Annotated in this window: 149 protein-coding genes, 1 tRNA gene and 11 pseudogenes; 70 read left to right on the forward strand and 91 right to left on the reverse strand. The window is 42.0% G+C overall.

Going from position 1 to position 192,372, the window contains the following annotated elements; translation table 11 throughout:
- Window positions 1-1,076, reverse strand: a 1,076-nt coding sequence (locus tag V7K46_RS17435; protein WP_335115237.1) for a DUF4347 domain-containing protein, incomplete at its 3' end; no start/stop codon positions are given.
- A gap of 701 nt (window positions 1,077-1,777) precedes the next feature.
- Between V7K46_RS17435 and V7K46_RS17440 the strand changes: the two genes are divergently transcribed.
- Window positions 1,778-3,922: a DNA polymerase III subunit gamma/tau gene (locus V7K46_RS17440; RefSeq protein WP_335115239.1), complete on the forward strand. Its 2,145-nt coding sequence runs from the start codon at window positions 1,778-1,780 to the stop codon at window positions 3,920-3,922.
- A gap of 60 nt (window positions 3,923-3,982) precedes the next feature.
- Here the strand turns inward: V7K46_RS17440 and V7K46_RS17445 are convergent, their stop codons facing one another.
- Window positions 3,983-5,389, reverse strand: a complete 1,407-nt coding sequence (locus tag V7K46_RS17445; protein WP_335115241.1) for a glycosyltransferase — start codon at window positions 5,387-5,389, stop codon at window positions 3,983-3,985.
- A gap of 750 nt (window positions 5,390-6,139) precedes the next feature.
- Between V7K46_RS17445 and ebsA the strand changes: the two genes are divergently transcribed.
- The gene (gene ebsA / locus V7K46_RS17450; RefSeq protein ID WP_335115243.1) at window positions 6,140-6,514 is read left to right on the forward strand and encodes a type IV pilus biogenesis protein EbsA; all 375 of its coding nucleotides are present in this window, start codon (window positions 6,140-6,142) and stop codon (window positions 6,512-6,514) included.
- Between the two features lie 190 nt (window positions 6,515-6,704).
- On the opposite strand, the gene V7K46_RS17455 is transcribed toward ebsA, so the two are convergent.
- A complete protein-coding gene (locus tag V7K46_RS17455) occupies window positions 6,705-7,337 on the reverse strand; it encodes an RloB family protein (RefSeq protein WP_335115245.1) in 633 nt (210 codons plus the stop codon).
- Window positions 7,322-8,632: an AAA family ATPase gene (locus V7K46_RS17460; RefSeq protein WP_335115246.1), complete on the reverse strand. Its 1,311-nt coding sequence runs from the start codon at window positions 8,630-8,632 to the stop codon at window positions 7,322-7,324. The genes V7K46_RS17455 and V7K46_RS17460 overlap by 16 nt, the downstream gene beginning before the upstream one ends.
- A 228-nt stretch (window positions 8,633-8,860) precedes the next feature.
- Here V7K46_RS17460 and V7K46_RS17465 point away from each other — a divergent pair, with 228 nt between their 5' ends.
- A complete protein-coding gene (locus V7K46_RS17465) occupies window positions 8,861-10,780 on the forward strand; it encodes a GTPase family protein (RefSeq protein ID WP_335115248.1) in 1,920 nt (639 codons plus the stop codon).
- 323 nt (window positions 10,781-11,103) lie between these two features.
- On the opposite strand, the gene V7K46_RS17470 is transcribed toward V7K46_RS17465, so the two are convergent.
- Window positions 11,104-11,601 carry a DUF29 domain-containing protein gene (locus V7K46_RS17470; RefSeq protein WP_335115251.1) on the reverse strand — a complete coding sequence of 166 codons (498 nt, stop codon included), beginning with the start codon at window positions 11,599-11,601 and terminating at the stop codon, window positions 11,104-11,106.
- Window positions 11,602-11,909: 308 nt separating this feature from the next.
- A complete protein-coding gene (locus V7K46_RS17475; RefSeq protein ID WP_335115253.1) occupies window positions 11,910-13,019 on the reverse strand; it encodes an S-(hydroxymethyl)glutathione dehydrogenase/class III alcohol dehydrogenase in 1,110 nt (369 codons plus the stop codon).
- 284 nt (window positions 13,020-13,303) lie between these two features.
- Here V7K46_RS17475 and V7K46_RS17480 point away from each other — a divergent pair, with 284 nt between their 5' ends.
- Window positions 13,304-14,587, forward strand: coding sequence for a valine--pyruvate transaminase (locus V7K46_RS17480; protein ID WP_335115255.1), 1,284 nt, complete (start codon window positions 13,304-13,306; stop codon window positions 14,585-14,587).
- A 66-nt stretch (window positions 14,588-14,653) separates the two neighbouring features.
- Window positions 14,654-15,214, forward strand: coding sequence for a ribosome maturation factor RimM (gene rimM / locus V7K46_RS17485; RefSeq protein WP_335115257.1), 561 nt, complete (start codon window positions 14,654-14,656; stop codon window positions 15,212-15,214).
- Window positions 15,215-15,232: 18 nt separating this feature from the next.
- Here the strand turns inward: rimM and V7K46_RS17490 are convergent, their stop codons facing one another.
- On the reverse strand, window positions 15,233-15,793 hold the full coding sequence (locus V7K46_RS17490; protein WP_335115259.1) for a hypothetical protein: 561 nt from the start codon (window positions 15,791-15,793) through the stop codon (window positions 15,233-15,235).
- An 881-nt stretch (window positions 15,794-16,674) separates the two neighbouring features.
- Here V7K46_RS17490 and V7K46_RS17495 point away from each other — a divergent pair.
- The 3 genes from V7K46_RS17495 (at window position 16,675) to V7K46_RS17505 (ending at window position 20,740) form a co-directional block, all read left to right on the forward strand.
- A complete protein-coding gene (locus V7K46_RS17495) occupies window positions 16,675-17,427 on the forward strand; it encodes a hypothetical protein (protein ID WP_335115261.1) in 753 nt (250 codons plus the stop codon).
- Between the two features lie 31 nt (window positions 17,428-17,458).
- The gene (locus V7K46_RS17500) at window positions 17,459-18,883 is read left to right on the forward strand and encodes a hypothetical protein (RefSeq protein WP_335115263.1); all 1,425 of its coding nucleotides are present in this window, start codon (window positions 17,459-17,461) and stop codon (window positions 18,881-18,883) included.
- Between the two features lie 243 nt (window positions 18,884-19,126).
- Entirely contained in the window at window positions 19,127-20,740 is a 1,614-nt protein-coding gene (locus tag V7K46_RS17505) for a DUF1565 domain-containing protein (RefSeq protein WP_335115265.1), read from the forward strand.
- 238 nt (window positions 20,741-20,978) lie between these two features.
- Here the strand turns inward: V7K46_RS17505 and fghA are convergent, their stop codons facing one another.
- Both fghA and V7K46_RS17515 read right to left on the reverse strand, forming a co-directional pair.
- On the reverse strand, window positions 20,979-21,818 hold the full coding sequence (gene fghA, locus V7K46_RS17510; protein WP_335115267.1) for an S-formylglutathione hydrolase: 840 nt from the start codon (window positions 21,816-21,818) through the stop codon (window positions 20,979-20,981).
- 165 nt (window positions 21,819-21,983) lie between these two features.
- The gene (locus V7K46_RS17515; RefSeq protein ID WP_335115269.1) at window positions 21,984-22,775 is read right to left on the reverse strand and encodes an ion transporter; all 792 of its coding nucleotides are present in this window, start codon (window positions 22,773-22,775) and stop codon (window positions 21,984-21,986) included.
- Window positions 22,776-22,863: 88 nt separating this feature from the next.
- Between V7K46_RS17515 and V7K46_RS17520 the strand changes: the two genes are divergently transcribed.
- A complete protein-coding gene (locus V7K46_RS17520) occupies window positions 22,864-23,289 on the forward strand; it encodes a nucleoside deaminase (RefSeq protein WP_335115491.1) in 426 nt (141 codons plus the stop codon).
- 86 nt (window positions 23,290-23,375) lie between these two features.
- Here V7K46_RS17520 and V7K46_RS17525 read toward each other — a convergent pair whose 3' ends face one another.
- From V7K46_RS17525 to V7K46_RS17535, 3 genes are all read right to left on the reverse strand, one after another.
- Window positions 23,376-23,855 carry a hypothetical protein gene (locus V7K46_RS17525; RefSeq protein WP_335115271.1) on the reverse strand — a complete coding sequence of 160 codons (480 nt, stop codon included), beginning with the start codon at window positions 23,853-23,855 and terminating at the stop codon, window positions 23,376-23,378.
- 264 nt (window positions 23,856-24,119) lie between these two features.
- Complete coding sequence (locus V7K46_RS17530; protein ID WP_335115493.1) at window positions 24,120-24,782, reverse strand: response regulator transcription factor; 663 nt, start codon at window positions 24,780-24,782, stop codon at window positions 24,120-24,122.
- Complete coding sequence (locus V7K46_RS17535; protein WP_335115273.1) at window positions 24,782-26,047, reverse strand: sensor histidine kinase; 1,266 nt, start codon at window positions 26,045-26,047, stop codon at window positions 24,782-24,784. The genes V7K46_RS17530 and V7K46_RS17535 overlap by 1 nt, the downstream gene beginning before the upstream one ends.
- 382 nt (window positions 26,048-26,429) lie before the next feature.
- Here V7K46_RS17535 and V7K46_RS17540 point away from each other — a divergent pair, with 382 nt between their 5' ends.
- The 3 genes from V7K46_RS17540 (at window position 26,430) to V7K46_RS17550 (ending at window position 28,386) form a co-directional block, all read left to right on the forward strand.
- Window positions 26,430-26,948 (forward strand): Spy/CpxP family protein refolding chaperone, encoded by a 519-nt coding sequence (locus tag V7K46_RS17540; RefSeq protein ID WP_335115495.1) that lies wholly within the window; start codon window positions 26,430-26,432, stop codon window positions 26,946-26,948.
- A 580-nt stretch (window positions 26,949-27,528) separates the two neighbouring features.
- Window positions 27,529-27,777: a regulatory protein SipA gene (gene sipA, locus V7K46_RS17545; protein WP_335115275.1), complete on the forward strand. Its 249-nt coding sequence runs from the start codon at window positions 27,529-27,531 to the stop codon at window positions 27,775-27,777.
- A gap of 51 nt (window positions 27,778-27,828) precedes the next feature.
- Complete coding sequence (locus V7K46_RS17550) at window positions 27,829-28,386, forward strand: peroxiredoxin (RefSeq protein ID WP_335115277.1); 558 nt, start codon at window positions 27,829-27,831, stop codon at window positions 28,384-28,386.
- Between the two features lie 178 nt (window positions 28,387-28,564).
- Here the strand turns inward: V7K46_RS17550 and modA are convergent, their stop codons facing one another.
- Window positions 28,565-29,359: a molybdate ABC transporter substrate-binding protein gene (gene modA / locus V7K46_RS17555; RefSeq protein WP_335115279.1), complete on the reverse strand. Its 795-nt coding sequence runs from the start codon at window positions 29,357-29,359 to the stop codon at window positions 28,565-28,567.
- A 90-nt stretch (window positions 29,360-29,449) separates the two neighbouring features.
- On the opposite strand from modA, the gene V7K46_RS17560 reads away from it, so the two are divergent.
- Both V7K46_RS17560 and V7K46_RS17565 read left to right on the forward strand, forming a co-directional pair.
- Window positions 29,450-29,893: a TOBE domain-containing protein gene (locus V7K46_RS17560; RefSeq protein ID WP_335115281.1), complete on the forward strand. Its 444-nt coding sequence runs from the start codon at window positions 29,450-29,452 to the stop codon at window positions 29,891-29,893.
- A gap of 1,311 nt (window positions 29,894-31,204) precedes the next feature.
- On the forward strand, window positions 31,205-33,025 hold the full coding sequence (locus V7K46_RS17565; RefSeq protein WP_335115283.1) for an iron uptake porin: 1,821 nt from the start codon (window positions 31,205-31,207) through the stop codon (window positions 33,023-33,025).
- 237 nt (window positions 33,026-33,262) lie between these two features.
- Here the strand turns inward: V7K46_RS17565 and V7K46_RS17570 are convergent, their stop codons facing one another.
- Window positions 33,263-34,882 carry a cyclic peptide export ABC transporter gene (locus V7K46_RS17570; RefSeq protein ID WP_335115285.1) on the reverse strand — a complete coding sequence of 540 codons (1,620 nt, stop codon included), beginning with the start codon at window positions 34,880-34,882 and terminating at the stop codon, window positions 33,263-33,265.
- 322 nt (window positions 34,883-35,204) lie between these two features.
- Here V7K46_RS17570 and V7K46_RS17575 point away from each other — a divergent pair, with 322 nt between their 5' ends.
- Window positions 35,205-36,860: a B12-binding domain-containing radical SAM protein gene (locus tag V7K46_RS17575; RefSeq protein WP_335115287.1), complete on the forward strand. Its 1,656-nt coding sequence runs from the start codon at window positions 35,205-35,207 to the stop codon at window positions 36,858-36,860.
- Between the two features lie 328 nt (window positions 36,861-37,188).
- Here V7K46_RS17575 and V7K46_RS17580 read toward each other — a convergent pair whose 3' ends face one another.
- Window positions 37,189-37,566 carry a hypothetical protein gene (locus V7K46_RS17580; RefSeq protein ID WP_335115289.1) on the reverse strand — a complete coding sequence of 126 codons (378 nt, stop codon included), beginning with the start codon at window positions 37,564-37,566 and terminating at the stop codon, window positions 37,189-37,191.
- 160 nt (window positions 37,567-37,726) lie between these two features.
- Here V7K46_RS17580 and V7K46_RS17585 point away from each other — a divergent pair, with 160 nt between their 5' ends.
- Window positions 37,727-38,527 carry an SDR family NAD(P)-dependent oxidoreductase gene (locus tag V7K46_RS17585; RefSeq protein WP_335115291.1) on the forward strand — a complete coding sequence of 267 codons (801 nt, stop codon included), beginning with the start codon at window positions 37,727-37,729 and terminating at the stop codon, window positions 38,525-38,527.
- Window positions 38,528-38,531: 4 nt separating this feature from the next.
- Here V7K46_RS17585 and V7K46_RS17590 read toward each other — a convergent pair whose 3' ends face one another.
- Complete coding sequence (locus V7K46_RS17590) at window positions 38,532-38,663, reverse strand: hypothetical protein (protein WP_335115293.1); 132 nt, start codon at window positions 38,661-38,663, stop codon at window positions 38,532-38,534.
- A 41-nt stretch (window positions 38,664-38,704) separates the two neighbouring features.
- Here V7K46_RS17590 and V7K46_RS17595 point away from each other — a divergent pair, with 41 nt between their 5' ends.
- Window positions 38,705-39,547 (forward strand): MBL fold metallo-hydrolase, encoded by an 843-nt coding sequence (locus V7K46_RS17595; protein ID WP_335115295.1) that lies wholly within the window; start codon window positions 38,705-38,707, stop codon window positions 39,545-39,547.
- Between the two features lie 105 nt (window positions 39,548-39,652).
- Entirely contained in the window at window positions 39,653-40,831 is a 1,179-nt protein-coding gene (locus V7K46_RS17600; protein WP_335115497.1) for a zinc-dependent alcohol dehydrogenase, read from the forward strand.
- A gap of 155 nt (window positions 40,832-40,986) precedes the next feature.
- On the opposite strand, the gene V7K46_RS17605 is transcribed toward V7K46_RS17600, so the two are convergent.
- The 4 genes and pseudogenes from V7K46_RS17605 to V7K46_RS32085 form a co-directional block, all read right to left on the reverse strand.
- Window positions 40,987-42,408: a pyridoxal-dependent decarboxylase gene (locus V7K46_RS17605; protein WP_335115297.1), complete on the reverse strand. Its 1,422-nt coding sequence runs from the start codon at window positions 42,406-42,408 to the stop codon at window positions 40,987-40,989.
- 902 nt (window positions 42,409-43,310) lie between these two features.
- Entirely contained in the window at window positions 43,311-43,583 is a 273-nt protein-coding gene (locus V7K46_RS17610; RefSeq protein WP_335115299.1) for a hypothetical protein, read from the reverse strand.
- A gap of 541 nt (window positions 43,584-44,124) precedes the next feature.
- Window positions 44,125-44,373, reverse strand: a complete 249-nt coding sequence (locus tag V7K46_RS17615; RefSeq protein ID WP_335115301.1) for a hypothetical protein — start codon at window positions 44,371-44,373, stop codon at window positions 44,125-44,127.
- A gap of 54 nt (window positions 44,374-44,427) precedes the next feature.
- A pseudogene (locus V7K46_RS32085) lies at window positions 44,428-44,597 on the reverse strand (IS66 family transposase); the annotation flags it as partial.
- A gap of 153 nt (window positions 44,598-44,750) precedes the next feature.
- Here V7K46_RS32085 and V7K46_RS17620 point away from each other — a divergent pair.
- The 3 genes from V7K46_RS17620 to V7K46_RS17630 all read left to right on the forward strand — a co-directional run bounded on the left by V7K46_RS17620 (window position 44,751) and on the right by V7K46_RS17630 (window position 46,992).
- Entirely contained in the window at window positions 44,751-45,206 is a 456-nt protein-coding gene (locus V7K46_RS17620) for a hypothetical protein (RefSeq protein WP_335115303.1), read from the forward strand.
- Between the two features lie 2 nt (window positions 45,207-45,208).
- A complete protein-coding gene (locus V7K46_RS17625) occupies window positions 45,209-45,541 on the forward strand; it encodes a hypothetical protein (protein WP_335115305.1) in 333 nt (110 codons plus the stop codon).
- Between the two features lie 254 nt (window positions 45,542-45,795).
- Window positions 45,796-46,992, forward strand: coding sequence for an MFS transporter (locus V7K46_RS17630; RefSeq protein ID WP_335115307.1), 1,197 nt, complete (start codon window positions 45,796-45,798; stop codon window positions 46,990-46,992).
- A gap of 225 nt (window positions 46,993-47,217) precedes the next feature.
- On the opposite strand, the gene V7K46_RS17635 is transcribed toward V7K46_RS17630, so the two are convergent.
- From V7K46_RS17635 to V7K46_RS17650, 4 genes are all read right to left on the reverse strand, one after another.
- Window positions 47,218-47,763: a GNAT family N-acetyltransferase gene (locus tag V7K46_RS17635; protein WP_335115309.1), complete on the reverse strand. Its 546-nt coding sequence runs from the start codon at window positions 47,761-47,763 to the stop codon at window positions 47,218-47,220.
- Between the two features lie 70 nt (window positions 47,764-47,833).
- The gene (locus V7K46_RS17640; protein ID WP_335115312.1) at window positions 47,834-48,532 is read right to left on the reverse strand and encodes a glutathione binding-like protein; all 699 of its coding nucleotides are present in this window, start codon (window positions 48,530-48,532) and stop codon (window positions 47,834-47,836) included.
- Window positions 48,533-48,598: 66 nt separating this feature from the next.
- Window positions 48,599-49,381: a class I SAM-dependent methyltransferase gene (locus tag V7K46_RS17645; protein WP_335115314.1), complete on the reverse strand. Its 783-nt coding sequence runs from the start codon at window positions 49,379-49,381 to the stop codon at window positions 48,599-48,601.
- Between the two features lie 34 nt (window positions 49,382-49,415).
- Complete coding sequence (locus V7K46_RS17650; RefSeq protein ID WP_335115316.1) at window positions 49,416-50,105, reverse strand: SDR family NAD(P)-dependent oxidoreductase; 690 nt, start codon at window positions 50,103-50,105, stop codon at window positions 49,416-49,418.
- 121 nt (window positions 50,106-50,226) lie between these two features.
- Between V7K46_RS17650 and V7K46_RS17655 the strand changes: the two are divergent.
- Window positions 50,227-50,789 (forward strand): annotated as a pseudogene (locus V7K46_RS17655) (transposase); the annotation flags it as partial.
- 233 nt (window positions 50,790-51,022) lie between these two features.
- Here V7K46_RS17655 and V7K46_RS17660 read toward each other — a convergent pair.
- The 8 genes from V7K46_RS17660 to trxA form a co-directional block, all read right to left on the reverse strand.
- Complete coding sequence (locus V7K46_RS17660) at window positions 51,023-52,357, reverse strand: flavin-containing monooxygenase (RefSeq protein ID WP_335115320.1); 1,335 nt, start codon at window positions 52,355-52,357, stop codon at window positions 51,023-51,025.
- Entirely contained in the window at window positions 52,341-53,165 is an 825-nt protein-coding gene (locus tag V7K46_RS17665) for an SDR family NAD(P)-dependent oxidoreductase (RefSeq protein WP_335115322.1), read from the reverse strand. The genes V7K46_RS17660 and V7K46_RS17665 overlap by 17 nt, the downstream gene beginning before the upstream one ends.
- A gap of 480 nt (window positions 53,166-53,645) precedes the next feature.
- Window positions 53,646-54,944, reverse strand: a complete 1,299-nt coding sequence (locus V7K46_RS17670; protein WP_335115324.1) for an MFS transporter — start codon at window positions 54,942-54,944, stop codon at window positions 53,646-53,648.
- Window positions 54,945-55,327: 383 nt separating this feature from the next.
- Window positions 55,328-55,993 (reverse strand): nitroreductase family protein, encoded by a 666-nt coding sequence (locus tag V7K46_RS17675; RefSeq protein ID WP_335115326.1) that lies wholly within the window; start codon window positions 55,991-55,993, stop codon window positions 55,328-55,330.
- A 100-nt stretch (window positions 55,994-56,093) separates the two neighbouring features.
- Complete coding sequence (locus V7K46_RS17680) at window positions 56,094-56,525, reverse strand: YybH family protein (RefSeq protein ID WP_335115328.1); 432 nt, start codon at window positions 56,523-56,525, stop codon at window positions 56,094-56,096.
- Between the two features lie 118 nt (window positions 56,526-56,643).
- Window positions 56,644-57,756 carry an alkene reductase gene (locus tag V7K46_RS17685; RefSeq protein ID WP_335115330.1) on the reverse strand — a complete coding sequence of 371 codons (1,113 nt, stop codon included), beginning with the start codon at window positions 57,754-57,756 and terminating at the stop codon, window positions 56,644-56,646.
- 123 nt (window positions 57,757-57,879) lie between these two features.
- Window positions 57,880-58,674: an SDR family NAD(P)-dependent oxidoreductase gene (locus V7K46_RS17690; protein ID WP_335115332.1), complete on the reverse strand. Its 795-nt coding sequence runs from the start codon at window positions 58,672-58,674 to the stop codon at window positions 57,880-57,882.
- A 134-nt stretch (window positions 58,675-58,808) separates the two neighbouring features.
- The gene (trxA, locus tag V7K46_RS17695) at window positions 58,809-59,132 is read right to left on the reverse strand and encodes a thioredoxin (protein WP_334966602.1); all 324 of its coding nucleotides are present in this window, start codon (window positions 59,130-59,132) and stop codon (window positions 58,809-58,811) included.
- 80 nt (window positions 59,133-59,212) lie between these two features.
- On the opposite strand from trxA, the gene V7K46_RS17700 reads away from it, so the two are divergent.
- Window positions 59,213-59,563: an ArsR/SmtB family transcription factor gene (locus V7K46_RS17700; RefSeq protein ID WP_335115334.1), complete on the forward strand. Its 351-nt coding sequence runs from the start codon at window positions 59,213-59,215 to the stop codon at window positions 59,561-59,563.
- Between the two features lie 24 nt (window positions 59,564-59,587).
- Here V7K46_RS17700 and V7K46_RS17705 read toward each other — a convergent pair whose 3' ends face one another.
- The 3 genes from V7K46_RS17705 to V7K46_RS17715 form a co-directional block, all read right to left on the reverse strand.
- Window positions 59,588-60,367, reverse strand: a complete 780-nt coding sequence (locus V7K46_RS17705; protein WP_335115336.1) for a nucleotidyl transferase AbiEii/AbiGii toxin family protein — start codon at window positions 60,365-60,367, stop codon at window positions 59,588-59,590.
- Window positions 60,364-60,600, reverse strand: coding sequence for a hypothetical protein (locus tag V7K46_RS17710; RefSeq protein WP_335115338.1), 237 nt, complete (start codon window positions 60,598-60,600; stop codon window positions 60,364-60,366). The genes V7K46_RS17705 and V7K46_RS17710 overlap by 4 nt, the downstream gene beginning before the upstream one ends.
- Before the next feature lie 80 nt (window positions 60,601-60,680).
- Entirely contained in the window at window positions 60,681-61,889 is a 1,209-nt protein-coding gene (locus V7K46_RS17715) for a glycosyltransferase (RefSeq protein ID WP_335115340.1), read from the reverse strand.
- Between the two features lie 124 nt (window positions 61,890-62,013).
- Between V7K46_RS17715 and shc the strand changes: the two genes are divergently transcribed.
- Together shc and V7K46_RS17725 are read left to right on the forward strand one after the other, a co-directional pair.
- Entirely contained in the window at window positions 62,014-63,921 is a 1,908-nt protein-coding gene (shc, locus tag V7K46_RS17720) for a squalene--hopene cyclase (protein WP_335115342.1), read from the forward strand.
- A 133-nt stretch (window positions 63,922-64,054) separates the two neighbouring features.
- Window positions 64,055-65,359, forward strand: a complete 1,305-nt coding sequence (locus V7K46_RS17725) for an FAD-dependent oxidoreductase (RefSeq protein WP_335115344.1) — start codon at window positions 64,055-64,057, stop codon at window positions 65,357-65,359.
- Between the two features lie 109 nt (window positions 65,360-65,468).
- Here V7K46_RS17725 and V7K46_RS17730 read toward each other — a convergent pair whose 3' ends face one another.
- The 3 genes from V7K46_RS17730 to V7K46_RS17740 form a co-directional block, all read right to left on the reverse strand.
- On the reverse strand, window positions 65,469-65,633 hold the full coding sequence (locus V7K46_RS17730) for a hypothetical protein (RefSeq protein ID WP_335115346.1): 165 nt from the start codon (window positions 65,631-65,633) through the stop codon (window positions 65,469-65,471).
- A 547-nt stretch (window positions 65,634-66,180) separates the two neighbouring features.
- Window positions 66,181-66,669 (reverse strand): orange carotenoid protein N-terminal domain-containing protein, encoded by a 489-nt coding sequence (locus V7K46_RS17735; RefSeq protein ID WP_335115348.1) that lies wholly within the window; start codon window positions 66,667-66,669, stop codon window positions 66,181-66,183.
- Window positions 66,670-67,046: 377 nt separating this feature from the next.
- On the reverse strand, window positions 67,047-67,445 hold the full coding sequence (locus V7K46_RS17740) for a DUF6335 family protein (RefSeq protein WP_335115499.1): 399 nt from the start codon (window positions 67,443-67,445) through the stop codon (window positions 67,047-67,049).
- 419 nt (window positions 67,446-67,864) lie between these two features.
- On the opposite strand from V7K46_RS17740, the pseudogene V7K46_RS17745 reads away from it, so the two are divergent.
- From V7K46_RS17745 to V7K46_RS17780, 7 genes and pseudogenes are all read left to right on the forward strand, one after another.
- Window positions 67,865-67,969 (forward strand): annotated as a pseudogene (locus tag V7K46_RS17745) (DUF2267 domain-containing protein); the annotation flags it as partial.
- A gap of 80 nt (window positions 67,970-68,049) precedes the next feature.
- Window positions 68,050-69,147 (forward strand): DJ-1/PfpI/YhbO family deglycase/protease, encoded by a 1,098-nt coding sequence (locus V7K46_RS17750; RefSeq protein WP_335115350.1) that lies wholly within the window; start codon window positions 68,050-68,052, stop codon window positions 69,145-69,147.
- A gap of 218 nt (window positions 69,148-69,365) precedes the next feature.
- Window positions 69,366-70,061, forward strand: coding sequence for an SRPBCC family protein (locus V7K46_RS17755; protein WP_335115352.1), 696 nt, complete (start codon window positions 69,366-69,368; stop codon window positions 70,059-70,061).
- Window positions 70,062-70,086: 25 nt separating this feature from the next.
- A pseudogene (locus V7K46_RS17760) lies at window positions 70,087-70,641 on the forward strand (zinc-binding dehydrogenase); the annotation flags it as partial.
- 134 nt (window positions 70,642-70,775) lie between these two features.
- The gene (locus V7K46_RS17765) at window positions 70,776-71,093 is read left to right on the forward strand and encodes a hypothetical protein (RefSeq protein ID WP_335115354.1); all 318 of its coding nucleotides are present in this window, start codon (window positions 70,776-70,778) and stop codon (window positions 71,091-71,093) included.
- Between the two features lie 410 nt (window positions 71,094-71,503).
- On the forward strand, window positions 71,504-71,854 hold the full coding sequence (locus V7K46_RS17775; RefSeq protein WP_335115356.1) for a cupin domain-containing protein: 351 nt from the start codon (window positions 71,504-71,506) through the stop codon (window positions 71,852-71,854).
- A gap of 92 nt (window positions 71,855-71,946) precedes the next feature.
- Window positions 71,947-72,252 carry a hypothetical protein gene (locus V7K46_RS17780; RefSeq protein WP_335115358.1) on the forward strand — a complete coding sequence of 102 codons (306 nt, stop codon included), beginning with the start codon at window positions 71,947-71,949 and terminating at the stop codon, window positions 72,250-72,252.
- Window positions 72,253-72,310: 58 nt separating this feature from the next.
- Here the strand turns inward: V7K46_RS17780 and V7K46_RS17785 are convergent, their stop codons facing one another.
- Window positions 72,311-73,552, reverse strand: a complete 1,242-nt coding sequence (locus tag V7K46_RS17785) for a methionine gamma-lyase family protein (protein ID WP_335115360.1) — start codon at window positions 73,550-73,552, stop codon at window positions 72,311-72,313.
- A gap of 85 nt (window positions 73,553-73,637) precedes the next feature.
- Between V7K46_RS17785 and V7K46_RS17790 the strand changes: the two genes are divergently transcribed.
- The 6 genes from V7K46_RS17790 (at window position 73,638) to V7K46_RS17815 (ending at window position 80,421) form a co-directional block, all read left to right on the forward strand.
- On the forward strand, window positions 73,638-74,459 hold the full coding sequence (locus V7K46_RS17790) for an acyl-CoA desaturase (protein ID WP_335115362.1): 822 nt from the start codon (window positions 73,638-73,640) through the stop codon (window positions 74,457-74,459).
- Window positions 74,460-74,853: 394 nt separating this feature from the next.
- Window positions 74,854-75,906 (forward strand): fatty acid desaturase, encoded by a 1,053-nt coding sequence (locus tag V7K46_RS17795; RefSeq protein WP_335115364.1) that lies wholly within the window; start codon window positions 74,854-74,856, stop codon window positions 75,904-75,906.
- A 214-nt stretch (window positions 75,907-76,120) separates the two neighbouring features.
- Entirely contained in the window at window positions 76,121-77,200 is a 1,080-nt protein-coding gene (locus V7K46_RS17800; protein ID WP_334971679.1) for a fatty acid desaturase, read from the forward strand.
- A gap of 551 nt (window positions 77,201-77,751) precedes the next feature.
- Window positions 77,752-78,447 (forward strand): LabA-like NYN domain-containing protein, encoded by a 696-nt coding sequence (locus tag V7K46_RS17805; protein ID WP_335115366.1) that lies wholly within the window; start codon window positions 77,752-77,754, stop codon window positions 78,445-78,447.
- A 169-nt stretch (window positions 78,448-78,616) separates the two neighbouring features.
- The gene (locus V7K46_RS17810) at window positions 78,617-79,327 is read left to right on the forward strand and encodes a response regulator transcription factor (protein WP_273769498.1); all 711 of its coding nucleotides are present in this window, start codon (window positions 78,617-78,619) and stop codon (window positions 79,325-79,327) included.
- A 5-nt stretch (window positions 79,328-79,332) separates the two neighbouring features.
- A complete protein-coding gene (locus V7K46_RS17815) occupies window positions 79,333-80,421 on the forward strand; it encodes a sensor histidine kinase (protein WP_335115368.1) in 1,089 nt (362 codons plus the stop codon).
- Between the two features lie 460 nt (window positions 80,422-80,881).
- On the opposite strand, the gene V7K46_RS17820 is transcribed toward V7K46_RS17815, so the two are convergent.
- The 5 genes from V7K46_RS17820 to V7K46_RS17840 form a co-directional block, all read right to left on the reverse strand.
- A complete protein-coding gene (locus V7K46_RS17820; protein WP_335115370.1) occupies window positions 80,882-81,553 on the reverse strand; it encodes an O-methyltransferase in 672 nt (223 codons plus the stop codon).
- A gap of 33 nt (window positions 81,554-81,586) precedes the next feature.
- The gene (locus tag V7K46_RS17825; RefSeq protein ID WP_335115372.1) at window positions 81,587-82,474 is read right to left on the reverse strand and encodes an NAD(P)-dependent oxidoreductase; all 888 of its coding nucleotides are present in this window, start codon (window positions 82,472-82,474) and stop codon (window positions 81,587-81,589) included.
- A 384-nt stretch (window positions 82,475-82,858) separates the two neighbouring features.
- Window positions 82,859-83,152: a hypothetical protein gene (locus V7K46_RS17830; protein WP_335115374.1), complete on the reverse strand. Its 294-nt coding sequence runs from the start codon at window positions 83,150-83,152 to the stop codon at window positions 82,859-82,861.
- 43 nt (window positions 83,153-83,195) lie between these two features.
- The gene (locus tag V7K46_RS17835) at window positions 83,196-84,218 is read right to left on the reverse strand and encodes an isopenicillin N synthase family dioxygenase (RefSeq protein WP_335115376.1); all 1,023 of its coding nucleotides are present in this window, start codon (window positions 84,216-84,218) and stop codon (window positions 83,196-83,198) included.
- A gap of 114 nt (window positions 84,219-84,332) precedes the next feature.
- Entirely contained in the window at window positions 84,333-86,375 is a 2,043-nt protein-coding gene (locus tag V7K46_RS17840; RefSeq protein ID WP_335115378.1) for a protein phosphatase 2C domain-containing protein, read from the reverse strand.
- 233 nt (window positions 86,376-86,608) lie between these two features.
- Between V7K46_RS17840 and V7K46_RS17845 the strand changes: the two genes are divergently transcribed.
- The 3 genes from V7K46_RS17845 to V7K46_RS17855 all read left to right on the forward strand — a co-directional run bounded on the left by V7K46_RS17845 (window position 86,609) and on the right by V7K46_RS17855 (window position 89,126).
- Window positions 86,609-87,043: an NfeD family protein gene (locus V7K46_RS17845; RefSeq protein ID WP_334956101.1), complete on the forward strand. Its 435-nt coding sequence runs from the start codon at window positions 86,609-86,611 to the stop codon at window positions 87,041-87,043.
- A gap of 100 nt (window positions 87,044-87,143) precedes the next feature.
- A complete protein-coding gene (locus V7K46_RS17850; protein WP_335115380.1) occupies window positions 87,144-88,151 on the forward strand; it encodes an SPFH domain-containing protein in 1,008 nt (335 codons plus the stop codon).
- A gap of 405 nt (window positions 88,152-88,556) precedes the next feature.
- Window positions 88,557-89,126 carry a Uma2 family endonuclease gene (locus tag V7K46_RS17855; protein ID WP_335115382.1) on the forward strand — a complete coding sequence of 190 codons (570 nt, stop codon included), beginning with the start codon at window positions 88,557-88,559 and terminating at the stop codon, window positions 89,124-89,126.
- 134 nt (window positions 89,127-89,260) lie between these two features.
- Here the strand turns inward: V7K46_RS17855 and V7K46_RS17860 are convergent, their stop codons facing one another.
- Window positions 89,261-89,665: a Fur family transcriptional regulator gene (locus V7K46_RS17860; protein ID WP_298912765.1), complete on the reverse strand. Its 405-nt coding sequence runs from the start codon at window positions 89,663-89,665 to the stop codon at window positions 89,261-89,263.
- A 144-nt stretch (window positions 89,666-89,809) separates the two neighbouring features.
- On the opposite strand from V7K46_RS17860, the gene purS reads away from it, so the two are divergent.
- Window positions 89,810-90,088, forward strand: a complete 279-nt coding sequence (gene purS, locus V7K46_RS17865; protein WP_292720146.1) for a phosphoribosylformylglycinamidine synthase subunit PurS — start codon at window positions 89,810-89,812, stop codon at window positions 90,086-90,088.
- 113 nt (window positions 90,089-90,201) lie between these two features.
- Window positions 90,202-90,876 carry a phosphoribosylformylglycinamidine synthase subunit PurQ gene (purQ, locus tag V7K46_RS17870; RefSeq protein ID WP_335115384.1) on the forward strand — a complete coding sequence of 225 codons (675 nt, stop codon included), beginning with the start codon at window positions 90,202-90,204 and terminating at the stop codon, window positions 90,874-90,876.
- Here purQ and V7K46_RS17875 read toward each other — a convergent pair.
- The 13 genes and pseudogenes from V7K46_RS17875 to V7K46_RS17935 all read right to left on the reverse strand — a co-directional run bounded on the left by V7K46_RS17875 (window position 90,868) and on the right by V7K46_RS17935 (window position 118,802).
- Window positions 90,868-91,056 (reverse strand): hypothetical protein, encoded by a 189-nt coding sequence (locus V7K46_RS17875; protein WP_335115386.1) that lies wholly within the window; start codon window positions 91,054-91,056, stop codon window positions 90,868-90,870. The two genes, purQ and V7K46_RS17875, sit on opposite strands and share 9 nt — an antisense overlap.
- Window positions 91,057-91,062: 6 nt before the next feature.
- Window positions 91,063-91,560: a DUF427 domain-containing protein gene (locus tag V7K46_RS17880; protein WP_335115388.1), complete on the reverse strand. Its 498-nt coding sequence runs from the start codon at window positions 91,558-91,560 to the stop codon at window positions 91,063-91,065.
- Between the two features lie 42 nt (window positions 91,561-91,602).
- Window positions 91,603-93,186 (reverse strand): HlyD family efflux transporter periplasmic adaptor subunit, encoded by a 1,584-nt coding sequence (locus V7K46_RS17885; protein ID WP_335115390.1) that lies wholly within the window; start codon window positions 93,184-93,186, stop codon window positions 91,603-91,605.
- 172 nt (window positions 93,187-93,358) lie between these two features.
- Window positions 93,359-96,358, reverse strand: a complete 3,000-nt coding sequence (locus V7K46_RS17890; protein ID WP_335115392.1) for a peptidase domain-containing ABC transporter — start codon at window positions 96,356-96,358, stop codon at window positions 93,359-93,361.
- A gap of 815 nt (window positions 96,359-97,173) precedes the next feature.
- Window positions 97,174-97,377 (reverse strand): annotated as a pseudogene (locus tag V7K46_RS17895) (DUF4114 domain-containing protein); the annotation flags it as partial.
- A 407-nt stretch (window positions 97,378-97,784) separates the two neighbouring features.
- Entirely contained in the window at window positions 97,785-102,077 is a 4,293-nt protein-coding gene (locus V7K46_RS17900; protein ID WP_335115396.1) for a non-ribosomal peptide synthetase, read from the reverse strand.
- Entirely contained in the window at window positions 102,074-105,340 is a 3,267-nt protein-coding gene (locus V7K46_RS17905; protein WP_335115398.1) for a non-ribosomal peptide synthetase, read from the reverse strand. Before V7K46_RS17905 ends, V7K46_RS17900 begins: the two co-directional genes overlap by 4 nt.
- Before the next feature lie 332 nt (window positions 105,341-105,672).
- Window positions 105,673-105,834 carry a hypothetical protein gene (locus V7K46_RS17910; RefSeq protein WP_335115400.1) on the reverse strand — a complete coding sequence of 54 codons (162 nt, stop codon included), beginning with the start codon at window positions 105,832-105,834 and terminating at the stop codon, window positions 105,673-105,675.
- A gap of 337 nt (window positions 105,835-106,171) precedes the next feature.
- Complete coding sequence (locus V7K46_RS17915) at window positions 106,172-107,131, reverse strand: TIGR04325 family methyltransferase (protein ID WP_335115402.1); 960 nt, start codon at window positions 107,129-107,131, stop codon at window positions 106,172-106,174.
- Window positions 107,132-107,190: 59 nt separating this feature from the next.
- The gene (locus tag V7K46_RS17920; protein ID WP_335115404.1) at window positions 107,191-108,129 is read right to left on the reverse strand and encodes a cupin-like domain-containing protein; all 939 of its coding nucleotides are present in this window, start codon (window positions 108,127-108,129) and stop codon (window positions 107,191-107,193) included.
- An 89-nt stretch (window positions 108,130-108,218) separates the two neighbouring features.
- Complete coding sequence (locus tag V7K46_RS17925; protein ID WP_335115406.1) at window positions 108,219-113,147, reverse strand: aminotransferase class III-fold pyridoxal phosphate-dependent enzyme; 4,929 nt, start codon at window positions 113,145-113,147, stop codon at window positions 108,219-108,221.
- A gap of 12 nt (window positions 113,148-113,159) precedes the next feature.
- Window positions 113,160-115,250 (reverse strand): non-ribosomal peptide synthetase, encoded by a 2,091-nt coding sequence (locus V7K46_RS17930; RefSeq protein ID WP_335115408.1) that lies wholly within the window; start codon window positions 115,248-115,250, stop codon window positions 113,160-113,162.
- Between the two features lie 876 nt (window positions 115,251-116,126).
- Entirely contained in the window at window positions 116,127-118,802 is a 2,676-nt protein-coding gene (locus V7K46_RS17935; RefSeq protein WP_335115410.1) for an alkaline phosphatase family protein, read from the reverse strand.
- Window positions 118,803-119,158: 356 nt separating this feature from the next.
- Here V7K46_RS17935 and V7K46_RS17940 point away from each other — a divergent pair, with 356 nt between their 5' ends.
- Window positions 119,159-120,091: a LysR substrate-binding domain-containing protein gene (locus V7K46_RS17940; protein WP_335115412.1), complete on the forward strand. Its 933-nt coding sequence runs from the start codon at window positions 119,159-119,161 to the stop codon at window positions 120,089-120,091.
- Between the two features lie 24 nt (window positions 120,092-120,115).
- Here the strand turns inward: V7K46_RS17940 and V7K46_RS17945 are convergent, their stop codons facing one another.
- The 3 genes from V7K46_RS17945 to V7K46_RS17955 form a co-directional block, all read right to left on the reverse strand.
- Complete coding sequence (locus V7K46_RS17945; protein WP_335115414.1) at window positions 120,116-121,591, reverse strand: YncE family protein; 1,476 nt, start codon at window positions 121,589-121,591, stop codon at window positions 120,116-120,118.
- Between the two features lie 17 nt (window positions 121,592-121,608).
- A complete protein-coding gene (gene copM / locus V7K46_RS17950) occupies window positions 121,609-121,965 on the reverse strand; it encodes a CopM family metallochaperone (protein ID WP_335115416.1) in 357 nt (118 codons plus the stop codon).
- A gap of 244 nt (window positions 121,966-122,209) precedes the next feature.
- On the reverse strand, window positions 122,210-122,950 hold the full coding sequence (locus V7K46_RS17955; RefSeq protein WP_335115418.1) for an alternative oxidase: 741 nt from the start codon (window positions 122,948-122,950) through the stop codon (window positions 122,210-122,212).
- A 454-nt stretch (window positions 122,951-123,404) separates the two neighbouring features.
- Here V7K46_RS17955 and V7K46_RS17960 point away from each other — a divergent pair, with 454 nt between their 5' ends.
- The 3 genes and pseudogenes from V7K46_RS17960 to V7K46_RS17970 all read left to right on the forward strand — a co-directional run bounded on the left by V7K46_RS17960 (window position 123,405) and on the right by V7K46_RS17970 (window position 125,269).
- Window positions 123,405-124,412 (forward strand): YeiH family protein, encoded by a 1,008-nt coding sequence (locus tag V7K46_RS17960; protein ID WP_335115420.1) that lies wholly within the window; start codon window positions 123,405-123,407, stop codon window positions 124,410-124,412.
- A 232-nt stretch (window positions 124,413-124,644) separates the two neighbouring features.
- Window positions 124,645-125,025, forward strand: a pseudogene (locus tag V7K46_RS17965) (TSUP family transporter).
- A gap of 16 nt (window positions 125,026-125,041) precedes the next feature.
- Complete coding sequence (locus tag V7K46_RS17970) at window positions 125,042-125,269, forward strand: DUF1634 domain-containing protein (protein WP_442939846.1); 228 nt, start codon at window positions 125,042-125,044, stop codon at window positions 125,267-125,269.
- A 428-nt stretch (window positions 125,270-125,697) separates the two neighbouring features.
- On the opposite strand, the gene V7K46_RS17975 is transcribed toward V7K46_RS17970, so the two are convergent.
- The 5 genes from V7K46_RS17975 to V7K46_RS17995 all read right to left on the reverse strand — a co-directional run bounded on the left by V7K46_RS17975 (window position 125,698) and on the right by V7K46_RS17995 (window position 138,097).
- Complete coding sequence (locus tag V7K46_RS17975; protein ID WP_442939847.1) at window positions 125,698-128,796, reverse strand: esterase-like activity of phytase family protein; 3,099 nt, start codon at window positions 128,794-128,796, stop codon at window positions 125,698-125,700.
- Window positions 128,797-130,086: 1,290 nt separating this feature from the next.
- A complete protein-coding gene (locus tag V7K46_RS17980; RefSeq protein WP_335115422.1) occupies window positions 130,087-135,522 on the reverse strand; it encodes a phytase in 5,436 nt (1,811 codons plus the stop codon).
- Window positions 135,523-135,699: 177 nt separating this feature from the next.
- Window positions 135,700-135,948 carry a hypothetical protein gene (locus tag V7K46_RS17985; RefSeq protein ID WP_335115424.1) on the reverse strand — a complete coding sequence of 83 codons (249 nt, stop codon included), beginning with the start codon at window positions 135,946-135,948 and terminating at the stop codon, window positions 135,700-135,702.
- Window positions 135,949-136,258: 310 nt separating this feature from the next.
- Window positions 136,259-137,035 (reverse strand): COP23 domain-containing protein, encoded by a 777-nt coding sequence (locus tag V7K46_RS17990; protein WP_335115426.1) that lies wholly within the window; start codon window positions 137,033-137,035, stop codon window positions 136,259-136,261.
- Between the two features lie 228 nt (window positions 137,036-137,263).
- On the reverse strand, window positions 137,264-138,097 hold the full coding sequence (locus tag V7K46_RS17995) for a phosphodiester glycosidase family protein (RefSeq protein WP_442939848.1): 834 nt from the start codon (window positions 138,095-138,097) through the stop codon (window positions 137,264-137,266).
- Window positions 138,098-138,242: 145 nt separating this feature from the next.
- Between V7K46_RS17995 and V7K46_RS18000 the strand changes: the two genes are divergently transcribed.
- Complete coding sequence (locus V7K46_RS18000; protein ID WP_335115428.1) at window positions 138,243-138,548, forward strand: hypothetical protein; 306 nt, start codon at window positions 138,243-138,245, stop codon at window positions 138,546-138,548.
- Window positions 138,549-138,992: a type II toxin-antitoxin system VapC family toxin gene (locus tag V7K46_RS18005; protein WP_335115430.1), complete on the forward strand. Its 444-nt coding sequence runs from the start codon at window positions 138,549-138,551 to the stop codon at window positions 138,990-138,992.
- A gap of 235 nt (window positions 138,993-139,227) precedes the next feature.
- Here the strand turns inward: V7K46_RS18005 and V7K46_RS18010 are convergent, their stop codons facing one another.
- Both V7K46_RS18010 and V7K46_RS18015 read right to left on the reverse strand, forming a co-directional pair.
- Window positions 139,228-141,429 (reverse strand): PAS domain S-box protein, encoded by a 2,202-nt coding sequence (locus tag V7K46_RS18010; protein ID WP_335115432.1) that lies wholly within the window; start codon window positions 141,427-141,429, stop codon window positions 139,228-139,230.
- A gap of 539 nt (window positions 141,430-141,968) precedes the next feature.
- A complete protein-coding gene (locus tag V7K46_RS18015; protein WP_335115434.1) occupies window positions 141,969-142,130 on the reverse strand; it encodes a Uma2 family endonuclease in 162 nt (53 codons plus the stop codon).
- 731 nt (window positions 142,131-142,861) lie between these two features.
- Here V7K46_RS18015 and V7K46_RS18020 point away from each other — a divergent pair.
- From V7K46_RS18020 to V7K46_RS18050, 7 genes are all read left to right on the forward strand, one after another.
- The gene (locus V7K46_RS18020; protein ID WP_335115436.1) at window positions 142,862-144,205 is read left to right on the forward strand and encodes an adenylosuccinate synthase; all 1,344 of its coding nucleotides are present in this window, start codon (window positions 142,862-142,864) and stop codon (window positions 144,203-144,205) included.
- 165 nt (window positions 144,206-144,370) lie between these two features.
- Window positions 144,371-144,994: a 50S ribosomal protein L25/general stress protein Ctc gene (locus tag V7K46_RS18025; RefSeq protein ID WP_335115438.1), complete on the forward strand. Its 624-nt coding sequence runs from the start codon at window positions 144,371-144,373 to the stop codon at window positions 144,992-144,994.
- A gap of 75 nt (window positions 144,995-145,069) precedes the next feature.
- On the forward strand, window positions 145,070-146,614 hold the full coding sequence (locus V7K46_RS18030) for a bifunctional aminoglycoside phosphotransferase/ATP-binding protein (protein WP_335115440.1): 1,545 nt from the start codon (window positions 145,070-145,072) through the stop codon (window positions 146,612-146,614).
- Window positions 146,615-146,627: 13 nt separating this feature from the next.
- Entirely contained in the window at window positions 146,628-147,134 is a 507-nt protein-coding gene (locus tag V7K46_RS18035; protein WP_273767705.1) for a hypothetical protein, read from the forward strand.
- A 2-nt stretch (window positions 147,135-147,136) separates the two neighbouring features.
- Complete coding sequence (locus V7K46_RS18040) at window positions 147,137-147,265, forward strand: hypothetical protein (RefSeq protein WP_335115442.1); 129 nt, start codon at window positions 147,137-147,139, stop codon at window positions 147,263-147,265.
- A gap of 75 nt (window positions 147,266-147,340) precedes the next feature.
- The gene (locus V7K46_RS18045; RefSeq protein ID WP_335115444.1) at window positions 147,341-148,132 is read left to right on the forward strand and encodes a YdcF family protein; all 792 of its coding nucleotides are present in this window, start codon (window positions 147,341-147,343) and stop codon (window positions 148,130-148,132) included.
- A 113-nt stretch (window positions 148,133-148,245) separates the two neighbouring features.
- Window positions 148,246-148,467: a hypothetical protein gene (locus V7K46_RS18050; protein WP_094329446.1), complete on the forward strand. Its 222-nt coding sequence runs from the start codon at window positions 148,246-148,248 to the stop codon at window positions 148,465-148,467.
- A 5-nt stretch (window positions 148,468-148,472) separates the two neighbouring features.
- Here V7K46_RS18050 and V7K46_RS18055 read toward each other — a convergent pair whose 3' ends face one another.
- From V7K46_RS18055 to bchI, 4 genes are all read right to left on the reverse strand, one after another.
- Entirely contained in the window at window positions 148,473-148,694 is a 222-nt protein-coding gene (locus tag V7K46_RS18055; protein WP_442939849.1) for a ferredoxin-thioredoxin reductase variable chain, read from the reverse strand.
- Window positions 148,695-149,196: 502 nt separating this feature from the next.
- Entirely contained in the window at window positions 149,197-149,544 is a 348-nt protein-coding gene (locus V7K46_RS18060) for a hypothetical protein (RefSeq protein ID WP_335115446.1), read from the reverse strand.
- 153 nt (window positions 149,545-149,697) lie between these two features.
- Window positions 149,698-149,994, reverse strand: a complete 297-nt coding sequence (locus V7K46_RS18065) for a hypothetical protein (protein ID WP_273767702.1) — start codon at window positions 149,992-149,994, stop codon at window positions 149,698-149,700.
- A 240-nt stretch (window positions 149,995-150,234) separates the two neighbouring features.
- Window positions 150,235-151,359, reverse strand: coding sequence for a magnesium chelatase ATPase subunit I (bchI, locus tag V7K46_RS18070; protein WP_334724210.1), 1,125 nt, complete (start codon window positions 151,357-151,359; stop codon window positions 150,235-150,237).
- 459 nt (window positions 151,360-151,818) lie between these two features.
- Here bchI and V7K46_RS18075 point away from each other — a divergent pair, with 459 nt between their 5' ends.
- Window positions 151,819-153,042, forward strand: coding sequence for a glycoside hydrolase family 10 protein (locus V7K46_RS18075; RefSeq protein ID WP_335115448.1), 1,224 nt, complete (start codon window positions 151,819-151,821; stop codon window positions 153,040-153,042).
- A 236-nt stretch (window positions 153,043-153,278) separates the two neighbouring features.
- The gene (locus tag V7K46_RS18080) at window positions 153,279-153,620 is read left to right on the forward strand and encodes a hypothetical protein (RefSeq protein ID WP_335115450.1); all 342 of its coding nucleotides are present in this window, start codon (window positions 153,279-153,281) and stop codon (window positions 153,618-153,620) included.
- Between the two features lie 136 nt (window positions 153,621-153,756).
- On the opposite strand, the gene V7K46_RS18085 is transcribed toward V7K46_RS18080, so the two are convergent.
- Window positions 153,757-154,494, reverse strand: a complete 738-nt coding sequence (locus V7K46_RS18085; RefSeq protein WP_335115452.1) for a Ycf66 family protein — start codon at window positions 154,492-154,494, stop codon at window positions 153,757-153,759.
- A 215-nt stretch (window positions 154,495-154,709) separates the two neighbouring features.
- On the opposite strand from V7K46_RS18085, the pseudogene gndA reads away from it, so the two are divergent.
- A pseudogene (gndA, locus tag V7K46_RS18090) lies at window positions 154,710-156,131 on the forward strand (NADP-dependent phosphogluconate dehydrogenase); the annotation flags it as partial.
- A gap of 343 nt (window positions 156,132-156,474) precedes the next feature.
- Here the strand turns inward: gndA and V7K46_RS18095 are convergent.
- The 3 genes from V7K46_RS18095 to cax form a co-directional block, all read right to left on the reverse strand.
- Window positions 156,475-157,647, reverse strand: a complete 1,173-nt coding sequence (locus V7K46_RS18095; RefSeq protein ID WP_335115454.1) for a DarT ssDNA thymidine ADP-ribosyltransferase family protein — start codon at window positions 157,645-157,647, stop codon at window positions 156,475-156,477.
- Window positions 157,644-158,813, reverse strand: a complete 1,170-nt coding sequence (locus V7K46_RS18100) for a serine/threonine-protein kinase (protein WP_335115456.1) — start codon at window positions 158,811-158,813, stop codon at window positions 157,644-157,646. Before V7K46_RS18100 ends, V7K46_RS18095 begins: the two co-directional genes overlap by 4 nt.
- Window positions 158,814-159,191: 378 nt before the next feature.
- Window positions 159,192-160,325 (reverse strand): calcium/proton exchanger, encoded by a 1,134-nt coding sequence (gene cax, locus V7K46_RS18105; protein WP_335115458.1) that lies wholly within the window; start codon window positions 160,323-160,325, stop codon window positions 159,192-159,194.
- 549 nt (window positions 160,326-160,874) lie between these two features.
- Between cax and V7K46_RS18110 the strand changes: the two genes are divergently transcribed.
- Entirely contained in the window at window positions 160,875-163,589 is a 2,715-nt protein-coding gene (locus V7K46_RS18110) for a DUF3536 domain-containing protein (RefSeq protein WP_335115460.1), read from the forward strand.
- A gap of 53 nt (window positions 163,590-163,642) precedes the next feature.
- Here the strand turns inward: V7K46_RS18110 and V7K46_RS18115 are convergent, their stop codons facing one another.
- The 4 genes from V7K46_RS18115 to V7K46_RS32090 form a co-directional block, all read right to left on the reverse strand.
- The gene (locus V7K46_RS18115) at window positions 163,643-163,915 is read right to left on the reverse strand and encodes a hypothetical protein (RefSeq protein WP_335115462.1); all 273 of its coding nucleotides are present in this window, start codon (window positions 163,913-163,915) and stop codon (window positions 163,643-163,645) included.
- Between the two features lie 36 nt (window positions 163,916-163,951).
- Window positions 163,952-164,197, reverse strand: coding sequence for an HNH endonuclease (locus tag V7K46_RS18120; protein WP_335115464.1), 246 nt, complete (start codon window positions 164,195-164,197; stop codon window positions 163,952-163,954).
- Between the two features lie 4 nt (window positions 164,198-164,201).
- Complete coding sequence (locus V7K46_RS18125) at window positions 164,202-165,299, reverse strand: Gfo/Idh/MocA family protein (protein ID WP_335115507.1); 1,098 nt, start codon at window positions 165,297-165,299, stop codon at window positions 164,202-164,204.
- Window positions 165,300-165,487: 188 nt separating this feature from the next.
- Window positions 165,488-165,730, reverse strand: coding sequence for a beta-1,6-N-acetylglucosaminyltransferase (locus V7K46_RS32090; protein ID WP_442939850.1), 243 nt, complete (start codon window positions 165,728-165,730; stop codon window positions 165,488-165,490).
- Between the two features lie 1,049 nt (window positions 165,731-166,779).
- Here V7K46_RS32090 and V7K46_RS18130 point away from each other — a divergent pair.
- On the forward strand, window positions 166,780-168,291 hold the full coding sequence (locus V7K46_RS18130) for a BamA/TamA family outer membrane protein (RefSeq protein WP_335115466.1): 1,512 nt from the start codon (window positions 166,780-166,782) through the stop codon (window positions 168,289-168,291).
- 451 nt (window positions 168,292-168,742) lie between these two features.
- On the opposite strand, the gene V7K46_RS18135 is transcribed toward V7K46_RS18130, so the two are convergent.
- The 3 genes and pseudogenes from V7K46_RS18135 to V7K46_RS18145 form a co-directional block, all read right to left on the reverse strand.
- Window positions 168,743-168,815, reverse strand: a tRNA-Phe gene (locus V7K46_RS18135).
- 74 nt (window positions 168,816-168,889) lie between these two features.
- Window positions 168,890-169,146: pseudogene (locus V7K46_RS18140) on the reverse strand (metal ABC transporter permease); the annotation flags it as partial.
- 1 nt (window position 169,147) lies between these two features.
- A pseudogene (locus V7K46_RS18145) lies at window positions 169,148-169,307 on the reverse strand (metal ABC transporter solute-binding protein, Zn/Mn family); the annotation flags it as partial.
- A gap of 296 nt (window positions 169,308-169,603) precedes the next feature.
- Between V7K46_RS18145 and V7K46_RS18150 the strand changes: the two are divergent.
- Entirely contained in the window at window positions 169,604-171,220 is a 1,617-nt protein-coding gene (locus V7K46_RS18150) for an iron uptake porin (RefSeq protein ID WP_335115468.1), read from the forward strand.
- Between the two features lie 153 nt (window positions 171,221-171,373).
- On the opposite strand, the gene V7K46_RS18155 is transcribed toward V7K46_RS18150, so the two are convergent.
- Window positions 171,374-172,090, reverse strand: a complete 717-nt coding sequence (locus V7K46_RS18155; protein ID WP_335115470.1) for an Npun_F0296 family exosortase-dependent surface protein — start codon at window positions 172,088-172,090, stop codon at window positions 171,374-171,376.
- Window positions 172,091-172,310: 220 nt separating this feature from the next.
- Here V7K46_RS18155 and V7K46_RS18160 point away from each other — a divergent pair.
- Window positions 172,311-172,604, forward strand: a pseudogene (locus V7K46_RS18160) (carbohydrate porin); the annotation flags it as partial.
- Between the two features lie 220 nt (window positions 172,605-172,824).
- Here V7K46_RS18160 and V7K46_RS18165 read toward each other — a convergent pair.
- Together V7K46_RS18165 and V7K46_RS18170 are read right to left on the reverse strand one after the other, a co-directional pair.
- On the reverse strand, window positions 172,825-173,856 hold the full coding sequence (locus V7K46_RS18165) for a DUF6745 domain-containing protein (protein ID WP_335115472.1): 1,032 nt from the start codon (window positions 173,854-173,856) through the stop codon (window positions 172,825-172,827).
- Complete coding sequence (locus V7K46_RS18170; protein ID WP_335079192.1) at window positions 173,843-174,136, reverse strand: hypothetical protein; 294 nt, start codon at window positions 174,134-174,136, stop codon at window positions 173,843-173,845. Before V7K46_RS18170 ends, V7K46_RS18165 begins: the two co-directional genes overlap by 14 nt.
- Window positions 174,137-174,570: 434 nt before the next feature.
- Here V7K46_RS18170 and topA point away from each other — a divergent pair, with 434 nt between their 5' ends.
- From topA to V7K46_RS18195, 5 genes are all read left to right on the forward strand, one after another.
- Entirely contained in the window at window positions 174,571-177,222 is a 2,652-nt protein-coding gene (gene topA / locus V7K46_RS18175) for a type I DNA topoisomerase (protein ID WP_335115474.1), read from the forward strand.
- A gap of 265 nt (window positions 177,223-177,487) precedes the next feature.
- Window positions 177,488-177,628, forward strand: coding sequence for a hypothetical protein (locus tag V7K46_RS18180; protein ID WP_273767644.1), 141 nt, complete (start codon window positions 177,488-177,490; stop codon window positions 177,626-177,628).
- A 7-nt stretch (window positions 177,629-177,635) separates the two neighbouring features.
- On the forward strand, window positions 177,636-178,103 hold the full coding sequence (aroQ, locus tag V7K46_RS18185) for a type II 3-dehydroquinate dehydratase (RefSeq protein WP_335115476.1): 468 nt from the start codon (window positions 177,636-177,638) through the stop codon (window positions 178,101-178,103).
- Window positions 178,104-178,544: 441 nt separating this feature from the next.
- Window positions 178,545-179,480 carry an ADP-ribosylglycohydrolase family protein gene (locus V7K46_RS18190; protein WP_335115478.1) on the forward strand — a complete coding sequence of 312 codons (936 nt, stop codon included), beginning with the start codon at window positions 178,545-178,547 and terminating at the stop codon, window positions 179,478-179,480.
- Window positions 179,481-179,964: 484 nt separating this feature from the next.
- Window positions 179,965-182,700, forward strand: a complete 2,736-nt coding sequence (locus V7K46_RS18195; RefSeq protein ID WP_335115509.1) for an HD family phosphohydrolase — start codon at window positions 179,965-179,967, stop codon at window positions 182,698-182,700.
- Between the two features lie 378 nt (window positions 182,701-183,078).
- On the opposite strand, the gene V7K46_RS18200 is transcribed toward V7K46_RS18195, so the two are convergent.
- The 3 genes from V7K46_RS18200 to V7K46_RS18210 form a co-directional block, all read right to left on the reverse strand.
- Window positions 183,079-183,642, reverse strand: a complete 564-nt coding sequence (locus tag V7K46_RS18200; RefSeq protein ID WP_335115480.1) for a DUF2808 domain-containing protein — start codon at window positions 183,640-183,642, stop codon at window positions 183,079-183,081.
- 1,667 nt (window positions 183,643-185,309) lie between these two features.
- Window positions 185,310-185,987 carry a DUF6875 domain-containing protein gene (locus tag V7K46_RS18205; protein WP_335115482.1) on the reverse strand — a complete coding sequence of 226 codons (678 nt, stop codon included), beginning with the start codon at window positions 185,985-185,987 and terminating at the stop codon, window positions 185,310-185,312.
- 849 nt (window positions 185,988-186,836) lie between these two features.
- Window positions 186,837-188,531, reverse strand: coding sequence for an alpha/beta hydrolase (locus tag V7K46_RS18210; protein WP_335115484.1), 1,695 nt, complete (start codon window positions 188,529-188,531; stop codon window positions 186,837-186,839).
- Between the two features lie 702 nt (window positions 188,532-189,233).
- Between V7K46_RS18210 and V7K46_RS18215 the strand changes: the two genes are divergently transcribed.
- Window positions 189,234-189,686, forward strand: coding sequence for a hypothetical protein (locus V7K46_RS18215; RefSeq protein WP_335115486.1), 453 nt, complete (start codon window positions 189,234-189,236; stop codon window positions 189,684-189,686).
- A gap of 205 nt (window positions 189,687-189,891) precedes the next feature.
- Here V7K46_RS18215 and V7K46_RS18220 read toward each other — a convergent pair whose 3' ends face one another.
- Together V7K46_RS18220 and V7K46_RS18225 are read right to left on the reverse strand one after the other, a co-directional pair.
- A complete protein-coding gene (locus tag V7K46_RS18220) occupies window positions 189,892-190,962 on the reverse strand; it encodes a M28 family peptidase (protein WP_335115488.1) in 1,071 nt (356 codons plus the stop codon).
- A 134-nt stretch (window positions 190,963-191,096) separates the two neighbouring features.
- Window positions 191,097-191,495, reverse strand: a complete 399-nt coding sequence (locus tag V7K46_RS18225) for a type II toxin-antitoxin system death-on-curing family toxin (RefSeq protein WP_335115489.1) — start codon at window positions 191,493-191,495, stop codon at window positions 191,097-191,099.
- A 418-nt stretch (window positions 191,496-191,913) separates the two neighbouring features.
- Between V7K46_RS18225 and V7K46_RS18230 the strand changes: the two are divergent.
- Window positions 191,914-192,024: pseudogene (locus V7K46_RS18230) on the forward strand (IS982 family transposase); the annotation flags it as partial.
- Window positions 192,025-192,372 lie beyond the last annotated feature (348 nt).

A 192,372-nucleotide genomic window follows, 5' to 3' on the forward strand; every position in this document is an offset into this window, starting at 1 on the left:
AGGATGAGGTCGAGTTTGCCATCGCCGCTGTAATCTCCCCACGCTACGGAGCCTTGCAATACACCGGGCAGCGCCAGGCTGGTGTCTTCGGTTAACACACCACTGCCATTGTTTTTGTACAGTTTACTGATGTTGCCGCTGTTGCTGTTGCCAGTGAGGATGAGGTCGAGTTTGCCATCGCCGCTGTAATCTCCCCACGCTACGGAGCCTTGCAATACACCGGGCAGCGCCAGGCTGGTGTCTTCGGTTAAGACACCACTGCCATTGTTTTTGTACAGTTTACTGATGTAACTGTTATTGCTGTTGCCAGTGAGGATGAGGTCGAGTTTGCCATCGCCGCTGTAATCTCCCCACGCTACAGAGGCTTGGGATATACCGGGCAGCGCCAAGCTGGTGTCTTCGGTTAAGACACCACTGCCATTGTTTTTGTACAGTTTACTGATGGGGTTGCCGTTGTTGTAGCCAGTGAGGATGAGGTCGAGTTTGCCATCGCCGCTGTAATCTCCCCACGCTACGGAGCTTTGGTTTACACCGGGCAAAGATATAGAATTATCATCGGTCAGGGAGGGACTAAGGATACCAGTATAGGCACTTTGGGTACTTGGGGTAATGGCTAGGGGGGCATCAATCACTCCTATTTTCATTTCCAGAATCCAATTGCCGCCCAAATTAGCATTCCCAGTTAAAGTGACACAAGCAGCAATATTTGACCCTGTTAACTGGTGCAATTTATTAACAAATTCTTCCCCCGCATCTCCGGCTGCAACATTACAACCGTAGAGCATTAAAGTTAGTCCATCTCTTGACCAACTTTGCAACTGAGATGTGTAAATATTCAGGGTATCAAGACTAAGTTGACTGTTACCCAAATACAGACAACCTGGTGAACCGTGAGAAACAATGTGAACTGTATTAACTTCTGGACGGTGTTGCAGAATTTGGGTAATTTGGGCTACACCATCTTGCTCACCAGAAAGGACATGCGCTTCAATACCAGGTAAAGCCCCCTGAAATAAAGTCTCAATATCATTAACAGTCGCATCAATAAAAAGCAGTTGAGTCGGTTTGTAATTCATGTTGTAATTCATCTTGGGGAAAATTTTTGGTTTACTGATTAAATGTTGCTAACTGTTTGCTATTTAAAAGCAAACGGAAATAGCGTCCTGATTCTTTGTAGAATAAGGACAAATACTATACAATTGCTACTGTTATGTAACGCCTGAAAATCTTTAACTAGAGAAACCTCAAAACGTTAGTTTATGTAGCCTCAGCCTCCAAGTCACAAGTTATTAGGAGTAATTTTAAAAGACATTTTTTTTGTAATTTATGTAAATTTAACGATACTTCTTATTTTAAGCTACAGTATAAACACTTAAAAAATTGCGTTTCGGTTCTAAGTCTAGCTTGAGTATATATAGGACTTACACACTGAAGCCTGAAACGTAGATCCCCCTAGCCTCTTAAGGAGGTTGGGGGATCTGAGTCTGTAAGTCCTGATTGAGTAATAGTTATTCTTCCCTACTCCCAATTTTTCTTTATAGAACAAATGTACTAAAAAATATGCTATAATTGCCATACATTGATGTTGGTTGAAATCATAGTAGAGGATAAGCTCTGGCTGTAAGTTTCTTGAGTACCAAAATTTCCAGCATTAGTTGAGTCTGGCGCTATGGCAAAATCGACAAACAAAGCAGGTACGAGAGTTTAAAATAGTTGAATCCTAAACTCGACTCGGTGCTAGTAATTAACTTTGAAAGGCATTGAAGTCTATATTTTCATGTCTTACGAACCCCTGCACCACAAATATCGCCCCAAGAGTTTTGCTGAACTGGTGGGCCAAGAGGCGATCGCTACTACCCTCACGAACGCGATCGGCACATCCAAAATTGCCCCCGCCTATTTATTCACTGGGCCCAGAGGTACGGGGAAAACTTCTAGTGCCCGGATTCTGGCTAAATCCCTCAATTGTCTCAAAAGTGACAAGCCCACTGCTGAACCCTGCGGCGTGTGTGAGGTTTGTCAGGGAATCACCAAGGGTTATGCCTTAGATATAATTGAAATCGACGCCGCCAGTAATACTGGTGTCGATAATATTCGCGAGTTAATTGAAAAAGCCCAGTTTGCTCCTGTGCAGTGTCGCTACAAGGTTTATGTAATCGACGAGTGCCACATGCTCAGTACCCAGGCATTTAATGCGCTACTTAAGACACTAGAAGAACCACCAAGACATGTGGTTTTTGTATTGGCGACAACAGACCCGCAACGGGTGTTACCAACAATTATTTCGCGCTGTCAAAGGTTTGATTTTAGACGGATTCAGTTAGAGGCGATGGTGAAGCATTTAAGTGCGATCGCATTTTATGAAAACATTCATATTTCAGCCGATGCTGTAACCTTGGTAGCCCAACTTGCTCAGGGAGGATTGCGGGATGCCGAAAGTCTACTTGATCAATTGGGTTTGTTAGCGGGTGAAGTGACACCGGATAGAGTTTGGGATTTGGTTGGGACAGTGAGCGAACAGGACTTACTGGGGCTTTTAAATGCGATCGCTCAAGATAAACCGGAAGCCGTTCTAGACTGTACCCACCACATTTTAGATCGTGGTCGAGAACCGCTAACTCTTCTGCAAAATCTCGCCGCCTTTTACCGCGATTTACTGATTGCCAGAACAGCACCCAACCGCCACGATTTGGTTGCTTGTACTCAGCAAACCTGGACAGCGCTGGTTGAGTTTGCCCAATACTTCGATATGAGCGCGATTTTAGCAGGACAGAAACACCTGCGAGAAGCTGAAGTGCAAATTAAAAATACCACCCAGCCGCGTTTGTGGTTGGAAGTAACATTACTAGGATTGTTACCCAGTGCGACGAATATTCAGTCACAAGCCCCAAGTGTCGCGCCACGAGTTAACACACCTGCTGTATCTCCAAGCTATCCTCCAGCAGTTGCCCAAAATCAGGCCGTCTCTTCTTTACCTCTAGCTGATCCGCAAACAAATCATAATTCTGCATCTCCCAATCACCTAGCAGCTGCCCAAAATCAGCCCGTCACTTCATCTCCCGCAGTTGAACGGCAAACAAATCACAATTCTCACCTAGCAGCTGCCCAAAATCAGCCCGTCACTTCATCTCCCGCAGTTGAACGGCAAACAAATCACAATTCTGCTGCTAACTCAGTTTCACCGCCAACCCCAGAACCTGTATCTGTTCCTGTGCCGCCTGCGAAAATCGAACCAGTAACTTCAGAAGTTGTTGAAGAAGCAGAATATGACTTAACTCAGGTTTGGCAACAGGTGCGTGCTAATTTTCCGATGTTTTCCAGACAAGCTTTATTGGGGCAAATGTGCCAGCTAATAGAGTTTAACGGTACTGTAGCGCGTATTGCTGTCAAAGGTTCTAAATGGTATGAAACACTTAAATCTGATCTGCCGATGATGAAGGCAGCTTTCCAGCAGACTTTTAAGCGTGAAGTTCAAGTAAATCTGGAACAAGTAAGCTCTGTAACTCCTACCTCAGCCAAAAAAAATCCTCCCCCAAAAGACTCGACTCGCATTCAGCAGCCACCATCTCCTAGTTATAACCAGCAAATTTCGCCTCCAGCGTCAGTACCACAGCCAGCAACACCACCAGCACCGACACCAGCACCAGTAAAAAGCGAGTCGGTAGCAAGGAATGGAAATGGTGTAAATGGAAATGGGGCAAATGGAAATGGCGTAAATGAAAATGGGGTGTTCGCTTTGCCTACAGCGCCAAAACGAACACCTACACCTGATTGGGAACCTGACGAAGTAGCGATCGCAGCTCAACGTCTAGCAGAATTCTTCAACGGACAAATTATCCGCTTTGCAGAGGATTCAACACAATTCTCCGATTCTATAACTACACCTGAGTGGGTAGAGGAATCAGAAGTTGATGATGAATAAAAAAATGCAAAATTATTTTAGCTAATTTTGCATTTTAAATTTTAAATTCTCCGTTGGGGGCTATTCCCCATTCCCCGTATGCAAGGTTTTCACCCATTTCAAGCGCTTTGGTCTTACCGACATGCGGGCAGTAGTACTGCTCATGACCACTAACCAGTGCAACATATATAAACTGCCACGCAGGGTTTGCACCAGCATCAGAAAATATGTAGAAAGTGAGAATTTCTGATCTTGACGTATCCGCCTTAGACCTGTGTACATTCCCACCATCGACATAGTAACGGACAAGCCTGTGATCGGACTTAACATTGGTGGACGATGACGGGCGATCGCCATTAGTAAATCTGGTACTGTTGCTGTCGGCAAGATATACATAATCAGCATAAAAATCAGCAAATCCCAGCTTTTGCGCCATCCCATGCGGTTTTTGAGAATTAAATCCCAATAATCCAAATAGCGTTGATATCCGCCTTCTGCCCAACGGTTGCGCTGATGCCAGAGTGCAACAGCACTTGTCACTCCTTCTTCTTGCACCGCTGGATGAAAAACACACTCAATATCCCATTTTTCTAAATGTAAGCGGATTGTCAAATCCAAATCATCGGTAATGGTTTCCTCGTTCCAGCCACCGCAGCTTTCCAAGGCTGAACGCCGGACAAATTGACCATTGCCCCGCAGTTCGCCAATACCACCAAGGGCAGTCCGCTGTTGCTGAAACCAGGTATCAAGTGCCATTTCTGCCATTTGACCCTTAGTCCAAAAGTTTTCTTTAGCGTTGGCGATCGCTTTTCGCACCTGCACCGCCCCCACCTTTTCTCTTTGAAATAAAGGTATTACCTGTAGTAACAAGTTTGGTGTCACTTGGGCATCAGCATCAAATACTGCTATAATGTCGCCCTTTGTCAGCGGCAATACCTGATTCAACGCCCCTGATTTGCCACCACTAGCTTCTGCTGAACGCCTTAGTACTTTCAGTTGTTCGTATTTCTGTTCTAGTTCTGCTAATAAATGTGGCGTGCTATCACTGCTGTGATCGTCAATTATCCATACTTCGTACTGCCCACCTGGATATTCCAGATTACAAAGATTATTGACTAATTTAGCAATTACCGTTTCCTCATTTTTCGCAGCCACTAGCATAGATACAAAGGGCAAATCTCCCTGTATTTCTTTTGGATAGCGACGGGATTTAGCAAACACTACCACCAAAGCATGAAATCCTAAAATGGTGGTCAGTCCTAGAATTAATATGGAAGCCCAAGAAACTAAATGTAGAGCGATCGTGCCACTCCAGACGATAGTCAAGACTAGAGCGGCTTTGCGTCTACGACCTTGAAACTGGGATGTTAGAGACACAGGTTCTGTCTCAGACGCTGACTCCTCATCTACTGATAGGTCAGACAACAAGGAGTTGAGCGAATCAAGCTCTTGATAAGAATCTTCTTCGGGCCAGGAATTCGCTGGCATAGGTTAGTTGATTTAAAAACCAGTATTTGTCTACAGTTAGTAATTTTACGGACAAATATCCCCAAGCTACTTTTCCCGATATTAATCGAAATGGGCAAACTGCAATACCCGCTATCCCTAAGCTACAAGCCGCTGGGATTACCTTTGTTTTTAGCACCACTGTGCTTAATTACCTTGTGTTAACCACCTTTGCTACTCTTAGACAGAGGCTTAATTCCTTTGATAACCACTTGGGTAGGAAGCTTGTATCGGACTTTCACTAATGGAAACTCCAGATTAGGAAAAGTGATCACAAGATAGCAGCAGTTTGTCGTTGCCAGCAATAGCAATAACGACATCCACCACTTTCCAGTGAGGATTTTCAGTGTTATTGCCCCCAGCTTCGATAAAAGTTAATGCAGCATCATTGTAACCGAAATTTTAATATTTCTTAGCAGTAACTTCATTTATGGGACATTGGGCATGGGCTATGGGTCAATAGTTCTTCTTCCCATGCTCCCCTACTGTGTGCTTTAGACACATTTTTTGGGAATACTACTAAGAGCTACTAACGCTCTTTTATATCTCTGAGGATAGAAAAATAAGATACTGACCTTGAATCTTTTTCAAAGCCTCGCTTTATCAGTAAAGCCAAAAAAATCCTTGTTTGGAACCAAGCATGGAGAAACAAGGTTTTAAATATTCTCTAATGAGAGTAATAAAAGAGCGCTAATATCCCCAGTTGCTAACTAACTTGAGGAATATTTAACAATGTCTATTGAGCAACTCCAGCCTGTCACTCAACAACAAGCAAGTGTTTACTTACCTTACATTCAGGGTGCTAGGCGCAATTTCTTACCCTATGCCATCAGTCTTTATCAAAAAGGGGTCTTGGAGGGACAGCGGAAAATAGAAGCCAGTGAGCATGTCCCCTTTGTCGCCTCCTGGAATGTTGGTACTTTACCCTCAGACTTAACGCGTTGCCGAATCCAGTTTGATGGCAACGCTGATCTAAGTTATGAACTGATGATGGCCAGTTTTGAGTTTATTAATTTTTTAATTGAACTTATGGACAACTATAAACGTCATCGTGCGACCGATTTTTCACAACTGTTTTACCGCAAGCTACTGCGTATAGAAGATTGATTAAACTCAGCCGGACTTTTGCAAGTTCGGCTTATCTTTAAAACTACCCTATATAATTATGAAATTTATCACTATTCCATTAGCGATCGCATAAATTCTTCAAATAAAGCCACGACGCGTGAACAACCACCATTTTTTTAATCACGCACTAATTAGATAAAGCTGATTAAAATAATTTTAAGTAATTTCTCTAACTATTCTTTAAACTTAATAAACTACTAATCAGTTTAGGCAAGCCACTACAACAAGGATTTGAATGCTCAGATAATTCATTACGTTCTATCTGCTTTGCCATCTTCTCAGCACGTTGAATCGCTTGTTCAGTTAACGATTTCAATGGTTTTGGATATAAGCACATTGATTTGTCGTACTCAGGTATATGCTTTTCAAGTAAATTAACTAACCTATCACGAGTGATTTGGGCAAAATGGTCTTGAAAGTGAATTAGATACCAGAGTTCAAAACAAGGGTTTGTAATTGCCAGATCAATCTTTTGGCTTTTAGCTCGATTCATTGCACTTTGCCAATTTGCCAAACTTTTTTCAATATGCTCATCTCCGTCAAAAACAGCCCAAGCTTTATCTTCTTTACTCCACTGCTGGTTATCTTTCCTCTGGTGTCGTTCTTCGATGAGTCTTTCAATAATGCTACGTGGATCAGTTTTGTTTTGATGAGGCAATACAATAATATCTAAAGTTGGCGAACGTAATTCATTGCGGATACTATTGAAATAAATTGGTTCTGTTTTACTTCCTTCACAAGCAATTAGTATTTTCTGAGCAATATTTCTACTAGGTGGGCGACGATTTAACTTTCTTGGCACTGCTCATCACCCTGTAAAATCATTTCCTCTTCAGATGGGAGAAACGGAATGGCTCCAAAACGACCATTTAAATAAGCTTTATCAATTGCCAAATCATTTCGCACATGGAAATCAGTCAAAGGATACAACTCAGTGCTTTGATCAGAGCGCTTTTGTGTAAACCAAATTTGGTCGCGGCGTAACAAGTTGTTTCTTTGTAAGGTATTATCATGACTTGTCAAAATCAGTTGAGCGTTTTTTGGATTGGTTTTATAATTTTGAAATATTCTAATAATACTTCTTACAATATTAGGATGAATATTTGTGCCTAATTCATCAACAATTGCCAATCCTCCTATTTCCAGAGAAAATACTATGCGGAATGCCAATTGAAATAAGTGCTGAGTACCAAGAGACTCTTCATCAAAAAGCCAGTGAATTTCATTACCGTCATTAGTATTATGTACAGCATATATGTTATAGCCAATCCGTTCATCAGATTTTTTTTGAAATTCTATTCTGGACAGTCCCGTATCGAATTTTTGTACAATTTTTAATGTTTCTTCAACTAATTTGTCGAATACTGAAGTAGTTTGATTATCCGTAATTACAGCTAAAAATAAATCTTCACTCTTCAAACTGGTTCCATACGAAGCAGTTCTTAACCAATCTAAAAAAGACTGAATTTTATCTACTTTCAATTTTAATAATGTAGTAATAAATAACTCATTTTCTCTAATGTTATTCTGAAGTTGATTATGCGCTCCAGCAAAATCATCACCAGTTTTCCATATAATTTTTTTGTTACTATTATCCCATTGACGAGAAAATAAACGGCGCGGACGCTTAGTTGTATTTAAAGCATAGTCCAATTTTTCTAAGAGTACATGATTCTGATCAAGTGCTAGAGAATAGGTATAAATAGCATTATTAAATATAGTTCTTAACTCAAATTTTGTAGCGTTATGAATAGAGATACTATCTAATTTAAAAGGGTTTAATGTTGCATATTTAAAAATTCTCTGCAATGTCACTGCTTCCTGTGTACTGTGAACCATCATAAGTAATAAATAATCGAGAGCTTGGATAACATTACTCTTACCTGACGCGTTAGCTCCAAAAATTGCCAGAACAGGTAAAAGCTCAATGTCCCACCCTTCAACATGATATCCAGGTGCAATTTCATGATCTGACTTCACCCGTTTGCGTTTACTGCTTTGGCTTGTCTGACGATCGCTTTGTTTTTGAGCAACCGCACTTAGGGTTACAGGTTCTTTAATTGAGCGGTAGTTCTCGACTGTAAAATCTACAAGCATAATTCAACGCGCACAAGGTAGTTTTTTGTGATTTATTCACGTAAATATTATCTTAAAGGTAGGCAAATCTCCACTTTTACCACAACAGATCATATGAACTAGCAGGCAGTGTAAGCTATTACCAGCAAATTCTTACACTTTAATACACGCAATAATCCAGAACTCACCACAAGATAATTAGATCGACAATAGCAATATAAGAAGTCTAATCAAAGCAGGTATAGGGCAATGGTGCGATTAAAACCGTGGCAGTGGGTCGTCTTAGCAATCCCGATCGCTTTCATCATCATTTTCTTATTGGTAGCCGCCGGTTCACAAATTCATGTGTGGGGCATTAATTGGATTTGGGGTGTATTCACCCTTTTATTTGTGGGTTGGCGCTGGCTGTTGGTAGAATGGACTCAACCTGCTGTTAACCAAGTGGAAGCTGTATTAACCCAAGTCCGCGAAGAATTGGAATCGACAGCAGAGGATACAGTAGGGCCACGAGTGGGAAGTGATGTCACAAAGCTTGCAGAAACCGCACTCCAAGAGATACTGCAAGCAGCACAGAGCGATCGCCCGATTTGGGAAGATTGGCAAACCTTTTGGACACGATGCCAGGATTTGGTTGTAGCGATCGCTCGTATCTACAATCCTCAAATTCAATATCCCCTGCTGAACATTTACGTCCCCCAAGCTTATGGGCTGATTCGGGGAACGGTGGATGACATGGATCAGTGGATGCAAAAGTTATCCCCTGTCCTTAATCAGGTGACGGTTGGGCAAGCATACCAAGGATACGAGGTCTACCGGAAGTTGGAACCATCGGCTCGAAAATTCTGGAAAGCTTGGAACTGGGCACAATGGGTCTTAAATCCAGTGGCGGCGGTAGCAAAACAAGTCAGTCAGGGTTCTAGTAACCAGGCAACTCAGCAATTATTAGGGAATTTGAGCCAGTTATTCCGGGAAGCTGCCCTGAGAAACTTATGCCGACAGGCGATCGCTCTCTACGGACGTGGGACATTACCAGCTTCAGCAACCGCTGTTTCTACCCCAACTCTACCCAAGGTAAAAACTCAAACACTCCGAGAAATCCTGACTCAAGCTCAACCAGCCGAGGCCGTTGAGCAAAAACCCGTCAATATTCTGCTGGTGGGGCGCACAGGGTCGGGAAAAAGTAGCCTGATTAACACACTATTTCAGGCGGATTTAGCAGAGGTAGATGTTTTACCCAGTACCGATCGCATTCAGAATTATCAATGGCAAACTCAAAGTGGGGAAACCCTGACGCTTTGGGATACACCTGGTTATGAACAAGTCAACCGTGCCGCTCTCCGAGACCTAGTGCTTGATTATGCCATCAATGCAGATTTGCTGCTGTTAGCTACCCCTGCTCTCGATCCTGCATTACAAATGGATGTAGACTTTCTGCAAGATATGAAAGCAGAAGTTGCAGATTTACCTGCGATCGCGATCGTTAGCCAGGTAGATCGTCTGCGTCCCATCCGCGAATGGCAACCACCTTATGATTGGGAATGGGGCGATCGCCCCAAGGAAATTGCGATTCGCGAAGCCACTGAGTATCGCGCCAAACTGCTAGGAAACTTCTGTAATCTAGTTCTACCTGTGGTTACAGCTGACAGCAAAACAAGTCGAACCGCTTGGGGAGTAGAGGCGCTATCGTTGGGATTAATAGATGCGATCGCACCTACCAAGCAACTCCGTCTCGCCCGCTTTTTGCGTAACCTCGAAGCCCGCACCATCGCCGCAGCCAAAATCATCGACCACTACACTTTCCAGATGACGACAACACAGGGACTAACGGCATTGCTCAAAAGTCCCGTCCTCCAGTTTGTTTCTACCCTCTCAACCGGATCTCCAGCCCTAGCCTATATGCTGGCAGAGCAAATTCCCGTGGAACAGTTGCCGATTGTAATTGGCAAACTCCAAATGGGATATGAGCTTTTCTCGCTCTTGAATACAAGCAACTCTAACTCGCTCAACTTTGAATTGGTATCTCTCTGGCCGCTACTGCTGGAAAACTCCGCTTCACCCGATCGCAACGCCTGGGCATTTGGTCACGCCCTAGTGGAGTACTGGACTCAAAATTTGACAATTAAACAACTTCGGGAGCGATTTGAGTATTATCTATCGATTGCCAAATAATCTGTCTACGTTGAGGAAATAATTAGGACTTACGCACTGAGAATGAAAAATCAAGGTTTGAGATTGCTATCTCTACGAGACGCTTCGCTCGCAATGAGGTAATTTTGTTACGGTTGTCTATAAGCGATGTCTAAGACGGACTGTGACGCTCCAAGACTCGTTGAGCCAAGAGGATAGGGAACTTGCGCTTAAAGCTGGTTTTAAATGCCACTTAACCAAGCCTGTGGACTTTGAAAAACTTACGGCAGAAATTGATCGATACTTTGATGGGATATTATCAAGTTAATAAATTTTGTTACTTACGTCTTGAAACCAGAGAAAAGTCAATCCATTAAATCATTTGTCGCAGGCTCACCCGGATAAAAGCGATCGCTCAGAATTTCCTCAAAAGGATATAAGCATTGCTTGGGAAAAGTTGAGAGTGGTAGATTTGTTTCTCCTGATGCTAAATCCCTACCGTTTTCATAGGATTCCTGGAGTGCTTCTTCAAGGTAAGGCTTCAGGCTATGATTTTCGTTCATCAACTTGAGAATTTCCCGTCGTTGGACTCTAATTGTCGCTAACCAACTACGACTCCGTTGCTTTGGTTGATATTCCCATTTGAGCAAATGTCCAACTAATATACTAAGACGATTCCTCAATTCTTGGCGTTCCTTTCTTCCCAAAGATTCGATTTCCTCAATTAAATTGGGTAGGTCAAGCTGGTTCCATTGGTGATGACGCAGAAGGTTAGCCTGTTCTTGAGTCCAAGTGTAAAAATCATTTTCGTAGAGGTTTGGCATCAGGTTTACCGCAGGTTGTCCGGTTTGTGGTGTCTGCATAGTGGGTTCAAAACCTGGTGAACTTTCCTAATTATAGTAAAGGCGCACAGATGTGCATTGGTGTCAACTTCAGGTTAAAGCCAATTCTGATAAGCATTTGATAATTTCTCTCGTTCCCAGACTCTGGCTGGGAATGCGTGTTGTGAGGCTCCGCCTCATGAATCGGCGGCAGAGCCGCTCTTAATGCATTTCCAGCCAGAGGCTGGAAACGAGGATTTTCTCTCGTGTTCTGGCTGAAGTTGACATGAATTACATCTGTTTGCTCTTACAGTTAATTCTCTTTTGAGAAAAAGCTTTGAATCTAACAGCTAAAAAGTCACCACACTGCGAATTGATTCACCTTTGTGCATCAATTCAAAAGCATCATTAATTTGCTCGATCGGCATCACATGGGTAATCAAATCATCAATGTTTATTTTACCTTCCATATACCAATCAACAATTTTCGGCACATCTGTACGTCCTCTAGCGCCACCGAATGCCGAACCTTTCCAAACGCGCCCAGTTACTAACTGAAAAGGACGAGTACTGATTTCCTGTCCAGCACCAGCAACACCAATAACCACACTGACGCCCCAACCTTTATGGCAGCATTCTAATGCTTGACGCATAACTTTGACATTACCGATACATTCAAAACTGTAATCAGCACCGCCTTTTGTTAAATCAACCAAATAGGGAACTAAGTCACCCTCTACTTCCTGGGGATTGACAAAGTGCGTCATGCCAAACTTTTCTGCCAAGGCGCGTTTGCTGGGATTAAGATCCACCCCGACAATCATATTCGCTCCCACCATCCGCGCCGCTTGGATGACATTTAAGCCAATACCACCCAAGCCGAAAACCACGACATTTGCTCCCGGTTCCACCTTGGCAGTATTGATGACTGCACCAACACCAGTAGTCACACCACAGCCAATGTAACAAACCTTATCAAATGGGGCGTCTTCCCGAATTTTTGCTAGGGCGATTTCCGGCAGCACTGTATAGTTGGCAAAAGTGGATGTACCCATGTAATGATGAATCATCTGCCCATCGATACTAAAGCGACTGGTGCCATCGGGCATGACACCGCGTGCTTGAGTTTGGCGAATAGCTTGACAAAGATTTGTTTTGAAACTCAGGCAATATTCGCACTGACGGCATTCAGGAGTGTAAAGGGGAATCACGTGATCCCCTGGTTTGAGGCTGGTGACACCAGCGCCTACCTCTACCACCACACCAGCACCTTCATGTCCCAAAATTGCTGGAAACAAACCTTCGGGATCATTACCAGATAAGGTAAAGGCGTCGGTGTGGCAAACTCCGGTGGCTTTAACCTCAACTAACACTTCGCCGGCTTGTGGCCCCGATAGTTGAACGGTTTCAATCGTCAACAGCTTACCTGCGCTGTAAGCTACTGCTGCTTTAACTTGCAACGTCAGCCCTCCTACTATAGTTTTTTGACTTTCTTACCAGTGCTGAAGTACCGGGATTATTTCACTTAAACATATTGAGCGATGATCCACTTTTGGATCACTTCATCGTATTTAGTAAGCACGATCGCCGCTATAACGATAAATATCACTTTGTTAAAATATCATTCTGTAGCTAAATTGGTTAAAGGCGGCAACAGCTGTTTTGCCAACGATGTAAACTTGATGTCAGCAGCAACCCCCAAATATTTTGTCCACCCCTCAATTAATATATTTTGTCACAGCTTATGAACCCTGACCTAACTCAAATTGGCGCTCAAATGTCCAACCTGACTGGCGTAAGAGCAATCATGAAGGATATTATCGAGACATTACGAGCGGGTGCAGGGCAGGAGTTTATTAATTTGAGTGCTGGTAATCCGTTGATTTTGCCAGAGGTAGAGCAGTTATGGCGGGATTGTACTGCACAACTTCTCGCTAGCCCAGAATATGGTGAGGTAGTTTGTCGCTACGGCTCAAGTCAGGGCTATGCACCATTTGTTGAAGCGATCGCCAATGATTTTAACAAACGCTACGGGTTAAACTTGAGCGATCGCAATATCCTCATCACCCCCGGTAGTCAAACCCTCTACTTCTACGCTGCGAATACATTCGGTGGCTACACTCCCAGCGGCGAGTTAAAACAAATTGTTTTGCCCCTCTGTCCTGACTACACAGGTTACGGTGGTATCTGCTTAGTTCCAAAAGCCCTAATCGCTCACAAACCGACTCTTGATATTGATGCAGCTGCCCACCGATTTAAATATCGCCCCGACTTCAGCCAACTCTCGATTACAGAAAACACGGGTTGTGTCCTCTTCTCTCGCCCCTGTAATCCCACTGGCAATGTCCTCACTGATGATGAGGTGAAAAAGATTGTTGCCCTGGCTGCACCTTACAATCTGCCCGTGTTAATTGACTCGGCTTATGCGCCTCCCTTCCCAGCATTGAACTTTACCGAAATGACACCAGTGTTTGGTGATAATATCTTACACTGCATGAGTTTATCGAAAGCGGGATTACCAGGAGAAAGGATTGGTATTGCCATTGGAAATGAAAAGTGGATTGAGGCGTTGGAGTGTTTCCAAGCAAATATGAGTCTCCATTCTTCACGTTACGGCCAAGCGATCGCTGCTTTTGCAATCAATTCTGGTGCATTAGTGGAAATTTCTCACACTGTCATCCGTCCCTTTTATCAAAATAAATTTACCGTTTTAGAAACCAGCTTAGAACAAGCGATGCCTAAGAATTTACCTTGGTATCTCCATCGCGGTGAAGGAGCAATTTTTGCTTGGTTGTGGTTACAGGATCTACCCATCAGTGACTGGGAATTTTACCAGCAACTCAAGCAAGTAGGTGTGATTATTGTCCCTGGAAGTAGCTTCTTCCCCGGTTTAGAGGAAGAGTGGGCGCACAAGCATCAATGCTTCCGCATCAGCCTTACAGGCAGCGATGAGGAGATTACCACTGCTATGCAACGTTTAGCAAAAGTAGCTGAAGAAGCGTATCAGCGTGCAGCTGTGAGTGCGTGATTAGGGGTAGAGACGCGATTAATCGCGTCTGTACAGGAGTTATAAGAATTCTTTCCTCAATGCCCAATGTCCAAATCAGATGATTGGCTAGAAATTGGTAAGATTGTTGCCCCTCAAGGGTTATCTGGAGAATTACGGGTTTATCCTGTATCTGACTTCCCCGAAAGATTTGAGGTGCCAGGAAAACGTTGGTTGTTGCGTTCAGGTGACACAGAACCACAACCAATCGAATTATTGACAGGACGTTACATCAGTAACAAAAACTTGTATGTGATCAAATTAGCTGGTGTGGAAAATTGCAATCAGGCGGAGGCGTTGCGCGGTTGTAAGTTAATGGTGCCAGCAAGCGATCGCCCCCAATTAAGCGAAGATGAATATCATGTCCTCGATTTAATTGGCTTGGAAGTCTTCATGCAAGCATCTGGCGAACTCGTTGGTACGGTGGTAGATATCATTCCTGCGGGGAATGATTTGTTAGAAGTGAAGTTGCATGAATCATTTGCTACTGACAAAAAGCAAAAGACTGTTTTGATTCCATTTGTACAAGCGCTCGCACCAGTGGTAGACTTGGCATCTGGTCGGATTGAAATTACACCACCGTCTGGGTTATTGGAAATTAATAATTAGATTATTACAAAATAACCTTCAAATCCTGCGATCGGCTAATAAACCATAGGGGTAACCGTCGTCGTTTGACTGAAGCATAATCGGCAAGCATTTCCAAGTATTCCACTCACCCAGGAATTGTCCCCAGTAGCCTAAAAGTACGCATCTATCGGGGGTACTGGTTAAGCCGATATACCGTAATCCCACTATTTCGTTAGCAGTTTTAGCACTTATAGAATCCGCTTTTATTATATGTTGTTGTCGTGTAATGGATGGAAAAGTATTAATAAATGCTAAAAATCTCTCCGCTTCTCCAATATCTTTTACACTTAAACGGTTTTTCATCTCAGGGTCAATGCTATATGGACCTTCATTTGATGTGTGAATATAGGAACTAAACTTTTGAATTAAAGCTAGAGAATTCTTCACGTTAGTGTCTTCTATTATCACCGAATTTGAATTTATTGTATTTTCTGTGAAATCTATAGTTAAAGAATTGGAGTTAACTGAAGCTTTTGTAAGAGTAGAAACTGAAAACGTACCTGCTATTAAAGCCAGTCCGACAACAGCAGTAGTTAGGCAAGCGCGGTTCAAAAACATAATTGATTTTCCTTCCTTGGATAACGATAAGCGTGGGAGTTCCAACGCTGTAACGTTGCTGACAATTAACAATATATAAAATTCAGTAATATTTTGAAAAAAGGTTGTATCAGTACTTGAATCTAACTATTAAATAGTGAGTAATGCATATCTTATTAGTCTTCTTAAAAAGTAATCAGAACTCTTATGGTATAGAAACTTATCCTTTAATACGTAAGAATCGACTTTCATTATTTTGAGTATGACAGTTGTAAAATTGGACTAGTAGACCTCTTGCAAAAATCCTTGAATCACCCCTCCCCAACCCTCCCCGATGTGTTGGGGAGGGGGCAAGATTTCAAGTTTCCCCCCTTTATAAGGGGGGATAAAGGGGGGTCTATTCGACTTATGCAAGAGGACTAATATATGGGATTGAATTAGGAACTCTTTCTCCTAAGTATTTATTAATGTTAAAATAGCATTAAATTATACTTTTTTTAAGTAAAAATATTGAAAAAAAGCAAGTTACTTCATTTATGCTAGTTAATTGAAGGTTAAAATCCTGACAAAACTGTTGAAAAAGTACTAGCATTGAAGGTGTTGCACAACAAGGGGATGAATTTAGGCAGGCAGTTCTTGGGCAGGGAAAGCAGGGGAAGAATTTTATTAGTTGCTAAATCATTCCTTAATTTAGCAACACCGTATTGAAATGTATAAAAGCAAAACAGCCTCTAACTCGAAGAATTAATTCACAACCAGTGGTTTGAAATTTTCTCAAAATAACTCAATCTATGGACACACTGAAAGAGACAAGAAATAGCAAAATATTCAGTCAAAACTTAGCTTTTATCGCCTTTTGCTTCTTCATCGGGTTAGCTGGATTTGCTTACGTTTTGGCAATATTGCCAGGAATTGCTGCGGAGCCAACAACAGAGTCTCGAACCTGCATTACTGGTGGCTGGAAACTCGGATTAATTATCACCCACGTTTTAACTTTTGGTCTCATTCCTTTAGCAATGAGAATTTTTTACCAAAGTTTAAACAATATAGGATTTCCACTGAGAACAATTTTTGCTTCTCTGTTAGGTCTAGCTTTTATTATGGTAGCGATCGCCTCAGAGATTGGCTGGCATGTTACGCAATGTTGGTATTATCAAAACGATTTTACAATGCTGAACTTCATGTTTTACTTTTTCTTGATTTCAGCATTTGCTTTGTGGTCGGATGGATTAATTGAGCAGACTACCGCAATCACCAATTTAATCGACATCGTATTTGCAATTAGTTTGTTAGTTGTTTCAATTTTGTACCCTTTAGGTTATGAAGCAAGCAATGATAACTTTAAAGTTCCTATCTATATTGCACTTACTTTAGTTTTTGGCGTATTGACTTATCGTGGCTATAAAGTTCTCCAAGATTGGAAAATTATTCTTGTGCCAATTTTTTCAGTAGGAGTTAACTTAAGCTTTGTTTTTCTTTTAGATAAGTTTGGTGGCAATCCTTATACAGATCCTCAAGTACTTTACAATGCTTTACTTCATATTTGCCACGACTTATTAGGAACAGAAACAGGAGTAGCTATATTTACTTGGTTAATTTACATGAAAGGCATTGCTCCACAAAATATCAAAGAAAAATTAGCAAACCATAAATAAGAGAATTTGCCAAATATTGGAAAATATTTTTATGGAAAACAATACAATTTTTAATTCACCTCAAATTTGGCCTTACGATCAAAAAGACGGTTACAAAATATATCAGTCTGGCAGCCATATAAAAGCCAATTTTATTCGAGTTTTTGTACCCGATAATCCTTATAAAGATAAACAAGGTAAGCTGAAATTTATTGCTTACTTACACGGCTTTGCTTTATGTATGCCCCAATTCTATGAAGCTCAATTAGAAGAATTGGCTAAAAAGGGTTATTACATCTTCTTTTCAGATTTTCAAAAAAGTGAATACCCCAACTATATTGGTGAAAAAATACAGAAAGCCAACATAAAAAAGCCTCATTTGTCGCTTTGGGTTCATAGGGCTTTAACAATTGCGACCAATAGAAGTTCAAAATTCAATAAGTTTCAACCTGAAGACTTGTTGACCACCGAAGAAGAACAGACATCGCAAGAGATTCATACTATTCGAGGAAATCTAGACGAACCTAAGCAATTTGACTACTTTCGCACTTCCTTAGCCATAGTAGCGATTATCCTAATTGTCAAATTGATTTATACTTGGTTCAATGACACATATGGCAAGAATCTAATCCACCTAATTTCTACTGTTGGTTTCAGTCTTGCACATAAACCTTCAGAGTGGATAAAAGACGCGATCGCTTTAACCGAGCAATCTTGGCAACATCTTTGCAAAGTTAACCCCCAATTCGCTGGGCAAGAGTTTGATTTCTACGTATTTGGTCATTCTCTAGGAGGATTGTTAGCCTTGAGTTGGCCTATTTATATCTGCGGTGAAACTCAACAAAAGTTTTTTCCCCAACAAATTGTTACTGCTGACCCAGCACCAAGTACGGACATGGGAATTCCTCGGATAGCCATCTTTATTTTAAAACTGTTTCGTTCTCCGTTTGCAATTGCGCCAATCAATATCAGTGACATCGGTAGTCAGTTAAATATCCCCATTGGGATTATGCACGGAGTAGATGACGATATTGTTAAGCCCCAGTCTTGGGTTAACACATCATTCTGGCAACCAAAATCTAACTTTGACTATATCGCTAGTCAGGAAAAGGGAATTTACTTTTCGCTCTCCAACAAACAGCATCAGCCTCCTTTGGTTGCCTTTCATAACCAAGCAGTAACAGACACGAGTTATTACGATGATGCTTTATTTAAACATTTTGGTGGTGTAAAGAATGGGCCAAATGATTATAATTACCAATACGTTTGGCTTGGTCTAAGCCTAGTTCTCGAAGAGGGAGTAAGTGCTGGTGGCTTATTCCCTTACTTCCCTCAAGGAACGGTAAAAGTCAGAGATTATTTGCCGGAAAAACAATCGAATCTCAAATCGATTGTTACTACCATCTTAGCTGTATTGGCTGTATCGGCTTTAGGCTACTGGTTATTCTCGCACTTTGGAACTGTTTTTAACCAGTAATTAGCTTATGACCAGAAACAAAAAGGTACAAGCCCCCGAAATTTATTTATGAGGTTCTTACTTTTAACTTTTGACTTTTGACTTTTGACTTCCCCACAGGATCTGACAGTATATCCCTGTAAAAGTATTTGCATAATTTTCTAAGTTTGCACTGAAAAATACTTTAAGCTACTTAATGCATCAAATACTACTTACTTTCATGGTTAGCGCTAGGATAGCTATGTATTTGATAAAAGTATAAATATGGCTCAAACTTTTTACGTAAATCCAGTATCAGGCAGCAATACTAACCCAGGTACTCAACAAGCTTCCTTTAAAACTATTACCCAAGCCCTCAAGGTAGCTACTGTTAATACCAAGATTCAACTAGCAGAAGGTAATTACAATGCTGCTAGCGGTGAAGTCTTTCCGTTAACGATTCCATCTGGCGTAACAGTTGTGGGTAATGAAACCAATAAAGGCAATGGCATTTTGATTGAAGGAAGTGGTAGCTATCTGAGCCGTACTTTTGCTGGTCAGAATGTCACATTTGTGCTGCTGGATAAAGCTGAACTCCGGGGGGTAACTGTAACAAATCTGGCTAGCCGTGGTAGTGGTGTCTGGATTGAATCAACTGCCCCTACTGTTGCTAATAGCACCTTCACCAAATGTAAGCGAGAGGGAGTATTTGCTACAGGCGATGCTAACCCAGTTATTCTAGGTAATGTGTTCAGTGAAAATGCAGCCAATGGGATTGCGATCGCTAAAAATTCCAAAGGTCAAATTCAAGATAATACCTTCTTCAAAACAGGTTTTGGCATTGCTATTAGTGATACTGCATCACCCACCCTTCGAGATAACAAAATTTCCGAAAACCGTTCTGGAATTGTCATCTCTGGCAGTACTCGTCCTGTATTGCGTAACAATGTCAGTGAAAATAACACTGATGATGGGATCACAGTAATTGGAAGTGCCCTACCGGATATCGGCAGTACTAATAATCCAGGCGGCAATACTCTACAAAATAACGGTAAATTTGATTTGCAAAATGCCAGTTCCAACAAGCTGGTTTCTGTGGGAAATAAAATAAATGCGTCTAAAGTCACGGGAAACGTAGAGTTTGCAGATAGTTCAGTTCCCACGCCCACGCCTACTCCTACACCCACACCCACGCCTACTCCTACACCCACACCCACGCCCACTCCTACACCCACACCCACGCCCACTCCTACACCCACGCCCACACCCACGCCCACGCCCACGCCCACGCCCACGCCCACGCCCACGCCTACTCCTAGTATCGAATTAACCGATATTAGTAATCATTGGGCAGGTGGGTTTATTCGGGAATTAGTCAAATTGGGGATAGTTAATGGTTTTCCCGATCGCACATTTAAACCTGATGCTACGATGACACGGGCGCAATACGCGGCATTACTGGTAAAAGCTTTCAACCCATCGCCAAACCGCCCCGTGATCAAATTCAAAGATGTACCAGCAGACTTCTGGGCATCCAAGGTAATTCAGCAGGCATATCAAGGTTCATTTCTCTCTGGTTTCCCTGACAATACCTTCGCCCCCAACAAAAATATCCAGCGTGTGCAAGTGATTGTCTCACTGGTGAATGGATTGAAGTTATCTGGTGATGGTACAGCAACTATCAAAGCTTTTGATGACCAAGCAAAGATTCCTGAATATGCCAAGGATGAGGTAGTAAAAGCTATAAACAAGGGGATTATCGTCAACCACCCGAACCTCAAACAACTTAATCCTACCCGCGATGCTACACGCGCTGAGGTAGCGGCGATGGTATACCAAGCCTTGGTGGATGCTGGCAGTGTAGCGGCGATTGACTCGCCTGATATCGTGACTGCTTAATTGACAAAATAGTTTGTTTTACTCCCATCAGATGATTCTCGTAAGGGCAATTGAATTGCCACTACAAAAAGGGTTCTAAATTAGAGGCAGAGCAAATTCATACTTAATTAGGACTTACGCAGTGAAAACCTGAAACCAAAAACAATGTATTTGAATCGAAGTAATTTCCTCAAGTGCGATCGCCTTGCAACGTGGTTTGAAGAAAGGGGCGATCGCGCTTATTCTACATACCTGTAATTCATAAAGCGATCGCATGGTGGCGGATATGATCTTCAATAAAACTGGCTATGAAATAAAAACTGTGGTCATAGCCTTCTTGGTAACGCAAATTTAGGGGTTGCTTGACATCTGCACAAGCTTGTTCAAACACTTCTGGCATTAATTGCTCAACTAAAACTTGATCAGCAGTCCCTTGATCAATGAGAATTGGACTATGATATCCCACTTGCTTAACCAATTCACTGGCATCATAAGCACGCCAACTTTCTTGATTACTGCCAAGATAACGACTGAATGCTTTTTGTCCCCAAGGACAACGCATGGGTGCAGTGATCGGCGCAAAGGCTGATACTGATTTGTAGAGATTCGGGTTTCTCATTGCACAAACTAAGGCTCCATGTCCCCCCATCGAATGACCAAAAATACCTTGTTTCTCCGGTTGTACTGGGAAGTGTGTGGTAATTAAAGCAGGTAATTCTTGGACAATATAACTATACATTTGGTAGTGCTGATCCCACGGTTCTTCTGTAGCATCAACATAAAAGCCCGCACCTGTACCAAAGTCCCAATCATCATCCTCACCAGGAATACCTGTGTTCCGAGGACTAGTATCTGGCACAACCAGCATCAAGCCATACTCAGCTGCGTAGCGCTGCGCCCCCGCCTTCACCATAAAATTTTCTTCAGTGCAAGTTAAACCAGAGAGGAAATAGAGAATCGGCACAGGTTGTTGAGTTGCTTGTGGTGGTTGATAAACTGCAAAGCGCATTTCACCGTTACAGGTTGAGGAGGGATGACTATAAAAGCCGAGTTTGCCACCAAAGCTTTTATATTCTGAAATGAGGTTGAGGTTAGGCATTGGTTATATTCTCTTTCCTGAGCGGCTGCCGGAGAATGATTATTTTAGCGTGAGTTTCGCTCTAATAACCGAAACCAAATTGCGATCGCTGCTTGGCGATTCATCGCGTCTGGACTTTGTAGCACACACTAAAATTACGCGCCGTCAGCGCCACCACTTACTCTCTCAATCAACCCTGCGACTAGGTAACTTAGTACCGCACCTTTTACAAAACCCAGCATCTACATCGTGGAAAGCCAAACCACAACCTGAACAAACTGTTTCTACTTGATTAGCAGTTTTCACCACTCGCTTAATTAAATCCCCTACTTGCCAAGGAATCAGCGCAATTCCTGTAAAAATCATCAGTACTGTTAGCAAACGCCCTAATTCAGAAATTGGAATAACATCGCCAAATCCCACAGTTGTCATTGTGACAACAGAGAAATAAAAGGCATCAAAAAATGTCCTGTAATTTTGAGGATTAACCGGATGCTCTACTTGATAAATTAAGCCAGAATAAATAAAAACAATTGCAAATAATGTAAATAATATTCGCACAAAAATCATGCCATCTTCGGTGCTAATAGTGGCGAATAAAAATTTTCTATCTATAAATCTGATTAATCGTAAAATCCGAAACCATCGCAGTAGGCGGATAAAGCTGATATCCACCATTCCTAGAAAGAATGGCAAAATCGCCATTAAGTCAATAATCGAATAAAAGCTAAAAATATACTTAATTTTATTTTCTGCACTCCACAGACGGAGTGAATATTCCACCGCAAAGATGATAACGATCGCAGTATCGGCTACATGCAATTGAAATCGCACATAATCAGGAATATTATAAGTTTCTGCTACAAAAATTCCTGATGATAGTAGCACCATCGCAGCAAGTGTTAAATTAATCACTTTACCTAATGGTGTTTCCAGGTCTGTTAAGTAAAATTCTGTTTCTTGTCTGCTCAGTAACATATTCGACCATTAACTAATCTTAATTCCCAGTTATAGCATTACAAATCCGATATTATTAATCATTATCCTTATGTTAACCCCAGCTTATATGAACCCAGAATATTTTATGCATTTAGCATTGGCAGAAGCAAAAGAAGGCGATGTGCCTTACGGTGCAGTGATTGTTAAAGATAAGGAAGTCATGGCAGTAGCTCATAATACTGTAAGGAGAGACAACGATCCATCAGTCCATGCAGAAATCAACGTCATTCGTAGTTTAACAGCTAAACTTAAAAGCCCTTCTAAAGAAGGTTATAGCATATATACAACTGGCGAACCTTGTCCGATGTGTGCAACTGCTTGTGTTTGGAGTGGTTTATCAGAAATTGTGTATGGTGCTTCAATTCAAGATTTAATCACTGTAAATCAATCACAAATTAGTATATCTTGTGAAGAGGTAATCGCTAGGTCATTTAGGAATATTAAAGTCACTAAAGGCGTTTTAAAACATGAATGTTTGAACTTATTTAAATAAGCTGTAATTTAATTTGGCATTTTTAGGTTCGGAGACTAACTAATCAGTGTATACCTTATACCTTAATGAAATTTTACCCTCTACTTTTACGGCATAAAATTTATCTCATTCTTTGGAGGACAGTGAATACTTCTACCAAAAGAATCGCCAGTTTCTGCATCGATTAATTCCACAAGTTTGGCGTTATCAGTGCAGACACTTCGACCTTTAGACATTCTCAACTCACCTTGGACAAAACCAGTCACTATCCACACCATACGATTGTTAGAAATCGATGATTTGTACATTCCTGTTTGGGCTGCAAATTCTTCGTATGTTGTAAGTTTTGCTTCTGTTATGTGCATATTACTAGACTTTTTAAGCGCACCTTCAATTGTAATCAAGCGGCTTGCTGGTAGGCTATTATTTGCAGGGTATATTCGTACTCCTGAGTTTAATGGTTTTGCTTGATTGACTTGCTTTTTTATCTGTATAGGTTTAGCTGTGACTATCTGTACTAGCAATAAAGTAGTGGCACTAGCAAATACAAAAGCAGAGAATGAGGTTTTTATAAAAATATTAACCATAGTGTAAATTCGCTTCATAATACTCAGAAGGCTAACAACTTATACCACCAATTTAACCGCTCACATTCACATTAGTAAACCCTAAATTTAGTCTTATATATCACATTTACATAAAAGTTGACTAAATCATGAATTCAGTTTAATTGAGTGGATTTTCGCTATCAGTCCTGAACTTTAGTTATTGGCGAGATTATCTTCTAACGCGGTAATACACCCTACAGTTAATCTATAGATTAAAATTACGAATTATGAATTACGAATTATTTAACTTGGCTCATTCAAATAGGATAAATATGTATTTGCCCAAATCGCAGCTTGAGTGCGATCGCGCAAATTTAACCTGTTTAAAATATTTGTAACATGATTTTTCACAGTCCCCTCAGAAATGTAGAGTTGCTGGGCAATTTCTCGGTTACTAGCGCCTGTAGCAATTAACCGCAAAACCTCTTTTTCTCTAGGAGTAAGTTCAGCTAAACTAGATGGTACAGCCGATGACTGGGTTGGTGTAGTATTAGAAAACTGAGTTAACAGCTTTTTAACTATACCTGGGCCTAATTGAGTATATCCTTTATAAACGGCACGAATAGCAACAGCTAATTCTTCAGAGGGCGTATCTTTTAATAAATAACCCATTGCCCCATTTTGCAAGGCTGCTGACACATATTCATCATCATCAAAAGTCGTCAATACTAAAATTTTAGTTTTCACAAAACGTTTTTGAATTTCTCGCGTAGCTGCAACTCCATCCATAATGGGCATTCTGATATCTAGCAATACTACATCTGGCTGAAATTTAGCAACCAAATTAATCGCCTGTTCACCGTTTTCTGCTTCTCCCACTATCTCTAAATCTGGTTCTAATTCTAATAACACTCTTAATCCTTGACGAATTAAACCTTGGTCATCTACCAACAATACTTTAATCATCATGTCAACCTTGTTAAAGGAATATTAACTGTAATTTTGCAACCAGAACCAGGAGCGCTATTAATATTAAATTCACCTCCAAGTGCTAAAGTGCGATCGCGCATACTATGAAGTCCAAAACCGGTAGTATTTTGCCCTAAATCAAAACCTCTACCATTATCCTGAATTATCAATCGTAAATTTCCTCTGATCTCAGTAAGTTCTAGTTTCACCTCTGTTGCAGATGCATATTTAGATATATTTGTCAACGATTCTTGAGTAATCCGGTAAATAGCGGTGTTGATTTCAGGTGGGAGAGAAGATTCCAGATTGATTTGATAAATTGGTAAAATGCCATTGGAGCGATGAAAACTTTCTGAAAGACTAGCGATCGCACGTTCTAAAGATTGCTCTTGTAAGGGATTAAAACGCATAGTAGAAACAGATTGACGGACATCTTTTAACGCTTTTGAACCTAATTCTTTTGCTGTTGCTAGAAATGTTTCTGCCTTCCCTGGATTAGATTGCCACAATTTTAAAGCAGTTTCTAATTGCAGATTTAAAGCAGTCAGAGAATGTCCTAATGAATCATGAATTTCACGAGCAATGCGGTTACGTTCTTCCAAGGTAGCTTGATTTTCAATTCGCATGGCATATTGACGGAGTTTTTCATTAGCGATCGCTAGCTTTTCTCGACTGTGCCGTTCAGATAATACTGCATTCATCATCAGCACCACAAAAACTAAACTTAAGCCGAATGTTAGCGACCAATTCCAGCTAAAAAAACGAGCTCGTTCTTGTGCTTGTGGTGATGCTTGATAATTGAATAGCTGGTATTTTAGTTGTGTAGTAAATAGAAATAATGTAAATGATAGACTTGTGACGAATAAACGTCCAGGCAACTTAAAAATTAAGCAACTGCGAGTCACTAAAATTATGTAGAGAACGGGGAAAAGGCGAGCAAATCTTTCACCAAAAAGTCCAGTTGTTAAAATCAAGATAATTTCAAGTACTGTGTAGATTACCTTAGCTATCTGGTTACTTTTGGGTAAACTTAAGCCCATTAAGGCAAAAATAATCAGACTATAAATTGACAGTTCTGGCAAGAGATTACAAATTGATAAGTCTGGAAATATACTACAAATTGATAGTTCTGGAGGTTTGGGACCAAATCGCCGTAACGGAGGTGGTATAACTGCTGTCAATGCAGTGATTGCCAGTAGTATCCACTCCAGATAAAGCAGAGATGGAAAAGGATGTTTTTTAATTTCAATTGGACGATTCATCAGTTGCTTCACTCCAGTTATGAGTTATAAGTTAAAAATTAGGAGTTAGAAGTTTAGAACTTTTGAGCGGCATCCGGCGATTATAACTTCAGCAGATGCTCACATCTATCGCTGAATGAGCAATTAAGAGTAAGTGGAATGTCGAAAAAGTTAGATAATACATTAAATAAGGATTTATAAATTAATCATAATCAAAATATCCATTATTCGTAACTTCTCACTTCTAACTCTTAACCCCTAATTATTTATTGTCAGTCAAATTTGTTAAAATTCCATCATGACTAAAGTCATGGGTAAAACCATGACTTTCTCCTCATGTGACTACTGAAGATAAGTTCTTATGATGGTGACATCCAACCAGGAAAAAACCACCAGACAAGCAATGAAACTCAAAGCATTATCACTAGTCGCTGGAGCGATCGCCTTAACTTTAACTGCAACTTCCTTTGCTGTTGATGCTCAAACAGCCTCTCCTTCACCCGTGTTACTTGCACAAAGTCCACAAAAAGAAAGGGGTCCTTGGAAAGACTTGAATCTAACAGATGCCCAAAAAACCCAAATTCAGGCAATTCGCCGCGATAGCCGCACCAAAATGGAGGCAGTTTTCACCCCAGAACAAAAGGCCAAGTTAGAGGCAGCGAAACAAGCGCGTCGGGCTGAGTGGCAAGCGCGTAAGGCTCAGGGGCAAACAGGTCAACGGCAACCAGGTCAGCATCACGGTCGTGGAAAAGGTGATTTTGCTGACTTAAATCTGAGTGAAATACAGAAAAGCCAAATCCGACAAATCCGGGAGTCTGAGAAACAACAGATTCAAGCAGTCTTAACCCCCGAACAGCGGCAAAAAATGGAGCAATTCCGTCAAAATGCCCCTTCGCGCCGTCAACAAGGCACTCCTCAATAATAATCTTTCAAAAAATAGTTAATAAGTTTGGGGCTTTGACCTAGATACTTAGTAACCATAATTCCTGTAGCACTTACCCTTAACTGATGTCCAGGCATTGTTTTCCATAGTCAAATAGGACTTACGCAAAAAACCTCTCAAACTCTCATTCCTCCGTGTCGCGCCAGTTGCTTCTCCTAAGGGAGACGCTACGCGAACAAGTCGGGGAACCCGCCCAACGCACTGGCTTCTCTGTGTCTCTGTGGTTCGTTCTTCCATAACCCATGCGTAAGTCCTGTCAAAAATTAATAGACTTCTTGCAGAAGATGAGGAAAAGGGATGAAATTTTTTCCCCTTTTCCTTTCCCTCTTTCTTCATACCAAAATAGAAAATTGGATAACCCCTAGTAAAAGTTAGGAGTTATGAGTTTTGATTAATATCAAGTCCGCTTAAATAACCGTCATTACGAGCGTTCGAGGAGCGTCTCGTAGAGAAGGGAAGCAATCCCAAAAACCCTGTGATTGCGTCGTTTCAGTCGCAATGATATATTACGGGTGATTTGCCGGACATCATATAACTCATAACTCCTAGCTGTTTCAAAATGTCTAAAGAATTCCCTATTGGTAGTAAAGTCCGGGTTGTGGCACTACCGTCCTACGTCAAAACTGCTGAACCTATGCCCATGCTGCGCCCCCCCGATGTGATTAACATTGGCGAGGAAGGTATAGTCATTGACCGCCGTCCCGGTGGATATTGGGGTATTCGCTTCGCTAAGGGAGCCTTTCTCCTAGATAGCCAATACATCGAAAGTACAGATACTCCTCCCGAATCTCACTCAGAGCGAGACTAATAGCAACCAAGAATTGTAAACTTGTGTAAAGTTGTAATTCTGGTTTGCACTATGATTTCCCGCCGCACTTTTTTAAGCATATTATTTGTCAGCTGTATTTCTGTGATCAGTTGGCTGAATTTTACCCCTACTGCTGATGCTCTTGGTGGTAAACTTCCTGCAATTAATCAATCCGCACCAGAGTTTACTTTGCCAACCAATACAGGGGATGGCAAAATTTCCCTCTCTGACTTGCGCGGTAAGTGGTTAGTCCTCTACTTTTATCCTAAAGACTTCACCTCTGGTTGTACTATAGAGGCTCGTCGTTTTCAGCAAGACTTACCGCAATACGTCGAAAAAAACGCCCAGATTATTGGCGTAAGTGCTGATGACATTGATTCTCACGCCAAATTTTGTGATTCAGAGAAACTAAAATTCCCGCTGTTGGCTGACACTGATGGTTCAGTAAGTAAAGCTTACGGTTCATGGCTCGGTTTCTTATCGATGCGCCACAGTTTTCTCATCGATCCTCAGGGCATCTTGCGCGAGACTTTTGTCAAAGTCAACCCAAGCATTCACAGTTCAGAAGTGTTGGCACGACTGGAAAAATTACAGTCCGCAGCTTCTTAGACGATTAGCCTCAGAGGATGTTTGAAAAGTCCTCTGATGGATTTTTATAATAATGTGTAACTTTTGTAGGGTGCGTTGCGTTCCTAAAGTACCATTAAGGATGCTTTCGGTGTGTTACGCGATCGCTAACACACCCTACACATTTTCTACTCAGAATAAAAGGGTTTTTGACTTTTGACTAACTTACAATAAACCCATATTTTTTGAGTACAGTCTTCGCTTGACTGCCAGATAAAAACTCGATAAACTCCTTAGCTGCGGGAATATTTTTACTGCCTTTAATTACTGCCATTGGATAGATAATCGGTGAGTGAAACTTATCGTCAGCAGCGACTACAACTTTTACTTTGTTGGAGATTTTGGCATCAGTGGCATAAACTAAACCAGCTTCGGCGTTGCCACTTTCTACTGCTGCCAAGACTTGACGTACATTGTTAGCAAAGACCAATTTGGACTTGACTCGATCATAAAGTTTCAATTTCTTTAAGACTTGCTCCCCATATTGCCCAGCAGGTACACTCCTGGGTTCACCGATCGCAATTTTTTTAATCTTACTATCTGTTAAATTGTAGAAGCTGCTGATGCCAACAACATCCTGAGCCACAATCAAGACTAGACGGTTATTTGCCAGGTTAGTACGGCTACCTGGTACTAAAAGTCCTTTTTCTTCTAAAGCATCCGCTTGTTTTTTGCCAGCAGAAATAAAGATATCTGCTGGCGCACCTTGCTCAATCTGTTGCTGCAAGGCACCAGAAGCCCCAAAATTATAAGTAATGTTGATATTTGATTTAGTTTGTTGGTATAGAGGCTTGATTTCTTCTAGTGTCTCTTTTAAGCTGGCGGCTGCGGACACGAGTATGCTGGTGTTTGACTGTGCTATTACAGGAGAAGGAGTAACTAATGGTAAACCAATTGCCAGAAGTAAGCCTGCAACTGCTATACCCAGGAAGCCAAGAATTTGTCTTCTTTTCATAAAAAAGGTGCTTGAGAGGTTTTTTTCTAAAATTGATGCTAGGTAGAATAACAATAATACCAATATTTTCCCAACTATATCAGTAAATTTATGCCTAAAAAAGAACAAGGGTGGGTCACATTCCAAACCTCAGAAGAGGAGCGGAAGATTTTGGAAGACTTCTGCGGCCAGTCTCAGCGCACCAAGACCGAGATTCTCCGGGAACTGGTACGTGGTCTTAATCAACACTCTTCACCATCCAAGTCGCAACCAACCATAAACACAGAAGAGGAAGATATTTACGCTCAACAGCCTGAGATAGAAATTAGTATTCAAAAGAAACCACTCAAAGTTAGCTCCCGCAATATTCTCAAGGGTATTGTTAAACGAGTTGTCACTGGAGCCGTTAATAGTGAGGTGACGCTAGAGATTGTTCACAAAGTTGAGTTAACTTCGATTATTACCAGAGTATCGGTAGAAGAGTTGGATTTGTCTGAGGGGAAAGAGGCTTATGCCGTTATTAAGTCCAACGATATAGTTATTGCTAGAGAATAGCCTGTGGTGATGTCTCTGAACAATTACTATAGCGATCGCTTTGCTATTCACTCAAGAAAAACGATCAAAGTTTTCTGCGCGTTTGATTCCAGATTGCTGTATAAACTTCTTAATCGATGACTGTTGAGATGTTGAATTTTTGCTATGGACGCTTGTAATAGTGTTGCTCGGCTCAGGGTAAGCGTATATAAATAACTCTTGACAAAAAGCCCACTTAATGTGTTAATTACTGCACTTTGTCTTGGCACTATAATGAGCTAATGTCAAAAATGTGACAATATTACTTGATTGTTCCCAAAGTATTTATAAAAAAAGACAGGGATTACCTGCCTTATATAATTAATTGATATTGTGTTCACTATGTATAGCACATGATTTTGACAAACCTATTACATAATTATGTCAAAAATGTGAATGCGCTTGCTAGTAAAGACGATTGTCCTGATGGGAGAGACAAGCAGGGCGATCGCATCTAAATTAGTTTTGACCAAAACCAAGGTTAAGAACCAACCAAAAAATCAGCATTTATCGTTTGATTTATTTTCCAAGCCTCAAAGCGATTACCTGATTTTCTGTAATCAGCGAAGTTGAATAACTCTGTTCTGCTGGCCTTTAGTTAATTTTTTTTAATTTTTGGCGACTAGCGCGACAGAAGATATGACTTGATAAAAGCCTGACAATTTTTTGCTGTTACGGATAATTATTTTATACAAAAAAATTTTCTGGGATAAGATTGCCACAAGAATCATATAGAGATTATGTACGTAGTTAACTTTTAAACAGCAATTGACATTATAAACATCACTGTTAACAATGTCTGTGTTGTTGAGGAAAGCGATTATTTTGCGGGTTACAGCTACTAATGTTATTTACCTTTCAGACGCAAAGTAACCACCTTAGTCTTGTTCGCTGCCAGAATGATCGCAAAATATGCTGTGAAAATCAGGCAACGCACCTTTTTACAAGTACGATGCTGGCAATTTGGGCATGGCGAATCTTGAATGAAAATTTACTGTCCTAAAGTAACGATGCTTGCATTTTACAAATCTCTATGCAAAAATAGGTTGCTAAAGTACTGTAAGCCTATCGGTTTACAGTATTTGAATAAAAAATAATTGGATGCGATTTTCTTTCCTTTCATATTCAATCACTGGATTGCTGGTTTAAGACTCTGAAATTTCAGACATATAGCCAGCTAGATATTTGCTAGTAAATAATCTGGCATTTAAGTAGAAGTATTGTGATAAATATTTCTGCGGCTTTTGCTGTTCAATTTTTAGTCAGTTATTTCACTTTTAAGGTTGAGGAGTCATGTCGATTGTTCGCTGGAATTCAAAGTTTAGATTGTGCTTACTTTTGTTGGTAAATATTTCAATTATCTCAGTTATTAATCCTGCAAAAAGTCAGGCTAATATACCTGAATCTGTTGCATCTACTGTGAGTGATACCACCCTTGTTCCTGCTTCTGGGCAGTTGCCTGTATTTTTTCGTGATCGCAACAATTATGTGGTTGAGAAGGTTACACCTATTTCACAATTACTCTCACCTAAACCATTACCTACTTTTAAGACTGACGATCCCACAGTCAGCAGACATCAAGTGCGATCGCCAGATGACAATACAGCAAAAGAACAGGTAACTTCTGTTTCGCAGTTATCAGATGTCAAACCTACTGATTGGGCGTTTCAAGCCTTGCAATCTTTAGTGGAACGGTATGGGGTGATTGCAGGCTACCCCAATCAAACCTTTCAAGGTGATCGGGCAATGACTCGTTACGAGTTTGCGGCTGGACTAAACGCAGCACTGGCTCGAATCAATGAGTTAGTAAGTGCAGGAACCAGCGATCTGCTGAGAAAAGAAGATTTAGAAACATTGCAAAAACTCCAAAGTCAATTTGCGCCAGAACTGGCCGAACTGCGGGGGAAAGTGGATTCGTTGGAAGCAAGAACAGCGACTCTTCAAGCACAGCAGTTTTCCACTACAACTAAACTTGTTGGTGAAGTTGAGACTGTGATTGGAGGAATTGTAGCAGGCAATAACGTCGTCACCAAGCAACCCGCACCTCACATCTTCACATTTCAAGACCGGGTTATTTTGCGCTTAAACACCAGTTTCACCGGTACAGATCAACTGCGGATAGCACTCACAGGAGGAAATATTACCGCTTCCGGAGGAACAAGAAGTGGAACACTTGGAACTAATGATGGCAAAACTTCTGATTACGCCAGTCCACTTTTTCCCAACAATCAATTTTTCCTCTCTGGTCTGCGCTATCGTTTTTTAGCTGGTAGTAATACTGCAATTAATGTTTTTGCTCAGTCTGATGGAGCCTTTGAACTAGGCTTGAGTGGAACCATCAACCCGTATTTTGAGGGGTCAGCAGCGAATGGGATCTCACGATATTCGCGGCGAAATATGGTCTATGACTACGGAGATACCGGAGCCGGAATTGCCATTCTCCATGACTTTAGTAAACAATTTCAATTAGGGTTGGAGTACACCTCGATTAACGGTAACAATCCTACAGAGAATAATGGCTTATTTTCAGGCAGGTATGTAGCTTTAGGACAATTACTATACACTAGCCCCAAGAATAATTTCCGGCTAGCTTTGACTTACGCCAATACTTATAGTCCACCAAACACTACAGGTATAAGTGGCACGAACTTCGGCCCAGTTATCGGCAGTAACTTAGCAAACAGTACCGTGGCTGGAAGAGGAACTTTAGCGAATACTTATGGTGTAGAAGCGCTTTATCGGATTAATCCATCTATAGCATTAAATGGATGGGTAGGTTATTCCGCGCACCGTTACTTAGGGCGCGGTGATGCAGAAGTCTGGAACTGGGGTGCCGGACTATCGTTTCCCGATTTATTTAACAAAGGTAGTTTGGGAGGTATTTTTGTGGGCATGGAGCCAAAGTTGACTACTTTAAGTAAGAACATCGATTTAGGAGCGGGTCTTGGTCAAGTAGACAAAGATACCTCCTTACATATTGAGGGCTTTTACCAATATCAACTTAGTGACAATATTGCGATCACGCCCGGTGTAATATGGATTACTGCACCAGACTTTGATGCTGACAATCCTGATAGTGTAGTTGCTTGGCTCCGCACTACCTTCAGATTTTAACTTGAAAAAACTATAGCAATCTTGAATCATTCGTGAAAAAGAAGCTCCCTGACTTCGTAAAAGTTGTTGGGGAGCTGGAGGTTGCAATTCTCATAAATCAAATAAGTAATACCAATTTGAAAAAAGAATGCGACAGATACATACGGACATTCCTTTGTTCTGTCTGGCTTTCTTAATTTTGAATTTTGAATTTTGAATTTTGAATTGGTATAAGTCGTTTACCCCAATTCGCTTGAGTTAAGTTTTGTCGTACTCTATTTGTCCATAGTCAAGTTTGATAATTCGGTTTGCTAAATGAAAATAACGGTCGTCGTGGCTAATCACCAGCACTGTTTTACCCCGCGATCGCAGTTCTGGGAGTAGTTTAGTATAAAAGATTTCTTTGAATATTGGATCTTGATCAGCTGCCCATTCATCAAATAGATAAATTGGTCGATCTTCCAAGTAGGCTGTGAGTAAGGCTAGTCGTTTCCGTTGTCCTTGAGAAAGTGCAGTGGTGGAAAGTTGCCCATTTTCAACTTTAACTTTATGGTCTAGTTGTAGTTGTTTTAAATATTGTGTCGCTTGAGTATCTAAGTTATAATTTTTTAATCCCAAAAGTTCTTCAAATAAATAAAAGTCGGAAAATACTACGGAAAAATGCTGGCGATACCATTCTCGGTTCTGTTCGCTAATTAACTCACTATCAAACCAAATTTCGCCATTTTCAGGGATGTAAAGTCCAGTAATTAGTTTAGCTAATGTAGATTTACCACTACCATTACCGCCAACAATAAAGACTAATTCTTGAGGATAAAATGTCAATTCGATGGCGCCAAAGATAAAGCTATTGTCTTCTTGATCTGTGTAATAAGTGTGGGTAACATTTTTAAATTTCAAGCTGTGCCAGTCAGATTTAAGAGCAGGTGGAACAGTCGATATTTCAGTTCGACTAACTAGAGATAAACCCAGTGACTCGATTTTTTGCAAGGCAATGCTGGCTTTGCTTAATAGGGGAAGTTTGCTGATGATGTTATCCATTGGTAACACCAAATAAGTCAAGGTCAAAATGTAGGCAGAGAGAGTTTGAGGATTGATGGTAAGCAGATTAGGCAGCGCAAACAGGACAAAACCAAGGGCAAAAAAGAATACGAGTTGACCCCAGCTTGAAGTTATGGCAAAAAGGGTTAGACCGTTAACGTTGTGATCACGGAACTCGTTAGCAGTTGATTGCAGTTTTTCTTCTAAAAAGTCTTGACGCCGCCTATAATTTAGCTTGAGTTCCTTGACTCCTTCGGTAATGGTGCGAAAATGTTTAAACAGATGATCTTCATCTTCACGAGCTAGGGCCAGCAATTTCCCGCCTCTGTTGAGTAGCCACTGACAACTAGCGATCGCTACTACTGTAACACCACAAACCATCAGCAGTACTAACCAAGAGAGCCAAGTTATATACGCTATGCAACCCAAGACGATCGCTAGATTAATAAAGATGAAAGGCAGCTGATAAACAGCATTGGCAACCGCCTGAATATCTTCTGTTAAAGTTGCCAATAATCGAGGATTCCCTAAGCGTTCCAGATGACTCAACTCAGAAGCGAGAATTTGGCGACTCAAACGCATCCGTAATTGCAAAACAGCATTCTGAGAAAGGCGAATCAGCATCACTTGGGAAATGATACTGGTAATCAGTGCAACTATTGCCAGCCCTGCAAAACCCCAAGTTATGGATGTCAGGCGGGAAGTGGAACTGCTACTAGCAGTACGGCTAATTAGGGCAATCAAGCCAGCACTACTACCGCCACTCAGAAATCCGGTAGTGATCGCGATCGCTACCATCCCCCAAGAAGAACGCAAAAGAAAGTAAATCAAATTCATAACAAACGCTCATACCCCCATGATGCCAGTTGCTACCCTACGGGTTCTCCAAAGGAGTACAAGTTGGGCATTGCCCGAACGCCAGTCACCATAAGGGAAACCCGTCTTCTTCTAATAAAGACGCACTCGCGTTCAGTAGTGGCTCCCCAATGCCCCATTTCCATCACAGTTGCTTGTAAACCAATTCAGTTTGCGCTTTTAGGGGAGATTTTATATTTTACAGTTAAAAACTTCTGAAATATCACGGTAAGCTAGTTGGAATTACAACTGATTCTGCCAGTAGATTGTCTTAGCTGCTCAGTTTTCCGGGGTGAAATTTGCGATGACTGTGAATATGAAGTCTTTGGATAAACAAATTAATGTCGCGGCCGATTCTAAAACCGCTCCTGTCAATCAAGGAACCCGCTACGTTCCTTCGCACCATCGACGCATTCTATGTATCTTTCCTAAGTACAGCCGCTCTTTTGGTACTTTTCATCATGCCTACCCACTTATGGGTAATGTCCGGGCTTTTATGCCACCCCAAGGTATTTTAATTGTGGCTGCCTACTTACCTAAAGAATGGGAAGTGCGGTTTATTGATGAGAATGTCAAATCAGCAACTAGGGCTGATTACCAATGGGCTGATGTGGTGATTGTCAGTGGAATGCATATCCAGAAACCACAGATTAATCAAATTAATGAACTTGCCCATCGAGCCGGCAAAATCACAGTTGTGGGTGGCCCCTCGGTATCTGGGTGTCCAGAATATTATCCTGAGTTTGACATTTTAAGTTTGGGTGAATTGGGAGATGCGAATGATCGCCTGATCGAATATCTCGACCAAAACCTGGAACGTCCTCAAGCGCAAATTCGCTTTGAAACTAAGGAACGTTTGCCCCTAACAGAGTTTCCCACTCCAGCTTATCATTTGCTGAATATCAATGATTATTTCCTGGCAAATGTCCAGTTTTCGAGTGGTTGCCCTTATCGCTGCGAGTTTTGTGATATTCCAGAACTTTACGGCAACAGTCCTCGGATGAAAACACCAGAGCAAGTAGTTGCGGAGTTAGATGCAATGCGACAATCTGGCAATTTGGGAGCAGTGTATTTTGTCGATGATAACTTTGTTGGCGATCGCCGCGCTGCCATGAAGTTGATTCCTCATCTGATTGACTGGCAAAAACGCAATGGCTATCCTATCCAGTTTGCCTGTGAAGCAACCCTCAACCTAGCTCAAAGTCCAAAATTGCTAGAGATGATGCGCGAAGCTTATTTCTGCACAATCTTTTGCGGCATTGAAACACCTGAACCAAATGCTCTCCATGCTATTTCCAAAGACCAAAATCTGAGTATGCCAATCTTAAAAGCGATTCAGGTTTTAAATAGCTATGGCATGGAAGTAGTATCAGGAATCATCATCGGGTTAGATACAGATACACCAGAAACAGCAGACCGAATTATCGAATTTATTCGGGCATCCCAAATTCCCATGTTGACAATTAACCTCCTTCATGCATTGCCTAGAACTCCTTTATGGCGGAGGTTAGAAGCAGAAGGACGAATTGTCTTTGATGAAAGCCGCGAATCAAATGTTGAATTTTTGATGCCCTACGAGCAAGTTATTGAGATGTGGCGGCGCTGCATCACAACTGCTTATGAGCCAGAATTTTTATATCAGCGGTTCGCCTACAATATGGAACACACTTACCCAAACCGCATTGAAGTACCAAACAGCCCAGCTCGCACTACTGGGGCTAATATTCGCAAAGGTTTAACTTATTTAGGGAATATTTTGCTGCGAATAGGCATATTTAGTAACTATCGTCAGACTTTCTGGAAAATGGCCAAGCCAGCCCTGAAAGCGGGTGATATTGAAAACTTGATTCACGTTGGACTTGTGGGACACCATTTGATTAAGTTTGCCCAAGATTGTGCCAAAAACGAAGAATCAGCTTCCTTTTATTCTCAAAAAATCCTCACCAAAGTTCGTAGTTAACTATCAATATTAGGTACTAACCATCGGTTGCTACAAGTGCTACATCTAAATTTGATAGCTCACGCATAATACAGAGTTGGAGTTTGTTGCAAATAGGGCTATACCAATTCTGTATGAAAATGCGCCATATATGAGGAACGAACCGCATACTCCTACGGAGAAGCAAGCTACGCGCAGCGTCTCCAAGAGTTGAACGCATACTCCTACGGAGAAGCAAGCTACGCGCAGCGTCTCGTAGAGAAGAACGCAAAGAAAGAAAGAAATAAGAAGCCAATAAAATTTGGCGCAGCCTTACAAAAAAATGGTATTAATACAGCATTTCATTAATTCATAGCAAATTAAATTTGGCAATGGCATTGTGTCCCTCTGCAATGGCAATGCGTCCCTCTGCAATGGCATTGCGTCCCTCTACAATGGCAATGCGTGCCTCTGCAATGGCAATGCGTCCCTCTGCAATGGCAATGTGTCCCTCTGCAATGGCATTGTGTCCCTCTACAATGGCAATGTGTCCCTCTACAATGGCATTGCGTCCCTCTACAATGGCATTGCATCCCTCTGCATTTAAAAACGATACGATTTTATGCAAAACCGTACTTAGTCCCTTAAAATCTGAGGTTTGCCAGAGGTAGAAGTAAAGCACAGTCTGTTCGACTAAATGAAAACTAAAAATATATCCAAAACTCCATAAAAGTAACCTTAAAGACACAGTAGCGATATTTCCTGGGAAAGACGTAACTACACTGCGGCCGCCCTAAAATTATAAGAATTGAAAGCCTACAGTCCACGCAGACGGTCTGGTAATGAGACAGAAGCTTGCCAAGACTTACGAGCGTGGAGCAGTTATATAGGAGTTTGAACGAACGGTTATGAACAGTTCTTTGACCCGACCCCTTGCTGTCGTGACGGGTGCCTCAAATGGTATTGGCTACGAACTTGCCAAACAGTTTGCCCAAAATGGCTTTGACCTTCTAGTTACAGCCACCGGATCGAGTATCAATGAAGCTGCTGAAGCTTTCAAAAATCTAGGTGCTCAGGTTGAGACGGTGCAGGCTGATCTCGCTAACTATGACGGTGTTGAAACGCTCTACAACCAGATTAAAGCGACTGGCCGACCAGTGGATGCGATCGCCATCAACGCGGGTGTCGGTGTAAGCGGCGACTTCGCTCGTGAAACCGACCTGAAGGACGAACTTAATCTGATCAATCTGAACGTTGTGTCATCTGTCCATCTTGCCAAACTAGTTGTAAAGGATATGGTTGAGCTTGGCAAGGGTCGAATCCTTTTCACATCGTCGATTGCCGCCTTGATGCCTGGCCCGTTCGAGACAGTCTACGCCGCCTCTAAGGCGTTTGTGCATTCTTTTTCAGAGGGGCTACGCAGCGAATTGAAGGATACGGGCGTTACCGTCACCGCGCTGATGCCCGGGCCGACTGATACCAATTTCTTCCACCGTGCGGATATGGACGACACCAATGTAGGCGTGGATGAAAAGGACGATCCAGCTGAGGTCGCCAAGCAGGGTTTCGACGCCTTGATCGCAGGTAAGCATGAGATCATCGCAGGTTCACTGAAGACGAAGCTTCTGGGCACAGTGAGCAAGGTCTTACCTGATACCGTAAGTGCTGAACTGCATCGCAAGCTCACTGAGCCGGGATCAGGCAACTAGTAATTTACACGTAATCAATCGGATATGCTAAGTTGGCACTGTTTTGAAATGGAGAGCGTTGGCGCAGCCCGCCGTAGGCATCGCTAGGGCTAACGGCATTAGCGAAGTTAATCGCGCAGTCGGCAATCTCACACATTTAGGCTGGTTCTGAGGAATCAGAGTCGTAACGGAGGATTCATGCAAATTCATCATCTCAATTGCGGCTGCATGTGCCCGATTGGTGGGGCTTTCTTCGATGGCTTCAGTCGCGGTCCAACGGCTCACCTCGTCTGCCACTGTTTGCTTGTCGAGACAGAGCAGGGACTTGTTCTCATTGATACTGGTTTTGGACTGCGCGATATCAAATCGCCTTACTCCCGCCTCAGCCCGTTCTTCATTCATTTCAATGGCATCCAGTTTGATAAAAAATACACCGCACTTGAGCAAGTTGAGCGGCTGGGATTTTCGGCGCGAGATGTGCGTCATATTGTGCTTACCCACCTCGATTTCGATCATGCTGGTGGTCTAGAAGATTTCCCGGAAGCAACTGTGCATGTAATGCAGACAGAGATTGAAACCGCGCAGGATCGGCGCGGCTTCATCGCCAAAAGGCGCTATCGTCCAGAACAATGGGACGAGGTTAAGCACTGGAAGTATTATTCGGCGGGAGGCGAACCTTGGTTCGGCTTTGAAGCAGTCCGTGACCTCGACGGACTACCGCCGGAGATTCTCTTTATCCCGCTTGTTGGTCACACGCGGGGTCATGCTGGTATCGCCATTGATACACCAGAGGGTTGGCTTCTACATGCAGGTGATGCTTACTTTTATCGGCACGAGATGGACTCAGCCAAAAGACGCTGCACGCCAGGTTTGCGTGCTTACCAGTGGATGATGGAGGTGGATCGCCAGGCTCGGTTGTTCAATCAAGATCGGCTACATGCGTTATCGAGCGATCGCAATAAGGGTGTGCGCCTCTTCTGTAGTCATGACGCTGTGGAGTTCAAAGCGTTCGCTGACCAATCTAGCGGATCTCAAAACTAGAAATTTGATCATTTGTCCAAATCAGAACTGATTCGTGCTGCTAACCAAGACATGGTAGATGCACTCACTATAAACAAACAACTTAACTTCAGGAAATTTCAACATATGAAAGCAGTTTGCTGGCAAGGAACCCATAAAGTAGAAGTCGAAACCGTACCCGATCCCAAAATTATTAATCCGCGTGATGCTATTGTTAAAATCACGTCAACGGCGATTTGTGGTTCTGATTTACATCTTTATAACGGCTACAACCCGACGATGCAAAAGGGCGACATCCTGGGTCATGAATTCATGGGAGAGGTCGTTGAGTTGGGGAGGGCTGTCAAGAATGTAAATATAGGCGATCGCGTTGTCGTCCCCTTTACCATTTCCTGCGGATCGTGTTTCTTCTGCAATCGAGATTTATGGTCGTTGTGCGATAACTCCAATCCCAACGCTTGGATGGCAGAAAAAATGCTGGGTCATTCCCCATCGGGTCTTTTCGGCTACTCTCATTTGACAGGCGGCTACGCAGGAGGTCAAGCTGAATATGCCCGCGTCCCCTTTGCCGATGTTGGTTTGTTCAAGATTCCAGATGGATTGACAGACGAACAGGTTTTATTTTTGACTGATATCTACCCCACCGGATACATGGCTGCGGAAAACTGTGACATCCAGCCTGGAGATACGGTCGCAATCTGGGGCTGTGGGCCTGTAGGGCAATTTGCGATTAGAAGCGCCTTTCTTCTCGGTGCAGAGCGGGTGATTGCCATCGATCGCGTTCCCGAACGCCTCCAGATGGCAAAAGCTGGTGGGGCAGAAATCCTTAACTATGAAGAAGTCGAGGTGGGTGAAGCCCTGAAAGAAATGACAGGTGGACGCGGCCCCGACTCGGTAATGGATGCGGTGGGGATGGAAGCTCACGGTTTGGGTTTGGAAGGCTTTTATGACAAGGCCAAGCAAACAGTACGTCTAGAGACTGATCGCCCCAATGTGCTACGTCAAGCGATCGTTGCCTGTCGCAAAGGCGGCACTGTGTCCGTTCCCGGTGTTTACACTGGTTTTGTAGACAAAATACCTATGGGGGCTTTCATGAATAAAGGCTTGACGATGAAAACGGGACAAACACACGTTCATCGGTACTTGCGTCCGTTGCTCGATCACGTTCAAAATGGCGATATCGATCCATCGTTCGTGATTACCCATCGTCTACCGCTAGATCAAGCACCGCACGGCTACGAAATTTTCAAGGACAAGCAGGACAACTGTATCAAAATTGTACTCAAGCCTGGTGAGTCCACCTGAAACCTTGTAAGGTAAATACGGAAAACCTTTGAGAAACAAGCACGTTAGCACTGTATTCCGTGCTTGTCTTCTAGACGCTAGCAGGCGACAGACAAGCTTCACGCTCAACGTATACTTAATGGTTTAGCTGTTGAGCGTGTGTGGCGAAAAGTGAGTTAATCATTTTCTATGTTCTCAGCAGTTTGACAAATTAATTGCCAAGCGTGCTGTACGTGTATTTTATCTGTGGTTGCTTGTCCAATTGACATTCTTAAAGTTAATTTTTGCTCAAGCTTAGTGGAAGTGAGATAGATTTTACCCGAAGAGTTGATATTATTAATGATTTCTTGGTTAATTGCATCACCCAATTTATGGCGAAAACATACCAAATTTAACGGGGGATTCACAACCAGTTCAAAACGAGGATGAGATTTTACACATTCAGCAAATTCTTGTGCTAAAGCAATATGCTTGCGAATATAATGCTGTAAGCCTTCTATACCATAGTGCCGAATTACAAACCACAGTTTGAGACTTCTAAATCTACGTCCTAAAGAAATCTGCCAATCTCGATAGTCAATAACTTTGCCAGACGTGCTAGCTTGATTTTTGAGAAATTCAGGCATGATAGATAATGCATGAATTAGTTTAGCTCGGTCTTTCACATAAAAACAAGTACAATCAAAATTAGTTAGCATCCATTTGTGAGGATTAAAACAATAGCTGTCTGCTAGTTCTAATCCTTGATGAATCCACCGATACTCAGGACATATAGCTGCTGTACCGCTCATTGCGCCATCAACATGGAGCCAAATGTTATGTATTTGAGCGATCGCACCTATTTCTGTTAATGGATCTATGGCATGAGATGAGGTTGTCCCCACAGTAGCAGCAATATAAAAAGGAATTAACCCAGATTCAATATCTGAAATAATCTGCTGTTGTAGTAATTCTGGACGCATTCTATAATCAGTATCAACCTCAATTAAACGGAGATTGTCTCGCTTAATTCCCGCTACAATAGCAGCTTTTTCAATTGAAGAGTGTGCTTGAATAGAAGTATAAGCAACTAGTTTATTAATATCTGCTTTTAACTGTTCTCTAGCAGCTATCAAAGCTACTAAAGAAGCACTACTGGCTGAGTCTTGAATTACTCCTCCTCCTGTTGTCGAAGATTTAAACTGCGAGGGAAGTTCTAACATATCTACTAACCAATCTAAAACATGAGTTTCTAACTCAGTACAAGCTGGAGAAGTTGCCCACAACATCCCCTGAACTCCAAGTCCCGCACTGACTAATTCTCCTAAAATTGATGGTGCAGAAATACCTGTAGGAAAGAAAGCAAAAAAGTTTGGAGACTGCCAATTAGTCAATCCTGGTACGATGATTTCATCTAAATCTTGTAAAATGTCTGCAAAAGACTCTCCTTTTACCGGGGCTGTTTCTGGTAGTTTGGCTCTAATGTCTCCAGGTTCTACTTGAGATAAAACAGGCAGTTGCTCTACTGTTTCTAAATAATTAGCTATCCAATCAATAGTTTTATATCCCCAATGACGAAATTCATCTGAGGACATATGGTATTCTTGATTGTTTTCCATATTTTTATCCGGGATAAAAAATATTATTTAACAATACATATTTTATATGTTATCTGAAGCTTTAATATTTATGTTTTTGTATCAAGCTCAGTAAAAAAAATGAGAGTATTGTTACTCTCCTAACGTAAGATGAGGGAAAATTTTCAGCTGAGTGATCAAGCCTCGCAATCCGTTCACACAATTCACAAGCGTGTGCGTTGTCAGAAAATTATCCCTTAATAGTCATTGTCAGCCACACAAATTCCTTTACATTTAATACCGTTCGTAGCTGTGCGCTGGCAATGAAAACATAAAACTTTTTCGTTTTCTGTTTCTTGATTGATATTTATATTAGTACTTGCAGTCAAAAAATCTTTTTCGGTCTGGATTTTTACAGTCATAAGGGTGGAGGGATTTTTTGCGGTTGACATTTTACAAGTCAGTTAGAATCTCAATCGGGTTTGGAGCAAAGCCTTGTTTTCATGTCACTAGCAGCAAGCTTTGCTACTTCTAGAGCGTCGTGCATGGTGTAGGTCATGGCTATATCTTTTAGCAAGGCGTACTAGTTTATTATTTCACTTCTATTGCAATTCTCGTTTGGATGCAACACATGGTAGGGGCACAGCAATGCTCATTGGTGTCAACTTAAGGCAAAATCCAGTCTAGAACAAGCTTTTAGAGGTGCCTCGTTTCCAGTCGGGGGAATGCCTACTCTTAGGCTCCGCCTTCCTTACTGGCGGCAGAGCCGCAATGAACAGCATTTCCAGCCATAGGCTGGAAACGAGGTTTGAAAAGGGTTTTGCGCTTAAGTTGACACGCATGAGCAATGCTGTGCCCTTACGAGTGGTCTGTAGAATGTATTCCCTTAGAATGTTAATGCGTTCTCCTGCATTAAAAACGCTACGTTTTTATGCAAAACTGTACTAAGATACTTTTGGTTGCTGCCATAGGATGAGTTTCAATTCAGAGCAGTTGCAAGCCCCATTAGTAATTTCTCCTTCGTGGTCAGCTATCCAATCATAAATTTGCGTAGCTTTTGCTAATGCCACTCTTTCTGAACGATAAAGCCGAGGGGTAGGGCAGTAAGCTTGGCCATTGATGTGTATAGCTGCAATCTGCCAATAATCGCTGTCTTCACCCTCTGGTACAACTTCTAAAAACCCGTTACTGTAAGGCTCGATTATTCCTATATTCATCTACAACCATCAAACTTTAAAACAAAGGCCAGAACAAAGCTGATACCAGCCAATTCTTCCGAGTCAAAGCTGGAATCACCAGGGAATGCAGTAGCAACCCCTGCTAATGATTGTGGGTTCGTAGTCAATGAAAATCTGAATTATCGGTTACTTTTTGGTTTTATTCCGTTATTGGCAGCAATAATGGCAAGAGGAATAGGCACAAACTAGGCTAAATTACTCCTCGGTCAGTAATGCAGTTTCACTCTAAAGAATTACCCTTTTTGTCGCATTAATACTTAGTGAACGGACTAGTAGTCCGAAACAACTTGCTACTCTTGTACCAGTAGGCTTTTCCCCAAGGATATTCGACTAAGGCTTCTTGATCCATTTGTCCATCAGGAACATTAACTCCTTCGGCATCGCGCAGCGATGGTGTTCAGGTAAAGTGCGATCGGGGTGCAGCTTCCTGGAGGAGAAAATTGCGATCGCGCTTCTCTTGGAGGGGTGCGTAGCTTGCCGCCTTCTTTACGAGACGCTCCGCGAACGGCATCGCAGATGACTAATGACTAATGACTAATAACCAATGACCAGACAACCAATTTACGGTAAGCTTTTGCGATCGCAAAAGCTTACTGGCTTCTTTCCCTGCTGGTCCAATCCAATCATCAATGGAGGACTTAACTTTTACTTTCAACTCCCAAGCCCAAGCAAAAAACTCACTTATATTTTGATTCTCTTGGAATATGTAATTCTTAAATGCTTCGTCAATCAGCTTGAGGAACTTTTCCGCAATTTTTTGGTTGTTCAAACCTGGAAGCTTGATTAGTTTTTTAAAGTGACGGCGTAGATGGACCAAACATTTTTGTTGAGCTGGTTGTCCTCCTGGTTTCCGTTTTTGAGCTTGGCTGTCCCCATCCTGAATATCAGGTTTTTTTCGGATTTTTTTCGGATATCCCCAGATGGTGGTTTTGATGATGTTTTACTATCTAAGTCTCTAATCGCCTTTAGTTTTTCTATTTCTTGTTCTAGCTGTCAAATTCTGGAGTTTTGTTTAATCGTGGCGAGCGCCTGCTCGATAATGATTTCTACCAGTTGTTCCAAAGACAACTGTATCAGGATTTCACGGTTTAGTTCAAGAGGCAGATTTTTTTCCATAACTGTGATATTCCACCTGGGATGTCACACTTGTCAATACCACCCTCACCTGAATCCTTACCAAAACCATATCCTGGTTCACCTAATAAGTATCAACCTTTAGAACCAGTAGCTTTTAGGGTAGATAGTCCACTATGCATTGCACTTCTCAGTAATTCTCAAAGTAAATATAATTGGTGGTTAGCAGGGCGCTGCCAAGCTTATGCTTATTCTGGTGCTTTTGTTAACCGTCAATTACTTGGTTTGGAACAATGGACAATTGGACTTGATAGAGCTATCCTTTTAGATTTTAGAAAATATACCCTTAATCAAAATCAATATGCTTTAGAATTTACATTTCCTAAATGGCATAGACAAATAAGGTTACAAGTTTGGCAATATGTAAGCCCACTGTCAGAAGTTATTTCACCAGAAAATGAAATTATTATAAATTCTTTAAGCGCACCTCTTGAGAGAATTGAATCAAAAATTGATGGTCTTTCTTAACTATGAAATTTGATCTGAGCTTGGCTGGTTTTGTACTTTCCTTGATTCTTGGTGCATCAGGTTGGGTTTTTCGATGGAACGACAAACAAAAATATGAAAGACAGCAAGCTAGTCTTGAAAGACAACAGGCTATTACTCAAGCTGAAGCTGCTGCTGAAAAAAAGGTTAATGAAGCGCGCGATTTCAACCACCTTTTAGGCAACCAAAAACAAATTACACAAGGCATTGCTAGCGGGTTTAGTGATATTGAGGAAAGAATAGATCATCTTCGGGAATTAATGCTTAGAGTGGAATCATATTTAATTCGCAACCAAGGCACTAATCACCATGAGTAACTTTCTGGGGATTCTTTTAACTTGATTCGCTTGTATTTTTCTGGGTACTTTTAACAATTCCCCGTAGCAAGCTGCCACACTTACTCTAGCCATAAGCTAATTGGGTAAAAAGATTTAATAATATCCGTTGCTAACCTACTCACTCAGTTGGATAAAGCTCGTACCGTTACGCCGCTAGGTATTAGCTCTATTATGAAGTTTGGCGGCTCAATGAAATCAGGTAACTAATGTCCAACACTACTAGGGAAGATTCGATGACAATACAGCAACTTATTGGCATCATGGCCCTGTTTTACTTAATTCAAACTTACGGGTGTAATCCAGGACTTTTCGGTCTTCCGCTGACTATTTATCTAAAAGAGAGCCTTGGACTTTCACCAGCACAGTTGGCATCCTTTAGCAGTTTAATTTTCATTCCCTGGTTAGTTAGACCACTTTACGGAATAATTGGAGATGCTGTTTTAATATTTAGCTATCAGTTCAAAAGCTACTTTTTTATCTGCTACGCCCTAACGCTTGCTGTCTTGTTAGGATTAGGCGGATTTCAAGTTAACACGATTTCCTTACTAGCAATCGGTCTAATTTTAGTCAATTTATTCATCGCCTTTAGCGACGTACTTACAGATAAAATAATGCTCGTTCAAGGCAGGATTTTCAACAATACGGCTCGCTTACAGGCAACTCAATGGACAGCTCTAAGTTTTGGTCAAGCTCTGCTGTATTATATCGGCGGCTGGCTTGCTCAAAATTCTAATCTATCGATGGCGTTTCTGCTCACTGCAATTGTACCATTGATTGGTTTAGTTGCAACCTTCCTATTACTTGCAAATGAAAAAAAGCAGCAAAAAACTGTTTCAGTTAAAAATAATCTGAAATCTATTTGGTTAGCAGTAAAGTCGCGACAGTTTCTCGCTGTTATGGGCTTTATTGCTTGCCTTGAGTTCACTCTCGTCCCATCCCTAGTAAATTACCTTGTATATTACTACAAGGATGCTTTGAAGTTTGACGCTCAATTTATAGGGATTTTGGGTACATTTGAAGCTTTGACCAATGGTTTAGGCGCACTTGTTTTTGGCATCTTTGCCTTTAGGATTTCTCGACAGCTACTGCTAAATCTAGCAATTGGGTTAACTTCTGTCTCTACGCTCGGTTTATTATTTATACACAATACTCAGAGCGCTATCTTGGTTAGTCTATTTTTTGGATTTTCTGGCATGATAGCCATGCTCGGTGTCTTAGAAATTGCAGCAAGATCTTGTCCTGTCGGTGTAGAAGCTGCAACCTACGCACTGCTGATGTCAGTGTATAACCTAGTTAAACAACCAGGTCCCATTTTAGGAGGTTACTTATATAGTTGGGGCGTTCCAGTTTACATTCTTGTCATTATCAGTGCCGTATTTACAATGCTTTGCTGGCTTCTAATTCCTCTACTGAAATTAGATCAAGAGTAATTGAGCGCCAAGAGTCACAGTTTTATTAAAATGGCACGCCTGAAGGGGTGACAAGCAACCAAAAAGCTTGCTAAATAGAGCTTTTAACCAGTTGCCCTTGAAAAAAATGTCCCCCCGATAGCATCCACTTTTGGCAGATCGACTTTTTTTGACCAACCATATAGTAGGGTTTTTGGCACCAAATAATTATGTTTCTTCCAAAAATGGATGCTCCCACTCAGTTTTTTATTTGTGAAGCACAAATTGCTCCAGATCGTGAAACTGCCCTTTGAAGAAGCCATACTGTTTCAGTATACCCTGACTGTGAAAACCTAACTTTTCTAGCAACTTTTTAGAAGCTATGTTGTCCACCATGACTTGGCCAACAATGAAACGCAAACCCATTTTCTCAAACCCAAATTCCAAGATACTACCCACCGCCTCAGTCATGATGCCATGTCTCCAAAAGGTACTAGCAAGCTCATAACCGACCTCAGCAGAGTGTTCTTGTGGGTTCCACGTAAACCCACAAGAACCAATCAAAACGTTATCTTGCTTACGGGCAATTCCCCAGCGAATTCCATCTCCTCGCTCAAACCGCTTGGCTCTACGTTCAATGAGTGCGATCGCTTCTTTAATAGAAGTGAAGCTATCAAGATCATGAAACTGAGTCACGCCTGGATCACAGAAGACAGCAAAGATCGCCTCAGCATCCTGCAACGTTGTCTCACGCAGAAAGAGTCTTTCTGTTTCTAATTGAGGAAAGGAAGATAGTGAGAAATTTTTGCTCATAGTTGCAACCGATCATCTGGGGTTAGAGCTGACCTAGCGATCGCCACAGTCACAAGACAAATCAAAACGCTCAAGGTTGAATAGTCTTCGCCGACTGGTTAAATAACATATCTCGTGATTTATCTGGATCAAGCGCTTGAGTTTGCAATGCTTCTGCTTTCTCATAGGCGCGAATTGTTGCTGGACGGGCTTTAATTGTCTCAAACCACCGCTTGAGATGAGGAAAATCCTCTAGGTTTTGACTTTGGCGCTCATGGGGGACAATCCAGGGATAAGCAGCAATATCGGCGATAGAATAATCGCCAGCCACAAATTCTTTATCTGCTAGTTGCTTATTCAGCACTGCATATAAGCGTCCCGTCTCATTCACGTAGCGGTTAATGGCATATTCAATCTTTTCGGGAGCATAGGCGCTAAAGTGATGATTTTGTCCCGCCATTGGCCCTAGCCCTGCCATTTGCCAGAACAACCATTCTAAAACTTTAGTGCGTTGGCGTAAATCTTGGGGGATTAATTTCCCGGTTTTTTCTGCCAAATATAGCAAGATTGCACCAGACTCAAATACTGAAATTGGCGCACTTCCATCGGCTGGTTCGTGGTCAACGATCGCAGGCATCCGATTGTTAGGAGAAATCTTCAGAAATTCCGGCTTAAATTGCTCCCCAGCCCCAATATTTACAGGATTTATGGTATATGGTAAGCCGACTTCTTCCAAGAAAATTGTGATTTTATGACCGTTTGGGGTTGTCCAATAATAAAGATCAATCATGGTTAGTTTTCCTTATATTGAGGGTTGAAATTTAAACACAAAAGGGCGTAGAGAATTCGCAACGAATTAATGAAATGTTGTATATTGCGGTGATTTTGCGATCGCTGCCCAAACTCTGTGGTGAACCTGAAGAATTGGTGTGGGATATTTTGCTTCGAGTAATGTTGCCAATTCTTGGTCAAATACTTCTATTTTTGCTGGTGTCAAGCTGGCTCCGACACCAGCACTAGCCCGAATTTGCCCCCGCCAATCTTCGTGTGTATAAGGTACAAATACATCGTAAGAAAATGTGCGGATTTCTCGGAATCCTGCTTCGCCAATATCTTGTAACCACAGGGGATACAATCCATTACCGCCCTCCAGATTCCACGCGGGATTATGAGCCTTAATCAGTTGTTCTGTTGCTTCAACTACATTACCCTTTAAGGGTATCCAATCAAAATGAGCGATCGCAATCAAGCCATTTCTTCTCAATATCCGAATAATTTCCTGGACGACACGCAAACGGTCAAACCAATGCCAACACTGTCCAGCAGTTACCACATCCGCACTTGCGTCTGGTAACTCGGTTTTTTCGGCAGTTGCGACTCGATAATCTACTTGGAGTTGGGCAGATTCGCTTAACTGGCTTGCTTGTTCTAAAAGTGATGCTGATCGGTCTATGCCAATCACATAAGCACCTCTATCCGCAAAGCCCCGCGCTAGTGTTCCTGTTCCTGTGGCAAGGTCAACAATGTTCTGCCCTGGTAAACCTATACCATATTCAGACAGTTTGTTAAATAATGAACTGGGAAAGCCAGCGCAGTGTTTTGCATAATCAGTAACAGTTGCACCAAAATCAATTCTCATACCTGCAAAACTATCTTTTTAACAATTGTCTAGGCTAGAAGTTCTCTACCCACGGACGTAGTTCTATTTCCCATGTCCAAGCACTGCGGGGTTGGCGAAGAATACTGAGATAAGTTTGAGCGATCGCATCCGGGTCAAGGGTACTATCAGGATTATCTGCTGGATCTTGGCGGCCTGCTGAACGGATTCCACCATCAATCACGAAATGCGCCACATGGATATTTTTCGGTGCTAATTCTCTAGCAATACTCTGAGCCAAACCGCGCAGTGCAAATTTACCCATTGCAAAGGGAGCAGACAGAGGATAACCTTTGATACTGGCTGAGGCTCCAGTAAAAAATATAGCACCACCGCCAAGCTGCAAAAACCTTTTGGTAGCAGCTTGGGCCACAAGAAAGCCACCATAGGCAGTTACATCTAAGGTTTTTGCCACCTCAGCAGGGTCTAAATCAACAAGAGGCCCCCGCACCCGGAAACTGGGATTGTAAACGACAATATTCGGAGAACCGACTTTATTTTCAACATCAATAAATAACTGTTCTACTTCATTTGGCTTTGAGACATCAGCAGCGAAACTAACTGCGCCAATTTCACTGCTCAATTGAGTGAGTTTTTCAATTTGACGAGCCGCTAAAGCGACGCTGAATCCTTCTTTAGCAAATAGGCGGGCTAAAGAAGCGCTCAGTCCACTACCTGCTCCGACAATTAAAGCTGTTGTTGCCATAAATTTAATTCTCCTAGTTAACCCAAGTTGCTAGTTACTCTTATGAGCGATCGCATTGCTCCCGTTAAGCAATAGAATGCCCTCCAAGAAGAAAATTAGGAGGGCTATATAGCTAAACGAAATAATTGCCATATATGCTATCACAGACGATTTATTAAAGGCGATTGGGCACAAAGAAGATTGTCGTCGAGCCATGAAGGACGCAGAAATTATTACAACTGCTTTTCTTCAGGCGATGTTCTTTAATGGTAACCAGAGTAAAGCTTGTAGCTATACGAAAGATCATCGCTTGATATCGAATATGTTAGAAAAGCCACGATTTAACCGGATATTACACAGTGTCTCAATGTTAATCAACGATTTGTTTGATCAATTGGGAACGATCCGCAAAGAGATTAGTAATTGCACTGAATATCTTTTAGACTCATTCACCGTACCCATTTGCGACAACATTCGGATTTTTAATGTGAAATTAATTAAGTCAGAGGAGTATCACGGTTACGTAGCATCGAACAAACGTTACTTTTATGGTGTTAGGGTACAGTTATTAACAACCAAAAATGAATGGTATTCCGGTTGAATTTGTATTTATGCCTGGTAGTGCCAGTGATGTCCGCGCCTTAAATGCGAAACCGAGTGAATCTACCACCTGGCAGTGAAGTTTACGGTGATTCAGCCTACACAGTGATTTCCCTAAATCGATTCATGCTTGGATAATGTAAAGGTTTTTACTGAAAGCTAAAGCATTTATTTCTACATTTTTTTAATAAGCATTTATTTAATGGGTTAATTTTAATACCTTAAAATGATTTAATGCTCTGATGTTAACTTGACTCTAATTTCCGGTCGCTTATAGCGCCACCGCCAATTTTTCATGTGCATTCGTTTCAATCAATGGTCACGAAGTATTCAGAATTTTATAACCCGCAACTTGGGTTATTACTAAAGTTGGGATATTGGTTATCAACCTGATGTGCTTTTTTCACAAGCCAGCTAAATAAAAGATTAGCGAGCTTTAATTGTCTAAAAATCTGTTGGGGATCTGCAAGATGGGTTTTTGGCAATTGTTGTCCTATTTCTTTGAAAACTAGACCAAGAGGCACATTGATTTCATCTTGGAGTTTCAAACAGCGCGTGAACAGCGAACCGTAAGCTGCAATTAGCGAACCAACTCCGCCTCGCGCTTGTCCCCAGCCAATAAAATAGAGTCCCTTGTAATCATCAAAAAAAGAACCGCCATAGCATTTAACTACTGCTCCTTCAATCCGCTGAAGTTCTGGGGGTAGGAAAGGATAAGCAACGTAGTAACCTGTTGCACAAAGAATGAGGTCAAATGCCTCTCGACTACCATCAACAAATTCAACTTCCCAACCATCAAGGTGACGCACCGCAGGTTTAGGAATAATTCGTCCATGTTTGATGTAGTAGGGCACTTCATTGTTCAGAGTCGGGTGCTTGTCAAAAACTCGATACTTGGGTTTGGATAAACCATAATTTTCGTGCGTCCCGAAGCTCAGGCGGATAATTCCGTGAGCCATAAGCCGCTGAAACCATTGTGGCATCCACCATTTTATTAAGTCAGCAATTGGGACTCCTGCAAAAGACTTTGGGATAAACCACACTGATTCGCGCATACTCAGAACAGACTTAGCACTGACGCGGGCTGCTTCTGCGGCCAAATCGCAAGCTGAGTTTCCACCTCCAATCACCAAAACTCGCTGACCACGCAACTGATCTGGATGCTTGTAATCTTTAGAATGGATAATCTTACCGTGGAATTCTCCCTGAAATTTAGGAAAACGTTTGCACCAGTGATGCCCATTGCACATCACCACCCCTTTATAAATTCGCTGTTCTCCATCAGCAAAGGTCACTTCCCAAAGATTGTTTTCAACTGGGCGGACGTAATTAACTGTACGATTCAGTTCAATCTGTGCACATAAATCAAAATAATCTGTAAAAGCGTTTAAATAATCCCGCATGTTCTGCGCGCTGGGAAAATCGGGATAATTATCAGGCATGGGGAAATGGGTAAATTGGGTAATTTTGCGTGACGAAATGATATGAGCGGTTTCATAAACGCCGTGATACCAATTTCCGCCAACATCATCACTGGCATCAACTTGGTCGTAAGGAATATCGGCAGCCTTAAGTGCCCAAGCCATACCTAATCCAACAAAACCAGCCCCGATAATCAGCTGTTTGTGAGTCCTATCAAAAATCTTCTGAGTTTTACTACTTTCCTTTACCAACTTTCAACCTCCTAAGAAATGCATCATTAATCGAGTTCACTATCTGAGGAAAATATCGTTTGAGAAGATGGGCATTTTTAGCTGTGGCATCGGGAAAGACATGCAATTTATTGTGAATAATTCCTTTAATTGTGGCGCGCATTACCTGGGCTGGGTCGGTTGCTACATGTTCTAGAAAGTCGTCGTTACTCTTGGCAAAACTTCCAAACCGTTCACACTGGAGAATTGGGGTACGGCTAAAAAAGGGATAGACAGCTGTAACCTTTACATTGTAGTCTTTTACTTCATGGAAAAATCCTTCACTAAATCCACGCAAACCAAATTTGCTAGCTGCGTAATGAGTTAATCCAGGCAATGCCCACCAACCTGCTAACGATGAAATATTGACAATATGACCTCGTTGACGAGCAATCATATCAGCAGCAAATAGGGCGCTTAACCGCATCGGTGTTAGTAGATTTATCTGCATGAGACGTTCCCATTTCTCACTTGGAATTTCATCCATGCGACCAAAGACCGCAATACCAGCATTGTTAATCAAAATATCGACAGGAATATTGAGTGCTTTGACTTGACGATACAGGTTTTCACATCCTTCACTGGTAGAAAGATCAATAGCTAAGTAAGCTAGTACTTGACCAGTTGCGACTTGGCACTGAATCAATTCAACTCGTTCACGCAGCACAACTTCATTTAGATCCGTTAAAATCAGTCGGCTACCAGCCTCTAACAACTGTCGCGTCAGTTCCTGTCCAAACCCACCAGCAGCACCAGTGATCAGTACAACCGTCTTATCTAGCTGGGTCATAATCTCTTTTCAAAATTATTAATTAATATTAGTGCGAATATCTTGTTTCATGGTTATTATGAATTGAAAATACCAGATAAACGCATCTAAAAATATTTAACAGAAAACAATATTTATAAATTATCAATTTTTGGTAACTTAATAAAACAGAATTCAGAAGCGGAGCCGAAGACGCTGCGCCTTTGGCTATAATCACAACTTGCGCCCGCCCTTCGAGCCGCGATCGCATGAAATTTAGCGGCAGAAACACCTGCGTATAACAGCATTCCGCAGTAACCGTTTAAGCGCTCTTCCATCACTCTGGTTAAAGAAAAATAAGAGTTAACTTCTAAACAAGGCATAGAGACTGGGTTTGGAGCTTTATTTTCTAACATTATGGCTTATTAAATAAATGCTTGTTGGAGAGTAAATTCCAAAATAAATGCTTTGAGTTTCAGTAAAAACCCTTCCAAAAAACCTTCGATTAATACATTCATAATATTAAGGATTGAGTGTAACTGAAGATAAGTGTGAATTGCCCTTAGTCGGACTTTGACCAATTTGCAGTACACAAACTGCGGCAATCAGACAGAGAACGCCTGATAAAATAAACGCTTGTAAATAACTACCCGTCCAGGTTCTCAATACCCCGGCTCCGAATGCTGCTGTGGCTGCACCGAGCTGATGTCCTGCGACAATCCAGCCGAACATCACGCCGACATTTTCTTTACCGAAGACGTTAGCAACAAGACGTACCGTTGGTGGTACAGTGGCAATCCAATCAAGTCCATAGAAGACGGCAAAAATGGAAAGTCCATAGAAGGAAAAGTCGAAACTGAAGGGTAAGAAAATCAAAGACAAACCCCGCAGTCCGTAGTACCAGCACAATAAGTAGCGATTGTTCCAGCGGTCAGATAGCCAACCAGACATAGTAGTTCCGAAAAAATCGAATAGTCCCATGATTGCCAAAAGACCAGCAGCTTTGACTTCAGGGATACCGTGGTCAATACAAGCGGGAATTAGATGAGTTCCAATTAACCCATTTGTGCTAGCACCACAGATAAAAAAGCTACCAAATAACAGCCAGAAGTCTCGATTACGCATTCCCAGCCAGAGGGCATTGAGGGTGGAGGTGATGGAATTCACTCTTGGCTGTGAGACTTCCACCGTTTCGCTGTTGTCGCCAAAGGCCCGCAAACCGACATCTGCCGGACGATCGCGCATAAAGACTGCGATCGCTGGAATAATTAGAAGTGCTGCACCAGTCAAACCTAGAGCGGCAATTCGCCACCCAAAGCGATCGGTTATTGAGGCCAGCATGGGCAGAAACACCAGTTGCCCGGTAGCTGTACTGGCGGTTAGGATGCCGAGAACTAAACCCCGCTTCTCAAAAAACCAGCGATTGACGACAATAGCACCCAAAACTAGGGCGATAACTCCGCTACCACAACCGACAACCACACCCCACAGCAAGACTAGCTGCCAAGATGCTGACATCAAAGTGGTTAAACCGACACCGAGAGCAATGACAGCAAGTGAGAATATCATCATCCGGCGAATGCCGATTCGCTCCATGAGTGTGGCGGCAAAAGGCCCAATTAGTCCGTAGAGTACTAAGTTAATGGATATTGCCAAAGATATAGTAGCTCTACTCCAGCCGAACTCCTGTTCGAGAGGCACTATAAAAACTCCGGGAGCAGAGCGAATTCCGGCCGCCACCAGCAAGGCTAGGAATGTTAAGCCTGCGACGAGCCAGCCATAGTGAAAGGACCGACGCGCTAGGAAGGAGGGTAAGGACATAGTGGGGAATGGGTAGATGCGGGGGCAGGGAGCAGGGGGCAGGAGGCAGGGGAGTGGAGTTCAAAGACTTATTCACGAGTATCAAAGACTCGTTGACGGAGTTCAAAGACTCATTCACGAGTATAAAAGACTCGTCGGCGAGTATCAAAGACTCATTCATGAGTATAAAAGACTCGTCGGCGAGTATCAAAGACTCATTCACGAGTATCAAAGACTCATTCACGAGTATTAAAGACTCGTCAGCGAGTATCAAAGACTCATTCACGAGTATCAAAGACTCATTCACGAGTATCAAAGACTCGTCGGCGGGTATCAAAGACTCATTAGCGAGTATCAAAGACTCATCCCCAATGCCCAATGCCCTATTCGCAATTTAGGAAAAGCTACCTTGCATAAGGGTTACCAATTCTGTCTACAGAGACGTTGGAGGAGAATGGCAAACGACCTGGATTTAAGCGTGGTTCGGCTGCATAGCCAACAGGAACTAAAACAGCGATCGCTAAATCTGGATTATCCCCAGCCCCAATCACTTCCTTTACCTGATCCTCAGTCCAACCGTTCATAAAACAAGTGGATAATCCCAGACTTTCTGCTGCTAACACCAAATGGGTAGCGGCAATCATGGCATCTTTGATGGCATATTCGCGTCGCTTGTTGCCTAGCCCAGCTTGAAATTGCGGGACGGCGGTTTTAAAGTAGTTTACCGTACCTTCATTCCATGCCCCAGTTTCAATTCCCTGCTCTAGAATTGGGGTCAAGTTTTGTTCGCCTGCGTTCGGATCGGCGGCAAAGACAAAGGTTACAGGTGCTTGAACAATTTGCTGTTGATTAAAAGATGCTGCTGTCAGTGCTGCCTTTTGCGCTTCATCTTGCACAAGAATAATTTGCCAGTCCTGGAGATTATAGCTGCTGGGTGCAGCCACGGTTAACTCTACCAGTTGCTTGAGCAGTTCTGGGGCGATGGGGTCTGTTTTAAAAGTTTTGATTGCACGACGTTTAGCGATCGCACTGGGTACATCTAAAGGTTGGGTTTGAGTAATAGAAATCATGAGATTCTCCTGATAGTTGAGTTATGAAAGCGTTTCGGATTTTACTCTGCTGAGAGTGATTAAGAGTGTTAAAGAACAGGGAAATGTAATGTGTTCCTTTCTAATTGGCAATGTTAACCGGGTTAGAGATGTGCTCGTGGATAATGCGCCATTGTCCCTGTCGCTTCTCCCATACAAGCGTCGCATGAGCCGTAATTTTAATCGCCTCATTCGCTATGGTGGCTACCGTACTCTCAAAAATTAGAGCCGAGACGGTAATGTTATCACCTGTAAATATCTGAATATCCCCAACTGATTTAACTTGCCACTGTGCTAGTCCTGCCATGAAGGGCTTCCATATCTCCTGATACGATTGCCATCCTTGAATTCGAGTGGTCTGCGGTGAGAGGGTATCGAAAGCGAGGAATTGTTCATCTTGCCAGTAGAGATTGTCTAGGACAGAAAAATCAAATGGTTTGTCGCCTGCACTAAACGCAGCTAGCCAATCGTTAACACGTTCTTTGATTTCCGTTTCTTCTAAAGTATCTTTCATAGTTGACAACCAATTTACACAACCATTTTGTTGTATCTTGGAAAAATCTCAAACTCCTCAGTTTGATTTGATACTTTAGAGTGCAGAAAGTGGGTTTAAATTATTCAGATGAGAAGAATTAGGCATTGACCGCCTGCTCGTTAGCAGCTGACCAAAATGGATAGTCTGTATATCCGTGTTCATCGCCACCATAAAAGCTTGCTTGATCTGCTTGATTTAGTGGTGCATTTAAAGCGAAGCGTCGAGGTAAATCCGGATTTGATATAAATAGTGTACCAAAAGCAACTAAATCTGCTGCTTTGTTTGCCAGAACAGCATCGCCTTTTTCGCGGGTATAACCACCATTGACGATGAGTGTACCTGTAAAGCGATCGCGTAGATGACTGGTGGGTACAATTATCGCGCCATGTCTGATATCTGCCTCTATTGCCTCAAAAATATGCAGATATGCCAAATTAAACTGGTTTAACGCTTGAGCCGCATAACCGAATGTCTCCAGGGGATTCGAGTCATGCATATCGTTAAAAGTCCCACTGGGAGATAAACGTACCCCGACTCGGTTAGAATCCCACACACTCGTTACCGCCTCTGTCACCTCTAACAGGAATCGGGCGCGATTCTCAATCGAACCCCCATATTTATCTGTACGTTGATTTGTGCGATCGCGGAGAAATTGATCTATTAGATAACCATTGGCTGCGTGAATTTCCACCCCATCAAATCCAGCCGCTAGAGCATTTGCTGCTCCTTGACGGTACTGTTCTACTATTTGCGGTATTTCCGAAGTTTCTAAAGCACGGGGAGTAACAAAGGGTTTTGGCCCCTGATAAGTTGCAGCTTCACCTTTAGGAGCGATCGCAGAAGGTGCCACAGGTAAAGCTCCATTCGGTTGTAAGTCTGGGTGAGAAATCCTGCCTACGTGCCATAGTTGCAGAAAAATTCTCCCTCCCTCCTGATGCACAGCATCGGTTACTAACTTCCATCCCTCCACCTGTTCTTGCGAATGAATTCCTGGTGTAGCGGGATAGCCTTGTCCTTCAGGAGTTACCTGTGTTGCTTCAGCAATAATCAGACCGGCGGAAGCACGTTGGACGTAGTAAGTAGCATTCAGTTGGTGTGGTACGTTTCCTTTACCTGCCCTGTTTCGGGTTAAGGGTGCCATTACTATCCGGTTAGGTAGCTCCAGATTCCCTAATTGGTAAGGAGAGAATAAGTTGATATCACTAGTCATGGTCGCTTCGCTCCAATTCAAAATTCAAAATTCAAAATTCAAAATTCGGAACTTCATAGCTGTCAGATAAGGGGAACAAGGAAAGAGTTTTCACAATAAGTAAGTCGGCGTGCAGCGCATTAACTAAACAATCGAGCGAATAACGCCACCATCTACCCGCAAAGCTGCACCATTAGTTGCTGAAGCTACAGGACTAGAAAGGTAAACTACGATCGCTGCTACTTCTTCATTAGCTGCAAAGCGTTTGATTAGGGAAGTTGGGCGCACATTTTGGAAAAACTCAGCCTCAACTTCCGCTGGACTAATGCTGCGTTCCTGTCCTAGCTGGGAAATAAAGTCCTCAACTCCTTCTGAGCGGGTTGGCCCTGGTAGGACGGAGTTTACCGTCACTCCAGTCCCGACAGTGATTTCTGCTAGACCTCTTGCAATGGCTAGCTGCGCTGTCTTAGTTGTACCGTAGTGAATCATTTCTACTGGGATCTGAATAGCAGATTCGCTGGAGATAAAAATTATCCGCCCCCAGTTTTGCTCTAACTGCTTTTGCAGATATTGCCGACTCAAGCGGACTCCGCTGAGGACGTTAACTTCAAATATCTTTAACCAGTCTTCATCAGTAATATCAAAGAAGGTTTTTGGCCCATAAATACCCACATTGTTAATGAGGATATCAACGTGAGGAACTTTTTGAAAGAGTTGCTCTACTCCTGATGCAGTGCCTGCGTCAGCAACAACACCAGAAACTTTCGCATCAGGTGTACTTTGCTTAATTTTGTCGATCGCCTGGGCTACTCGTTCTTCAGAACGACCGTTGACAATCACTGATGCACCCTCTTGAGCTAACCCAAGGGCGATCGCCAAACCAATACCTGCGGTTGAGCCACTCACCAGTGCGGATTTACCATGCAATTTCAAGTCCATTTCGCTCTTTCCCCATTAGTTGAAACACAATTCAGGAATTGGGAGTAGGGAGTAATTGGTGATTGGGCACAAGAAGCTCTGGGGAAAGCTTAGTGCAACTTCCCCTCTGTTCCCCCTACTCCCCTTAACTTAAATTAAAGATGCTGTGCTAAGGTCTTATTCAAGGTGGTTTTTGGAACTGCCCCTACGACAGTATCAACCTGCCGACCTGCTTTAAAAACCATCAGCGTCGGAATGCTGCGAATTCCATAGTGGCTGGCGACAGTAGGATTTTGATCTGTGTTCAACTTCACAAATTTCACCTGTCCTTCGTATTCAGCAGCAACTTGATCGACGACTGGACCCACCATCCGGCAAGGACCGCACCACGGTGCCCAAAAGTCTACTAATACCGGAATTTCACTTTCCAAGACTTCTTGCTTGAATGTGGCTTCTGTGACGTTTGTAATGGATGACATAAATTGCCTTCCTAATTAATTCTATAATTCGATAATATCGAATAATAAAAATATATGCCACCTGATGAGATAATGCAACTATGAGATTTCTTTATCATCCAGATAAAAAAAATATTTCTTTACCAGGCGTGTTGTATGCATTGGGCGATCCGGTGCGGCTAGAGATTGTGCGCCTGTTGGCGACTGAGGGGGAACAATGCTGTGCGAAGTTTGATTTTGCGATCGCTAAGTCTACGATGTCCAATCACTTCAAGATTTTGCGGGAGTCGGGGATAGTCTTTACACGTAAAGAAGGGACACAGCACATTAACATCCTGCGGCGTGAAGATTTAGAGATGCTGTTTCCGGGGTTGCTGGATGCGGTGTTGAAAGCCGCTCAACCATTGCCTGTTGAACCCACCAGTAGTAAACAAACAGCCTCAAGGATTTAGGGGTATGGGGCGATCGCTAGGTGTTTAAGAATCTTCTCGTTTTTTAATTTGTGCTTCTAAATCAGCTAATATATCATGTTGTTCTCGAAAAACCCTTTGAGTGTGAGATAAACCTAAATCTGTAGAGAGTAAATCAATACCGTCAATAATTTTGGGTATCTGAGCTTGATAAACTTGCAGGCCAAGAAAGCATTTCTCCCTGTAATCTGGTCTTTCCTGAAAGCGTGCGATCGCTCTTTTCAAAGGGCGGATAACCTGATATGCTTTTTCAGCCTTCTCAATTGATACTTGAGGGATTGGCGATCGCAGCCTGAGAATTGCTAGATCAATTAAATCTCTTGCCTCAACGCTGTCATCTGCGTAACGGTCAGAATTTGACAGCAGCTTAGAGGTGAAACAGTCATTGAAGCTTAAGCAGGGAACAGGTGACCAGTTTAAATATCTTGGTGGATCTAATTGAAAACGAGTTTCGGCAATAATTTCCGTTTTAATCGGCACATCATCCACAAAAACTATCATCCGAATTCCATATTGGTCAGTTGTGCTACGTCCAACTTGGATTTTACTTAAATCCCGAAATAATGCTTCATGCCCACCCTCAAATATCACTGTACGCAGGTATTTATAGCCTTCTGTACCAACGGAAGCAATAAAATCAACATCCTTACTCCAGCGATATTCATCAAACTCAAATGCAAGAAGGGTTCCGCCACCGAAGTAAGCAGAACCCTTTCTAAGTATGTCCGAATCTAAGGATTCAAGAACTATGAGAATTTGATTATGCTGTTCTAACCTGAAAGTCATAAACTAACTTGCAACCAGGATTTATAGTGTCTGGCGAGTTCTTTAAGGAAATTAAGTTCTTCACCCTGAAGATTATTAAATAGGTTGTGATATTGCCAACCACGTTCGTAGCGACTCAGCATTTCTTCTGAAGTGAACCGATATACATCGGCAGTTTGCCAACAAATTGATTCCAGAAAAGGCAGCTTTTTGGGTACAATAACAGGATTATTTGTTGGTGTTGCGGTTGTCATAACTCTTTTAATCAACCACTTTAGACTTATCTTTAATTTTAGATTAGCACTACCGATTTTTAAATCTAATTTTATTCCAACTATAAATTATCTGGGTTTGGATAGACTCTTCCTTTCCAAGCGCCGCCGCGCCCTTGCCAGTGACGGAGTGCTGAGTCTAGAGTCATCAGGGTATAGAGAAAAGCGATCGCAGGTAAGCTCAATGCTAACCAGGGAGAACATTTATAAAAGCGGATTGTCGGGTAATAAGCCAAGGTCATTAAAAACCATCCTAATAAACCTGTAAGTGCTATCGCCCAATTGCCCCAAACTGCACCCAGAATTACACACATAGGTGGAACTAGATAAATCAGAGGCATTCCTACTAAAGTTCCCAATAGTACTAATGGAGAATAATTCAGTTGGGTATAGGCACTACGGGCAACCATATCCCAAATCGTCGCCAGCGAGTTATAAGGACGCAGACTCTGAGTCAATGTACTCAATCCTAGCCAGATCCGGCCGGGGGAGGCAGGGGAGAAAGAAGAATTACTTTGTCTTCCAATCTGCTTAACAGCGTCAGCAAGGGCGCAATCGTCAATTAAAGCTTGGCGAATCACTTGAATACCCCCGATTCGCTCTAAAGCTTCTCGACTAATCAGAATAGATCCCCCAGCAGCTGCGGCTGTGGGATTGTTTGGATTATTAACCCAGCGGAAAGGATAGAGTTTTTGGAAGAAAAAGACGAAAGCTGGAATCAAAAGTTTTTCCCAAAAGCTTTCACACCTGAGTCGCACCATTACCGAAACCAGGTCTAAATCTTCTTGGACAGCTTTGGCAACCAGTCGGCGGAGATTACCAGGATCATGTTCGATATCTGCGTCGGTCAGCAAAAAATAGTCAGGTGCAAATAAACTCGCACTTTTTATACCTTGCTCAACTGCCCAAAGTTTGCCCGACCAACCAGGAGGCAGTGAAACGCCAGAGATAATATGCAATTGCTCAGGTTTACCTAGAGTGTGTGCAACCCCTTCGGCAAAATTTGCTGTCCCATCTGTGCTGCGATCGTCTACCAAAAACACCTTTAAAGAACCAGGATAATCTTGGAGTAGGAGCGATCGCAGTGTGGATGGTAGTAATTGGGCCTCGTTACGGGCTGGAACCACTGCACAAACCGTAGGTAACGACTGTAGCTGAATTTCTGTAAGCTCTAATTGCTGGTCTGTCCGCCAAAATTGTCCCCAAAAACACAGTAATCCCAACCAAATTGTCAAGGATAACAGCATCAATCCTAATACAATTACACCCATGAGCTATTGCAAATTCTCAGTAACTCAGACAGAATACTATGTCTACTGAATAGAGGATAAAAATTTTTTCATTGTAGTGGCGTGTTCATAACTAGTGTTGGGTGTTGAGGTTAAATAGTTTTTGATGCAAACACAAGACAAGGTAAAAGTCAACCAAGTCGCAGAAGCGATCGCAGCCAGTCAACAATATTTGCAATCGATTCAAAATCCGGCAGGTTACTGGTGGGCAGAGTTAGAATCTAATGTCACCATTACTGCTGAAGTCGTTCTCCTCCATAAAATTTGGGGAACAGACCAAGCAAGACCGTTGCACAAAGTTGAAGCCTACTTACGTCAACAGCAACGGGAGCATGGCGGCTGGGAACTTTACTACGGTGATGGCGGAGAACTTAGCACCTCGGTTGAAGCCTACATGGCGCTAAGACTGCTAGGTGTACCAGCAACCGATCCGGCAATGATTCGGGCGCAAGCCTTTATTCTCCAACGGGGTGGGATCAGCAAAACTCGGATTTTTACCAAGTTGCACCTAGCCTTGATTGGCTGCTACAACTGGCGCGGTATTCCCTCGCTACCAGCTTGGGTGATGCTGTTGCCAAAAGCTTTCCCCGTCAATATCTATGAGATGTCTAGCTGGGCACGTTCCAGTACAGTACCATTACTGATTGTATGCGATCGCAAACCTGTTTTTCTCACCGACTCAGCTATTAACCTAGATCAGCTATACGCTGAAGGCGTTGATCAAGTCCGGTGGGAATTACCCCAGAGTGGCGATTGGACAGATTTATTCCTCACACTTGATCATGGGTTCAAGTTGGCAGAACGCCTGAATTTAGTACCCTTGCGCCAAGAAGGCATCAAAGCTGCCGAAAAGTGGATTTTAGAGCGGCAAGAAGCTACAGGCGACTGGGGCGGCATTATTCCGGCGATGCTGAATTCAATGCTGGCTTTGCGGTGTCTGGATTATCACCCAAACGACCCGATTGTGGAACGAGGTTTGCAAGCAATTGATAACTTTGCGATTGAAACAGAGGATAGCTACCGGGTACAGCCCTGTATTTCACCCGTCTGGGATACCGCTTGGGCGATGCGGGCCTTAGTAGAATCTGGCTTTGCACCAGATCATCCGGCTGTAGTAAAGGCTGGAGAATGGTTATTGCAAAAACAAATTTTGGATTACGGAGATTGGGCTGTCAAAAATCGCCAGGGAAAACCAGGGGCTTGGGCTTTTGAATTTGACAATCGCTTTTATCCTGATGTAGACGACTCGGCTGTAGTGGTGATGGCACTACATGTAGTAAAACTCCCTAATGAAGAAATCAAGCAGGCTGCGATCGCTCGTGCCTTAAATTGGATTGCATCTATGCAATGTAAACCAGGTGGGTGGGCTGCTTTTGATTTGGACAACGACCAAGATTGGCTCAATTCCATCCCCTATGGCGACTTGAAAGCGATGATTGATCCAAACACCGCAGATGTTACGGCTAGAGTCGTAGAAATGCTTGGTGCTTGTAACCTGTCAATTGATAGTTCTAATTTAGAGCGATCGCTTAATTATCTTCTGCGCGAACAAGAAGCTGAAGGCTGTTGGTTTGGTCGTTGGGGTGTAAATTACATCTACGGCACTAGTGGCGTTTTATCAGCCTTGGCCTTGATCGACCCTCAAAGGCATAAACTCAGTATAGAACGAGGAGCAGCTTGGTTAGTTGGATGTCAAAACCCAGATGGTGGTTGGGGTGAGACTTGTCGTAGCTATGATGATCCCAGTCTCAAAGGAAAAGGAAATAGTACTGCATCTCAAACTGCTTGGGCTTTAATTGGTCTTTTGGCAGCAGGTGAAGCAACTAGTAAATTAGCTTTTGAGGCCATTGAGCGGGGAATTGGCTACCTAGTGGCAACTCAACAGCCCGATGGTACTTGGTATGAGGCAGATTTTACAGGTACTGGCTTCCCCTGCCATTTTTATCTCAAATATCATATGTATCAGCAATACTTTCCTTTGATAGCTCTGGGTCGTTATCAAACAGTGATTTAGAATATAACTTAGAATTCAGCAGAACGGTTAATCGCGTCTGTACAGGATTCAGAAGTAAAATGTGGAAATTAAACATTGAAATTAGCAAATAGCCCGATTTTTCTATCAACAGTTTAGTAAACGAGGATTGAGAATGGCTAAGAAAGTTGTCATTGTGGGTGCTGGTCCTAGTGGAATTCTTCTGGCTCACTATTTGTTGCGACGTGATCAGGACTATCAGGTGGAAATTTATGAACAACGTAACGATCCGCGCTCAATTACCCTGTCAAAATCTAGAACATTTCCGCTTGTTATTAATCAGCGAGGAATTACTGCACTCAGCAATATTAAAGGACTTCTAGAAATACTGAAATCTGCAAGTATTGAGAGTACCGGCTCCCTAAATCATGAGAAAAATGGAAAAACGCAATTAATACCTCGGAATCAGCCTATTTATATTCTTGATCGGACTCAACTAGTTATCATGCTATTGGAAACGCTGACCGCCAAATATAATAGCGATCGCCTCAATATTTATTTTGAAAATCAATGCAATGTGGTTGATTTTGAGGCAAAAACAGTAATATTTTCAAACGTTGTCAATGCAGATGATACAACAAATGTTACCGTTAATTATGACTTATTAATTGGTGCAGATGGAGCGCGATCGCAAGTAAGAGAGCAATTTATCTCAACAGATGAATTTGAGGTGGAGCAAAAATATGTTCCCTTAGCTTACAAATCTATCTTTTTACCTGCGGATTCTGTAACATCCCTCAAACCAGGCTACATTCATAATTGGAGAGGGAGTGACGGAATCGCAGCCATACTGGTGCATCGTATAGACGGTTCGCTGAGTGGAACCGTTAACTTTCCCAGAGAGAATAACCCGATTGAAAATTTTTCTACTACAGAGGAAGTATCCCAATTCTTTAGCGATCAGTTTCCAGAAATTGCTCAGATTTTACCAGAATCGGAAGCCGAAGCATTTTTAAATCGACCGATTTCAAGCATTATAACAATTCGTTGTAATCGCTATCATCATCGTGATAGTGTTCTACTGATTGGTGATGCAGCTCATGCCACCTCTCCTTCGCTGGGTCAAGGTTGTAATGCTTCCTTTGAGGATGTAGCTTTCTTTGATAAGTTATTAGATGAATATTCTGATGATATTGCGAAAGCGATCGCGCAATTTTCTCTACGTCGAAAGCCAGATGCTCATGCCTTAGTCGAGCTAAGTGACAATGCCTATCCATTATCCGGTAAACTGCTATTTTTAGAGTTTTTTATCAGATTGCGATCTGCTCAAATTTTGCATCAACTATTTCCTAAATACTTCTCCCCCTCATTCTTGCAACTCCTTTCTGAAACCACGGTTCCCTACTCAGAAATTTTGAATATCTACAAGAATTGGATTGCAAAAGTGAAGCGGGCAAATGAAAAGTTTTTATATAATTAATGTGGCTAATATACTTTTAAAGGACAAACAGAACCTGGGGCAATATCCAGTCCGCTATTGAGAATATTGCTTTTTTTGAAGCTACGATTTCCCACAGTTAAATCTCTATCTAAAGTGACTTACAGATTGTTGTATGTTTACCACAAACTAAGGCGATCGCTTTCACTAAGTTTACAATATTCAGTGGTTCATCCAAAGCACCAGTAATATCAGTTAATAAAAATCTGTTAAAGTTATAATCTACGTTTTTTCTCTGTTTGGGAGAATATACCATAACACAATACGCTTGGGTTAGCGCTAAAAACCTTTTAGGTGTAGTGTGTAACTGACCTAAAAATATAGATGATCACAAAGTAAAAGTTTTAGTTTTTAGTGGGTGTTTATTTATTAAGAAAAAATAAACACGCCAGTCATCAAAATTCAGCTTTATATTAAGTGATTAGCGAATATAGCGAGTTTTAATAAAAGGGGTATACAGCACTTTGTAAGTAACTGAAGTACACCTCTCTCTAATCCTCCCCGATGTCTTGGGGAGGATGCGCGACAGTACGGGTAGTGTATTTTTGTACCTCAGAAACTTCAAATTTGCTGTAAAACCCTTTCCTTACCCTTCTGCTGAGAGCAATGCTGCCTCCATATCGGAGGCAAGAGCTGCTAAGGCTAGACTTAACACTAATCACCTCGTCTAGAAAACCTGCTGAAGAGTAAGGACATTATGATTTCTGAATCTTCCTACTACAACCGAATGAACTTGGTATAACAGCCATCGTCATCCGGAGACTATAAAAGTAGCCTCAAGTAGCCTAAAAAGTTTCAAAGTTCTAAATTCCAACCTTTGCTGCTTCGGCACCCATTGGCGAAACATAATCACGGAAAAGAGTAATCTGTTGCTCAAACTCTAATCCTTGAATTTTGCCAAACAACGGTTTAGATTCTGGGGGAAGTTCATAATCAGAAGGTACAGGAATGATAGTACCATCATCCATACCTTGAGATAATCGATACCAAAACAGTAGCTTCGTGGTATCACCCAAAGAGCCATATTGACGAGAAATTTCGGTATCCGTTTTATTAATCAAGTCACGCTGAACTTGTAATTGTTGTTCGTGAGATAATTCCTTAACTTGATTAAACAAACCTTCGGCAATTTCTGGGGAAGCAGTGCTGGCACCAGGCGCAGCTGGCGTAATTGAGCCACCCATTTCTTTGTAAACAAACCAAAACAAAGCCAGTTGTTGATCCACACCCAACTGTTGCCAAGCTTGAACATGCTCACGAATAGTTGGATCGCCTGTTTGGGTAGATGTCATTATTAACTCCAATTGCAATTCATCAATGTTACTAGCAAGGTTATCAAATGTACATCTGCACTTTTAACCTACTGAAGACAGATGTCTTGGAATCATAAAGAATAACAATTATAAAGAGAACATAAATCGGGCTGTAGTCCTGCATTCAAAGCATTGTAGTTAGATAAATACCCTAGAAAAGCCAAAATAATGCTTGTCTTAGCAAGGTGAAGAGTTGACAATTACAATACTACAAACAAAATTGAGAGATTTTCACCAGGTATGTCGGTAGATAGATGTTAGTTTTATTGTGACAGTGCTTAGAAAAGCACTGCCCAATTCAGCGACATCCAATTTGTGAATATACAGAAGAAATACGGCTTCTGCTTTTATTGAGCTTATTCTCCCCGATCTTGATAATCTTCAGAAGACTTTGGATCTAACTCCCAGCGATCGCCGTCACGGTCTTCTAAAATATCGTTGGTATGCAGAAACTCAGAATCAGCCATTTCTAGCCCTACGGCTGCTTCTAGCTCCTCAGTTACATTTTTATCGGGAGTGGAAGTACTACCACCAACAGCTTCATCCCCAACTGCATCTGCATCTTGCCAATAAGCATCAACATCGCCACCAGTAAGTTCAGGACTAGTTTCTGTGTACTCCTGTCTTTCGTCCTGCATTGAGCGCCCGCCAATATTGTATCCTGGCAAGTCTTTCACACCAGTGCCGTAGGATTCGGTAATTTCCTGCGGCAAATCATTGGTTTTAATTTCGTCATTACGATTTTTTTCTGCCATGATGCTAGCCATTTTCTGCATTCTCACAATAACGCTTTCCTGTCAATAATTTGTATTACTAGAGATGTATAGCTTTAGAAATAAAATAATCTATCCCCTTGGAACGAAGCTAAACTAGCGATCGCATCATAGGATTGGAAATATGAAATCATGGTTAAACAACTTGTAGTTGAAGTTTTTAGTTATGAGTTAGGGGTTATCAAACCGAAATTATTCATTAGCCAACTTCTCACTCATAACTATTTTTTTATTAATTACAGGAAAAATAAAAATTCAAGTTTAGCCATTTTAATTTAGTCTTCATGCTTTTAACTACCTGAATGCTAAACGACAAGACATTCAATAATTTTGATCAGCGGAGGTAGACAGTGAAATACGACAAGTTGATTACAGATGTATAAAGCCTTACCCAATTAGATGCTCGTGAAGAGACAGAATCTGTTACTCGTGCCATACTAGAAACCCTTGAAGAACAGATAGCAGGTGACGAAGCACAAGAACTAGCGGCAAATTTTTTTCAGTGAAAAATCTTGGATGTTTAACTGTCCTAATCGATGAACATTGTAGTTAGTTAAATACTAGAAATAAGCAAGGAACACCATCTATGACTGACCATAACAATTATTCCGCTAATAAAAAAGTTGCCATCCTCATTGAACAAGCAGTAGAGGATGCAGAATTTACAGTTCCTTATAATGGACTAAAACAAGCAGGAATGGAGGTAGTAGTCCTCGGTTCCCGAATGAATGAAAAATATTTGGGTAACCAGGGCAAACTTAGTATACAAGCTGATGGTACTACCACAGAAGCGATCGCAGCTGAATACGATGCAGTGGTGATTCCTGGTGGGATGGCTCCCGATAAAATGCGGCGCAACCCTAACACAGTCCGCTTTGTACAAGAGGCTATTCAACAAGGAAAATTGGTAGCTGCGGTTTGCCACGGCCCACAAGTTTTGATTGAAGGCGATTTGCTCAAAGGTAAGCAAGTTACCGGCTTTAGCGCTATTGCTAAGGATATCACTAACGCTGGCGCAAATTATCTAGATGAGCCAGTGGTAGTTGACGGGAATTTGATTACATCTCGTGAACCCGGAGACTTGGCAATTTTCACCACAGCTATTTTAAGCCGTTTGGGTTACGGTGGCAAAGATGCTGCATTACCTAATGAGAAAGACACAAGTGCTGAATGGTGGAAGCTGGCTGATGCTTGGGGCGGCTCAACTAAAGGTGATATCAGCAAAGGTTTAAATACTGCCCTTACTGGTGAACGTTATTCGCTAGAGACATTTGAGAACTACTTGAAAAAGGAATCAGATAGCCAAGTAAAATCAGTCTTTCAAGAAATCATTGCTAATAAACAGCGCCACATTAAAAAGCTGGAAACCTATCTTCAACAATTGGGTGAAAAACCCTCTTTAGGTGCAAATATTGCCAATCAGTATGCCAAGGTAAAAACTGCCTTGACAGGAAGTGATGACATATATCAGTTACGTTCTGCTTTAGGAGATGTGCAAACTGGTATTGGCGATATTGGCAATTTGTGTGTAATGTACACCGACCCTGTAATAACTGCTATTTTCAAAGAAATTTACCAAGATTTCTCGAAATACGAACAGCAATTGGTAGAACTATATCGGGCGCGGATAACCGATCAGGTTCAGCCTCCTAAGCCGACAACAGGGGCTGCTGTGTCAATGTAAGGTTTTTTGAATGTAGACACAAAGCGGTGAGCCACTCCGGTAGACGGGTTCCCCAGTATAAAGGAACTGGGGATAGCGCAGCGTTAGCGATAGCGAGGTACGAGCGTCAACCGTAGGGCTTGCCAATTTGCATAGCGTCTCGTAGAGAAGAACACAGAGGTAGAAAGAAGAGAGTATTTCCACCTCTGTAGTTAATTTACTGTAATGGAGATAAAAAAGTGACTTCGACCTCAGGGGATAAACCAAGTACAAACCAGCCTGAAGCTAGTGAAGTAGAGCGTTGGGGATCTCTTCTCGGTGGCGGTGCTATGGTGCTGATGGGTTTAAAGCAAGGTTCATTGCGGGGAGTGCTGACGGCTTTAGCTGGTGGCGGTTTAATCTATCAAGGTGCAACTAAACAAAGTACAATCCAGCAAGCACAGGAAGCAATAGGTATAAACCAACCCATCAAAATTGAAAAGACGGTAACGATCAATAAACCAGCAGATGAACTGTATCGCTATTGGCACAACTTTGAGAATTTGCCTACATTTATGAAGCATCTCAAATCTGTCAATGTGCATGACAAAAAACGTTCTCATTGGGTTGCGAATGCGCCCTTGGGTAACAGTGTGGAATGGGATGCAGAAATTCTCGAAGACCGGGAAAATGAATTTATTTCTTGGGCTTCTGTAGAAGGTGCTGATATTGATAATTCTGGTTTTGTCCGCTTCAAACAAGTATCAGATCGCGGCACGGAAGTGAAGGTTGTTTTGGAGTATAACCCACCAGGTGGAGCATTGGGAGCTACCGTAGCTAAACTTTTTGGTGAGGAACCAAAACAGCAAATTGGTGATGAATTGGGCCGCTTCAAGATGCTAATGGAAGCAGGCGAAATTGCCACCACTGAAGGTCAAACAAGTGGACGCAAGTAGTTATTTGCCCAGTGAATGACGCCAGATGATTAGTGGCTACATCATGGGAGCCGAAAAAGTGATCGCTATTGATCGCTTTTCCCAACGCCTAGAAATGGCGAAAAAGTTTGCCAAAGCAGAAGTGATTAACTACAAAAAAGTTAATGCTGGCGAAACGTTGAAAGAGACGACTGGTGGCCGTGGCCTTGATGCTTGCATCGATACCGTTGGTTTAGAAGACTTCTACGACCAGACAAAACAAAAGCTCAGATTGGAAACCGACCGTCCCCGCGTTCTGCCGGAAATGATTGTGGCCTGTGGTAAAGGCGGGACTTTTTCAATTATGGGTGTTTACGGTGCTTTTGTTGATAAAATACCATTTGGTGCAGCCTTCAATAAGGAAATAACCTTTAGGATGGGATAAATGCATGGACAAAAATATATCAAAAATATATATTTTTGATTGCAGATGATTTGGGATGGAAAACTTGATCTATCCTTGGTTGTTACCCATCAATTGCCTTTAGAGGAAGCACCCCACGGCTACCATATTTTTCAACAAAAAAAGGATAACTGGATCAAAGTTGTTCTTAAATTCTGAATGGTAAATAGTCATTCAGCGTTTTAAATTGTCCACCTAAGATAATGTAATTGAGGCTTTTTATGAATCGAGTAATTTCATGGCTGCGGAATATTCGGATCTCCCAAATCCTTGTAGTTTTTCTAGTAGGATTCATGTTTCTATTGGGTCAGGCTTTTAGCTACCCTAACATAGCACAAGCTGATGTTAAAACTCCAGAGGGTACTTATTATAAAGTAACCCCAAATGAGCAAGGTGAAATTAGAAACGAGAACCAAACAACAAATTCTCAAAATCCATTAAAAAACGCTGCTGATACGATCCGTGAAAAGCTAAACTTGGATGAAAAAACTCCTAGAGCTACAAAAGAGTTTCTTAAGTCAACAGAAAGTAAAGTTGAAAAATCAGTTGAGCCATTGACTGGAGAGAAAGAAGGTTATTACCAAAATCCTTCTAGCAAAAAACTGAGATAGAGAAGCTAGACTTGTAGCAAATTTTGAGTCTAAATTTTTGACTCATAGATTGTTGAATAAGATTTGAGTAGTTACTGAGACGTGATAATTATTGCGTCTCAGTATTAGGATAAATCGAGTATTTATCTTGATATTAACCAGCCGAAAATCATAATTAAGGACTAAATAATTATGAAAAGTTTGCTGGCATGGAGCAAACAATGTGTAGGTAGAAACAGTTACTTACACAAAAATTATTAACTCGCGTGGTGCCATTTTTAAAATTACTTCCACGGCAATTTGTGCTTCTGATTTGCATCTTTTCAACGCCTACATCGCTACAAGTTCAGTGTTAGGCTGATGCAGCTAATTTACCAAGCAGTTCACACTGGCAAAACAATCAAAGTTTAAAAAGAAAAGAGGCAAAAAATATGTCTGATACATCTGATAAAACCGTTATCAAAGTAGATTCTACCCATTCCCCAAAAGGTCAACTTGGTCAGAAATATCTTGCATCTGGCAAAACCATTTCCATGCGCCTGTGGGAAAATGAGCAACCGAATGAAGCTAAAGAGCCAGCAGCGCGAGAATATGAAACTGTTGGTTATGTAATCACTGGTCGTGCAGAATTGCATATTGAAGGGCAAACGATTTTGCTGGAACCTGGGAGTTCGTGGGTAGTTCCAAAAGGAGCCAGCCACACCTATAAAATTTTAGAAGCATTCACTGCTGTTGAGGCAACCAGTCCACCCGCTCAAGTTCACGGGCGAGATGAAAACTAATTTGTTTGCAGTTATCTGAAATTTTGCGATAGCTAAAAATTTCTAGCCGTTTTCAATTACATGGAATATAGAGCCTTCGCAGGGGAACAAAAATGTTGTTCCCCTTTTTACTGTGCTTTGCGGCTGAGAAAGAATTGCATCAAATTGCCGAAATAGCAAATGCGTTCGCCGAAATAGCAAATGAGTTCGCCGAAATAGCAAATGCGTTCGCCGAAATAGCAAATGAGTTCGCCGAAATAGCAAATGCGTTCGCCGAAATAGCAAATGAGTTCGCCGAAGTAACAAATGCGTTCGCCGAAATAGCAAATGCGTTCGCCGAAATAACAAATGCGTTCGCCGAAATAACAAATGCGTTCGCCGAAATAACAAATGCGTTCGCCGAAATAGCAAATGCGTAGGCGTAGGCATCGCCTTTCACTAATTTCTCAATAAACCTCATGCGCTACGGAATATGTGCTATAATATCTGGTCAGCACTTCCTACTGCATTGATCGCAGCCTCCAAGGCGATCGCTACATGAGTCCAGTGAGTCCCACCCTGGCAATAAACCACATACGGTGATCGCATTGGCCCATCTGCCGATAATTCCAAGGTACTTCCTTCAATAAATGTCCCGCCAGCCATGACTACCTGGCTCTCGTACCCTGGCATTTCATCTGGAACAGGGTCTAAGTAGGAACCTATAGGAGAATGCTGTTGTATGGCTTTACAGAAAGCAATTAGCTTTTCGGCAGAACCGAGTTTAATTGCCTGAATTACATCCCCACGGGGAGCCAGGGGTGCAGGATTCACTGGATAACCGAGTTTGTCAAATACATAACCAGTTAAGTAAGTCCCTTTCATCGCCTCTCCTACCATTTGCGGAGCCAGAAATAGTCCTTGGAACAGCAGGCGATTTTGGTCAAAAGTAGCACCGCCATAACTACCGATACCGGGAGCAGTGAGGCGACAGGCGGCTGCTTCCACTAAGTCGGCGCGACCGGCGACATAACCGCCAGCGCTGACAATGGTACCACCAGGATTTTTAATCAATGACCCTGCGATTAAATCAGCACCTACGGCTGTAGGTTCCCTTGTTTCAATAAATTCGCCGTAGCAGTTATCTACAAAGCAAACGGTGTTCGGATTTTGTTGTTTGACTAAGTGGACGATTTTTTCAATATCGGCAATTGATAAACTAGGACGCCAAGAATAGCCACAAGAACGCTGAATTAACACTAAACGAGTGTTTTCAGCCACGCTACTACTTAAAGCTTGCCAATCTATAGTTCCTTCGGGGGTTAGCTCCAATTGGCGGTAATTTATGCCAAACTCGATAAGGGAGCCTTGACCTTGACCCCGTAAACCAATGACTTCTTCAAGCGTATCGTAAGGAGAACCGACCACTGCTAACATTTCATCTCCAGGACGGAGTACACCAAACAAAGCACAGGCGATCGCATGGGTTCCCGAAACAAACTGCACTCGCACGGCCGCCGCTTCTGAACCCATCACTTCAGCAAAAACTTTATCTAAAGTTTCTCGTCCTAAATCATCGTGACCATAGCCACTTACACCAGCAAAGTGGTGTGTGCCCACACGGTGATTACGAAAGCCATCCAGCACTCGTTTTAGATTATGCTTGACCTGAGTGTCAATTCCAGAAAAAATTTCTAATAGTGCCTGTTCTGCTTGCCGCAGCTGTTCTAAGCTGTTCATCAGTTCCTCGTTCAAAAAAAATTATAGATATGCGGATTTTTAGATCGCACAGACTAGGCTGGAAAATTCAAATTCAGGTTACTGCATGACAATTGCTACTTCAACTAAACCTCAAATTAACTGGGTCAATACCCTATTTTTCATTGGACTGCACATCGGCGCTTTGTTTGCCTTTGTTCCTGGTAACTTTAGCTGGACAGCAGTTGGTGTGGGTTTCTTACTGTACTGGGTGACTGGTGGTTTAGGCGTTACTCTGGGATTTCACCGCCTTGTTACCCACCGCAGTTTTCAAACTCCCAAGTGGCTAGAGTATCTCCTGGTTTTCTTCGGCACACTCTCCTGTCAAGGAGGCCCAATTGAGTGGATAGGGACACATCGGATTCATCATTTAAACTCTGATACGGACTCTGACCCTCATGATTCTAATAAAGGCTTCTGGTGGAGCCACATGGATTGGCTGATTCATTATTGTCCGGCTCACGCTCAAGTTCCTCGTTTCACCAAAGACATTGCCGAAGACCCAGTTTATCAGTTTTTAGAAAAATATTTCATTTTGATCCAGGTTGCTCTAGGTGTATTGCTTTTGCTTCTAGGTGGCTGGCCATTTGTTATTTGGGGAATTTTTGTTCGCATTGTCTGGGTTTACCACTGCACTTGGTTGGTGAACAGCGCTACTCATAAATTTGGCTATCGCAGTTATGATTCTGGTGATAGATCGACTAATTGCTGGTGGGTAGCCGTACTAGTTTTCGGTGAAGGCTGGCATAATAACCATCATGCCTTTCAATACTCAGCTCGTCATGGGCTGGAATGGTGGGAAATCGATTTAACTTGGATGACTGTTCAATTGCTACAAGCAGTTGGTCTAGCTACTAATGTGAAATTGGCCCCAACAAAAGCTAGTTAGGAGAGATGCGATTAATCGCGTCTGTACAGGAGTTAGGAGAGACGCGATTAATCGCGTCTGTACAGGAGTTAGGAGTAGAGACGCGATTAATCGCGTCTGTTTAATGTGAATTAGGTGTCGAAATTCTTTATGTTGCCGTCGATTTTTCTCAAACCATAATTTTGAGACTCACAAATCCTTATGGAACAAGGAGCGTTTCTAATTCATATCAGGCGTGAGTTAAGAATCTAAACTCATAACTTATCACTGATAACTCCTGACTTTTCAAAAAGCTATGTACGGGTGCGCTTGTGTCGGTTAGGTTGCTATAATCCGAAGCGCTAATGTTAAGAATTTTTACGGCAAGTTACTTTTTGGTGACTTGGTGGAGGAGTTTGTTGTTTTTCAGGTGTTCATGACTACATCAATAATTAACAGCCAGAAATTAAGCGACGAGCCTGGTAATTCCGATCTAAGGCTCAAAGATATTGTCAAAACCCTGCCACGGGAATGTTTTCAGCAGAACCGTCGCAAAGCTTGGACACAAGTAATAATCAGTGTCTTAGCAGTTGCCTTGGGCTATTACAGCTTGATTATCACTCCTTGGTTTCTTTTGCCCTTAGCTTGGATTTTTACGGGTACTGCTTTAACAGGTTTTTTTGTAATTGCTCATGATTGTGGTCACAGGTCTTTTGCCAAACGTCGTTGGGTAAATGATTTGGTGGGGCATTTCTTCATGATGCCGTTAATTTACCCCTTTCATAGTTGGCGGATTAAGCATAATTATCACCATACTCATACCAATAAACTGGATGAGGACAACGCTTGGCATCCAATCAGACCAGAAGTGTTTGAAAAGTGGGATAAAACCCGGCAGTCTGCTTTTGAACTGTTCATGCGTAAACGCTTCTGGTGGGTAGGTTCCATTGGACATTGGGCAGTTGTGCATTTTGATTGGCGGAACTTTAAAACTAAAGACCAATCGAGTATCAAGCTTTCTGTGGCTGTAGTAGTTGTGTTTGCAGCGATCGCTTTCCCGATTCTCATCGCCACAACTGGTATCTGGGGATTTGTCAAATTTTGGCTAGTGCCCTGGATGATTTACCATTTTTGGATGAGTACTTTTACTATTGTTCACCATACTGCCGCAGATGTTCCTTTTGTGACAGCGAACAAGTGGACCGAAGCTCTAGCACAGCTATTTGGCACTATCCATTGTGATTATCCGCGTTGGATAGAAATTCTGTGTCATGATATCAATGTTCATGTCCCTCATCATATTTCCACTGCGATTCCTTCTTATAATTTGCGGCTAGCTTACAGCAGCATCAAAGAAAATTGGGGGACTTATCTGCATGATGAGTGTCAGTTTTCTTGGCCTTTAATGAAGCAGATTACAGACCAGTGTCAACTGTACACAACTGATGTTGGCTATAAGACTTTCAACGAATATTATACAGAGCAATAAATAGCGCTGTGATTACACTCACGCTCTTGTACTAAGAGCGCTTATTATGCTGTGTTTAAATAGAATCTGGCAATTCTTTACTGACTAAAATTTTAGCTAAATTGCCAGAATTTATCCTCTTGATGTTAGCGATCGCTAGTTTCGTGGGCATCCTAGAAGTGAGATTATCTTGTCTCAAATAAAGTTCCGATTTATATCCAATCAAAAGAATCCAGTGCAATCAAATATCATCACGTTCAACAATCCTCCTGCCTGCGAAATATCTGAAGATACGACTAAATTACCTTTCACTCTTCAGAATTTAAAAGCTGCAATTCCTGCTGAATGCTTTCAGCCCAATGTGATAAAATCACTTTTTTACTTCTTTCGTGATATCTTGATTATCGGTCTGCTTTATGCAGTTGCTCATTACCTGGATTCTTGGCTTTTCTTCCCAATTTTTTGGTTAATGCAAGGAACAATGTTTTGGGCTTTGTTTGTAGTCGGACATGACTGCGGACACCAATCTTTTTCCAAGCATAAATGGCTCAATGATTTGATTGGACATCTTTCTCACACACCAATACTTGTTCCTTATCATGGTTGGCGGATTAGTCACAGAACCCATCATAAAAATACTGGCAATATCGATAACGATGAAAGCTGGTATCCTGTGACGGAATCAGAATACAAGGAGATGCCTTTAGCACAAAAGATAGGCAGATATTATGTTTTTCTATTGGCTTATCCTGTATATCTGTTTAAGCGTTCTCCTAATAAAGAAGGCTCTCACTTTTTGCCCAGCAGTTCGCTTTTCAAACCATCGGAAAAATTGGATGTCATCACTAGTACTGTACTTTTGATTGGTATGGTAGGTTTGTTGGGTTTTCTGACCTACCAATGGGGTTGGATGTGGTTGCTGAAATATTACGCCGTGCCCTACCTTGTGTTCATAATTTGGCTAGATTTGGTAACATTCTTGCACCATACTGAGCCAGACCTTCCCTGGTATCGTGGAGAAGATTGGACTTTCTTGAAAGGTGCGATTTCTAGCATTGACCGTAACTATGGTTTGATCAATCATATCCATCATGATATCGGTACTCATGTTGCTCACCATATATTCCTTAATATCCCTCACTACAATTTGCTGAAGGCAACTGAGGCAATAAAACCAGTAATGGGTGAGTATTTTCACAAATCGGAAGAACCAATTTGGAAGTCATTATGGAATTCATGTATCAGCTGCCATTTTGTCCCTGATACTGGTAGTAAAGTTTACTATACATCCAATAATAAGTTAGCTAAAGGCTAAGACTCAGATTCCCGACTTCTTTAAAGAAGTCGGGAATCTGGTATTTTCGTCAGTGTTTTCTGACTATTGACCGTTGATCACTCCCTGATTAAGATAAACTTTTATAAGAATTGCATTAAAGATTACCTTAAATAAACTTAGCTTTTGAGGGGCGTTGGCGTAGCCCGCCGCAGGCATCGCATATTACATTATTAATGCTTCTAGCTTTTGTCAGTATTTGAGCTTCCTTACCCTGCGGTAAAATAAAATAGATAGATGACGTTCGCGGATTCTTGCCCTACCCTTACAGGAAGATTTATTTTCTCCAAACTCTTGCTGTCTCAGTGGGTAAAGATTAACATATCTGTGGGCAGATGCAATGTTTCGTCAAACCAACCCTGTTCACAGTGAAAAACCCTTGGGCTGTGTACTTTTGATTCTGTTTAGCGTCAGTTAAGTTTATCTGCATGTAGTGACTTCAGATCATTACCTGCTAGGGTTATAAATCAGCACAGACTATACTATAGACAATTTACCCAAAACTCTTTCCAGCTTTAAAATCAGAGGTATCAATGATTATAAATAATTTTAGCAAACAAACAAATGAATTTAAGGAAACTAAAGTACTCAAAGCTAAACCACATTGGCAAGGACAGAATTTGAGCGATACTGTTGTCAAAAGTAAAGATACTAAGATGCAAGATACTGCACCTGATAGTTTGATTATCAATAGTTTGAATCGTGGTCGAGTTGCTATTTTTATTGATGGCTTAAGCCTATTTCATACAGCTTTACAACTGGGCATAGAAATTGACTACGTTAAATTGCTTTGTCGTTTAACCAACGGTTCAAGACTGTTGCGTGCTTTCTTTTATACTGGGGTTGATATCAATAATGAAAAGCAACAGGGTTTTCTATTGTGGATGCGTCGTAATGGCTATCGTGTAGTGGCAAAAGAACTCATTGTGCCAGCAGAGAATTTAAAAAAATCAAATCTGAACGTAGAAATTGCTGTAGACATGATAACTTTAGCTCCTTACTATGATACTGCGGTTTTAGTCAGTGGAGATGGAGATTTAGCATATGCTGTGAACGCTGTCAGCAGAATGGGGGTTAGGGTGGAAGTGGTCAGCCTGCAAACGACCACTAGTGAAAGCTTGATTGATGTTGCTGACTGCTTCATTGACCTCGATAGTATTAAAGCACACATTCAAAAAGATTCTAATCTTGGCTATAGTTATCGCACGCCGTCAAATTCAAACCTTTAAAACCTGATTTCAAATCTCTTTAAATCTACACTGAGCTATTGCAAGCCTCTAGAAGGTTTATTAGGTTGGGTGGGGCTTGAATCCCCATCCATACCCGTGCCAGTCCCCAAATGCCTACTTTAAACAAGGGTCAAAATCCATTTGTCTACCCCAAGTCTTGTTAATTGAAATGGATATTTTAATAGTTGAAGATGAACCAGAAATTGCTCATTTAATCGAACTATCTTTAGAAAAAGAAGGATTTTTTTGTCGGATTAGCCGCGATGGCATGAATGCTTTACGGATGTTTCAGGAGCAACCACCTGATTTAATCATTCTAGATTTAATGATTCCTGGTTTGGATGGGTTGGAAGTTTGTGCCAGAATTCGCCAGAAACCAGGTGCAAAAGATCCTTACATTTTGATGCTTACGGCTAAGGGTGAAGAAATCGATCGCGTCATTGGTCTGTCTACTGGTGCTGATGATTATATGATAAAACCCTTTAGCCCCAGAGAATTGGTAGCTAGGGTGCGGGCACTATTACGGCGTAGCCTCCGCCAAGGGGGACAACATCAAGTCAATCGTACCCAACACTTTATCGTAGATGTAGACCAGCGCACTGCCAGTCGTCAGATAAATTCTCAGGAGGTTGAAATTTTGGATTTAACTACCCTAGAATTTAACTTGCTAACTACCTTTGTCAGTAATCCTGGTAGAGTTTGGAACCGCACTCAACTAATTGATAAACTTTGGGGAGATAATTTTTTTGGCGATGAACGAGTGGTAGATACTCATGTAGCTCGGTTGCGAAAAAAGATTGAGCCTGATCCGGCAACTCCCACTTTTATTAAAACTGTTGTTGGGGTAGGCTATAAATTTGAAGATCCCCTGGTAGCGTAAATATTATGAAGATGGGGCTGAGAGGGCGGCTATTTTTCTCCCACTTAGTAGTAATGATCGTGGGGGTAGCTAGTTTGGTGAGTATCAGCAAAATCTCTTCCCCCCGCTTGTTTGTCTTGCATTTGGAACGATTAGAAAATCAGGGGTTCGACTTAATCGATGTCCGCACTGAATTGGTTACAGGATTTGAACTGGCTTGGCAGCGAAGCACAATTTGGTCAGTCTTAGTCGGGACTACCGCTGCTGGAGGATTAAGTTACTGGGTGTCTAGACGGATTATGCAGCGCTTGACAGAAATGGAACAAATCACCCAAAAATTTGCTGCTGGTCAGATGGATGCACGACTACCGATGTCTGACATTCCAGAACTTAATGGACTTGGTGCTAGTTTCAACCGGATGGCAGCCAGTTTAGAAGGGGTGGAAGTGCGGCGGCGAGAAGTGATTGGAGACATGACCCATGAACTACGGACACCGTTAACAGTTGTCCGTGGTTACTTGGAAGAACTGGCTGATGGGGAAATTGAAGCGTCTCCTGAGATTTATCGGCGTTTAGCTAGAGAAACTAAGCGTTTAGAGCGCTTGGTGAACGATTTACAAGAACTCTCTAAGGCAGAAGCTGGTTATTTGCCAATTAATATACAACGGGTAAATCTGCGTCCGTTGTTAGAGTCATTAGTGGAGAAATTTAGTGACCAGCTGTTGGAAGATGGGCCAGTTCTGCTTTTAGAATGTCCATCTGTGCTGCCTCCTGTATTGGCGGATATTGACCGTACAGAACAGGTGTTGGTTAATCTGCTAGGTAATGCAGTGCATTATACTAATGAAGGTTTAATTACGATTCGGGCTGGGACTGAAGGATCTCAACTCTGGATTGCGGTTATCGATACAGGTATTGGTATCGTTCCAGAAAATTTGCCCCATGTATTTGAGCGCTTCTGGCGAGCTGACCAATCGCGCGATCGCCATTCAGGAGGCACTGGTATTGGCTTAACTATTTCCCGTCGTTTGATTGAACTACAAGGCGGTCAGATTCAGGTAGAAAGCGAGTTGGGAATTGGCAGTACGTTTCGGTTTTTTCTGCCTTTGGCTTAAGATTTAGTGAAAATGCTTGAGATACAAGGGATTGACACAAGGTAGTCACTGTTGTGTCATACGCAATTGCTAGGTTGAAAGTATCCAAAATTCAATCCGCTTGGTGTTGGTGATATTTTGCCCAGGAAGATCCCCCAAACTCTCTTAAAAAGGCTGGCTCTAATTCCCTCCTTTTAAGAAGGGTTAGGGAGGAGCAAGCCAAAGCCTTAGCGGATTAATCCAAAATCTTATTTTTTGATGGGTGTGGAGATTTTGAAATTGTATAGAATATAACGTTAATTTGGCATTTGGGTAGAATTCTGTATGTCTACTTTTGTTCTGGCTGCTTTTTTGATTAGTTTAGTCAGTATTTCGGGTTACGCTGCGATCGCTTACCTGTTCCCTCAAAATCGTTCCTAAGACTGAGCAAATAACAATCTGTTGCTATTATTTGATTTACGGATCTTGGCTCAATGCCTTATTAGTCAGCAGTGACGATCGCGATCGCAAAGCCGTCGTATCCTTTGCTACCCACAGTCTGGATTGCCGTGGCGCTGACGCGCGGCTCAGAGGCAAGCAGTTCGTTGAAGCGACGCACCCCCTGGATGCTAGGATCGCTGCTGCTTTGATCAACCACCGCTCCGTTACGCACGACATTATCGGCGATGATCAAGCTACCGCGACGGGAAAGCTTGAGCGCCCATGTGAAGTAATCTGGATTGTTTGGCTTGTCGGCATCAATGAAGATCAGGTCAAATGGACTGTGACCCTCGGCGGCAATCTGTGGCAGCGTAAAGAGTGCCTGTCCGAGGCGCAGGTCAACGATATCGGCCAGACCAGCGCGGGCGATGTTGACACGGGCGACTTCGGCGTGCTTTGGGTTAGCCTCCAGCGTGATCAGACGGCCGTTGCTGGGTAGCGCCCGCGCCAGCCAGATAGTACTGTAACCGCCCAGCGTGCCAATCTCCAGGATGGTTTGCGCCCCTTGGATTTGTGCCAACAGCAGCAGCAGCTTGCCCTGATTCGGCGAAACATTGTGCGGTGGCAGTCCGGCCGCAGCGCTAGTCTGGAGAGCCGCATCCAGCGCGGGGTCAGGCGGCACAAGCAGATCGGTAAAGTAAGCGTCAACCGCAGTCCATTGTTCCTGAGTCATCCCATATCTCAACCCGCAATAAAATAGTCTTAATTATGTGTCAGAAATTGCTTCATTGGAGAGGATTGTAATAATTTCATTCAATGAACGATCGCGATCGCATTCTTCTGGTGTTTCCTTACCCAAAGAGGTTTCTTTCACCAAACGGTAAACATCAGCTGCTCCGTAAAAAATCCGCTCAGTCAGACCTAACTCTTTAAATGTTTCTGCAATCTCTTCCATTTCTCCTACCCAACGATGCGCTTTTGGTGTCATCGATGGAATCGAACGGGTTAATATGCTAGCAAGTTCCTTTTGGCTACTAGACACTTCATCCCATAGTTCCTTATCCAAGCCTAAACGATGGGCTGCAATTAGTAATTCTGTGCTAATTGCTGTAAGTCCTTTTGTCAGGGCTGCATAGGACATTTTCAACCCGGAAGCCTGACCAATTTCATCACCAATCACCCGCACATCCAAGCCATAATCTTGCAGTTGTTGGAGTTGACTTGCTTGTTTTCCTGAAGTATATATGCGGGTACGATTGGGAACTCGCGGTGGTGGGCCAATGATTGATGCATCTACGAATGTTCCGCCAACTGATTCGATGAGTTTGGCGATATTTATGACTTTTTGGGGTGCGATCGCATTACAGTCAACGTAGAGAATCTGTTTACCAACATTGCTGATCACCTCAGCAACCTGCTTTGCTGCTTCAGTCGCTGCTGCTGGGACTAGAACTGACAAAATTAAATTAGATTCAATTACCAGTTGCGTCAGGGAACCCACATCTTGGATGTTGGCTGCGGCTGCTAATTGCCGAGTTCGTTCACTGCGATTGTCTAGAGCAGCAATAGTTTTCAATCCATTTTGATTCAGAACAGCTGCGATCGCCTGTCCCATATCACCCGGACTTAAAATACCAATAGTTTGGATAGGCATGGAAAGTTTTATATTTACTTTGTGGCTAACAAGTTCATTCAGGTAATTGAGTCGTCAATAAACTACGATAAGTTGATATATAGGACTCCTATTTTAGTTTTGAACAGAAGTAGGAGAAACTACTGGTGGGTGTACAAGTCTAACTGAGAACAATGATAAGTCAATATTTCCAATTTACCAGATTAACGACGAGAGTATCATAGTAAGAGTCAACAGAGTCAACAGCACTTTGTGCGATACTACCGGAGGAAATGGTTGCCGCGATCGCGGAATTAGACGATTTGATTGCAGAACGTCGAGATTCTCGTGAGTTAAGAAAAACATATGCAATCCTGAACTGTACAGCATTAGAATAGACAGAATTGGGGTTACTTGACACCCGCATTATTTAGTAAAATTTGAATTATTTACTACAAAAATATCAAACAAATTTATGTAAATTATTGGTGTTTGTCCAAATTCAATCAACCACTGTCCAAATTCAATCAACGATTGTCCGAATTCAATCAACCACTGGCCGAATTTAATCAACGACTGTCCAAATTCAATTAACGACCGTCCGAATTCAATCAACCACTGGCCGAATTTAATCAACGACTGTCCGAATTTAATCAACGACCGTCCGAATTCAATCAACGACCGTCCGAATTCAATCAACGACCGTCCGAATTCAATCAACGACCGTCCGAATTTAAGAGTTAAAGAAGAAAAGGTTGAAACCCTATAATACCGATCGCCGCAACTCTGGAAAAACCTTAGACACCTTACTTAACACATAATCACCATAAGTTCCGCGAAAATCATGAACGTTAGCCTTATCCCAGCGATCGCTTGCATCATTATTCGCTACTATTTTATCTAGTTGAATCGGCTTGACTTCCACATCGAAATTGGGATCGAAAAAGAAGGGGAACGAAAGACGATGATTTTGGGACTGATTTTGCACACGATGAGGTGTAGAACGATACAAACCTCCTGTCATTTTCTCTAGCATATCGCCGATGTTGCAGACAAAGGAACCAGGAACGGGAGGCGCAGCAACCCAACTTGACTTGGATTTAATCTCTAATCCGCTTAAGTTGTCCTGCTTAAGAATGGTCAGAACGCCATAATCAGTATGTTCGCCAACGCCCCATATCGGTTTACCAGCTGACGGTGATAAATGAGGAGGATAGTTGAAGATGCGAAATAGCACTAGGGGATCACAAGTGTAACGGTCAGCAAAGTAGGATTCTTCCAATCCCAAACTCAGGGCTATACCAATCATCAGAGTGTGTCCCAAGTTTGTCATCGCCTCCATATATTCAAGCACTGTTTCGCCAAATTGGGGGATGTTGGCGGGGAAAAGGTTGGAACCATGCATAGGAGTACCAGCTTGCACTAGTGGGTGTTCTTCTGGCAATTGAGCGCCAAAATAAATACCTTCTTTCAAGTCGGGTTTACCGGATGTCAGTTCGCCACCAACGGGGAAATAACCTCGCCATGCAATACCTGCCAAAGCCATGCGGATTTTAAATTTAGTTTGCAAATCCTGGGCGAAAAACTGGCGGCTGAGTTCTTCAAGTCGCTGCTGCAAACTTTCGTCTACACCATGTCCGATAATATAGAAAAACCCTGATTCTCGACACGCTTGTTTGATTTGAGATCCGATGGAATAGCGATCGCCTTTTCCAGAAATCAAGGCGCTGATATCAATAATCGGGACGGATGAAAACCTTTTATCCACAACTTGCAAGTTTTTCATGTTCACCTTAGCAATATATATTCTTGGCTCCAGACTATTTGTCTTTTCACATCAGTAATCTTCGACGGTGAGTAGTTAAGTGGAGTGCTGAGTGTTGAGTTGGAGTCCTATTTGCTACTTCCCAGGCGGACAAAGTTGCTGCCCTCTTTGGGGAAGTTGCCGACATATTTGCTGGAATCCTTGAGGATTAAATTGCCACCAAGCAAATAATCCCAGACTTGTACCCCCCACAAGCAACGCCAATACCCCCCCCAGCATTACTAAGCGTTTACCCCGATTAGGTTTTGTAATTAACGTTGGTGGAATTTCTGGGGTTATAAGTGGTTCTTCTGGAAGATCCAAATCTAGATCCAAATCGAGATCCAAATCTAGCAGCGATCGCGAACTTTCTGGGGTTATAAGTGGTTCTTCTGGAAGATCCAAATCCAGATCCAAATCTAGCAGCGATCGCGAACTTTCTGTGAAGGAAATTGGTTCTTGTAGTTCTTCTTGTATTTCTGCTTCTATAATCTCTTCTGGCAACGCCGGAGTCACAGGTACTAAGTATTCTGGGGAGACACGGCAATAGGTGAGAACAACTGACGTATTATCACGCCCATTTTTTTCGTTTGCCAGGTTAATCCAGTTGCGAACAGCATCTTCAACTGTCAGTTGACCAGTTAACACGGGTTTAGCATAATCCTGCCAAGATTGTTCCACGCAGTTATTATCACTTAAACCATCAGAACACAGTAGCAAGATGCCATCTTCTTCCACAATGAATCGCTGAACCTTGAGACGCAAAGATTCTGCATCTCTTGTCCCCAATGCTTGAGTTAAGGCACTAGCATCTGGTCTAAGAAGTGCCTTTCGATACAAGCTTTTAGCAAAGCGGACTTCCCGCGTTGTGACATCATCATCTACTGTCAGTAGCTGACAATAATTGCGAGTAATCCAATAGGCACGGCTATCACCAACATTAGCTAAGTAAAGTTCATGGGTATTATTTGATTGCCACCCAGTACTCGTCTGCACTCGTTGTGGAACTTGCAACGCCATTACTATGGTTGTAGCCATGCGTTCTCTGCCTTGGCGTTTTTGTTCGTTATTACGGGCACAAATCACATTATTTATCACCCGTAAGCTTGCTTCTAGTTGTTCCTGCAACAACTCTGGTGGTACAAGTACGGTTTGTTCTGTTACCTCCGTTAGGAAAGCGCGAATTTGCAACTTTACAGACTGCACTGCCAACTTACTGGCAACCTCGCCGCCCTCGTGTCCGCCAATGCCATCGCAAACAATCGATAACTGCGGCAATAAAGGTTCATCTAAGTCACCTAAAGTATCGGGGTAGCAAGCGTCTTCATTTTGCACCATCAATGGGCCAATATCTGTAGAGCCTGCCACCTTCAAGACTAATGGCAATTCTGCCGCCGATGCTAGTAGTAAATTATTGAGTTGAATATTAATAGCTTCTAACTCAACCTCAGTTTCACACATCTGCTGAACTATGTTCTGTAACCCTTTGGCTACTGATGCCTTTGCAGACGCTACCCAAAACTGCCAACACTGCCCCAGATTCTGTAAACTCAGCTTCTCATCTGCTGGTGTTTGGTAGAGTTCCAACAGCCGCACACACCAACCTTGGACTCTCAAGTTGTCTACTACCAGTAAACTGCCGCTAAGTCCCAATTCTGATAAAGGTGTCCAAAGTTGGAGAATTTGCCACAGCCAATAAACTTGTCGTACTGCCGTTGCTTGCTCCCATGCCTCAACAATAGTTGGATAGATATTTCCGATCTCATTTATCGGCACATTTTCCAATAAGAGGATATCACTTGTATCTCCCTCAAGGTAACTAGCAAACCCATAAGCCTGAGGCAGGTGTAACCGTTCTTGATATAATCGTAGATAAGGAATTACTTCCTTTGGCAATTCTTCAGGTGCATCTGGCGAAAGTCCCGGTTGAGTATCCAGCCAAATCTGAGGACTAATTACCTCGTATCTATCTGCTACCTTTGTGCCTGGTGGAATTTGAGCAGACAATGAGCCAGTAGCCCAAAGATAGCGGTGAACCAAGGGAGTTTGGCAATTGGCACAAACACTATCTCCTATAGGATTAATCGGGCTATTACAGGCTGGATTTATACAATAAATTATCAGTTGAGTAGAAATCATAAAGGTAGAAATTTAAAAAACCAATCAACTCATGAATTTCGATTACATTTAGCTAGCAATGACTTGAAGGCTAGAATAGACTGGATTAATGTACTGCTAGCTACACCTTGTTACTGAAATTAATCAAAATTATTGGTAAAAAGACCAAGTTTTGCTTTCTGTAAATAACTTACGTCTGGGTGTATCTAATCGTATAAATGCATTTACGTCAATGTAAAGTTTAGGATGGCGCTATGCCAAGTTTTACCTTAATCTGGCTTCTGGCAGGAGCAGTTCTGTGTTTAATGGAATTGTTCTTACCATCGGCGTTTGTCGCCTTCATGATGGGAATTAGCGCTTTTGTGGTGGCGCTGCTGTCTGGAGTGGGTTTGGGAAGTGTATGGTTGCAAGTTGTAGTTTGGCTGTTGCTTTCCACCACACTAGTTTTGCTTTCCCGTCGGTTTTTGCAACCGCGACAACGCAAATCTAAAATTCGGGATGCAGTTATAGCTGAAACCTTAACAGAAATTCCGCCTGGGAAAACAGGGCGGGTGCTGTATGAGGGAAATTCTTGGCAAGCACGATGTGACGATGACAAATTCACCGTACCACCCCATCAAAGAGTTTATGTGGTCAGGAGAGAAGGTACTACCTTGATTGTGATACCAGAAAATTTGTTGAATTCTTAGGCATTGGGCATTGGACATTGGGCATTGGTATTCCCCTTATCTCCCCATCTCCCACTCCCTTCTCTTTGACATTTAATACTTAAAAATCAGGAGATTCACAATGGAACAGTTTTTTTTGCTAGTCTTTTTAGCCCTTGGTGGTTCTGCAGTAGCAGGGTCTGTAAAAGTTGTCAATCAGGGCAATGAAGCTTTGGTGGAAAGATTGGGTAGTTATAACAAAAAACTGGAACCAGGACTAAATTTTGTCATTCCTTTTGTAGATAGAATTGTTTACCAAGGAACTATCCGTGAAAAAGTTTTAGATATTCCTCCCCAACAGTGCATCACCCGTGACAACGTTGGTATTGAGGTGGATGCAGTGTTTTACTGGCGGATTGTGGATATGGAAAAAGCCTGGTATAAGGTAGAAAATCTCCAGTCGGCAATGGTAAACATGGTGCTGACTCAAATTCGCGCCGAAATGGGGCAACTGGAGTTGGATCAAACCTTTACTGCTCGTTCCCACATCAGTGAACTTTTGTTACGAGATTTGGACGTTGCTACCGATCCTTGGGGTGTGAAAGTAACACGGGTAGAACTGCGAGATATTATTCCGTCTCAGGCAGTGCGAGAATCGATGGAATTGCAAATGTCGGCAGAACGACGCAAACGGGCAGCAATTTTAACTTCTGAGGGCGATCGCGAAGCTGCCGTCAATAGCGCCAGAGGTAAAGCTGAGGCGCAAATCTTAGATGCCGAAGCTCGTCAAAAATCAGTAATTTTGCAGGCTGAAGCTGAACAAAAGGCGATCGTTCTGAAAGCTCAAGCTGAACGTCAGCAGCAGGTTCTAAAAGCACAGGCGATCGCAGAGTCATCAGAAATTATTGCCCAAAAGCTCCACAATAACCCCAATGCCAATAAAGCAGTGGAAGTTTTGTTTGCCTTGGGTTATCTCGATATGGGCGCGACAATTGGTAAAAGCGATAGCAGTAAGGTAATTTTTATAGATCCGCGCTCCATTCCTGCTGCCTTAGAGGGTATACGCTCTGTCGTTTCAGATGGTCAGGTTAACTCTAACGAATTGTTTTCTAAGCAAATACCAGGATTAGAAAATAACCGCCCTAGTTAACCCTCTTCTAATACAGCAGAATTCAAGTATTTGAACCACATCTGTCGTAGGGGCGCAAGGTCTTGCGCCCCTACCGCGTGGTCTATTTACCTGAAAATAGCTGTAAAAAGATGGGAATAAATTTTAGGCGATCGCACTTCTGCTAATTGTGGAATCAATGCGATTGTGGAAGATGTGGGATAAATTTTAGGCGATACGGTAAGCTAGCGCGATATCTACGACGGACTATTTCGCGTCGCACTTGTGTAATGTCAGGTTTTGGTTGTGCGATATCTACAACGGGCTATTTGATAAAATTACAATGGCTAGTCAGGGGAATGCGATGTCTACGACGGGCTACGCCTACGCACTACTTATCGCATTCTTCTGGTGATGAAATAATCAAGTTTCGATAAGTTGTAAATTATGACATTATCTATTCAGCCAACCACACAATTAAGTATAGAAGAGTTCTTAAAACTACCAAAAACCAAACCAGCAAGCGAATATTTTAACGGGCAAATATACCAAAAACCTATGCCACAGGGAGAACACAGTACATTACAAAGCAGTTTAGTTACAGCTATTAATCAGATTGCTAAACCGCAAAAAATTGCTTATGTCTTTCCTGAATTACGCTGTACATTTGAAGGTCGTTCAATAGTACCAGATATTGCAGTTTTTGAATGGCAAAGAATTCCATTGCTTCCTAATGGAAGAATTACAAATAAATTTGAAATTACCCCGGATTGGATAATTGAAATTCTCTCACCAGAACAATCACCCAACCGAGTTATCAGCAAAATTACATTTTCTATTCAAAATGGAGCAAAGCTAGGTTGGTTACTCGATTCGGCTGATGAGTCAATCATGATTTTTGAACCCAATAAATTACCGGAATTAAAAGAAAAACAAGATATTTTACCCGTTTTGAGTGTTTTGGAAAATTGGCAATTAACAGTTGCAAATGTATTTAGTTGGTTGAATTTTGCTTAAAAAAGTTCAACTAACTGATACCATTTATTTATGAAAATGCACATAATTAGCCTGCCTAAGCAGGCTTTGTTCTGGTAGCCCCGGACTTTAGTCTGTGGGAAAATTAAGTGTAACATCACATAAAATTGGTATAACTATTGACCAATAGCAGTAGATTGATTTACCTGGCATTGACTGCACAACCCAAAAAACTCTAGGGTGTGGTAAAAAACTTTAAACTTATGGCTGGATTCTAACTGGTCTTCTAGGTCATGAACGGGGCATTGATTAATCGGAATTGAGACACCGCATTGCAAGCAAGTAAGGTGGTGTTTGTCTTGCTGTGCTAGGCTGTAGAGGGCTTCACCGTTAGCTAAATTCCGCACTTGTACCATGCCTTCTAGTTTTAAGGCTTCTAGGGAGCGGTAAACTGTTGCTAAACCCATACTCTGATTTGTGTTACGTAGTTCTACGTAAATATCTTGGGCAGAAATGCCTTTTTTGACGGTTTTCAGGAGGTTGAAAATACGCTCTTGACTGCGGGTGCGTATGGCTCTCATAGACAATTATTTAAATATGCCACTGTAGTTGAAGCTGTTAGATGGGCTAATTGATCAATTAACTTTAACCGCTTCGTAATCTTATTTTCACTCAGTTGGAACAGAAAGTTATAGTATAGCGATCGCAGCATTCAGCAAAAGCCCGTGCAAACCAAGTATTTAGCCAAAATTTTCGTGACGCTTCGTCCTTCAGTATTAGACCCCGCTGGTGTGGCTGTACAATCCGGTCTTAAGCAACTGGGATACGAGAACGTTGACCAGGTGCGGATTGGCAAGTACATTGAACTCACCATCACCTCGACTGATGAAAAGAAAGCCCGTCAAGACCTTGATAACATTTGTGACCAAATGCTATCAAATCCCGTAATTGAAAATTACCGCTTTGATTTGATTGAGGTCGAAACACAGACTGGGGTATTTTAGGGATTGGGCATTGGGCATGAGGCATTGGTCAAGAATCAATAGTTCTTCCCCCCCTGCCTCCCCTGCTCCCATGCCTCCCTTGCTCCCCCTACTCCCCACTCTCTTGACTAATCATGAAATTTGGTGTTGTTGTTTTTCCAGGTTCTAATTGCGATCGCGATGTTGCTTATGTAACCAGAGATTTGCTCTTACAACCGACTCGCATGGTTTGGCATCAAGAAACAGATATTGCTGATTTAGATGTCGTGATCATCCCTGGTGGCTTTAGTTACGGAGATTATTTGCGCTGCGGTGCGATCGCCCGGTTTTCACCTGTGATGCAGCAGGTTGTGGAACACGCCCGAAAAGGTAAGTTTGTCCTCGGTATTTGCAATGGTTTTCAGGTATTAACTGAAGCTGGACTTTTGCCAGGGGTGTTGACTAGAAATCGGGATTTACATTTTATTTGCGATCGCGTTCCCTTAAAAGTTGAGCGGACTAATCTCTCATGGACGCAAGCTTATACCAATGGTGAAGTCATTACTTTGCCCATTGCCCACGGAGAGGGGCGATTCTACGCTGATAAAGCCACTCTTGCAGAAATTGAAGATAACGGGCAAGTTGTGTTTCGCTATGAAGGGGAAAATCCTAACGGTTCATTGAACAACATTGCCGGCATTTGCGATCATCAGGGCAATGTGTTGGGAATAATGCCGCACCCTGAAAGGGCGTCAGACGCGATGCTAGGGAGTAGCGATGGCTTAAGGTTATTTCAGGGCTTGCTGGAGAAAATAACAGCATTAGCGTAGAGCAAATATCGGGTGAGTATGTTGGGCCACAGAGCGATCGCTGTCTGAAAGATAGATGAAGATTCTTCTACAGACAGCGATCGCTCGAATGAATAACTGGCAACTTGGGTTAATATCGCATCTGGTTAATCCAAAATCTGTCTTAGAAAACCGCCACTCTGACTTTACGCAAAATCTCAAATTGCCTCACCATCCCCAAGTACCAGGAGCGCCTTTGAATGGCCCAACAATATCACTGGTAACCCAACCGCCGTAGAAGTTACCTGGTTGTGGTTGCACCTCTTCGCCATTCACGTAGCATTTATCCATTATATGAGCGTAAAAAGCTACATAGTCCTTCATAGTTTCAAACGCTGGTGTAGGGTTAGGGTAGAACCAGGCAGCATTATGGACTTCTTTTTCACCAGCTCGGATTGTGTAGTAACCAGCACTTCCCTTCCACTCGCAAAAGCTAGACTGCGGTGCAAGCTGCAAATATTCCATTTTGATATCCGCAGGGGGAATGTAGTAAGAAGGAGGATGACTAGTTTCTAAAACACGTTTGGCGTTGTGGGTATCCGCAATTATTACTCCGTTAAAGATTATTTGGATATGTTTACTTGTGTCCTCCAGACGAGGAGGACGAGGGTAATCCCAAACTGATTCTTGTCCGGGAGCGGGTTCGATGCGTTGAGAATTAACCATCGTCACAGTCCGTTGTAGACATCACTTTTCCAAATTAACAAATTAACGTACCTCTTTAAGAGTATCAATTTGCTTGGTAAACAACTCAGTGAATAAACTAAGCACAGTCCGGTTTTCACGGACTTTTATATTGGCACTGATGGACATACCTGATTGCAAGGTAACGTTTTTACCCTTAATTACTAAGGATTGTTTATCCAATGAAAGCTTTGCCGGAAATCTATAAAACTGATGTGTTTGGTCTGGCGGTAATGCGTCTGATCCTATGCCAATCACTTCCCCTTTGATATCGCCAAATTCGCTGTAAGGAAAGGAGTCAATTCTGACATCTACCTTCATGCCTTTTCGCACAAAACCAATATCTTTGTTAGTGATGAAAACTTCAGCTATATAGTTTTCAGTTGGGACAATTTGCAGCAGTTTTGTAGTCGGAGTCGCTACAAATCCAGGGTTTTTTGCTTGTAAATCGAAAACTGTTCCGGCTACAGGCGCACGGAGTTCTTCATATTTAACATTTAACTGTGCTTGAGAGATTTTACTATTGACATCTGCCAAATGCTGCTCATTATCCAGTACAACTTTCATGAATTGGCTATCGATTTCGGCAATGTGCTGTTTGTTCTCAGCTATCTTATCCAAAATGCTTTTATCAGAAAGAGCCACTGTATTGCTTAACTCTTGTCGTCCTTTTTCTATATCAAACTGGAGGCGTTTGTGTTCCTCACCTAATTGTGCTACTTCTGCCGTGCGGTTTTGTACTTCTTGTTGCTGGTTGAGATACTGAAGTTGAGAAATGCCACCTTCTTCTGCTAATATCTTCAACTTATCTAAAACGTGCTTTTGAATAGCTAAACTAGCTTTACTATCTTCCAGCTTAAATTTATTTTGACTAAGTTGTTTTTTGGTTTTTTCTACTTCTAATTCTGCCGCCGCAGACCGAGAATCTAATTCTCTTTTGGCAACTCGTAGACGTTGCTGTTCATCAATACCTAGCGCATAATCTTGACCGGAATTTTTTAATTGAGTCCGTAATAATTCATTTTCTCCTACTAAAGCTGCCCGACTTTTCAGCAAAAAAGCAGTTTCTTGTGGCAAATTACCGCGCAAATATAACAGTTCAGACCCCGTGGCGGTACTTGCACCCAACAATCGGCGATAAATCTGGTTTTCTTTAATTAATGCAAGGCGAATTTTATAAAAAGAATTTAATTCAGCAACAGAAGCGATGGAATCAAAAGTCAGCAGTGGATCTCCTGGCTTTACCTCTTGTCCATCTTTAACATAAACCGTTTTTACCACTCCACTAACAGGAGCCTGAACATCTTTGACTGTTCCTTGCGGTTTTAATTGCCCTGTTGCTGGTACTACTTGCTCAATTTTTGCAAAATAAGCCCAAGCAATTGCAAAACAGGCTAGTCCCATTAGGGTGACCATAATTGTCCGCGACCAAATTGGAGATTGGCGCAAGACAACTGATTGCTCAAATTCCTGAGTGTTTGAGTTAATTAATGGCTCTTGAGCAGCTTTCTGTTGTTTTGTAAGTACCCGTGAATCTTGCTTGACTCCGTTTTTCTGATTACCGTTTTTCTGATTGCCGTTGAGGTGATTCCCATTAAGTTGAGTCATAACGATTTTGGATTTTAGATTTTGGATTTTTTGTAGGGTGGGCAGTATTTCTCGATACCGAGAACCTAGATTTTGATATTTGTGACAGTGCCTAATCTACGTTGATTGCTACATCTATGGAATGTTGGTCAAACTGAAAATCCTTTGATGCCATGCCCCCAGCCATGACTAATTACAAGTTCACATCTTGTTGCTGATATAAGTAATAATAATGACCTTTAGTTCCCATTAATTCGTGATGGCTGCCTTGTTCTATAACCCTGCTATTATCCATCACAACGATCATATCTGCATTACTCACAGTATTCAGTCGGTGGGTAATAAAAAATACTGTTTCACCCTTGAATGCTTTGGCTAAATTGAGACATATTTGCCGTTCTGTGGGATAATCTAATGCGCTAGTTGCTTCATCTAAAACTAATAATTTTGGTCGTTGTAAAACAGAGCGGGCGATCGCAATTCTTTGTCGTTGTCCACCTGAAAGTGCAGAACCCCGTTCTCCCACCCGCGTATTGTAACCGTTGGGCAAGTTCATCACAAACTCGTGGGCGCACGCAACTTGAGCCGCTTCGATAATTTCTTCGGTTGTCGCATCGGGATTGGTTAGGGCAATATTTTCCTGAACGCTGCCGTCAAATAATAACGTTTCTTGGGGAACTACGCCAATTTGTCGTCGTAGTGAATAAAGTTCTACTTTGGCAATATCATAACCATCAATCAAAATTCTGCCGGACTCGGTTTCGTAAAGTCTGAGCAGTAACTTCATCATCGTACTTTTACCAGAGCCACTTTGTCCGACAATGCCGACAAATTTCCCTGGTGCAAATTCGAGGTTGACATTAGAAAGTTGTAAAGGGCCACTTGTGCCAAAGCGGAAGGAAACATTTTCGTATTTGACTGCCCCCTTAATCGTAGGCAAGGGTATATTGTAGCGGTCTGTTTCTCCTTCTTGTGGTGTATCGACAATATCGCTTAAACGTTCTAAAGATAATGCAGTTTCTTGGAAGCTTTGCCAGAGTTGAGCCAAGCGCAATATTGGGCTGGTGACGTAACCCGATATAATCCTAAAGGCAATTAATTCGCCTAAAGTTAAATCTCCTTGGAGTACCAGATAAGCTCCTACCCATAAAACTAGTAAGCTGCTGAGTTTGTTGAGAAAGTTGCTGGTGGAATTGGCGAGGGTGGAAGTCACAACGGTTTTAAAACCAGCGGCGACAAACCGAGCGTAACGCTCTTGCCAGGAAAAGCGCGATCGCAATTCGATGTTTTGCGCTTTTACTGTTTGAATTCCTGACATCACCTCCACTAAATAAGATTGAGTTTCGGCGTTGCGTTCGGCTTTGCCACGTAACTGTCGGCTAATGGTGGGAGAAGCAATTAAGATAACAATCACAAACACTGGAATCGTGCTTAAGCCTACCAAGGTGAGTTGCCAACTGTAGATCAGCATCACACCGATATAGACCACCGAAAACAGAGCATCTAACCCCACTGTTAAGGCAGTACCAGTCAAGAATTGACGGATATTTTCTAATTCGTTGATCCGAGTGGAAAGTTCACCCACCGGTCGGCGTTCAAAGTAGCGCAGCGGTAGACGTAGTAAGTGGTCGATGATTTCCGACCCTAAACCCATATCGATCCGATTGGTAGTATCGACAAATAGGTAGGTTCGTAAGGTAGTCAACACTGCTTCAAATATCCCGACTACTAATAGCAAAACACCCAAAATATGTAGAGTACCAATACTATTTTGAGTGATAACTTTGTCGATAATTAACTGGACTACCAGAGGATTTGCCAACGCTGCCAACTGCACGAAAAAGGAAGCGACAAAGACCTCTATCAGGACTCGACGGTAGCGTGATAAATAGGGCAGAAACCACCGTAAACTAAAGCGCTCTTGAGGTGTTTCTTTGGTAGCACTGAGCAGTAATACTCTAACTTTGGGCGGAAAGTTGGTTGGATCAACATCTAATTGTTCAACCAATTGAGCGGGTTTGCAGCGGACAATTCCTTGGGATGGGACACCCACAACCATGCTATTTGCATCTGCTGCATATAAAACGGCAAAACTATCATCATAGCGAATCAATGCCGGTGTAGGGATGCGCGTCACTGAAGCGATTGGTAGCTCTATCAATTGCGCCTTCAGTCCGATTAACTCTGCCAAGTAAGCAGTAACTTGAAACGATATACTACCCTGACGTTTGACTTGCTCAGTTAAAATGCGGCGAACCACTTCTCGACGAAACGGCATTTCTAAATGCTTCGCAATCATTTGGAAGCAGGCGAAGGCTGTATTTAATTCTCCCTTACCACTAAAAAACGGGTATTTGAGTTTTGACGAACTATTTGAGGTATCGGGGGCTGTCTGTGGAACTATTTCGTCCGACGCGTAGGGAATATCTAGTTCGTCTTGGCTATCTGATTTGGTGTCACTTACCGCAAGTACTATCTGATGACTATTTTCCAACATCAAATCTGACGGATGTATACCAAGCAACCGGGCGGGGTTTTGACCTATAACCTGGATCTTGTCTCTGTCATCGTATGATTCTAAGCGATCGCCAGGTGAGAAATTCGTTACTGTACCACCACTCACAAACCAGACGCTTTCGTTATCCAGTTGGTTGAATGAAGTTTTCCCTGAAGGGAGGTAATGAATTTTCGCATGTGGTAAGGCGTTTTCTGCCAGTTCTTTGAGATTTAAAGTCGCGATCGCTTGCTGTTTCCAATAGAAACTGAGAATGTCGAAAACTTCCACCAAATAACTGCGGTTCTTGCGAGCATCGGCAAAAGCTGGGTATAAAGCGATAAAACTAAAATATGCCTCTGCACTCAAGGTTAAACATACTACTTCGGTGGAGGCGATCGCTGTCTCACAGGCGATATCGCGCAACAAACCAATTTCGCCGATAATTTCCCCCGGTTGGAGTAATTTTAGGGTGATTGGCATTTGCGTGTGGGGATCATATCCCAACAGGCGCACTTGTCCCTCATAAATTATGGTGATGCGTTCCGGGAGACTTTCTTTTCCAATAATTTTCTGACCGATGCGATAGCGCCAGGCTTGCAGCTGTTCTGATAGATTAGCGATCGCCTCATCTGGTAATTGGTCAAACCCTTCTAAGGTAGTGATAAATTCGGGAAAAGCGTTCTTAATATAAGTCATATAAGACAAGTCGAAGGTGAAAGTGAGGAATAAAGTCGAAAATATTAGGGACTATCTCTTTTACTAACAGTGGCAGTTTTTGGTTTTATGCCAGTAGCAGCAATACTTCTGTGGCATTCAGTGTGCTTAAATATGTAGAAGCACAAAGGGTAAATTCGTCTAATTGCAGACCTGCATTCAGATCACATTACAACTGTTATCCGTTATTCAAAACAAAAGTTTAAATAGATCGAGGAAAACTTCTCACTTACTTCACACTACATAATTTATACTATCTTAAAATTAATATTTAGTATTGCAAGTATGCAACATGGATACTCCTCATCAAACCAAAACACAGAAACACGGTTGTTAAACTTAGTGTTGCATATTTTAATTTATGATAATCAACATGAAACTATCACAGATGCTTTCCTAAGTAAATACCCTAATTAAAGATTATGTAATAAAAAAACTTTAAATTTCTGAATTATTTTTACAAATTCTTAAATATAGAGATTCACAGTATCACTGATAGCGAAAGACAGTGAGCTTTCCTTGGAAAACAGCGCCATGCCCGATTGTAAAAGAATCCTTCATCACTTTTTTGCTAGCTTAATTTAATAAAAATTAACTCCAGAAGTAAAGGCGAAGATTTTTGTCAGCGTAGAGGAATTAACTATTAAATTTATGAAGGAAAGCTAATAACTGCCTTCAGTAAATTTACTAGTTTAATTAATATCAAATCTATTTCATTGTTATGGATAAATATAGCCCCATCCCGCAAGGGGGGATGAGGATGTTCAAACTTGCTAAGTAATTACCCAATTTTAATATTACACAGCATTGACACTAAAATTTACCTGCACAATCACATTGTTGTAATCTTTATCACTACCATTTGGTAAATCCTCAAAACCAAAGGGATTATTTTCCAACAGTCGAATGTGATCTACGTGATCTGAGTTAGCACCCAAGAATGCAAAGTAAACCTTCGGATTATTATTGGCATTACTATCAAGAATCGCATCGAATCTACCATATATATTGTTTACTCTAATTTTCAGCAAAATTTAAGTAAATACACTAGGTAAGAGCCAGTTTAGGATTTATGCAAAGGCTTGATTAGCGATCGCATTTACATATCAAGGTGTCAATGGAAATTATAGCGGTTCTCACTTCGATGCAATACATTCTGAACCTCACCCCGCATTTGAGGCACGCAAACACTCCCCTCTGCGAACTGGAGAGGGGTTGGGGATGAGGTTTAAAAATGTACTTCATGCAAACGAGAACCGCTATATTACTAGCGAATAAAACAACCCCATCCCGCAAGCGAGATGAGGTTGCAAAGCTTTAACTACAGCATAATTCAGGATTTAGAGGTGAAAAGCAAAACGTTATAATCTTCGTGCCTGAATTACATTTCCTATAAGTCTAGAAAGATTTAGGTTTCTGAAATAGTTTGATCTATGCAAGCTTTGATTTTTTCGGACACAGATCGTATATGGGGTTCTTTAAAAATGGAATTATGAATCCCAGAAATATCATAGATATCCACTCCCCCTAATGCCAATTTACTCCAACCCATTTTAGGATCAGCCTTTTGTTGGGCAATTACAAGACCATCTTCTGTTCGGAATAGGGTTGCTCGACCTGAATAAACTTGTAGAACATATTTTCTTAGCGCTTGTATGGTGGCCTCTTGTACCATAAATTTCCGATAGGAGTAAGCTAAGGGGCGTCCAAAGGTCAGGTGAAACTGAAAGACAAACCGCCAGATCATCTCTTTGATCTGATACTTAAGCCGCTCTTTATTTCTTTCTACCTGCTTAATAACATAGTTAGATGCAATTGCTAAAAGACTCTTCCAATGGCGAAAAGCTGGCTTTTGCAATAGCACAGATTCGCTTTTTCTGGAACCATAGGTATCAAATAAAACTAGTAAAGCTACTTTCTTACCTTGCATAACCAATTGCCGAGCCATCTCATAAGCAATTATACCCCCAGAGGAGTATCCACCGATAAAATAAGGCTCATGGGGCTGAATAGTCTGGATTTGTTGAATGTAGTGCGCTGCCATGTCTTCAATCCGGGTATAAGGAAGCTGTTTTCCATCTAACCCTTGTGGCTGCAATCCATAAAATGGTTGATCTGATCCTAAATGCAATGCCAATTCACGGAAACGTAGAACTTCTCCACCCAAACCATGTACACAGAAAAAAGGAGGCTTAGAACCGTTGGGTTGAATAGCTACCAAAGATGACCAAGGAATTGATGTTTCAGACTTTAGATCAGCTGTTGGCGTCGCTGCAACCCCAGGTTTTGAGCATCTTTCTTGCTCAACAATATTAGCTAATTGCTCAATAGTTGGGGCTTGCAAGAGGATAGATAGAGGTAGATTTTTGCCCGCTATCTTTTCAATATAAGAAAACAGACGGACTGCCAGCAGTGAGTGTCCACCCAAATCAAAAAAATTATCTGTTATTCCAATCGGATGAATTCCTAAAATATTTTCCCAGATTTCTGTTAATTGAAGTTGTAATGGATTTTCTGTTGTGGCAAATGTTTTTTCTATTTTAGAATTAGTTGGATTAAGCGCAGATAAGGCTTTGCGATCAACTTGGCCATTAGCATTCAATGGCAGAGAATCTACTATGACAAAGGCAGAAGGCAACAAATGCTCAGGCAGCTTTTGCTGGAGAAAACTCAGCAGTTGCTCACTCCCTAAAGTCTCTCCTTGTTTGGGAACAAGATAAGCAACTAAATGTTTATCTCCAGGAACATCTTCTTTAATAATCACCATAGTTTTTTGCACGCCTGGATATTGACCCAAAATTGTTTCAATTTCAGCCAACTCAATGCGAAAACTGCAAATTTTTACCTGATTGTCTAGGCGGCCCAGAAACTCAATATTGCCGTCACTTAAGTAGCGTCCTAAGTCGCCACTTCTGTAAAGGTATGCCCCAGATTCGCTGCTAAAGGGGTTAGGGATAAATTTTTCAGATGTTAAGTCTGGACGGTTAAAGTAGCCTTGTGCAACACCGATACCGCTGATGTAGATTTCGCCAGTAACGCCAATTGGCAAGGGTTGCGATCGCCGATCGAGAATGTAGATTTGGGTATTGGCGATCGCTTTTCCTATGGGAATTTCTGAACGAGTGTTACTGGCTTCAGTGGCAGTTTCCGGATCGTAAACCGTGGCGGTTAAAGTTGTTTCTAGTGATCCATAGGCATTAAGCCAGCGTACTTGCTTGCCAACTTTTTCTATCCAAGTTAAATAAGCATTACGTGAAACTTTTTCACCACCAACCGTCATTAAGCGCAAGATGGCTGGCAAGGTTTGTAAAGACACAGATGGCTCTTTAACTAACTCATACCAAAAAGAAGTAGGTATATTAACAACGGTAATCTTTTGTTGAGCAATGAATGGGAAAAACTGCGCCGCCGAGTTTTGTAGCTCTTGAGACTGGAGAATTGTGGTAGCACCAGCAATCCAACTAGGGAACAGTGATTCAATGAAAGTATCAGTTGTGATATTAGATATGAGTAGTAGGCGATCGCTCTGGGTCAACTCCCAAGTTTCGCAAATTGCCAAGCTGTGGGTGACAAGATTACGGTGGGTAATGCCTATACCGTTGGGTTTTCCATTGTAACCGGACACATACATCACACAGGCGAGAGTCTGCTCTGTGGTATAATAGTCTGTATTTTCAGTAGCGTGTAGGGCGATAACTTCCCAATCACTATCCAAACAGATAACTTGTGCCTGATGCTCAGAGAGCTTCTCAATTAATGAGCTTTGGGTTAACACTAAGGATATTTGGGCATCTTCTAAAATGAAAGCCAGACCATCTTGCCCAGATGTCGGAGCTATGGATACGTAAGTTCCCCCAACTTTCAAAATACCCAACAGCCCCACAATCATCTCTAAGGAAGGCTCTGCATAAAGACCGACGAATACCCCAGATTTTACCCCTAGAGTTTGCAAATAGTGGGCTAGTTGATTTGCACGCTGGTTGAGTTCTTGATAGGTTAATTGCTGATTTTCAAAACTTACTGCAATATTATTTGGAGTTTGCTTGACTTGATTTTCAAACCACTGATGGATACAAGTATTCTGGGGATAATCAGCCTGATTGCCGTTCCACTCAACCAACAATTGATCTTGTTCACCTGCTGTCAACAAGGGTAATTCAGCAATCGGCTGATCGGGATTAGCGACAATACCTTCGAGTAATGTTTTGAAGTGTCCCAACATCCGCTCTATGGTACTGGCATCAAACATCTCGGCATTGTAATCAAATACCATGCCCAGACCATTATCCTGTTCCCGCAAGACTAATGTCAGATCATATTTGGTTTTACCGTGATAGATGTAGCCAAATAGAGAAGTGATAGTCAAATCAGGTAGTTTCACTGATGCCATACCACGACCATTCGACCAAGGAGGATTGAGGGAGAACTTTACCTGAAATAAAGGCGAATTCCGACTTTGTTGTTCTGGTCTAAGTTCTTCAATTAGTCTCTCAAAGGGTAGGTCTTGATGGGTATAAGCTTGTAAGCAATCCTTACGCACTCGGTCTAACAATTCTCGGAAAGTTGGGTTAAGAGCAATGTTACTCCGCAGTACAAGAGTATTAGAAAAAAATCCAATCAGCCCTTCGGTTTCTACTTGTCCCCGACTTGCACTTGCAAAGCTAATGAGTAGGTCTTCTTGTCCAGAATAACGGTAGAGCAATAGCTCAAACACTGTCACTAGAGTCATGAAGAGGGTCACTCCCCACTTTTGACTTAGGTCTGTCAGGGCATGATTCAGCGCCTTTGATAGCAGCAGGGCAGCGCGATCGCCTCGATAGGTTTGCACACCGTAAGGACGGGGATGATCGTAAGGTAACTCAATAATAGGTAAATTACCTTCTAGCTTTTGTTTCCAGTAGTTTACCTGTGACTCTAAAACCTCTCCCTGGAGCCATTGATATTGCCAATTGGTAAAATCAGCATACTGCACAGTTAAGGGAGGTAAAGGAGAAGCCTTCCCCGCCGACAATGCCTTATAGATGGTAGTCAGGTCTTGATAGAACAGATCAGAAGAAGCTCCATCACAAACTATGCAGTGCATATTCCAAATCAGCAGATGCTCTTGCTCGCTTAACTCCAGCAGTAACACCCGCAAAATCGGCCCCTTGCCTAGATCAAAGGGTTGATGAGCTTCTTTAGTTGCCAGTAAGTGAGCTTCCGCCTCCCGTTGTTCATCTGGTACTTGCTGCAAGTCAATTATTGGCAGCGTCAAGGAAACATCGGTGGCGATGACTTGAGTAGGCTTTCCATTCACTGCTGGAAAAGTTGTCCGCAGGACTTCATGGCGGCGGACGACTTCTTTCAAACTTTCTTCTAAGACAGCAACATTGAGATTCCCCGTAAAACGCACTACAACGGGCATATTATTTGAGGAACTATCAGGTTCAAACTGATGGAGGAACCATAACCGTTGCTGACCAAAGGAAAGCGGCAAGTTGCCATTCCGTTCACAAGCGACAATTGGGGGAATCTGTGAACTGGCGGCTGTAGTAATTTGTCGCAGAAAGTTGATGATTTCGGCTTTTTGAGTTTTTAACTCGGTCAGCAATTCCGGCGTGAGACTGTCTTTTGCCGCCCGATAGCGTAGGCTTTCGCCCTCTAGCCAAAGTTTGACATCGCGCTGACGTAGCTCAGATAGTAGTTCATCTAATGTTTTCATAACTCACCTTCCTCGTAATCATCAGCTGTTTCACTCTCAGCCGCCTGAATACCTTGGGTTGCCCAACGCAGAGTCTCCACTCGTTCAGCCAAATCTGCTACCGTTGGTAATTCAAATAAATTGGACATCAGGATTTCTACTTGCAAGGCTTGGCGGACTCGAGAAACCACTTGAATTCCTACTAGAGAATATCCACCCAATTCAAAAAAGTTATCGTAAATCCCAACCCGCTTGACATTAAGAACCTGCATCCAGATATCTGTAATCTGCTGCTCAATGGGAGTGCGAGGCGCTACATAATTTGCCTCCAGTTCCGGGCGGGAAGCATCTGGCTCTGGCAATGCCTTGCGATCGACTTTCCCATTAGGGGTTAACGGCATAGCTTCTAGTGCCATAAAAATCGTTGGCACCATAAAATCAGGAAGCTGTTGTTTCAAGAATCGACGCAACTGCGAAATCACTTGTAAGCTATCTTGAGCAGTTTCCGCAACAATATAACCTACTAAATTATTCTCATTAGAAGTGTCTTCTCGAACAATTACAACGCCTTCTTTTACTCCTGGATGTTGCAGGAGTGCAGTTTCAATTTCACCCAATTCTATGCGGAAACCACGCAATTTTATTTGATAGTCTATCCGACCCAAGTATTCAATATGTCCATCTGGTAAATAACGAGCCAGGTCTCCAGTTTTGTATAAGCGTGATTTAGGGTTTGGGCTGAAGGGATTAGAAATAAATTTCTCAGCAGTCAGATCGGGACGATTAAGATATCCCCTTGCTAGTCCTTCGCCACCAATATACAACTCACCTGATATACCAATGGGAACGGGTTGTAAATGGGAGTCTAAAATGTAGAGCTGCGTATTAGCAAGAGCGTAACCAATGCTTATTGCTTTATTTGCCGTTGTCACCTTGTAGCCTGTTGACCAAATCGTTGTTTCTGTAGGCCCGTAAAGGTTCCACAGACAAGCTCCCTTAGGTAATAATTGATTTGCAAGCTCTCTAGGTAAAGCTTCGCCTGTGGAAATCATCTTGAGTTGAGGACTACCTTGCCATCCGGCTGCCAGTAATAGCCGCCAAGTAACTGGTGTCGGTTGCATAAAGGTTGCCCTGGAGGTGGTTAGCGCTTTTAGCAGCTGGGTGCCATCAGCCGCAACTTCACGGCTCACTAACACCAACTTCGCACCTACAGACAGTGGTAAAAAAATTTCTGAAACGGCAATATCAAAGGATAGGCTAGTAACAGAGAGAAGAGTATCTTTAGCAGTTAAACCGGGTTCTTCAGCGATCGCATTCAGGAGATTAACAGCACTCCGATGTTGAATTTGAACGCCTTTCGGTTGACCTGTCGAGCCAGATGTATAGATGACGTAGGCTAAGTTATTGGAAGTGATGTTATGTGTTGGGTTATCCAACCCATAATCTCTGAATTGCCAGTTGGTATCAAGGCAAATAATCTCTGCTTGATGGTTGGGTAACCCCGCCTTTAGCTTCTCCTGCGTTACTAGCACTGACACCTGAGCATCTTGCAGCATGAAAGCTAAACGTTCTTGAGGATAAGCATAATCTAACGGTACATAGGCTCCTCCGGCTTTAAGAATGCCTAAAACTCCTACAACCATTTCCAAGCTGCGCTCGACACACAGACCAACCAGAACTTCTGAACCGACTCCTAAGCTTTGGAGATAATGGGCTAGCTGATTGGCTCGCTGATTCAGTTCGCGGTAGCTAATTTGTTCATTTTCAAAAACTACAGCGATCGCGTTTGGAGTTTTCTCCACTTGAGTTTCAAACAGCTGGTGAATGCAGATATCTTGGGGATAAGCTGTTTGAGTATTGTTCCATGTTGCTAATAACTGTTGCTCAACTGCTGGCAAAATTGGCAATTTAGCAATACTTTGATTAGGGTTAGCAACTATACACAATAACAAAGTTTCAAACTCTGCCATCCGGCGGCGGATAGTGTCAGCGTCAAATAAATTAGTGTTGTACTGACATTCCAGGATCAGTTCACCATGCAATTCTGTAGCATTGATAAACAGTTCAAAATTCTCGAATGCGCGTGGATTAGAGAAAAATTCTACCTCCAAGTCGATAAAGGGAAGTTGATCGCCATCTAGGGCTTGATCGACATTAAATATAATTGGTACTAAGGGAATGCGGCTAGAATCCCGTGGTAATACTAATTTTTTGACCAGGCTGCCAAAGGTAAATTGTTGATGATCATAGGCATCTAACACAGCCGATCGCCGCATTTGCAAGTAGTCGCTGAAAGATTTTTCGCTCTTAATTTGGCTACGCAAGGGTAGTAAATTTACACAGTGGCCTACGAGATTATATTGCCCCAATGCAGCTTGTCCGGCGGCTGGAATACCTACAACCAAGTCGTTTTGTCCTGTCATCCGGTGTAGCCAAACCTCAAATCCTCCCAGGATAGTAGTCATAAAGCTACAACCGAGTTTTGTCCCTAGTTGTTTAAGGTTGGCAACTAGTTCGGAGTTTAAATGCCAATCTTCGCGGGCGGCGTTAAAGGTTCTCAGTGGTGGACGGGGGCGATCGCTAGGGAAATCCAGTACAGGTACAGAGTCAGCGAATTGTTTCAACCAGTATTTTCCTGTGGCGATCGCTTCTGGACTATCCGCCTCTTCTTCCTGCAAAGTCGCATATTCACTTAAGTGGTCTGGTTCTTCTAATTCAGGAACAATACCCTGTTGCAAGCCAGAATAGAGTTTACCCAAATCTGGCATCAGCACTGCCCAAGACCAACCATCACAAATAATATGATGGGCTGTCAAAATAGCTAGATGTTCTTGCAACTGCAATTTGACAATTTTTGCCCGAAATAGAGGGCCATGTTCCAAATCAAAAGGTTGCTCTACCTCTTGTCGCAAGATACTAGCTAATTTTTCCTGTTGATCCTGTAGTTCCAGGCTAGAGAGATCAATAATTGGGATTTCAATTTGCCGAGAAGCAACAATGCACAGTATATTGCCATTTGTGCTAAAAGTTGTCCGTAGTGCTTCATGACGTTGTACTAACTCTTCCACCGCAGACTGGAAAACTTTGACATCAAGTTTACCTCTTAGTCGCAGAGATTGGGACTCGTTATAAGCACAATTGGCAGCATCCCCCATTTGCACAGAAGCCCAAATTTCTTTTTGTGATTCTGTGGCAGGGGCGGTTAAAAGTAATTCTCCATCTGCAAATGGATCAAAATCAACCGCAGTTAATCTGGATTGGTAATTTACAGGTAATAAGCTCATAAAACTCTATTATTTTCTCAGTTTATTCAATGTGGTTAAATTTAAATCTTTCTTGACAAACTACTGGCGTTCAATTCATTGTTTAGCGAAGATTGTAGACTTTAAATAATTCCGCATAGGAACTTCTACAAATTTATATGTCAATGATGCAGCCAATAAGATGATCATAAGAAATACTCCTAGAGATGTCAATGCTTCATATTCTGTGAAATTTTTGCCAAAAACATGGTTAAATTTATCAATCCAGAATATTTTTAACAATTCTTGAACAAAGCAATGAACTATATAAATCGAATAAGATATAGTACCGATATATAGCATTAACCGGGAATTTAAAATTTTTCCATATAAACGTGGGTCATGATAAAACCACTTAAAATAAAGAAAAAATCAACCCACAAATATCCATTCCGAAAAAAATCGCTATATGCGGATAAAATTGAGCCAGTTTTAGGTAAGGCGTAGTAAGAAAAATGGTGTACAACAACAATCAAGGCTGCAATACCGCGCAGAAAAGTGAGTGAATTGATGTGTTTAATGATGTTAAAAATACGAAATAATAGATATTTTTATAATAATTTTAATGGTTGTATGGAATTGATATTATGTCCGCTTAAAGACTTATCATGAAGACCGTAGTGGGCAGGAAGAAAGAGGGTTTTCCGGTTTTGGACAGATGTGGTAATCATAACTAATTAACCGGACATGATATGATATCTGATTTTTAAAATCCAAGTATACTAAACATTGTTCACCAGATTATGGTTTTGGTAGGCAATGCCCACAAAAACCATAAAAATTATTTTTTTAGAGAATTGGTATCATCAATTTTTACTCACTGAGCCGTAAATAAAAACCGTAATAGTTATGTACAAATCGCTCAGGATGAAATGGAATAGAACAGGTACGATTTAATTTCCAACTATCGATTAATTCATAGCCAATTGAAGTAAGAGAAGTGAGAAACTGAATCCGGTTCTGAATTTTATATGGACTAAAAGCATAGCCAATATTTTGCAATGTTATAAAAGATTCGCCTTCATAAAACGGTGTATGATTGATTAAGATATGCCTTGGCTTTACTTTAAGTTCTCCTAAAATATCAGCTAGTGATAGTTCTAGATATTGCAAAGTGCCAACCGTCAGAAGAATATCCATCCCCTCCGCCTTAGCAAAATCCCTTGTAAAGGACAAACCTGGACTGTCAATCTCTCTGGCCAACTTCTCTCCTGCGATAATTAGCTCTGGGAGTTCGCACACCAACCAGCGAAGATTACTAGGGTATTGGAGATACTTACGGCAAGCATAATAGCTGACACCTACATTACCGCCAAGGTCAAAAACGGTTGAACTATCATTGAACGCTGACTTGAGCCAAAAGATCATTGGATAGTCAATAAGATCAAGCTTACCTAACTCGCGTCTAGTAGTTAATTGTGCTACTGAGGGATGATTGTGAATTTCAGGCTGGCTGTGGCTGATGCGAGAACCCGAAGGAAGGGCTTTCAAGGCTTCAGAATAGGTATTGAAAATCCCCCGATATGATACATGACGGAAAAAATACCAGTAGTAGTAATAGTAATCTGAAACAATAGGGATTTTTATCACTATCTTCGTAACAAACTTCTGTATTTTATCTGCCATCCTTTGGGTAAATTTAATCGGATCAATGAGCTTTTTAAAACTGGAGTAGAAGTGCAAATCGTCAGCCTCAGTGGTGCGATTAGAAGGTTTCTTGGCTAATGACTTGATCGAATTCTGCTTATTCGTAGATGATTTAGTTAGTGACATATCGAAAAACTTAATCTTAATCTGGTGTATGCTTTGTTTTTAATAATTACGACAGATGATTATCGCTTTAGTGACCTCACGACCTCTTGGAAAAGTTTTGCTGGGGCAGTAATTCTTTTTATACCGGAGCGAAGCACTTCATCATGATTTTCTGGCTTTCGTTTAGAGAACATTTCGACAGCAAGAATTTTGGTTCTATCTCGTAATGCAGACTGGCCTGGAGGAGTTGGCAGCATACCTAGTTTTCGGAGATAATAATTAACCTGATAAATTCTGGCGTGTAAATCGCACGTCTTCAAACAAAAGTTAATACTTAGGGAAACAGAGTAATTATCTCTATTTTTAACCCAGTGTGGGGCTAGTACTGGATGGTGAACTCCTTTTCCTGGAACTAAGTGCTTCACACTTGCCTTGTTCTGGTTCTCCTCTCGGTAATTCGCTGATGAAATATGCCCTAAATAGAAATTCTCAATCTCTTCCTCTGTCAATACAGAGCGATCATTTTGATCGAACAGATGGACATCCTTGTCACCATGTATTTGAAATAAGAAATTACAATCATGGTCAATATGGTAGGGGGTGATTGAGTGAGGAGAAGAAACAATAATGGTAGCTATTGACCAGGTAATCTCTCGATGTAAAGGAACAGTTGTTAGGTCTTCAAGTTCAATCAAGATTTTATCTAGTAAAGCCTTATAGTCTGGGTCAACATGGGCGCTCTTAAACATTACAAAATAATCTGATTCCTGAATGTTTAATATCGCTTCTACAATTTGTTTTTTCCTTGGTAATTGCTCCCATTTCATTCCAGGAAAATTACCGTTATTACAACAAAAAACTTGTCCTTTAGGAAAAAGAGTATTTGCCAGATCAACTAGACGAGGAATCTCAAATAAAGGATGCCTTACGAGATTATGGGAGAACATAAATGGAGAATGGTTAAACTTCTCTTGAAAGCCTGGCGTATCCACCTCAAGAATACGTTCAGGAAACGTCAAGCTGGGCTGCAAAATTATCGGAGATGAACTCATAAAATACCTTCAAATTACTATTATTTCTACTTACCTACTTAGCCCAAAAAACTATTTCAGGAAACACTTGCAACTTGTAAATATTTCCCAGGTCGCTCGGTATCGGGGATATACCAAGCGGGGTTTCCTTGCGGATCTCGTCCTAATCTGGCATCAGGTTGTGGAGGACGATTGCGTTCTACTCCATTGTGGCGATCGCAATTTGTTACTTCTATGGGCGGTGCAGACAAGAAGCCAGCAGACTGCATTTCGGTAATACTTTCTTTAAAGGCTGCCATTACGAAACCCAGATCGGCTTCGGAATGGGCTGTCGTCAAGAAGCAAGGACGATGATCCCAAGTATGCACTCCCTTATCCCGCAGCAAGTAAAACAGCAAATCTCCGTAGGGAAACTCTGGTACAGACTTCACCATGAACAGGGAGCCGAAATTATAGACTGTAAACGGAGCCTGAACTTGCTGGAAATAGCCCATAAGTTCCGCTACAAACTTATCGGTTCTTGCATTAAGATTTTGCTGCAAGCTAGGGCCACAATGGAGCAAATGCTGAAGAACTGCTTTGGCTGCTGCTAGTGCTAAAGGATGGCGGACGAAGGTACCAGCAAAGTAAGTTACGCCTACCTCTGGAACTGAGTCATCCCCAAACTGCCAAAACCCACCATCTAAAGCATCCATATATTGCGATTTGCCAGCAATGACTCCAATTGGTAGTCCACCGCCCACAATCTTTCCGTAAGTTGCAATATCCGCCTTTATACCAAAATGCGCTTGAGCGCCACCTGGATGAATTCTGAATCCGGTAACAATTTCATCAAAAATCAGGGCAATACCAGCATCCTCCGTAAAATCACGCAGTTGGTGGAGGAATTCCTTGGGCTGGTATTCAGGGCGACGGCTTTGCACAGATTCAACCATTACTGCTGCTAACTCATCAGCCCGATTTTTGAGGATTTCTAGGGACTCAGGCGAATCATAGTCTAGTACCAAGATGTTCTCTACCATTTCCGGTGGGATACCGGGAGCAGCAGGAATTGACCGGAGTTTCTTTGTTCCCCGAACAATTACTTCATCCAAAATGCCGTGATAAGCTCCAGAAAAGATGGCGATTAAGTTACGCCCTGTGATTGTGCGTGCCATCCGCATCGCTCCCAGAACCGCTTCCGAACCTGTGTTACAAAAGGCTGCTCGGTCAAAGTTGGTCAACTCACACATCAGCCGTGCCACTTCTCCAACTAAGGGAGTCTGGGGGCCAATTTCCATGCCGAGTTTCAGTTGTGCTTCAATTGCTTCGGTAATGAAAGGTGGTGACCAACCAAACAAATTCAAGCCAAAGCCATTGCTTAAATCAACATATTCATTACCATCAACGTCCCAAAGTTTAGAACCCGATGAACGAGACGCTACGATGGGGTAAACCATCTCTTTCATGGTCGGGTTAAACCCAGAAACAGTTCTTGGGTCTGCCAGGTAAGGGCGATGGGATTGAGTATATTCTTTGGATTTTTTAGTCCGTTGTGTATATCTTTGGATAATTTTGTCTAGATGAGTTCGTTGATGCGCTGTCAAAGTTTTAGTCTGGGTCTTTTCAATTCGAGCTGCCGCACCAAATGCCTTTTTAGCACCATTCGTCTCAGTGTCTACCGATGGAAGTGATTCTTTGCTCGTTTGAGTAGCTGGGATAGATACAGCGTTTTGTGGTTTGACACCATTATTTTGAGATGTCGCCGCAGGTACAACTGGGATTGTTACAGATTGACTGCTGTTAGCCAATAGCGCTAATTGCTGAGTCATGATTTGCAGCTGCTGATTAATCACATTTTCGAGGAAACTGGATGCAGCAGGTTGGGGAAAAATCTCAGGTGCAGATCCATTTGGATGAACTTCATGGACTACCAAAGTGGGTGATGTGGTTGCAGGTGCTGATAATTGTACTTCTGGAGTGGGTTCTGCAACGGTTTCTATTAATCCTAATGCGGATAGAGTTTCGGCAGACAAGGCTGGATTGATAAAGTCAGCCAGTCTTCCTAAATTGGGATAAATTTCTAATAACTGCCTAAGTGTTACCTTGACTTGAAATTTTTTCTTCAACGCTAGCCCCACTTGAGTCAGGGATAAAGAATCTAATCCCATTTCTAAAAATGTTGTCGAGTCGTCAACATTAGCGATTTCCAATCCTGAGGTTTCTTCGATAATTTCTTTTAGCAGAGGAATGAGCTTTTGCTGAGGGTATGTTTTCATAGTTTGAGTCTTTTCTAATAGGCTATTTGAAAGTTTAGGAGTTGATGCACGATTGGGATGAGGTGGAGGATCAATCCAGAAGCGTTGGCGTTCAAAGGGATAGGTAGGCAGAGAAATTCGTTGTCGCGTTTCCCTTTGATAGAAGTTGCTCCAGTCAATAGATACTCCTGCTAGCCACAGTTGTCCTACTGCCTTCAGTAATGCCGTCCATTCGGCTTCGTTCTGGGCGTTATCACCGAGAGAAGCGTAGGCTTTGCCCGCCGTAGGCATCGCTATCTGTTGTTTAATATCTTTTGCTTGTTGGCGGGCTAGAGTCGTAGTTGTGATTCGCGGCCCCACCTCTAACAGTATGCGTTCTGGCTGCTGCCATAGGGTTTGTACACCCTCCGCAAATCGCACAGTCTGGCGTAAATGTGTAGCCCAATACATCGGATCAGTTGCTTGCTGGGCTGTAATCCAGTCGGCGGTAACTGTAGAAACAAAGGGAATTTGGGGAGGTGATAATTTAACCTTCCCAACTACCTCAGCAAAGGGGGCAATGATGCTATCCATCATTGGGGAATGGAAAGCATGGGAAGTGTGTAAATGGCGACAGACAACTTCTTCGCTTTCTAATTGTTTTTGCAGAGCCGCGATCGCCTCTGTTGGCCCAGAAACGACACACAGGGAAGGGCCGTTAATTGCTGCGATCGCTAGTTCTGCGCTCAATCGTGGCTCTACTTCTTTGGCTGGTAGGCGCACTGAGAGCATAGCCCCGAATGGTAACTCCCACATTAAGCGACCGCGATTTGCAACCAACATCAGTGCATCTTCTAAGGTAAATACACCCGCAATACAGGCGGCGACAAATTCGCCAATACTGTGACCAATCATGGCTTGGGGCTTGACTCCCCAACTTTGCCACAGTTGCGCTAAAGCGTATTCAATGACGAATAATGCTGGTTGGGTAAAACAGGTTTGCCGCAGGAAGGTAGCCGCAGTTTCGCTATCGCTCGGTGCGGGATACATGATTTCTCGTAAATCCATGCCCAACAAAGGTTTAAGGATTTGGGCACATTCATCTACTACCTCCTGAAATACAGGTTCGCGGTTGTAGAGATTCAGTCCCATGTTCACATATTGCGATCCTTGTCCGGGGAACATGAAGACAACGGCTGGATTGCGGATTTCTGTATTACGGGTATTTACTTGATTTGGATCTAAAGATTGTAGGGCTGCGATCGCATCTGTGATATCGTGACAAACTATACTGCGTCGGTAGTTAAAAGCTTTGCGCCCTCGTTGTAGGGTATAAGCTACATCGGCTAAGTTAATTTCGGCATTATATTGTAAATGTTGCTGCAAATTTGCTGTTGCAGCCTCCAAAGCTTTACTAGTTTTTGCCGAGAGCAACAATAGCTGCTGTGGGCGAGAAGATCCCGAATTTTGGATTTGTGGCGCTTCTTCTAGCACAATATGAGCATTAGTCCCGCCGACACCAAAAGAACTCACACCCGCTCGTCGCAAAGTTTCACCCTCTGACCATTCAGCTAGCTTGGTATTGACATAGAAAGGGCTGTTGGTAAAGTCAATCTTGGGATTGGGAGCCTCAAAATTTAAGCTAGGTGGAATCTTTTTATAATGTAGGGCAAGAGCGGTTTTAATTAACCCTGCTACCCCAGCCGCAGCAACTAAATGTCCGACATTGCCTTTAACAGAGCCGATCGCACAAAATTGTTTCGCGTTTGTATGCACACGAAATGCTTGCGTCAGTGCTTCAATTTCAATGGGGTCGCCTAAAGGTGTAGCTGTACCGTGAGCTTCAATATAAGAGATGGTTTCCGGGTGAAAGTTGGCATCAGCTTGCGCCATTGCAATCGCCTCTGCTTGTCCGTCTACACTGGGAGCCGTAAAGCTCACCTTATCAGCGCCGTCATTATTGATACCAGAACCCCGAATTACGGCATAGATGCGATCGCCTTCATTAAGGGCATCTTCTAAACGCTTGAGGACAACCAATCCTGCACCATTGTTGAACATTGTGCCCTGAGCGCTGGCATCAAAGGGACGACAATGCCCATCCCCAGAAAGCATACTGCCTTCTTGAGCCACATAACCGCTGTTTTGGGGTGTAGTCATAGATACACCACCAGCTAGAGCCATATCGCACTGATAGCTGTTTAAGGCTTGACAAGCCTGAATAATTGCTACTAAAGAAGTAGAGCAAGCCGTATTAACGCTGACAGCGGGACCCTTGAGGTTGAGCTTGTAAGCAGCACGAGTGGTCAAAAAGTCTTTTTCATTTGCTAACATCGTCTGGAACTCGCCAATGCGATCGACAATTTCCATACGACCAGAAATATGGTTAGCAAAATAAGTATTTTGACCACAACCAGCGTACAAACCAATCAAACCATCAAAAGACTCTGATTCATAACCAGCATTTTCTAAAGCTTCATGAACCAACTCTAGGAAAACTCTAGCCTGTGGGTCCATAACCACAGCTTCCAGTGGATTAATGCCAAAGAAGGCAGCATCAAAGGTTTCCCCCCCAGGAATGATTCCTCTAGCTTTCACGTAACTAGGATCTTTGCAAAGGTTCGGGTCAATACTAGGATCTAGCTCCTCATCCTTAAAAAAAGTCGTTGACTCTAATCCCTGACACAGATTGTGCCACAACTCATCGACATTCCCCGCGCCAGGAAATCTTCCTACCATGCCAATAATGGCAACACCATCAATAGGATCTTGGTTATCGGATGCTTGCATATTTACCATTGCTTAAACACCTTGTTGATGATTACGGCGACGAGTCCGAGCTGCTTGTTGGCGTTGGGCGCGATTTTGCAGCTTGTTATGAGACGGTTGGCTGTTCTGGTTTGAATGCAAATACTTTGCTAAAGAGCCAATCGTTGAATACTGAAATAGCTTCACAGTAGGTAGCTCAATACCAAGTTCCTGTTGCAACCGCATAGCAACTTGCAGAATTGAGATTGAAGTTCCTCCCAAATCAAAAAAATTATCATCAATCCCAACGCGATCGATTTTGAGCAGTTCAGACAAAATATCTGCAAGCAAATGCTCTAAATCGGTTTGGGGAGCAATATAAGCTTGTTCCAGTTGCGGACGTTCTCTACTTGGTGCTGGCAATTTATGTCTATCTACTTTGCCATTTGCAGTCAAGGGCAGTGACTCTAAGATCACAAACGCTGATGGCACCATGTAATTAGGTAGGCGCTGCTGTAAAAAATTACGCAATTTATTATATATGTATGTACTGTTATAGTGAGGAACAATATAAGCTGTCAACTGTTTTTCACCTGTTTTATCCTGACGAGCTAAAACGACAATTTCCCGAACATCAGGATGTTGTGCAATCTCCCGCTCAATTTCACCTAGTTCAATTCGGAAACCGCGAATTTTTACCTGATTGTCAATTCGACCTAAGAACTCGATATTGCCATCTGGAAGATAACGACCTAAATCTCCAGTTTTGTAAAGGCGCGTTGCTAAATTCCTATTAAAGGAGTGAGAAATAAATTTTTCGGCAGTCAAATCGGGACGGTTCAAATAGTCTCTAGCTAATCCATCACCACCAATGTACAATTCGCCAGTTTCTCCAATTGATAGTGGCTGGAGGTTGTGATCTAATATATAAACTTGGGTATTAGCAATTGGGCGACCAATAGGAATAGAAACACCTGGTTGCAGTGGTGCTGTTATAGTATGGCAGCAGGTAAAAGTTGTATTCTCAGTTGGGCCATAACCATTAATTAGCTGACAATTCTCTACTATTTGGAGAAACTTCTGTACATGAGGAACAGATAAAACATCACCACCCGCTAAAAGTTGACGCAAGGATTTTAAAGCATCAATTTTTTCATCTACTATGAGATGAAATAAGCCGGCTGTCAGCCAAAGAGTAGTAATTTGATATTGTTGAATAATCTGCCCTAATTCTTCTATAGATAGTATATTAGGAGGGCAAATTACTAGTCGCCCACCGTTAAGTAAGCAACCCCAAATTTCAAAAGTTGAAGCGTCGAAGGAAATAGGAGCAAATTGGAGAATTATTTCTTCAGCCGTTAGTTGAACATAATTAGTTTCTTTGACTAACCTAACTACACCACGATGGATAATGCTAACACCTTTGGGTATACCTGTAGAACCTGAGGTATACATGACATAAGCCAAGTTGTCAGCAGTAATGCTAGTGCTTAGGTTCTCATTTTTATTTTGGGCGATACCTTCTGGTGCGTCCGCTACGCGTAGCTTGCTTTCCCATAGGGGTATGGTGGGCTTTGCCAACGCATTCCAATCTGCATCTAGGCAAATTACAAATGCTGTATGAGTAGGTAATTTAGCAACTAGTTCTTTTTGAGTTAATAGTACTGATACCTGAGTATCTGACAGCATGAAAGCTAAACGTTCTTGGGGATACCCTGGTTCTAATGGTACATAAGCTCCTCCTGCTTTGAGGATAGCTAAAAGTGCTACAATCATTTCTAAAGAGCGCTCTATGCAGATTCCTACAAGAGTTTCTGTTCCCACCCCTAGCGATTGCAGATATTGCGCTAGTTGATTAGCGCGACTATTCAAATCTCTATAGGTGAGATGCTGATTATTAAATATTAGTGCTACAGCATTAGGTGTTTTCTCTACTTGTGCTTCAAACAATTGATGAATACAGGCTTGCTGAGGATAATCAGTTTGAGTCTGATTCCGCTCGATTAACTGGTCTTTGTCAGAGGATTTCAAGATAGGTAATATTAAATTATCTCGTTCTAAGTTATTTTCTGATGATGAGGCTTGATACTCATTTGCCAACAATTCACTTTCATTTTGAGCTAATGAATTAGTTATTGATTCCATATTTAATTTCCGCAAAAAATATATCTTTTTGCAATCCGTGTAGTTTTTAAGTATTCCTACATTTTTAACTCCATAAAATTATGGGTTAGGGATGCAGTTAAGACTCTAAAATATACAAAGCAAGAATGAATAACTCCTGATAAATATTAAAGGATATTCCAAAATTCACATTAAAGATACTTTTGTATATTAACGATATAAATTTTTGGATAAACTAGTGAATCATATAAAATAGAGTATAATATTATTCCGAATAAATGAATGACGAAAAATTTAGTGTATTTAAGATGATATTGTTATTTTCCTAAATTAGGTATGAGGTAACCAACATAATGATATATGACAATTAATATAGCTGTAACACCACGCAAGGATGTTAAAGCTTTTATTCTGTTTAAGCCATAGTATTATTACTTAGTATTTTTAGTGACATTTTTAGCTTTAAAATTATATTTAAAGACTAATTTCACAACAAATTATGCCACAATCTTACAATGTTTGTATGAAAGGGCACTGCCTCAAAAATTTAGTTCTTTCATTCTGACCTATTTCCTCAAAATCATAGTTATTTTCAATACATCTTCATTGAAAATTAAAACTTTAGAGATGGTTTGCAATGAAAGTATTAAGAGTTTTAGAGAATTTTTGTGTAAGTACTGAAGTTTTTTAGTGCTAATCCAAGCGTATTGGTCGATAAGTAAGTAATGGCATATCTCTTCGGAGGTAAGTTGGACTGTATGACCAGCGAAATGATTGTAGGGTGGGCATTGCAATGCCCACCCTACAATCACGAACTATTTGCTGTAGTCTACGCAATTGAAAACCGTTGTTTCAATTAGATAGTTAAGCTGCTACGCTGCACTACTGGCGTTTAGACTAAGGTACGACGCTAGCAGAGAAAACGAAGTCATTTGCAGTCAGGCTAGTTGAGGTAATTCCCAGCAATGAAACCAACTCTGTATTTCCGGTTTTCACCAGAGTCGTACTACCCTGTTGCAATAAGGTTAAAGCACTAAACTGACTGATGCCAACACCGCCAAGCCCGATTTTATCAATCCCAATTGTAAAATCAGTCACAATGTTTTTGCTAGTTGGCAGACTGGCGTTAGCAATCCAAAACTGGTCAGCACCAGCACCACCATTCAGGCTATTACTACCCTGTTGACCAGCAAATAGCACGTCATCACCATCGCCACCAAAGAGCGAATCATTCACACTAGAGAAGAGTTTGTCATCTCCATCACCACCATAGAGACGGTTATTGCTACCGTTACTGGTAAGGGTGTCGTTACCTGAACCACCGAATGATAATTGACGCGAACCTTCAATTACTGTCAAATTATCAGCACCTGCGCCTCCAAATAAATTATTACTACCATTGGCTTCAACTACAGTAACTTCGTCATTACCATTACCACCATCAGCATTAGTGTTGCTAGCAGGGCTGTTTGCACCAATCAAGATTTGATCGTTACCCTCTCCTGTGGACACCGAGGAGTCACTACCGACTACCACCGTGTCATCACCGCTTCCAGTCTGGATTGTGTTACCTTTAGTACCGTTTACAAAGTCTGCTCCGTCACCTGTAAATAAGGTTTGATTTGGCTTAAGGGTGACATCATCGCTATTGATAGAGCCAAATTGAAGGTCTAGTGTTGTTAGTCCAACAGTGCGACCATCAAACCCTGCGGCTGTAAAGTAATGAGTATTACCTACACTCTGAGAATCGAGAATTGTTGCTTGACCATTAGTAGTTTCTTTTGAAGTCAAGACTTCTTTCGTCGAGGGAACTACATCCGGGCCTCCCACTAGTGCTTCTGTAATGGCACGACCTTTCAAATCGCCATTACTGGGAATTTCTAACCCTAAAATACGAGCAAGTGTAGGTGTTACATCAGCATTACTGACGGGTGCATAGTCCACATAACCTTGTTTAAAATCAGGGCCAATAGCCTCCATATTATTGAAGGTATCACCTCGGCCAAAGCTGCCATGCATCCCCTGCCCTTGCTGCAAAGTTGTATCAGCAATTTCTACTTGAGCTTGAGGGTTGTTTGGGTTATTTGAGTCGGTGCTAAAGGTTTTGAAGTTGATCACTATAGATGGAACTGGTGTTTGAGCATCACCTTTTAACCCGATCGCACTCAATGGTAAAGCACCTGAGATGTTTCCATAGGCATCGTCTACGAAAATACCACTGATGTAGTCTTTTTGCGAAAGCAAATTCACTACCTGTTTAGCCAAATCAGCATTGCCATTAGGCAGATAAATCAGGTCAGAACCACCATTGGCAGCTACAACTATTTTTGTACCTGAGTCAAGTTGGCCATTCGTTACCTGACCTGTACCTCCAATTACACCATTTCCAGAAATAGGACGTTGACCTTGTGTAGCATCAACAGTGGCATACTGGATGTGGTTCAGGTCTGGGGGAAGAGTCGTAGGGTTAGGATCGTATAGGGGTAGATTTAGATCGTGAGCCAAATCAATCGCAACAAAGCCTGCGGGTAAAAATCCTGGATTTACACCTGCATAAGTTTGGGTGGCAGCATAACTTGTAGTTTTTGTACCTTGGCTATCAATAGCTTGTTTGCTGATGGTAGAAAAACCGTGGTCGGAAGTAACAAAGACATCAGTAGTCTTGTCCAAACCTGTACTTTTGAGATAGTCAAGAAGTTGCTTTAAATTATCATCAGCATTTTTCACCCCAGCTTTGGAAGTAGGGCCGTTAATACCTGGTGTCAAGGTGTTTAAGCTATCACCTTGATTATGTTGAGTACCATCGGGATCTCTTGACCAGTAAACTAATGCGAATGGTTTACCTTCTTCCTGAAACTTGGGTAAAATTACTTTGGTAGTGGCATCTGCAAAGTATTGTTGTTGAGCCACATTGGCATTCAGGGTTCCTGGAGTTATGTTGTTACCAGCTGGCTGGACTCGCGGTGTCGGTTTTACATCTAGACCAGCGGCTTGTAAGCGATTGACAATATCTGGAGCGAGTGGAACACCAGAAGGTGAACCAGCGGCTGTAGTCGGCGGTGTTGCACCATTTGTAGTGTCATCAATAATTATTGTATCGGGAGTAGGAATAGTACCTGTAGTACCACCTTCTCGGTTAACTTGTGTAACATCTTGAATCGCAACAGGCCCTAATTTACCAACTGCTGCTGTGTTGAAACCCTGCGATCGCGCGTAAGCTAATAGTGACTCTTCATCTAAAAAGTTGTTACCGGGGAACTTTTCATCGATATCCCCCAAAACTGCATCATTTTCGATGAATGGTGTGACACTACCATTGGCATTAGGGCTAGGAAAACCAGTGTAAATAGTGTTACTAAAGTCACCTGTATCACCAAGATAATGCCCCGTTGCGATCGCAGCAGCATTCGGGGTGGTAAATGTGGGAAACAGTGAATGACTATTGGCGAAACTAACTCCTTGCTGACGGATGCTATATAAAGTTGGGGTATCAGTTGGGTTTACAGAACCGTTACGCAATCCATCTGCAACAAAAATAATGACATTTCTACCGTTGCCGTTTGTATCAGCCATACCGATTACTCCTTAAACATTGTAAGCTACGCCTACGCAGCAATTGTGTGTTAGTATGAGCGATTAATTACACTCAACCCAAGCCAAAATTTAGCTACAAAAACCTAACTAGTATTTGGCGATAAAATGCTTAGTATCCACACAAATTAGTGCAGACAATTAAATGAATGTAATGGTCACTGTCTCAAAAGATAGTTGTTCAATGTTTAAGAAAAGTTATAAACAAGTTAAGATTTGGAACTGAACGCTGCATTTGATTGCGATGCCTGCGGCGGGCGTAGCCATCGCAACCCCATATAGTTTTATATAAGGACATTTATCACCCAAAGAATTTAACGCTTTTACAAATGGCAAGGATGACCATTGACCAGTTACAGATTTTCTTGGCAGTGGCGCAGCATCTGCACTTTACTCGTGCAGCTGAGGAGCTTTACATTACTCAACCTTCTGTGAGTGCTGCCATCCAAAGCCTTGAGGAACAGTATGGAGTGAAAGTGTTTAATCGAGTTGGTCGTCGTGTTGAACTAACCCTTGCTGGCAAAATGCTACAAGTAGAAGCACAAAAAATTTTAACTCAAGTCGAGTTGACCGAGCGAGGATTGCGAGAATTAAATGACTTGAAACGGGGTGAACTCAAGTTAGGTGCAAGCCAAACCATAGGTAATTACTGGCTTCCCCACTTGATTAGCTTATTTAAGCAAGAGTATCCTAATATCTCTGTGGATTGTACATTAGGTAACACTACTGAAATTAGCGAAGGAACGGTTACAGGATTGTTTGACCTCAGCTTAGTAGAAGGGGAAGTTGAACCATCGGTTTTAGCTTCTCTGGAACAACAAATTGTCGGCGGAGATTGTTTACAAATTGTTGTCGGTAAATCTCATCCTTGGTTTGAAAAAATGGCAGTTGAGGTAACAGAATTAACAAATGCTGCTTGGGTAATGCGCGAGAAAGGCTCAGGAACCCGTCAGCAGTTTGAGCAAGTGCTAAGACAGTGGGGTATTGAACCAACACAGTTAAATGTAATTTTAGAAATGAAAAGCGGTGATATGGTCAAAGCAGCTGTTGAGAGTGGGGTAGGAGCTGCGGCAATTTCTAACCTGATTATTACCAAAGAACTACGTCTTGATATGCTTCGTTGTATTCAAGTTACAGGCTTGGCAAAAGACACGACTGAAGTAGATTCACTTTCACGTCCCTTCTTTTTGTTAAAACATCAAGAGCGCTTTCAAACCCGCATTTCCCAAGTGTTTGAGCAATTGCTATTATCAGCTACGTCTGTAGAATAGCTGTAGCTGTCAATGAACCTCTTTTTACTTTGAGACTGGCTGTAGCTGAATCTGCACAGGCATTCCCGGAACATCATCTTTTAACGGTACGATTACTAAATAGCGACGAGATTGTGCGCCTGCATCACCCTTGATAACTTGACTAATTGGGCCTAGTGTTATCACAATTGCCGCCCCAGATGGGTTGGTTTGGAACTTTGCCAAGGGTTGTAGTTTACCGTAAGGTTGGTTAGAACGCTCCGCTAATGCCAATTGGTACATATTTTTAGGTTGCAGTCCAGTTACTGCTGCTTCTAGCAAATCAATCACGCCTAAATTGTTGACAGTTACAGTCGTTGCAGGCTTTTTAGCTGATGAACCTGGCGCACCCATTACCAGATGAGCTACCATACTAGACTTGCCTAAAGGCTCTAGATTTGCCAATCCATCCCCAGTCGGAACTGCATTAGGAATATAAACCAGTGCTTGCGAGGATTGACCGCTAGGAATTGTGGCAATTACTCTGTTTTTGATAGTATCAATCAGAGTCATCTTAGTACCATTTTCTAATGCGACGTAGATCCGAGTGCCATCACCAGAGGGCCAAAGACCGTGGGGTAACTCACCTGTCGGGATAGTTGTTACCAGTTTAGGAGTATTCGTAGTTGTAAAAACTTTTACCACATTCTCGCCGCCAACGGTAATATACGCGAATTGTCCTTGCTGATTCCTGACAATGTTGACGTGGTTAGTGATTGCTCCGGTGTCCAAGGTAGCAATAATATTGAAGGGAGCTTCTGCGTTGAAAACTTGAACTTTGCCAGTATCTTTCAATGTCAGCCAAATTTGCTTACCGTCGGGAGTCGCAGCAATATTTGGGCAGAAAGGAGAGGCTTGTTTAATTGCTGCTACAACTTGATGCGACTTGACATCTATGACGCTTGTCTGCGGTGTAAAACTAGAGCAGACAAATCCAAACTTGCCATCGGGACGAAAAATTGTCATCCCAGGGCCATTACCAACAGTGATGCGTTGTTTTTCTTTATAGGTTTGACTATCTAACACTGAAACATAATCTTCTCCCCGCACCGTTACCCAAACTTCACTACCATCAGGAGTGAAGAAAGCTTCGTGAGGCGATCGCCCAACATAGGTAATGTGCTTAACTTTATTTGCTTGGGTATCAATGAAGGCTACCGAGTTAGAACCAACGGAAACCACCGCCAAGGTGCGATTGTCGGGCGAAAAACCCATGCCATGCACTAACAATTGACCAGTATACAGGGGGCTTAAATTCTCTGGCGCTGTTTTACCTAGACGAATGACTCCTAGCAGTTTATTGGTTTGGGGATTGTATACAGAAATTGTATTGGAGGTCTGGTCAGCTGTGTAAACGCGATCGCGTCCACTAATCGGAATGTCTGGTATAGATGCTGTATAAGGAACTTGCCCTGCAAAGGCTGGTACTGTCAAAGTTAGTAGAATAGCAAATGTGATTGTGGCGATCGCTCGATTTTTCATAAAGATATTTTCAAAACTTATTTTGCTGAAGGCGCGGGTGATTGTGGATGCTTGAGCGTCAGCTGCATCAGTTCAATTTCTGATTGTTGAGTGACGATAATCTCTTGCGCTAATCTTCGTAGACGAGGATCTGTACCATACTGTAATTCAGTTTTTACCATTTCAATCGCCCCTTGGTGATGTGGAATCATCATCGCCGCAAAGTCAGTATCTGTATTACCAGTCATTTGCACACGTTCCATTGCAGTGTGCATAGAGGTCATTGCTTTACCAAAAGCTTCATTTGCAGGCATATGATGATTCGGCATCATTGAGGCTATTGGAATACCAATTGATAAGGAAAGTAGAAAAGGTGCAGAGTTCAAAAAAGACATATTTTCCTATCTTGTTCTATGGCTTAACAATCTTCCAGGTTTCTTCAGTAATTTGATAGTTACCAGAGACAGATTTGTAAACTAACGTATAGTCTACGGGGATTTTATTCTTGCCATTACTGAATGTAACCAAAGCCTTCACTGTCTCTGTTCCCTGCTGTCCGGTTCGATATTGCTCATTATCCTTGCTCCTGAATGAAATAAATTAGTCGCAAGTTCAGCAAGCACTGTACTGAAAACTTCACTATGACATCAAGACTTCATCTGAATTGGTATCTTCAATGATTGATTCAGCCGTCTGATTAATGGCATGAATAGTCTCTTCAGGTAAAAATTTAGCTTCAGGGCTATGGGGGCTTTTGAAAGTTAACTGTGCGTCAGATTGCTGACAAGCAACCATTGTTTTGATGTGTTCGCCTTCATCATCTCGAATTGCTACATAGACATCGTAGAGATTTTCAATTTTTGGACGACGTTCAGATATTGGATGAGAAGTTTGAAATTCATCAAACATATAAAGGTCGCCATCACGGTAGTAATTAATCGCTATTTGTGGTGCTGGCTGAGTTTTAAGTTCCCCCTCATGCTCTTTTAAAAATGTATCGTAAGTATGGTATGCGTGTTCTTCTATTAGCTGTGTAAAGTAATAAGCATCGGAGGGAGAAATAATGTACACGAATATCAAAATCCAGTAATAAATTATGACCCCACTACCTGCAACAAAGCGATCAATCCAATATTGATTACCTCCTAGTGACTCAGCAATGAGTAGGTGATGTAACTCATTCCAAGATTCAGCAAAATGAACTTTCAGCCAGTCAGATTTTCTCCACCAGCCGAGGCTCTCATAAAAGTGAAGGACTGACAAAAAAGCAAAGTAGGGAACTCTCGCTACCGTTTCCAGTACATAAAAACGGGCATACAAACGCTTGCGGTAAAAAACGTTTAAAACGAATTCTAAAAAATCAACTAGTAATCGAATCATTTTCCTAAACTCCTTTTAGTTGCATCCAGATAAAGGTAAAAATTAGGCTGCTTGAGTAAATTGATTTCAAACTCTGCAAATTAATGCCCAACAATGTAGAGATTGGCTGTGATTGTCATCAACTTTTTCCTTTCACTATTTCAGCTTAGATAAATACATCAATAGAAGCAAACGTTCTTACCTATGTAAACAATAGTTTTAATCTATTGATATAGCTTCAGTTGAAACTGTTGCATACTCGAACATTGAGAGGAATTCTAGATGCATTTGAAGTTGACACAGAAATTATGCATATTTGCAATAACTGTAGTTTAGTTCTCTTCACCTTCAAGCTCTGAGTAACTTTCATGTCCAGATTTAATAGTTAAAAACTATCGTTATTATAGTTAAGAACGTTTGATTCTATTATTTCAACCACCTAAAGTTAAACCAACCCCCTTAATACGAGGTTGATATGAAACAAGATATTAGAAGGAACAAGAGAGTGCAGATACCGCAACTAAGTTCAGAACAAAAGCTGCTGTATCGAAAAATTGTATTCCTCTTAGCGGCTGGATTTTGTCTGACTCCTTGGGCTTCACCACCAATAGCACTAATGTTGGGGATTCTTTTGGCGCTGACTCACGAGAACCCATTTCATCGGATTAGTCGCCCAGCCGCTAAATATTTACTAGAAGCGTCCGTAATTATGCTGGGCTTTGGGATGAATTTAGCAGTTGTGCTAAAGGCAGGTGCAAGCGGTGCTTTGTTTGCCGTTGGTAGCATCAGTGCAACCTTCATTCTTGGTTATTTTCTAGGGAAATGGTTGAAGATTCCCATCAAAGCCTCTGCCTTAATTTCAGCCGGAACAGCTATTTGTGGCGGAAGTGCGATCGCTGCTGTTAGTTCAGTAATTAACGCTGCCGAAAGCGAGATTTCCGTAGCAATGGGGACAGTATTTGTCCTCAACGCCGTTGCTTTATTTGTATTTCCACCTCTGGGACACGTACTGCACTTGACCCAAGCACAATTTGGAACGTGGTCGGGTGTGGCAATCCACGACATTTCTAGTGTGGTTGGTGCAGCATCACACTATGGTCAGAGTGCGCTATACACAGCCACAGCTGTCAAACTTTCCCGCGCCTTGTGGATTGTACCTATTTCAGCAGCAGCCAGCTATATATTTCAACGTCAAGAGTCAAAATCGGGTGATGTGATTCATAAACCCCAAGTTCCCTGGTTTATTGGTTTGTTTATCCTTGCTTCTGTAGTGCGGACTTTTATCCCGGAAGTTGCTTCTTGGTCGCCAGTGGTGACGCACGTTTCGGAAGCGGGTTTGACGCTAACGCTGTTTTTAATTGGTGCAGGGCTATCGCAACGGATGTTGAAAGCGGTTGGTTGGAAACCGATGCTTCAGGGAGTGCTGCTGTGGATATTTATTAGTGCTACTTCGCTTGGTGTAATTCTATTAATCGTGCGTTAGTCACAAATATGCCTGAGAAAGTTAAGTCTTTCGTCTCTAGCATCGTATAGAGCTTGTGTACTTCATCAACTTGAAATTTGCTGTGTTTTGAATAAATCATCAAATTAATCTATTAATTTTACACAAAAGAATGATTGTTAATATTCCTTCGCTTATCTAAAGTCAAATTAAGTACTCTCTACCCAGCCGAATTGTTAGAAATTCCGTAAAAAACAAGCATCAGGTGAAAGTTATGGATAACATTTTACTTTGTCTAAGTTTAGGATTGATTGCGGGAATGGTAAGCGTAATCACTGGAATTGGCGGCGGAATAATTATTTTACCTGCTTTAATTTTTGTGTTTGGATTCTCTCAACATCAAGCTCAGGGTAAAACATTAGCTTTGCTTGTTCCTCCGATTGATATCTTGGCTGCATAGACTTACTATAAACAAGGTTTTGTAGACTTAAAAATAGCAGCACTACTTTGTTTAGGTTTTATATTAGGTGGATGGTTAGGAGCCAAAATAGGAATTGGATTATCTAACGTGGTTCTGTCTAGAATATTTGGTGTTTTACTACTTATTAGTGCTATGAGAGTAATATTTACCAACGTAGGTGATTCCGCTTTATAACTCATACCATTTCTTTGTGAGGCTGCGCCAAACCCTTTTAACTTCTTTCTTTCTTTGTGTCCTCTGCGTCCTTTGCGGTTCGTTTTTCTTTCTTATTGGATTACTACTATTAATTGCCACACCGATCGCACGAGTTATATTTTCCCTGTTTGCCTTTGTACGACAAAGAGATTTGACTTATATAATTGTGACTTCAATTGTATTAATTGAGTTAATTTATAGTCTTGTAGGGGAAAAATCCTAAAAAAAGATGGTGTTATACTGGTAGTCTATGCTTTTGATTATAAGAAGTGTTGTACAGCACTACTTAAGTTTTTTATGGAAGAATCTTTGCCTATCACAATTTTGATAAGTGTAATTGATGCTGATAGTGCGTTCCTTTAACATTTTTATGACTTACGCAAAAATTGCCCAAAAGCTTAATTTTTTGAACCGCCAAGACGCCTTCGCGCAGCGTCTCGCAGAGAAGAACGTCAAGAATTCGTAGAGTGTGCGTAAGTCCTAATTTTAATATTTACCTGGAATTAAGAGGTTGTTTAAAAAGTATTTCACTGTATTGGGTGGGAAGTGGGAAATATGAGATAAAAAGCGAGGGAATATTACTCCCTCGCATGACAAAATCGCTACAGTTTAACTAATGAATGTTGAATCTAAGCTATAGTCATTTATTAGTTAAACGACACTAGCAGAAAAAACGAAATCATTTGCCGTGAGGCTAGTTGATGTAATTCCCAGCAATGAAGCCAACTCTGTATTTCCAGTTTTCACAATAGTGTCACTACCCTGTTGCAACAGTGTTAAAGCACTAAACTGATTAACACCAATACCGCCCAGCCCGATTTTATCAATGCCGATCGCAAAATCAGTCACAATATTCTTGCTAGTTGGCAGACTGGCGTTAGCAATCCAGAATTGATCGACTCCAGTACCACCACTGAGGCGATCGCCACCCTGTTGACCAGCAAATAGCACATCATCACCATCGCCACCAAATAGAGAGTCATTGACACTGGAGAAGAGTTTGTCATCACCAGAACCACCGTAGAGACGGTTATTGCTACCTTGACTCTTGAGAGTGTCGTTACCTGAGCCACCGAAGGATAATTGACGCGAGCCTTCAACAACTGTCAAAGTATCATTACCTGCTGCCCCAAGTAAATTATTAGTACCATTGGCTTCCACTACGGTAACTTCATCATCACCAGCACCACCATTAGCACTAGTGTTATTAACAGGGCTATTTGCGCCAATTAAGACTTGATCGTTACCGTCTCCCGTGGACACTGAGGAGTCACCGCCGACCACCACTGTGTCATCACCTTTGCCAGTCACAATTGTGTTACCTTTAGTACCCTCTACAAAATCTGCTCCGTCACCTGTGAGTAAGGTTTGATTGGGCTGAACGGTAATATCATTGCTAGTAGTGGAGCCAAATTTAATTTCTTCAGCTTGAGGTTGACCTAAGCCAGGAGCAAGGTTAAGGGGCTTCTCTAACTTCAGTTCTAGAATCTCATTGTTGTCTATAACTGGATTTTCAGGATCGTTCCCAGGACGACCGATAGAGAAGGGGTAGTTGTTGTCATTAGCTACCAAAATGGTATTTTTGTCAACAACTAAAACATTTTCAATTGTTTGAAAGGGGAAGTCAAAGTTAGTTTTGCCATCTCCATTCAGGTCTTTAGGGTCTTGGATGTTTAACAAGTCTGCAACTTCTTCTTTCGCTACATAGCCATGAGAATCTGTTTTAGACAAGTCTACTTTGTAGATTCTCTTAAATTTAGCCGCAGCCCCTTGATTGTTATCCCGTTCAATGACTAGGTACTCATTATCATTAATGACTGCTAAATCCCCGATGGAATTTGACGGATTATCCAATCTGTAGTAACGTAACTGCTCGCTGTATTTGTGGCTGGCTAAATCAAATTCGTTAATCCGCAAAGCACCAGGAGTATCACCTTGAACAGTACCTTCTAGGAGGAAATAAAGCTTGGTTTTGCTGGCGTTAATTGCTCCACCTTCAAAACCTTTGGAGCTAGCCAAGTTAGCAAAAGCATCTCCTGAAAGTACATCGGGGTTTTGTGGCGATCGCACCACATTATACTGAGGATCATCTCTGAGTTGATCCCGTACTTTATCCCCAATATCTGGGAAATCTGTAAATAGCGCATCTACACCTAATTGATAGAACTGCTGAATTTCTAGCTCTAGCTTGCCTTTGTAATCTGCTGCTAAGTATTGATCTTCCGCCCGGAAGGTGTAAGGATGAACCTGCAAACCAGCGTTGTGAGCATCTTGAATTAAGGTAGTTGGAGGTAACGTTGTCTGATCAGCCTCATTTACTACCCCATCCCCATTCACATCATCAGCTTTGCCATCGCCATTGGCATCAGTACCTTTGACGCTAACAATCATCCGCTTCCAAGGGCCAATGCCATCAGCATAAGTAGCAACTTCAGCTAAACCTTCTGGAGTTCGCAAATCGCCATAAGTGCGAGTGTCACCACTGACTTTCAAATCATAAGGCTGACTCTCGATAATCTTGCCGTTGATGTCAATGTCACTGGCATCTAGAAGTTGGACAAGTGGAATATCTACCCCTGCCGCAGGCATAATGCGATCGTGCAGTTCTTTGAGGTTACTCACTTCAAAGGACTGAATGAAGATGCGACTTGGGTCAGTAAAGTTATTTGCCTTCAGCGCATCAATGAGTAACTGACTGGTGTTTCTGTTTATTTTTTCCGTAGTGCCTACATAGGTGGCTTCATCAGCAAAATAGGTCGGATGCTTAGTTTCCGGGTAAATGCCAATCTTTTTACCTGTCTTGGCTTCCACATCCTTAACCAAATCGATGATTTCTGTGAAGGTAGGAATCTCAAATTTATCATCGAAGGAATGATCGCGGAAAGGTAAACGTTCTTCTGCGCGTAAGGTCTTGATTTCAGCTAAGGTGAAGTCTTCAGCAAACCAACCTGTAATTGTGTTTCCATCTAAACTTACCGTTTTTTTGCGATCGGCAAACTCTGGATGTTTGTAAACATTTGTGGTTGTGTTGTTGAAATTGACAGTGCCATCAGCATTTAAAACTGCTAAAGCTGGCTCATGGCGAGCAATTAGCACACCATCTTTTGTCACAACCAAGTCAGGCTCAATGAAGTCAGCGCCTCGCTCAATTGCTTGCTTATAAGACTCTAAAGTATGTTCTGGACGATAGCCAGCTGCACCTCTGTGACCAATAACTTTAGGTGCTTCTCCATCTAACGTTTTGAATTGGTCGGGTGTAGCAATGGGAGCCTCTAATAACTTACCAGTGGCATCAAAATGCAGCAAGTAGGGGCCAAACTCGTCTCCAACCCAGATTGTCCCGTTTTTATCAAAGACGAATGACTCTACATCAAAGTCTGCACCAGTCAGTAATCTTCCAGTAGTTCCCTCATTCACAATTTTGAAAGGAACTTTATTGTTAGGGTCAGACAGTTGGATGTAATCTAAAACTTTAACACTGCCATCTCCATTTTCTGTTCCCTTAAAATTTGGGTCTAGACGATTGATTCGCAGTAAAAAATCTGCACTATTATCTTTGCTACCGTAACCATTATCTGACAGGAAGTAGAAAGAGTTACTATTAGCGAATTGTACACCACTGAAGCCTTGAATTGGCTGTCCTGGGAAAGGGCCCGTTCTGCCATTGGCTGAGATTTCCTTACCAGAAGCTGGGCCATCACTAAAGGTATCAGCGGGTAAAGAGGCAAAGCCTACTAACTTAGTTGCCATAATTAGAATGTTTTTTGGTAATTTTGACTTAACTGGATTACAAGCTATTCAAGTTTTCTCATTGCATTAGTTGTGGGAAAAATAACTTATGTCCTCCCGCTAAAAACCGGAATTACGGGTAAATTGGAGAATTACAAAAATATAGTTCGGGCAAGTCCGTTAAGTCCGATTTTGTCTGAACGCCGAGAATACATTTGCAAAACGTATTTTCTCAGAGTTATTGAAAGCTTGAGAACTGATAATGTAATGTCAACTACTAATCTGTGTTAATGAGTCAGGAGTGTGGAAGACTGAGATTTAGAATTTTAATCTGTCGATAGTAGTTATGAGAAAACTTAGCTAGCAATAAAGATGTTTTCATGAAAAGATTAAGAGAAGAATAAATTAAACAGAAGAAGTGATTAAAATCCACTCGCATCCAAAAATAATATTTCTTAAAGTTTGTAAATTTAATTTCTAAAAATGATATAGCAATCCGAATCCGCTTGGTTTAAGACTAAAAATGTTATCAAAGTCAAGTTTTAACGTAGACGCGGAGCGGCTTCCCGCAGGGTACCGCAGAGGCACGGAGGACGCAGAGAGAAGAAAGAAATACTTAACTGAACTGTATTCAGGACTTACGCACAGCTAACGGAAAATCGAACCACAGAGGCGCAGAGGTCACAGAGAAATGAGAGTTTGAGAGATATTTTGCGTAAGTCTTATGTATTGATAGTAATTCTAAATGAGTTGTAAGAAAACTCATCCCCCGATGCTTTGGAGGGACTACAGGGGGGTTGCAACAATTTGCAATTTCCACGAATGATTTAGGACTGCTATACACTAAATATTTATGCTTTGAGAACTAAACTATTTCTGATAATTCTCAAAAGATAAAACTTGAATTTTTGCAGTTTTAATTGGTTAGCGATCGCATCATTTTTACAGTTACTTGTAAGGCAATACGCTTGGGATGACGCTAGGCGAATCAAACTAAGTACAGCATTTCATTAATTCGTAGCGAATTAAATTTGGCAATACCTTGCAATGCCAATGCATCTCCATACATTGTTAATGCGTCTCTTTACAATGCCAATGCATCTCCATACATTGTTTATGCGTCTCTTTACAATGCCAATGCATCTCCATACATTGTTTATGCGTCTCTTTACAATGCCAATGCATCCCGATACATTGTTTATGCGTCTCTTTACAATGCCAATGCATCCCGATACATTGTTTATGCGTCTCCTTACAATGCCAATGCATCGGAATGCGTTATAAAACGCTACACTTTTACGCAAAACTGTACTAAGGCACGACACTAGCAGAGAAAACGAAGTCATTTGCAGTCAAGCTAGTTGAGGTAATTCCCAGCAATGAAACCAACTCTGTATTTCCGGTTTTCACCAGAGTCGTACTACCCTGTTGCAATAAGGTTAAAGCACTAAACTGAGTAACGCCAACACCGCCAAGCCCGATTTTATCAATCCCGACTGTAAAATCAGTAATAATGTTCTTGCTAGTTGGCAAACTGGCGTTAGCAATCCAGAATTGATCAGCACCAGCACCACCACTGAGGCGATCGCCACCTCCTTGACCAGCAAATAGCGCATCATCACCATCGCCACCAAACAGGAAATCATTGAGATTAGAGAAGAGTTTGTCATCACCATCACCACCGTAGAGACGGTTATTGCTACCGCCACTACTGAGGGTATCGTTACCTGAGCCACCAAATAATGATTGACGAGAACCTTCAATTACTGTGAGAGTATCATTACCTGCCGCCCCAAACAAATTATTACTAGCACTAGCTTCTACTACGGTAATAACATCATTACCATTGCCACCATCGGCATTGGTATTTTGAGCCGGGCCATTTTGACCAATAAATATCTGATCATTACCGTCATTCCCGGATACTGAAGAGTTACTGCTTGCAAGCACTGTGTCATCACCGTTTCCAGCCAGGATTGTGTTACCTTGAGCGCCTTCTACAAAGTCTGCCCCATCACCTGCATTAAAGAATTGTCCTGGCTGAAGATTGACAGTATCGCTGTTACTAGAACCAAAACCGTTGGGGAAAGTAGGCTGTACACCTGTCAGGTTATTGGGTAATTCGAGAATGCCGAGTTTTTCAGCAGCCGTATTACCCGTAACGTTAAAGTCGTTGTCGTTAATTAAAGCTAGAGTATTGGGTGCTACCAGTGCCAAACCTTCTAATTTTTCTACTCCGGTATAACCTAACTGAGCAGCATTAGCGATTAGGTTCTTAGTGACAGGGGTAATATTGGCAGCAGCTAACTCAGCAGTGGTAAGTTGTTCAATGGTCTTACCAGCTGGCAAGGTAAAGTTAGCAGGGTTGTTGATGTTGGTCGCCCCGGCTAAATCAATTTGGTAAATTAGTTTATTACCAGCAGATGTAGCATTGTCGTCTCGCTCAACTACCGCAAATTTGCCGTTAGCCAAGGAGACTGCATCACCAATCTTATCGGTTCCTGGTAAACCTTGTAGGCGATATAAATACTCTCCTGTTACCTGCTTGCTGACAATATCAAACTCCAGAATTCGCAGGTTGAGAGAAGCTTTGGAAGTCGCATCATTAACGACATCGGGATTATCGATCGCACTCTGAATAAAGGCATATAATTTATTACCTTCCAGCGCTACAGCTTCAAATCCCCGGTTATTGCGGCGTTGGGCATAAACTGCTGGCAATACTTCTGTGCCAAAAGTTCCAGCTGGTTGATCTGGATTGGGTGCTGTGGCAGTTCCTTGGGGAATAAAGCGGTCAATCAGTTTACCATTAACATCAAAGTGGTAAATTGCCGGACGGTATTCATCTACCATCCAGTAATCTCCATTTTTTGCAACTACAATCCCTTCTAAGTCTGCACCCAAAGGATCGTTCGCTAGGGGTTGGTTGTCTAAGTCCACGGCAATTTCATCTGTGTAGGCGGTACCATTTGCCCCAGCTTGCAAATTAGGCAATCCAGTTAATGGCGTCGTCCCATCTTGGCGAAATAGCTTTGTTCTGTTGATAATGTTGATTTCACCTGTGCTTCGGTTGAGTTCAAAGCTGACTACTTCTGGCTGGAAGTTCGGTAAGAAAAATGGTCTGTTTGAACCATTAGATTCTCCATTGGGGCCACGGTCTGTATTGGTGACAAATTTCAAGTTGCCATTTGCTGCAAAACCTTGGAAATACAACCCGGAGAAACCACCCAAGGAAATATCTTGACCTTTAGAGGTTGTTCCTAACTTAGGTAGGTCTTCAAATTCATAGATAGTCAGCTTGGGTTGAGCAACAGGATTGCGGGGATCGTAACTTGTGGTGTCAATATTTAGAGAATTGGGGAAGGCATTGGCTATATTCTCCCAAGGCACCAACTTAAAGTTAGAGTTAACGTTTTCACCATCGATTGTCTTAGCAGGTTCATTGGAACCATCTTGAGTAACAAATAAACCAAATGGGAAGTTAGGCCCCAGTGGTACGTTAATTACATCTGCACCGTCTGACTCTTGTACACTGTCAATTGACCCATTGTTACCAATAGCAAAGTTACCCACATATTCGTTATTGCCTTCACGGGTGTAGGCAACAAAGGTGCTATCGCCTTGGCTGGATGCTAGCAGATAACCTGTGCCGTTTTTGCCGTAGTAGATGGTCAACCCTTCTGCGTCATCGGTAATGTGAGAACCACCCTCAAAACGGACGCGATCAATCAGCTTGCCTGTTGTGCCACCATCTGGTTCTGCCTGGAATTTCCAGATGCCCACATCTTCTTGGGCTATGTAGAGAAAGCCGGTTTCTTGGTCAACCACCATACCCTCTGTTTGGGGAGAACGCCCTTCTGTGGTGGGTGAGGGAATGGTGAACTCCCGCACCAGTTCAGCGCCAATTTTGCCATTACCTTTGTCAATTAGTTTGAACTGGGCTATATCTCCAGTTTGGCGACGGCTGGTAAAGACATAGTAATCATTAGTTACGGGGCTACGGTATAAGGTAAGTCCGTAAGAACTGCGAGTTGATGCGGAATAGGGAGGTTCAAAAGGTGAGGCTTGGAAGATAGTGCCAATATTGCTATCGGTGATATCTTCCAAATAGTTCCCCTCAGCGCCAGGGTTGGGGTTAATTTTGAAGATTGCTAGTTTATCATTGCCGCGATCGCTAGCTACGGCAATATCAATAGATTGATTGCCTAATTTAAAACCGTATTGCAGGTCAATGTTGTTGTAGCGAATGCCACCGGGATTAAGCGTTTGTAACAAATTACCAGACAGGTCATAAACGCGCAGTCCAGCATTTTTTACTGAGGTTAGGACTAGACTATCAGCAGCATTTGTGGCATTAACATAGATGGCAGGGTCATCAGCATCAGCCCGTTGAGATGTGGAAAGCGCCGGATCATCAAATAAATTAGGACGAGTTTCTACTGTAGGTGCAGCAGTGGGAACTAAGTCTGCACCCAAGGTGAGGATTTGGGTAAATTGGGTGCTACCAAAGTTGTTGTCACTCACTAGCACAATCGACTGACGACCATCTGCTAGTTTGGGGCCGAAGGCAAGACCCTCAATGTTATCTACTCCAGTCGGGTGATTGGCATCAGTGGGTAGATTCAGGTCATTTAAATTTAACAAAAGACGCTTTTGAGCGGGTGCGATCGCTGCTAGTTGTTCAGCACTCAAATTATTCAGAGAATCGTAAAAACTAATATCAGTTGCACCTTGCAAAGAAACTTCGTAAATTTTGATGGTGTCGCCTACACCTTGGGCAAAGGAGCGTTCTAACGCAAGGAAAGTACCACGATTATCTATTGCCAATAAATCCGCTAAACCATTGTCAGCAGAGCCTGTGCTAGGGTTGGGCGCTTGAGCGATCGCATCGGTAATGTAAAGATATTCCTTTTCTGGCTGTCCAGTAACCAGATTGTATTGCAGAATCCGGGAAGGGCTACCACTGGTGAGTGAAGCTTTTAATCCATCTTGGGACAGGGCGTTTTCAGTAGCGGTGAATAGGGTTTTCTGGTCAGGTGTAATGGTGAGGCTTTCAAATGCCAGGTTATTGTAAACCCCTGATGTCTGCGTATCACCTGCATTTACAATACCATCGCCGTTGGTATCCTCAACTACTGGCAGAAATTTGCTGGGGACAAGTAGCGATCGCACTTCTTGCCCCGTTGTAAGCGAAAATTCCTTAATAAAGGGATTAGTAACCCGACCAGCAGTAGGATTGACTTCGCCCTCTGAAGAGATGAAGACTGTCCCATTATTGGTTAAAGCAATGCCTTCAGGGTCGAGACTGTTGGTTGCAAAAAAGTTGCCTTTGGTATCTTTCAGGGGCGTGACATTGGTAAAAGTCACCCCAGTATCAGCAGTGAAGGTATAAAAACGGGCAGGGGCAACTTGGGAGCGATCGTCTGAGATAGCGTAGTAGCGGTTATTAGCAGCATCATAAGTGACACCAGATAATCCACCTAATGGAGTAGAAACTCCATTCACAGTTCCCGCAGCACCAGCAGGAATAAAGCTAGTAACGAAGGTAGTCTGTCTTTCAAAGACCAGATTAGAAATGGTTTTACCTGCTTGAGTTGGTCTAGTTTGCACATCTGCGAATATCAAGCGATGGTCAGAACTGGGGAAGGGAAAAGTACCTACTGGGGAGAATGTCGGGTCAGTATTCAGCGGCCAAAATATTCCTGAGTTGGCAATTGTCAGGTCAGCGGAGGGTAGAACGTAATCAGTCCGCAGGTTTCCGGGAGTTGTATCAGCAAAGTCAGCAGTATCAAAGCTAGGATTACCTTTTTGGCTAGCATTTGCACCAGCTTGTAAGTTTGCTTGTTGGGGGCCACCAAGACTCGTAGGAATGACATTGGTATTGATGTTGGGATTTTGCAGCAGTTGCCGGATAGCGTTGTTATAACTGTCACCATCTACGGGGTCAGCATTTTGATCACCCATAATCACAAAGTCTGAACCAGCAACAATACCGCCCGTTTTACCGATATCATCATAGATGTAATCGCCTTTACCGGGAGTTATGTAATCTGCCCAAAAGCGGATCTCGTCATGGTTGCGCTTGCCGTTGCGGTCTTCCGGCCCATCAAAGGTTGGGGGTGTGGGGTGGCTGACGAGGACATGAATTGTTTCCCCATTCACCTGAATGGGTACATCCCAATGGCTCTTGGAGGAGAGGCGTAGAACTTTGAGTTCCTGGTCAGAATACCAATCATTTGGCTGTGGTGTTGTGAGATCATCGGGAAGCAAAGCATTGGGCATGTCCTTCCAGAGGAAGTTTTGGAAGGTGCGAATGTTTCCAGTGTCAATGGGATATTTGGACAGCAGCAACATCCCGTATTGACCAGGAAAATCACCGAATCCGAAGGCATCATCGCCATATCCTGATTTGCCTGGGGTTGTAACTACTGCGCCGTTGTTGTTCAAGTCAAACCCAGAAGCAATACCCGTGTTGGAAGGAGCGATGTAAAAGTAGGGGTAGTCAAGGGGAGTCGCACCGTTTTGGCTGATGGCTAAATAATTTTGCCGGAATAGTTTAACTGCCTCTTGGGAGTAGTCAAACTCATTAATTAGCAGCACATCCGGGTTGTTACGCTGGACTATTTCCGCAACAGCTTTTGCCTGAGCATTATCGGGGGTTGACAAATCGGTCACTAATTGACCTTGGGTGCTGCGGTTTAGGGAAGCATTAAATTGGGAAAAGCGGATTGTATTAGTAGTTACCATAAGTTAGTTCTGGAGTAGATTCAGAGTCCGTATCGATAATTAGTCTGTAAGCGATTTAGTAGTGCTGAGAAACGAACAGCATCAGAAGTCTGAGGGCTAGTACCGCAAGGCGGAAGTCAAAAGTCAAAAGTCAAAAGAAATACAGCGTAAACGTTTAGTTGATTTGAAATAGGTTGTTTATTTCCGCCGCGCTCTACTATTACTGATAATGTCAATGCCACATTCAAAATCCGAAACGTGGAGAAGTTGGAGTGTAAATGCCATTTTTATTGCCAGTAAAAGACCGTTAACTGTAAAGTGCATCTTTGCAGTTAGAGCGATGGCTATGCCAACACCCTCTGGTGCGTCCCCTACGCGTAGCTTACTTAACAGCAGGGGTACGGTGAAAGCAATATCAACATGAACAAGATAAAATACGTCTTCCAAACCACTATTTTTAGAACTTGTGAGAAGACAGCTACATAACTTTTTAGTATTAGTTCTTAATTGGGCACCCTCAAACTATCCCAGTTAGATTAAGAAACAGCTAGCAAAAGGTTAAGACAAAAAATAATTGCAGGTTTGGGGATGCTTTTGTCCCACAGCAATTATTCTCAGCGTGACACTCGCAATCACAGGCAGATTAGAAGTAATTTACCGCACATGATATTAATCAGCGGTTTTTGATCGGATTTAAATTAAGGTGCATAACAGCCCACCTTAATTTAAATCTGTATTTCAGTATTTCGGTTAGATATTAGCGAAAATTTTGAGGATTTAGACGAGCACCATTAGGCTGAGACTGACGACGAATTGCTACTCCACTCCGCAAATTGTTTCCGGTACCACCATCTTTGCGATCGAGGAAAGGTTTCAAATTAATCCCACTTCTAGATAAACTAACCCGATTATTACCACTGCCTAGAAGTGTGCGTCCTAAATTATATAATTCGTTGCCTCCACTACTGCGATCGCCATAAGTGTTAACGGCTATAGTCTGCTGTCCACTGTCAGCAGTAGTCAAGTTTTGGAAAACGCTATTGCGGATAACATAGGGGTCTTTCCCAGGCGGGACTGTCAACACAATTCTACAAGTTGGGTTAGCTTGAGTTGTAACGCAGACAATATTTTCGTTATTTTCTACAGCTGTCTGGAGTTCTTCTAAGCCATCTGGGCGATAAAGTTCTAAACGACTGGCAATTGCTGTACAACGCCTTTGTGCATCCCAACCACCGCCCAAAGCCGCAGGTGCCGCCCAAGGAAAGAATTGTCCGGATTGACTTTGTGGCTGATACATGACAGTATACTGGCCATTGTAAGTCTGACAGGTAAACCGAGTTGTACCGTCAGCTGAAGGTGGTATGCCTGTCGATGTATCTATTGGTACTGGTGCTGATGTGCCGCCTGATGGTACTGTTGGTACTACTACACCTTCGCCAGTAGAATCATATTGCGCCATTGCTGCGGAATTGCCCAGACACAAAGATAAGCCAAGACTGCCTAAAGATATAAATCGCAGCAGTTGTGATGACATAAATCATCCTCCAGTAGAAATAGGTAGGGAATCGATAGTTTAAATGACGAAATAATTTGTTTTTTGATTCATCAAAAATGCTATTTTTTTCCTCTCTTGCTTTTTTCTCTTCAAATAGCTTTTTCACTGTATTTGAATTTCTGCATGATGCCCCACTCCTTCATAGGCGTAAGCTTATAGCTACAAGAGTGAAAGTCAAAGATTTGCTCCCTTAGATAGCGTTCAATACTAGTTTTCCTGAACCAGTAAAACTGACTTCACGGGACGCTTGATAGGATTTCCCTCCAAATCAACTTTCCCGTAAAAGGTTTTGCCATTGTAATAAAGCGAAGACGAACTCCCTCCATCCAGATTCATCGCTTTATCAGCACCAAAGGTTTTCATCAAATCAGCTAATGCTGGCAAGGACACCCCAGAGTTCGCAGGAACTGAGGGTTTTTGAGCCACCATAACTAAAACAACGCTGCCATCACGCGTGATACCTACGGCAGTTCTGGCATTGGGTTGGTTGCTGCCAAGTGCATCTCGTTTATTGGCATTATCCACAAAGCCCTCTTTTACTAAGGTGAGTTCTGGTAACAGGCGTGGGCCTGCGCCTATAGCATCGACTAACTGACAACCTGCTGGTGGTGACTCACTGTGTACGGCAATCGAATAGCGGATAGTTTGCCCACATAAGTAGCGGCGAAATTCTGTGCGATTGAAAATTTGACTCAGGTAAGGTTTTAAGTTGGGATTGTTCACCAGCCGCTCGTTTTCCTTGGGGCTAGCTACTAACTTCCCTTGTATGACAATATATGATGTAGATTTTTTGTTGGCTGGGTCAAAAAAGCCTGCGTTCAAGATAGCTACGGCTTGATGCTTCTGGGCAAATTCCTCTACTGTGGCTACCTTCTCTGATAGTGCAGGAGTTACCAAAAATCTGCTATTAGCTGGAATTAACAGGATGTGAGCGATGCTTTGGGGCAAAGTGCGCTCAAAGTAGCGGATAGTTTTTGGTGGTGAAGATGTAACAGTCGGTATTGATGGTGTTGAGGAACGCAAATTAAACCATAACGCCATTGTCAAACTAATTAATATCAAACTCAGTAGTTTAATTTTTCTCACTTTTAAAGTCACTTGCGGTTAGCTAAAACAAAGTTAATTTAGTTGAAATACTTTAAGCTGAAAAATAAGAGATTAACTTGAATTAGATGATGCTTCAGTTATGAACAGTCAACCAAAATCCTTTATCAGTGATTTAGAACAAGCCCATAGTCAGGATATTGAAACAATTACCCATTTGTTAGCGAAGATTTCTAACCGTACTCCATTGGAGATTAAACCTCACTTAAACACCATGCTTGAGCAGCTGGTGCAACCATCAACAGAACGCCCTTTTTATGAAACTGCAACCTCCCAAGAGTGGGTGGCAGCATTTACTGAGTGGGTGGAGAGCCACCGAGGGCTTAACCTCCCGTCGCTTTCTGATGAAGCCATTAGCCGCTCAAGTATTTATGGAGAACGAGGCTAAGTGGCTTATCTCGTAGATACTAATGTCCTGTTAAGGAGTGTAGACCTTAGCCATCCAATGAACCCGGATGCCATTAATGCTATCAGGACGTTACGCGATCGCGGCGAACAGTTTCACATCGTACCGCAAAACTTGATTGAATTTTGGAACGTCTACACACGCCCAACCGAGCGAAATGGCTTAGAACGTAGTGTAGCAGAAACACAGGCAGAAGTTAACCGTTTAAAGGTGTTTTTCCCATTGTTGCTAGATACTGAAGCAATTTACCAGGAATGGGAAAGGCTAGTAATTGCCTATGGAATTAGGGGAATTAACGTACACGATGCGCGACTGGTTGCAGCAATGCTGGTGCATGGGTTAACTCATATTCTGACATTTAACATTACTGATTTTGCCCGTTACTCAGAAATTACTGCTGTTAATCTAACTGCAATATCACCTTAAATTACATCTCTACATGAAGACTTGTATACAAATTTTTCTGTAAAGGTGATGATTTTATTTATGGTATTCAACACAAGTAATAAATAAGTAAAAATGGAATATTTTTGTCCAAATTATTACTATTACTTTTTATACTTCCCATTTTTTTATACAAAATTTCAGTAGACTGAAAAGTTTTTCCAAAGGGCGATATTAGGATTTTTGTAATCTGTGATACTTTCACCACCAAAATCAATTAGCCATCTTTTATAACCGATTCCAGTTCTTGAGACAGCGAATGTGTGTCTCTGGATGTTGAGGCAGGCAAGTACACTGTAAATTGAGTCCCTCTACTTATCTGACTATAAACATTGACAAAACCACCATGATTCTTAATGATACCTAACGCCGTGGAAAGTCCTAAACCTGTACCTTTGCCTACCTCTTTAGTAGTGAAAAATGGTTCAAAAATCTGTTTCTGGACTGACGACGACATCCCCATACCAGTATCCGTTACCATGATCGCAATATAAGAACCTACTTTAGCATCAATATTTATCTGGGTAGAATGTTCACCAATCACCACATTTTCCGCCGCAATCCTCAAGATACCGCCATTGGGCATAGCGTCCCGGGCGTTGACTACTAAATTAATTAGCACCTGATGTAGTTGAGTTGTGTCTCCACAGACGTTCCACAGATTTTTGGGGATATCTGTTTGATAAATGATAGATTTCGGGAATATTTGAGCGATAATTTGCTCAATTTCTGCCATCAATGGCTGAATTTGGACAATTGTCTGTTTACTTTCGATGCCCCGTGCAAAAGATAATACTTGCTTGAGCAAATTAGCCCCACGTTTAACATTATTTTCTAAAGTTTGCAGTATTTGCTGACTCTGCGAATCAGGCAATTTTTTCTGCAAGAGTTGAACTGACATTAAAATTGGGGATAGTATATTGTTGAGGTCATGGATGATACCACTAGCTAAAGTGCCGATACTCTCCAAACGTTGCGATCGCAGAAGTTGAGCTTCCAGTTGTTTGTGCTCCGTAATTTGGGTGTTCACACTCAAAATAGATTTGGGTTGTCCATTATCATATCGGATCAGTGTCCACCGACTTTCAACGATAATTACTTTACCTTCTCTTGTCAGTTGATGCAACTCACCTCGCCACTCACCCGTATTCATCACCCTTAAGTAAGCATCTTCTACCTGTGGTGAAATCTCTTTATCCAAAAGTTGCAAAACATCTTTACCCACAACTTCCTCAGCCTTCCAGCCGTACAGACGTTCAGCACCTTTATTCCAAAATAAGATTTCGTTGTGGATATTTCGCACCAGAATCGCGTCAGTTGATACATCCAGCAACGCAGCTTGTTCACGGATTTTCTGTTCTGCCTGTTTTTGCTGGGTTATATCTCGCGTCAGTGCCAAATGCATGAAAGTGCCATCAGATTCGTTACGCAGTGGTACAGCATGAGTTTCCAGGTAGCGGCGAGTGTCTTTAAATCCCACGATTTCAAACTCCAAAGTCCCCTTGTTACCTTGGCAGATACTTTTATGCAAGTGGGCAAAGGCTGCTCTATACTCTGGTACAATTACGGCATCGATTGGTTTACCAATCAAGACATCAGCACTTTCCACTTCCATCATTGCCAGCCCATAGGCATTAATTTCTAAAAGGGTGCCATCCCTGGCAATTAACTTGATGCATTCTGGTTCTGCATCTATCATGGCTCGTAAACGATTTTCGCTTTGGCGTAGGGTCAATTCCGTCTGCTGAAGTTGCCTGATATAACGCCACAACAAGTCATACAGCAGCGTCACCAGCACCAAATCTACAATAGCAGTGATAAAAAATGTAACTATTGCCTTTTGGGAACTTGCTTGTAACTGCTGCATTCCCTGTTGTAATAAATTTTGCTCCGCCTTTAAAGAGTCATGAATCAGCTGTTGGATTCTTTTGCCGATTTGCTTGTCTTTATCAGATAATATTTGCTGCCGAACTGCTTCTAATCCCTGGTTTTGTCTGAGGTAAATTTCTTGTTGCAGAATGTTGAGCCTGTTAGTAATTTTCGGCTTCACCAAAGAAATCCACTGCTGCTTTTGATGGTTATCAGTAGTTAAATTGCTGAGAATATGAACATTGCTATTAGTTTGTTGATAGGCTGCAAGATAAATTTGTAAATCATCTGCATCTGCTGTAATTAGGTAATTACGTTGTGCAGTTTCAGTATCTTTGAGTGTAGATTGGATACTTTCAAGTTGGGTAATAACTTCATAGGAGGATATCACCCATTGCTGATTGTTAATCAGCTTAACAGTGTTGCTATAGGAGACTACAGCATTAGTCAATACAACTGCCAATGCTAGGATAAATATTGCTTTCAGATTTTGAACTCTATACCATTTTTTGATCATGCGATCGCCCTTTGAGCCGCAGATTACCTCCATCAGTTAAGATTCAAGATTAAAAACAAATACTGAGAATATTTTAAAGTTTTTGATATCACGGGTAACAAAATACAATCTGTTATAATTGTAAATATCTGGATTGGTCGGGATGATAATTTATACATAATAATCACAAATCAATCCGCTAATTTTTAATATAAATTCATTTTTAACAGTAGTATAGTTAATGCAGTTTGGTTCAAAGAATTTGCCTATGCATAGCATTTGTAGTTGCAATGCTACGTTTCTTGTTTGGAATTGTAATTAACCCCACACTATCCGTAAATCCAAAACTAGGTAATATATCTTCTCCAGACAAGCTGGTGAGAGACTCTAATACTTCTTTTGGTTGTCATTATGTATAAATTTCGACGTGTTTTTTGAAAAATTAGCCAACAAAGTCACACTTTTGCATCCGTATATTCGCCCATCTTGGCTTGCATCTCGCTCAAACTATCAGATGGGATTAGCTCTAAAACAAAATTAGGAGCGATAGGAGGAAATTTCTCGCGCTGTTCGGTACTTAGTACATTCCATCTTTATAATTGTATCCAGGATATATCGGGGGAACGGTCGGGGGGAAGTTTAAAGCAAGTGGAAAAGTCGAATACTTCTCCAAGTTGGGTTTGTTCGTTCCACAGAATAAACTGTGTAGTAAGCTTGGCATTGCATTTTCCAGTTTCTCCCCCCGTTGCTGGCATTACAATTAATTTTCCCTTGGCGTTGCGCTCGAATTTGACATCAGAATTATCCCGATACAGTTGCTAAAATTGGTCGTTGGTAAGTTTGACGACGTGATTAAAGTTGATCGTAATCGCTGTCATAGTCAGGTTACATGATAAATCTACAATGGAATTTGCCGTAGAATTGCACAGATGTGCATATATGTAAACTTAACGTGAAAGCCAAGTCTGATCAGTATTTGAGAGTTTTTCTCGTCTCTCCAGGCTCTGACTCTTAATACCTGTTGTGAGGCTTTGCCTCAAGACTTGCGCCAGCAGCCCAATAAGGTGCATTGCCTGACTCTGGCTCTTAACAAGGTTTGAAACCCACGGAGGTGGGTAAAGCCTTGTGTAGACGAGCCAGTGCGTTGGGGAGCCAGCGCTCTGGAGAGGAAATTTCCACCGCACTTGACGGCAGTTGCTTCTCCCTACAGCCCTTTGGGCATCCTACGGCAGGCGCTAGCCTCTCCCAATGTGAGAAGGGGAGACGCGCAAGGGACAAGTCAGGAAACCCGTCCAACGCACTGCCTGCTTTATGCCTCTTAACCCGTCCACCGCAGTGGCTCCCCATGAGCCAGTAACGTGTGGTTTCTAAGCGCCCTTTTAACTGAATTGAAAACAGCAAAGTTATTCTGGAATAAGCTTGACATGATTCAAGCAATATGTTAATAATTATAGTTTGTGGAAACTTTACTTCTTAATATAAGCTCTTGGCTAACGTCATTGTCATAGGTGCCCAATGGGGCGATGAAGGAAAAGGTAAAATAACTGACTTACTCAGCCGTTCGGCAGATGTTGTAGTACGTTACCAAGGGGGTGTCAATGCTGGACACACGATTGTAGTAAAAGGTCAGACCTTTAAACTGCACTTGATTCCCTCTGGTATTTTGTATCCAAATACCGATTGCATTATCGGCTGTGGAACAGTCATCGATCCACAGATTTTGATTGCAGAAATCGACCAACTAAAAGAATTAAATATTTCCACTGACCACCTGCTGATATCTGAGACAGCCCACGTAACCATGCCTTATCATCGGTTGATTGATCAGGCATCGGAAGAACGACGTGGAAGCCATAAGATCGGTACAACAGGTCGGGGCATTGGGCCGACTTATGCTGACAAATCTGAACGTACAGGCATTCGAGTTTTAGATTTGATGGATCCTGATGGGCTACGTGAGCAGTTGGAGTGGACGATTAATTATAAAAACGTCATTTTAGAAAAGCTTTACAACTTGCCGCCTCTAAATGCACAAGAGGTGATTGAACAATATCTGGGTTATGCAGAACGCTTGCGACCTTACGTTATTGATACATCGTTAAAAATATACCATGCGATTGGGCGACGGCGCAATATTTTGTTTGAAGGCGCACAAGGCACGCTTCTGGATTTAGATCATGGAACTTACCCATACGTCACCTCCTCTAATCCTGTGGCCGGGGGAGCTTGCGTTGGTACAGGGGTAGGGCCGACAATGATTGACCGAGTAATTGGGGTATCGAAAGCCTATACGACACGAGTGGGAGAGGGGCCATTTCCCACCGAATTGGATGGAGAGTTGGGAGAATTGTTGTGCGATCGCGGTGCCGAATTTGGCACAACCACCGGACGTAAACGGCGCTGCGGCTGGTTTGATGCTGTCATCGGTCGCTATGCCGTGCGGATTAACGGCATGGATTGTATGGCGCTCACCAAACTGGATGTCCTCGATGAATTAGAGTCAATCCAAGTTTGTGTCGCCTATGACATAGATGGCGATCGCACCGAACACTTCCCCACCAGTTCCCGTAAATTTGCCAGATGTCGCCCCATCTACAAAACTTTACCAGGATGGCAAGTGTCAACAACTCACTGCCGCACCCTAGAAGACTTGCCACAGCAAGCACTGGACTATCTAAAATTCCTCGCTGAATTGATGGAAGTCCCGATCGCGATCGTCTCACTAGGAGCTAGCCGCGATCAAACCATAATCGTAGAAGACCCCATCCACGGGCCCAAACGCGCTTTATTACAGGCCGACGGCACAGCTGCTACTTTGCTAAGTGCTTAGTTAAAAGTGAATAGTAAAGGAGTTAACAGTTAAAAGTGAAGAGTGAGTAATTAAATCAAAACTCCTAACTCCTAACAGACGCGATTAATCGCGTCTCTACTCCAAACTCCTGTACAGACGCGATTAATCGCGTCTCCTAACTCTAATTAACAACTAACAACTTCTATGGCTATTACAGTCGAATCTCAAAAACGCCCAGAAGGCAGCAAGCCCAGAGCTTTACGCCGTTCTGGACTGATACCTGCCAATTTGTACGGTCACAAGGGTACAGAGTCAATTTCTCTGACCATTGATGCCAAAACTGTTGAGCGCTTGCTCAAAAGAGCTTCAGTCAACAACACCTTGATTGATTTAAACATTACTGATGCACCTTGGCGTGGTAACACCTTGCTGCGGGAACTTCAGATCCATCCCGCAAAAGGTACGCCTTACCACCTCAGCTTTTTTGCGGTTGCTGGTCACGGCGACACGACTGTAGAAGTACCGCTGCGTTTTGTGGGAACTGCTGTTGGTGTTAAACAAGAAGGTGGCTTTTTAGACACCGTTATCACTGAGTTACAAGTGAGTTGTGCGCCAGAAAACATTCCCGAAATAATTGAAATTGATGTCTCTAACCTGCAAATTGGAGATAGCTTACGTATTCACGAGCTAGCCTTGCCTGAAGGGATCACAGTTCTTGGTGATACAGAGCGAGTTGTAGTTAGCGTTTCGCAGCCACAAATCAGTGCTGCTGCTGAGGATGAGGCTGAGGCTGAGTTAGAGGGTGAACCAGCCTCTGAAGCTACGTAAAGTGTATAATAATTTTTGATGATAGCCAGGGGGAAACTCCTGGTTTTTTTGTTTTTGAACTCGTAAAGGAAAGAGATGACAGAAGCGACTCTTCCAGCTTTAATTCAGCAAATGTTGCAGGCGGGATTTTATCCCCATGCGGTAATAGAACCCATTCAACTAATTCAAACCCACATTTCTTATGTGCTGTTAACTGGGGATTACGCTTATAAGCTGAAAAAACCTGTGAATTTTGGCTTTTTGGACTTTTCTACCTTAGATAAGCGGCAGCATTTTTGTCAGGAAGAGTTGCGGTTAAATCAGCGGGGTGCTGGTGAACTGTATTTAGAAGTTTTGCCCATAACTCAGGTAGGAGAACAATACCAGCTAGGGGGAACGGTCGAGGCTGTAGAATACGCGTTGAAGATACGCCAGTTTCCTCAAGAGTCGCTATTAAGTACACTTTTTGAAGAGGGTAACTTAAATGAGACAGATTTAGAAGAGTTGGGACGGGTCGTGGCTCAATACCATGCCCAAGCACAGACGAATGATTATATTCGCAGTTTTGGTGAAGTGCCAAAAGTCCGGGCTGCATTTGACGAGAATTATCAGCAAACTGAGAAATATATTGGTGGCCCCCAAACTCAGGCGCAGTTTACAGAAACAAAGCAATATACAGATAACTTTTTTGCAGAACGTCCAGAATTATTTGCTAGCAGAATTCACAACAATTATATTCGTGAATGTCACGGGGATTTACACCTGAGAAATATTGCGCTGTGGCACGATAAAATCTTGCTGTTTGATTGCATTGAGTTTAACGAGCCGTTTCGGTTTGTTGATGTCATGTATGATGTGGCGTTCACGGTGATGGATTTGGAAGCACGGCAGCGTCAAGATTTAGGTAATGCTTTTTTGAATTCCTACATAGAGCAAACTGGAGACTGGGAAGGTTTACAGGTACTGCCCTTATATTTGAGTCGTCAGCCTTATGTTCGAGCAAAGGTAACTTCATTTTTGCTAGACGATCCGAGTGTACCTGCGACAGTAAAGGAAGAAGCCACAAAAACCGCCGCTGATTATTACAAACAGGCTTGGGAGTACACTAAACCAAAACTGGGACAACTGATTTTGATGTCGGGGTTGTCGGGTTCTGGTAAAAGTACCACAGCAAGGTATTTAGCCCGTCAACTGGGAGCGATTCACCTTCGGTCTGATGCGGTGCGGAAACATTTAGGGGGAATTCCCCTGTGGGAAAAGGGTGGCGATGATTTGTACACACCTGAGATGACCGAAAAAACCTACACACGGCTGTTGTCATTGGGAATTATCCTGGCTCAACAAGGTTTTTCAGTGATTTTGGATGCCAAGTATGATCGACAGCAGTTACGGCAAGAAGCGATCGCTCAAGCTACGAAGCATCAACTTCCCTTTCAGATTATCCAATGCAGAGCACCCCTTGAAGTTCTAAAAGAGCGTCTGAATAACCGCACTGGTGATATTGCTGATGCCACCGCCGATTTATTAGACTCACAACTGAAACAAGCTGAACCCTTTACTGAAGAAGAACAATCCTACGTAAAGATTTGGGATACAACTCAACCACAACAGGCACAATTAAAAGTAGTAATTCCCCAATAGGTTTTTTTACCCTATGGCAGACAAAAAGAACGACTTTTTCAGTATTTCTCCCAGCTTCTTTTCTCAGCTGTTATTTGGGGCATTTTTAACATTTATATTAATAATGACCGGCTCTGCACCAGCCCTGAGCATCTTCTTAGGAATCATGGGGGGTTTCATCCTCAGCTGGATCACAAATTTAACCAGTAATAGCGCCCAGCCCCCAACTGTAGCCTCTTCTGATGGCGTTGATACAGGACTGAAATACTGGTTATTTTTCATGCTTGGCTTTGTATATTTAGGGTATCCAGCACCCATGAGTATCTTGCTAGGTGGATTAGGCGCTTTAGCTGGAGGCTGGATTACTGCTTGGTGGGGAAGTAAGGAAGAAACTAGAACTCAGTTGCAAGTTGAAGAGTCAGAAGAGGGCGAAGTTGAACCAACGAACGAGAGGCTGAACAAACGGCAAACAAGAAGAACCGCCCGCCGTTACCGTCGCACTCCTGGAAGTAGTTTCAATTTCAAGTTTTGGGAAAAGTAATATTGGGCATTGGGCATTGGGAATTGGGGAGCCAGCGCCGTGGTGAGGCAGTCCGGTCTTGGGGGTTTCCCCCAGGAGGAACTGCCGAAAGGGTTTCCCGACTTGAGGCGACTGGCGTCATTGGGCATTAGTCAATAGTTTTTTTTCCCCTACTCCCCTGCTTCTTTCCTAGCCCCCAGTCCTCAGCCTATGCCCCATGCCCTAATATGTTTTTATATCTTTCCAAATTACTGCCACTATTCTTTTATCCACTAGGACTAACCTGCGTGAGCTTGGTAATAGCATTAGTCACGTTGTGGAAACGACCATTCACTGCGGCGATCGCAATTGCCTTTGCCCTAACTTTATTGCTATTTTGTAGTAATGCTTGGATTGCTAAATCATTAGTGCGATCACTAGAATGGCAAAATCTTCCACCCGCCCAAATGCCAGTTGCAGAAGCAATTGTGGTTTTAGGTGGCGCAACCAAATCAGCATTTTTCCCAAGACCTACCGTCGATTTAAGTGAATCGGGCGACCGCGTGATTTATGCTGCACAACTATATCGCCAAAAAAAAGCGCCTATAATCATTCTGAGCGGGGGTCGCATTGATTGGCGTGGAAGTGGTTCACCAGAGTCGGCAGATATGGCAACAATACTCACATCTATTGGTATCCCATCTGAGGCAATTGTCCAAGAACCTGAATCTCTGAATACTTATCAAAATGCAGTGAATGTCCAAAAAATTTTGTCATCTCGTGGAATTCACCAAGTATTATTGGTAACTTCGGCAATGCATATGCCGCGATCGCTTCAGATTTTCCAGCGTCAAGGAATCAATGCCATTCCTGTACCCACTGACTTTCTTGTGAGTGAAGGTGAACTGCAAGAACTCGGCAGCACTCCCAAAGCCGCTATACTGAATTTATTACCTGATACTGACAACTTACACGAATTTACCAGCGCTTTAAAAGAGTACATTGGTTCTTTAGTTTATCGCTTACGCGGTTGGCTTTAATAAAGTTGTGAGTTATTAATTATGAGTTATTAATTATGAAATGTAGTAATTGCCTGAATTCCAAACTCCAAACTCCAAACTCTTAATCCCAAACTCCTAACTCAATTAACATTATGTCTAAAAATTTACCTTATATTATGCCATCCCCTCAACCCCAAGTTGAGGAAGCTTTTGCTGCTTACCAAACAACCCACCAGTTCTACCATGAAGTTCGGTCACGGTCAGAGTTTCAGCGTTATTGTGAATGGTATTATACAACAGCAGAACAGCACCGACAAGAGCTTAAAAGAATGCGCGGCGAACTGAATATTTTCCAGTGGTTTCGCCGGCGATAAGTGATTTAGATGACTTCTAACTCATTTTCACGTAAATGGGCTTTAAACTTTTTACTAAACTGGACTACAATCGGCAGATTAGCGCTTATCGGTCTGCCTCGCCATTGGGTGGCAATACCTACGACATCACCTTCTGTGCCTTTGATGTCAAAAGCCTGACTCCGATGTTCAGGATGATGATACACTACTACCGATTCTTTAACACGGACGCGATCGCCAACATTCATAACAACATTTACACCTAGCATTTGCTTTTCCACAAGTATCTGCTACAAAATATATGATTAAATCGCTTAAAATTTGATTTAATCAGCTATTTCTTGACGCTTCATCGGGGTAATACGGCGTGTTTAACCCTCTACGTCCAGGCAAGGCAGCGCATTGCGGTGAGTCCAGCGCTGTAGCGACTGCCACACATCCTAGCAGTCTGTGCGTACTTTTTTAAGTTTTTTGCCGCGTTGATACGTATCGGCCTTACCCTCCGTCTTTACCCCAGAAATAGGGAAATAAAAGGAAATCAGGCGATATCAGATGTGCTTAGTACTTTGACAAGATATCTAACTCTTTTATCTTCACTCTTGGATGTTCCCCAGGTCAACTGTCTCACCAATTTTCGTGCATGACAGATGCCGCTGTTATTATCGAATGCACTCTGACTCTGACCTCCCTCCGAAACGGAGAGAGGCTTTGAATCTTACTCCCCTTCCCTATAAGAGAAGGGGTTGGGGGTTAGGTCTTTATAAGACTCAACTGAGAAACGGTATAAAGTCTAACCAAAATTTCCTTGCTTAAGAAATCCCGGAAGCTGGAATGATAAAGACTGTAGCGGATTTCTCCATCAATTTCTTGGAGTATTAAAAACTCACGCCAATTTTCCAGAACTTCTTCAACATCGTATTCATCAGCATCAATTGCACTAGCAATCACTTCTGCTGATAAGGGTGATGAAACTTGCACTAACACACTCAGCACAAATGATTTCAATTTCCTCTCAAAACTTGGCGAATTAGGGGGAATCATCTTGTGCAAATGCTGTTGATAATACGCCTCTAAACCAGGGGGGAGTCGGTCAAACATCTTAGAGATAACGGGTAATATCTGGCTGAGGTACATGAAATTGTTTTCGCTTTTGGCAATTAGCTCTCCTGTGAGTTCTTTTGAATTGTTGAGGTATTGCCGAATGTATGATTATATATCCTCCTGATTTTGTTGTGGGTATCGTTGCATGTATTACTGTTGGTAAAACAATTCCCCGAATTGATAGAGGCTGATGATAAGCAATAGCGATGCTGTTAATTGGGTAATTCGCGTCTGGGGTGAGGGGGCGATCGCTTCCCGCACTAAGATAGAAATAGATGCCCCAACTACCAGGCTCAAGCCTAAGATTAAATAGGGTCTGTCGGGTAAAATAGTGGCTATTGCTAGCATAGCGATCGCTAATAAGAGCATCAATAATTCTACAAACCTGGGCGGATTGTATTGACTAGATAGAACGAAGCTATTGAACCAAAAAGACCAAAATCTCATAGTCAGTGTTGAATGTTGTTAGCGGATAGCTATGGTTTAACCCGTGCTGACTTAGGAGTTGTGAGTTATGTAGTCAGTGCTGAATGAGGAATTAAAGTCGTGAGTGATGAAGCAGCTTTCCATTCAAAACTCTTAACTCCTGTACAGACGCGATTAATCGCGTCTCTTCTAACTCCTGTACAGACGCGATTAATCGCGTCTCTCCTAACTTTTGTACAGACGCGATTAATCGCGTCTCTTTTAACTCCTAGCCCCTAACTTTTGACCTGTGCCATTTTTTTGTGCAGTATCACTTTCTGGTAGTTCGACGCCAAAGACGCGGCTAAAAGCTTTGGCGACTTTGTAACCAGAATCAATCGATTCTAAGGGGTCTTTCCGCAGTCTGTGACGCAAGCATAGGGTAATTACGCGGTGGATATCATCAACTGTAACTTCAGTGCGTCCTTCATATGCTGTTAAGGCTTTGGCGGCGCGGTTACTAACAATGTCACCCCGCAAACCATCTACATCCAGTTCAGAGCAGACTTCAGATATTTTTACCCGCAGATCATAGTCAATTTTCACCTCTGGCAAAAGCTGTTGAGCATTGACAATTTGCTCTTGCAATGCTTCTTGTTCGGGTTTGTACTTTTCGAGAAATACTGGAGGATTTTGGTCAAAATCCGCCCGTTGTTCTACAATTTGCACCCGCAAGACTGGTTCTTTGACTGTGTGAATTTCTGCGTGCATCCCAAAGCGATCAAGCAGTTGAGGGCGCAGTTCGCCTTCTTCAGGGTTTCCAGAACCCACAAGAACGAAACGCGCTGGGTGACGGATAGAAATACCTTCCCGTTCTACAGTGTTCCATCCACTGGCAGCGGAGTCGAGTAGCACATCTACGAGGTGGTCATCTAGTAAGTTGACTTCATCTACATAAAGAATGCCCCGATTAGCCTTTGCCAGCAGTCCTGGTTCAAAGGCTTTGACACCTTCAGATAAAGCTTTCTCAATGTCGATTGTGCCGCAAACTCGGTCTTCTGTAGCTCCTAGCGGCAGGTCTACCATTTGGACTTTTTTCTGAGCTACAGGAATTTGGGCCCCTTGTTCTAACAGTTGGCGGACTTCATCGCTCATCAAGTCGGGGTCGCTAGGATCACTACTGAAGGGGTCATTGGCAACCACGGAGATTTCTGGCAGCAGATCCGCCAGCGCCCGGATAGTTGTGGATTTACCGGTGCCGCGATCGCCCATGATCATTACACCACCAATTTTGGGATCAATCACGTTCAATAGCAGCGCCAGTTTCATTTCTTCCTGGCCCACAATTGCCGTAAAAGGAAATACTACGCGACGCGCACTTGCCGTGGATTGAGCAGTTGGACTCACTAAATTACCTTAACAATATTTTTCTTATTACAGTTCTTTATTGTGACACAGGTAGGGCGTGGGAGAAATCAATTCAAAATTCACTCATTCAAAATTCAAAATTGTACCCTTACAGGCAAGCAAGCTACGCGCAGCGTCTCGTAGAGAAGAAAAAGGCTGAGAAAGATGTGGCTTTAGCTTCGCGCAGGGTGGGAAATTGGGAAGATGAAGTATAACCAATCCCCAATGCCCAATTTTTATTGGGCACTAATCACTACTAACTGCGTCAACCATTTTATAACTTTGCGAGGTCTGCTTTAGTTTTTCATGGTGCAAAAGTTCCATAAGCAGGGAATGAACAACTACCAACTCATCAATTTTAGTAAGCATAAATACTTGTAAAATAAATAAATGGTTACTAGATTCAATCATCAAAGCGAGCAATGGAGTGCGTAGGTAGCTAATGCATCATTCAAATCTATGAAATTACCTTTTCTTGTTCAAAGTTGGCGGCGTAAATGCACAGCAGCTTGTCGTCAGATATTGCTCAAGTATCTTTTTCCGATTCTCATTTTAATATCCTTTGTTACGGTATTGCTGGTAGACAACTTCATGCCTGCGATCGCACAGCTACCGCGTCAGGAAATTCGCGGGGTTTGGATGACCACCAATGATTTTGACACCCTCAAGAGTCGCGATAAAGTGCAGGATGCGGTGAGTGAACTACAACAGATGAACCTCAACACAATATATCCTGTGGTGTGGAATTCTGGCTATGTGATGTATCCCAGTGCCCTAGCACAACGTGCAGGTATTCAACCCTTTGTCAACAAAGGTTCAGATGGGCATGATATTCTGGCAGACCTGATTACCCAAGCCCATCACAAAGGATTGCTAGTAATTCCCTGGTTTGAATTTGGTTTCATGGCTCCCTCAACCTCAGAACTGGCACTGAATTACCCAGATTGGTTCACACAAAAGCGGGATGGTAGCCAAACTTCAATCAGTGCAGCTGGTGAGGTGATGTGGCTCAATCCGTTCCATCCACAAGTGCAACAGTTCATTACCAATCTCGTGCTGGAAACTATTACCCAATATGATGCCGACGGCATTCAATTTGACGATCACATGAGTTTGCCCTACGAATTTGGCTACGATCAATATACAGTTGCCTTGTACACCCAAGAAACTAATAATCCTCCCCCAACCAATGCCCAAGATGCGGCATGGGTACAGTGGCGGGCAGATAAAATTACGGCGTTCATGGTACAACTTAACCAAACGGTGAAGCAGAGAAAACCCCAGGCGATTTTCTCCGTTGCTCCCAATTACTATGATTTGGCTTACAAGTTTCACCTGCAAGATTGGCTGAGTTGGATGCGGCAAAATATTGTGGACGAGTTAATTGTGCAAATTTATCGTCCGAATCTGCAAAGTTTTGTGGCAAATATTTCTCGCGCAGAAATTCAAGAAGCGCAACAAATAATTCCAACTGGAATTGGCATTATGACAGGGTTACGAAATAATCCAGTTCCCATGCAGCAAATTAAGTCTCAAGTGCGGGCTGCCCAAGAACGCGGTTTAGGCGTAACCTTCTTTTATTATGAAAGTCTTTGGAACGATGCTATAGAATCCTTAAATGAGCGACAAGTTGGATTTGAAAGTCTTTTTCCATCTCCTGCACTCCGCGCCAGAGTTGAATAACTTTTCTGTTCAATGTGAGTTCGATGAAGCTAATGAGATTCACTTTCAGGACTTACGCAAAGGTAAGTATTTTTGTCATTGCAAGCGTTGGCGCAGCCTCTTGAAGAGAAGCAAAGTAATCTCGTCAAGACTGGGATTGCTTCACTAATGGAACTTAGACAAAAAATACCTCAAAAACAGCCTCAAATTTATATACTTTTATTTTAATACTCGCTAATAATCTTCCAAAAAGTTTTTTGTCAGGCTCAGATATTGACCTGGATAAAGTTTTGCAAAAGTATAATAGAACAGAATTTCATCATATTTACCCAAAAGCATTTTTAAAAGGTTTACGATTTGATGATAGCTCGATTAATTGTCTAGCTAACTTCTGTTTTTTGAATAGTTCTGAAAATAAAAAAATAGTAGCTAAAAAACCATCAGAATATATTAAAATGATGCCAAAAGGAGATATTTTAAAAGACATTTTATACAGAGCTTTATGCACATCAGATACCTTCGATGAGAACTTTAACGCTTTTCTAGAAAAAAGAATAGAATTACTTGTCCAGTTCACTAAAAAATTAATCCAAAATTAATACATTGGAGTCAGGTAGACCTAGAAGCAACTCATAAATTGCTTCTACAATTAGCCCTTATGTAACTCGAATGAAAACCACTATAAGTTGAGTGAAACCCAGCATCATTTAAGATTAAAACTGGGTTTCACAACACTCAACTAGCTTGATTTGGCGGTATTGTTTCCGGTGGTGTTTCCGCCGGGGGAGCGAGTACCGCATCTGGCGCAATTTCTTCTACGGGAATCGGTTGTTTTTCCTCAATTTCAAAATCTGCTTGCGCTGCTTCCACCAATTCAGGAGATGGGGGATGTGGTGGAATCGCTTCCGGTATACTCTTAGTTTTTGCTTTGGTGTCGGTAGTAACTGTCTTCTCTGCTGGTTGTTCTGGTATAGAAATAGTTTTGTCGATAATCTCAACAGCAGGTTTCTCTGCCAGTACAGAGGTAATATCTTCAGGTTTGGGGGTTGTGGGTGGCTTTTTACTCACAGTCTGTTGCACCTTATCTTTCACGCCACTGAAGGTGCTACCAAGACCTTTTTGCAACTGGCCCAGCCGTTCCTGAAGCGACAACTTATTCACCTGTTCCTGAATGCCAGTTTTCACCGTCTCAGGACTGGGTACTTGGGTTTGTTGTGCCTGCGGAGTCAGTTGCCGACGTAATGATAGAGTTTGCCAGCCAAACCAGACCAAAAGAGCCACACTAGCCACATGACCCAGCAACAAACCCCCAGTAATGCGGGGTGCAAACACCCATAAGACTAAGGCATAGAATAGTCCTACACCACTCCAAATAAAGTCATTCTTGCGGTGGATTTCTGGGAAAAAGAAAGCTGCTATATAAATGGCTAAACTACCAAGACCGACCACTAAAGCTAGGACATATGCCAGCATTATTTGGTTACTCCTTACTACGTCCTTTGACTATTTCAATTTTGCAAATTTTGCAAGTTAATTGTTGATTTAGATACAATTTAAAATTAATTATCCGTGTTAGTTGTGGATTTTTGTCGTTTATTCAACTCTTAAGGTCTTCTTTAGGAGAGAACGGAAAATCTCGGACTACGCTTAAAGTAAAAGGATCTGCAAGAGTTAGCCAGAAATTTTTTATGACACTACAAAGCTTTGGTGTGATTGGATTAGCCGTTATGGGTGAGAACATCGCTCTAAACGTGGAGCGCAATGGCTTCCCAATCGCAGTATACAACCGCTCGCGTGATAAAACCGACAAATTCATGGCAGAGCGTGCCCCAGGACGGAACGTTAAAGCCGCCTTTACCCTGGAAGAATTTGTGGCTGCATTGGAACGTCCTCGCAAAATCCTAGTGATGGTGCAAGCTGGTAAGCCAGTAGATGCAGTAATTTCTCAACTCAAACCCTTGTTAGACGAAGGCGATATCATTATCGACGGTGGCAACTCTTGGTTTGAAGATACAGAACGACGCACTCAGGAATTAGAACCCGCTGGACTTCGGTTTATCGGTATGGGTGTTAGTGGTGGTGAAGAAGGTGCGCTAAATGGCCCCTCACTGATGCCTGGAGGTACAGAAAGCTCCTATGAGTATCTATCGCCAATTTTTAATAAAATTGCTGCCCAAGTTGATGATGGCCCTTGCGTAACCTATTGCGGTCCTGGTGGTGCCGGTCACTACGTCAAAATGGTACACAACGGCATCGAGTATGGCGATATGCAGTTAATTGCAGAAGCATACGACTTGCTGAAAAATGTAGCTGGACTAGACCATAATCAGCTACATGAAGTTTTTACCGAATGGAACACCACCGACGAACTCAATTCGTTTTTGATTGAAATTACAGCAAAGATTTTCCCCTACATTGACCCAGATACAAATCTACCCTTAGTCGATTTGATTGTTGATGCCGCAGGGCAAAAGGGAACTGGACGCTGGACAGTGCAAACTGCAATGGATTTGGGGGTTGCCGTACCAACAATGATTGCAGCGGTGAACGCCCGGATAATGTCTTCTTTCAAAAAGGAGCGGGTAGCAGCATCCAAGATACTCACAGGTCCTTCTGGCAAGTATGAGGGAGATACCAAAGCCTTTATCAATATGGTGCGAGATGCCCTGTATTGCTCGAAAATCTGTTCTTACGCTCAGGGCATGGCATTGTTGGCTACAGCTTCAAAAACCTACAATTTTAACTTGCATTTAGGTGAACTGGCGCGGATTTGGAAGGGTGGCTGTATTATTCGCGCTGGATTTTTGAATAAGATTAAGAACGCATTTAGCGAAAATCCAGCGCCACCTAACCTGTTATTGGCTCCGGAATTCAGGCAGACAATTCTCGACAGACAAACAGCTTGGCGCGAAGTGTTGGCAACAGCAGCAAAACTGGGAATTCCAGTGCCAGCATTCAGTGCATCATTAGATTATTTTGACAGTTATCGACGCGATCGCTTGCCCCAAAACCTCACTCAAGCCCAACGCGACTACTTCGGGGCGCACACCTACGAGCGACTTGATAAGCCTGGAGCCTTCCACACCGAATGGACACCGATTTCTGAAGCATCAGTGCAAACTTCCACACCAAGAGAGGTGCAAGCTACAGAACCAACTACACCTACAACACCTACAACTTCTCCAAAAGTTTAGAGAGTTTTAGATTGTAAAGAAAGAAAGTGGCTCTTTGAGAGTCACTTTTTTTGTCACTTATAGCGTTTCCTAATCATAGTAAGGTACATCATAGTCCCGTCTTCACTTGCTCTTAGGGGGTTGAAGGTAGGCAACTTTAGTACCTTACTCAACTGAGAACCGCTATATCACTATTAATTGTTAATTATTAATTATTAAGCTAATGCACTTTTAACTTGCATATTTTCTTAGAGAAAACCCATCTACGGTAACGTGTGAATCAAGAGTGATTTAGCAAGTAATCATTAGTTAAGTATTTGGAATCAATTTGGTGTTCCCGTGGAAGATAAATCGCAACCTGAATTCCTATGTTATGCAAATACCGACACATTAGCGGCCCGACTTCAGCCCAATTTAAGTTGCCTAAACCACAACCCAAAGCTGGCATTGCCAAAGACTGAATACCAACATCATGACAATTTTTTCTAACCCAGTCTAAGCCACCTTCAATGTCTTCTAAACGAGAGTTTTCTCGCCATCGTCTTTTAGTAGCAAACGACAAGAACCACTTAACAGCATTGGAGGACACTAGCGGAAGACTAAGATCAGCTAGTTCTTGATCTAAAGAAGCTTCCCGTTTATAGAGATAGGGTTTTGTAGCAGTAAGCTGTTGATTCCGGCAAGCATCTTGATAAACTACATATACGTCAGGAAACTGATATTTTGCCCGTGACGCTAATCCTTTGCCCATTATGCCTTGAAGATTAACACTAATCGTCAGCGTTTGCATATTTGAAAAAAACATATCCCCATCAATCAAGGAAATATTAGTCCCAATACGGGCAGCAGATATGGGTTGGAAGAACATATTTGGTTCAGGAACAACAGGTATTTTAGCTGAACCTATAATTGTTTCGACTCGCTCTTTAGCCTTATAGTCTACTACAAAAACTGAATGAACAAGTTCTGGGCTGATTTGATCAGGAACCAAGCACTCAGCCATTATCTTTCGTTTAGAACCATCAAGCTCATTCCACCACTCATTTTGAATAATTTTCCATTGTTTCTGAAGTATTTCTATTCCTTCCTTAATAGCAAAAAATTGAGTAGGTTCATTGGCAGCATTTCCATCTGTAATTAGTCCTCCTACTGCTGCAAGTACATCCGGTTTAACTCCAATAACAGCAATATCTCTTTTGTCCTTTTCATGAACCACCCGATACATCATTGGGTTACGTGGCTGAAAGTATAAGTTAGCGTATTCCCACAAACTACTCCTTGCAGGCGTAGACTTGTCTTTACGCTTGCTAACAATCCCACTATTGTAGATTGGTATATATGAAACACCTAACTCCTCAACTGCTTTGTGGGATAAGATACCTCTTTGAAGTATTGAGGGCAGATTTTCAATGTGTGTGATGTAATAGAGGCTTTTTATATCTGGTTTTCTCATTGATTTGGCGTGTTATTCTTCCCAAGATATTTAGCTTTTAATTCTTCTAATTCTTCATCTATTTGGCTTTTACTAGAAGGCTGGATTGATTGTGTTTTCGGTTGATTTTGATTGTTATTTTGGGGTTTAGCTTTGCCAATAAATAAAGTTTTCATTTCCTCTAATTCTAAATCAATTTGGCTGGGAGTTTTCGGGACAACCGCAGGTGGAGAAGTCGGTTGTGTAGTCAGGGGTTTTGCTGGGGGAACAGGCGTGGCTGCTGCTTGGGGCTGGTGATTTAAGTCTTTGAAAACTTCATCTACTGTTTGGTAACGTCGCACTGGAATACTTTCTAGCATCTTATTGAGAATTCGACTCAACTGATTACTAACGGGAGTTTGTAAGTATTGCTGCCATACCCAAGTATCGTTGTTGGTATCGTAGGAATCGAAGGGCGATCGCTTAGTTAATAAATTAATACAAGTAGCACCCAAACTGTAAATATCGCTAGCAAAAACAGCCCTACCTCTCATTTGTTCAGGTGCAACATATTCTGGACTACCAATACTAGTACCAGTTTGATTTAAGGGAGTGCCAGTGGTAGATTTAGCAGCACCAAAATCTACTAATACTAGTTTGCGTTGGGCTTCGCCCTTGCCGTAGGCATCGCTTTCGCGGATAATATTTTCTGGCTTAATATCGCGGTGAATTACGTGTCTGGCATGACAAAATTGCAAAACTGACAATAAATCATTTAATAGTTGCCGGATTTGTATTTCATTGAAAGCACCTCTACGTGCCAATTCCTGGGCTAAGTTTTGCCCGTCGATAAATTCTTGGACAAGATACTGCCGAGCTTCTTGGGTAAAATATGCTAGTAGTTCGGGAATTTGGGGATGTTTGCCCAATTCATCTAACTGCACCGCTTCTTGATTAAATAACTCTACAGCTTTTGCAAGAGTGTTAGTGCCTTGGGCTTGGGGATAAAATTGCTTAATCACGCAGCGTGGTTTTGAGGGTTTATCCTCATCCACAGCTAAGAAGGTTTTGCCAAAACCACCTTGTCCGATTGGTTTGATAGCACGGTAACGTTCTTTGAGGAGTAGCTTATAACCGCAAGTCCGGCAAAAGTTCACATCAGCAGGATTTTCCGGCTTGGGACAATGGGGGTTAAGGCAGTAGCTCATACAGGCGATCGCTCTTATATGTCTTTATTTTCTCCTGTCCCTGGCAAAAGGGTGTAATCAACAGATTTTGGAATTTAAATTTTGAATTTTGGATTTGTGTCATCCAGAAGGAGTGAAAGCGCGTAGCAAGACGTTAGTCTGGCATGAACCAAAAGAATCTAAAATCTAAAGTTGGCTCGGTCATTACTCATAATTAAGAGCGTAGGCGCAGCCCGTCGTAGACATCGCTTTCTTGTTAAACTATGAGCGATGTCTACGACCGGCTATGACGCTCGTTCGCGCAGCGTGCCGTAGGCAAGACTCGCTAACGCAACTCTTAGAGACGCTGCGCGTAGCTTGCTTCCCCGTAGGGGTACGCTATCGGCGTCGCACTGCTAACTACCCCACAGCATCCATAACTGGATGGAAGTAGAAGGCGAATCCCAACACTGTATAGGCAGCTAATAATAAAGTGCCTTCTAGCCAATTAGACCTACCATCGGAACTAATAGTGTTTGCAATCAACACTGACACAACCACAGCTACTAATTCAAAGGGTTTGAAATCCAAATCCATTGGTTTACCCAATATCCGCCCTGCTATAACTAATACAGGCGCGACAAATAGGGCAATCTGCATACTTGATCCCACAGCTACCGAAAGGGAAAGATCCATCTTATCTTTCATCGCCACGGTGACTGCTGTGGCGTGTTCGGCCGCGTTACCGACGATGGGAACCAAAATCACCCCTGTGAACAGCGCCGTCAAACCTAGCTGAGATGTGGCCACCTCCAGAGAATCCACTAGCATTTCTGACTCAATTGCCACCAGCAAGGTACACACTAGCAGCACGCCAACCCATAACGTCATATTTGGTTTAGCATCAGATATTGATATTTCCTCTGCTTCTGCTTCTGCCTCCGCTAAACCCACATCATATAGATAAGAGTGGGTTTTCATTGAAAATAGCAACGTTAGGGCATAAACCAGAATTAACACCACAGCAACAGCAATAGAAAGATTTTGCAGTGTTTGTTGGTTAATACCTTGAGAGGTATAATTCATCGCCGTTGGCATCAAAATGGCAATCACCGCCAAATTCATCGAAGCAGCATTCACCCGCGCCACAATTGGCTGAAATGTCTGTTCTTTGTAGCGCAGTCCTCCCAAAAGCATGGAAAAACCCATCACCAGTAGTAAGTTGCTAATAATCGATCCCGTGATACTGGCTTTGACTACATCTATTAACCCAGCGTTCAGCGCTACTAAGGCGATAATTAGTTCTGTAGCATTGCCAAAGGTAGCGTTTAACAAGCCCCCCATTGATGGCCCCACTACGACAGCAATTTCTTCTGTGGCTGTACCCATCCAAGCTGCTAAGGGCAGAATTGCTAATCCAGCTGTAATGAAAACTATCAATTCTCCCCACTCCAGAAAGTGGGCTGCTAGGGAAACCGGGATAAACAGCAATAAAACGAGAAGAATAATGTTTTTTGTTGACATTTGTTGTCTTGAGTTGAGGGTATCATCCACAGCGAGGAATCCTAAGTTTTAAAATTTGGAGTGTTGAATAAAAAATAACTTTCAATTCAGCACTCCCATAGGATACTCTCAACCGTCTGTAGAGCAATTCAGAAATTGTACTGTTTTCAGTTCACTGCTATGTATGTAAAATAAAATTGCGAATTAAGGAGTTTTCGTAATCTTTTGTTGCAAAAGTATGAATTTGAGCCAAATTATTACACCAGAAATGGGGTTTAATATATTAAAAGACAATTAAAATTTTGATTGGCGCTGAAGAAGAGAAAACCCCTAACTGAGGTTTTGTTTAATGGCTGATTATTTTAAGCCTTCAGGGAAAGGGCTGTCTTGCAAAGTTGCTTTAAGTCGGCAGAGCCGCCCAACGGACTTTGCGCTGTGCGATAACGCAGATTTCCCACTACAATAAAATAGCTTTGTCAAAAATTAGGTTGGATTCCATAGTTGTTGTTTATACCGGATTTTGTGTTCAAACCATTGGAGAAAGGTTTATGCACAAACTTTTCGGTGCAACTGTAAGTTTTTTGTTTTGGATAAATATACATGACTTCTGCTGACCAAATGCCAGCTAGTGGCTCAACGTTAACATTAGATTCAGATCCCAATAACACCAAAGAAAGCGATCCCCTGAGAAAAGCCAACGGTGTTTATGTGACGGTGCATGGTCATTTTTACCAGCCACCAAGGGAAAACCCTTATCTGGACGCAATTGAACGCCAACCGAGCGCTGCACCTTTCCATGACTGGAATGAGCGGATTCATTGGGAATGCTATCGCCCGAATGCATTTGCCAGAGTCTTAAATGACCGAGGCGAAGTGGTGGAGATCGTCAACAATTATGAGTATTTTAGTTTTAATATTGGGCCAACGCTGATGTCGTGGCTAGAACGCTACGATGTGGAGGTTTATCAGCGGATTTTAGAGGCGGATGCCAAGAGTAGCCAACGTTTGCATGGTCACGGCAATGCGATCGCGCAAGTATACAATCACATCATCATGCCTCTGGCGAACGAACGCGACAAATATACCCAAATTCGCTGGGGTAAAGAAGACTTCCGCTCCCGCTTTGGACGTGATCCCGAAGGCATGTGGCTAGCAGAAACCGGTGTGGACTATGCAACCTTAGAGGCTCTTGTTGCTGAGGGTATTCGCTTCATTATCCTTGCACCTTCCCAAGCACTACGTTGCCGTCCCCTCCCTACTCAAGATGATCCCAATCCGGAATGGATCGAAGTCGGTGGTAGTCAGATTGATTCCACTCGTCCGTATCGTTGTTATTTGCAGCCCACACTAGGTAGTTCATCTTCAACTCTGAGTGCGATCCCCACTAGCCGCAAGGATAGTCGTACAGAAGAATTACCTTATATTGATATCTTTTTCTACGATGGCCCGATATCGCGGGACATGGGTTTTAGTGATGTCGTTTATAATTCGACTCACTTTGCCGGACGTATCGGTTCAGCCGTGCGTGGGGATCATCGGCCAACACAGTTAATCTCTGTGGCGACGGATGGGGAAACCTTCGGACATCACAAGAAGGGAACTGAGAAAACTTTAGCCTATGCTTTTACCAGAGAGTTTCCTCAACAGGATTGGACGGTGACAAACTTCGCCCACTACCTAACCTTAAATTCTCCCAGTTGGGAAGTGGAATTGAAGTCAGTCACAGCCTGGAGTTGCGCCCACGGTGTCGGCAGATGGGAAGATGACTGTGGTTGCGGTGGAGAAGGCAGCGTCTGGCATCAGAAATGGCGTCGTCCCTTGCGGAATGCTCTAAATTGGCTGCGGGATCAGCTAACTGAGGTGTATGAGGAACATGGGAGGCAGTTATTTCGTGATCCCTGGCAAGCACGAGATGAATATATTCAAGTGATGCGCGATCGCTCTGCTAGCAATGTCAACCGTTTTCTGTCCCGTCATCAAACCCACAAACTAACAGCAGCCGAACAAGTAGACGCCCTGCGTCTGTTAGAAATGCAGCGTCACGCTTTATTGATGTTCACTAGTTGCGGCTGGTTTTTTGAAGAAATTTCCCGTCCAGAGGGGACGCAAATTTTGCGTTACGCCGCCCGTGCTTTGGAATTGGCGGGGGAAGTGGCTGGTGTGCAGTTGGAAAAAGGCTTTGTCAAACGTCTTGGTTTAGCCCCCAGCAATGTGGATGACTTCAAACACGGTGGCGAAATTTATCGGCAACTCGTGTTAACTGCCCAGCTTGGCTTTAAGCAAGTAGCAGCCCATTACGCCATTACTTCCCTATTTAGCAATCACAAACTAGTAGAGACGCGCAATTCTCTGCCAAGAAAAGATGCTGCGGACAAACAGTCTCAGCGTTACCACAAAAAGGTTTATTGCTATGCTGCTAATGAGTTAGATTACCAACTGCAACGCATGGGATCGCTAACTCTGGCTGTCGGGAATTTAAAGCTGGTATCAGAGATTACTTGGGAAAGTGAACATTTGGTATTTGCAGTTCTGCATTTGGGAGGGTGGGATTTCCACTGCTGCATTCAACAATTTACCGGGCGGCGTGACTACAGCCAAATCAAAGAAAAGCTGTTTGGGGCACTGCAACAAGCTAGTGCGGCTCATACTATTTTGGTGATGACACAGCTATTTGGGGAAGAAGCTTTCAGCTTGCAAAATCTATTTGCTGAAGAACGTCACCGGATTATGCAGTTGCTTAGTCAGGAAACACTGACACGTTTAGGACAGTTGTATACCCAAGCCTACCGTGATAATTATGGGGTGCTGATGGCGTTTCATCGAGATGAAATAGTAGTACCGCAAGAATTGCAGGTAGCAGCAGATATTGCTTTAGGGCATCGCTGTCTGATCACATTGCGATGGCTTGAGCAAGATATCGCTGATCCCCAAAAGAGTTGGAATCACATATTAGAATTGGAGGCGATCGCTACTGAAGCAAAACATCTGCGTTGTCGGCTGAACATTCCCGACGGTAAGCAGATGTTAGAACAGTTAATTGCGCGATCGCTTTGGCAATTGTTGCATGATGCCAATGGTAGCTTTAATGCAGATATCCAACTATTGGAGCGATTGATTGATGTCGGGGATCAATTAAATATCGATATTTCTCTACAGCGATCGCAAGAGCTATATTTTAGTTGTCTGCACAGTCAGATAGCGCCGGTGTGTGTCACTAGCCTTGAGAATGAAGGAGATAATCAGTGTCTTCAATTGCTCAAGTTGGGCAAAAAGTTAGCCGTTGATGTCAGCATGATCTCAAATCAGTTGGGATAAAAATCTCACACACAGAGAAGGGGAAAATTTTCCCCTTTTCTTTTTAACTTCCTTTACTTAACCTGGGGGCGATGTCTAATGACAAGCCGCTTTGCGTCTACGCAATGGTATGGATAAAGCCACTCACACTTGAAGAGTCCGTGGGTATGTTTCTCAAAAAAGGTTCCTGCATGGCGTCCAGGTGATATATCGATCCCAGCTTTCGTTTTAATCTCATATAGCCAAGGAAAGGCTACTACTAAAACAGCTATGACAGCGAAGAGGTAGAGAATCGTAGTTCTAATATTGAGGAATTTTAAGGAATTGCTATTGTGATTTTGAGGCATAGATAATCAGGAACTAATAGCACGTCTGATCCTAACCTAAAGCTGAAAATATCGCCGGAAGCGGGGATCAATGTTGTCTGTTTTCTCCTGATTGCAGGTAAGACAGAGAGTTTGAAGATTACTGATATCGTTTTGACCACCACGGGCAAGGGGAATGATATGGTCAATGCTGAGGTTAGTTTCTCCAGTAGTTTTACCGCAGCTTTGGCATTGGTATTTGTCACGTTGAAAGACATATTTCTTTACTTCCAGTGGGATACGAATGCGGGGAGTTTTGCTCATTTCCTTAGTTGCGAAGAAATCCTTCCAAGCTGGGTACATCTACCCAACTCGCTTTTGTATGGGATTCATGGGATAAATCCATCAACAACTGAGAATAAATTCCTTCTCGCAGCGATGGTGTAATTTCCTGATTGCGGTCAATTCCTTGCACCCATTGGTCTACTACGCGGATAAATGCAGAAATGCGCCCATCAGCATGATTTTTGGGAAAAATTAACCGATTCGGTATTTCTATTTCCGTTAGAGGTTTACCTGGCTGGGAACCCCAAACACGAAAGCCGTGTATATAATCTTTTTGATTTTCACTGCCCACAATTAATGTACCGCGATCGCCATATACTTCTATCCAATGGGTTCTTGGTGCATGAACAACCGCACTGATCGAAAGTTCGCAAGGTGTGCCATTTGCTAATTCCAGCGTTAATATACAGTTGTCATCTGTATTCACTGGCTTAGATTCCCCACTAATAGGGTCAACTCGTGTGGGAATAGCAGTAGTTAAATGGGCGTTTAATCTACGGACTGGCCCGAATAACCAGTGGATGTAATCGAAGGAGTGGGAACCTAAAGATCCCAATGCACCGCCTCCTTTCTCTTTGTCAGAATACCAATTCCAAGGGCGTGAAGTATCAGCACGAGAAGAACCTAACCAATCAATTTTAATTAAGCGCAACTCACCCACATAGTTTTCTGACAATAGTTCAGCAAATAATTGCCATGCAGGTACAAAGCGAAATTCAAAGTCTACAGTTGCAATGACGCTTTTTTCTCTAGCTAACTGATAAAGTTCTTTAGCTTCAACTGCATTTAAGGTTGTCGGTTTTTCTAGTAATAAATGTTTCCCAGCTTCCAGTACGGTTTTTGCCATTTCATAGTGCAAAAATGGCGGCGTCGAGATGCTGACTGCTTGCACTTCTGGCAATGCTACAATATCTGTAAGTGAATCGGAAGCGTGGGGAATATTATGGGATTCTGCTATAGCTTTGGCTTTATTTATATCCCGGTGATAAACAGCAACTACCTCAGTTTGAGGATGTGCTTGGAATCCAGGGATGTGGACTTTTTGACCAAATCCAGTGCCTGCGATCGCAATCCCAATCATATCATCCTTTACTCGCATACTTCTACAACTTACTATTTACCTAATAATATCATTTTATCTATCATATTTAATATATCCGAGTCTTTACTTGCATCAAACTTCCTAGCAAATAATTTTTCTGATTCCCTGATTTTTTCAAAATCCTTTTCTTCTAAAATTATTGGATGATAGGCATTAATGTTGCCACCCTAATCTATATATTTCAGATTATCGTTAATTACCTTATCTTTAAAAGGTGAATTTAAGACAAGTGTCTGACAAAATACCTCATCTGTACAATAAGTGTAATTAAAACGTTTAACAAACTTAGGATTTTGCTTTACAAAAATATTTATCCATTTTATACATTCTCCTGTTAAACACCAGAATTGAGAACCTCCATAAATAGCAAAGCCTTCAGGAAGTTTGCGTTTTTTAACTAAACGCGAAATTAAAAATCAATATAATAAAGATACAATATAAAATTTAAATTCACGCTTTTCGGGAATACAACAATATTTATCATTCTAATAGATGTGCCAATATTCTATTCTTATTAAACCGCCTTCTTTCCAGTAACTATAAGGTAGTGAAAAATATTATATAAATTCTTTCCCTTGATTTCTTTGTAGAAAACTCTTGATATATGCATTTTTTTTCATCATATAGTCTTGACTTTATAAAAATATAACATAATCAAATTTTAGTCCTGTTTTTACTATTCCATTTATTGCTTTAAAAGTAGCTTTTACCAAATTAAAACTTCCCTAGTTTGAATTATATTTATTGACAAAAATATATTTAATAATCTATTTAATTGATTAAATATCTAATAACATATTGTCGTATCTATTTTTTATCTAGATGGATAAAAAATGAAACATCATCTGTATTAAACTTAAAAATAAGCCGTACCAATTGTTCAGGAGAATTAGGTGCCAAAATTATATATGCTATTTTCATAAAACTTATCTTGGTAGAGAAACAAATTTGTTTTTTTGTTACCCTCATCCTATAGTATTTAATTTTAGCTTCATTATGAAATGATGAAAACCTAGAAAAATAACCAGATATAAAGGCAAAGTTTCAAATTGTATCATGCTAACCGGAGTTCGATATAATAAGTTAGCTTGAAAGGCTCTAATTGGGCTACAATTTCATCGATTAGGGATTGTTGTTGACTTCCGGTAAAATTGTCCAGCCACTCCCACGAATCATTAGATATCTGGTGAAATTAAACATGCGTTATCCAGAACCCTTGTAGAGACGCAAGTTTCGTGTCTCTATATTCTTTTTCACCAGATGTCTATTGTCATCTTTGGGGGTATTGAGAGACTTCGGGGTAGAATAATCATACTTGCGTAGATATTTAGCAGAATTTTAGCAGCCATTTTTACACTTCTTGAGATGTTCCCGATACCTCCTCCTTCAGAACTATAAGACTTACGCACAATAGATTCGCTCTATGTCGTAAACTTAATAACACTAACAGATTTTCAATATGCGAGTTCAAATAACTGTAGTTGCGATCGCGGTAATGTTAGTGGGTGGGCAAAATCCAGAAGCCCTTGCAGACTCGCAATCTTCTACTCAGGATGGGGCTAGTGGTATTGTAACGCCGGAAGCTACGATCCATATAGAGGGAGGGTATGCCAAATATGGTAATTATATAGGAGCGACTTCAGGAGATAGCCAAGCGCTGGAATTTTCCCAAAAAGTTGTCAAAGACATCCAGATTCGTTTTATTAATCACAAAAATGAGTCACTCGATGACAAAGGTCAGTTAATTAAAGGGCGAACTCAGACAGATTTTATCATTGGTCTGCTGAGACTCAAACCCGGTCAGGTATTCCGTGAGGATTTGCTTCAAGCAGACTTGCAACGATTGAGGAGATTAGAGTCATTTAATCAAGTAGATGTTAATCGAGAAGAAGATGCCTCCAGTGTTAATATCATTTATAAAATAAAAGAGCGTCGCTTCCCTTCTCTAATCTTAGGAGGCGGTAGTAACGATGATGTTGGGCTATACGGTCGCGTGGGTTATAAAGATGCAAATATCAGCGGTCTTAACGATAAATTAGATACAACTGTGCAATTTAGCACTAAAGATGTCCAGTTTAATGGTCAGTTCATTAGTCGTTATCGTCCTGGAGAACCAAACCGCTTAGGCTATAGCATTAGAAGTTTTCGTAGTCGAAATATATCGGGAACCTTCAACGAAGACATCAGATTGTCTAATGGCAACAAAGTGCGTGAGGGAAGGTTTGGCGCTTCTGTGGGACTCTTACGCTCTTTCGATGACTGGGATACATCTGTGGCTCTCAACTATACCAGGATTAGCCTACGCGATCAAGAGTATAACGTTGCACAGGTCGATAGATTAGGGAGTCCCCTATCTGTCAGTGGTACTGGCATTGATGACCTATTTACAGTATCATTTGCTGTATCCAGAGATCAACGCGATCGCCGAGACAATCCAACTCAAGGATCAATCCTCACCCTTAGTACAGAACAAGCGATTCCCATTGGACTGGGTAATATTTCCAGCAACCGTCTACGGGGAGACTATATTCAGTATTTCCCAGTCAGTTGGATAGGTAATGGTAGACCAACTGACAATCCAGAAATGTTGGCTATTAATTTACAAATTGGCACAACTTTTGGAGACTTTCCACCAGCTGATGCTTTTAATATTGGTGGGTTAAATTCTGTTAGAGGTTACGGTTATGGTAGAGTTGCCAGTGGTCGGAGTTATGGTTTAGCTTCTGTGGAATATCGTTTCCCAATTCTTCAGTCAATAGGAGGAATTCTCTTTACTGACTTAGCCTCAGATTTCGGGTCTAGCGAAACTGTGCTAGGAGAACCAGGAGTGCTGCGAGACAAACCTGGAAGTGGCTTTGGCTACGGCTTAGGATTGAGACTGAAGTCATCCTTTGGGCTAATTCGAGGTGACTTAGGAATTAGCGACCAAGGAGAAGTTAGATTTGAAGTTACTACAGGTCAGCGATTTTAATCCCAACTGTAATTACTTTGCGTTTCTTTGCGTTAAGCGATACTTTTTTGCTAACATTCATTAACAAATACACTCAGTAGATCGAAAGTCAGCAGTTGAGAGGGATCTTTTGGCTAGCGATCGCCGCTTCAAACTTAAATGAGAAAAAAGCTAGCCTATACTATAAGTTATGCTTATGAATTATCAACTAATCAAGAACAACTTAGAGTAAGGCTGTCAAGAAACTTGATCACATACAATTAAATGTTTATCAGAAAATATTTCCCTTAAAACAAAGGGAGCATTTGATGTCAAATCATTATTTCAAATTTTAGTAAGGGCAGCAACGGGAGATACAATTTGCGACAAGCTACAAGCCATTTGTCCAACATAACTGGTAATCAGCTTTCGGTTTATGCCAGATTCATGCCACTTTATGCGTTATGTCAGAAGTCAATTTTGGTGTAAAGAATGCCAGGAACCGGACTTGAACCGGTGACACGAGGATTTTCAGTCCTCTGCTCTACCAACTGAGCTATCCCGGCTGGGGCTTTTGTGAGCCACGATTAATCAATGTAGCAAACATCAAAGAATATAGCAAGTCTTTGGAGAAAAATATTTATGCAGCTTTCAATCTCAACTTGAACCAGATCAAAACGGCTACAAACAGCAGAAACGAACCAGAAGCAAGGTTGAAAATACCTGCTCCAATGATGCCAGCAATGCTGCTGATGGAACCAACTATCACCCATATGACTAGAAAGCAGTTAAAGTGGTGACTCATCAGTTTGGCGTAGAGGCGGGAATAACCAAAAAAGCGTTCACCAGTAAAACGCCGACAGCTTTAATCGCTACAGCAACGGCGAGTGAAGTTAAATTTGTTATCTACTCCTGGTTCACTAAAATAAAGCTTTAACTTTGTACTTTTTCACAGCATTGACTGCATTTTGCACATCCGTTGGTGAAAGTTGATCTTGGGGAATTTGCACCACAGCAACTTGCTTGAGGTTATAGCGTTTAGCTAAATATGCAAACGCATTATCAAAGATAATAGCGGATTGCCTTTTTCTAAATTTTACCATATAATGATTCTCATTATTAAAATCGTCAGAGAATATCATTCTGGGTTTCCTGTGCAATGAATAACAACAAAACTTTTTCAGACGGTACAGCCCTCTGCAATTTAGTTTTCCCTGAATAATTAGGATTTCTTGACTTTTTTTGTTAAAAAGTTTGCTTACTTCTGATAAGATTGCTGACAAATATTCTCATAAAATACACGTTTAAAAAAATGTGATTTGGGTGTGAATTGGAGATCAATGTGAGGAGAAAAATGCAAAAATTCTGTAAATATCTGCTAGTTAGTCCAGCAATCTGCGGTGTAATGCTATTTGTGAATACTGCTACATTTGCAAGTGAAACATCTGGCACGTCTGAAATCAATCAAGGGCAAGTTTTAGCTAATCCAGACATAAGAGCTACGAACACAGCGCAAGATCAGACAATGGCGCAAGTTACCTCCGTGTCTCAATTTTCCGATGTACAACCTACTGATTGGGCATTCCAAGCATTGCAGTCTTTGGTTGAGCGCTATGGCTGTATTGCCGGATACCCAAATAGCACTTATCGTGGTAATCGGGCATTAACGCGATATGAATTTGCTGCTGGTTTGAATGCTTGTCTTGACCGCGTTAACGAACTTATCGCTACAGCCACTGGCGATTTAGTTAACAAACAAGATTTAGCCACATTACAAAAGCTGCAAGAAGATTTTTCAGCAGAACTAGCGACACTCCGAGGTCGTGTAGATGCAGTAGAAGTACGCAGTGCTGAATTGGAGGCGAATCGGTTTTCAACCACAACTAAACTGCAAGGAGAAGTTATCGCAGTCGTCAGTGATGTTTTGTCAGGAAATACAGTCAACGGTGCGGAAATTACAGATAAGAATACAACTTTAGGGTTACGGGCGCGGATAGAATTGGTGACCAGCTTCACAGGGAAAGATACGCTGTTCACCAGAATCCAGGCTGATAATATTCTCAGCCCTAACATTGGTACACCAGAGGGTAACTTATTCTTTGCTGGTGATGGTACGACTAATGCTTTTATAGATGCCTTGTATTACAAATTCCCTCTGGGTGAAAAAACACAGGTTACTGTTCTTGCCAACGCAGCAGCAGCAGATGATATTACCAGTACTGTCAATCTCTTTGACGGTGATGGTTCCTTTGGTGCTTTGTCCACCTTTGGTACACGCAACCCAATTTATGGCCAGATAAATGGCGCGGGGTTGGCCGTAACGCACGAGTTCAGTGATAAATTGGCACTGAGTCTAGGGTATTTGAGTGGTACAGCTAATGACCCTACGCTCAATAATGGTTTATTTAATGGTTCTTACGGTGCGCTAGCACAGCTGACGGTTAAACCAAATGATCGCATTTCTTTTGGTTTAACTTACATCAATTCCTATAATCAGCCACTACTCACGGGTAGCAATGCAGCAACTCTCGCGCCCTTGGATTTAGATGGCGATGGTGCGCTAGATTCCCGATTTTCCAGTAATTCTTACGGTGTCGAAGCATCCATTGGCATCACTGATAACATCGTCTTAGGTGGTTGGGCTGGATACACCAACAGCCGCACATTAAATGGGAATCGTGGAGATGTTGACATTTGGAACTATGCCGTCACTCTCGGCTTTCCTGACCTCGGTAAACAAGGTAATTTAGCAGGTATTATCGCTGGTGTAGAGCCTAGAGTGACAAGTTCTAACGTCCCAGGACTGGATAGAGATGCGGATACATCCTATCATCTAGAGGCGTTCTACCAGTATAAGCTGACTGACAATATCACCATTACCCCAGGAGTCATCTGGTTAACATCTCCAGATCATAACAATGACAACGATGATGTTGTCATTGGCGCACTGAGAACCACATTCAGTTTCTAATTTTCACAATCTTGCCTGAAGACGTAAATTTATTCTTTGCGTCTTCCCTTTTTTAGATGATTCCAAAATAAAAACCCAGCATTTTTTGCTGAGTTTGATATCTTAAAACGAAAACGACATTGTTAGTTTTTAAGACGGTGTAAATAGATGATCTTAAACTGACTTTAATTTCCGTTTCACAAATGAACCAGCACTCATAACACCGAACGCTAGCAAGCCCAATGTTGCAGTAGGTTCAGGGACACTAGCTAGTCTGTAGCTGTGGTTATCAGTTTCAAATGCAATACCAGTTGTTCTTAAAACTACCTTATCAAAAGTCTCTCCTATACTAGTATTTGCTAACAAATTAACATAGACATTATTTAGATTACCACTTTGTTCACCATTCGCTGGAGCGTTTGGAACATCTGCGCCACTAAATGTTTTTAGTAAATTACCTCCACTATAGACATCCACAATGTTATATGTGTCTATTGACCCCCAGTAGAAGCCAAAGTAATCAACAGCCTTAGCAAAAGTAATAGTTTCATTACCAGTGTTTCCTGGAATATCCTGACCGTTAGCTTGGGCACCTTGTGGCGCAACCGTTAAGTATTTGCTGGTATCATTGAAGGGGGTAGCATATTGACTATCTACACTCCCTTGGACAATTCCATTGGTTGCAGAGTAAGTAACAAATCCGTTTGGATCGGTTGCTGTCCCGGAATTGAAGTTGATCGTTGTAGCTCCTTGAATATTAGTATATTGACCTTCTCCTGCAACAGGTGTGGAACCTCCTTGAGTCAGGCTAACAGCGCCGGCTGGGTTAGCACTCATGCAAACAACTGCTGTTCCAATTAAGGCTAATGATAGTTTTTGTATAATAGACATTGATTTATTTCCTTAACCATTTGATACCCCTACCTTGGCATGTCATCCGAGTATTTGTGTAGTAGGTAAGAATCATTTTTACCAAAACTATTTATTGAGCCAATAAATCTGAAGATAGCAAAAAGCTACTCAAAATATAGGATGTGAAGACAATTGCGGACTAAAATATCTTATATATATATACGTAGATGAATATTAAATTTGTATTATTATTTGAGCTAATATCTGGAACTCTACCGCCACACTGGTTTTACCGAATCTTGGTAAAAAAGGTAACATTACAAGCATTATTGTGGGTATGGAACCTAAAGTTAGCAGTGTCAGCAATTCCCTCAGCAATGTAGGTATCAACAAAGATACAGACACTTCATATCATCTTGAAGGTTTCTATCAATATAAGCTGAGTGACAATATCAGCATTACCTCAGGAGTTATCTAGCTAATAGCGCCAGATCATAACAATCAAAACGATGATATCGTCATTGGTATAGTTAGAACCACATTCATTTTCTAACTTTAAAAATTTCCAAAGAAGATGCAAATTTATCTTTTGCGTCTTTTATTTTTTGTGTGATCTCAAAAATAAAATCCAGCATTTTTACTGGGCTTGACATTTCAAAACAATATAGAAATTACAGGACTATTTCATTCTCACTTAGCCCGTGATCAGAAGGAAAGGTAATAGTCTTAGACTTTTTTAGTGTGGTTCTAAATGTGTAAAATCCATAAAGCTGTTATGTTTGTATAGCAAATTCCTCTGGTTCTATTCCCCAATTTACCCAGCAAATTGCCTCACGCGCTGAGTTCATATTCGGTGGAACACGCAAGGCGTGAATAAACCCTGTACTAGGGCAAGTCATTTTTAATAAGTAAATTGGTTCTTCATCTACATCATTATCTATTTTTAATAGACTATATTCTTTCCAAAAATCTAATTCAATAGCTTGTAATTCTTGGCAAATTCTGGCGTAACCGATACCCTGAATTAGTACTCGCCGTAGTTCGGCATTTTCTTCTGTTAAAAGCCAAGTAGCTTGCCATTGCTGCGGGTGGATTTTACCGTATTTTTCAGGTAAGGTTACGCCGTGGTAGGAGTAGAGGCTATATCCATCAGTAAATTCAATGGCTGGTTTGCCTTCTGCGTGGAGGCGATTTTGATTGTCAAAGCGCAGATGAAGGGGGCGATCGCATACAATACAAATTTTTTCATAAGGCGAAATCCAGCTACAATACTCTAGTAGTGACTGCAAAGCTTGCCATTTGATTTGGTTGTAAGAGCAATTTAAGACCGAAATATAAAAATCTACCCAACTGCACACGCTTGAATATAAATGAGTTTTAAACCAAAGACTAGGAAGATTTATTATGAGTTGAAGTTGAGTTTTTAATTCATCTCTCAATATGTCTTCTAGTATAGTTAAATATGGTAGCACGACAAGTAGTTGCAGATGGAGTTGGTTATTTAGCTGCCATTCAACTTGGCTACTTAATTCATTTGTAAATTTGTACAAAAGTTTGTTATAAAATTCGCTGTTCAATAGGTGTTTTAGTTGCTTGTGAATCACAATTTTTAGACCAGCATACGGGCTATCACAAAAAATAATTTCAGGCTCTTGTTTACAAATTGCTATATACCCAGCTTTTACCGCTTCTGCCGCTTTCTCTTTATCAATCCGCTCAGTTGAAAGCGCGATCGCTCTCCACTTTTCTCGATAAACTGGAATCAAAGCCTCTTGCTCAGGCGTTAACTTTTCAATCAGCGACATAACGCCAACCTTCAGGCTCGTATTCCCTCTGAATTTTCACCATCCAGTCACCTTGGGGAATAGAAATAGCTTTATGCTCCTCATGAGCTAGCAATGCCGACTCTGAAAACACACGTAAATAGAGTGTGCTATCTTTTTCGTATAATTCTGCGTTTCCCTGAGTAATGCGATGTTTATGCCCGGTAACTTCGCCTTCTGCCAAAGTTAAGTGAGGTATTTTTTGTCCTTCAATTTGCTGCACAGGCAGTAAGATTACATCACCTTGACGAATCGGTTGCATAGTTTTGCTTTCCTGACATGGGTACAAACCCCACTTCGCTTTTGCTCTCAAGTTTGGTTTAATTTTGGCACAAGCTCTTAGGAATTGGGAATTGGGGATTGGACATAGATCAATTCAATAGTTATTCTTCCCCTGCTTCCTATTCCCCATTCCCCATTCCCCATTCCCCAATTGACATATTTTTAAAACTGTAGTCGCCAATTATGCGTTAGATAAGTTAAAGATTGAAATAGCTGGAAATTCACACCCAGCGTTCACCTCCCCTATCCTCTGGGACAGACTGGGCCATAAGTTCAGCAGATTTTCTCCCAAGCAGGCAGTTTATGTGAGGATTAAATCACCGCCCTAAGCGTGACCTTTTATCTTGACAATTTGCAAAAATTACCTCAATTTGACTGTTTTGCTTAGTAGCTCTTCTTTTTATTGAAATTTCCATGTCAACTCTCGTCATCGTCGAATCTCCAACTAAAGCTCGTACCATTCGCAACTACCTGCCATCAGGCTATCGGGTGGAGGCGTCTATGGGTCATGTGCGTGACCTCCCCCAGTCGGCTAGTGAAATTCCCGCTGCCGTCAAAGGGGAAACATGGGCGCAGCTAGGGGTAAATGTGGACGCCGACTTTGAACCGGTATATGTTGTCCCGAAAGACAAAAAGAAAATTGTCACCCAGCTCAAAGAAGCCCTCAAAGATGTAGATGAACTGATTCTGGCAACGGACGAAGACCGGGAAGGTGAAAGCATTAGTTGGCATTTATACCAATTGCTCAAGCCGAAAGTTCCGACTAAGCGGATGGTGTTTCACGAAATTACCCAAGACGCGATCAAAAAAGCGTTAAAAAACTGCCGTAATATCGATGAACAGTTGGTTCGCGCCCAAGAAACGCGGCGGATTTTGGATCGACTGGTGGGCTATACTTTGTCTCCACTACTATGGAAAAAAATCGCCTGGGGATTATCTGCTGGGCGAGTGCAATCTGTAGCCGTGCGACTTTTAGTCACTAGGGAACGCCAACGCCGTGCTTTCCATGAAGGTACGTACTGGGATTTGAAAGCCAGTTTGTTAAAGGAAAAAACCCCCTTTGGTGCCCAGTTGGTCACATTGGGAGGAAGTAAAATAGCTAACGGCAGCGATTTTGACGCAACGACTGGACAAATTACCGCAGGTCGCAATGTCTTGTTGCTCACCGAAGACCAAGCGGTAGCCCTCAAGGAACGCCTGACTGAGAAAACCTGGAGTGTTAACGACATTGAGGAACGCCCAGTGACGCGCAAACCTGCGCCACCGTTCACCACCTCGACGCTGCAACAAGAATCTAACCGGAAACTGCGCCTCTCAGCCCGTGACACGATGCGGGTTGCCCAGAATTTGTACGAGCAGGGGTATATTACTTATATGCGGACAGATTCGGTGCATTTGTCAGATCAGGCGATCGCAGCTGCTCGTAGTTGTGTAGAAAAGCTCTACGGTCAACAATACCTCAGTCCCCAACCTCGGCAATACACTACCAAATCGAAAGGCGCACAAGAGGCGCACGAAGCAATTCGTCCAGCAGGTAGCACCTTCCGCACCCCCCAAGAAACTGCTTTGGGCGGTCGAGAACTTGCCGTTTACGATTTGATTTGGAAGCGGACTGTCGCCTGTCAAATGGCTGATTCCCGCCAAACTCAAATTACCGTGCAATTGCAAGTCGAGGACGCTGGATTCCGTTCTTCTGGCAAACGGATTGAATTTCCAGGATACTTACGTGCCTACGTCGAAGGTTCAGACGACCCAGAAGCAGCACTGGAAGACCAGGAAGTAATTTTGCCGAATCTGAAAGTGGGAGATCATCCGAATTGTACAGATTTAGAAGCAGTTGGTCATGAAACCCAACCGCCAGCTAGGTACACCGAAGCTACTTTGGTGAAAACCTTGGAAAGCGAAGGTATCGGTCGTCCCAGTACCTATGCCAGCATCATTGGCACGATTATCGACAAGGGTTATGCCCAATTGGTGAGTAACGCTCTCATTCCTACCTTCACCGCTTTCGCCGTCACCGACTTGCTGGAAAAACATTTCCCGGACATCGTTGATCCCAGTTTTACCTCGAAAATGGAGCAAACCCTAGATGACATTGCCACAGGTGAAGCGAAATGGCTACCCTACTTGCAGCAATTCTATCTGGGAGAAAAAGGGCTGGAAACCCTGGTAAAAGAACGGGAAAGTCAAATTGATGCCCCTAAGGCTAGGACTGTAGAACTGGAGAATCTAGATGCCAAAGTCCGCATTGGTAAATATGGCCCCTACATTGAAGTCGAAAATGGTGAGGGGGTTATCACCGCCTCAATTCCCAAAGACTTGACACCAGCAGACCTCGACCCCAAACAGGTAGAATTATTGCTACGTCAAAAAACCACAGGCCCTGACCAGGTAGGTCGGCATCCCGAAACTGGCGAACCGATTTATGTGAAAATTGGTGCTTATGGACCCTATGTCCAATTGGGTGATAAAACCGACGAAAACCCCAAACCGAAACAAGCCTCCCTACTCAAAGGTGTCACCCCGGAAACCGTTACCCTGGAAATGGCTGTTGGTCTGTTGGCATTACCCCGGACATTGGGAGTTCATCCAGTCACTGGCGGCAAAATCCAAGCAAGTTTGGGACGCTTTGGCCCTTATGTCGTTCATGACCAGGGTAAAGAGGGGAAAGACTACCGCTCCCTGAAAGCTGCTGATAATGTATTGACAATTAACCTAGAACGTGGACTGGAATTATTGTCCGAACCAAAAAAGGGGCGCAGTTCCACCAACAGCAAGTCCAAGGCAGCCTTACGCGAATTGGGTACACATCCAGAGGATGGGGAAACAATTAACATCTACGATGGCCCCTATGGCCCTTACATCAAGCATGGCAAAACTAATGTGAGTATCCCAGAAGGTCAATCGGTAGAAGATGTAACCCTGGCTGCGGCGCTGAACTTGTTGGCAGCTAAGGCATCGACAACGAAATCGACTCGCAAAACGAGTAAATCAACGAGTTCCAAATCTAAGTCAACTGCTAAGTCATCAACGACTGCTGCGAAAAAAAAAGGTACAGAAGGCTAATTACAAGTCAAGAGTCCAAAGTCCGATCCTTAACTCTTCAACTCTTGACCCTAAATATCCATCCTTGATAGGATGCAGTTCGGTAGGTGCAAGTGTGATACTCTAAAAAGTAAGGGAAAACACAACGCCAAATTTTAGAAGTGGCTTATGTCCCAAATACGGGATTGTGGATCAGCCCCGTTGGAAGCCAGAGGTGCGAAAATATACCATTTTCTGCGTACCGATTAATCAAAAATTGAGGTAGTATCTCAGGAGCGGTCAGTTCATGGACTATATAGAAAAGGTAGTGGAAAAGCTTAAGGAATTAGCACGTAGGCTAATTGAGAGCCTGTTAGGACCAGAGGCTGAACCGGAACCGGAATTGATTCCGATTCCTGTGAACGATCGCTCACGTCGTCGCCACTAGCCCGAAAGTGCTGAACTTGACTTTACAACCGTTAAGCATTCTGGCACTGCACGGGCCAAACCTGAATTTGCTAGGACAGCGAGAACCAGGAATTTATGGTTCTTTGACACTAGCTGAAATTAACTGCCTGTTAGAAGAAGAAGGATTCAAGTTACAGGCGAAAGTTTTTCCTGTGCAGTCAAATCATGAAGGAATTTTGGTAGATACTATTCATGGGGCATTAGGACAACATCAGGGAATTTTGATTAATGCAGGGGCATATACCCATACAAGTGTGGCATTGCGAGATGCGATCGCTGCTGTTAATTTGCCCACAGTAGAAGTACATTTGAGTAATATTTACCGCCGGGAAGATTTTCGCCATCATTCATACATCGCTCCAGTAGCAATCGGGCAAATAAGTGGTTTTGGCAGACAAAGTTACTTGTTAGGCTTACAAGCTTTGGTGCATTTTTTAAGAAAAGATGAAGGATGAATCAGTTATAAGTAGCTAGGCGTAAATAAATTAAAGTTTGTAGTGAGTTAGCGCGGTCTTCTCTTTTGGCGTTAGCCTACCTCAATGTGAGAAGTGGGACACTGACAAAAAATAAATTATCCAAAATTATTTATAGATTTATAGGGTATTTTGGCCTTGTGCCCCTACGATAAGATGTTTTTTAACTGGAAGTCCCTGGAGCCACTACGGTCTTCTCCTAAGGGGAGACGATGCCTGTTCTCTACGAGAGGCTGCGCCAACGAGTCAGACGCTCCTACATTGCTCTAAGCTATGCCGCAGGCTTTACGCTGCGCTACCCTATTCATGTCTACCTACTTAGAGTTTAGACTTTGGATTAAATTTTTCAATCTAAAATCTTCAACTGAACGAACGCAAGAGCGTCTCTAAGAGTTGCCGAAATCCAAAATCCAATATATTGTAATGCGTTATTCTCCTATAAGTCGGTTTAGAGGTACTTTACTCGGAGCATTTCTAGGGGAAAGTTTAGCCACTGGTGGTAAAATCAAGTCTCATTACCTGGATTTGGGCAGAATGGCGGTTTTGGGTACTGAAAGTTTGATTGTCTTGGGTAGATTAGATTTAGATGATTGGATAAGGCGTCAGCAACAAGAATCTCTTCATTTAGCAGCTGATGACATCTCGATAAAAATAATTCTTGCGACACTACCAGTAACACTTTTTTTTCACGAAAATCCAATTAAGCTCCGACAAAACTTGCTACATGTACTCAAAATCTGGGAGGATGACCCAGTAGTAAGGGATGGAACACTAGCAGTAGGATATGCGATATCTCTTGCCTTAACTGAAAAACTTAACCCCCTAACCCTCATCCCGCAAATAATTTCTTTTCTCGGAGAAACACCGACATCAATACCAAAAAAATTATTAAGAGTTCAAAATTTTTTAGAGCAAGGGGCTCGATTGTCAAGGGCACAAGCTGAGTTTGCTAGGCAAGAAGAGCTAAGTAACACTATTGCTATGGCATTTTACTGCTTTTTGAGTACCTTAGAAGACTTTCGCCTTGCAGTTTTGCGGGCTACTCACAATGGCAATTTCAAAGTGGAAGATGCTACGCCTCTAAGCTCACAGGCTACAAGTGCAATTACTGGTGCTTTATCAGGAGCATATAACGGTACAGGTGGAATTCCCGTAAATTGGCAAGTCTTGCTTTTGCAGAGGAATTCTTCGGTATGGGGACTAACTAGCTTTTCCCAAATGTTAAAATTAATCGATACATTTGTGGCGGTGTGGTCAGGAATGTATAATTTTTCCCTGCATCCAGGCGAGTTAACAGAGGAGGGATCTGAGGCTTTGCTTGCAGTTTACGCAGCTCCTCGCGTTATTCGGTCGCGTTAATCCTAATTTTCACCGAACAACAGTGCGGATGCCAAACGCTGAAGACTACACAATCTAGCCATATAACTTAAAAACTTACTAGTACAGCTTGCTAAAAATCCAGCTACCATCTCAAACAAGACTTGGGTCTTAAGGTTCTTGTTAAAAGTAAGTAGGCAAGAATAAATCAAACTATGTTAAGCAATGTAAAATTAATTAAATTAGCTCGTAGTAAGGGCTTCAAACTTTAAAATAGGTCTAGATCTGCTTATTACAAACCTCTAATTATTCACGCCCACTTACTTAGGCAAACTGACGCCAACCTGTACTAGTCTTATATACTAGAGTTTTTCAGCAAACCCTCAGACCGATTCTGTAGGTGGCTATTGTGGCAAATCGGCAACAAAAAAGCTCCCGCCACCGTAGTTGCAGCAGCCGCAGATTAAACTTCCCTGATGATTGTCTTATTTTGAGCTATCAAAGTCAGCAATTGCAGGCAGAGATAATGAAAATACAGCAATTTTTGCAGTTCTTAACCCAGCAATTGACTCACTGGCGGCGACAGTATAAAGGACTACGCCGTAAAGGAAAGTTAATGAGAAGTCCCAAAAGCAAAAGCCATAGAAGGGAACTTCTAAAGACTATTCTTAAGAATGTAATCTTATTTTTATCAAAAACCAATGACAAAAGCGTAGGTGCAGCCCGCCGTAAGCTTCGCCAAAAACAAGAAACAGCGCTCAAGTCAAAGGCAAAATCGGTCAAAACTAAGAGTAGCATTTATACAGTCGGTTTAAATTGGGTGCATGAACAGCGTTTCTTGGTGATTTTAGCGATCGCTATAGTCTCCCTTACAGGCGTTATTGGCCATAAATTATACAATCAAACTCAACTCCAAGTAGGAAATCCCGCGCCCCAAACGATTAGAGCGCCTTACGCAGCTAATATTGAAGATCAGAAAAAAACAGAAGCCGAGCGCAAAGCCGTTAGTAAAAGTTCCTTACAAATGTTGATGGTTGATGCACGAATGAATCAACAAATCAACGAAAATTTGCAACAACTTCTGGATGATGGCTATAAAATTCGCACCATTGCTGGAGCTTTTCCTTTTTTTGATCCTGTAGTTTTGTCCATCTCTGTCCAGCGTTATCTCCACTCTTGTCCTAACTCGGAATGGCAAGCACTGCTAATAGCTGTAGAAAATAGTAAAAATCAGCAGAAGAAAGGAACAGGACGAACCGCCGCCTCCCGTTCATCATCTATAGCTGCACCTAATCAGGAACGTCAGGCGCGCACAATACCCAAATCTGATTCTCAGAATCCAGAAAAGACAGAGCCAGTTGATTTTTCTCAAAACAGTGACTTTACTCAAGCAGTAGCAGAACTAGAATCTTACCGTGTCACAACTTCTGAGAAAAACTTGTCTTTACTGATTGCTCAAATTTCCCAAGCACGCCAAAGATACACCCAAGCCACTGCCAAACTTTTAAAATTAGAGACTGTTAACCCAGAAGTAGTATACGAGAAATCCCTGCTTTTGGATTTGTCAGATGTGGAGTGGGAAAAAACACAAATGGGAATCCATCAGAGTGCAGAGCGGATTCTCACCCAAGGCATCCCACAAGGACTGCCAAAAAATATCTTAGAGGATGCGGTGAGTTTACAATTGCAGACCTCTGTACCAGAATCCGCTGAAACTTTGGCAAAGAAGCTGTTGTTAGCTGTACTCAAGCCGAATCTGCAAGAAGATGAAGAACAAACGAGACAAAACGCTCAAAAGGCTGCTGCTGGGGTGCCACCCGTGATGGTGAAGATACGGCATGGTGAGGTAATTGTCAAAAAAGGAGAGCAGATTACTGCATGGAACTTTCAGGTGTTGGAGCATTATCACCTGATTCGCTGGGAGCTAAAGTGGCAAGAATTGGTGAAGTTAGCAGGTGTGATTGCGATCGCCATTAGTATTTTTGTCTGGGTAGAACGGCATATTCATTACCAATTGCGACAACGTGATCGCCTATTGGTGTTACTGCTGACTCTGAGTGTGCCAGGTGTGATCGCGATCGGATTGCCTTATACAACCTGGAGTGCCCTTGGTTTATTATTGGGAAGCTTCTACGGCCCCACTTTGGGCTTGACAGTTGTCGGACTGCTGTTGCCGATATTGGGCATTAGCTTGGATATGAGCAAGGCTGCGCTTTTAGCTGGTGTTGGGGGAGGAATATTAGGTAGTTACATTGCACAACGATTGCGATCGCGTGAAGAATTAGCATTATTAGGTGTTGCGATCGCCTTAACTCAGGGTGGTATTTATCTGGTTGTTAAAATCTTAATTGGTCAAGCATTTGGTTCAACCTGGTATATCGTCCTCCGAGAAGCCGGATTGTTTGCTTTATCCGGTTTAGGCTGGAGTATCGTAGCTTTAGGGTTGAGTCCTTATCTAGAAAAACTTTTTGATTTAGTCACTCCCATCCGTTTAGCAGAGTTGGCGAACCCTAATCGCCCCTTATTAAAACGACTCGCTACTGAAACTCCCGGAACTTTTCAACATACGCTATTTGTGGCTACCCTTGCCGAAGCTGCTGCCAAAGAACTAGGATGCAACGTTGAACTAGTCAGGGCTGGGACATTGTACCACGATATCGGCAAAATGCACGACCCCCTTGGCTTTATTGAAAATCAAATGGGGGGGCCGAATAAACACGATACAGAGATTAAAGACCCTTGGAAGAGTGTAGAAATTATCAAAAAGCACGTAACTGAAGGGTTGGTGATGGCGCGTAAACACCTTTTGCCTACAGCGATTCAAGCTTTTATTCCAGAGCATCAGGGAACGATGCTGATTGCCTATTTCCATCACCAAGCCCAGCAAATGGCTCAGGAAGATCCAAGTTTAACAGTAGACGACGCAGATTTTCGCTACGATGGTCCAATTCCCCAATCACGGGAAACCGGAATTGTCATGTTAGCAGATTCTTGCGAAGCAGCACTGCGATCGCTGCAAGAATCGGCTAAATCTGTGGGAGAGAAGCGATCGCTCAAAGATGTCTCCACCGAACAAGCTTTAGCAATGCTCAATAATATTCTGCGTGCCAAATGGCAAGACAATCAACTCGTAGATTCAGGACTAAAACGGGAAGAAATGTCACAGATTGCTCAGATATTTGTGGATGTTTGGCAGCAATTTCACCACAAACGGATTGCTTATCCTAAGTTGAAGGCTAGTAGAGTTGCGCGAAATTCGTAATTCGGATATATAGCAGTCCTAATCATTTGTAAAAATAAATTAACCGCAGAGAGCGCAGAGAAAGGTGCATCCATACATCTAATTCCACCATTTCTGTCAGGCACAGCGATCGCTTCCATCGGGCGGGTAGGTTAAGAGCAAAGTTCAGTTTCCTTTACTGCGGGCTGCTGCTGCTGTCCAAGTTTCCAGTTGATCTAATTGTTGATTTCTGGGATTAATGATGTGTTCTGCGATCAAAGTTTATTAAAATTTATTGATATTAGTCCTTAAGGGAATTGAGTCTGTGGCAAAAACTTCCTCTAAAAAATAAAGGACAAGTATAATTCTTGTCCTCAATGGTTAAAATAACAGATTCTGCGTCGAATGCGTTAGATGAAATTAATTCTCTGTAGTCGTGGGTGCGTAAAATTGCAAACGACCGATGCCGAGAAATTGACCAGCGGTTTGCTCACCAGAGGGAAAAGCCTTCACACCAAATAAATAGACGCCATCATAAAAAGGATTGCGGTAAGTTTGCAGACCAATAGTAACCGTCTTACCTGGTGGTATAGGGGTGTCAAAGGTTACTATAAAAGTCTGTTGTTTGTTGCCACCTTTCACAGCTTTAAGTGCCAACTTTGAACCTTGGCTATTACGTGTGCCTTCAAAAGCAAAAGTATCTTTCTGATTGAATTCAATATCTTCAGTCCCTTCAATCTGGTTAAAGGTAACCTGTTGCAACGGTTCCCCAGCCGTCGCTGGCACTTCCAGAGTGAAATAGTACGTTGTATTCGGAACACTTGTATTGCTATATGGAGTGCTGGCACTAACTAAACGTGGTGGTTGGGCAAAGGCGATCGTCCCATTGCTTAAGGTAACTGCATTGGCTACCGAATGAGGTAGTAAATATAGTCCAGTGCTAACAATAAATAGAGTCCTAAAAAAATTAGTAACGTATTTCATAATTTAGATTTTTACCTTAATGACTTTTATCTAGGACTCAATAATTTGAGTCTTGCTTCAAATACCCATATTTAAGCTTGAGCAAATGAATGACTACAGCTTTTAAAATCAGCAACTTCAATAAAGTTTACTGACTATTTATTAGGCTATTTTGCTGTAATTATAACACGCGATTTCTAATTATCTATAAATAAAAAACAGATATTTAAATTTAAATTTAATTAATATTTTTGCCATAATTTTTATTAGTAAATTACCTCAAAAGTCGATGATTTTATCGGGCTTTGACTAAACATAAACACACTCATCTCGATATATTTGCCGTAGATTAAATAATTGTATACATCTATAAATTGATATAGTGATCGGAGTTTAAATAATAAATTCTCTGAAGAATCAATAAACTTGCATTTTAGTAAATTTATCAATGGAATTACATATCAATAAAGTTACTTGAATGATAATTTTTAAATTATACTAAAAGAGTAAAATCCACTGATTTATGATGATTTAATTCCTTTAAGAGACACAAATTTAGCAGATTTAGATTAGTGATTTTCCCTAAAAATACAATAAGTAATCAAGCGAACATGATATTAGAAGGGCGGTTATAAACCGCACCTACATAGACAAAACCCACCTTCGTGGGTTTCAAAGCCTGTATTTTTCATGCTTTCCGTCTCAGCAGATTACCCACAGGGAAGGCTTTACTACGTTTGTGTAGCCGCGAATTCTATGAGATTGCTGGTTAATTGATAAGGGGTTTAACCCCCCACCCCTAAAACTTTAGTTTTGCGTTGCTTTCCCGCCCTGCGATAAATTGATTGCTCATAGCTAAAGTGCGTTTCAACGCACTAAAATTTCAGAAATTTCAGATGGATTGAAACTAATGGGTTGGACCCCGTATCAATTCGCCAACAGTCTCATTCTATTCACTCTAAACAATTAGGAAGTAGGGAATGGGGAGTAAAGGCAGGGTAAGATCAAACTATCCCTGATAAATGCTGCATCTTTAACTTCCGCCTCTATCAGGCAAAATCCCTATTAGGAATAGAAACGCCGTAATCGCCTTCGTAAATTCCACGGACAAAAATTGCAATTAATCAAACTTCCTCTTTGCCTAAAATAGAAGGAGTTATTCTGGAAAATCTAAAGTTAAATTATAAGAACGAGACATATTACTGATATAAGATTCAGGAGTTAGTATTAATTCAAATACCCCACTATTAGTCATTCCAGGAGACTTGATAATCCAAGCATTTCTAAACCTTTGTTCAACAATTAAAACAGTAGGAATAGAAATTACCACATTTTTAAATAATAACCATTGCTCTTTAAATATAGGTAAATCATTTGGAATAGACTAACTAATTTTTAGCAAAGTTGTATTTACTATATATTCTCCATTGATATTTTTATGTCCTACACATGTTTTAGTCATTCCACCAGTATTTAATATAATAATATTTGGATCTAAAGAAATAGTTGCAAAAGCATAATTAGCAGGTTGACTTGATTTATTATAAATAGTAATATTTAATTCAATTGGGTCAGATACTGTTTTCCCTCTACAATAGGAATACGTAAACTCTCCCCTTTAAAAATAACACCAGGTACACTAGGTTCAGATGTATTTAAAGTAATCGCAAAGAATAAATCTGATTATGCTAATACACCAAATTTTCGCCTTTAAGTTCTTCTTTCGCTAAAGCCAATGCTTGATGAGCATTTTTAAACTTTGTTTCATCTGTAAATTTATTACCAAAACACTTTAAATAAGCTTCTAGATACCTAATACGTAAGCGTGGATCAGCCGGACTCTCAAGAAAGGGGAGGTCAGCTTCAACCATAAACCGGATAGCCAATAAAGGGATAGGGCTACGAAGTGGACGAAAGTTTGAGTTGTGCAGACCAGGACTTTCATTACGTTTATGAAATTCTCCTATCATCAGTCCTGACTCAACAAACAAAGGTTTAAGTTTTTGTTGGACACTATCTATTAGCTTACAAGCATCTTCTATATGGATATCAGGAAAGATAAGTAAAAAAGCTCTATTTATTGCCAATTCCTGCTCTTTAACTTCCATCTTAAGAAAGATATCTCGGTAGTGTCCAACAACTTCTTCTAATTGTTCTGGATACAAATCTTTTGTATGAATAACCGCCAGACGAATACTGTTTGACTTGAGAGAGTGAGGTACAAAAGGGCAAACGACACCCGGTCTTCCTAAGTTAGGATGAGGTCTTGCTAAAAAACTTTTCACCCACTCTAGAATTTCAAGTAAGTAAGGAAGGTCTTCGTATTGCTGGAGTTGTTTGATTTCAAGAGGTGTATAGAGTTGCATAAGGTTGAGTAAAATTAAATAATTCTCTAATTATGAATTCAAAATTATTTTTACAATATTAAGTGTCTGAAATCCAATTATTATCGAAGTAAACAAAACAAGCTTTGATACTTTTTTGGTTTCAATTGTGGCTTGTAGCAGATAAAAATGCTCTAGCCTTTTTGTGATTTTTAAAGTAATTATGCTAATAACTACACAAACTTGTTTTCACACTAAGCAACTTGTGTTAATTTATTTTTGGCATTTTAGCTTGATACTACATATGTATTATCCAGTAGATGCTCCTACTTTTTTTTTACACTCTCAAGTTTCTATTATTTTTAGCTAAAATATTATAAAGTTTATGTCTAAATAATTCTTTTTACTGTAAAACTTTAGTATTGCTTTAATAGCAACTACAGGCTTAATATCAAGTTAATCTAATTTAAGATAAATAAAATTTATGTATAAGTAGTTATTTCTACTGTAAAAATTTAGTGATCATCCTACAGCAACTATATATCTAGTATTAAGTTGTATAATCTTGCACAAGTAAATCAACCAAAATTAAGTCCAATTTTATAAGCTGTATATTACTTGAGTAGGTTGGCGTAAAAATTTGTCGTTGGGATGAGTTAGGAAGCAGGAGGGAAAAGGGTTTTAGCCTAGTTCATCAATATAGACATAGTTTGGTTTTATTGTGCCAATTGACTTATCTATTAATCGTAGGGGAGGCAGGATGAGCAGCGGCTTCTGCCGTTTTCCGTATCTCTACTCTTAGTTCTGAGCGGAGGAAACCTCTACTCAGACAATTCTGGCCAACGCACTGGCTCCCTAACAAAATTGGATATTTTTTTAATTGGAAGTCCCTTATTTCTCAACAAATTCTTTCACCACTGCCATAGCATCAGGAGGAATCTGCGTAATTAGGCGAAATGGAAATGCGGCAGTTGAAGCAAACTGGGCATAATCTGATGTCAGAAAGATAGCGTAGTTTTTAGCTTCTGGAGTCATCTGTGCAGCAAACGCCAAAGCTATAGCTTTAACGTACTTGCGAACATCTGCTGCTTGTTCACCCACAACTTCACCGCCACTGATTGGTGTATTCGGTTGTCCTATTTGATCCAAAGTCTTACTGGGGTCTTTTACACTCAGATGAGTACCGCCAACTATGCCAACTAGCCATTTGGGAGATGGGATTTTGTTAAATCCTATAATCTGTTCAGTTAAAGCTGGGGTGGTTTTATCTGCGGAACCTGCTAACACTAGGGTAGGAACTTGTACTTTAGTTAACCCAGTTTCGCCAAAAATCAGAGAAGTTGTCGGATTGAGAGCGATCGCCTGTTTTATTCTGGTATCCCGTAGTTGATAGCTATTTTCTGGTAGTTCTTGAGCGATGCACTGCATAGCTTCTCCCAGACTCAAAATAGTCAAGTTCTTTTTACAGCGTTGTTTGAGATGTTCCAGCTGGAACTCTGCTCCAGCAAGTGCTAAAGCTGTACCACCACCAAAAGAATAGCCAATAACCATCACTTTATTGGTTGCAAGTTTCCCTTGAAGCGGATTATTAGCTATTTGATTAAGCTTTTCTAATTCGTCGAGAACAAAACTAATATCTTGAGGGCGATTCAAAAACTCCTGAGGCATCACAACTTTGGTTTTGCCTTGAAATGCAGAGTTAATATTTGCCTCATTACTACCGGGATGTTCTAAAGCTGCTACCACATAACCGTGGGATGCTAGATGTTCTGCTAGGTAACGCAAGTCCGTGCGGACTGAGCCGAAGCCGTGAGAAAAGACAATTACAGGTTTATTGGCAGTTGCAGCAGTTGACCAGTAAATATCAACTGGAATTTGGCGTTGGCTTTGCCCGCCGTAGGCATCGCGCTTTTGCTCATTCAGGCTTAAGTTGAGTATTTTTACTTGAGCTATTCCTGGTTGGCTGGGATCAAAAGGGAAAGCAATCTGCGGTGTTTTCGGGTCGAGTTGGGGAGCGATGTCTGACCACAAGCCGCTATGCGTCAACGCTAGCATAAATTGCTGGGTACGCCAAAAAGCTGTGTTCAAACTCCTTGCAACTATAAAAGCCTGTGGCAAATTAATTTCTAGGCGTTTACTAGGATAAGCAGCGATAAAACTCAGTATAGAAAGACCCTGCGGTGCAGTAGAGCCTAATACCAATCCTGCTCTAAGTGCTTGTACCCCAGCTTTATCTTTTCGGGCTAAGGCCGTAGCGAAGTCATTGAGAATAGTTGTGCCAATCTGAGTATTAACTAACTTATTAACAGTGACAACACTCATCGGTACATTCATGCCCAGCGCCCCCAAGAAAAAGCGGCGTTGTTGTTCAGATAATTTTTTAACGTAAGGCTTGAAACTCCCAGACAATTTCCCAGTTTTTGCAGCCTTTTGCAACTCAGCAAGGGAGATGGATTCTGTAAATAAACCCAAACGCACAACAACTGTGTCAGCCGCAATGGCCGAAGTATTTGCCCCAAACTGTGTCAGTACAATTGCGCTAAAAAAAACCGTAACTGTCTTAATATTTACCCAACTTTTTCCCATAAACTTTTATACCAATTATTACTTACGGGAATATAACCAATATTTGTGTATTTGACTACTCTATTAATTGTCTAGAAACAAAAGCAAATTTTTTCTTGAACTTGATGCCGATGTCTTTGGTGGTCACTGAGCGACCGGTGAGCGTACTTGTACTGAGCGCAGCCGAAGCTAGTCGAACCATGCCCTATCCCTACTCTTAAGCAAGCTAGCAAGAGCTTCTTGTATGTAGAGAAGTGCGGCCTATGACGCTCGTTCGCCCCAGCGTGCCGTAGGCAAGACTCGCTAACGCAACTCTTAGAGACGCTCTTGCGTTCGCTATCAGCGTCGCTTTTATATCCTCAAAGCATCTGCTAATGCGAACAGAGCTACATCAAAAGTATAACAGAAGCAACGAATTGTAGAATTTATCACAGCTAAAAACTTGAGCATAAATCGGTGTTTACAGCCACAAAAGCCCGATTGTTTCTCAACTAAGTTTAATACTGTAACGAAGCTCTAAAACAGGGTAAGCGATGCCTGCGGCGGTAAACTACGCATCTCCAATCTGCACTTTTTGTGAGCTGATGTCTTGAGTGCAATTTTTTTTGACAGGAAACTTTAACCGACCGCGGAATGTTTTGTCTTTGCCCCTTAGCTTGCTGCTGTGGCTGCACAATCATTACTCATCAAATACCAGCTGCATCAACAATTTTTTTTGGCTTTATGTGTCACAGACTCCGCTATATTTTAATTTTGCTGCTCTCCCTGAGTATTATTACATTTTACTGGCCTGTGAATAATTCTGATTGCAATTCCGAGGCGATTCTTGCATCAAAAACTACAAAATTCCAAGTACATGCTACTAAGGTTATTGTTCAGCCGTGGCATGGTCGTCACCATGTATATGGAATCTTTATGATTCCTGATGAATACAAACAAGCTCAATTTTTTGTGTTAACAGTCAAAGGTGCTGGCAGTTACTGTTCAAAACAATTTGGTTATCAAAAAAACTTTAATGATATCTTTGCTGAACCAGGAACTTATCTGCTGAGGAAGTTTATTAGAACTCGAACAGCTCTGCGGCTGATTTTCCAAGGTTTGTACTTTCAGATCAATGATAAACAGAACTGGACGTTGACTTTTCCTGAACTAAAAGTTGGTCAACATAATTCGTAATTATAGCCCCATACCTGTTCCTACAGCGTGCCGTAGGCAAATAAGTAATGAATAAATTTATTTTTTCATTACAGCTATTTTCAGGTAAATAGGCCACGCCCTATGTGTATAGCATTGCTGTGTCCCTACAACATATGTGGTTCAAAGAAATGAAAACTGCTGTAATAAATTAAGTCACTCTGTCCCTGAATTGATTAATTACGAATTAGGAATTATTTACTGAGTTTGGTGGTTGAGTTTCCAAAACTTCATTTTTCTCTAACAAGGTAGTAGTAGCATTGATTACAATCTGTGCTGCTCCTGTGAAAAACGATCGCTCGATAGTCGCTGGAACATCGCTAGGTTTATGATAGTGGGGAGTCCGTAAATTTGCGGTATCTGTCACCAGTACAGCGCCCACACCCTGATACCAAAATGGCGCATGGTCGCTGCGTAGGGTGTCTGGTGTCAGTAAACCTTTAAAAGGAATTGGTAGTGTTAGGACTGGTGGCAAATTTGATTCCTGTTTATTCAGAGCAGTTGAGGGGAACATCTGTGAGCTTTGAAAGGCATTCAGCAAACGCAAATGTTCTGTATCACCGACTACTGCCAAAAAGTCGCCTTTGTCGCTAGGTGGGGTAACAGGCAATCCGGCAGGGTATTTTTGACACCCAGCGGTGTAACAAGCATAACCCACCATATCCATAACGATCGCTCCGCCCAAGTTTTGCAAGCGTGGTGTCTTGCTAACGAAAGCCTGACTACCTAAAAGTCCTGCTTCCTCTTTGTCAAAAAAAGCTAGCTGTAACGTCCGTGGCGTGGGACGGGAACCAAGCAACCGGGCTACTTCCAGTACCACGGCTACACCACTGGCGTTATCATCAGCACCAGGGGACAAGGCAACAGTGTCGTAATGCGCTGCTACGAGAATTGCTTTAGCAGCTTTATTAGTTCCTGGGCGTTCGGCAAAAATATTCACACCGTCAGAGAACTTTTCTAATTTGGGTTTCCAGCCTAATTTTTTCAGTTCAGTTGTGATATAAGTGCGAGTAAGCGATCGCTCTGTTGTTGTGTAACGCTGAAAATTCAACTTTTGGATATGGATTAACAGCTTGTCACTAGACACTTGTAGGGTATTGTCAACTTCCTTTGACTCTGGCTGTGGTTGGCGTGTTTCTACTGGAATGCTTTGAACAATTGCCGGTGACGGACGCTGTTCAAAAAACCTGCTACCTCTGCTACCCACCACCGCAACTGCCATCAGCACCAACAGTATCAACCAAATCCATTTTCTCATGTGATTTATCCTTGGCTTCCTGACTTAGGGTAGCGCGAATCCACAGGTATAACTTTCCAAGATTGATAGGAAGGGTTTAATATTTTGGTTACCTAAATTCTTAAATAAACCTGCAAAGTCACTTGGCAATAAGTTTAATTGTCTATTTTAATACAATTTTCTTTAATCCAATCTGCTATCGACTCTTGAGTCTCTTGATCAGTTGAAAGTCTTTTTATCATTAATACAACTTCTTTTTCGGGTACTTCTAAAGAATAACCGTTCAATATCAGAAAGGTAGCCATCGAAACGAAAGCTACCCTTTTATTGCCGTCTATAAATGCATGATTTTTTACAAATCCAAAAGCATAAGCAGCAGCTAACTCAAAAACAGTTGGTGTAGGTTCACCATAAGCAAATAAATTTTTAGGTCTATCTAAACTAGCTAAAAGCAGATTTCTATCTCTTATACCTAGAAGTCCGCCGTGTTCTGCTAGTTGTTCTTCGTGCATCGCTTTAATGACTGCCTCACTCAACCAAAAAATATCATTCACTTAGCTAGCTCACGAAGTGCATTCCTATACTTACTGCTTACTTTTTGATAAGCTTCCATAGCCTTTTCAAATTCAGACTTATAAGGTGTCGTTTGAGGATTACGAGTATGTTTCGTAACCAAAAGTACCCCATTCTTACTATGTCTAAATTTTAGACTTTGATAAGATGGGATCAATTTGTTTTTCAGCTTACGAAGTCTCAAGGTTTGCATGATAAACAAAGCCAGTGATCATGGCTTTAATCTATTTGTCCTAAGCCCAATATACCTCATCTAATTAGGTCAGGTCACTTGAGTTGAATTGCTTACGCACTAAAGCAATCGCTTAAATCTTTAGCAATAAGCAAGAATTAATGAGATTATTTTAATTCTATTGAGGATAGACTACTCTTATTGACATGATGCCACCGCCCTGGCATATGTGGCACTTAACCAGCAGAATCAACCGCAAAATTTTAGCTCATACACTTTGCTTCTGGCTTAATCGCTATAACTGTGACCCTCTTCAATTTGATGAACTTGTTACGTAATATTAAGTCGCACATCGCGTTACATTTTATAATTATATTCAACTGTTGCTAATAGTTCTGGTATATTTTGACTAGCAAGCCAAATTAAAAAACCTCTGTCTACGACATTCAATCGTCTATTTGTCTGATCATAATCAAGAATTATTGGTTTAATACCTTTTTTAACTTGAAGTGAAGATGTCGATTTTAAAGCTTGAGTTAAATTCCCCGGATTAAGGTTTTTTCCGTGTGGATGACGCGATTGAAGGATCTCATACCAATTCTTTATGAAGCTGCGCTAAATAAAGCTTCAAGAATAAAGTCGTAAGAGGTGAGAGAAACAATCACCTCTGGTGTAATATTTTCTAG

Source organism: Nostoc sp., from assembly GCF_036917395.1.
Taxonomy (GTDB): Bacteria; Cyanobacteriota; Cyanobacteriia; order Cyanobacteriales; family Nostocaceae; genus Nostoc.

What these genes read in the sequence shown, in the direction of transcription:
- V7K46_RS17440 (WP_335115239.1), top strand. Translation starts at nt 1,778, where the DNA reads ATGTCTTACGAACCCCTGCACCACAAATATCGCCCCAAGAGTTTTGCT.
- V7K46_RS17445 (WP_335115241.1), bottom strand. Translation starts at nt 5,389, where the DNA reads ATGCCAGCGAATTCCTGGCCCGAAGAAGATTCTTATCAAGAGCTTGAT.
- ebsA (WP_335115243.1), top strand. Translation starts at nt 6,140, where the DNA reads ATGTCTATTGAGCAACTCCAGCCTGTCACTCAACAACAAGCAAGTGTT.
- V7K46_RS17460 (WP_335115246.1), bottom strand. Translation starts at nt 8,632, where the DNA reads ATGCTTGTAGATTTTACAGTCGAGAACTACCGCTCAATTAAAGAACCT.
- V7K46_RS17465 (WP_335115248.1), top strand. Translation starts at nt 8,861, where the DNA reads ATGGTGCGATTAAAACCGTGGCAGTGGGTCGTCTTAGCAATCCCGATC.
- V7K46_RS17470 (WP_335115251.1), bottom strand. Translation starts at nt 11,601, where the DNA reads ATGCAGACACCACAAACCGGACAACCTGCGGTAAACCTGATGCCAAAC.
- V7K46_RS17480 (WP_335115255.1), top strand. Translation starts at nt 13,304, where the DNA reads ATGAACCCTGACCTAACTCAAATTGGCGCTCAAATGTCCAACCTGACT.
- rimM (WP_335115257.1), top strand. Translation starts at nt 14,654, where the DNA reads ATGTCCAAATCAGATGATTGGCTAGAAATTGGTAAGATTGTTGCCCCT.
- V7K46_RS17490 (WP_335115259.1), bottom strand. Translation starts at nt 15,793, where the DNA reads ATGTTTTTGAACCGCGCTTGCCTAACTACTGCTGTTGTCGGACTGGCT.
- V7K46_RS17500 (WP_335115263.1), top strand. Translation starts at nt 17,459, where the DNA reads ATGGAAAACAATACAATTTTTAATTCACCTCAAATTTGGCCTTACGAT.
- V7K46_RS17505 (WP_335115265.1), top strand. Translation starts at nt 19,127, where the DNA reads ATGGCTCAAACTTTTTACGTAAATCCAGTATCAGGCAGCAATACTAAC.
- fghA (WP_335115267.1), bottom strand. Translation starts at nt 21,818, where the DNA reads ATGCCTAACCTCAACCTCATTTCAGAATATAAAAGCTTTGGTGGCAAA.
- V7K46_RS17515 (WP_335115269.1), bottom strand. Translation starts at nt 22,775, where the DNA reads ATGTTACTGAGCAGACAAGAAACAGAATTTTACTTAACAGACCTGGAA.
- V7K46_RS17520 (WP_335115491.1), top strand. Translation starts at nt 22,864, where the DNA reads ATGAACCCAGAATATTTTATGCATTTAGCATTGGCAGAAGCAAAAGAA.
- V7K46_RS17525 (WP_335115271.1), bottom strand. Translation starts at nt 23,855, where the DNA reads ATGGTTAATATTTTTATAAAAACCTCATTCTCTGCTTTTGTATTTGCT.
- V7K46_RS17530 (WP_335115493.1), bottom strand. Translation starts at nt 24,782, where the DNA reads ATGATTAAAGTATTGTTGGTAGATGACCAAGGTTTAATTCGTCAAGGA.
- V7K46_RS17535 (WP_335115273.1), bottom strand. Translation starts at nt 26,047, where the DNA reads ATGAATCGTCCAATTGAAATTAAAAAACATCCTTTTCCATCTCTGCTT.
- V7K46_RS17540 (WP_335115495.1), top strand. Translation starts at nt 26,430, where the DNA reads ATGAAACTCAAAGCATTATCACTAGTCGCTGGAGCGATCGCCTTAACT.
- sipA (WP_335115275.1), top strand. Translation starts at nt 27,529, where the DNA reads ATGTCTAAAGAATTCCCTATTGGTAGTAAAGTCCGGGTTGTGGCACTA.
- V7K46_RS17550 (WP_335115277.1), top strand. Translation starts at nt 27,829, where the DNA reads ATGATTTCCCGCCGCACTTTTTTAAGCATATTATTTGTCAGCTGTATT.
- modA (WP_335115279.1), bottom strand. Translation starts at nt 29,359, where the DNA reads ATGAAAAGAAGACAAATTCTTGGCTTCCTGGGTATAGCAGTTGCAGGC.
- V7K46_RS17560 (WP_335115281.1), top strand. Translation starts at nt 29,450, where the DNA reads ATGCCTAAAAAAGAACAAGGGTGGGTCACATTCCAAACCTCAGAAGAG.
- V7K46_RS17565 (WP_335115283.1), top strand. Translation starts at nt 31,205, where the DNA reads ATGTCGATTGTTCGCTGGAATTCAAAGTTTAGATTGTGCTTACTTTTG.
- V7K46_RS17570 (WP_335115285.1), bottom strand. Translation starts at nt 34,882, where the DNA reads ATGAATTTGATTTACTTTCTTTTGCGTTCTTCTTGGGGGATGGTAGCG.
- V7K46_RS17575 (WP_335115287.1), top strand. Translation starts at nt 35,205, where the DNA reads ATGACTGTGAATATGAAGTCTTTGGATAAACAAATTAATGTCGCGGCC.
- V7K46_RS17585 (WP_335115291.1), top strand. Translation starts at nt 37,727, where the DNA reads ATGAACAGTTCTTTGACCCGACCCCTTGCTGTCGTGACGGGTGCCTCA.
- V7K46_RS17590 (WP_335115293.1), bottom strand. Translation starts at nt 38,663, where the DNA reads ATGTGTGAGATTGCCGACTGCGCGATTAACTTCGCTAATGCCGTTAGC.
- V7K46_RS17595 (WP_335115295.1), top strand. Translation starts at nt 38,705, where the DNA reads ATGCAAATTCATCATCTCAATTGCGGCTGCATGTGCCCGATTGGTGGG.
- V7K46_RS17600 (WP_335115497.1), top strand. Translation starts at nt 39,653, where the DNA reads ATGAAAGCAGTTTGCTGGCAAGGAACCCATAAAGTAGAAGTCGAAACC.
- V7K46_RS17605 (WP_335115297.1), bottom strand. Translation starts at nt 42,408, where the DNA reads ATGGAAAACAATCAAGAATACCATATGTCCTCAGATGAATTTCGTCAT.
- V7K46_RS17610 (WP_335115299.1), bottom strand. Translation starts at nt 43,583, where the DNA reads ATGAATATAGGAATAATCGAGCCTTACAGTAACGGGTTTTTAGAAGTT.
- V7K46_RS17625 (WP_335115305.1), top strand. Translation starts at nt 45,209, where the DNA reads ATGAAATTTGATCTGAGCTTGGCTGGTTTTGTACTTTCCTTGATTCTT.
- V7K46_RS17630 (WP_335115307.1), top strand. Translation starts at nt 45,796, where the DNA reads ATGACAATACAGCAACTTATTGGCATCATGGCCCTGTTTTACTTAATT.
- V7K46_RS17635 (WP_335115309.1), bottom strand. Translation starts at nt 47,763, where the DNA reads ATGAGCAAAAATTTCTCACTATCTTCCTTTCCTCAATTAGAAACAGAA.
- V7K46_RS17640 (WP_335115312.1), bottom strand. Translation starts at nt 48,532, where the DNA reads ATGATTGATCTTTATTATTGGACAACCCCAAACGGTCATAAAATCACA.
- V7K46_RS17645 (WP_335115314.1), bottom strand. Translation starts at nt 49,381, where the DNA reads ATGAGAATTGATTTTGGTGCAACTGTTACTGATTATGCAAAACACTGC.
- V7K46_RS17650 (WP_335115316.1), bottom strand. Translation starts at nt 50,105, where the DNA reads ATGGCAACAACAGCTTTAATTGTCGGAGCAGGTAGTGGACTGAGCGCT.
- V7K46_RS17665 (WP_335115322.1), bottom strand. Translation starts at nt 53,165, where the DNA reads ATGACCCAGCTAGATAAGACGGTTGTACTGATCACTGGTGCTGCTGGT.
- V7K46_RS17670 (WP_335115324.1), bottom strand. Translation starts at nt 54,944, where the DNA reads ATGTCCTTACCCTCCTTCCTAGCGCGTCGGTCCTTTCACTATGGCTGG.
- V7K46_RS17675 (WP_335115326.1), bottom strand. Translation starts at nt 55,993, where the DNA reads ATGATTTCTATTACTCAAACCCAACCTTTAGATGTACCCAGTGCGATC.
- V7K46_RS17680 (WP_335115328.1), bottom strand. Translation starts at nt 56,525, where the DNA reads ATGAAAGATACTTTAGAAGAAACGGAAATCAAAGAACGTGTTAACGAT.
- V7K46_RS17685 (WP_335115330.1), bottom strand. Translation starts at nt 57,756, where the DNA reads ATGACTAGTGATATCAACTTATTCTCTCCTTACCAATTAGGGAATCTG.
- V7K46_RS17690 (WP_335115332.1), bottom strand. Translation starts at nt 58,674, where the DNA reads ATGGACTTGAAATTGCATGGTAAATCCGCACTGGTGAGTGGCTCAACC.
- trxA (WP_334966602.1), bottom strand. Translation starts at nt 59,132, where the DNA reads ATGTCATCCATTACAAACGTCACAGAAGCCACATTCAAGCAAGAAGTC.
- V7K46_RS17700 (WP_335115334.1), top strand. Translation starts at nt 59,213, where the DNA reads ATGAGATTTCTTTATCATCCAGATAAAAAAAATATTTCTTTACCAGGC.
- V7K46_RS17705 (WP_335115336.1), bottom strand. Translation starts at nt 60,367, where the DNA reads ATGACTTTCAGGTTAGAACAGCATAATCAAATTCTCATAGTTCTTGAA.
- V7K46_RS17710 (WP_335115338.1), bottom strand. Translation starts at nt 60,600, where the DNA reads ATGACAACCGCAACACCAACAAATAATCCTGTTATTGTACCCAAAAAG.
- V7K46_RS17715 (WP_335115340.1), bottom strand. Translation starts at nt 61,889, where the DNA reads ATGGGTGTAATTGTATTAGGATTGATGCTGTTATCCTTGACAATTTGG.
- shc (WP_335115342.1), top strand. Translation starts at nt 62,014, where the DNA reads ATGCAAACACAAGACAAGGTAAAAGTCAACCAAGTCGCAGAAGCGATC.
- V7K46_RS17725 (WP_335115344.1), top strand. Translation starts at nt 64,055, where the DNA reads ATGGCTAAGAAAGTTGTCATTGTGGGTGCTGGTCCTAGTGGAATTCTT.
- V7K46_RS17730 (WP_335115346.1), bottom strand. Translation starts at nt 65,633, where the DNA reads ATGGTATATTCTCCCAAACAGAGAAAAAACGTAGATTATAACTTTAAC.
- V7K46_RS17735 (WP_335115348.1), bottom strand. Translation starts at nt 66,669, where the DNA reads ATGACATCTACCCAAACAGGCGATCCAACTATTCGTGAGCATGTTCAA.
- V7K46_RS17740 (WP_335115499.1), bottom strand. Translation starts at nt 67,445, where the DNA reads ATGGCAGAAAAAAATCGTAATGACGAAATTAAAACCAATGATTTGCCG.
- V7K46_RS17750 (WP_335115350.1), top strand. Translation starts at nt 68,050, where the DNA reads ATGACTGACCATAACAATTATTCCGCTAATAAAAAAGTTGCCATCCTC.
- V7K46_RS17765 (WP_335115354.1), top strand. Translation starts at nt 70,776, where the DNA reads ATGTTTCTATTGGGTCAGGCTTTTAGCTACCCTAACATAGCACAAGCT.
- V7K46_RS17775 (WP_335115356.1), top strand. Translation starts at nt 71,504, where the DNA reads ATGTCTGATACATCTGATAAAACCGTTATCAAAGTAGATTCTACCCAT.
- V7K46_RS17780 (WP_335115358.1), top strand. Translation starts at nt 71,947, where the DNA reads ATGTTGTTCCCCTTTTTACTGTGCTTTGCGGCTGAGAAAGAATTGCAT.
- V7K46_RS17785 (WP_335115360.1), bottom strand. Translation starts at nt 73,552, where the DNA reads ATGAACAGCTTAGAACAGCTGCGGCAAGCAGAACAGGCACTATTAGAA.
- V7K46_RS17790 (WP_335115362.1), top strand. Translation starts at nt 73,638, where the DNA reads ATGACAATTGCTACTTCAACTAAACCTCAAATTAACTGGGTCAATACC.
- V7K46_RS17795 (WP_335115364.1), top strand. Translation starts at nt 74,854, where the DNA reads ATGACTACATCAATAATTAACAGCCAGAAATTAAGCGACGAGCCTGGT.
- V7K46_RS17805 (WP_335115366.1), top strand. Translation starts at nt 77,752, where the DNA reads ATGATTATAAATAATTTTAGCAAACAAACAAATGAATTTAAGGAAACT.
- V7K46_RS17810 (WP_273769498.1), top strand. Translation starts at nt 78,617, where the DNA reads ATGGATATTTTAATAGTTGAAGATGAACCAGAAATTGCTCATTTAATC.
- V7K46_RS17815 (WP_335115368.1), top strand. Translation starts at nt 79,333, where the DNA reads ATGAAGATGGGGCTGAGAGGGCGGCTATTTTTCTCCCACTTAGTAGTA.
- V7K46_RS17820 (WP_335115370.1), bottom strand. Translation starts at nt 81,553, where the DNA reads ATGACTCAGGAACAATGGACTGCGGTTGACGCTTACTTTACCGATCTG.
- V7K46_RS17825 (WP_335115372.1), bottom strand. Translation starts at nt 82,474, where the DNA reads ATGCCTATCCAAACTATTGGTATTTTAAGTCCGGGTGATATGGGACAG.
- V7K46_RS17835 (WP_335115376.1), bottom strand. Translation starts at nt 84,218, where the DNA reads ATGAAAAACTTGCAAGTTGTGGATAAAAGGTTTTCATCCGTCCCGATT.
- V7K46_RS17840 (WP_335115378.1), bottom strand. Translation starts at nt 86,375, where the DNA reads ATGATTTCTACTCAACTGATAATTTATTGTATAAATCCAGCCTGTAAT.
- V7K46_RS17845 (WP_334956101.1), top strand. Translation starts at nt 86,609, where the DNA reads ATGCCAAGTTTTACCTTAATCTGGCTTCTGGCAGGAGCAGTTCTGTGT.
- V7K46_RS17850 (WP_335115380.1), top strand. Translation starts at nt 87,144, where the DNA reads ATGGAACAGTTTTTTTTGCTAGTCTTTTTAGCCCTTGGTGGTTCTGCA.
- V7K46_RS17855 (WP_335115382.1), top strand. Translation starts at nt 88,557, where the DNA reads ATGACATTATCTATTCAGCCAACCACACAATTAAGTATAGAAGAGTTC.
- V7K46_RS17860 (WP_298912765.1), bottom strand. Translation starts at nt 89,665, where the DNA reads ATGAGAGCCATACGCACCCGCAGTCAAGAGCGTATTTTCAACCTCCTG.
- purQ (WP_335115384.1), top strand. Translation starts at nt 90,202, where the DNA reads ATGAAATTTGGTGTTGTTGTTTTTCCAGGTTCTAATTGCGATCGCGAT.
- V7K46_RS17880 (WP_335115388.1), bottom strand. Translation starts at nt 91,560, where the DNA reads ATGGTTAATTCTCAACGCATCGAACCCGCTCCCGGACAAGAATCAGTT.
- V7K46_RS17885 (WP_335115390.1), bottom strand. Translation starts at nt 93,186, where the DNA reads ATGACTCAACTTAATGGGAATCACCTCAACGGCAATCAGAAAAACGGT.
- V7K46_RS17890 (WP_335115392.1), bottom strand. Translation starts at nt 96,358, where the DNA reads ATGACTTATATTAAGAACGCTTTTCCCGAATTTATCACTACCTTAGAA.
- V7K46_RS17900 (WP_335115396.1), bottom strand. Translation starts at nt 102,077, where the DNA reads ATGAAAACATTAGATGAACTACTATCTGAGCTACGTCAGCGCGATGTC.
- V7K46_RS17905 (WP_335115398.1), bottom strand. Translation starts at nt 105,340, where the DNA reads ATGAGCTTATTACCTGTAAATTACCAATCCAGATTAACTGCGGTTGAT.
- V7K46_RS17915 (WP_335115402.1), bottom strand. Translation starts at nt 107,131, where the DNA reads ATGTCACTAACTAAATCATCTACGAATAAGCAGAATTCGATCAAGTCA.
- V7K46_RS17925 (WP_335115406.1), bottom strand. Translation starts at nt 113,147, where the DNA reads ATGCAAGCATCCGATAACCAAGATCCTATTGATGGTGTTGCCATTATT.
- V7K46_RS17930 (WP_335115408.1), bottom strand. Translation starts at nt 115,250, where the DNA reads ATGGAATCAATAACTAATTCATTAGCTCAAAATGAAAGTGAATTGTTG.
- V7K46_RS17935 (WP_335115410.1), bottom strand. Translation starts at nt 118,802, where the DNA reads ATGGCTGATACAAACGGCAACGGTAGAAATGTCATTATTTTTGTTGCA.
- V7K46_RS17940 (WP_335115412.1), top strand. Translation starts at nt 119,159, where the DNA reads ATGACCATTGACCAGTTACAGATTTTCTTGGCAGTGGCGCAGCATCTG.
- V7K46_RS17945 (WP_335115414.1), bottom strand. Translation starts at nt 121,591, where the DNA reads ATGAAAAATCGAGCGATCGCCACAATCACATTTGCTATTCTACTAACT.
- copM (WP_335115416.1), bottom strand. Translation starts at nt 121,965, where the DNA reads ATGTCTTTTTTGAACTCTGCACCTTTTCTACTTTCCTTATCAATTGGT.
- V7K46_RS17955 (WP_335115418.1), bottom strand. Translation starts at nt 122,950, where the DNA reads ATGATTCGATTACTAGTTGATTTTTTAGAATTCGTTTTAAACGTTTTT.
- V7K46_RS17960 (WP_335115420.1), top strand. Translation starts at nt 123,405, where the DNA reads ATGAAACAAGATATTAGAAGGAACAAGAGAGTGCAGATACCGCAACTA.
- V7K46_RS17975 (WP_442939847.1), bottom strand. Translation starts at nt 128,796, where the DNA reads ATGGCAACTAAGTTAGTAGGCTTTGCCTCTTTACCCGCTGATACCTTT.
- V7K46_RS17980 (WP_335115422.1), bottom strand. Translation starts at nt 135,522, where the DNA reads ATGGTAACTACTAATACAATCCGCTTTTCCCAATTTAATGCTTCCCTA.
- V7K46_RS17990 (WP_335115426.1), bottom strand. Translation starts at nt 137,035, where the DNA reads ATGTCATCACAACTGCTGCGATTTATATCTTTAGGCAGTCTTGGCTTA.
- V7K46_RS17995 (WP_442939848.1), bottom strand. Translation starts at nt 138,097, where the DNA reads ATGGCGTTATGGTTTAATTTGCGTTCCTCAACACCATCAATACCGACT.
- V7K46_RS18000 (WP_335115428.1), top strand. Translation starts at nt 138,243, where the DNA reads ATGAACAGTCAACCAAAATCCTTTATCAGTGATTTAGAACAAGCCCAT.
- V7K46_RS18010 (WP_335115432.1), bottom strand. Translation starts at nt 141,429, where the DNA reads ATGGAGGTAATCTGCGGCTCAAAGGGCGATCGCATGATCAAAAAATGG.
- V7K46_RS18015 (WP_335115434.1), bottom strand. Translation starts at nt 142,130, where the DNA reads ATGCCAGCAACGGGGGGAGAAACTGGAAAATGCAATGCCAAGCTTACT.
- V7K46_RS18025 (WP_335115438.1), top strand. Translation starts at nt 144,371, where the DNA reads ATGGCTATTACAGTCGAATCTCAAAAACGCCCAGAAGGCAGCAAGCCC.
- V7K46_RS18030 (WP_335115440.1), top strand. Translation starts at nt 145,070, where the DNA reads ATGACAGAAGCGACTCTTCCAGCTTTAATTCAGCAAATGTTGCAGGCG.
- V7K46_RS18035 (WP_273767705.1), top strand. Translation starts at nt 146,628, where the DNA reads ATGGCAGACAAAAAGAACGACTTTTTCAGTATTTCTCCCAGCTTCTTT.
- V7K46_RS18045 (WP_335115444.1), top strand. Translation starts at nt 147,341, where the DNA reads ATGTTTTTATATCTTTCCAAATTACTGCCACTATTCTTTTATCCACTA.
- V7K46_RS18050 (WP_094329446.1), top strand. Translation starts at nt 148,246, where the DNA reads ATGTCTAAAAATTTACCTTATATTATGCCATCCCCTCAACCCCAAGTT.
- V7K46_RS18055 (WP_442939849.1), bottom strand. Translation starts at nt 148,694, where the DNA reads ATGAATGTTGGCGATCGCGTCCGTGTTAAAGAATCGGTAGTAGTGTAT.
- V7K46_RS18060 (WP_335115446.1), bottom strand. Translation starts at nt 149,544, where the DNA reads ATGTTTGACCGACTCCCCCCTGGTTTAGAGGCGTATTATCAACAGCAT.
- V7K46_RS18065 (WP_273767702.1), bottom strand. Translation starts at nt 149,994, where the DNA reads ATGAGATTTTGGTCTTTTTGGTTCAATAGCTTCGTTCTATCTAGTCAA.
- V7K46_RS18075 (WP_335115448.1), top strand. Translation starts at nt 151,819, where the DNA reads ATGAAATTACCTTTTCTTGTTCAAAGTTGGCGGCGTAAATGCACAGCA.
- V7K46_RS18085 (WP_335115452.1), bottom strand. Translation starts at nt 154,494, where the DNA reads ATGCTGGCATATGTCCTAGCTTTAGTGGTCGGTCTTGGTAGTTTAGCC.
- V7K46_RS18095 (WP_335115454.1), bottom strand. Translation starts at nt 157,647, where the DNA reads ATGAGAAAACCAGATATAAAAAGCCTCTATTACATCACACACATTGAA.
- V7K46_RS18100 (WP_335115456.1), bottom strand. Translation starts at nt 158,813, where the DNA reads ATGAGCTACTGCCTTAACCCCCATTGTCCCAAGCCGGAAAATCCTGCT.
- V7K46_RS18110 (WP_335115460.1), top strand. Translation starts at nt 160,875, where the DNA reads ATGACTTCTGCTGACCAAATGCCAGCTAGTGGCTCAACGTTAACATTA.
- V7K46_RS18115 (WP_335115462.1), bottom strand. Translation starts at nt 163,915, where the DNA reads ATGCCTCAAAATCACAATAGCAATTCCTTAAAATTCCTCAATATTAGA.
- V7K46_RS18120 (WP_335115464.1), bottom strand. Translation starts at nt 164,197, where the DNA reads ATGAGCAAAACTCCCCGCATTCGTATCCCACTGGAAGTAAAGAAATAT.
- V7K46_RS18125 (WP_335115507.1), bottom strand. Translation starts at nt 165,299, where the DNA reads ATGATTGGGATTGCGATCGCAGGCACTGGATTTGGTCAAAAAGTCCAC.
- V7K46_RS18130 (WP_335115466.1), top strand. Translation starts at nt 166,780, where the DNA reads ATGCGAGTTCAAATAACTGTAGTTGCGATCGCGGTAATGTTAGTGGGT.
- V7K46_RS18150 (WP_335115468.1), top strand. Translation starts at nt 169,604, where the DNA reads ATGCAAAAATTCTGTAAATATCTGCTAGTTAGTCCAGCAATCTGCGGT.
- V7K46_RS18155 (WP_335115470.1), bottom strand. Translation starts at nt 172,090, where the DNA reads ATGTCTATTATACAAAAACTATCATTAGCCTTAATTGGAACAGCAGTT.
- V7K46_RS18165 (WP_335115472.1), bottom strand. Translation starts at nt 173,856, where the DNA reads ATGTCGCTGATTGAAAAGTTAACGCCTGAGCAAGAGGCTTTGATTCCA.
- V7K46_RS18170 (WP_335079192.1), bottom strand. Translation starts at nt 174,136, where the DNA reads ATGCAACCGATTCGTCAAGGTGATGTAATCTTACTGCCTGTGCAGCAA.
- topA (WP_335115474.1), top strand. Translation starts at nt 174,571, where the DNA reads ATGTCAACTCTCGTCATCGTCGAATCTCCAACTAAAGCTCGTACCATT.
- V7K46_RS18180 (WP_273767644.1), top strand. Translation starts at nt 177,488, where the DNA reads ATGGACTATATAGAAAAGGTAGTGGAAAAGCTTAAGGAATTAGCACGT.
- V7K46_RS18190 (WP_335115478.1), top strand. Translation starts at nt 178,545, where the DNA reads ATGCGTTATTCTCCTATAAGTCGGTTTAGAGGTACTTTACTCGGAGCA.
- V7K46_RS18195 (WP_335115509.1), top strand. Translation starts at nt 179,965, where the DNA reads ATGAAAATACAGCAATTTTTGCAGTTCTTAACCCAGCAATTGACTCAC.
- V7K46_RS18200 (WP_335115480.1), bottom strand. Translation starts at nt 183,642, where the DNA reads ATGAAATACGTTACTAATTTTTTTAGGACTCTATTTATTGTTAGCACT.
- V7K46_RS18205 (WP_335115482.1), bottom strand. Translation starts at nt 185,987, where the DNA reads ATGCAACTCTATACACCTCTTGAAATCAAACAACTCCAGCAATACGAA.
- V7K46_RS18210 (WP_335115484.1), bottom strand. Translation starts at nt 188,531, where the DNA reads ATGGGAAAAAGTTGGGTAAATATTAAGACAGTTACGGTTTTTTTTAGC.
- V7K46_RS18215 (WP_335115486.1), top strand. Translation starts at nt 189,234, where the DNA reads ATGTGTCACAGACTCCGCTATATTTTAATTTTGCTGCTCTCCCTGAGT.
- V7K46_RS18220 (WP_335115488.1), bottom strand. Translation starts at nt 190,962, where the DNA reads ATGAGAAAATGGATTTGGTTGATACTGTTGGTGCTGATGGCAGTTGCG.